Origin of the sequence: Haloarcula sp. H-GB4 (assembly GCF_030848575.1) — an archaeon.
Classification (GTDB): Archaea; Halobacteriota; Halobacteria; order Halobacteriales; family Haloarculaceae; genus Haloarcula.
This window is the reverse complement of record NZ_JAVDDX010000001.1, coordinates 111,764-333,730: the sequence shown is the minus strand read 5'-3', so window position 1 is coordinate 333,730 and position 221,967 is coordinate 111,764. Positions and strand designations below refer to the sequence as shown.

Annotated in this window: 239 protein-coding genes and 3 tRNA genes (1 of these 242 running past the window's edge); 126 read left to right on the top strand and 116 right to left on the bottom strand. The window is 62.1% G+C overall.

The window, feature by feature from the left end; translation table 11 throughout:
* From RBH20_RS01765 to RBH20_RS01720, 10 genes are all read right to left on the bottom strand, one after another.
* On the bottom strand, nt 1–1,618 hold the 5' portion of the coding sequence (locus RBH20_RS01765; protein WP_306704892.1) for a PAS domain S-box protein. The gene continues 1,403 nt to the left of window position 1, outside the view; 1,618 of the gene's 3,021 nt are visible here — the first part of the coding sequence; the start codon lies at nt 1,616–1,618; the stop codon falls past the left edge of the window.
* 111 nt (nt 1,619–1,729) lie between these two features.
* On the bottom strand, nt 1,730–4,981 hold the full coding sequence (carB, locus tag RBH20_RS01760; RefSeq protein WP_306704890.1) for a carbamoyl-phosphate synthase large subunit: 3,252 nt from the start codon (nt 4,979–4,981) through the stop codon (nt 1,730–1,732).
* Nucleotides 4,982–5,137: 156 nt separating this feature from the next.
* A complete protein-coding gene (locus RBH20_RS01755; protein WP_306704887.1) occupies nt 5,138–5,368 on the bottom strand; it encodes a hypothetical protein in 231 nt (76 codons plus the stop codon).
* Between the two features lie 69 nt (nt 5,369–5,437).
* The gene (locus RBH20_RS01750) at nt 5,438–6,217 is read right to left on the bottom strand and encodes a hypothetical protein (protein ID WP_306704885.1); all 780 of its coding nucleotides are present in this window, start codon (nt 6,215–6,217) and stop codon (nt 5,438–5,440) included.
* Nucleotides 6,218–6,266: 49 nt separating this feature from the next.
* Nucleotides 6,267–6,800 carry a DUF5815 family protein gene (locus tag RBH20_RS01745; protein ID WP_011224755.1) on the bottom strand — a complete coding sequence of 178 codons (534 nt, stop codon included), beginning with the start codon at nt 6,798–6,800 and terminating at the stop codon, nt 6,267–6,269.
* A 54-nt stretch (nt 6,801–6,854) separates the two neighbouring features.
* Nucleotides 6,855–7,628, bottom strand: a complete 774-nt coding sequence (locus RBH20_RS01740; RefSeq protein ID WP_306704882.1) for a hypothetical protein — start codon at nt 7,626–7,628, stop codon at nt 6,855–6,857.
* A 97-nt stretch (nt 7,629–7,725) separates the two neighbouring features.
* Nucleotides 7,726–8,574, bottom strand: a complete 849-nt coding sequence (locus tag RBH20_RS01735) for a hypothetical protein (protein WP_306704880.1) — start codon at nt 8,572–8,574, stop codon at nt 7,726–7,728.
* A gap of 74 nt (nt 8,575–8,648) precedes the next feature.
* On the bottom strand, nt 8,649–9,065 hold the full coding sequence (locus tag RBH20_RS01730; RefSeq protein ID WP_306704877.1) for a hypothetical protein: 417 nt from the start codon (nt 9,063–9,065) through the stop codon (nt 8,649–8,651).
* Between the two features lie 52 nt (nt 9,066–9,117).
* Entirely contained in the window at nt 9,118–9,342 is a 225-nt protein-coding gene (locus tag RBH20_RS01725; protein ID WP_306704875.1) for a hypothetical protein, read from the bottom strand.
* Nucleotides 9,343–9,390: 48 nt separating this feature from the next.
* The gene (locus RBH20_RS01720; protein ID WP_306704873.1) at nt 9,391–10,641 is read right to left on the bottom strand and encodes an NAD(P)/FAD-dependent oxidoreductase; all 1,251 of its coding nucleotides are present in this window, start codon (nt 10,639–10,641) and stop codon (nt 9,391–9,393) included.
* Nucleotides 10,642–10,772: 131 nt separating this feature from the next.
* On the opposite strand from RBH20_RS01720, the gene RBH20_RS01715 reads away from it, so the two are divergent.
* Entirely contained in the window at nt 10,773–11,381 is a 609-nt protein-coding gene (locus tag RBH20_RS01715) for a DUF6149 family protein (RefSeq protein ID WP_306704871.1), read from the top strand.
* Nucleotides 11,382–11,483: 102 nt separating this feature from the next.
* Here RBH20_RS01715 and RBH20_RS01710 read toward each other — a convergent pair whose 3' ends face one another.
* On the bottom strand, nt 11,484–12,845 hold the full coding sequence (locus RBH20_RS01710; RefSeq protein ID WP_306704869.1) for an NAD(P)/FAD-dependent oxidoreductase: 1,362 nt from the start codon (nt 12,843–12,845) through the stop codon (nt 11,484–11,486).
* An 11-nt stretch (nt 12,846–12,856) separates the two neighbouring features.
* Nucleotides 12,857–15,085: a histidine kinase N-terminal 7TM domain-containing protein gene (locus tag RBH20_RS01705; protein ID WP_306704867.1), complete on the bottom strand. Its 2,229-nt coding sequence runs from the start codon at nt 15,083–15,085 to the stop codon at nt 12,857–12,859.
* 123 nt (nt 15,086–15,208) lie between these two features.
* On the opposite strand from RBH20_RS01705, the gene RBH20_RS01700 reads away from it, so the two are divergent.
* Nucleotides 15,209–16,084: a homoserine kinase gene (locus RBH20_RS01700; RefSeq protein ID WP_306704865.1), complete on the top strand. Its 876-nt coding sequence runs from the start codon at nt 15,209–15,211 to the stop codon at nt 16,082–16,084.
* 93 nt (nt 16,085–16,177) lie between these two features.
* On the opposite strand, the gene RBH20_RS01695 is transcribed toward RBH20_RS01700, so the two are convergent.
* Nucleotides 16,178–16,621, bottom strand: a complete 444-nt coding sequence (locus RBH20_RS01695; protein ID WP_306704862.1) for a peroxiredoxin — start codon at nt 16,619–16,621, stop codon at nt 16,178–16,180.
* Nucleotides 16,622–16,726: 105 nt separating this feature from the next.
* Here RBH20_RS01695 and RBH20_RS01690 point away from each other — a divergent pair, with 105 nt between their 5' ends.
* The 8 genes from RBH20_RS01690 (at nt 16,727) to dnaK (ending at nt 23,617) form a co-directional block, all read left to right on the top strand.
* Nucleotides 16,727–17,377, top strand: coding sequence for an adenylate kinase (locus RBH20_RS01690; RefSeq protein WP_306704860.1), 651 nt, complete (start codon nt 16,727–16,729; stop codon nt 17,375–17,377).
* A 78-nt stretch (nt 17,378–17,455) separates the two neighbouring features.
* On the top strand, nt 17,456–18,346 hold the full coding sequence (locus RBH20_RS01685) for a DUF106 domain-containing protein (protein ID WP_306704857.1): 891 nt from the start codon (nt 17,456–17,458) through the stop codon (nt 18,344–18,346).
* A gap of 45 nt (nt 18,347–18,391) precedes the next feature.
* On the top strand, nt 18,392–18,970 hold the full coding sequence (cmk, locus tag RBH20_RS01680) for a (d)CMP kinase (protein ID WP_306704855.1): 579 nt from the start codon (nt 18,392–18,394) through the stop codon (nt 18,968–18,970).
* A gap of 4 nt (nt 18,971–18,974) precedes the next feature.
* Nucleotides 18,975–19,865 carry an RNA-guided pseudouridylation complex pseudouridine synthase subunit Cbf5 gene (locus RBH20_RS01675; protein WP_306704853.1) on the top strand — a complete coding sequence of 297 codons (891 nt, stop codon included), beginning with the start codon at nt 18,975–18,977 and terminating at the stop codon, nt 19,863–19,865.
* 60 nt (nt 19,866–19,925) lie between these two features.
* A complete protein-coding gene (locus RBH20_RS01670) occupies nt 19,926–20,546 on the top strand; it encodes a hypothetical protein (protein WP_306704850.1) in 621 nt (206 codons plus the stop codon).
* Nucleotides 20,547–20,590: 44 nt separating this feature from the next.
* On the top strand, nt 20,591–20,782 hold the full coding sequence (locus tag RBH20_RS01665; RefSeq protein ID WP_306704848.1) for a DUF1328 family protein: 192 nt from the start codon (nt 20,591–20,593) through the stop codon (nt 20,780–20,782).
* A gap of 75 nt (nt 20,783–20,857) precedes the next feature.
* A complete protein-coding gene (locus RBH20_RS01660; RefSeq protein WP_306704847.1) occupies nt 20,858–21,544 on the top strand; it encodes a nucleotide exchange factor GrpE in 687 nt (228 codons plus the stop codon).
* Nucleotides 21,545–21,709: 165 nt separating this feature from the next.
* Nucleotides 21,710–23,617 (top strand): molecular chaperone DnaK, encoded by a 1,908-nt coding sequence (gene dnaK, locus RBH20_RS01655; protein ID WP_306704844.1) that lies wholly within the window; start codon nt 21,710–21,712, stop codon nt 23,615–23,617.
* A gap of 540 nt (nt 23,618–24,157) precedes the next feature.
* On the opposite strand, the gene RBH20_RS01650 is transcribed toward dnaK, so the two are convergent.
* Nucleotides 24,158–24,967, bottom strand: coding sequence for a TrmB family transcriptional regulator (locus tag RBH20_RS01650; RefSeq protein ID WP_306704842.1), 810 nt, complete (start codon nt 24,965–24,967; stop codon nt 24,158–24,160).
* A gap of 523 nt (nt 24,968–25,490) precedes the next feature.
* Here RBH20_RS01650 and RBH20_RS01645 point away from each other — a divergent pair.
* Nucleotides 25,491–25,799: a HalOD1 output domain-containing protein gene (locus tag RBH20_RS01645; protein ID WP_306704840.1), complete on the top strand. Its 309-nt coding sequence runs from the start codon at nt 25,491–25,493 to the stop codon at nt 25,797–25,799.
* A gap of 86 nt (nt 25,800–25,885) precedes the next feature.
* Here the strand turns inward: RBH20_RS01645 and RBH20_RS01640 are convergent, their stop codons facing one another.
* The gene (locus tag RBH20_RS01640; RefSeq protein WP_306704838.1) at nt 25,886–26,404 is read right to left on the bottom strand and encodes a hypothetical protein; all 519 of its coding nucleotides are present in this window, start codon (nt 26,402–26,404) and stop codon (nt 25,886–25,888) included.
* Nucleotides 26,405–26,515: 111 nt separating this feature from the next.
* On the opposite strand from RBH20_RS01640, the gene dnaJ reads away from it, so the two are divergent.
* Nucleotides 26,516–27,670 (top strand): molecular chaperone DnaJ, encoded by a 1,155-nt coding sequence (gene dnaJ / locus RBH20_RS01635; protein WP_306704836.1) that lies wholly within the window; start codon nt 26,516–26,518, stop codon nt 27,668–27,670.
* On the opposite strand, the gene RBH20_RS01630 is transcribed toward dnaJ, so the two are convergent.
* Complete coding sequence (locus RBH20_RS01630; protein ID WP_306704834.1) at nt 27,671–27,976, bottom strand: nucleotide pyrophosphohydrolase; 306 nt, start codon at nt 27,974–27,976, stop codon at nt 27,671–27,673. It abuts the gene before it with no gap.
* Nucleotides 27,977–28,054: 78 nt separating this feature from the next.
* Here RBH20_RS01630 and RBH20_RS01625 point away from each other — a divergent pair, with 78 nt between their 5' ends.
* The gene (locus tag RBH20_RS01625) at nt 28,055–28,804 is read left to right on the top strand and encodes a hypothetical protein (protein WP_306704832.1); all 750 of its coding nucleotides are present in this window, start codon (nt 28,055–28,057) and stop codon (nt 28,802–28,804) included.
* A 149-nt stretch (nt 28,805–28,953) separates the two neighbouring features.
* Nucleotides 28,954–29,145: a hypothetical protein gene (locus tag RBH20_RS01620; RefSeq protein ID WP_005535987.1), complete on the top strand. Its 192-nt coding sequence runs from the start codon at nt 28,954–28,956 to the stop codon at nt 29,143–29,145.
* Between the two features lie 212 nt (nt 29,146–29,357).
* Here the strand turns inward: RBH20_RS01620 and RBH20_RS01615 are convergent, their stop codons facing one another.
* On the bottom strand, nt 29,358–30,107 hold the full coding sequence (locus RBH20_RS01615) for a hypothetical protein (protein ID WP_306704830.1): 750 nt from the start codon (nt 30,105–30,107) through the stop codon (nt 29,358–29,360).
* Between the two features lie 128 nt (nt 30,108–30,235).
* On the opposite strand from RBH20_RS01615, the gene RBH20_RS01610 reads away from it, so the two are divergent.
* Nucleotides 30,236–30,904, top strand: coding sequence for a halocyanin domain-containing protein (locus RBH20_RS01610; RefSeq protein ID WP_306704828.1), 669 nt, complete (start codon nt 30,236–30,238; stop codon nt 30,902–30,904).
* A gap of 15 nt (nt 30,905–30,919) precedes the next feature.
* Here RBH20_RS01610 and RBH20_RS01605 read toward each other — a convergent pair whose 3' ends face one another.
* Nucleotides 30,920–31,450: a type II toxin-antitoxin system RatA family toxin gene (locus RBH20_RS01605; RefSeq protein ID WP_306704826.1), complete on the bottom strand. Its 531-nt coding sequence runs from the start codon at nt 31,448–31,450 to the stop codon at nt 30,920–30,922.
* Nucleotides 31,451–31,591: 141 nt separating this feature from the next.
* Here RBH20_RS01605 and RBH20_RS01600 point away from each other — a divergent pair, with 141 nt between their 5' ends.
* Together RBH20_RS01600 and RBH20_RS01595 are read left to right on the top strand one after the other, a co-directional pair.
* Nucleotides 31,592–31,867 carry a helix-turn-helix domain-containing protein gene (locus tag RBH20_RS01600; RefSeq protein WP_306704824.1) on the top strand — a complete coding sequence of 92 codons (276 nt, stop codon included), beginning with the start codon at nt 31,592–31,594 and terminating at the stop codon, nt 31,865–31,867.
* A gap of 125 nt (nt 31,868–31,992) precedes the next feature.
* Nucleotides 31,993–33,066 carry a tubulin/FtsZ family protein gene (locus RBH20_RS01595; protein ID WP_306704822.1) on the top strand — a complete coding sequence of 358 codons (1,074 nt, stop codon included), beginning with the start codon at nt 31,993–31,995 and terminating at the stop codon, nt 33,064–33,066.
* Nucleotides 33,067–33,106: 40 nt separating this feature from the next.
* Here the strand turns inward: RBH20_RS01595 and RBH20_RS01590 are convergent, their stop codons facing one another.
* From RBH20_RS01590 to RBH20_RS01580, 3 genes are all read right to left on the bottom strand, one after another.
* Complete coding sequence (locus RBH20_RS01590) at nt 33,107–34,450, bottom strand: alkaline phosphatase family protein (protein ID WP_306704820.1); 1,344 nt, start codon at nt 34,448–34,450, stop codon at nt 33,107–33,109.
* Between the two features lie 86 nt (nt 34,451–34,536).
* Nucleotides 34,537–34,662, bottom strand: coding sequence for a hypothetical protein (locus tag RBH20_RS01585; RefSeq protein WP_005535999.1), 126 nt, complete (start codon nt 34,660–34,662; stop codon nt 34,537–34,539).
* 131 nt (nt 34,663–34,793) lie between these two features.
* The gene (locus RBH20_RS01580) at nt 34,794–35,327 is read right to left on the bottom strand and encodes an inorganic diphosphatase (RefSeq protein ID WP_004593839.1); all 534 of its coding nucleotides are present in this window, start codon (nt 35,325–35,327) and stop codon (nt 34,794–34,796) included.
* A gap of 297 nt (nt 35,328–35,624) precedes the next feature.
* On the opposite strand from RBH20_RS01580, the gene RBH20_RS01575 reads away from it, so the two are divergent.
* Nucleotides 35,625–35,984: a PadR family transcriptional regulator gene (locus RBH20_RS01575; protein WP_004593840.1), complete on the top strand. Its 360-nt coding sequence runs from the start codon at nt 35,625–35,627 to the stop codon at nt 35,982–35,984.
* A gap of 84 nt (nt 35,985–36,068) precedes the next feature.
* Here the strand turns inward: RBH20_RS01575 and RBH20_RS01570 are convergent, their stop codons facing one another.
* From RBH20_RS01570 to RBH20_RS01560, 3 genes are read right to left on the bottom strand one after another with little or no spacing between them, the layout of a single operon-like run.
* On the bottom strand, nt 36,069–36,623 hold the full coding sequence (locus RBH20_RS01570; protein ID WP_306704813.1) for a rnhA operon protein: 555 nt from the start codon (nt 36,621–36,623) through the stop codon (nt 36,069–36,071).
* Nucleotides 36,616–37,212, bottom strand: coding sequence for a ribonuclease HI (gene rnhA / locus RBH20_RS01565; protein WP_306704811.1), 597 nt, complete (start codon nt 37,210–37,212; stop codon nt 36,616–36,618). The genes RBH20_RS01570 and rnhA overlap by 8 nt, the downstream gene beginning before the upstream one ends.
* A gap of 47 nt (nt 37,213–37,259) precedes the next feature.
* The gene (locus RBH20_RS01560; protein ID WP_306704809.1) at nt 37,260–37,655 is read right to left on the bottom strand and encodes a hypothetical protein; all 396 of its coding nucleotides are present in this window, start codon (nt 37,653–37,655) and stop codon (nt 37,260–37,262) included.
* A 100-nt stretch (nt 37,656–37,755) separates the two neighbouring features.
* On the opposite strand from RBH20_RS01560, the gene nreA reads away from it, so the two are divergent.
* On the top strand, nt 37,756–39,045 hold the full coding sequence (nreA, locus tag RBH20_RS01555) for a DNA repair protein NreA (RefSeq protein WP_306704807.1): 1,290 nt from the start codon (nt 37,756–37,758) through the stop codon (nt 39,043–39,045).
* A 45-nt stretch (nt 39,046–39,090) separates the two neighbouring features.
* Here nreA and RBH20_RS01550 read toward each other — a convergent pair whose 3' ends face one another.
* Nucleotides 39,091–39,960 carry a DUF4013 domain-containing protein gene (locus RBH20_RS01550; RefSeq protein WP_306704804.1) on the bottom strand — a complete coding sequence of 290 codons (870 nt, stop codon included), beginning with the start codon at nt 39,958–39,960 and terminating at the stop codon, nt 39,091–39,093.
* 458 nt (nt 39,961–40,418) lie between these two features.
* Here RBH20_RS01550 and RBH20_RS01545 point away from each other — a divergent pair, with 458 nt between their 5' ends.
* Nucleotides 40,419–40,847 carry a low molecular weight phosphatase family protein gene (locus RBH20_RS01545; protein ID WP_306704802.1) on the top strand — a complete coding sequence of 143 codons (429 nt, stop codon included), beginning with the start codon at nt 40,419–40,421 and terminating at the stop codon, nt 40,845–40,847.
* A 144-nt stretch (nt 40,848–40,991) separates the two neighbouring features.
* Here RBH20_RS01545 and RBH20_RS01540 read toward each other — a convergent pair whose 3' ends face one another.
* The 5 genes from RBH20_RS01540 to RBH20_RS01520 form a co-directional block, all read right to left on the bottom strand.
* Nucleotides 40,992–41,849: a hypothetical protein gene (locus tag RBH20_RS01540; RefSeq protein WP_306704800.1), complete on the bottom strand. Its 858-nt coding sequence runs from the start codon at nt 41,847–41,849 to the stop codon at nt 40,992–40,994.
* Between the two features lie 212 nt (nt 41,850–42,061).
* On the bottom strand, nt 42,062–42,811 hold the full coding sequence (locus RBH20_RS01535; protein ID WP_306704798.1) for a class I SAM-dependent methyltransferase: 750 nt from the start codon (nt 42,809–42,811) through the stop codon (nt 42,062–42,064).
* A 417-nt stretch (nt 42,812–43,228) separates the two neighbouring features.
* A tRNA-Ile gene (locus RBH20_RS01530) sits at nt 43,229–43,302 on the bottom strand.
* 81 nt (nt 43,303–43,383) lie between these two features.
* Nucleotides 43,384–43,941: an FxsA family protein gene (locus RBH20_RS01525; RefSeq protein WP_306704796.1), complete on the bottom strand. Its 558-nt coding sequence runs from the start codon at nt 43,939–43,941 to the stop codon at nt 43,384–43,386.
* A gap of 73 nt (nt 43,942–44,014) precedes the next feature.
* Complete coding sequence (locus RBH20_RS01520; protein WP_306704794.1) at nt 44,015–45,391, bottom strand: cytochrome P450; 1,377 nt, start codon at nt 45,389–45,391, stop codon at nt 44,015–44,017.
* 81 nt (nt 45,392–45,472) lie between these two features.
* On the opposite strand from RBH20_RS01520, the gene RBH20_RS01515 reads away from it, so the two are divergent.
* Nucleotides 45,473–47,086 (top strand): DUF255 domain-containing protein, encoded by a 1,614-nt coding sequence (locus RBH20_RS01515; RefSeq protein WP_306704792.1) that lies wholly within the window; start codon nt 45,473–45,475, stop codon nt 47,084–47,086.
* A gap of 76 nt (nt 47,087–47,162) precedes the next feature.
* Nucleotides 47,163–47,969, top strand: coding sequence for a TrmB family transcriptional regulator (locus RBH20_RS01510; RefSeq protein ID WP_306704790.1), 807 nt, complete (start codon nt 47,163–47,165; stop codon nt 47,967–47,969).
* A 181-nt stretch (nt 47,970–48,150) separates the two neighbouring features.
* Here RBH20_RS01510 and mptA read toward each other — a convergent pair whose 3' ends face one another.
* The 3 genes from mptA to RBH20_RS01495 form a co-directional block, all read right to left on the bottom strand.
* Nucleotides 48,151–49,080, bottom strand: a complete 930-nt coding sequence (mptA, locus tag RBH20_RS01505; protein ID WP_306704789.1) for a GTP cyclohydrolase MptA — start codon at nt 49,078–49,080, stop codon at nt 48,151–48,153.
* A 97-nt stretch (nt 49,081–49,177) separates the two neighbouring features.
* Complete coding sequence (locus RBH20_RS01500) at nt 49,178–49,777, bottom strand: response regulator (RefSeq protein WP_306704787.1); 600 nt, start codon at nt 49,775–49,777, stop codon at nt 49,178–49,180.
* Between the two features lie 74 nt (nt 49,778–49,851).
* The gene (locus tag RBH20_RS01495) at nt 49,852–50,889 is read right to left on the bottom strand and encodes an Lrp/AsnC family transcriptional regulator (protein ID WP_306704785.1); all 1,038 of its coding nucleotides are present in this window, start codon (nt 50,887–50,889) and stop codon (nt 49,852–49,854) included.
* A 109-nt stretch (nt 50,890–50,998) separates the two neighbouring features.
* On the opposite strand from RBH20_RS01495, the gene RBH20_RS01490 reads away from it, so the two are divergent.
* The 14 genes from RBH20_RS01490 (at nt 50,999) to RBH20_RS01425 (ending at nt 64,243) form a co-directional block, all read left to right on the top strand.
* Complete coding sequence (locus RBH20_RS01490) at nt 50,999–52,084, top strand: anthranilate phosphoribosyltransferase (protein ID WP_306704783.1); 1,086 nt, start codon at nt 50,999–51,001, stop codon at nt 52,082–52,084.
* A 57-nt stretch (nt 52,085–52,141) separates the two neighbouring features.
* Nucleotides 52,142–53,074, top strand: a complete 933-nt coding sequence (locus RBH20_RS01485; protein WP_306704781.1) for an alpha/beta fold hydrolase — start codon at nt 52,142–52,144, stop codon at nt 53,072–53,074.
* 166 nt (nt 53,075–53,240) lie between these two features.
* The gene (locus RBH20_RS01480; protein WP_306704779.1) at nt 53,241–53,789 is read left to right on the top strand and encodes a peptidylprolyl isomerase; all 549 of its coding nucleotides are present in this window, start codon (nt 53,241–53,243) and stop codon (nt 53,787–53,789) included.
* 39 nt (nt 53,790–53,828) lie between these two features.
* The gene (locus RBH20_RS01475; protein ID WP_306704777.1) at nt 53,829–54,614 is read left to right on the top strand and encodes an MOSC domain-containing protein; all 786 of its coding nucleotides are present in this window, start codon (nt 53,829–53,831) and stop codon (nt 54,612–54,614) included.
* Between the two features lie 56 nt (nt 54,615–54,670).
* A complete protein-coding gene (locus RBH20_RS01470; RefSeq protein WP_306704775.1) occupies nt 54,671–55,009 on the top strand; it encodes a ferredoxin in 339 nt (112 codons plus the stop codon).
* 266 nt (nt 55,010–55,275) lie between these two features.
* Entirely contained in the window at nt 55,276–57,123 is a 1,848-nt protein-coding gene (locus tag RBH20_RS01465) for an ABC transporter substrate-binding protein (protein WP_306707434.1), read from the top strand.
* A gap of 112 nt (nt 57,124–57,235) precedes the next feature.
* Nucleotides 57,236–58,276, top strand: coding sequence for an ABC transporter permease (locus RBH20_RS01460; protein ID WP_306704773.1), 1,041 nt, complete (start codon nt 57,236–57,238; stop codon nt 58,274–58,276).
* Complete coding sequence (locus RBH20_RS01455) at nt 58,276–59,733, top strand: ABC transporter permease (protein WP_306707432.1); 1,458 nt, start codon at nt 58,276–58,278, stop codon at nt 59,731–59,733. Before RBH20_RS01460 ends, RBH20_RS01455 begins: the two co-directional genes overlap by 1 nt.
* Nucleotides 59,730–60,941, top strand: coding sequence for an ABC transporter ATP-binding protein (locus RBH20_RS01450; protein ID WP_306704771.1), 1,212 nt, complete (start codon nt 59,730–59,732; stop codon nt 60,939–60,941). Before RBH20_RS01455 ends, RBH20_RS01450 begins: the two co-directional genes overlap by 4 nt.
* Nucleotides 60,934–62,271, top strand: a complete 1,338-nt coding sequence (locus tag RBH20_RS01445) for an ABC transporter ATP-binding protein (RefSeq protein WP_306704770.1) — start codon at nt 60,934–60,936, stop codon at nt 62,269–62,271. The genes RBH20_RS01450 and RBH20_RS01445 overlap by 8 nt, the downstream gene beginning before the upstream one ends.
* On the top strand, nt 62,264–62,671 hold the full coding sequence (locus tag RBH20_RS01440) for a hypothetical protein (protein ID WP_306704768.1): 408 nt from the start codon (nt 62,264–62,266) through the stop codon (nt 62,669–62,671). Before RBH20_RS01445 ends, RBH20_RS01440 begins: the two co-directional genes overlap by 8 nt.
* Nucleotides 62,672–62,708: 37 nt before the next feature.
* Nucleotides 62,709–63,233 (top strand): hypothetical protein, encoded by a 525-nt coding sequence (locus RBH20_RS01435; RefSeq protein WP_306704766.1) that lies wholly within the window; start codon nt 62,709–62,711, stop codon nt 63,231–63,233.
* A 148-nt stretch (nt 63,234–63,381) separates the two neighbouring features.
* A tRNA-Leu gene (locus RBH20_RS01430) sits at nt 63,382–63,466 on the top strand.
* 264 nt (nt 63,467–63,730) lie between these two features.
* Nucleotides 63,731–64,243, top strand: coding sequence for a DUF5813 family protein (locus tag RBH20_RS01425; RefSeq protein ID WP_306704764.1), 513 nt, complete (start codon nt 63,731–63,733; stop codon nt 64,241–64,243).
* Nucleotides 64,244–64,283: 40 nt separating this feature from the next.
* On the opposite strand, the gene RBH20_RS01420 is transcribed toward RBH20_RS01425, so the two are convergent.
* Nucleotides 64,284–64,514: an Lrp/AsnC family transcriptional regulator gene (locus RBH20_RS01420; protein ID WP_306704762.1), complete on the bottom strand. Its 231-nt coding sequence runs from the start codon at nt 64,512–64,514 to the stop codon at nt 64,284–64,286.
* Nucleotides 64,515–64,516: 2 nt separating this feature from the next.
* Nucleotides 64,517–65,203 carry a TrkA family potassium uptake protein gene (locus RBH20_RS01415; protein WP_306704760.1) on the bottom strand — a complete coding sequence of 229 codons (687 nt, stop codon included), beginning with the start codon at nt 65,201–65,203 and terminating at the stop codon, nt 64,517–64,519.
* A gap of 140 nt (nt 65,204–65,343) precedes the next feature.
* Here RBH20_RS01415 and RBH20_RS01410 point away from each other — a divergent pair, with 140 nt between their 5' ends.
* A complete protein-coding gene (locus RBH20_RS01410) occupies nt 65,344–65,574 on the top strand; it encodes an Lrp/AsnC ligand binding domain-containing protein (RefSeq protein ID WP_004964133.1) in 231 nt (76 codons plus the stop codon).
* A 52-nt stretch (nt 65,575–65,626) separates the two neighbouring features.
* The gene (locus RBH20_RS01405; RefSeq protein ID WP_306704757.1) at nt 65,627–65,947 is read left to right on the top strand and encodes a hypothetical protein; all 321 of its coding nucleotides are present in this window, start codon (nt 65,627–65,629) and stop codon (nt 65,945–65,947) included.
* On the opposite strand, the gene tmk is transcribed toward RBH20_RS01405, so the two are convergent.
* On the bottom strand, nt 65,944–66,531 hold the full coding sequence (tmk, locus tag RBH20_RS01400; RefSeq protein ID WP_306704754.1) for a dTMP kinase: 588 nt from the start codon (nt 66,529–66,531) through the stop codon (nt 65,944–65,946). The two genes, RBH20_RS01405 and tmk, sit on opposite strands and share 4 nt — an antisense overlap.
* A 140-nt stretch (nt 66,532–66,671) precedes the next feature.
* Here tmk and RBH20_RS01395 point away from each other — a divergent pair, with 140 nt between their 5' ends.
* From RBH20_RS01395 to cofG, 5 genes are all read left to right on the top strand, one after another.
* On the top strand, nt 66,672–67,571 hold the full coding sequence (locus tag RBH20_RS01395) for a complex I NDUFA9 subunit family protein (RefSeq protein WP_306704752.1): 900 nt from the start codon (nt 66,672–66,674) through the stop codon (nt 67,569–67,571).
* A 137-nt stretch (nt 67,572–67,708) separates the two neighbouring features.
* Nucleotides 67,709–68,890 (top strand): tubulin/FtsZ family protein, encoded by a 1,182-nt coding sequence (locus RBH20_RS01390; protein ID WP_306704751.1) that lies wholly within the window; start codon nt 67,709–67,711, stop codon nt 68,888–68,890.
* Nucleotides 68,868–69,644, top strand: a complete 777-nt coding sequence (locus tag RBH20_RS01385; RefSeq protein ID WP_306704749.1) for a hypothetical protein — start codon at nt 68,868–68,870, stop codon at nt 69,642–69,644. Before RBH20_RS01390 ends, RBH20_RS01385 begins: the two co-directional genes overlap by 23 nt.
* Nucleotides 69,644–70,267 carry a 2-phospho-L-lactate guanylyltransferase gene (gene cofC / locus RBH20_RS01380; RefSeq protein ID WP_306704747.1) on the top strand — a complete coding sequence of 208 codons (624 nt, stop codon included), beginning with the start codon at nt 69,644–69,646 and terminating at the stop codon, nt 70,265–70,267. Before RBH20_RS01385 ends, cofC begins: the two co-directional genes overlap by 1 nt.
* A 33-nt stretch (nt 70,268–70,300) precedes the next feature.
* Entirely contained in the window at nt 70,301–71,407 is a 1,107-nt protein-coding gene (gene cofG / locus RBH20_RS01375) for a 7,8-didemethyl-8-hydroxy-5-deazariboflavin synthase subunit CofG (protein ID WP_306704745.1), read from the top strand.
* Nucleotides 71,408–71,612: 205 nt separating this feature from the next.
* On the opposite strand, the gene cofH is transcribed toward cofG, so the two are convergent.
* Entirely contained in the window at nt 71,613–72,965 is a 1,353-nt protein-coding gene (gene cofH / locus RBH20_RS01370) for a 7,8-didemethyl-8-hydroxy-5-deazariboflavin synthase subunit CofH (RefSeq protein WP_306704743.1), read from the bottom strand.
* 99 nt (nt 72,966–73,064) lie between these two features.
* Complete coding sequence (locus RBH20_RS01365; protein ID WP_306704741.1) at nt 73,065–74,081, bottom strand: sodium:calcium antiporter; 1,017 nt, start codon at nt 74,079–74,081, stop codon at nt 73,065–73,067.
* Between the two features lie 151 nt (nt 74,082–74,232).
* Between RBH20_RS01365 and RBH20_RS01360 the strand changes: the two genes are divergently transcribed.
* Entirely contained in the window at nt 74,233–75,267 is a 1,035-nt protein-coding gene (locus RBH20_RS01360) for a phosphoribosylaminoimidazolesuccinocarboxamide synthase (protein WP_306704738.1), read from the top strand.
* Between the two features lie 22 nt (nt 75,268–75,289).
* Here the strand turns inward: RBH20_RS01360 and RBH20_RS01355 are convergent, their stop codons facing one another.
* Nucleotides 75,290–76,273, bottom strand: a complete 984-nt coding sequence (locus RBH20_RS01355) for a formyltetrahydrofolate deformylase (protein WP_306704736.1) — start codon at nt 76,271–76,273, stop codon at nt 75,290–75,292.
* A 120-nt stretch (nt 76,274–76,393) separates the two neighbouring features.
* Between RBH20_RS01355 and RBH20_RS01350 the strand changes: the two genes are divergently transcribed.
* The 4 genes from RBH20_RS01350 to purQ are packed head-to-tail and all read left to right on the top strand — an operon-like array spanning nt 76,394 to nt 78,964.
* Entirely contained in the window at nt 76,394–77,269 is an 876-nt protein-coding gene (locus tag RBH20_RS01350) for a GAF domain-containing protein (protein WP_306704734.1), read from the top strand.
* Nucleotides 77,269–77,928 carry a hypothetical protein gene (locus RBH20_RS01345; protein ID WP_306704732.1) on the top strand — a complete coding sequence of 220 codons (660 nt, stop codon included), beginning with the start codon at nt 77,269–77,271 and terminating at the stop codon, nt 77,926–77,928. Before RBH20_RS01350 ends, RBH20_RS01345 begins: the two co-directional genes overlap by 1 nt.
* Before the next feature lie 51 nt (nt 77,929–77,979).
* Nucleotides 77,980–78,234: a phosphoribosylformylglycinamidine synthase subunit PurS gene (gene purS / locus RBH20_RS01340; RefSeq protein WP_306704730.1), complete on the top strand. Its 255-nt coding sequence runs from the start codon at nt 77,980–77,982 to the stop codon at nt 78,232–78,234.
* 52 nt (nt 78,235–78,286) lie between these two features.
* Nucleotides 78,287–78,964 carry a phosphoribosylformylglycinamidine synthase I gene (purQ, locus tag RBH20_RS01335; RefSeq protein ID WP_306704728.1) on the top strand — a complete coding sequence of 226 codons (678 nt, stop codon included), beginning with the start codon at nt 78,287–78,289 and terminating at the stop codon, nt 78,962–78,964.
* Between the two features lie 197 nt (nt 78,965–79,161).
* Here the strand turns inward: purQ and RBH20_RS01330 are convergent, their stop codons facing one another.
* Genes RBH20_RS01330 through RBH20_RS01320 form a run of 3 tightly spaced genes read right to left on the bottom strand, consistent with a single transcriptional unit; the run spans nt 79,162 to nt 82,338 of the window.
* Nucleotides 79,162–80,175, bottom strand: coding sequence for an ABC transporter ATP-binding protein (locus tag RBH20_RS01330; RefSeq protein WP_306704726.1), 1,014 nt, complete (start codon nt 80,173–80,175; stop codon nt 79,162–79,164).
* A complete protein-coding gene (locus tag RBH20_RS01325) occupies nt 80,172–81,152 on the bottom strand; it encodes an ABC transporter permease (protein WP_306704724.1) in 981 nt (326 codons plus the stop codon). Before RBH20_RS01325 ends, RBH20_RS01330 begins: the two co-directional genes overlap by 4 nt.
* A gap of 49 nt (nt 81,153–81,201) precedes the next feature.
* Nucleotides 81,202–82,338, bottom strand: a complete 1,137-nt coding sequence (locus tag RBH20_RS01320; protein ID WP_306704722.1) for an extracellular solute-binding protein — start codon at nt 82,336–82,338, stop codon at nt 81,202–81,204.
* 66 nt (nt 82,339–82,404) lie between these two features.
* Here RBH20_RS01320 and RBH20_RS01315 point away from each other — a divergent pair, with 66 nt between their 5' ends.
* The gene (locus tag RBH20_RS01315) at nt 82,405–83,133 is read left to right on the top strand and encodes a TOBE domain-containing protein (RefSeq protein ID WP_306704721.1); all 729 of its coding nucleotides are present in this window, start codon (nt 82,405–82,407) and stop codon (nt 83,131–83,133) included.
* 30 nt (nt 83,134–83,163) lie between these two features.
* On the opposite strand, the gene RBH20_RS01310 is transcribed toward RBH20_RS01315, so the two are convergent.
* From RBH20_RS01310 to arcS, 5 genes are all read right to left on the bottom strand, one after another.
* Complete coding sequence (locus RBH20_RS01310; protein ID WP_170083976.1) at nt 83,164–83,325, bottom strand: hypothetical protein; 162 nt, start codon at nt 83,323–83,325, stop codon at nt 83,164–83,166.
* A gap of 77 nt (nt 83,326–83,402) precedes the next feature.
* Nucleotides 83,403–84,479: an archaeosine biosynthesis radical SAM protein RaSEA gene (locus RBH20_RS01305; RefSeq protein ID WP_306704720.1), complete on the bottom strand. Its 1,077-nt coding sequence runs from the start codon at nt 84,477–84,479 to the stop codon at nt 83,403–83,405.
* Nucleotides 84,480–84,868: 389 nt separating this feature from the next.
* Complete coding sequence (locus RBH20_RS01300) at nt 84,869–85,267, bottom strand: VanZ family protein (protein ID WP_306704718.1); 399 nt, start codon at nt 85,265–85,267, stop codon at nt 84,869–84,871.
* A gap of 40 nt (nt 85,268–85,307) precedes the next feature.
* Nucleotides 85,308–86,240, bottom strand: coding sequence for a hypothetical protein (locus RBH20_RS01295; RefSeq protein WP_306704716.1), 933 nt, complete (start codon nt 86,238–86,240; stop codon nt 85,308–85,310).
* A gap of 32 nt (nt 86,241–86,272) precedes the next feature.
* Entirely contained in the window at nt 86,273–88,060 is a 1,788-nt protein-coding gene (arcS, locus tag RBH20_RS01290; protein ID WP_306704714.1) for an archaeosine synthase subunit alpha, read from the bottom strand.
* Between the two features lie 368 nt (nt 88,061–88,428).
* Here arcS and RBH20_RS01285 point away from each other — a divergent pair, with 368 nt between their 5' ends.
* Nucleotides 88,429–89,574: an alginate lyase family protein gene (locus tag RBH20_RS01285; protein WP_306707430.1), complete on the top strand. Its 1,146-nt coding sequence runs from the start codon at nt 88,429–88,431 to the stop codon at nt 89,572–89,574.
* A gap of 75 nt (nt 89,575–89,649) precedes the next feature.
* On the top strand, nt 89,650–90,525 hold the full coding sequence (locus RBH20_RS01280) for an NAD(P)-dependent oxidoreductase (RefSeq protein ID WP_306704712.1): 876 nt from the start codon (nt 89,650–89,652) through the stop codon (nt 90,523–90,525).
* A gap of 26 nt (nt 90,526–90,551) precedes the next feature.
* Here the strand turns inward: RBH20_RS01280 and tgtA are convergent, their stop codons facing one another.
* From tgtA to RBH20_RS01265, 3 genes are all read right to left on the bottom strand, one after another.
* Entirely contained in the window at nt 90,552–92,024 is a 1,473-nt protein-coding gene (gene tgtA, locus RBH20_RS01275; RefSeq protein ID WP_306704710.1) for a tRNA guanosine(15) transglycosylase TgtA, read from the bottom strand.
* A 121-nt stretch (nt 92,025–92,145) separates the two neighbouring features.
* Complete coding sequence (locus RBH20_RS01270; RefSeq protein WP_306704708.1) at nt 92,146–92,403, bottom strand: hypothetical protein; 258 nt, start codon at nt 92,401–92,403, stop codon at nt 92,146–92,148.
* Between the two features lie 44 nt (nt 92,404–92,447).
* On the bottom strand, nt 92,448–92,993 hold the full coding sequence (locus tag RBH20_RS01265; RefSeq protein WP_306704706.1) for an NUDIX hydrolase: 546 nt from the start codon (nt 92,991–92,993) through the stop codon (nt 92,448–92,450).
* A gap of 94 nt (nt 92,994–93,087) precedes the next feature.
* Here RBH20_RS01265 and RBH20_RS01260 point away from each other — a divergent pair, with 94 nt between their 5' ends.
* On the top strand, nt 93,088–93,213 hold the full coding sequence (locus tag RBH20_RS01260) for a hypothetical protein (protein WP_306704704.1): 126 nt from the start codon (nt 93,088–93,090) through the stop codon (nt 93,211–93,213).
* Between the two features lie 15 nt (nt 93,214–93,228).
* Here RBH20_RS01260 and RBH20_RS01255 read toward each other — a convergent pair whose 3' ends face one another.
* Nucleotides 93,229–95,334 carry a hypothetical protein gene (locus tag RBH20_RS01255; RefSeq protein WP_306704701.1) on the bottom strand — a complete coding sequence of 702 codons (2,106 nt, stop codon included), beginning with the start codon at nt 95,332–95,334 and terminating at the stop codon, nt 93,229–93,231.
* 128 nt (nt 95,335–95,462) lie between these two features.
* Complete coding sequence (gene trmY / locus RBH20_RS01250) at nt 95,463–96,059, bottom strand: tRNA (pseudouridine(54)-N(1))-methyltransferase TrmY (RefSeq protein WP_306704700.1); 597 nt, start codon at nt 96,057–96,059, stop codon at nt 95,463–95,465.
* Between the two features lie 162 nt (nt 96,060–96,221).
* On the opposite strand from trmY, the gene RBH20_RS01245 reads away from it, so the two are divergent.
* The 3 genes from RBH20_RS01245 to RBH20_RS01235 all read left to right on the top strand — a co-directional run bounded on the left by RBH20_RS01245 (nt 96,222) and on the right by RBH20_RS01235 (nt 98,811).
* The gene (locus RBH20_RS01245; protein WP_306704696.1) at nt 96,222–96,677 is read left to right on the top strand and encodes a nucleoside deaminase; all 456 of its coding nucleotides are present in this window, start codon (nt 96,222–96,224) and stop codon (nt 96,675–96,677) included.
* Between the two features lie 63 nt (nt 96,678–96,740).
* A complete protein-coding gene (locus RBH20_RS01240; protein WP_306704694.1) occupies nt 96,741–97,157 on the top strand; it encodes a cyclic nucleotide-binding/CBS domain-containing protein in 417 nt (138 codons plus the stop codon).
* Between the two features lie 133 nt (nt 97,158–97,290).
* Nucleotides 97,291–98,811, top strand: coding sequence for a hypothetical protein (locus RBH20_RS01235; RefSeq protein WP_306704692.1), 1,521 nt, complete (start codon nt 97,291–97,293; stop codon nt 98,809–98,811).
* Between the two features lie 178 nt (nt 98,812–98,989).
* On the opposite strand, the gene RBH20_RS01230 is transcribed toward RBH20_RS01235, so the two are convergent.
* Nucleotides 98,990–99,062: transfer RNA gene (locus RBH20_RS01230), tRNA-Pro, on the bottom strand.
* A gap of 57 nt (nt 99,063–99,119) precedes the next feature.
* On the opposite strand from RBH20_RS01230, the gene RBH20_RS01225 reads away from it, so the two are divergent.
* The 7 genes from RBH20_RS01225 to RBH20_RS01195 all read left to right on the top strand — a co-directional run bounded on the left by RBH20_RS01225 (nt 99,120) and on the right by RBH20_RS01195 (nt 105,895).
* Entirely contained in the window at nt 99,120–99,266 is a 147-nt protein-coding gene (locus RBH20_RS01225; RefSeq protein ID WP_306704690.1) for a hypothetical protein, read from the top strand.
* Nucleotides 99,267–99,387: 121 nt separating this feature from the next.
* Nucleotides 99,388–100,560: an NAD-dependent epimerase/dehydratase family protein gene (locus tag RBH20_RS01220; RefSeq protein ID WP_306704688.1), complete on the top strand. Its 1,173-nt coding sequence runs from the start codon at nt 99,388–99,390 to the stop codon at nt 100,558–100,560.
* Nucleotides 100,561–100,562: 2 nt separating this feature from the next.
* Nucleotides 100,563–101,495 carry an NAD(P)-dependent oxidoreductase gene (locus tag RBH20_RS01215; protein WP_306707428.1) on the top strand — a complete coding sequence of 311 codons (933 nt, stop codon included), beginning with the start codon at nt 100,563–100,565 and terminating at the stop codon, nt 101,493–101,495.
* On the top strand, nt 101,488–102,483 hold the full coding sequence (locus tag RBH20_RS01210) for an NAD(P)-dependent oxidoreductase (RefSeq protein WP_306704686.1): 996 nt from the start codon (nt 101,488–101,490) through the stop codon (nt 102,481–102,483). The genes RBH20_RS01215 and RBH20_RS01210 overlap by 8 nt, the downstream gene beginning before the upstream one ends.
* Nucleotides 102,484–102,531: 48 nt before the next feature.
* Nucleotides 102,532–104,865 (top strand): STT3 domain-containing protein, encoded by a 2,334-nt coding sequence (locus tag RBH20_RS01205; RefSeq protein WP_306704684.1) that lies wholly within the window; start codon nt 102,532–102,534, stop codon nt 104,863–104,865.
* A 69-nt stretch (nt 104,866–104,934) separates the two neighbouring features.
* Entirely contained in the window at nt 104,935–105,408 is a 474-nt protein-coding gene (locus RBH20_RS01200; RefSeq protein ID WP_306707426.1) for a hypothetical protein, read from the top strand.
* Entirely contained in the window at nt 105,401–105,895 is a 495-nt protein-coding gene (locus RBH20_RS01195; protein ID WP_306704682.1) for a hypothetical protein, read from the top strand. The genes RBH20_RS01200 and RBH20_RS01195 overlap by 8 nt, the downstream gene beginning before the upstream one ends.
* 5 nt (nt 105,896–105,900) lie before the next feature.
* On the opposite strand, the gene aglM is transcribed toward RBH20_RS01195, so the two are convergent.
* Nucleotides 105,901–107,208: a UDP-glucose 6-dehydrogenase AglM gene (aglM, locus tag RBH20_RS01190; protein ID WP_306704680.1), complete on the bottom strand. Its 1,308-nt coding sequence runs from the start codon at nt 107,206–107,208 to the stop codon at nt 105,901–105,903.
* Nucleotides 107,209–107,296: 88 nt separating this feature from the next.
* Between aglM and aglF the strand changes: the two genes are divergently transcribed.
* On the top strand, nt 107,297–108,052 hold the full coding sequence (gene aglF, locus RBH20_RS01185) for a UTP--glucose-1-phosphate uridylyltransferase AglF (RefSeq protein WP_058992757.1): 756 nt from the start codon (nt 107,297–107,299) through the stop codon (nt 108,050–108,052).
* A gap of 356 nt (nt 108,053–108,408) precedes the next feature.
* Nucleotides 108,409–109,824 carry a sugar transferase gene (locus tag RBH20_RS01180; RefSeq protein ID WP_306704677.1) on the top strand — a complete coding sequence of 472 codons (1,416 nt, stop codon included), beginning with the start codon at nt 108,409–108,411 and terminating at the stop codon, nt 109,822–109,824.
* A gap of 463 nt (nt 109,825–110,287) precedes the next feature.
* Here RBH20_RS01180 and glmS read toward each other — a convergent pair whose 3' ends face one another.
* From glmS to RBH20_RS01165, 3 genes are all read right to left on the bottom strand, one after another.
* Nucleotides 110,288–112,078, bottom strand: coding sequence for a glutamine--fructose-6-phosphate transaminase (isomerizing) (gene glmS / locus RBH20_RS01175; RefSeq protein ID WP_306704675.1), 1,791 nt, complete (start codon nt 112,076–112,078; stop codon nt 110,288–110,290).
* On the bottom strand, nt 112,078–113,268 hold the full coding sequence (gene glmU / locus RBH20_RS01170) for a bifunctional sugar-1-phosphate nucleotidylyltransferase/acetyltransferase (RefSeq protein ID WP_306704668.1): 1,191 nt from the start codon (nt 113,266–113,268) through the stop codon (nt 112,078–112,080). Before glmU ends, glmS begins: the two co-directional genes overlap by 1 nt.
* Before the next feature lie 158 nt (nt 113,269–113,426).
* Nucleotides 113,427–114,287, bottom strand: coding sequence for a CheF family chemotaxis protein (locus RBH20_RS01165; RefSeq protein ID WP_058992765.1), 861 nt, complete (start codon nt 114,285–114,287; stop codon nt 113,427–113,429).
* Between the two features lie 164 nt (nt 114,288–114,451).
* On the opposite strand from RBH20_RS01165, the gene acs (RBH20_RS01160) reads away from it, so the two are divergent.
* From acs (RBH20_RS01160) to RBH20_RS01125, 8 genes are all read left to right on the top strand, one after another.
* Entirely contained in the window at nt 114,452–116,395 is a 1,944-nt protein-coding gene (gene acs / locus RBH20_RS01160; RefSeq protein ID WP_306704666.1) for an acetate--CoA ligase, read from the top strand.
* A gap of 141 nt (nt 116,396–116,536) precedes the next feature.
* Nucleotides 116,537–118,228, top strand: a complete 1,692-nt coding sequence (locus RBH20_RS01155) for a bacterio-opsin activator domain-containing protein (RefSeq protein ID WP_306704664.1) — start codon at nt 116,537–116,539, stop codon at nt 118,226–118,228.
* A gap of 70 nt (nt 118,229–118,298) precedes the next feature.
* The gene (gene acs, locus RBH20_RS01150) at nt 118,299–120,293 is read left to right on the top strand and encodes an acetate--CoA ligase (protein WP_306704662.1); all 1,995 of its coding nucleotides are present in this window, start codon (nt 118,299–118,301) and stop codon (nt 120,291–120,293) included.
* 45 nt (nt 120,294–120,338) lie between these two features.
* Complete coding sequence (locus tag RBH20_RS01145) at nt 120,339–120,773, top strand: DUF4212 domain-containing protein (RefSeq protein WP_306704660.1); 435 nt, start codon at nt 120,339–120,341, stop codon at nt 120,771–120,773.
* Entirely contained in the window at nt 120,770–122,440 is a 1,671-nt protein-coding gene (locus RBH20_RS01140) for a cation acetate symporter (protein ID WP_306704658.1), read from the top strand. Before RBH20_RS01145 ends, RBH20_RS01140 begins: the two co-directional genes overlap by 4 nt.
* Nucleotides 122,441–122,444: 4 nt before the next feature.
* On the top strand, nt 122,445–122,918 hold the full coding sequence (locus tag RBH20_RS01135) for a universal stress protein (protein WP_306704656.1): 474 nt from the start codon (nt 122,445–122,447) through the stop codon (nt 122,916–122,918).
* A 52-nt stretch (nt 122,919–122,970) separates the two neighbouring features.
* Complete coding sequence (locus tag RBH20_RS01130) at nt 122,971–123,186, top strand: hypothetical protein (protein ID WP_306704654.1); 216 nt, start codon at nt 122,971–122,973, stop codon at nt 123,184–123,186.
* A gap of 182 nt (nt 123,187–123,368) precedes the next feature.
* Nucleotides 123,369–123,620 (top strand): hypothetical protein, encoded by a 252-nt coding sequence (locus RBH20_RS01125; RefSeq protein WP_306704652.1) that lies wholly within the window; start codon nt 123,369–123,371, stop codon nt 123,618–123,620.
* Between the two features lie 315 nt (nt 123,621–123,935).
* On the opposite strand, the gene RBH20_RS01120 is transcribed toward RBH20_RS01125, so the two are convergent.
* Nucleotides 123,936–124,802 (bottom strand): CheF family chemotaxis protein, encoded by an 867-nt coding sequence (locus tag RBH20_RS01120; protein ID WP_306704650.1) that lies wholly within the window; start codon nt 124,800–124,802, stop codon nt 123,936–123,938.
* A 55-nt stretch (nt 124,803–124,857) separates the two neighbouring features.
* Nucleotides 124,858–125,670, bottom strand: a complete 813-nt coding sequence (locus RBH20_RS01115) for an undecaprenyl-diphosphate phosphatase (RefSeq protein WP_306704648.1) — start codon at nt 125,668–125,670, stop codon at nt 124,858–124,860.
* 89 nt (nt 125,671–125,759) lie between these two features.
* On the opposite strand from RBH20_RS01115, the gene RBH20_RS01110 reads away from it, so the two are divergent.
* The 3 genes from RBH20_RS01110 (at nt 125,760) to rnhB (ending at nt 128,928) form a co-directional block, all read left to right on the top strand.
* Complete coding sequence (locus tag RBH20_RS01110; RefSeq protein WP_306704646.1) at nt 125,760–126,875, top strand: mechanosensitive ion channel family protein; 1,116 nt, start codon at nt 125,760–125,762, stop codon at nt 126,873–126,875.
* 82 nt (nt 126,876–126,957) lie between these two features.
* Nucleotides 126,958–128,235: a tRNA pseudouridine(54/55) synthase Pus10 gene (locus RBH20_RS01105; protein WP_306704644.1), complete on the top strand. Its 1,278-nt coding sequence runs from the start codon at nt 126,958–126,960 to the stop codon at nt 128,233–128,235.
* Nucleotides 128,236–128,292: 57 nt separating this feature from the next.
* Entirely contained in the window at nt 128,293–128,928 is a 636-nt protein-coding gene (gene rnhB / locus RBH20_RS01100; RefSeq protein WP_306704642.1) for a ribonuclease HII, read from the top strand.
* Nucleotides 128,929–129,079: 151 nt separating this feature from the next.
* On the opposite strand, the gene RBH20_RS01095 is transcribed toward rnhB, so the two are convergent.
* Nucleotides 129,080–130,633: a preprotein translocase subunit SecD gene (locus RBH20_RS01095; protein WP_306704640.1), complete on the bottom strand. Its 1,554-nt coding sequence runs from the start codon at nt 130,631–130,633 to the stop codon at nt 129,080–129,082.
* On the bottom strand, nt 130,630–131,493 hold the full coding sequence (gene secF / locus RBH20_RS01090) for a protein translocase subunit SecF (protein WP_306704637.1): 864 nt from the start codon (nt 131,491–131,493) through the stop codon (nt 130,630–130,632). The genes RBH20_RS01095 and secF overlap by 4 nt, the downstream gene beginning before the upstream one ends.
* A gap of 101 nt (nt 131,494–131,594) precedes the next feature.
* Here secF and RBH20_RS01085 point away from each other — a divergent pair, with 101 nt between their 5' ends.
* A complete protein-coding gene (locus RBH20_RS01085; RefSeq protein ID WP_306704635.1) occupies nt 131,595–131,909 on the top strand; it encodes a hypothetical protein in 315 nt (104 codons plus the stop codon).
* Nucleotides 131,910–131,935: 26 nt separating this feature from the next.
* Here RBH20_RS01085 and RBH20_RS01080 read toward each other — a convergent pair whose 3' ends face one another.
* Nucleotides 131,936–132,403 carry a DUF5812 family protein gene (locus RBH20_RS01080; protein WP_306704633.1) on the bottom strand — a complete coding sequence of 156 codons (468 nt, stop codon included), beginning with the start codon at nt 132,401–132,403 and terminating at the stop codon, nt 131,936–131,938.
* Nucleotides 132,404–132,498: 95 nt separating this feature from the next.
* Nucleotides 132,499–133,047 (bottom strand): hypothetical protein, encoded by a 549-nt coding sequence (locus RBH20_RS01075; protein ID WP_306704631.1) that lies wholly within the window; start codon nt 133,045–133,047, stop codon nt 132,499–132,501.
* Nucleotides 133,048–133,173: 126 nt separating this feature from the next.
* Here RBH20_RS01075 and RBH20_RS01070 point away from each other — a divergent pair, with 126 nt between their 5' ends.
* From RBH20_RS01070 to RBH20_RS01060, 3 genes are read left to right on the top strand one after another with little or no spacing between them, the layout of a single operon-like run.
* Nucleotides 133,174–134,484: a glucose-6-phosphate isomerase gene (locus tag RBH20_RS01070; protein ID WP_306704629.1), complete on the top strand. Its 1,311-nt coding sequence runs from the start codon at nt 133,174–133,176 to the stop codon at nt 134,482–134,484.
* 23 nt (nt 134,485–134,507) lie between these two features.
* Nucleotides 134,508–135,650, top strand: a complete 1,143-nt coding sequence (locus RBH20_RS01065; protein ID WP_306704627.1) for a CPBP family intramembrane glutamic endopeptidase — start codon at nt 134,508–134,510, stop codon at nt 135,648–135,650.
* A gap of 56 nt (nt 135,651–135,706) precedes the next feature.
* The gene (locus tag RBH20_RS01060) at nt 135,707–135,853 is read left to right on the top strand and encodes a CopG family transcriptional regulator (RefSeq protein WP_005536159.1); all 147 of its coding nucleotides are present in this window, start codon (nt 135,707–135,709) and stop codon (nt 135,851–135,853) included.
* Here the strand turns inward: RBH20_RS01060 and RBH20_RS01055 are convergent.
* Together RBH20_RS01055 and RBH20_RS01050 are read right to left on the bottom strand one after the other, a co-directional pair.
* On the bottom strand, nt 135,850–136,308 hold the full coding sequence (locus RBH20_RS01055; protein ID WP_004518436.1) for an NOB1 family endonuclease: 459 nt from the start codon (nt 136,306–136,308) through the stop codon (nt 135,850–135,852). The genes RBH20_RS01060 and RBH20_RS01055 overlap by 4 nt on opposite strands.
* The gene (locus RBH20_RS01050; protein ID WP_004518435.1) at nt 136,309–136,548 is read right to left on the bottom strand and encodes a PRC-barrel domain-containing protein; all 240 of its coding nucleotides are present in this window, start codon (nt 136,546–136,548) and stop codon (nt 136,309–136,311) included.
* Nucleotides 136,549–136,744: 196 nt separating this feature from the next.
* Between RBH20_RS01050 and RBH20_RS01045 the strand changes: the two genes are divergently transcribed.
* The 4 genes from RBH20_RS01045 (at nt 136,745) to RBH20_RS01030 (ending at nt 139,933) form a co-directional block, all read left to right on the top strand.
* Nucleotides 136,745–137,299 (top strand): plastocyanin/azurin family copper-binding protein, encoded by a 555-nt coding sequence (locus RBH20_RS01045; protein WP_306704620.1) that lies wholly within the window; start codon nt 136,745–136,747, stop codon nt 137,297–137,299.
* A 94-nt stretch (nt 137,300–137,393) separates the two neighbouring features.
* Nucleotides 137,394–139,199, top strand: coding sequence for a translation initiation factor IF-2 (infB, locus tag RBH20_RS01040; RefSeq protein WP_306704618.1), 1,806 nt, complete (start codon nt 137,394–137,396; stop codon nt 139,197–139,199).
* Nucleotides 139,200–139,269: 70 nt separating this feature from the next.
* Nucleotides 139,270–139,464: a hypothetical protein gene (locus RBH20_RS01035; RefSeq protein WP_306704617.1), complete on the top strand. Its 195-nt coding sequence runs from the start codon at nt 139,270–139,272 to the stop codon at nt 139,462–139,464.
* 154 nt (nt 139,465–139,618) lie between these two features.
* Nucleotides 139,619–139,933 (top strand): nucleoside triphosphate pyrophosphohydrolase, encoded by a 315-nt coding sequence (locus tag RBH20_RS01030; RefSeq protein WP_306704616.1) that lies wholly within the window; start codon nt 139,619–139,621, stop codon nt 139,931–139,933.
* 89 nt (nt 139,934–140,022) lie between these two features.
* Here the strand turns inward: RBH20_RS01030 and RBH20_RS01025 are convergent, their stop codons facing one another.
* The 3 genes from RBH20_RS01025 to RBH20_RS01015 all read right to left on the bottom strand — a co-directional run bounded on the left by RBH20_RS01025 (nt 140,023) and on the right by RBH20_RS01015 (nt 142,188).
* Nucleotides 140,023–140,376 carry a DUF5811 family protein gene (locus tag RBH20_RS01025; RefSeq protein ID WP_058992812.1) on the bottom strand — a complete coding sequence of 118 codons (354 nt, stop codon included), beginning with the start codon at nt 140,374–140,376 and terminating at the stop codon, nt 140,023–140,025.
* An 84-nt stretch (nt 140,377–140,460) separates the two neighbouring features.
* Complete coding sequence (locus RBH20_RS01020; RefSeq protein ID WP_058992814.1) at nt 140,461–140,931, bottom strand: pyruvoyl-dependent arginine decarboxylase; 471 nt, start codon at nt 140,929–140,931, stop codon at nt 140,461–140,463.
* Between the two features lie 42 nt (nt 140,932–140,973).
* On the bottom strand, nt 140,974–142,188 hold the full coding sequence (locus RBH20_RS01015) for a PQQ-binding-like beta-propeller repeat protein (protein ID WP_373567946.1): 1,215 nt from the start codon (nt 142,186–142,188) through the stop codon (nt 140,974–140,976).
* A gap of 362 nt (nt 142,189–142,550) precedes the next feature.
* On the opposite strand from RBH20_RS01015, the gene RBH20_RS01010 reads away from it, so the two are divergent.
* From RBH20_RS01010 to glpR, 7 genes are read left to right on the top strand one after another with little or no spacing between them, the layout of a single operon-like run.
* Entirely contained in the window at nt 142,551–143,876 is a 1,326-nt protein-coding gene (locus RBH20_RS01010) for an extracellular solute-binding protein (protein WP_306704614.1), read from the top strand.
* Nucleotides 143,877–143,902: 26 nt separating this feature from the next.
* Nucleotides 143,903–144,841 carry a carbohydrate ABC transporter permease gene (locus tag RBH20_RS01005; protein WP_306704613.1) on the top strand — a complete coding sequence of 313 codons (939 nt, stop codon included), beginning with the start codon at nt 143,903–143,905 and terminating at the stop codon, nt 144,839–144,841.
* Nucleotides 144,838–145,758, top strand: coding sequence for a carbohydrate ABC transporter permease (locus RBH20_RS01000; RefSeq protein ID WP_306704612.1), 921 nt, complete (start codon nt 144,838–144,840; stop codon nt 145,756–145,758). Before RBH20_RS01005 ends, RBH20_RS01000 begins: the two co-directional genes overlap by 4 nt.
* Before the next feature lie 6 nt (nt 145,759–145,764).
* Nucleotides 145,765–146,895 carry an ABC transporter ATP-binding protein gene (locus tag RBH20_RS00995; RefSeq protein ID WP_306704611.1) on the top strand — a complete coding sequence of 377 codons (1,131 nt, stop codon included), beginning with the start codon at nt 145,765–145,767 and terminating at the stop codon, nt 146,893–146,895.
* Nucleotides 146,896–146,897: 2 nt separating this feature from the next.
* A complete protein-coding gene (locus tag RBH20_RS00990; protein WP_306704610.1) occupies nt 146,898–147,071 on the top strand; it encodes a hypothetical protein in 174 nt (57 codons plus the stop codon).
* Nucleotides 147,072–147,090: 19 nt separating this feature from the next.
* The gene (locus tag RBH20_RS00985) at nt 147,091–147,213 is read left to right on the top strand and encodes a hypothetical protein (protein ID WP_306704609.1); all 123 of its coding nucleotides are present in this window, start codon (nt 147,091–147,093) and stop codon (nt 147,211–147,213) included.
* A 57-nt stretch (nt 147,214–147,270) separates the two neighbouring features.
* Nucleotides 147,271–148,044, top strand: coding sequence for an HTH-type transcriptional regulator GlpR (glpR, locus tag RBH20_RS00980; protein ID WP_306704608.1), 774 nt, complete (start codon nt 147,271–147,273; stop codon nt 148,042–148,044).
* Between the two features lie 35 nt (nt 148,045–148,079).
* Here the strand turns inward: glpR and RBH20_RS00975 are convergent, their stop codons facing one another.
* From RBH20_RS00975 to truA, 3 genes are all read right to left on the bottom strand, one after another.
* On the bottom strand, nt 148,080–149,300 hold the full coding sequence (locus tag RBH20_RS00975) for a proteasome-activating nucleotidase (protein ID WP_306704607.1): 1,221 nt from the start codon (nt 149,298–149,300) through the stop codon (nt 148,080–148,082).
* Nucleotides 149,301–149,447: 147 nt separating this feature from the next.
* Complete coding sequence (gene pepF / locus RBH20_RS00970; RefSeq protein WP_306704606.1) at nt 149,448–151,238, bottom strand: oligoendopeptidase F; 1,791 nt, start codon at nt 151,236–151,238, stop codon at nt 149,448–149,450.
* A gap of 38 nt (nt 151,239–151,276) precedes the next feature.
* On the bottom strand, nt 151,277–152,119 hold the full coding sequence (gene truA, locus RBH20_RS00965) for a tRNA pseudouridine(38-40) synthase TruA (RefSeq protein ID WP_306704605.1): 843 nt from the start codon (nt 152,117–152,119) through the stop codon (nt 151,277–151,279).
* A gap of 95 nt (nt 152,120–152,214) precedes the next feature.
* Here truA and RBH20_RS00960 point away from each other — a divergent pair, with 95 nt between their 5' ends.
* Complete coding sequence (locus RBH20_RS00960) at nt 152,215–152,721, top strand: GNAT family N-acetyltransferase (protein WP_306704604.1); 507 nt, start codon at nt 152,215–152,217, stop codon at nt 152,719–152,721.
* Between the two features lie 68 nt (nt 152,722–152,789).
* Here the strand turns inward: RBH20_RS00960 and RBH20_RS00955 are convergent, their stop codons facing one another.
* Together RBH20_RS00955 and hisS are read right to left on the bottom strand one after the other, a co-directional pair.
* Nucleotides 152,790–153,212, bottom strand: a complete 423-nt coding sequence (locus RBH20_RS00955) for an SHOCT domain-containing protein (protein ID WP_306704603.1) — start codon at nt 153,210–153,212, stop codon at nt 152,790–152,792.
* Between the two features lie 61 nt (nt 153,213–153,273).
* Nucleotides 153,274–154,581 (bottom strand): histidine--tRNA ligase, encoded by a 1,308-nt coding sequence (gene hisS, locus RBH20_RS00950; RefSeq protein WP_306704602.1) that lies wholly within the window; start codon nt 154,579–154,581, stop codon nt 153,274–153,276.
* Nucleotides 154,582–154,874: 293 nt separating this feature from the next.
* On the opposite strand from hisS, the gene RBH20_RS00945 reads away from it, so the two are divergent.
* Nucleotides 154,875–155,501: an ATPase domain-containing protein gene (locus tag RBH20_RS00945; RefSeq protein ID WP_306704601.1), complete on the top strand. Its 627-nt coding sequence runs from the start codon at nt 154,875–154,877 to the stop codon at nt 155,499–155,501.
* Nucleotides 155,502–155,538: 37 nt separating this feature from the next.
* On the opposite strand, the gene RBH20_RS00940 is transcribed toward RBH20_RS00945, so the two are convergent.
* The 4 genes from RBH20_RS00940 to RBH20_RS00925 all read right to left on the bottom strand — a co-directional run bounded on the left by RBH20_RS00940 (nt 155,539) and on the right by RBH20_RS00925 (nt 158,199).
* Nucleotides 155,539–156,156 (bottom strand): alpha hydrolase, encoded by a 618-nt coding sequence (locus RBH20_RS00940; RefSeq protein WP_306704600.1) that lies wholly within the window; start codon nt 156,154–156,156, stop codon nt 155,539–155,541.
* Nucleotides 156,157–156,501 (bottom strand): DNA-binding protein, encoded by a 345-nt coding sequence (locus RBH20_RS00935; RefSeq protein ID WP_005536183.1) that lies wholly within the window; start codon nt 156,499–156,501, stop codon nt 156,157–156,159.
* Between the two features lie 87 nt (nt 156,502–156,588).
* A complete protein-coding gene (locus RBH20_RS00930) occupies nt 156,589–157,050 on the bottom strand; it encodes a 30S ribosomal protein S19e (RefSeq protein ID WP_004964492.1) in 462 nt (153 codons plus the stop codon).
* Nucleotides 157,051–157,164: 114 nt separating this feature from the next.
* Nucleotides 157,165–158,199 (bottom strand): lysylphosphatidylglycerol synthase transmembrane domain-containing protein, encoded by a 1,035-nt coding sequence (locus RBH20_RS00925; RefSeq protein WP_306704597.1) that lies wholly within the window; start codon nt 158,197–158,199, stop codon nt 157,165–157,167.
* 96 nt (nt 158,200–158,295) lie between these two features.
* Here RBH20_RS00925 and thiL point away from each other — a divergent pair, with 96 nt between their 5' ends.
* Nucleotides 158,296–159,162 (top strand): thiamine-phosphate kinase, encoded by an 867-nt coding sequence (thiL, locus tag RBH20_RS00920; RefSeq protein WP_306704595.1) that lies wholly within the window; start codon nt 158,296–158,298, stop codon nt 159,160–159,162.
* Between the two features lie 28 nt (nt 159,163–159,190).
* Here the strand turns inward: thiL and RBH20_RS00915 are convergent, their stop codons facing one another.
* Together RBH20_RS00915 and RBH20_RS00910 are read right to left on the bottom strand one after the other, a co-directional pair.
* Nucleotides 159,191–160,438, bottom strand: coding sequence for a site-2 protease family protein (locus RBH20_RS00915; RefSeq protein ID WP_306704593.1), 1,248 nt, complete (start codon nt 160,436–160,438; stop codon nt 159,191–159,193).
* Nucleotides 160,439–160,533: 95 nt separating this feature from the next.
* Nucleotides 160,534–160,782, bottom strand: a complete 249-nt coding sequence (locus tag RBH20_RS00910; protein ID WP_004518404.1) for a hypothetical protein — start codon at nt 160,780–160,782, stop codon at nt 160,534–160,536.
* A 419-nt stretch (nt 160,783–161,201) separates the two neighbouring features.
* On the opposite strand from RBH20_RS00910, the gene pyrH reads away from it, so the two are divergent.
* Nucleotides 161,202–161,888, top strand: coding sequence for a UMP kinase (pyrH, locus tag RBH20_RS00905; protein ID WP_011224653.1), 687 nt, complete (start codon nt 161,202–161,204; stop codon nt 161,886–161,888).
* Entirely contained in the window at nt 161,889–163,526 is a 1,638-nt protein-coding gene (gene lysS, locus RBH20_RS00900; protein WP_306704587.1) for a lysine--tRNA ligase, read from the top strand.
* Between the two features lie 51 nt (nt 163,527–163,577).
* On the opposite strand, the gene RBH20_RS00895 is transcribed toward lysS, so the two are convergent.
* Together RBH20_RS00895 and RBH20_RS00890 are read right to left on the bottom strand one after the other, a co-directional pair.
* The gene (locus RBH20_RS00895) at nt 163,578–163,754 is read right to left on the bottom strand and encodes a hypothetical protein (protein WP_306704585.1); all 177 of its coding nucleotides are present in this window, start codon (nt 163,752–163,754) and stop codon (nt 163,578–163,580) included.
* Nucleotides 163,755–163,815: 61 nt separating this feature from the next.
* Entirely contained in the window at nt 163,816–164,712 is an 897-nt protein-coding gene (locus RBH20_RS00890; protein ID WP_306704583.1) for a universal stress protein, read from the bottom strand.
* Nucleotides 164,713–164,815: 103 nt separating this feature from the next.
* Between RBH20_RS00890 and RBH20_RS00885 the strand changes: the two genes are divergently transcribed.
* Together RBH20_RS00885 and argS are read left to right on the top strand one after the other, a co-directional pair.
* Entirely contained in the window at nt 164,816–166,582 is a 1,767-nt protein-coding gene (locus RBH20_RS00885) for a site-2 protease family protein (protein ID WP_306704582.1), read from the top strand.
* A gap of 134 nt (nt 166,583–166,716) precedes the next feature.
* Nucleotides 166,717–168,456: an arginine--tRNA ligase gene (gene argS / locus RBH20_RS00880; RefSeq protein ID WP_306704580.1), complete on the top strand. Its 1,740-nt coding sequence runs from the start codon at nt 166,717–166,719 to the stop codon at nt 168,454–168,456.
* Between the two features lie 65 nt (nt 168,457–168,521).
* On the opposite strand, the gene RBH20_RS00875 is transcribed toward argS, so the two are convergent.
* Nucleotides 168,522–169,313: an alpha/beta fold hydrolase gene (locus RBH20_RS00875; protein ID WP_306704578.1), complete on the bottom strand. Its 792-nt coding sequence runs from the start codon at nt 169,311–169,313 to the stop codon at nt 168,522–168,524.
* 132 nt (nt 169,314–169,445) lie between these two features.
* Between RBH20_RS00875 and RBH20_RS00870 the strand changes: the two genes are divergently transcribed.
* Nucleotides 169,446–170,132 (top strand): helix-turn-helix domain-containing protein, encoded by a 687-nt coding sequence (locus RBH20_RS00870; RefSeq protein ID WP_306704576.1) that lies wholly within the window; start codon nt 169,446–169,448, stop codon nt 170,130–170,132.
* A gap of 67 nt (nt 170,133–170,199) precedes the next feature.
* Here RBH20_RS00870 and RBH20_RS00865 read toward each other — a convergent pair whose 3' ends face one another.
* Nucleotides 170,200–171,015 (bottom strand): AAA family ATPase, encoded by an 816-nt coding sequence (locus RBH20_RS00865; RefSeq protein ID WP_306704574.1) that lies wholly within the window; start codon nt 171,013–171,015, stop codon nt 170,200–170,202.
* 295 nt (nt 171,016–171,310) lie between these two features.
* Between RBH20_RS00865 and prf1 the strand changes: the two genes are divergently transcribed.
* Nucleotides 171,311–172,567, top strand: a complete 1,257-nt coding sequence (gene prf1, locus RBH20_RS00860) for a peptide chain release factor aRF-1 (RefSeq protein WP_306704572.1) — start codon at nt 171,311–171,313, stop codon at nt 172,565–172,567.
* 114 nt (nt 172,568–172,681) lie between these two features.
* Here prf1 and RBH20_RS00855 read toward each other — a convergent pair whose 3' ends face one another.
* The 11 genes from RBH20_RS00855 to ahaH all read right to left on the bottom strand — a co-directional run bounded on the left by RBH20_RS00855 (nt 172,682) and on the right by ahaH (nt 182,982).
* The gene (locus tag RBH20_RS00855) at nt 172,682–173,074 is read right to left on the bottom strand and encodes a DUF6276 family protein (protein ID WP_306704569.1); all 393 of its coding nucleotides are present in this window, start codon (nt 173,072–173,074) and stop codon (nt 172,682–172,684) included.
* 56 nt (nt 173,075–173,130) lie between these two features.
* Nucleotides 173,131–173,823, bottom strand: coding sequence for a V-type ATP synthase subunit D (locus tag RBH20_RS00850; protein WP_306704567.1), 693 nt, complete (start codon nt 173,821–173,823; stop codon nt 173,131–173,133).
* A 107-nt stretch (nt 173,824–173,930) separates the two neighbouring features.
* On the bottom strand, nt 173,931–174,683 hold the full coding sequence (locus RBH20_RS00845; protein WP_306704565.1) for a bacteriorhodopsin: 753 nt from the start codon (nt 174,681–174,683) through the stop codon (nt 173,931–173,933).
* A 94-nt stretch (nt 174,684–174,777) separates the two neighbouring features.
* Nucleotides 174,778–176,193, bottom strand: a complete 1,416-nt coding sequence (locus tag RBH20_RS00840; RefSeq protein WP_306704563.1) for an ATP synthase subunit B — start codon at nt 176,191–176,193, stop codon at nt 174,778–174,780.
* A gap of 2 nt (nt 176,194–176,195) precedes the next feature.
* Entirely contained in the window at nt 176,196–177,956 is a 1,761-nt protein-coding gene (locus RBH20_RS00835; protein ID WP_306704560.1) for an ATP synthase subunit A, read from the bottom strand.
* Between the two features lie 2 nt (nt 177,957–177,958).
* Nucleotides 177,959–178,282: a V-type ATP synthase subunit F gene (locus RBH20_RS00830; RefSeq protein ID WP_306704558.1), complete on the bottom strand. Its 324-nt coding sequence runs from the start codon at nt 178,280–178,282 to the stop codon at nt 177,959–177,961.
* Nucleotides 178,279–179,352 (bottom strand): V-type ATP synthase subunit C, encoded by a 1,074-nt coding sequence (locus RBH20_RS00825; RefSeq protein ID WP_306704556.1) that lies wholly within the window; start codon nt 179,350–179,352, stop codon nt 178,279–178,281. Before RBH20_RS00825 ends, RBH20_RS00830 begins: the two co-directional genes overlap by 4 nt.
* Nucleotides 179,349–179,933: a V-type ATP synthase subunit E gene (locus RBH20_RS00820; protein ID WP_306704555.1), complete on the bottom strand. Its 585-nt coding sequence runs from the start codon at nt 179,931–179,933 to the stop codon at nt 179,349–179,351. Before RBH20_RS00820 ends, RBH20_RS00825 begins: the two co-directional genes overlap by 4 nt.
* A gap of 22 nt (nt 179,934–179,955) precedes the next feature.
* Nucleotides 179,956–180,216: a F0F1 ATP synthase subunit C gene (locus RBH20_RS00815; RefSeq protein WP_004518385.1), complete on the bottom strand. Its 261-nt coding sequence runs from the start codon at nt 180,214–180,216 to the stop codon at nt 179,956–179,958.
* 218 nt (nt 180,217–180,434) lie between these two features.
* The gene (locus tag RBH20_RS00810) at nt 180,435–182,663 is read right to left on the bottom strand and encodes a V-type ATP synthase subunit I (RefSeq protein ID WP_306704551.1); all 2,229 of its coding nucleotides are present in this window, start codon (nt 182,661–182,663) and stop codon (nt 180,435–180,437) included.
* Nucleotides 182,650–182,982, bottom strand: a complete 333-nt coding sequence (gene ahaH / locus RBH20_RS00805; protein WP_306704549.1) for an ATP synthase archaeal subunit H — start codon at nt 182,980–182,982, stop codon at nt 182,650–182,652. The genes RBH20_RS00810 and ahaH overlap by 14 nt, the downstream gene beginning before the upstream one ends.
* Nucleotides 182,983–183,097: 115 nt before the next feature.
* On the opposite strand from ahaH, the gene RBH20_RS00800 reads away from it, so the two are divergent.
* A complete protein-coding gene (locus tag RBH20_RS00800; RefSeq protein ID WP_306704547.1) occupies nt 183,098–183,718 on the top strand; it encodes a methyltransferase domain-containing protein in 621 nt (206 codons plus the stop codon).
* A 183-nt stretch (nt 183,719–183,901) separates the two neighbouring features.
* On the opposite strand, the gene RBH20_RS00795 is transcribed toward RBH20_RS00800, so the two are convergent.
* Nucleotides 183,902–185,134, bottom strand: coding sequence for a hypothetical protein (locus tag RBH20_RS00795; protein WP_306704545.1), 1,233 nt, complete (start codon nt 185,132–185,134; stop codon nt 183,902–183,904).
* A gap of 154 nt (nt 185,135–185,288) precedes the next feature.
* Between RBH20_RS00795 and RBH20_RS00790 the strand changes: the two genes are divergently transcribed.
* The 7 genes from RBH20_RS00790 (at nt 185,289) to RBH20_RS00760 (ending at nt 190,764) form a co-directional block, all read left to right on the top strand.
* The gene (locus RBH20_RS00790) at nt 185,289–186,380 is read left to right on the top strand and encodes a hypothetical protein (protein WP_306704543.1); all 1,092 of its coding nucleotides are present in this window, start codon (nt 185,289–185,291) and stop codon (nt 186,378–186,380) included.
* Nucleotides 186,381–186,464: 84 nt separating this feature from the next.
* The gene (locus RBH20_RS00785; RefSeq protein ID WP_306704541.1) at nt 186,465–187,256 is read left to right on the top strand and encodes an electron transfer flavoprotein subunit beta/FixA family protein; all 792 of its coding nucleotides are present in this window, start codon (nt 186,465–186,467) and stop codon (nt 187,254–187,256) included.
* Nucleotides 187,256–188,206 (top strand): electron transfer flavoprotein subunit alpha/FixB family protein, encoded by a 951-nt coding sequence (locus RBH20_RS00780; protein ID WP_306704539.1) that lies wholly within the window; start codon nt 187,256–187,258, stop codon nt 188,204–188,206. The genes RBH20_RS00785 and RBH20_RS00780 overlap by 1 nt, the downstream gene beginning before the upstream one ends.
* A gap of 61 nt (nt 188,207–188,267) precedes the next feature.
* Nucleotides 188,268–189,110, top strand: coding sequence for a polyprenyl synthetase family protein (locus RBH20_RS00775; RefSeq protein ID WP_306704537.1), 843 nt, complete (start codon nt 188,268–188,270; stop codon nt 189,108–189,110).
* A 51-nt stretch (nt 189,111–189,161) separates the two neighbouring features.
* The gene (locus RBH20_RS00770) at nt 189,162–189,725 is read left to right on the top strand and encodes an AAA family ATPase (protein ID WP_306704535.1); all 564 of its coding nucleotides are present in this window, start codon (nt 189,162–189,164) and stop codon (nt 189,723–189,725) included.
* Nucleotides 189,722–190,144, top strand: a complete 423-nt coding sequence (locus RBH20_RS00765) for an RNA-binding domain-containing protein (RefSeq protein WP_306704533.1) — start codon at nt 189,722–189,724, stop codon at nt 190,142–190,144. The genes RBH20_RS00770 and RBH20_RS00765 overlap by 4 nt, the downstream gene beginning before the upstream one ends.
* Complete coding sequence (locus tag RBH20_RS00760; RefSeq protein ID WP_306704531.1) at nt 190,141–190,764, top strand: HAD family hydrolase; 624 nt, start codon at nt 190,141–190,143, stop codon at nt 190,762–190,764. Before RBH20_RS00765 ends, RBH20_RS00760 begins: the two co-directional genes overlap by 4 nt.
* 58 nt (nt 190,765–190,822) lie before the next feature.
* Here RBH20_RS00760 and RBH20_RS00755 read toward each other — a convergent pair whose 3' ends face one another.
* From RBH20_RS00755 to RBH20_RS00745, 3 genes are all read right to left on the bottom strand, one after another.
* Nucleotides 190,823–191,167, bottom strand: coding sequence for a hypothetical protein (locus RBH20_RS00755; protein WP_306704529.1), 345 nt, complete (start codon nt 191,165–191,167; stop codon nt 190,823–190,825).
* A 242-nt stretch (nt 191,168–191,409) separates the two neighbouring features.
* On the bottom strand, nt 191,410–192,465 hold the full coding sequence (locus RBH20_RS00750) for a molybdopterin-dependent oxidoreductase (RefSeq protein ID WP_306704527.1): 1,056 nt from the start codon (nt 192,463–192,465) through the stop codon (nt 191,410–191,412).
* 51 nt (nt 192,466–192,516) lie between these two features.
* Entirely contained in the window at nt 192,517–193,476 is a 960-nt protein-coding gene (locus tag RBH20_RS00745; protein ID WP_306707424.1) for a lamin tail domain-containing protein, read from the bottom strand.
* 87 nt (nt 193,477–193,563) lie between these two features.
* On the opposite strand from RBH20_RS00745, the gene RBH20_RS00740 reads away from it, so the two are divergent.
* Both RBH20_RS00740 and RBH20_RS00735 read left to right on the top strand, forming a co-directional pair.
* A complete protein-coding gene (locus RBH20_RS00740; protein WP_306704525.1) occupies nt 193,564–194,457 on the top strand; it encodes a CBS domain-containing protein in 894 nt (297 codons plus the stop codon).
* A 123-nt stretch (nt 194,458–194,580) separates the two neighbouring features.
* Entirely contained in the window at nt 194,581–195,315 is a 735-nt protein-coding gene (locus RBH20_RS00735) for a GNAT family N-acetyltransferase (protein WP_306704523.1), read from the top strand.
* A 21-nt stretch (nt 195,316–195,336) separates the two neighbouring features.
* On the opposite strand, the gene RBH20_RS00730 is transcribed toward RBH20_RS00735, so the two are convergent.
* The 4 genes from RBH20_RS00730 to RBH20_RS00715 form a co-directional block, all read right to left on the bottom strand.
* The gene (locus RBH20_RS00730) at nt 195,337–196,383 is read right to left on the bottom strand and encodes a nucleoside recognition protein (RefSeq protein WP_306704521.1); all 1,047 of its coding nucleotides are present in this window, start codon (nt 196,381–196,383) and stop codon (nt 195,337–195,339) included.
* 116 nt (nt 196,384–196,499) lie between these two features.
* The gene (locus RBH20_RS00725; RefSeq protein ID WP_306704519.1) at nt 196,500–197,066 is read right to left on the bottom strand and encodes a magnesium transporter; all 567 of its coding nucleotides are present in this window, start codon (nt 197,064–197,066) and stop codon (nt 196,500–196,502) included.
* Nucleotides 197,067–197,645: a magnesium transporter gene (locus RBH20_RS00720; protein ID WP_306704516.1), complete on the bottom strand. Its 579-nt coding sequence runs from the start codon at nt 197,643–197,645 to the stop codon at nt 197,067–197,069. It abuts the gene before it with no gap.
* Nucleotides 197,646–197,700: 55 nt separating this feature from the next.
* Complete coding sequence (locus RBH20_RS00715; RefSeq protein ID WP_306704514.1) at nt 197,701–198,552, bottom strand: hypothetical protein; 852 nt, start codon at nt 198,550–198,552, stop codon at nt 197,701–197,703.
* Nucleotides 198,553–198,683: 131 nt separating this feature from the next.
* Here RBH20_RS00715 and RBH20_RS00710 point away from each other — a divergent pair, with 131 nt between their 5' ends.
* The 6 genes from RBH20_RS00710 to RBH20_RS00685 all read left to right on the top strand — a co-directional run bounded on the left by RBH20_RS00710 (nt 198,684) and on the right by RBH20_RS00685 (nt 204,413).
* Nucleotides 198,684–200,075, top strand: a complete 1,392-nt coding sequence (locus RBH20_RS00710; protein ID WP_306704513.1) for a substrate-binding protein — start codon at nt 198,684–198,686, stop codon at nt 200,073–200,075.
* 132 nt (nt 200,076–200,207) lie between these two features.
* Nucleotides 200,208–201,146 carry a branched-chain amino acid ABC transporter permease gene (locus RBH20_RS00705; RefSeq protein ID WP_306704511.1) on the top strand — a complete coding sequence of 313 codons (939 nt, stop codon included), beginning with the start codon at nt 200,208–200,210 and terminating at the stop codon, nt 201,144–201,146.
* Nucleotides 201,143–202,234: a branched-chain amino acid ABC transporter permease gene (locus tag RBH20_RS00700; protein ID WP_306704509.1), complete on the top strand. Its 1,092-nt coding sequence runs from the start codon at nt 201,143–201,145 to the stop codon at nt 202,232–202,234. Before RBH20_RS00705 ends, RBH20_RS00700 begins: the two co-directional genes overlap by 4 nt.
* Nucleotides 202,231–202,989, top strand: a complete 759-nt coding sequence (locus tag RBH20_RS00695) for an ABC transporter ATP-binding protein (RefSeq protein ID WP_306704506.1) — start codon at nt 202,231–202,233, stop codon at nt 202,987–202,989. The genes RBH20_RS00700 and RBH20_RS00695 overlap by 4 nt, the downstream gene beginning before the upstream one ends.
* Nucleotides 202,986–203,729 carry an ABC transporter ATP-binding protein gene (locus RBH20_RS00690; protein WP_306704504.1) on the top strand — a complete coding sequence of 248 codons (744 nt, stop codon included), beginning with the start codon at nt 202,986–202,988 and terminating at the stop codon, nt 203,727–203,729. The genes RBH20_RS00695 and RBH20_RS00690 overlap by 4 nt, the downstream gene beginning before the upstream one ends.
* Nucleotides 203,730–204,413, top strand: a complete 684-nt coding sequence (locus tag RBH20_RS00685) for a co-chaperone YbbN (RefSeq protein ID WP_306704502.1) — start codon at nt 203,730–203,732, stop codon at nt 204,411–204,413. It begins immediately after the preceding gene.
* Nucleotides 204,414–204,421: 8 nt separating this feature from the next.
* On the opposite strand, the gene RBH20_RS00680 is transcribed toward RBH20_RS00685, so the two are convergent.
* Both RBH20_RS00680 and RBH20_RS00675 read right to left on the bottom strand, forming a co-directional pair.
* Entirely contained in the window at nt 204,422–204,820 is a 399-nt protein-coding gene (locus RBH20_RS00680; RefSeq protein WP_004964622.1) for a universal stress protein, read from the bottom strand.
* Between the two features lie 109 nt (nt 204,821–204,929).
* Nucleotides 204,930–206,339, bottom strand: a complete 1,410-nt coding sequence (locus RBH20_RS00675) for a signal recognition particle protein Srp54 (protein WP_306704499.1) — start codon at nt 206,337–206,339, stop codon at nt 204,930–204,932.
* Between the two features lie 289 nt (nt 206,340–206,628).
* Here RBH20_RS00675 and RBH20_RS00670 point away from each other — a divergent pair, with 289 nt between their 5' ends.
* Genes RBH20_RS00670 through RBH20_RS00660 form a run of 3 tightly spaced genes read left to right on the top strand, consistent with a single transcriptional unit; the run spans nt 206,629 to nt 208,664 of the window.
* A complete protein-coding gene (locus RBH20_RS00670) occupies nt 206,629–207,537 on the top strand; it encodes an AEC family transporter (protein ID WP_306704497.1) in 909 nt (302 codons plus the stop codon).
* 48 nt (nt 207,538–207,585) lie between these two features.
* Nucleotides 207,586–207,960, top strand: coding sequence for a cupin domain-containing protein (locus RBH20_RS00665; RefSeq protein ID WP_306704495.1), 375 nt, complete (start codon nt 207,586–207,588; stop codon nt 207,958–207,960).
* A 53-nt stretch (nt 207,961–208,013) separates the two neighbouring features.
* Nucleotides 208,014–208,664, top strand: coding sequence for a bifunctional 4-hydroxy-2-oxoglutarate aldolase/2-dehydro-3-deoxy-phosphogluconate aldolase (locus RBH20_RS00660; RefSeq protein ID WP_306704493.1), 651 nt, complete (start codon nt 208,014–208,016; stop codon nt 208,662–208,664).
* Between the two features lie 44 nt (nt 208,665–208,708).
* Here the strand turns inward: RBH20_RS00660 and RBH20_RS00655 are convergent, their stop codons facing one another.
* The 8 genes from RBH20_RS00655 to RBH20_RS00620 form a co-directional block, all read right to left on the bottom strand.
* Nucleotides 208,709–209,254 (bottom strand): cell wall anchor protein, encoded by a 546-nt coding sequence (locus tag RBH20_RS00655; RefSeq protein WP_306704491.1) that lies wholly within the window; start codon nt 209,252–209,254, stop codon nt 208,709–208,711.
* An 885-nt stretch (nt 209,255–210,139) separates the two neighbouring features.
* Nucleotides 210,140–211,438 (bottom strand): signal recognition particle-docking protein FtsY, encoded by a 1,299-nt coding sequence (ftsY, locus tag RBH20_RS00650; protein WP_306704489.1) that lies wholly within the window; start codon nt 211,436–211,438, stop codon nt 210,140–210,142.
* A gap of 7 nt (nt 211,439–211,445) precedes the next feature.
* Nucleotides 211,446–211,907: a prefoldin subunit alpha gene (gene pfdA, locus RBH20_RS00645; RefSeq protein WP_306704488.1), complete on the bottom strand. Its 462-nt coding sequence runs from the start codon at nt 211,905–211,907 to the stop codon at nt 211,446–211,448.
* Complete coding sequence (gene rpl18a / locus RBH20_RS00640) at nt 211,904–212,077, bottom strand: 50S ribosomal protein L18Ae (protein ID WP_004594032.1); 174 nt, start codon at nt 212,075–212,077, stop codon at nt 211,904–211,906. The genes pfdA and rpl18a overlap by 4 nt, the downstream gene beginning before the upstream one ends.
* A gap of 149 nt (nt 212,078–212,226) precedes the next feature.
* The gene (locus RBH20_RS00635) at nt 212,227–212,364 is read right to left on the bottom strand and encodes a hypothetical protein (RefSeq protein ID WP_306704484.1); all 138 of its coding nucleotides are present in this window, start codon (nt 212,362–212,364) and stop codon (nt 212,227–212,229) included.
* A gap of 276 nt (nt 212,365–212,640) precedes the next feature.
* Nucleotides 212,641–213,306: a translation initiation factor IF-6 gene (locus tag RBH20_RS00630; protein ID WP_306704482.1), complete on the bottom strand. Its 666-nt coding sequence runs from the start codon at nt 213,304–213,306 to the stop codon at nt 212,641–212,643.
* A 2-nt stretch (nt 213,307–213,308) separates the two neighbouring features.
* Nucleotides 213,309–213,587, bottom strand: a complete 279-nt coding sequence (locus tag RBH20_RS00625) for a 50S ribosomal protein L31e (RefSeq protein ID WP_004518347.1) — start codon at nt 213,585–213,587, stop codon at nt 213,309–213,311.
* Nucleotides 213,587–213,739, bottom strand: coding sequence for a 50S ribosomal protein L39e (locus RBH20_RS00620; protein ID WP_004518346.1), 153 nt, complete (start codon nt 213,737–213,739; stop codon nt 213,587–213,589). Before RBH20_RS00620 ends, RBH20_RS00625 begins: the two co-directional genes overlap by 1 nt.
* 186 nt (nt 213,740–213,925) lie before the next feature.
* Here RBH20_RS00620 and RBH20_RS00615 point away from each other — a divergent pair, with 186 nt between their 5' ends.
* Nucleotides 213,926–214,378 (top strand): hypothetical protein, encoded by a 453-nt coding sequence (locus RBH20_RS00615; RefSeq protein WP_306707422.1) that lies wholly within the window; start codon nt 213,926–213,928, stop codon nt 214,376–214,378.
* On the opposite strand, the gene RBH20_RS00610 is transcribed toward RBH20_RS00615, so the two are convergent.
* From RBH20_RS00610 to RBH20_RS00600, 3 genes are all read right to left on the bottom strand, one after another.
* On the bottom strand, nt 214,375–215,187 hold the full coding sequence (locus RBH20_RS00610; RefSeq protein WP_306704474.1) for a ZIP family metal transporter: 813 nt from the start codon (nt 215,185–215,187) through the stop codon (nt 214,375–214,377). The genes RBH20_RS00615 and RBH20_RS00610 overlap by 4 nt on opposite strands.
* A 253-nt stretch (nt 215,188–215,440) precedes the next feature.
* Nucleotides 215,441–216,004 carry an RNA 2',3'-cyclic phosphodiesterase gene (thpR, locus tag RBH20_RS00605; protein WP_306704473.1) on the bottom strand — a complete coding sequence of 188 codons (564 nt, stop codon included), beginning with the start codon at nt 216,002–216,004 and terminating at the stop codon, nt 215,441–215,443.
* A gap of 44 nt (nt 216,005–216,048) precedes the next feature.
* Nucleotides 216,049–216,447, bottom strand: a complete 399-nt coding sequence (locus RBH20_RS00600; protein WP_306704471.1) for a hypothetical protein — start codon at nt 216,445–216,447, stop codon at nt 216,049–216,051.
* 84 nt (nt 216,448–216,531) lie between these two features.
* On the opposite strand from RBH20_RS00600, the gene RBH20_RS00595 reads away from it, so the two are divergent.
* The 5 genes from RBH20_RS00595 to RBH20_RS00575 all read left to right on the top strand — a co-directional run bounded on the left by RBH20_RS00595 (nt 216,532) and on the right by RBH20_RS00575 (nt 220,057).
* Nucleotides 216,532–217,260, top strand: a complete 729-nt coding sequence (locus RBH20_RS00595; RefSeq protein WP_306704469.1) for a tetratricopeptide repeat protein — start codon at nt 216,532–216,534, stop codon at nt 217,258–217,260.
* Nucleotides 217,257–217,547, top strand: a complete 291-nt coding sequence (locus RBH20_RS00590; RefSeq protein WP_306704467.1) for a DUF424 domain-containing protein — start codon at nt 217,257–217,259, stop codon at nt 217,545–217,547. Before RBH20_RS00595 ends, RBH20_RS00590 begins: the two co-directional genes overlap by 4 nt.
* 64 nt (nt 217,548–217,611) lie before the next feature.
* Nucleotides 217,612–218,076, top strand: coding sequence for a hypothetical protein (locus RBH20_RS00585; RefSeq protein WP_306704465.1), 465 nt, complete (start codon nt 217,612–217,614; stop codon nt 218,074–218,076).
* Nucleotides 218,077–218,159: 83 nt separating this feature from the next.
* The gene (locus RBH20_RS00580; protein ID WP_306704462.1) at nt 218,160–219,407 is read left to right on the top strand and encodes an aminotransferase class V-fold PLP-dependent enzyme; all 1,248 of its coding nucleotides are present in this window, start codon (nt 218,160–218,162) and stop codon (nt 219,405–219,407) included.
* Nucleotides 219,408–219,517: 110 nt separating this feature from the next.
* The gene (locus tag RBH20_RS00575) at nt 219,518–220,057 is read left to right on the top strand and encodes a cupin domain-containing protein (RefSeq protein ID WP_306704460.1); all 540 of its coding nucleotides are present in this window, start codon (nt 219,518–219,520) and stop codon (nt 220,055–220,057) included.
* A gap of 22 nt (nt 220,058–220,079) precedes the next feature.
* Here the strand turns inward: RBH20_RS00575 and RBH20_RS00570 are convergent, their stop codons facing one another.
* On the bottom strand, nt 220,080–220,556 hold the full coding sequence (locus RBH20_RS00570) for a dual specificity protein phosphatase family protein (RefSeq protein ID WP_306704458.1): 477 nt from the start codon (nt 220,554–220,556) through the stop codon (nt 220,080–220,082).
* A 163-nt stretch (nt 220,557–220,719) separates the two neighbouring features.
* Here RBH20_RS00570 and sufU point away from each other — a divergent pair, with 163 nt between their 5' ends.
* Entirely contained in the window at nt 220,720–221,148 is a 429-nt protein-coding gene (sufU, locus tag RBH20_RS00565) for a Fe-S cluster assembly sulfur transfer protein SufU (RefSeq protein ID WP_004964685.1), read from the top strand.
* A 56-nt stretch (nt 221,149–221,204) separates the two neighbouring features.
* Nucleotides 221,205–221,963, top strand: coding sequence for a trans-aconitate 2-methyltransferase (locus RBH20_RS00560; RefSeq protein ID WP_306704450.1), 759 nt, complete (start codon nt 221,205–221,207; stop codon nt 221,961–221,963).
* Nucleotides 221,964–221,967 lie beyond the last annotated feature (4 nt).

The following is a 221,967-nucleotide window of genomic DNA, read 5'->3' as shown; positions in this document are numbered from 1 at the left end:
TCCGTTCTTTGTGGTCGGTCACGTCCTGATGGATTCCCACCGCACGGACCGGATCGCCGTTCTCGTCACGCTCAAACACCTTGCCGATGTCACGAATCCATCGGTAATCGCCAGTCGCCGTTTTGAGCCGGTGGTCACATTCGTATATTTCCGTCTCACCATCGAGGTGGGCGTTCAGTGCTTCGTAGGTCCGTTCGAGATCCTCGGGGTGGATCAGTTCGTCCCAGGTGTCGACCGTCGGGTCGAGTTCGTCAAGCGAGTAGCCCAGCATATCCGCCCAGCGCTCGTCGAAGGTGACTTCGTCTGTCTTGATCTTCCAGTCCCAGACGCCGAGTTCGGCACCGTCAAGCGCGAGTTCGTGGCGCTCGGTGAGCGTTCTGAGCTCCTGCTGCCGGTCAAGTCTGGAAAGGGCTTCCTCGGTGTTGGCAGCGAGGGTTCGCATCAGTGAGACCGATGCGTCCTCGAACGCGGCAACATCGGTCGATGCGGCGATCAGCACACCGTGGTCGCCCAGTGGAATCAGGAGTTCGCTACTGATGTCCGTGTCTGGGTTGTAGCGGTTGGGGTGAGTGGAGACATCGTCGAAAACACGCTGTTCACCGGAGTCGAACACCTCCCAGACGAGACTGTCGCCCTCACGAAACGTCGGATGGTCGTCGATAATCGCCTGTGCCTCGTCAGTCACTGCAGTCGGCCTGAGAGCGTCGGCGGACTCGTCGGCGAGAAAGACTGCACTGAGTGGCAATCCAAGCAGATCACGCGCGGTTTCGACGACCAGTTCGGCGACAGCCTCGCGTGACTCGACGTGCATCAGCTCCCGCGTCGTGTCGTGCAGCGCCTCGATACGCTGCTGTCGTTGCCGGCGCTCCGTTATCTCCTGAAACTGCGAGAAGATCGCAACAGTCTCCCCGGTCTCTCGGATGATGCGGTTGTGCCACTCACAGACGATCTGCTCACCATCGCCGGTCTCGACGTCGAGGACCGTGTTGTAGCCGCCGCTGCCTTCCTGTAGAGCCGTGATTGTCTCTTCGACTGCATCCAGCTCCGAGTCCGGGACGAGCGTCTCAAACCCCTTGCCGACGAGCGCCGATTCTCCACGCCGCAGGATCTCCTCACCTTTCTCGTTGACCTGAACCACCTCAAAGCTCTCGTCCCACTCGATGACGCCGAGCGGTGACTTATCGATAAACAGCGAGAGTCGCTCCCGGCTCGCGTCCAGTGCCCGCTGTGATCGGTACTGCTCGACCGCGTTAGTGATACGGTTGGCCAGAATCGTGTACTGATCAGTGCCTTGCTGTTTCTGGAGGTAGTCAGTCACACCGGCCGAAATTGCCTCGCTAGCCACTTCCTCGGAGCCTTTCCCCGTAAAGAGAATAAACGGGAGATCTTCATCGACGGCCCGGACGGATTCCAGAAGCTCGATGCCGTCCTGGCGGGGCATATCGAAATCCGAGACGACGCAGTCGATCGGTTCCTCACTAAGCCGGGTGAGTCCCTCGTTCGCCGACGTTGCCGAAACCACGTCGATCCGGTCGTCGGTACGGCTGAGAAACGCCGCCGTCATCGACGCGAACTCGGGATCGTCCTCAACATGTAGGACTCGTACGGCATCGGCCATGAATGATACGTGGGCGTGTCCCACGAATAAGTATTTGTGCCGATCTGTTCGAATGACAGGAATCAGTGCCACCGCGTGGAGCGATCTGACCCCGAGGGTAGGCCGGCCGCGTTACTCAGCGCCCCACTCGCGCTGGGTCTTTGGCCGTTCGTCGATGGCCTGGACAGCGAGTGGTTGATCAGCGGAGTTGATCGCTTCCAGTGCCGCCTCAGCGCTCTCGTGGGTCGAGAAGTACGTCACAGTCTCCTCAACGCAAGCTTCCAGCACATCGCGGTCGCGGGAGAGAACGAGGTCGACCTCGCCGCTCTGGATGGCGTCAATGATGGCGTCGGTGTCTTCGTAGTCGTCGAAGTCCTGTACGTCGAAATGCTCCTCGAATCCGAGGATGGGCAGGTCGACGATAGCCGTTCCCTCAAGCGGGATTGCCTTGCCGACGGCCATCTGTGCCTTCTGGTAGGCCTTGCCGAAAGAGCCGGCGGTCCCCATGACCTCGCCGGTGGATTTCATCTCCGGGCCGAGACGCGGATCCGAACCCGGCAGGCGGTCGAACGGCAGGACGACCTCCTTGACAGAGACCTGCTCGGGAATCTGCTCCTGCACGTCGAGTTCCGAGAGCGTCGCGCCGGACATCACCTTGGCGGCGATTTTGGCGATTGGAACGCCAGCCGTCTTGGAGATGAACGGAACGGTACGGGACGAGCGTGGATTCGCTTCGAGGACGAACACCTCGCCGTCACGAACGGCGAGCTGGACGTTCAGCAGACCGACGGTATCGAGCGCGTCGGCGATGTCCTCGACGACCTCGCGGATGCGCGGCATCACGTCCTTGATCTCCTGGGACCGCGGCGGAATCATACAGGAGGAGTCGCCCGAGTGGATGCCCGCTGTCTCGACGTGTTCCATCACGCCGCCGATGAGGACGTCGTTCTCGTCGGCCACGGCGTCAACATCCAGTTCGACGGCGTCGGCGAGGAACTCGTCGACCAGAATCGGCTTGTCCGGGCTCACGCGAACTGCTTCCTCGATGTACGTTTCGAGGTCTTCGTCGTTGTACACCACGTCCATCGCGCGGCCACCGAGCACGTAGCTCGGGCGAACAAGGACGGGGTAGCCGATATCGTGGGCTAGGTCAAGGGCCTCTTCTTTGGAGGTCGCGGAGCCGCCTTCGGCCTGTGAGATGCCGAGTTCGGCCATCAGCTTGTTGAACCGGTCGCGGTCCTCAGCGAGGTCCATCGCGTCGACGGAGGTCCCCATGATCTCACAGTCGAGGTCGCGGCGTTCGAGTTCCTGTTCGAGCGGGTGGCCGATGTCGACGGAAGTCTGGCCGCCGAACTGGACCATCACGCCGTCGGCGTCGGTCGCTTCGATGACATCGGCGACCTCTTCTGCTGTGACTGGTTCGAAGAATAGCCCGTCAGAAGTGTCGTAGTCGGTCGACACCGTCTCGGGGTTGTTGTTGACGACGTGAGCGTCGATGCCCAGTTCCTCCAGCGCGCGGACGGCGTGGACCGAACAGTAATCGAACTCTACGCCCTGCCCGATACGGATGGGGCCGCCGCCGACGACGACGACGCTTTCGAGGTCCGGGTCGATCTGGAGCTCGTCGCGGTCGATACCCGACAGCGGGTCCCGCGTCGAGTAGTAGTACGGCGTCGTCGCCTCGAACTCGCCGGCACAGGTGTCGACGAGCTTGAAGTCGCGGTCGGTCGTGTCGGTCTCGACGTCCTCGATCTGCACACCGCTACCGTCGGTCGCTGCCTCGACTTCCGGCTCGTCGCCGCCGTCTCCATCGAGATCGGCCGGGAGCCAGGAGACGTGCGTGTCGTTGAACTCGCCGCCGGCCAGCGCCGTGATCTCCTGATCGGTGAAGCCGGCCTGTGCGGCAGTCTCGTAGTCGCCCTCGCGGGCGGCGTCGGCGGCGTCAGCGACCTCTTTGAACCGCTCGACGTACCACTCCTTGATATCGGTGATTTCGACGACTTCCTCGACGGTGTAGCCGCGGCAGAACGCCTCGAACATCGCGTACGGGCGGTCCGGCGTCGGCTTTTCGAGGTACTCCGTTTCGAGTTCCGCGTCGTCGATCTCGTTGAAGTCAGCGGCCGGGTTGTACTCCGAGGAGCGAAGTGCCTTCAGCAGGCTCTCGGGGAAGGTCCGGCCGATAGACATCGCCTCGCCGGTGGATTTCATCGCGGTCGAGAGCTCGAATTCCGTGTCGCGGAATTTGTCGATAGGCCAGCGCGGCACTTTCGTCACGACGTAGTCGATTGCCGGCTCGAAGGCAGCAGTCGTCTCGCCCGTGATTTCGTTGTCGATTTCGTGGAGGCGCTTGCCGAGCGCGACCTTCGCGGTGACACGGGCAATCGGGTAGCCGGTCGCCTTCGAGGCCAGCGCCGAGGAGCGGGAGACGCGGGGGTTGACCTCAACCACGCGGTACTCGCCGCCGGGCGTGCCGTCGTCGTGCCAGGCGAACTGGATGTTACAGCCGCCCTGAATGCCGAGGTCGCGAATGACCTTCAGCGCAGAGTCGCGCATCTCCTGATGGCCCTCGTCAGGAATGACTTGCGAGGGAGTGACGACGGTCGACTCCCCGGTGTGGATACCCATCGGGTCGATGTTCTCCATGTTGCAGATGATGATACAGGAGTCGTCGGCGTCGCGCATCACCTCGTATTCGAGTTCGACCCAGCCGGAGATGGACTCGGTGATGAGGACCTCGTTGTTGCGCGAGAGGCGCAGGCCCTTGCGGACGCGTTCGATGAGTTCGTCCATCTCGTCGACGACGCCGGAGCCGGAGCCGCCCAGCGTGTACGTCGTGCGTGCGATGACGGGGAGCCCGCCGACCTCGTCGACGGCCGCTTCGACGCGGTCCACGAGCGACTCCTCGTCTAAGTCGGTGACCGACTCGCCCTCGTCGAGCGTGATAGTCGTCGAGCGCGGCACCGGTTCGCCGATGTCCTCCATCCGCTGTTTGAACAGGTCGCGGTCCTCAGTCGCGTAGATGGTGTCCAGTGGCGTGCCCATCACGTCCACGTCGTACTCGTCGAGGACGCCCTCCTCGGCGAGTTCAGCCGTGACGTTCAGGCCGGTCTGGCCGCCTAGGCCGGCGATGACGCCGTCAGGGTTTTCCTTCCGGATGATTTCAGAGATGGCTTCGGTGTTGATGGGTTCGAGATACACCTTGTCCGCCATCTCCGGGTCAGTCATAATCGTCGCCGGGTTCGAGTTCACGAGCACGACGCGGGCACCCTCTTCCTGAAGGGCGCGACACGCCTGTGCGCCGGAGTAATCGAACTCGGCCGCCTGTCCGATTTTGATCGGGCCACTGCCGATGAGCAGGATTGTACGGTCCTCGTCCGCTGTCATTGTACGAGCGGAGTCTACACATCGTAATAAGCCCGGCGAAACAATGCGAAGCTCGAAGCCTAATTTCGAATATCGTAATGTATGTCCGTCACATAGTCGGCTATCTTACAGACGAGTCTCGGTACAGCAGACAGACGGTAGCGGCGCTGAGAACAGTCAGTTGTCGCGGTCTGGAACGCGATACCGGTAGGGCTGGCCCTGAATGACCTCGACCTCACCGGACTGGGCACGACGGCCAAGGACTGTCGCAACACGGTGGGCGCTCCCGAACGCCTCGTCGTGTTCTTCGAGCAGGTCACAGATTTCGCGTGCCGTCAGTGTGCCGTCAGCGTCGGCTTCTTCGAGCACTGACAGAATGAGCTCGAACTCTCCCTCACGTATAGCCATACACAGTTACAACACCGCTTCAACCATATAACACCGTCAGACAACAGTCAGACGGCAGATTTCGGGAAATCAGCCGACGGCGGCATGTCCCTGACTGTCGGACAGTTCAGGGTCGCTGTCTGTCGCGTTCCCCCAGCGCTGTCGGACCCACGCCGGCCGGGAGACGGTTGTATCGCCGACCGCGGAGTACCGGATTTCGTAGCTGACCGGCGCCTTTCTGGAGCGGTCCCAGTACGAGACGGTGAGCGACTGGACGAGGCCATCCGGCCGAACAGTTGCCCGAACGCTGTAATTGTTGGCCGGTTTGAACGCCGCCGGCGGCTCCGTAGCCGTGAGCGTCACGCTACAGGTGTCACAATCGTCTCTCGGACGGTCGACGCTGACGTTCGTCGCGAGGTAGGCTTCGATGAGTCGAGCGGGGTCGGGGTCGAGTACCCCACTGACCGGGGTTGGCCGCCGCGTTGCGGTCCAGGCCCCCTCGGCTCGCTCGTCGTAGACGTAGCGTCGGTTGGGGTTGTTATACACTCGCTTGGTGTAATTCTTGTTGATGATTTCGGTTCGGAACTGGTAGCGGTACTTGTCTTCGACGACAAGCGAAACGATCTGTGTTCCCCACTCCAGCGACAGTTGCATTCCAAGCACGTACGAGCGGTTCTGGGTCGCACGCCGATGGGCCGCCGCAAGTCGCCTGGCATCGACAGCGTCCTCAGTCACGGCGGGGTCGGACCGGCCGTCCTGTGACTGCTCAGGGACCGGAACTGGCGTCACCGTCTGTCGCTCCGCCCCACCGAAGGCTCCACAGCCCGCACAAAGTAAGAGCACAAGCAGGACCGCGATACGACCCGCCATGCGTGGGTATGCGAGCCAGCGCTACTAAGTATGCAGGTCGCAGTCGCCCTCAGATCGCGGTATCAGATCGGCCGTCAAAGTTCCGCTCGTCGCGGTACTGCTCAACAAATGCGTCAACGTCGAACTGGAGCATCTGCTCCTCGAACTCCGCCATCACGTCGTCGTCCTCGGCGTGGCTGATAGCGTGTTCCATCAGTTCCACGAGCAGTTCGACGACGATTTCGTGAAGACGGCGGGAGTCGAAGTCACTCACCCATGCCAGCGAGAAGCCGACCGACCCATCCTCGCTGGTGTCGGCGGCGACGACCTTCTCGGGGAACTCCTCCATGACGACGCCCATCAGATGGACGGTGGTGAACTCGTCGTAGTCGTCATTGGTCTCGATAGTCGCGTGTAGCACCTCAGTGAGAAACTCCGGAACGAACCGTGCTAGTGGGTGCGGGTCTAGCACGACGCCGTGAGTCTGCCCGCAGTCACACGCGAACTCCCGCATCCCCAGATGGAGGTCATGCGTGTCGACGAGTTCGCCACAGGCCAGTTCGAGTTCGGACTCGCGCCCGCCGGGCACGCGCGGTTCAGCCATTGCTTGTGATTGGTCGCTCTCGTGGTTAAAGGCCGCGATACAAACTACAGCGGCTCAGAGTCCGCCGATGGACTCTGTTTCCTGTGTATGGTCGAGGTCGGTCACCTGGAGGTACGCCACGGTCATTACAGCGATGGAGAAGACGCTGACAACACCTGAGAAGACAGTAGAGACCGTCACCAGGACCATCGGCGGCAACGAGACCGGGAGGAAGCTGAAGGCACCTCCGAGAACGATTCCGAGCACCGCGAGCACAATGGCCAGAACAAACGTCGCGAGGAGGTTGTCAATGACGATGCTGACACTGTTACCGATTGATTCGGCGATTCCGCTATCGTTCAGCGCAATCTCTTGTCGGACAAAGAAGAACAAGAGTGCAAACAACAGTCCGGGGATGATAAGCAGAATAATACCGATACCCACCGCGAGACTGGTGAGAATGCCGGCTGCGATCGCGATTGCAACGGTCTTGCCGAGCCGTCGGCCCACATTGTCGGGAATCGGCTCACGGTCGTCGCTGGCAAAAGCACGGATCGCGACAATATTTAGCGCCTCATTGACCACAAACAGCACAAGCGCACCGACGCCAGCAACTGCAAGCGGCAGGTCGAGTGCCAGTGGAGTACCACCAGCCATTGCTGCCTGACTTACCTGTACGTCGCTCGGCAGTTGTCCGAGAAACAGTTCTGTAAATGCCCGCGAAAGTGACGCATAGACAACAGAACTGACTAGTCCGTACACGATGAATGCGCCGGCAAATATTGCTCCACGCTCGCTGAGTAGTTCGTCGATACCGTCTTGGAAGGCACGGCCGATTTGGAGGGCCATACACACCACCCTAACCGCTGAAATATAAAACTGAATGAATATTTTGGCGTGAACGAAAGCCCGAAACCGGTGGCCGGGGAGTACTCACGCCCAACCCTCAGAACCCGTCGTCGTCCTGATCCGCCCGCACCTGCAGGTATGCGTCCGTAATCACTGCGAGACTAAACGCCTGCACCGGTGCGTTCAGTACCATCGAGACGACCTGCAGGACCGACTGAGAGGGGAGGTTGAATGTGCCGGGGAGGACCATTGATACGACGGACGCCGTAGAAGGAATGCCTGGAATAATGCCGAGAAGCGCCAAGAGGAACAGCAAGACGATGATTTGTGCGGGGGCGTCCATGAACCGCGCGACGGAGTGCTTGAGTGTCGCGACGTAGCCGCCGTCGTACAGGGCAATCGACTGCAGCAGGTAGACGAGTGCAAGGCCGACGACCAGAGAGAGGAGACCACCAACAAGCCCGGCCAGTCCTCCCAACAGCGGACGCCCACTGGCATTCAGTGCGGACGAACTCATCGAAAGCGCAAACGTGAGAACCGCGACACCGCCGCCGAGGACAACAGCCATAACGGCTCTATCAGACGTATTCTCGTCCATGATTTCCCGTGGCTCCGCGAACAGCCTGATCCCCCAGAACTTGATGAGTTGGCCGATGAGCAGAAACAGGAGAACCATCACGACGGCGACCGGCATTGCAACATCAAGGCTGAATGGCCCGGTGAAATCCGACACCGAGAATCCCGGTGCACCTGCTCCCGCAACGCTCCCCGGCCCAGCGGGGCCGCCCATGTTCATCATTTCGTCGAACAGTGCCGCTGTAAATGTGGAGCTTGCGACAGTGTTCCCGAGGTTGAACAGGAGGAAAACCCCCGTAATCAGGAGTCCATCCTCGCTGAGAAGGGTATCGAGACCGCTACGCAAGGCATCGCCGATCTGGAGGGCCATATCTTCAGTCGCTCTCCGAGAAAATATAAAACTAGTCGAATCGTAGATTCCCGCCGACAGCGGGACTACGCCGCTTACGGCCAGTCGTCGCGCTGCTCATCCTCGTCAGTTGTCGCGTCCGGCGTCTCCGGTTCGCCGAGGTCCCAGTCGGCCGCCTCCGCGGCCTGCGTGACGGGGAGGTACTCCCAGCCCGCCGCCTCGGCGAGATCGGCATCCTCGTCGTCAGCGCCGACGAAGACGTGCCGGTCAGTGTCGAACTGCTCTTTGACGTTTTCGAGGCTCTCCTCGCGGCCGCGCGGCCCCGAGAAGAAGTCCTGTCTGATCCGGTGTTTCCGGGTAAAGTTAGTCACGACGTAGGTGGGCTGTTCGGAGATGACGCCGACGTACTCGGACCACTGGCGCGCGTCGTTGAACACGCTGTCCGGGTAGGCCAGTTGCTTGAGGGCGTCGAGGTCGAACGCGAGTGTCATATCGCCGCTGCCGCCATCCATACGCGACTCTCCGCTTTAGGGCGAAAAAAGAGCGTCGTTCTCCCGTCAGCAGTTACTCGCGATGCTGGTCCGCCTGTGTGAGTCGGTCCGCTTCCTCTTGAACCGCCGCCATCTCGCTGGCGGCCTGTGGGTCGCCCTGACCGTGGCCTCGATTGACCGACGCATCGAGTAGCGAGCCGGTGAAGCTGCCGCTCTCATCGCCTGTCTCGTCTGCCTCACCCGACTGGCCGCTACGGTGGATGAACCAAGCAACGACGCGGGAAAGGGCGGTACGCATACGTGTGACTACGTCCGCAGCGCGTAAAAATATCGGTGTCGGCAGGCCTTATTCGGCCGGCGCAGGCGTCTGCGCCTTCACTTCTTCGAGGTCCACTTCCTTTTCGAGCAGTAGTTCCTTCTTGTCTGCGACCTGGCGCTCCTGGCGGATGAGCTTCTTGAACGTCGACTGCTGTGAGAGGTCGCCGATCAGCACGCCGCCGATGAGCTGTCCGTCCTCGAAAGCGAGGCGCCGCCACTCGCTGTCGGAGTACTTCCGCTCGGCCTCGTCGTCGCCACGGGTCGGGTGACCGAAGGAAAGGAACGGGAAGTCAAAGTGCGTGATGGAGTACGAGGAGACCCAGCGGAACTCCTTTTCTTCGGCGTCCGCGACCATGTTGGTCCCGGCAACCGACCCTTGCTCCTTGGCCGAGCCCCACGCGCCGTTTTGCGCCTGAGAGTTGAGGATGGTGTCGTAGAACTTGGTGAGGTCACCCGCAGCGTAGATGTCCTCAATGTTTGTCTGCATGTACTCGTCAACGACGATGCCGTCGTCGAGTTCAAGCCCGGTCCCGTTGAGGAACTCGGTGTTGAAGTCGAGACCAATGGCGACGCCGGCCCATTCGCCGTCGTAGTGGTTGCCATCAGGGTCGACCGCACCGGTGACTTTGCCGTCGTCGTCGACCTCGAAGTGGTCGACACCGGACTCGAAAACGGGTTCGACGCCGTTCTCTTCGAGCGCCTCGTGGATGATCTCTGCGCCCTCCTCCGAGAGCGCGTAGCGCCACCAGCGGTTGCCACGCATCAGGTACTTCGCGTCAATTTCCTGTGCGGCACAGACCGCCGCGAGGTCGATGCCGAGCAGTCCAGCCCCAACGATGATACCCTGGTCGGCCTCGTCAGCGTGCTCACGGATGCCACGCGCGTCCTGGAACGTCCAGAAGTGGTGGATGCCGTCGGCATCACTGTTCTCGACCGGGACCTGGGCCGGCGTCCCACCCGTGGCAACCAGCAGCTTGTCGTATTCGTAGGTGTCTCCCTCGTGAGTCTGGATCTCGTGAGCATCGGGATCGATGTTCGTCACGTGGGTGTTCAACTGGAGGTCGATGTCGCGCTCGTCGTACCACTCCGGCTCGTGGATCGAGATCGGCGCTTCCGGCAGCTTCCCCTTGGCGAACTCCTTGATCAGGATCCGGTTATACAGTGCCTCCCCCTCGTCGGTCAGGACTGTGACCGACGCGTCCGGGTCCGCTTCCCGGATTGTCTCGGCTGCGGACGCACCCGCGATGCCGTCACCGATGATTACGTGCGACGTGCTCATGTACGGCCGATACGAAATCGGGCTTAATGTGGATTGCTATCTGCGTATCGTTTCCGATAGCGAGGTGAACACAGCTGAAGACACCGATAGTCGGGGATTTGAAGGCGCTGGGACCCGTATTCGAAATTGAAATGAAAATCTACCAGAACCCGCGCCACTGGGCAAGCAAGAAGGCGCTGACCACACCCGGTGTCCGGTCGGTGGCCAACTACGGGCTGGTGAAACTCCACACCAAGATCTTCCTCGGGAAGGCTGACGAGGCTCACCGAGAGGAGCGGCGCGACCACCTCGATGATTTCTTCGACGCCACGATGGACACCTACGTGGCCGCGCTGCAGGCAGACTACTCGGAGGCCGAGGCTCGGGAAATCACTCACATTCAGGCGAACTTCGACTTCTACAACCACGGCTGGACGGAGATGATGGAGTTCCCGGCTGACGAACTCGAAGCCCACTACGAGCGGTACGCGGACTTCTTCGACGCGCACGGCATCACCATCGACGACCCGCTCGGGGCGTTCCGGCCGGCCGACGGCGTCGCAGATGCGCCGTCGACACCAGAGCGACTGGACGAGCCGGAACATCCCCACGCCGTCGGTGGCTTTGCCGACGACGTTTACGTCGAAACCGAGGACGGGGAGATGGTCGTCGGCGGCGGCCGCGAGGAACCGGACGACGTGAGCCCGACCGACGCGCCGGTCATCGACGAGGACGACGTGGAAAGCGCGGCCGGCGACTGAGCCGAGCGGCGGCCGAAGACGTGTTTTTCTGTATCAGCCGTAATCAGAAGAGTCGGCCGACACGTGGCCGGAGGGTAAACTATCGGTTCGGGCAGAAAACGCTCAGCGTTGGGCTTCCGAAAGCGGCGAATCGTCGGTTTTCGTCGCCGCAGACGGGTCGCGTGCGATGCGGTCGGCACACTCGAAGCCCGCGACGATACCGCCGTTGAGCGAGCGCTCCGGGTACTGGGCACGCGAGGCCATCCCGGCGTAGTAGAGGCCGTCCGCGACGGCATCGCCCAGGTCGTATGGAATGACCATGTCAAGATAGCCGCGCTCGTACACCGGGGCTGTCCGGGGGTTGCGGCCCGTCCGAATCCAGTTGACAGCATCGCGGTCGAACTCGGGGAAGAGGGATTCAATGCCCTGCAGCCAGGTCTCGGCGACCTCGTCGTCGCTCTGGTTCCAGATGGCTTCGGATTCGTCCTGAATGTAGCGGGCGACGTACAGCAGATGCTCGCCGCCGTACCGCTCCGCGGAAACGAAGTTCGTGTGTTCGATGAGCGCGCCGAAGGGGGCCTCATCGGCAATGTTCAGCCAGTACGTATCCAGCAGGGGTTCGTCCATGCTAATGACCGAACACACTGTCCCCTGAAAATCGATGTCACAGGTGTAGCCGGTCAGGGCTTCCAGTACGTTCGGCATCGTCGCGACAACGACGCTGTCAACATCGTGAACCGTCGTCCCGGTTCCGTCCGTGGCCGTCAGCGACGAGACAGTCCCGCCGCTCGTATCGACTTCGGAGACGCGCGTGTCAGTGACAATATTGTCGCGGCCGACGGCGTCGACCAGCGCGTCGAGTAACCGGCCGAATCCGCCGTCGAAGTAGCCCAGAATCTCGCCGTTCAGGATGTCCCGCTCGCCGCGGAACTTGACACGGCCGAGCAGCCACGCCGCGCTCACGTCGTCTTTCCGGTCGCCGAACTTCGCGTCGAGCAGCGGCTCGAAGAAGTTCTCGTAGACGCCCCGCGTGGTGTGCTCGACGACGAACTCCTCGATAGGCACGTCCTCGAAGTCCTCCAGTCGCTCGTAGGTGTCGAAAGAAGGGATGCCGCCGCGAACGTCGATATCGAGGACGAGCATGCCCAGCCGGAACGTATCATACAGCGAGAGGTGCGGATACGAGAGAATTTCCCAGGGCTTGTCCATGGGGTGGACGACGCCGTCGACGTAGTAGGCGTTCTCTCCGATGTGCCACTCGACCGCGTCACCGAGGCCCAGTTCCTCGGCGAGGTCGACGATTGTTTCCTCAGATTTCGAGAGATGGTGATAGAATTTCTCGATGGGGTCCCCGGCCGTCTCGTAGGTCGCTGCTAGGCCGCCGAGGTCCTCACTCGCTTCGAACACACGAACCTCGTGGCCACGTTGCTGGAGCCGGTACGCTGCTGAGAGGCCGGCGATACCGCCACCGACGACGCCAATCATACCCCGACCTATCAGCGGTTGTGGGATTTAGTTTGCGCTTCGGTCGCCGCCGTCTCGGTGTCGTCGGGCTGTGGGTTGTCTTCGGCCTCGCCGGCCGTCACCGCCTGCCGGAATTCGAGAACAGCGACCGTCCCCGTCGGGTGGTTGTCTTCGAACCAGAGCGTCCCGCTGTACAGCTCCATCATGACCGAGACGAAGTAGAGGCCGAACCCGTCGGCGGTCTGGTCGGGTGAGAGCCCGCGCTCGAACACTTTCGTCTTTAATTCGTCACTCATGCCCGGGCCGTCGTCAGCGATGCGGACCTGGAGCCAGTCACCGGCCTGCTGGACCAATATGGATACCTGTGGGGTGTCGGCGCTGTTGTGGTCGACCGCGTTCCGGAGGATGCTCAAGAGGACCTCTTCGAGCAGTTCGTTCGCCTGCACGCTGTAATCCTCGTCCAGTTCGCAGGAAACCGATACCGAATCGTACTCGACCCGGAGCAACTCAATTGAGCGACGGAGCGTGGCGTTGAGGTCGACGGTATCCAGCCGCTCGGCTTCACTCGCTGTCACCGTGTTGTTGATGTCCCGGATCGTTTCGCTCATTTCCGTGAGCTTCCCACACCAGTCGCTGATGCTGTCGAGATGCCGCTGTTTCGGTGGCGGGACATCATCTCTGATGTGCTCCGCGCGGCCGCGGATGACGACCATCGCGTTGTGTAGCGAGTGTCTGAGGATGCCGTTGAAGAACTCTATCTGTTCGCGGCGTCGCTGGACCGAACTCCGACTCTGGCGGAGTTCGCGCTCGCGCTTGACCTGGTCGAGAGCCACCTGCGTCGTCTGTGCGAGAATCGCAGCGTATCGCCTGTCTTCCGTAGCGAAGGTGCTACCGTATGCGGTGATTGCCATCACGCCGTGGGCGCCAAGCGGCAGCATAAGCGCGTTGTCGATATGTTCGAGTCCGTCCTGCTCCAGCGTGACAGTCTGTATTTCACCGGTTTCGTACGTCTTCCAGAGTTTGCTTTCGGGCTCATCCGTCGGCGACCCGTACAGCAGTTCTTCCTCGACGTTATTTTCGATCGTTTCGCTGATGACAGCCGGTTCAAGAACGTTATTGTCTTCGAGAAACACGCCCGCCGCGTTCTGGTCGAGAACGGCCGTCGCGAACTCGACGGCCATCTCCGAGACTTCCTCGGCGGTCTCTGCCTCGATAAACTGCTGGGTCGCGGCCTGTAACGCTTCGAGTCGGTCCTGCCGGCGCTGTTGTCCGGTGACATCCCTGAGCACGACGAGGCGACCGCGCTCCGTCCCGGACTGATCGGTGAGGCTCGTCGTCTGTGGGTTGTAGTAGGTGAATGAATCCCCAAACGAGAATACTTCGCCGCGCTCGATGTGGCCAACGAGCTCTGGGGCAAGGTCGTCGAGTGGCTCTCCGTCAGGGTCCGGATGATCCAGCGCGCTGGCCGCCGCGGCGTTGTAATCGATAATAACGCAGTCGTCGTTGAGCGCGATGACCGGGTCGGGGAGGTTGTCGACGAGGGTATCACCCGACAGCGTCGTCACAGACAGGGATTTGTCCCTGAATAGCGCCCAGCCGACAAACAGCATACTGACGGCGAACACAACCGGGGTGAAATCGATAACGGGATGGGGCGTGTATCCGAAGTCGTACAGCAGGGCGACAATCATCGGTAAGGCACCTCCGACTCCGATTATCGCAGTCTGACGCCGGTAGATGTTTTCTGAACGTGACAGTAATTCAATGAGAAATCCGTACCCGAGCAGCACCGGGATATAAGAGATTGCCAGAGTAGTCGCGAAGGCAGCCCCACGCTGAACAGCGAGCAGCGTCACGCCGTTCTGAGTGATGGGGATAGCCGTCGCCTGACCGAAGCGGCCCTGACCAAGCAACAGCAGCAGCACGTCTGCGTTCGCCATAACGAGGACCGGAATGAGGCGGGATGGGCGGAGCCACGAGCGGCGACCGGTGTAGACAAGCACAAAAACAATCCAAATAGCGATTATCTGCGAGGAGACGGTTCGGGCTATCACGTAGGCCGTCTCTACCACTTCAGGACTAGCGGCCATGATTTTCACAATGGAGATGGCACACCAGCATCCGCCAGCCAGCGCAAGCCAGCCGTACTGGCGATGACCGGGGCCATCTCGGTTTCGACCGGCGATAACCGCAACTACAAAACCAATGAGCGCCCCACCCGCGTTCCCGAGGATGGCGACCGTGGCGATGTCGACATCCATAGCGATACCTATTCCAACGTCAGGTTTCCCGGTATTATGCCTTTGGGCCGCGTTCTCAGTACTGGGAAACGGCCACAGTGTTGGTTCGCTACCTTTTTGCCTACACTGCTGAAACTCGCAGGCATGCTGACAGTCCGGGCGCCGGCTACCAGTGCGAACCTCGGGAGCGGCTTCGACGTGTTCGGCGTTGCACTGGAGCGTCCGGCCGACGTTGTCCGTCTGGAGAAAGCCGACCGGGTGACCATCGAAGTAACCGGCGCTGGCAGCCAGTATATCCCGGAGGACCCCGACAAGAACACCGTCGGCGCGGTCGCTGACGCACTCGATGCGCCGGCACGCATTCAGATAGACAAGGGTGTCCGTCCCGCGTCGGGGCTTGGCTCCTCCGCGGCCAGCGCCGCCGCAGCGGCCGTCGGGCTGAACGAACTGTACGACCGTGGCTACTCCCGCGAGGAACTGGTCCCTATCGCCGCCAAGGGCGAGGCTGTTGTCTCTGGAGACGCCCACGACGACAACGTCGCCCCCTCGATTATGGGCGGATTCACCATCGCGACCGACAAAGGCGTCACACAGGTCGACGCCGATATCCCGCTTGTCGCGTGTCTGCCCGATATCGTCGTTTCGACGCGGGACGCGCGTAACGTCGTCCCAGAGACTGCCCGCATCGACCAGATGGTAGAGACAGTGGGTAACGCCGCGGCGCTAACGACCGGGATGCACCGCGACGACCCCGAACTCGTCGGTCAGGGGATGCACGACACCGTGGTGACACCGGCTCGCGCGAAACTCATCGACGGCTACGAACAGGTCCGCGAGGCCGCGCTGGCGGCCGGTGCGACTGGCGTCACCATCTCTGGGGCCGGTCCTACAGTCATCGCCGCGTGTGCCGAAGAAAACCGCCGAAAGATTGCGAGTACGATGCTCGACGCCTTCGGCGAACGCGGTGTCGACGCCCGCGTCTATCAGACGCGTATCGGCGGCGGCGCTGAAGTGTTCTAGGACTGACGGTCCGCCGCCGCTGTCACACAGCCGGACGGCCCCGCCCGTACCGGCTGTCGTGTCAGATTCTGAATAGGTTGGAAAGCAGCGTGTCTATCCGCCCTGCACGTACTCGTTGCGAACGTCTCGGAGCACTGCCTCGGCGTGGCCCTTGGGGTCCGGGTCGTAGACGGACTTGATTTCGCCGTCGGCCAGCACGAACGTCCGGCGGTCCGTCCGGCCGCCGCTGGTGTCTAGACCGAACGCTTCGGCGACGGTCCCATCGGGGTCGGCCAGCAGGTCATACAGCAGTCCTTCCTCCTCGGCGAACTCGTCGTGGGTCGCCACGTCGTCCATCGAGACGCCGTAGACGGTGATACCGCCTTCACGGAACTGCGGGAGGTGTTCCTGGAAGTCCCGGGCTTCAATGGTACAGCCGCCCGTGAAATCTTCGGGATAGAAGTACAGCACGGTCGGCGCATCGAAGTCGGGCGAGACGGTCTCGCCGAACTGGTTCTGTGCCCTGATGTCGGGGGCCGGTGTGCCGGGTTCAAGCATGATCCCGTATTGGCCCGGGACGCCTACACACCTTTGGGTGGCGGCAGCGTGACCCGCCAGCATGATTTGGACAACCATTTAACCGACCCCTTGGAAACGCTGACTATGTCGAATCCGCGAATCCTGATTGTTGGGCCGCCGGGAGCCGGCAAAGGAACCCAGAGCGCCAACCTCGCCGAAGCGTATGGCGTCGAGCACATCACGACTGGTGACGCCCTTCGGGCGAACAAGGACATGGATATCAGCGACATGGACACCGAGTACGACACGCCCCGCGAATACATGGAAGCGGGCGATCTCGTGCCGGACGCGGTAGTCAACGCTATCGTCGATGAAGCCCTCTCGCAAGCCGACGGGTTCGTGCTCGACGGCTATCCGCGCAACCTCGAACAAGCCGAGGAACTGGAAGGAATGACCGACCTCGATGTAATCCTCTCGCTGGACGTGTCCCGCGAGGAACTGGTCGACCGACTCACGGGCCGGCGGGTCTGTGACGACTGCGGAACGAACTACCACGTCGAGTTCAATCAGCCCGAGGACGACGGTGTCTGTGACGAATGTGGCGGAGACCTCATCCAGCGTGACGACGACAACGAGGAGTCCGTCCGCAACCGACTGGACGTGTTCGACGACAACACTGCCCCGGTCATCGACCACTACGGAGACCACGACGGCTTCGTCGCCATCGACGGCGAGCAGACGCCCGACGAAGTCTGGAGCGAGATTCAGGACGCTGTCGACGCACACACGGCCTGAGACGCGACGGAACTACCGTTCGAAGTCGAGACAGTCAGAGTAAAACGTTGATATGCCGTCGCACCTCAAGCACACACAATGGCACGTACCGCGCCGAAGGTAGAACGACTCGCCGAAGACGGCGAGGCAATGACTGATGCGCTCTTGACGGTACTCGCTGCGGCCGAAGAGAACGGGACCGTCACCTGGAGCGACGTGAGCGACGACCTCACGAGCGGCGAGTGGGGCCGGCTCATCGAGTCCGGCCTGCTTATCGACGCCGACGGCGAGGGGTTCGTTATCGACGACCCCGAGGGCGTCCGCGAGGCGCTCGAAGAGTCTGATGCGGCACCGAGCGATGATGATGAGGACGGTGGCTGGTCGAAGTGGGACAAGCTCGCCGGCCTCGGAACGCTCGGCCTGTTTGCCGGCTACTCCATGACCTCAGTCCGCGACGTTATCGCGGGCGACGTCATCAATATCGTCCTCGGGCCGCTCAACGATATGCTGCCGTTTTACGTCGTTATCCTGGTGCTTGCGATTATCACCGGAACCACCTCGACGATTCTGCAGGACAATCTCATGGACATGTCGGGGATGAGCGACCATCAGGAGAAGATGGAAGACCTCAAAGAGCGTCGCAAAGCCGCAAAGGAACGCGACGACCAGGAGGCGCTGGACCGCCTCGAAGACGAGCAGATGGAGCTGATGACAGACCAGATGGGGATGTTCAAACAGCAGTTCCGCCCGATGGTGTGGATCATGCTGGTCAACATCCCGCTGTTCCTCTGGCTCTACTGGATTGTCTTCGGAGCCGGCGTCGACGCGAGCCCGGTGATTACGCTCCCCATCTTCGGCGAAGTCGAAGCGTGGAGCAACAGCGTTGCCGGCCCGGTCCAAGCGTGGATTGTCTGGTACTTCCTGTGCTCGCTGTCGTTCACCCAGATCATCCGGAAGGCGCTCAATGTCGAGACGTCGCCGACCGGATAGGCGCGAAGAGACAGCCCTTTCTATCGGGGCCCCCCGAACATCTCTATGTTGATTACCGTCTCCGGCCCGGCCGGCAGCGGCAAGAGCACACTTGCCAAGAGCCTGGCCGACGCCCTGAGCTACGAGCACGTCAGCGGCGGTGACATCTTCCGCTCGCTGGCTGAGGAGCGTGGGATGACACCGCTCGAACTGAACAAAGCCGCAGAGGAGGACGACCAGATCGACCGCGATCTGGACCGTCGACTGCGGGACATTGCTGCCGAGCGTGACGACCTCGTGCTGGAGTCTCGACTCGCCGGCTGGATGGCGGGTGAGTACGCCGATATAAAGCTGTGGCTGACCGCGCCGCTCGACGTGCGCGCCGACCGCATCGCGACGCGGGAGAACAAGCCTTTCGAACAGGCCAAGACTGAGACGCGTGAACGCGGTGAGAGCGAGGCTCAGCGTTACAGCGACTACTACGACATCGACTTCGACGACCTCTCTATCTACGACCTGTCGGTCAACACCGCCCGCTGGGACCCACAGGGCGTGCTGAGTGTGACGCTCCACGCCGTCGAATCGTACAGCTCCGACGGCGACGAGGGGAAGGCACCGGTCGAGAACGTCCGGTACGAGTTCTGAGCCGATGACACTCCGTGCCCCGCCCGACGAACGGGATCTTGATTCGCTTCGCTCGTTCGGCGTCGTCAACCTGGATAAACCCCCGGGCCCGTCGGCCCATCAGGTCGCGGCCTGGATTCGCGACGCCACCGGTCAAGACCGGGTTGCCCACGGCGGAACCCTCGACCCGAAAGTGACGGGCTGTCTGCCCGTGTTGCTCGGTGATGCCGCTCGGATGGCCCAGGTGTTCGACAACGCCATCAAGGAGTACGTGACGGTGCTCGAACTCCACGACCAGGCTCCGGCCGATATCGCGGATATCGTCGCCGAGTTCGAGACGGACATCTACCAGAAGCCACCGCGAAAGAGCGCAGTGAAGCGCCAGTTGCGTTCCCGCCGGATTCACTCACTGGATATCCTTGAACAGGGCGAGCGCCGGCTGCTCCTGCGAGTCCGGTGCGCCTCGGGGACTTACATCCGGAAACTGTGTCACGATATCGGGCTGGCGGCGGGGACCGGCGCACATATGGGCGACCTCCGTCGGACGGCGACCGGCACCTTTGACGACGGATCGCTATCAACGATGCACGACCTCGTGGACGCGCTGGCCTTTGCTGCAGACGGGGACGAAACGCAACTACGGGAGATTATCCAGCCGGCAGAGCGCGCGCTGTCCCACCTGCCACGGGTCACGATTGCGCCCAGCGCCGCCCGTGAAGTCGCCGAGGGCGCGCCGGTGTACGCGCCGGGCGTCATCGAGACCGGGCCGGCGGAAGTGGGTGGAGCGACACCCGAGGTGGATTCCCAAGTCGTCTCCGTCACTCCCGACGGCGCTGCGGTCTGCCTGGGGACGCTCGTCGGCGACTCGGACGCCGATAGCGGCCTCGTTGTCGAACTCGACCGCGTGTTGGTGTGAAAACGGCGAACCCACCCGCCCCGCGGGAAAAACTAAGACCACATACCGCATATTGGTAGCATGGATCGATGGGTCGACCCCAACGAGGCCGACCCGGCGCAGTGGCGTGGAACGGGGCCGTACGAAGACCTGCGCCGGGGCGCTGAGACGGTCTCGGTGCTCGAGCGCGCCTTCCGGACGCCGTTGCCGTATCAACACGAGGTCGACATTCACCACGACGACAGCGTCGCCGAACAGTTCCAGTCCAGTGAGTACGAGCATGCGCGCATCATCTACAACAGCGGCGTGGATGCCAACCAGCGTATCAAACTCCTCACCCGAGGAGTGCTGTGGGGCGGCGGTGAGACACACCAGCGGTTCCAGGCGCAGTACCGCCGACCACCGCCACCGACTGAGACCGTTCCGTTCGGCGAGTACACCGTCTGGAGCCGGTACCAGTACGGGACCATTGAACGAACTGACGACGGGTTGACCTTTACCAAGAGTGAGGCGGAGCCGGATGAATCGCTCCAGGAACTCGACTGGGCGGCCCTGTTCGACCCGGTTCAGGAACGGCTCGCTGAGCTGGAGCTGGTTCGGAACCCATCGTTCAGCAAGTACCGTCTCGAAGAGCTCGACGAGTGGGAAACCTACCGGACGCGGTTCCAGTACGATCCGAGCGCGTTCACTGTCGGTCCCTGATTAGGTTATATATAATAAATCAGGATGGGGCGGTACACAACGTCATGAACCACCTACTAACTGCAGTCCCGCTCCAGCCCGGTGGCGGGTTCCTCGAACTGGCGCTGTTGTTTCTCGTCCTCGCTGTCGTTGCCGGGCTGGCCGGACTAAGCGGTGTGGCGGGGCTCAGTATGCGAATCGCGAAGATTCTCGTCGTCGTCTTCCTCGTCCTGATGGTCGTTAGCTTCGTCCTGTGACGCCGACCCCACCGGACAGTATCACCGCCACGCCGTTTCTGAATCCTTTTATCCACGTGACGACTTCTATCGGATATGACCGAGCAGGACGCAGCCGACGACACGGCCGCGACAGAAGAGTCGACCGCGAGCGAAGCGCAAGCGGACGGCGACGTCGACGCTGATCTCGAGGATGCGCCTGAAGATTTCGATGCGGACAAGGTCGACCTTGGTGAGTCCGATGTCGACGAGGACCTGATCGACCGGGTCACTGAATCGGACCCTGAAGATATCGCTCGAGAACTCTCCGCGCTGCGGACGCGCGTAGACAGTCTCGAATCGCAGGTCGAACAGCAGGACGATGACATCGAGGAGCTAGAGGAGAAGCTCAAGCGCAAGCAAGCGGAGTTCCAGAACTACAAGAAGCGGATGGACAAACGCCGCGAACAGGAACAGAAGCGTGCCACAGAGGACCTCGTGACGCGCCTGCTCGACGTCCGGGACAATCTGGAGCGTGCGCTTGAACAGGACGAGGACTCCGATATCAGAGGGGGGGTCGAGTCCACGCTTCGCCAGCTAGACGACGTGCTCGATGCCGAGAACGTCGAAGTTATCGACCCCGATCCCGGTGGAGATGTCGACCCGACACAGCATCAGGTGCTCGCCCGCGTCGACAGCGACCAGCCGGAAGGGGCAATCGCCGATGTCCACCGGCCGGGCTACGAGATGGCCGACAAGGTGCTGCGCGAGGCACAGGTCACCGTCAGCGAGAGCGAAGAGTAGCGGGCAACCCTGGCGGTATAGCGGTCGTATTGCGGTACATTAAATAATCACCGGTCAGGGAAGACCACCGAGTATAAAACCGCCCGGAGGAGGCCCCTTTGTCCGTTTTTCCAATCAGTACATCTAGCAACTTTTAACCGGCCCAATCCGCTATGAGCGGGTAAGATGGCGAGCAACAAGATTCTGGGTATCGACCTTGGGACCACGAACAGCGCGTTCGCGGTCATGGAAGGTGGCGACCCTGAAATCATTGTCAACGGCGAAGGCGAGCGGACAACACCGTCCGTTGTCGCGTTCGACGACGGTGAGCGGCTTGTCGGGAAACCGGCGAAGAACCAAGCGATAAAGAACCCCGACGAGACCATCCAGTCGATCAAGCGCCACATGGGCGAGGACGACTACTCGGTCGAACTGGACGGGGAGGAGTACACCCCCGAGCAGGTCTCGGCGATGATCCTCCAGAAGATCAAACACGACGCTGAGGAGTACCTCGGCGACGAAATCGAGAAGGCCGTTATTACGGTTCCGGCCTACTTCAACGACCGCCAGCGCCAAGCGACCAAGGACGCTGGCGAAATCGCCGGCTTCGAGGTCGAACGGATCGTCAATGAGCCGACCGCGGCCGCGATGGCCTACGGCCTCGACGATGAGTCCGACCAGACCGTCCTCGTGTACGACCTCGGTGGCGGGACCTTCGACGTCTCCATCCTCGACCTAGGCGGGGGCGTCTACGAAGTTGTCGCGACCAACGGTGACAACGACCTCGGTGGCGACGACTGGGACCACGCCATCATCGACTACCTTGCCGACGAGTTCGAGGCCGAACATGGCGTCGACCTGCGCGACGACCGGCAGGCCCTCCAGCGCCTGACCGAGGCCGCCGAGGAAGCCAAGATCGAGCTTTCCTCGCGCAAGGAGACCCGCATCAACCTCCCGTTCATTGCGACTACGGATGACGGTCCGCTGGACCTCGAACAGAAGATCACGCGCGCGAAGTTCGAGTCCCTCACCGAGGACCTCATCGAGCGCACCGTCGGCCCGACGGAGCAGGCGCTTGCCGACGCGGACTACACCAAGAGCGACATTGACGAGGTCATCCTCGTCGGTGGCTCGACGCGGATGCCCCAAGTGCAGGACCAGGTCGAGGAGATGACCGGGCAGGAGCCCAAGAAGAACGTCAATCCCGACGAGGCCGTCGCGCTGGGCGCGGCCATTCAGGCCGGCGTCCTTTCGGGCGACGTGGACGACATCGTCCTGCTCGACGTGACGCCGCTCTCGCTGGGTGTCGAGGTCAAGGGTGGCCTGTTCGAGCGACTCATCGACAAGAACACAACCATTCCGACCGAGGAGTCGAAGATCTTCACGACCGCCCAAGGCAACCAGACGCAGGTCCAGATCCGCGTCTTCCAGGGCGAGCGTGAGATCGCCGAGGAGAACGAACTGCTTGGCGCGTTCGCACTTTCGGGCATCCCACCGGCTCCCGCAGGCACGCCCCAGATCGAGGTGTCGTTCAACATCGACGAGAACGGCATCGTCAACGTCGAAGCCGAGGACAAGGGCTCGGGCAACAAAGAGGACATCACCATCGAAGGCGGTGCTGGCCTCTCCGACGATCAGATCGAGGAGATGCAACAGGAGGCCGAACAGCACGCCGAAGAGGACGAGCAGCGCCGCGAGCGCATCGAAGCGCGCAACGAGGCCGAGGCGTCCGTCCGCCGTGCCGAGACGCTCCTCGAAGAAAACGAAGAAGAGATCGACGAAGACCTCCAGTCTGACATCGAAGCGAAGATCGAGGACGTTGAGGAAGTTCTCGAAGACGAGGACGCCACGAAAGAGGACTACGAAGAGGTCACCGAAACCCTGAGCGAGGAACTGCAGGAAATCGGGAAGCAGATGTATCAGGATCAGGCCCAGCAGGCCGCAGGCGGCGCCGCGGGCGCTGGTCCGGGTGGCGCGGCCGGCCCCGGCGGTGCTGCTGGACCGGGCGGCGCAGCGGGCGGCACGGCCGGGCAAGGCGAAGAGTACGTCGACGCCGACTTCGAAGACGTCGAGGAAAGCGACGAAGACGAGTGAAACGAGTCCGAAGAGCTTTCCTCGGCTCGATAGACGAGCGTTAGCGAGTCTATCGGTGTCTTGAGAGGCGAACGAAGTGAGCTTCTCAAGCTTGACGAAGACGAAGAACGCGAGTCACGTCACTTTCGTCGGCACAACGGCAACGAAAGCTGACCTGCGGGCAGACCGTCCCCGGAGTGTGACTTGCTGACTCGGTCACACCGGTTTGGCGTCGGCCCGGAAGACGGCCAAAACAAGGCGGAGGCGGCGCCTGTCCATCACACCGCCGATCCAACCATTTTGAGGCAACAGTAGGCAGTGGTAGGTGCGTCACTGGCCCGCTGCGCTCACGACAGTGGTCCGTTACTGGCTGACTCTGTTGCATTCTACCATTAGCATTTCCCGAAACTGGCGGAGATGGGACTCATTGAGTGGGACCGAGAGACCCACTGCGTAACACGCGGCCCGGAGTATCAGCGGCTTCGACCACTACTTGTGTGCCTCGCCGAGTATCACGACGAGTGAGAGAAGTGGGCGGTGACGGCCCGTGCACATGGCTCGCTAATCTTGCTCTAGTGGAGTCATCTCCACGACGCCCTGTGAGAGGAGGCGGCGTGCGATGACGATGAGTCCGTTCCTGAGTCCGGTCGCGAAGATGGCCTGTTCATCGCCAGTCTGTGGGTCGATTGAGCTGACGAGCATTGCCGACCGATCGACGAGCAGCAGTCGTCCGACGGCAGCGTCCTCTTCTGGCGTCATTCCACTGTGAAGCCAGTCCAGTTCCGACAGGAACGCGGTGGCACGTGGGATTTCCTGTTCCACGCGATCCCGTATCAAGGCGGACCCAGTCCCGACGATGAGGTCGGTGCTCGCGTCAAGCGAATTGAGTTGCTCAATCAGCGGGTCGGTGAGGACCGCTTCGGAAGCGATGACGAGGACCACTTCGTCGGTCGCGTCCTTGCTGATCGCCGCGGCGCGGTTCTCGATAGCATCGGACCCGGAGAGCGACCAGACCTCCTGTAACTCGGCCTCGTCATCGTCGGATTCGATGCGTCCCATCTCGTTCAGTGCGGACTGGAGGCGTTCGACACGCTCTTCGTACTGATCGCGGAGCGTTTCGGTGGCCTCAGAGAGTGGGACAGCCCGGAACTGCTGGGGGCTCGAATGCTGGACTTCGACAAGCCCCTTCGCTTCGAGAATCCGGACAGCGTCGTAGACGCGCGTCCTTGGGACGTCAGTTACCTCGCTCAATCCTTTGGCCGTGCCGCTGGACATCCGAGAAAGTCCCACAAAACACTTCGCCTCGTACTCTTTCAAGCCCAACTCCTGCAGTAAACTGATCGCTTCTTCGTGTGTTGCATCAGATGTCATGTGTCCCAACCTTCATCTCGGTGGAAGCCGAGGATATGTAGGGAGATGATGCCCACAGGTAAAAGACGTTGTTACTGCCACACTGTCGGCTCTCACCTGAGTTAGCGCCGCTCGGTGCGGGTTCGGAGCGCATTATGACAGCACGGCACCAGTTGTCGCAGGTACTGGTCTGCGTGTCGGCCGCTCCGATGCCGTGCCCTTGTTTACTCAGTTAATCACACAACTGTTATACATCGGTCCAGAGTAGAGTTAGTTGGCACGCAGCGTCCTATGTGTCCCAACCACATCTGCTGCGTGCCACTTTCACGAAAACTGTACGCGCAGGGTTCAAGCGGTACGCCTGGAATAGAAAGTCTAACGGATAGCTATTATATCATTTTGCAGTCATAAACAACCAGTTACAACCGGTTCTAAACACTTTGACCGGCTTTTAGTCGGTAATCAGGTATTCATTTTATACATCATAATTCCGACTGATGAATTGACAATAGAATTAAGATGTTTGATTAACATATTTCTAGTAATGAGTGGGTCCGACAGACGGCCCGACCGGACATCCGACAATCCGGACACGCTCCACGCGGAGTTCGACTGGAACGCAGTCTCACCATCAGTAGCGGTCGTACAGACGGTCGCAATCGCGGCTGATCAGGAGGCGATAGAGCTATCACCCCTCATCGAGACGCTCGATCCAGACGCGCTTGACCAGCTATTCAGCCATTTGTCAGAGCCGGACAGCGCCGTCTCGCTCTCGTTTCAGCTGGGTGACTACAGAGTGACTGTGACCGGAACCGGAGACGTGTATGTTCACACCGGACCCGTTCGTCCGTGACTATACGCGAAGCAAGAGCACCGACACAAACGGCCGTGGACGCTTCCCGGAGACGCTCTAGTAAGCCCACTGTAATCGGTAGACAGTCAGCCAGTCTTGTTACCGAGCGTTACGGTATCGAGCGTCGCTGTCCGCTCGTCCGGTGCACCGAGTGGTCGGCCAGTCCAGCGGACCGCGACAGTGTCGCCGCTGTCGAGGTGGAAGCCAACCGAGACATCGCCGTCAAGATAATTACCGTCACCATTTGAGTCCACGCGCGGGTCGTCAACGATGACGCTGTCACCGGACGCGACGGGCAACTGTGCTGCCTCAGCCCATGTCAACGTGGTGGAGCGGTTCCGGTCGGCGTCGGTGACGACAAGTGCCAGCGCGTGCGTACTGGTGTCCGTGAGCCGGTCCCCGCCAGTGTGAGTGAGCGTGACCGCTCCCGCTTCGGCATCGAACTGGGCGTCGATGGTCACCGACGGCGACGCCGTCCGCAGGTCAGCACCGGGGCCAGCGACGAGTGCGACCAGCCCGACAACGGCCAGTGCCGCGAGTCCCCAGACTGCGACTCGCTCGACCGTGACGAGACCCCGGTGACCGCGCGACGACTCAGGACTCATTGCCCGAATCCTCCCCCGGCACGAAAATAAGCGCCCCGGTACGGGTCGAACACGACTAGTCGGCAACCCGTTCTTTTGAAGTAGCTCAATCGTCTAAGCCTTGTACAACGAATGAGTCAGGATTTCTACGAGATACTGGGTGTCTCTCGAGACGCCTCCGAAGACGAGATTCAGGAGGCCTATCGGGAGAAAGCCCGGGAATACCACCCGGACGTGAGTGACGACCCCGACGCCGAGGAGAAGTTCAAGCAGGCCAAGAAGGCCAAAGAGGTCCTCACTGACGAGGAGAAGCGCCAGATGTACGACCAGATGGGCCACGAGCGCTTCGAACAGGCCGAGAAGCGCGGCGGCGCTGGCGGTGGCGGCGGCCGCGGTGGAATGGGTGGAGACCCGTTCGGTGGCGGCGCTGGCGGCTTCGATATGCAGGATATCTTCGACCAGTTCTTCGGGGGCGGCGGCCGCGGCGGACGTGGTGGCAGCCGACAGCGACAGGGACAAGACCTCCAGACGCGACTGGAGGTCGACCTCGAAGAGGCCTACAATGGCGCGACAAAGCAACTGAACGTCACCCGGCCGGAAGCCTGCGACGACTGTGACGGAGCCGGGCATCCGCCAGGAGCCGACTCGGAGACCTGTCCAGAGTGTAACGGCCAGGGCCAGACAACGCAGGTCCAGCAGACACCGATGGGTCGGGTGCAACAGCGGACGACCTGCCGCCGGTGTGACGGCGAGGGAACGCTGTACGACGAAACGTGTTCGACCTGCCGAGGGAACGGTGTCGTCCAGAACGACGCGAGCCTCGAAATCGAGGTCCCGGCCGGCATCGCCGACGGGCAGACGCTCCGGATGGGGCGCGAGGGCGCGCCCGGAGAAAACGGCGGCCCGAACGGCGACCTGCTCATCGAGGTGCGGGTCCGCGACCACCCGGACTTCGAGCGCGACGACGACGACCTGCAATACCAGCAGGCCATCTCGTTCCCGCAAGCAGTGTTTGGTGACACCATCACCGTCCCGACGCTGGACGGCGAGGTGGATGTCGACGTGCCCAGCGGTACCCAGAGCGGCGAGGTATTCCGACTAGAAGGCAAGGGAATGCCGCGACTCCGCCGCCGCGGTCAGGGCGACCTCTACGTGCAGGTGCAGGTCGTCACGCCCGATAGCCTCAACGCCGAACAGAAGGAGGCTCTCGAACAGTTTGCAGAGGCCGGCGGCGAAGAGGTCGACGTTGAGGAAGGCTTCTTCGAGAAACTGAAGAGCTCGCTGTAATCAGTCGCCACTCGCCGGCGTCCCGCTTGTGCCTGATCGGCCCTCGTATTTCGCCAGTGCCGTCGACAGTGCGGCATCGGCGTCGACGTCGAGTTCTTCACACAGCGCGAGCAGTGCAAATAGAGCATCGCCGAGTTCGGCCTCCGGTATCGATAGCGCCGTCGAGTCGGTGCCGTAGCCGGTCGTTTCATTGACCTGTGCCGCGATGTCGCCGAGTTCAGACACCACATCGAGCAGTTGGTAGGCGGGCGGCGTGTCGATGTCGCTATGCCTGAGTACGTCGGCAACCTGTTGTTGTCGTTTCATTTCTAGAGCGTGGGGATAGCCACCTACATCGGCTTTGTGGCCGCGCTGTTTTTCATCGGTGGGGCCGAACGACGACGTATGCAGGTACTCGGTGACCTTGTCGCGCAGGCCCGCGACCGCGACGGCGTCCTCTTTCGTTCGCCGGAGCGGGCGACGCCGTACAGTTACTCCGATTTCGCCACGAACGCCTGGAAAGGCGGGAATCTGCTGCGACATTACGGCGTCCGGCACGGGACGCGGGTCGCCGTCGTCGTCGGTCCGAAAGAGCCGACCGACGAGGACCGACCGGGCTACCTCCGGGACGCCCCGGACGCACTGCTTGCCTTCCTCGCGGCGGCGCTCGACGGCGCGGTCGTCGATATGGACCCACCGAATGCGGTCGATGCGACGGCGCTCGTCGCGCCGGCAGCGTGGCTCGACCGCTACACACAGGGACCGGGGACCAAGGGGCTGGCCTACGGTGGTCCGGTCGATGACCCCACCGTCGCCCAGTTCGAGCGGGAACTGTGGAGCGAGAACCCGCTCCAGCCGCCAGGCGAAGTTTCGCCCGAGGACGGCGTACTGGCGGCCGATAGAACGTACACGCACGGCGAACTAATGGCCGAGAGCGGCCGTGTCGTCGCCGACTACGATATCGATGCGGAGACGACCGTCGCGCTCCGGGCACCGATGACAACTGCGGGCGCGGTCGTCGCCGGACTGCTTGCACCGATGCGGACCGGTGCGACGGTCGTGTTCGGCGGCGACGAGGCTGCGGATATCGCCGTTGCCGACGGGGATGCGCCCGAGGAAATCGTTGTTCGGCCGGCCGACGCGACACCAGCGTAGCAATCCGGCGGACGTTCGTCATCAATGTGCGTAGCGGGTACGCGGTAGTCGCCGTGTTGGTGCAGATGCAAAACGGAATCGCTGGTCAGTCAGCTGATGGACGCTGTTGCTTTCTTAAAGAATTTATTTGTCCGGCTACAAGCAAGAGTATGGGTTTTGACTTCAAGACCGCGGTAGCCCCACTCGTTGTAATTGTCGCCATCGCGACGGTGGCATTCATATCTATGGATGTGATGGGTCGCTCGACAGTGTTCATGATGGTGCTACCCTCGATGATCGTCTTCTCGGTCATCGCGTTCTTCTTTGGGATGAAGCACGGCGAGTTCCGCGCCAGTCCGTAACAATCTCTCGGTCCACACGGTCTGCATGGTCACGGGACCACTACGCTAAATCACTCCTATTTCAACCCCACTCGGTTACCAGCACGGCTGTATGTCGGCTGGTTCGGCTGTGTGTGAGGCCATTCTATCAAACGACAAATTGACCGTGTTCGTGAGTCTCCCGTCGGATTCAGGATAGGTCTGTCGCCGGAGCCGGAGTCGTCGAATTGCGGTCACTCAGTCGGACGGACGAAGTCCGCAAGCGTCACCAGCAGACCGAGCACCCACCCCAGCGGGATGGAAATCCCGAGCCAGATGATGACGTAAGCGATGCCTTCCCGGTCGAAGTTCTCGATGAAGAACTCCGCGACGCCGACGGAAGCCAGCACTTCATAGAGGAACCACCGGGACAGTGAGTCGCTTGCTGGGATGACGACTGAGGCGACAGTCGTCGAGTACAGCGCCGCGACGACCGGCGGCAGGAAGATGGCCGTCATGGCGAACGGATACGCTAGCGCGACCGTCGTCCCGCGGCCGCCGACGCGCCGGAACGTGACGGCGAGCGCGGCTGACAGCGTCGCGACGCCGCCGGCGACAGCGACAGCGGTGAATCCACCCGACACGAGGTCGATGCTCCCGGGCTCGAACCGGGCGAGTGCCGCTAAGCCGCCCCAGACGAGGACAGAAAGTAGAACGACACCGACAACACCTAAGCGGGTCGCCGTGCCGTCAATGCGGCGGGTTTGGTAGCGCAGGACCACACCACACAATACCAGCGGATACACCAGCGCGATGACTGGGACACCGAGCGCAGACCAGAGACGGTAGAGGACCATCCCAAACGAAGAGTCCGGTGTCCACGTCCCGAGGACGGTGTCGTTAGCGTTTCGCTGACGTGGATATACGAGTTCCATCCACGTTTCGTGTAACCGATTGAGGTCGATACGGATCCCGCCGACGACCCCATGGCTTCCGGTAGACATACCGGTGGTTTCGGTCTACCGGCGTTAAATGTTTCACGGCACCCGTGGCTGTTGTGATATCGCTGTGAAGAGTACGGCCCCGATTCGAAACCGACATATTCAGGACGGGGAGTCCCAAACGGTCAGGTATGACAGACGGTAGAGCGGACGTGTCCCGTCGGGGCTTCCTGCGGACGGCGGCAGGGGCCACGGCTGCGTCGGCCGCAGCAGGCACCGCGACCGCACAGGAAGGCACCGAAGGCGGCGATGGCGGTGGTGGCGGTGGACCGCCGGATTTCGGCGGCTTCCTTGATCAGGTTGGAAACTACGATGGCTCGGTCGCCGATGCGACCGGACAAGACACGGCGACGGTGGAGGTCGGCGTGCAGGCAAACGGCGGGGCGTTCGGCTTCGGCCCACCCGCGATTCACGTCGACAACGGCGCGACTGTCCAGTGGGAGTGGACGGGCAACGGCGGCGGCCACAACGTCGTATCAGACAGTGAGGGCCCGCTTGACTCTGGAAGCGCCACCTCTAGCGCTGGTGTCAACTACGAGCACACCTTTGAGGAGGACGGCATCTATCCCTACGTCTGTGTGCCACACGAAGGACTGGGGATGAAGGGGGCTATCGTCGTCGGGACGGACTACCCAACGAAATCCTCCGATGGCGGCGGTGGTGGTGGGAGCTCCGGCCCGCCGGAAGTGCCAAACAGCGCGAAGACGCTCGGCGTCGCAACCTCGTTCGTGATGGTCGCAACGCTCGGACTCGGGTACTTCTTTATCCGGTACGGCGGCGACTACGAGACGCCCGAGTAACGCTCCGTCGCCGCGTTATACCGAATCCGGGCCGGCGTGAATCTCCAGATCAACGTCCCGTTCCTGCCCTTCGAGGTCCTCGACGACACGTTCGACGATTTTAGTCGCTTCCTTGCGGATGAGCGGCTTGACTTTCTCGATTACCCAGTCCATCGAAACGAGTCGGGGGAGGTCGATAGCGCTGTCCGAGGCCGATCCCGGGTCAAACGCGACATGAAATCGCACACGTGACGCCGTCTGTACGTCCGCCGGAGCGTCGTCCGGATCAGGCTCGACTGCCCAGTACCCTTCGGCGTCGATGTCTTTGACGATCCGCCAGTCGATGCGCGTCGGCGGCGAAACGTCAGTCACCTCTGACCGAGCGGTGTAGGAGAGCTTCCACCATGAGAACACGAGGTCGTAGTTGGTTCCTGGCGAGCCGTCGCCGTCCTGTACCACGCGGTCGAGATATTCGGAATATCGTGCGTAGCCCGGAAAGTCCAGCAGAAACTCGTAGACCGCTTCAGGTGAAACATACACGACTGTGCTAACCTCGACTTCGTCCACATCTGTGACACCGGATGTACCGAAGGTAAACTTTCGGGCATGGACTCCGGCCGCGGCCGTGTTTTTTGCCGAAACATTTCTACAGAGCATAATAGTGAACAGAAAATATTATCACTCTGTATTGGATACAGTGAAAGTAGCATGAGCGCATCCGATATCCAGTCCGCTGATTCCGACAGCGAGCACGAGGACAGTGGATGGGAAGCCGTCCGCGATCTTCCGCCAAGCGCGAAACTCGTCGCGAAAGTCTTAGAGTACAATGAGACTCTGACCCAGAGCCAACTGGCCGAGGAGACGCTGCTGCCGCCGCGGACCGTCCGGTACGCCCTGTCCCGACTCGAAGATGTCGGCGTCATCGACTCTCGGTTTTCGTTTTCCGACGCCCGTAAACGGATCTACACGCTCCGGGTCGAGTAACCACCCAACGCGGTACGTCGAGGAACCGCATCCACCATTCCACGCCAGGGGCTGTTTCACCCTCTTTGTCGCCCGTTCACAGTGTGAGGACAACGTTGATTAGTCACCCTCACAAGACATTTGATATGAAAGTCGTCCTGATTGGTGTCGGGCAGGCTGGCGGGAAAGTAACCCAGTCACTTGCCCAGTTCGATTACGACATGGGGTTCGACGCTGTCCGGGGGGCCCTCGCCGTTAATACGGCGCGAGCCGACCTCCAGAACCTCGATATCGACACGGCCCTCATCGGACAGGACCGAGTGAAAGGTCACGGCGTCGGCGGTGACAACGAGCTCGGGGCCCAGATTATGCAAGAGAACGCCACCGAGGTGCTCGACGAACTTGACGGTCGCATCACGACCGAAGCCGAGGCTATCGTCGTCGTCGCCGGACTCGGCGGCGGTACCGGCTCGGGTGGCGCACCGATGCTCGCCCGCGAACTCAAGCGGATTTACGAGAAGCCGGTGTACGTCCTTGGCATTCTCCCCGGCCGGGACGAGGGTGGTCTCTATCAGGCCAATGCCGGTCGCTCACTCAAGACCGCTGCCCGCGAGGCAGACTCCCTCCTCCTCGTCGATAACGACGCCTGGCGTGGCAGCGGCGACAGCGTCGCCGCCGGTTTCGAACGCGTTAACGACGCCATTTCACGACGTGTCGGCCTGCTGTTCGCCTCCGGCGAGGCAGTTGAGGGGGTCGGTGAGAGCGTCGTCGACTCCTCGGAGATCATCAACACACTCAGGGGCGGCGGCATCGCCTCTATCGGTTACGCCAGCGCCGAGGCCAGCGAGGACGCCGGCGAGAACGTCAACACGATCACCAGCGTGACCCGGAAAGCCCTCCTTACGAGCATGAGCCTGCCAAACGCGGTCAAGGCCGACTCGGCCCTCCTCGTCGTCGCGGGTGACCCCGAACGACTCTCGCGGAAAGGCGTCGAGCGAGCGCGCCGCTGGGTGGAAGACCAGACCGGGAGTATGGAGGTCCGGGGCGGAGACTTCCCACTCGGCTCCGATAAGATCGCGTCGCTCATCGTCCTTTCGGGTGTCGAGCGGTCCCAGCGGGTCGACGAGTTCATGGAGCGCGCCACGGAAGCGGCAAACTCACAGGGCGGAACGACCGACCCGGACGAGTTCACGAACGACCAGCTGGACGGGCTGTTCTAACCGATCCAGATATCGGAATCACTTGGTGACGGCAGGAGCCTCAGGCGAGACTGCTACCGTCGAACTTTGCGCGGTCGAAGTCGTGGTCAAGCAGGTCGAGAATGGTCGGCGCGATGTCGTAGAGGTCGGCGTCGTCGATGCGAACGTCCGGGTCGTCGACCATGAGCGTCGCGTTGTCGAAGCTGTGCATACCGTTTCGCGGCCCGACACCGAACACGTCCTCGGAGCCTTTGAATCCGGCCTTCAGGTCGAACCCGTGGTTTGGGACGACGGTGAGGTCCGGCGCGATGTCGTCGTGGTCGCCACGGTAGGCGTCTTCTTTGGTGACAACACGGTCTGCGACGGGCTTGCCATCCGGTCCCTCAAGCGCTTCGAGTTTTTCCTTGAGGTCCGCGCGGACGGACTCGTACTCGTCTTCGGGGACGCCGCCGTTCGGTTCGCGGCCCTCGAGATTGATGTAGAAGCGGCCGGGGATGAGCGAGTAGGCCTTGGTATCCTCGCTGATGTCGCCGAGTTCGGAGTGGTCGTCGGTCGCGTAGTCGAGCCACCCCTCCTGCTGGAGCCACTCGTTGAAGTGGACCTCATAGTCAAGCGAGGTGAAGCCGTGGTCCGAGGCGACGACCATCGTCACGTCGTCGGGGAGTCGGTCGCGCAGGTCGCCGAGATAGGCGTCGACCTGCTTGTAGAACTCGAAGAAGGCTTCCTGGTTCTCGCCGTCGCGCTCGTAGTCCTTGAACAGGAAGTGATTGACCCGATCCGTGGTCATGAATACGCCGAAAAACAGGTCCCAGTCATCTTGCTCGACGTAGTGTTTGAACGCCTCGTAGCGCTTTTCCAGCGTCTTGTGGGCGTCTTCGACGAAGTCGCTCTTGTCATCGTCGTGGCCGAGTTTGGCGTTGACGTCAATCCGGTAGTCGCTGTCCTGGAGGTGGTCCCGGAGTTCGTCCGGGTAAGCGGCCTTGTCCACGCCCGGTGAGAGAAAGCCCGACACCATCCGCTGGACGTTCCGCTGCGGCGGGAAGGTGACCGGCACGTTCAAAACCGTCGCGTTGCGGCCATCGTCGGTGACACGGTCCCAGAGGCGCGTCGCCTGCACGTCACGCCCCATCGGGACGTAGGTGTCGTACGAACCAACTTCGCGGTCCTGGAAGCCGTAGACGCCTGTTTGCCCAGGGTTAACCCCGGTCGTCAGCGCTGGCCAGCAGGCGCTAGACTCGGGAGGGACGATACTGTCGATGGGGCCGGCGCTTCCGTCCGACGCCATCTCCGTAAGGTTCGGAAACACGTCGGGGTGTTCGTCGATGAGGCTGAACGGTACGCCGTCAATGCCGAAGAAGGCAACACGCGGTGCGTCGTCGCCCTTCAATCGGTCGAATAATCCCATACGATCCGTTAGTCAGGTCAGGAACAAGAAACTTCTTTTCGGCGCCGCGTCACCGAAAGCGGCAATATCATCGACGCGGTCTGTGGTTAAGACGACTGGTCCGCGTTCTCCGGAACCACAGTTAGATGTGCGATTCCGGGTGTCGACCGTCGTTCGGCTCGCGGAACGACAGTCGTGTGGTCAAGCGCCGCGTCGGTGTCATCAGTAGCCATACGCGTACAGATAGCGGTTACACGGACAAAAGATTACCCATGCTCATACATAATCGGAGACACCTGCCGGTATTACTTCTGGAAATACACCGTCAGCGGGACAAAAACCGCAAAACGTGGTTCTGGAAGCGTCAGTTGAACTCTTCGTCGTAGAGTTCCTGCGCGTGAACGATAGCGTCCTTTGCGGCTTCTTTGTCTTCCCAGCCTAGCGTTTCGACTTCTTTGCCCTCTTCGAGGTTCTTGTAGGTCGAGAAGAACTCGTCAATCTCGTCGAGGGTCTGCTGTGGGATGTCGTCGAGGTCCTCGATGTGGTCGTAGCGCGGGTCCTCAATCGGGACTGCGATGACCTTGTCGTCTTGCTCACCGTCGTCGTCCATCTTCATCAGGGCAACGGGACGGGCCTCAATGACGCAGCCGGGGAACGTCTGGTCCTCGACGAGGACGAGCACGTCGAACGGATCCTCGTCGTCGTAGTACGACTGCGGGATGAAGCCGTAGTCGGACGGGTAGTGAACGTTCGAGTGAAGGACACGGTCGAGGACGACACCGGGGATGTCCTTCTCGTACTCGTACTTGTTACGCTCGCCTTTCAGGCACTCGACGACAGCGTAGATCTCTTCGGGTGGGTTCGGTCCAGTTTCGAGGTCTTCCCAGAGGTTCGTCATCACCGGCGACTGCGCGACGCCGTCAAAAAGTCCTTTCGTAATAGCCGCAGCTATTCGGTATTATGCGCTATATAACCCAATAATATCTAACTATAGATATATTCTTAGATTACACTTACTACCTGTAAACGACAATCTGAAAGCAAATTAATCGGAAACTCAATTCAACCAAGGGCACATAATATAACAAATCCAACACGATTGTGGCTGCTAGCTGTGTGGTGGTTAATGCCCCACAGCAGGCGTTGTACGCCAGAGTTAACAAGTGTTAAATAGCTTGCTGACATTTACTCAACTATGTCAGAGGCACAAACAGTTACTGACAGTCCGGGCATCGCAAAAGAACTCACCGCTTTTCAGCAGAATATCCTAGTAATACTTGCTGAAGAGCCACGGTATGGTCTCGCTATCAAGCGCGAACTGGAAGAATACTACAACGACGAAGTCAACCACGGTCGCCTGTACCCGAACCTCGACGACCTCGTCGAGATGGGACTCGTCGAGAAGAGTGAACTCGACAAGCGAACGAACCAGTACTCCCTGACAGAGTCGGGCAAGGACGCGGTCCTTGACCAGCTCGGATGGGTGTTCGGAAAGTTCATCTCCGATGACGGCCGAGCCGACGAACTCCGTGATCTGATCGCGGCGCAGCAGTAGATTCGCACCTGGGCACCTGCGAACTACTGGTAACCACTTCTTAACGGCAGACAAATACGGATCACCAGCGGGTGTACCAGATGATTAGACGTCGGGGACGCGGCCACCGGCTTCTTCGACAGTGAGACGAATCGACTGCTCAAGAACCGACTGCTGTTCCGCAGTTGGCCACGCGTTCCGCCGAACGTAATCGTCCCGAAACTCCTGAATTTCGTCCGGCGTCGCCTCGGAGATCGGTTTGGCGTAGTGGTTGCTCATGAAATCGGCGAGCAACTCCGCGTTGGCGCCGTGTGTCTCGCCATGGACTTCGGTAACAGCTTCGACAACGGCTCGGTTTGCAGCGTCTATCTCTGCCCACTCGTCCGGGTCACCGGGGCCTGAGAGCCGTATCTCGACCCCACGGTCGATGTCGTCGACCCGCTCCGGACGGATGACGCCATCGTCGACCCATTCGGCGGGATGGCAGACGAGTACGTCACCCGTCTCGTCGTCTCTGATACGGGCAGTGTAGTCGTACTCGGCGAGGATTTCGTCGCGTTCGGTTCTGTAGGCATCAGCCTCGGCCTCATCGACCGCTTCGCGAGCGAGCCTGGTCAGCCGTTCGGCCTGTTCAGTCACATCTGTCGGCAGGTCAGTCATCGTCGAGTGCGTCGTTCGCTAGTTCGTCTGCACGGTCGTTTATTTCCCGCGGAACGTGCTCGATCTGCCAGTCGTCAAAGTCTGTCAGTAGCTCGCGGACACGGACGCGGTTCTCTCGCAGTTCGGGGTCGTTCGTATCCCACTCGCCACGGACCTGTTTGACGATAAGCTCTGAATCACCCCGGATATGGACGTCGTCGAATCCGTAGTCACGTGCGACTTCAACCGCGCGGATGAGCGCTTTGTACTCCGCTTGGTTGTTCGTCGCCGTTCCAATCGTTTCCCCGCCCTCTGTGACAATTCCGCTATCGTTGACCAGCACGTAGCCGACCGAGGCCGGTCCCGGATTGCCACGCGATGCGCCATCAAAATACGCATGGACGCGCCCGCCGTCATTGTCGCGCAGCAGAGCCTCAAGTCGTGCGGTCCCCTCACCCTGTACGACGACTTTCCCGTCGTAGGCGACCGCTGTCGCGCCGCCGTATTCGACGCGCCAGCGCTCGTGGTCAGTGTTTCCCGATTCAATGTCGAGTCCCGCATCCGCTAGGCGCTCGCGGGCCGTCGTCTCGTCACATTCGATGACCGGCATTGTCCGAGGGTGGCTGACCCGTCGGTATAGACGTTGTGGTCGCCCTATCAGTTCCCGGCTTTGCTGCTGATTCGTTCAGCACCGGTCTGTCGGCCCTCTTCACCACCCAAGAACCGACCTAGAACACCGACCAGCCCGCCAACGGTGACAACGGCTCCGGCGGCGAACATGATCGACAGGATCGGGTCGACAGGCTCGATGAGGATGGGCGAGAGGAACAGGATAATACCGGATAGGATGGCTGTCGCCGCTGCGACGGGACTTACCTGTTTCCCCGACGAGACGCGGTACGTGGAATGGGCAAGAGTGAGGGCTGCGAGTTCCCCGACAAGAAGGTTGACCAGCGCCTGCTCATACGCGACAGGTATAATCGCCGAGACAAATACGACAGCCATGCTGACCAGCGTCGCGCCGAGCAGGAACCACTTCGTTGTATTTACCATGATTTATATCACCTATTGTTACTCAATCCACCCCTGTAAGAGTTGCTCTCCCACGGACCGCTGGAAAGGTTCTTATCGGGGAGGACCGAAGGCGTGACAGATGCAACTCGACGAGTTCATCGAGGGGTTCGAGGAAGACGAAGCCGCACAGCGGCGCCGCCTCGCGGCGGAGAAGTCCTACGCCATCACGGACCACCTCGAAGACGTCGAGCAGCAGTTCGAGGCGGCGGTACAGGGCGATTCGCTGTTCGGATCGACGGCCCCGGAGATATTCGTCGGACGGTCGGGATACCCCAACGTCTCGACGGGCCTGCTCTCCCCGGTTGACACCGACGCCGCCGCTGCCGGGTTCGCGACCAGCGGCGACTGGTATCAGGAAGGACTGGGCATTGAGGACGTACTCCAGCGCCGGACCGGCATGGTGAACTCCACCCAGACCACGTCGGTCGATTCGGTCAGGGCCAGTGGTGGGCGCGGCGGCGGTGGGGTCCACGACGTCTGGAACGGCTTCGTCGGCGTCCAGCGTGAAGTCGCCATCGCGGACCATCCCGTCGACGTGGAGGTGGGGCTCGACGGCACTCCTGAGATGGATGTGAGCTTCGACGACGTTGGGACGCCAACGGGGCCACGAGCACACGCGACGGGTGCCGACTTGGCGGAGAACCCCCACGTCCCCCGCCCCGTTGAAAAGACGCTGTCGGACGACGACTGGCGCGCGGAGGGCGCGATGGCGTACCTGTACCGCCGCGGGTTCGACGTGTACGACATCAACACCATCCTCTCAGCGGGCGCACTCGGGCAGGCCAGCGAGCGCTCGCTGGTGCCGACACGATGGTCGATCACTGCCGTCGACGACACAGTCGGGCAGTACGTTCGTGGCACGCTGCGTAACGCCGACACCATCGACAAGCCGGAGCTGTGGTACAACGAGTACATGGGGAACCGCTACTGGGTCGTGCTCGCGCCCGGTCGCTGGGAGTTCGAGCTCGTCGAGATGAAGGCCCCACAGAGCGTCTGGAACCCACGCCCGGAGACGGGCTACTACATGTCCAGCGCTCACGAAGGCTACGAGGGACGGACCGCCTACGTCGAGGAGACGGCCGGAGCGTACTACGCAGCACGGCTCGGCGTCCTCGAACATTTGCAGGAGCGGGACAAGCAGGCGAAGTGTCTGGTGCTGCGGGAAATCACCGACGACTACTGGGCACCCGTCGGTGTCTGGCAGGTGCGCGAGGGCGTCCGGAATGCCTTCGACGGGGAACCCGGGACCGCTCAGTCCTTCCGGGAGACGCTGACGGCTATCGCCGACCAGCTCCCCGTCAGTCTCGGACAATTACGGCGCAAGTCCGAACTCGTTGCCGGGCTTCAGTCGCAATTGAGCGACTTCTGACGATATTTTGCGTTACGGGTGACAAGCCGTGTCGAGTAACTGCTATCAGCGTTGCCCGCTGTCACCGTCACTGTCACCGACGTCGTCCCAGGCCGAAGTGCCGAATCCGTCATCATCGGTGTCGTTACTCCGACTCGGGTCATCGGTGTAGCTGTCTCCTATTTGTTCATCCACGCTCGAAGTTGTCCCTGTCGTGGCTGGTCCGGACCTGTGTGTCCCACCGGGCGCAGTCGTGGGTGCAAGCGGCGGTTCGCCGTACTCCTCCTCGTATGCGTCTGCGAAGCCACGCGCCCAGACGTACATGATCGCCGACTGGCCGACGAACGCGAGGAACGGAACCGCGAGGTAGCCAATAATCGTGAATCCCAGGACGGTCGCTCCAACGGAGACGATGATATTGACCGCAAACGCCATTACCACGGCCATCAGCATCGTTCGGTTCGTCCCAACAGACGAGAGAACATCACGGTCAAAGCCCGCAGCAATACTGTCCGCCCGGACGAAGTTCCCCGTCGCAACGGGCAGTATCACTGCCATTGCGAGAACGCCGATAAAGTAGAGCAAGGCGGCGACGAGAAAACCGACGAGCAGCAATCCCTCTGAGCCGCCGAGTCCACCACCGATCACCAGCAGGCCCGGGATAGCAAGCGCGAGCGTGAGCAACAACCCGTACCCCATAACGACGACCGTATGTCGGATTCCGTCGACGGTTATGTCGGCCAGGTCCAGTTCGTCCCAGGCCGGCGGCGTGTCAGTCTCCCCCCTGAGGACCCGGCGCATCACTTCGAGCATATATCCCTGAAACGTGAACAGCGGAACGATCAAAAAGCCGAAAAACAGTACAACCCCACCGAGGCCGATGCGTTTGGCCCAGTCATCGCCCTGTGTCTGATAGCGAAGTGCGTCTTCTATCATGTTCAGTCAGTCTTAAGATAGATTCAAATAAGTTGTGTCATGGTTGAAAGCTGCGAGCCAGACATCGCAGCTCTCGGACTGGTTCAGTACGGACAAGAGCGTGGCTCAGGTTCGATCAGTGCTGTGTGGCGAAACCTCGACAAACGCCGGGGTGTCGACTCCTCCGGCACAAACCGGGCACCCAACAACCAACAGGCGCTCCCGAACGCCACCGTCGACCGTTGCACACACATCACAGTTCGGGCACGTGAAGCGGTACTCCGGCATGTACTCAGGCAGGGACTTGGATAGCCGAAGGAACTGCCCCCTCAATGTGGAGGGACTACACATACGTGGGGGCGTTCCGCTCGCGAGTCAGCTCGCCGATCGCTGGTGTCGTACAGTGGAGCGTCTCGAATATATAGCCCACAATAGTGGTCTTAGGAAGGATTATTCCACTCGCTCGGTACGGTTACACGATGACTGATATGCCGCTGAAGCTCGGGTTCGTCTGCGTCCAGAACGCGGGCCGAAGCCAGATGTCCGCAGCGTTTGCCGAACGGGAACGCACCCGTCGCGGACTCGAAGATACGGTCGAAATTCTGACCGGCGGCACAGACCCCGCAGATGAAGTACATCCGGAAGTCGTCGAGGCGATGGCCGAACTCGACATCGACCTCTCTGACCGGGCCCCGCAAGCGGTTCCGGACGACGAGCTCAACAGTTGCACCGTCGTTGCGACGATGGGGTGTTCGACGCTCGAACTCGATACCGACATCGCAGTGCGTGACTGGGCGCTAGAGGACCCGCACGGGCAGTCGGTTGAGCGGGTGCGGGAAATCCGAGACGAGATCGAGACGCGTGTCGCCGACCTGTTCGACGAATTCACCGACAGCAGTACCAATTGAAACGATGTACACACCGGGCGCACTGCTCTCGTGCGATCAGGTGTACACTAAATGTCAGTGCTACTAAAACCGACGCCTGCTGCAGACGCTGAAGCTAGGGCGGTCCGGCACGCCGACAGAGCCGCGGCAGTCCTTGACCACTAACTACCACTCGACGTACGTGAGATACTCGACCTGTTCGTACGCCAGAAGCCACGTCCCGTAGCTATCTGTGACCTCAACCCCCTCGTGCTCTCGAATGTGGTCAGTGACCGACCGGAAGGCCTCGTCATCCTGGAAGTAGCCGCCGTCAATCGCTTCTTCAACGACTTCTCGTTCGGCTTCGGAAAGGCCCGTAAGCGTGAACAGGTACTGGTCCCGGATCTGGTCAGCGAACGAGTCGACACCCGACGCAACTTCCGTTGCTTCGTACCAGTATTTCGTCTCTGTTGTCATTCGTGTGCTGACCGTCACCCGGTAGCGGTCGCCGTTGTGGACGATAATATCGTACTGGCGCTCCGGAACGAACACCGACCCGTCGCCCACTTCCTCGGCAGTACCATACCCGACACCCACATCGTACCCGTCCCCGCTGGGCGGGTTATCGTCTGAAATGATCGGCTCAAGTCGCTGGCGGTCCACGGCCGGTAGCTCCTCGTAGTCGATTTCGCCGAGTTCAGCCGTCGAATCACCCGGGTCAAGATCAATTCGCACCTCATACACTGTCACTTCACTGCTCTCGAGTGCCGTCTCCGAAACTTCGTAGAAGGCATCATCAATCCGGACGGTATCGGTCCGGTCGAACAGTTCGTATCGTCCCCGGCGTGTCGCAGAGCCGTTTTCGATGGCCGCTGAGACGGCCGTGTATTCCGCCGACTCGGGATCGGGCGATATCGAGACTTCGTCGGCAATGTCGGCTCCCGTCGCATCGTCCATGTCCAGCACGACAGAGGGATGGCCGCAGCCGGCGACAGCGACCGAGAGGAGGGCTGTTCCACTTGCAAGGAACTGGCGTCGTCGCATACAGCTATTGACAGCCAACCGGAACGAAAGTCTTCTGGGCCAAGCTCGTTGTGTTGACCTCGGTAATCGCTATGAACAGAGTGAGCGTGCGCACTGACTGGCAAGGTTTCTACTATCTCCTAATAGCGGTCGTTTCCCCGGGTGAGATATGGCGGCTGTGATGACACTCGGTGTGGAGGGGTCGCTGAAACGGAGTCGAGGGACAAAGCAGCTTATTTTTCCGCTATCCAGACCATCTCTTTTGCCCCGTCTTTCAGCGGCTGCCGGTCAAAGCCGCCATAGCCAGTCCAGTCGCTCCATCCGGTTGTCTCCAGAAGAAGCTCGAACTCTGGCTTCGAAAGGAGGGCCAGTTGAAACGTTGCCCGTCGAACCACATCTCCGTCGTGTGCAATCGTTCGCTCCGTTTCGACGGTCTGGGAAACTTCGTCGACAAGCCGGGAGATGTTGGTGACAACGTATTCCTCGCCCTGATATGTCACAGACCGCGTCTGCGGCTCGTCATAGGATTCGGATATCATATCGAAACTCGGGACAAAGAAGTTCAGAGCAAGTCGTCCATCCGGCGCAAGAGCCTCGCGGAATTGTCGGAGCGCCGCTTTCTGTTCCGCTACTGTGACGTTATGGAGGAAAGTGCGGAACGGGACGATAATGAGTTCGTACTCCCGGGAGGTGGCAAAGTTGGTCATATCAGCCTGCCTGACAGCGGGCGTGAGGCCGGCTTCGTCGGCTTTCTGTTCCAGAACGGTGAGCATCTCCGCAGAGATATCGATACCGTCCGCATCTACACCAGCCCGAAGGAGTTCAAGATAGATGCGGCCTGTTCCACAGCCGACTTCAAGCACCGGACCATCGGTCTCTGCGGCCAGATCAACGTAGAACTCGACATCACCGATTTCCTGCTCCTCGTAATTAGCATCGTAAAAGCCCGCCCACTCGTCGAAAAAGTCTTTTGCGAGGTCCATACTTTTGTCACCGTGGTATGGCCCCATCATATTATTGGTGGTATGTCATGTGATGTCTCTTTAGAGACCGCCGAACGCACCCGCAACTGTTCAATATTGTGTATGGTTGTCTGATCGATTCCGTTCGTCATCAATTCCGAACAAGACCAGACGCTGGTTTACCGTCTAGTAGAATGTGAGCGTCCACGTCGCCGCTTTGTTGATGCCCGTCTCTTGATTCTCCGGGGTTGTCACCGGGACCACCTTGTGATAACAGCCTGAGCCGTAGTAAACGCAAGACGGTGGCAGGGTCCGCAAGGTTCCCTTTCGAGTTGACAAATACTTCCTTCAGCGGCATCTTTCAATTTTGCCGAAATCTCCAATCTACAACGCTGTAGATCTGGTTCTGGTAAAGCAAGGAACGGGAAGAACTCGGTATGGGCCAACGCGGATTTGAACCGCGAACCTCCCGGTTATCAGCCGAGCGCTCAACCTGATTGAGCTATTGGCCCAACGCATTCTTTTGTACCCGAGGGGTATTGAAAAGGGTAACGTTTCGCGGCCGGTTGGGGATGTGAAACCGCGTCAGGGCTTCAGTTTTCGTCGCTGTCGTCGAAGTCGACGTCGGTGGCTTCGTCTGGGTCGAAGGAGGTGCCGGAACCGGAGCCAGAGCCGGAACCGGGGCCACCCTCTGGACCGGTCGGACCGGGGCCAGCCGGGCCGTTTTCGTCACCAGGGAAGCCGCCAACGTACACCTGACCGCTGGCGAAACCACTTGTCTTGGCGTCGATGTAGGGGCGGACGACCCAGCGGCGCGTGGCGGCACGGACGGGGTACCGGGTGAACGGTACCGCGAGCAGGAGGCCGACGAAGTCCGTCACCAGACCGGGGGTAAGGAAGAACGCGCCGGCGGCGATGAGGAGGCCGCCGTCGATGAGTTCGTCGGTCGGGAGTTCGCCGACGGCGAGTCGCTGTTGGATCTTCCGAAGCGTCGCACGGCCTTCGGCGCGGACCAGCAGCATACCGACCAGCGCCGTCAGTACGACGAGGGCAACCGTCACGAGCGAGCCGAGGAACGGTATTGCGACCGTCACCAGCAACACGATGTCAAACAGCGGGATGAGCAGCAATAGCCCGATGGCCCGGAGCATACGACTGCTTGCAGGCCCGCCCCCAAACGCCTTTCGAGAGCAGAACCGAGCAGTCAACTGCCGAGGGAGCGGGTCAGCGTTCCCGCAGTCGGACTTCGACCGGTTCTGTGGGACTCAGCGTAATCTGCATCGCCAGCGACAGCGGTGGTTCGGTGACCGCTTCCACGGCGTACTGTTGGGCCATGGTCGCCAGGGCGAGCTTGGCCTCCATCCGGGCAAAGCGCATGCCGATGCAGTGGCGCGGGCCGCCGCCGAAAGGGTAGTAGGCGTAGTCCGGGAGCGACGCTTCAAGGTCATCGTCCCATCGCTCGGGGCGGAAGGCGTCGGGCGCGTCGTACCACCGGTCGTCCCGCTGGACGAGCCACTGCGGGAGAGTGATTTGGGCGTCCGTTGAGAGTTCGTATCCGCCGAGGGTCACCGGCTCCGTCGGCTGGCGAAACACCGTGAACGCGGGCGGGTACAGCCGTAGGACTTCGTTCAGCACGGCATCGAGATACGGCAGTTCGAACAGGTCTTCGGGCGTCGGCCGACCGTCTCCCAGCGTCGCGTCGAGTTCATCATGGAGGCGCTGCTGGCGCTTCGGATTGTTCGCCAGTAAGAACCAGGCGTAGGTGAGCGTCAGCGCCGTCGTGTCGTGGCCGGCGACGAGAAACGTCAGGAGCTGGTGGCCCAGTCGCTCGCGGTTCATCGTCTCGTCATCGAGCGAGAGCAGCAAGGAAAGAACGTCGTCGCGCGCCTTGCGGGCGCGCTCATCCTCACGCTGGCGAGCGGCGATAACGTCGTCAAGCGTGGACTGGAACTCGGCCAGCGAGCTGTTGACGGCGCGGTTCGTTCCGGTCGGAACCCACAGCGGGAGGTACGCCGACAGCGACCGCGGATCCAGCCGCTTGCGCAACGCGTCAAGCAGCGGTTCCAGCGCATCCGCAGTGGTCTCGATATCCACGTCTAGCAGCGTCTTGCCGAGAATGTTCAGCGTCAGCGACTGCATATGCGGGAGGACAGCGATGCGCTGGCCGTCGCTCCAGCCTGCCGCCGTCCGGTCGGCGAACTCGGTCATCGTGTCACCGTAGGTGGCGATGCGTTCCCGGTAGAACGCGGGCTGGAGCGCCGTCCGCTGGCGTTGCCACTCTTCGCCCTCTAACAGAAACAGGCCCTCACCGATGAACTGGCCAAGGGTATCCTGAAGCAGCCGCCCCTTCTCGTATACATCGGCGTCAGTTACCAGCACCTGCTCGACGAGATCAGGATGACAGACGAAACAGCCCGTCGTCCCGGCGACGCTGTACCCCACCACATCGGCTTCGTGGGCACCGGCGCGGTCATAGAACCCCAGTGGATCACGCAACATCGCGGCGGTATTGTCGACAAACGGGACGCGGCCGAGACGGGGTGGCCGGTCGCCCGGTGTGACCGGTTTCGGTGTTTCGTGAATCGCCTGCTGGGTATCCATCGCCAATGTTTGGGCCGCCCAGCCAATCGGTCTTTCGCCGGGAGTGAGAGGGCCTTTGTACGCCCACCGCCCAGACTAGATATGGACGAATACGCACGCGACACCAAGGTCGAGTGGCGCGAATGGGGCACAACCCCGTTTGAGGACGCCGCCGAGTCGGGGAAGCCAGTGCTGCTGGCGCTGACAGTCCCGTGGAGCGCCGAATGCCGAGCGATGGATCGGGGCACGTTCGGTGAGCCCCGCATCGCGGCCAACATCAACGACGGGTTCATTCCAGTCCGCGTTGACGCCGACCGCAATCCGCGCGTCCGGGAGCGGTACACGATGGGTGGGTTCCCGTCGACGGTGTTCCTGACCCCTGAGGGTGAGGTTATCACCGGCGCGACGTTCCTCGGGCCGGACGGGTTCCGCGGTATTCTTGACTCTGTCCGAGAGTCATGGGACGCCCAGGGCGCAGCGGCGGGCTCGATTCCTCGGCAGCTACAGGACGAGTCGCCGCCTGCTGGCGAGCTCCGCCCGCGTATCGAGGAGCACATGGTCGAGCAACTGCTTGGCGCGTTCGACGACGAGTTCGGCGGCTGGGGAACCGACGTGAAGTTCCCGCTGCCGCGGACCGTAGAGTTCGCCCTCGTCCGAGCGCGGGACCAGGCCACTAGGACGCTCGAAGCGATCCGCACACACCTGCTCGACACCTACGACGGCGGCTTCTTCCGATACTCCACGGAGCGCAGCTGGGGGAACCCGCGGAGAGAGAAATTGCTCGACGAGAACGCAGCCCTGGTCCGGGCCTTCGCTCACGGCTATCGGTACACCGGAACTGAGGCGTACCGGGACGCCGCCCAGCGGACCGTCGACTACCTCACGACGACGCTGTGGGCCGGCGACGCGTTCGCCGCGAGTCAGGCCGGGTCGGACGAGTACTACCGCCTAGAGCCGACAGAGCGCGAAGGAACAGTGTCACCCAATGTCGACGAAACGGTGTTCGCCGACCGCAACGGCCTCGCTATCGATGCCCTACTGTGGGTCGCGGCCTACACCGACGACGAGCGCGCCCAGCAGTATGCCAGTCGCGCTCGGGACGCTATCTGTGAGTCGCTTGTCGACGGCGGCGAGGTCGCCCACTACGACGGTACTGACAGCGACACCGGCCTGTTGCTAGACCAGGCGCAGCTCCTCCAAGGCCTGACGACGAGCTGGCAGGTCCTCGGTGAACCGGGGCCGGCCAGAGCTGTCGCCGACTGGACCATCGAGAACCGCCAGCAGGACGACGGCGCGTTCCGCGACGGTCCCGCCAGCGGCGCGGGGCTGTGTACCCGCTCGCTCCACCCGCTCGACGCGACAGTGGAACTGGCTGACGCACTGGTCGACCTCGCAGCACTCACCGGCGAGGATCGATACCGCAACGCGGCGCTTTCGGCCGTCGAGTCCTTTGCCGGCGCGGCAGAACGGATGGGCGTTGAGGTAGCCGGCTACGCCGGCGTTGCGGCCCGCCTTCAGCAACCCCAGACACTCACCGTCGGTACTGAATCGGGGACAGATCTCCACCGCGCGGCGCTTCGGCTGGCCGACCACGAGACCACCGTCGTCCCGGAGCCGGACGGCGACGGCACGGCGCGACTCCTCGACGGGGACGCTATCGTCGCCGAAGGGACGACGCCGGCCGAACTCGACGCCTCGCTAACTGGCGAGCGCTGACACGAACAACGGCAGCAAACGTGGACAAACGGTAAACCCCCGATAAGTTTTTGCACGCGTACCCTGATGTATGGGTATGTCCAGTCTCAGAGATCTCGGACTCTCCGAATATGAAGCTAGAGCATATCGGTCACTGCTGGAAACGGGACCGACAACGGCCAAGGAACTATCACGGGCCAGCGACGTCCCAATGGGCCGCATCTACGACGTACTCAACAGCCTCGAAACGTACAATCTCGTCCGCAGTCAGACCGCCAGCCGACCCAAAAAATACGTTGCTGTCGAGCCCGACACGGCTCTCGACCGTCTGCTCGAAGATAAGAAGCGCGAACTCGAAGAAAAGGTCGGCCAGTACGAGGAAATCGTCGACGACCTCTCGTCACAACTGGAGTCGGCAGACCCCGTCGATGAGCCGTTCTGGACGGCCGCTGTTGGCCCCGATAATTCGCTTGACCTGTTGCTTGAACGACTAGCTGCTGCCGACGACGAGATTATCATGGTCGGCTCGGCACCTGCTCGGCAGGTCGATATCCTCTCTGGCACCGAGCGGATCGTCGATGAGCTCGAAGCGGCGCTGGAACGAGGCGTCGAGGTGTCCCTGCTCGTCCGACCGGATCTGTTTGAGAGTCTTCCTGAGGAGGCCAACCGTGAGTACTACGAGCGGCTCTTCCACTACGACAACTACAGCGCCCGCGCCAGTCCGAACATCAGGACTACGTTCGAGCTACTCGACGGGATTGAAGTCTGTATCGAGGTCCCACACCCGCTGGGCCGAGAAGAGACCTTCGGCGTCATCGACATGAAAGACTCCGATTTCACTGCCGATATCAGCCAGGCGTTCGAAGAACACTGGGCCGAAGCGAAACCGGTCGGCCCGCCATAGTTGGACCGCTGGAACAGGCGGGGAGAAATCGGGCCGAAAACGATGTCCGTACTCTCACGGATTGCGCCGCTCAAAAAATACTGCGGTTCTGCGGGTCGCTACGCTCACGGTTTCAGCGTTCACAATCGAGACGCACAGCGTCTCGCGCTCCCCACTCAAAATTCCGAAGACGTCGCTGCGCTCAGTCCTCGCTGACTTCCTGCCGCAGATCGTCCAACTGCGCCACGCGCTCCGCGTGGGCGTTGTGCTGGTGGATGGACTCGTCGTTGGACTGTTTCATCGTCACGACGGCATCGTCGGGTAGATCCGGGAACGTCTCGACGACGCCCTCAGCGAGCGCGCGAACGCAGTCCTCAACGAACTTGGCGTCCTTGTGGGCCTCGTAGGTCATGTGGTCCTCGTCGGGCCGCTTCGCGAGATTGTAGATGCGGGCGCTCATCGAGTCGCGGGCGACTTCGATGAGTTCGTTCAGGTCAACCTCGGGCGCGCCGTCGCTCTGGACGGTGAGCGTGGCGTGGCCCCGCTGTGAGTGGCCGGCCTGTGGATTGGTTTCGAGGAACTCCTCAATGACATCGTCGTCAACGTTTAGCTGCTGGAGCGTCTCGCGGGCGCGGGAAGCCGACATCCCCTGTGAGCACGGACAGACGGTCATCCCGGTGACACGAGCACCGATTTCCTCGCTCGTCCCGTCTTCGGTCGCCGTCGCCGAGGCGATGATATCGGCGGTCGACTGTGTCGCCATTTCCGACGCCGGCGTGGATTCGTGGGTGACGTACTCCGCTTCCATCCGAACCTCTGCTTTCGTCGTGTAATCGTGCTTCTCAAGCAGGAGTTCGGCGGCGTCGCCACAGACATCCTCAACCCGATAGGCTTCCTCGGAGACAGCGGTTTCCAGTGTCTCGTCGATAACCTCCATATTGCGGGACATGTCGGCACCCTTTCGCCAGGACGGCAGGTCTACGAACACTTCGAACTCCGCCATGAGTACGATGGGGTCGCGGTCACGACGCCCCAGTTTGACGAGTTTCTCGACACCCGTCACACCGACGCGATTGAGACCGACCGTTACGTCCGGACTCGACGCCTGCACGTCCGGGAGTTGTTGACTCATTGCCCTCCCTATGGAAGAGAATCGGTTAGTGTTTTCGAAAGGGTGAGCGGGTCGCCGTGAGCATCGCCACCGCGGAAACTACCCGCTCCGAACCGGATCAAAGCTGTGTACTGTCCGGCAGTGATTCGTCCGTCTCGAAATCCCGGAACAGCAACTCGAAGTCCGTGGCATCGAACGAATCCGTGAGTTCGTCAAGCTCCGCCCGGACCTCCGCGAGTTCAGCCTCCAGTGCAGCAAACTCCTCACTTTCATCGAGGACGGCCTGTGGTTTCGACGATTCCAGTGCCGCGTATTTCGCCGTGAGCGAGTAACACTCGCGCAGGCGTTCCTCGTAATCAGCGTACAGAAGCAACTGTTCGATTGTCTGGAAGAGGTCTTCCTTCGACACCGGTTTGAGGACGTAATCATCGAAGGGCATCTCGATGATATCGAAATCAGGGTCCACTGCGGTCACCATCGCTACGCGCGTGTCGTAGCGTTTCTCACGAATCGCCGACAGCACCTCGTCACCGGAGAGATCCGGCATTCGCCGGTCTAACAGGACAATATCGACTGCAGAATCCAGTTTCGAAAGGGCGGCCTCACCGCTGTATGCCGTCTCGACTGCGTGCCGATCCCGTAGCTGTTCTGCGTACACGTCGGCCACCGCTGATTCGTCGTCGACGACGAGGATTGTCGCTTGCCGACCCTTTGTCATTAGCTAGCATATTTACAACAGGATTGCAAAAGGATTCCGGCCGGCTCAAATCAGGCTACCTTATTCACCAAGTCCTACTGTCCGACGATGTCGTCGTATCGTGCTCCTGTCTGTTTGAGCGTCTCCGTCGAGTACAGTCGGTCGTGGTCGTAGGGGAGGTGGTCGGTCGCGAGTTCGTCTATCTTCTTATCCACGATGGCCGCTTCGCGTCCGTGAATCATTGTAAAGAGGCTGTACTGCCAGTCCTGCTCAGGCCGGCGAGGCCGGTGATAGCAGAGCGTGACGTAGGGGAGCTCGCCGACTGCCTGCCCGCGCTCGTCGAGGGCGTCGTCAGGGACATCCCAGACAACCATGCAGTTGTTGTCGAACCCGGTGACAATGTGATTCACGACACAGCCGATGCGCTTGATACAGCCGGCTTGCTGGAGTCGCTTGATGGCCGAGAGCACGTCGGACACGTCGGCATCGACAGCGTCCGCCACGTCCTGGTAGGGCGTTGCGACGAGCGGGAAACCGGTCTGGATTTCGAGCAACAACCGTCGGTCCAGTTCCGAGAGATCTGCGGCGGCGTCTTCGCTTATTCGGGTCGCAGTGGCGTCGGTCGTCTCCAGACTCTCCCGGGCAAACCGGTCACCGTTGACGACCGGGAACTCCAGATCGATGTAGTAGTCGGTCAGCATCGGCAAGACGAGTACCGAACAGCCCGTTCGCTCCTCAATCTCGGACAGAATCTCGTCGCGTCGCTGTCGGGAGCCTGCAGTGACAACGAACCACATATTCCACTCGTGGTCGCGAGCGTAGTTGTGGTTCACCTGGCGGTACCCGTTGATTATCTCGGCGACCTCGTCGAACCGATCCTCCGGGGCACTGACAGCAGCCAGCGTCGAAGAACCAATGACCGGCGGATTGAGAACTGGACCGAACCGACGAAAGATGCCGTCGTCACGGAGCGTTTTGACCCGGTCGAGTGCTGTTCCCGCCGAAACCCCCAGTGCATCACCGACGGCCTCGAAGGGGTGTTCCTGAATCGGGAAGTCGCTCTGGAACTCATCGATGAGCGCAGCGTCTATCTCGTCGATCTGCTCGCGCCACTCGCCCGACTGGAGACTCATTGTATCTGGTTAGGAGTGTAGTCGTGTATCCCTTTCGGGACCTCAGCCAGTTCCCGCAAATTGAGAACGAAACGCAGGGGCTTTTGAACTCTGGCCCGAACACGTTTCCATGGCGCAAGCGACCCGGGAGTACGGCGAATGGCCGCTCAAACGACTCATGACGGAAGTCGTCGGCTCCGGTCACAAATCGGCCGACGACATGTCCCGCACACAGGCCCGGGAGGCGTTCCAGCGCATCCTCGGCGACGAACCCGACCAGACAACGCTTGGCGCGTTCTGGCTCGCCAACCGGTGGAAACGCAACAGTCCCGAGGAACTGGGTGCGTACGTCGACGTGATGTCCGAGGAATCGGTCGAGACAGCTACACCAGAAGCTGACCCAGTCGACTGCGGGGCCAACTACGACGGCAAAGGCCGGTCCGCGATTCTCGGCGTCGGCGCAGGTGTCGTCGCCGCCGCCGCCGGGACGCCCGTTGTGGTTCACTCCGGCGACCGCGTCCCGACGCAGAAGCAGGACGCCTACAAACACGTGCTAGACGAACTGGGCGTCCGAACCGAAATCGAGCCGAGCGAAAGCGCCGATATGGTCGATGAGGTCGGCTTTGGCTTCTACTATCAGCCCGAATTCAACCCCGGCATCGACGCCCTGTTCGAGCGCCGCGACAACATGGGCGTCCGGACGTTCGTCAACACTGTTGAAACGCTCGCGAACCCGGCTAACGCCAGTGTGCATCTCGGCAGCTTCTATCATCTGGCCTTCGCGAAGAAGATGGTCCGAACGCTCGTCCGGTCAGAGACCAGCAGTGTCGAGCGTGCCCTGTTCTTCCAGGGAATGGAGGGCTACGACGACGTTCGTCCCGGCGAGACCATCGTGGCCGAATGGCCCGTCACCGGCGAGGAGTCCGACGACGAGGACATCGCGGACTTCGAGATCCGCACCGGCGAGTACGGGATGGACATCGAGAGCGAGGATCTGCAGGTCGACGACGTAGCCGAAGAGTCGGCGGCAATAACTGAGGCCGTGCTGACTGGCGAGCGCGAGGACGGCTTCGCTGACGCTGTCGAGCTCAACGCCGCCCTCCGCATTTACGCCCGCGAGGACGCCGACAGCATTCAACACGGCCTTGAGCAAGCCCGTGAAGCGATCGCCGACGGCAGTGCAGCGGAGACACTCGACAACCTTCGGGCCTTCTGATCCGGCGACGGCGGGCAGAGCGGAACCCACTTCTACCGAGCGGGCGAAGGCATTCTGATGGGACAACACGCCAGCGCTCGTGACAGCACTGCGTGGACGGTACCCGCAGCAGAAACACCCGGCATCCACGAACTGGTCGACACCAACGGTATTAGGCTCCACACCGTGACTGCCGGGCCGCCGGACGGCGACCTCGTCGTCTTGTTGCACGGCTTTCCGGAGTTCTGGTACGCCTGGAAACACCAGATTCCAGCGCTCGCGGACGCCGGCTACCGTGTGGTCGCGCCGGACCTCCGAGGCTACAACCACTCCGACAAGCCCAACGGCGTCGCCGCGTATCACATCGATGAGCTGGTCGCCGATGTCGCGGGCCTCGTTTCGGCGCTCGACCGCGAACAGGCGCACGTCGTTGGCCACGATTGGGGCGGCGTAGTCGCTTGGCAGACTGCCATCGACCGTCCCGATGTCGTTGACCAGCTTGCGGTCCTGAATGCACCACACCCGTCGGCATACGAACGGGAGCTCCGCCGCTCAGTTGACCAGCTCTTGCGCTCCTGGTACGTGCTGTTCTTCCAGCTTCCCGTGCTTCCGGAGGCCAGCCTCGGCTGGGACGATTTCACCATGCTGGAGCGCATTCTGGCTGACGGACCGAGCCGCCCTGACGCCTTCACCGAGACCGACGTGCGGCGGTACAAGCGGGCGCTCGGGCAGCCGGGCGCACGCACGGCTGCAGTCAACTATTACCGGGCGCTTGTCCGGCGGAACGCAAAACTGACGTTCACGGAAGGCGGCGTCGGCGACCGTCCGGTGACAGCGTCGACGCTCCTTGTCTGGGGTGTGCAGGACGATGCGCTCTCGATCGATCTGACTCAGGACCTCGAAGAATGGATCCCGGACTGCCGAGTCGAGCGGCTCCCGGCGGCGAGCCACTGGGTCCAGTTCGACGCCCCCGAGCAGGTGTCGAAGCTACTACTGTCACATCTGCCGTAGTCCGGAATAGCGAACAGCCGACACTCCCGCTCACGTGGCGACATGTCGGGCTCCCGCGACCCGCCACGCGACGGCTACTCAGACCATGGCGGCGATGGCCTCGTTTCGGTACTTGAACTCTCGGTCAGTGGGCAAGCTTTTCTGCCGGGCTTCCCTCCGATTGAGTATGAGTGACCTGACTGCGACCCTCCACACAACAGAGGGCGAGATTGAAGTCGAACTGTACGACGAGCGCGTGCCGACTACCGTCGAGAACTTCGTCGGTCTGGCCGAAGGGGCCGACGACTACGACGGGACCGAAGTCGGTCCGGGGACCGGCGCGTGGGAAGACCCCGAATCCGGCGAGAAACGCATCGACCCGCTGTACACCGATATCGACATCCACCGCATCATCGAGAACTTCATGATCCAGATGGGTGACCCGACCGGCACCGGTCGCGGCGGCCCCGGCTACTCCTTCGACGACGAGTTCCACGACGAACTCAGTCACGACGGCCCGGGCGTCCTCAGCATGGCCAACAGCGGCCCGAACACCAACGGCTCGCAGTTCTTCATCACCCTCGACGCCCAGCCCCACCTCGACGGTAAGCACGCCGTCTTCGGGAAGGTCATCGACGGGATGGATGTCGTCGAGTCCATCGGCAACGTCGACACCGACCACAACGACGCGCCGACCGAGGAGATGCTGCTGGAATCGGTCGACGTTCACCGGTAACCACACAACGTTTTCGTCGTTCCGGCCGAGCACCCGATAGTGGCACACGTCGAACGCCTCACCGTCTACCCCGTCAAGGCACTGGACGGTATGGACTGCAACTCAGTATCGATCCGCCCGGGCGGGACGCTGGCGCACGACCGCGAGTTCGCCCTGTTCGACGCCGACGGCGACGTGCTCAACGGGAAGCGAACCCGCCGCGTCCACAACATCGACACCGGCTACAACCCCGAAACAGGAACGCTGTCGGTCACCACCGACGGCGACAGTGCATCGTTCGAACTCCGGGATGCAGGTGAGCGCACCCGAGCAGCCGACTGGCTCAGCGATTTTTTCGATGTAGACCTGACCGTCAAGCGCGACGAGGCGCTCGGTTACGTCGACCGCCGGGAGATGGGGCCGTCAGTCATCAGCACTGCGACACTGGAAACTGTGGCATCGTGGTTCGACGACGTGACCGTCGACGGACTGCGACGGCGGCTTCGCGCGAACGTCGAAATCGGCGGCGTCCCAGCGTTCTGGGAGGACCGCTTCGTCGGCGCGGAGGCTCCCGCATTCCAGGCCGGCGGCGTCCGCTTCGAAGGGGTGACACCTTGCGGTCGCTGTGTGGTCCCTCAGCGGGACCCCGATACCGGCGAGGAAACGCCGGGGTTCCGGGAACAGTTCATCGAGCGCCGGCAAGAGACGTTTCCGGAGTGGGCCGACCGGGACGCCTTCGATCACTTCTACACCCTGATGCTTATCGCCCGCATTCCAGAGGCCGACCGCGACGCGGTGCTCACCGTCGGGGACCCTGTCGAGGTCGTCTCGGCGATTGAGACGTAGCGGCGAACGACGGCGAGACCGACAATCGAAAGGCAGTCCATCTCGAATAGAGCGTAATGGCAGACGCGGACGACGTCGATCCGAGCGAGTTCGGCGAACAGGACGGCCCCCCAGTCGAGGAGAAGCCCTACAAAATAATCTTCGAAGCCAACAAGTGCTTCGGCGCGGGCAAGTGCGCCGAAAAGTCGCGTAACTGGACGCTTGACCTAGACACTGGCATCGCCAAGCCCAAGGCGTACTTCATCGACGAATCGGATCTCGATCATAATATCGCGGCCGCAGAGGCCTGCCCGGCAAAGAAAGACCGGGGAATTATCCACGTCATCGACCGGCGAACGAACGAAGAAATCGCTCCGGACCCGAATGGCGACGGGTCACTATCCGTCGACTGGTAGCGCAGTTTCTACTAGCGGCAGTTCTACCACCGTCTATCAGTCCGCGTAGATACCGGTGCGCGCGGTCAATAACACCGATAATTCAGTTCTGCTGGGTAGAATATCTGTATGCAGGAAACAACCGCTACAGGATATATCATGTAAGATTACTATAGATAATAAACTGAATTTCTTCATGCGAGCAGTTTAATATTTCAAGCTACTGTATGACATAACTTCTATTTGTAGGGGGCAATTTGGGTATCAATATGCCACGTTCAAGTAGCATGGAACGGCGATCGTTTCTGAAAACAACGGGCAGTGCTGCGGCGGCCGCAGCGCTGGCAGGATGTTCCAGTGATAGCGACGAGACTGAGGGAACAGAGGAGGGGACTGGCGGCGGTATGGACTCGACAGACGGCAGTGGGGGCGATGTCGGGACCGACCTGAAACAAGAGGGTGACCTCTGGCGGGTCAACACGGGCACGATGACGACAATGGACCCGATCGAGGCAACGGACACCCAGTCGGGAATCGTCATCCAGCAGATGTTCGACCCACTGATGAACTATCCCGACAGCCAGCCCGCTGTAGAGGGGCTTATGGCTGCGGACTATGAGGTATCTGAGGACTTCACGACCTACACGTTCCAGTTGAAAGATGCGACCTTCCACAACGGGGACACCGTAACCGCCAGTGACTTTGTCTACTCATTCGAGCGGCTGACTGCATCTGACAACTCCAGTCGTGCCTATTTCGTTCTAGACTCACTAGGCGTGACACACGAAACGACGACCGAGACGGTCGACGGCGAGGAACAGGAAGTGTACAAGCCGGGGACGCTTGGCGTCGAAGCTGTCGACGAAACGACGCTCGAAGTCCAGCTGGAATCGCCATTTGCTTCCACGCTGGAAATGCTTGCGTACACTTCCTTCGCCCCGGTTCCTGAGGGCATGGTCGGCGACATCGAAGGATACGAGGGCGAGGTGACACAGGCCGAGTTCTCCAGTTCGAGCCCGGTCGGGAACGGGCCCTTCGAATTCGATACGTGGGACTCCGGCACTGAGGCCAGAGTCAGTGCGTACGACGACTATTACGGCGAGAGCGCGAGCGTTGACGGCGTCCACTTTGCGGTCATCGAGAGCGATTCGGCCAATTACAACTACGCGATGAACCGCAATGCCGACATTTTCGAGCTCCCCACAGCGCAGTACGACCCCGGGAAGGTATCCGTCGAAGAGGAAGACGACCAGGGTCGTCAGAACGGGACCTACGGAGAGTTGCGCAACGGCGCCACGGCCAATTACTCCGGTGTGTCGAACATCGGCGTGTTCTATCTCGGCTTTAATATGGCCAGCGTGCCCAAGCCGGTCCGGCAAGCGGTCGCGTACGCGATGAACCAGCATACCGTTGTCGAGCAGGTCTTCAAACAGCGCGGCGAGCCTGCCTACAACTTCACGCCGAAATCCATCTTCCCCGGCGGCCCCCAGAACTACAACGACCGCGCCGAAAACGAGTATCCATACGGCTACGACGACAGCCAGCTCGGAGAGGCCCGCTCAGTGATGGAAGAGGCTGGCTACGGCGAAAACGAGCGTTTCGCCATGGAGCTGACAATCTACGAGTCCGGTGTCTGGAGCGAAACCGCAAGCATCCTTCGGGACCAGCTTGAGAGTGTCTTCATCGACCTCGAAGTCAATCAAGCGCCGTTCAACACGCTCCTCGAACGTGGTCGCAACGGCGAACTAGAGATGTACTCGCTTGGCTGGGTCGCCGACTGGCCTGCCCCGGACAACTTCCTTCAGCTGCTGAACCCGCCACAGACCGATACGAGCCTCGATTTCCCGATTTCGTACGTCAACTGGCAGCCGGAGAACGGCGACGCTGCACAGCGGGCTGAGGAGGCGTATCAGTCAATCGCCGAGAACCCCGCACCGACAGAAGAAGACCAGGCCGCTCGGAACGACGCATACGTCCAACTCGAGGACGCAAACTGGGAAGACGTCGCAATGCTGCCGGTGTATCACGAGCTGACTGAGCTGTTCTGGTACGACCATGTCGACTTTACGCCGCCGGCTGGGATGGGGCCGAGCCGACAGAAGATGAACACTGTGTCGCTCGGAGACAGACAGTAATCGCGTCCCTGCTGGCGTAATCGTCCCCGTCGCGGTTGGTGACGGGAACAACTTCGCAGCCCTCAGAGATTATGAACTCACAAGTACCCGTACAACGGAGACAAGCTAAGCCATGAGCCGTGCTACGTATATGCTCAAGCGCTTGGTACTGTCAATCCCTGTTATTATATTCGGGACGACAGTAACGTTCGCAATTATCCGGCTGGGGCCGCTCAGTCCTGCAGCGGCGATCCTCGGCCCGCAAGGTGACGCACGCGCGATCCGACAGATCGAACAACGGTTAGGGTTGAACGAACCGCTCTGGGAACAGTACTTCGACTTTATGGGAAACCTGTTCATGTTCGATCTGGGCCAGTCGTGGGTTATCAACTCCGGGACGCCGGCCATCGACCTTATTGTTAGCTACGCACCGCGGACGATCTGGCTCGGATTCTGGGCGGTCGTGATCGCCATCGGAATCGGCATTCCGCTCGGGTTCTACGCCGGTCTGAATCCCAACACGTTCTCTGATTACTTCGCCTCCTTCGGTGGGATTGTCTGGCGGGCGATGCCGAACTTCTGGCTCGCGGTCATTCTGGTGACGGTGCTCTCCCAGTCGGAACAGCTGTTTGGGTTCAGCTGGACCAGCTTTATCGTCGAGACTAACGTCGTGACCTCGCCGAACCTCGCCGTGCTGAGGAGTCCCACGAGACTCATAACGGACCCGGGACAGGCATGGACCAACCTCGCAAAAGCGACAAAACAGATACTGCCGCCCGCGCTAGTGCTCGGGTCCGCATCGATGGGTACAGAGATGCGTATCGGCCGAACTGCTGTGCTCGAAACGATCAACTCGAAGTACGTTGAGACGGCAAAGGCCAAAGGCGTCTCACCGCGGGTGCTGGTCTGGAAACACATCTTCCGGAACGCGCTGATTCCGCTCGTGCCGGTAATCACTGCGGAGGCGTTCATCCTGATCGGCGGGTCAGTGCTTGTCGAGACTGTCTTCTCGATTAATGGCATCGGCCTGCTGTTCGTCAAGGCGGCAAAGCAGGGTGACCTGCCGCTTGTTGGAACACTGATGTATCTGTTCATCCTCCTTATTGTCGGGCTGAATATCGTACAGGACTTCGCGTACACAATTATCGATCCACGTGTGGGGTACGACGCATGATGGAGACAGAATCCACCGAAGACATCGATCAGCCGTTGCGAGACCGGCTCAAGGCACACCCCGGGCCGGCACTGCTGTGGGGGGCTGTGCTCTGTCTCCTGTTGTTGCTTGAGGGTCCGACGTACCTTGACGGACTGCTCGGTGCGATAGGCGCTGGGCTTGGGTTGCTCCCGGGAGCACCCGGCGCCGAGGCGTTCGCCAATGCCTCAGCCTACTTTGGCGAACTGCCACATCTGCTGAGCCGAGAACTGATACCCAACCGGGGGTACTACGACGGGAGCGCCTGGCAGGGCACGTTCCTCGGCCTCGAGCCGAAGTACGCATGGCTCATCCGCTTCCTGTTGGTGTATGCATACGTTGCAGTCCTGCTGGGCTGGCTGTGGTACGGCTACGTGCTCTTCCGTCGGCACTACCGCGCTGCTGACTGGACGCCAACTGACGATGTTATCGACCGACTCCGAAGCCACTACTGGGGCCTATTCGGGCTTGCTGTCGTCGTCTTCTTCATTACGATGGCCGCGTTCGCGCCCGTTGTCGGCCCAACGACGGCCGAAGAGAATATCGAAGGACCGTACTCCTACGATATGCAGTACTACAACGAAGACACGGAGACGGTCGAAACGATTACCATTGGCGAAGCGAACCTCGGTTCTGCGTCCCGTGGTAGCGGAGACAGCAATGTCGGCGTCTGGAGTTACGACGACTTCGGGCGGTTCCACCCTGTCGGAACGCTCGTCAGCGGCAAGGACCTGTTCACCTTCCTCGCCTTTGGCGCACGGGTGTCACTGTTCATCGGCCTCGGATCGATGGCGATTGCAGGCTTTATCGCGACGACGCTGGCATTGGTTACCGCCTACTACAAGGGGGTGGCCGACCTCATTGTGGTACTGACCAGTGACTCTGTGCAGGCAATGCCAGCATTGCTGTTGGTGATTCTTGCGACAGTTGTGTTCAAGAACCACTGGATAGCAGAGTTATACAACGGGGCGATGCTGTTCATCCTCCTGTTTGCGTTAATACGCTGGCCGGGGTTATGGCGAGCAGTACGTGGCCCTGCGTTACAGGTCGGCGAACAGGAGTGGGTCGACGCGGCAAAGAGTTACGGCCAACGACCCACTGTGATTATGCGGAAACACATGGCACCGTATATCCTCGGCTATCTCTTGGTTTACGCCTCCCTGACGCTCGGTGGCGTCATTATTTCCGTCTCTGCCCTCTCGTTCATCGGACTCGGGATTACCGCCCCGACCCCAGAGTGGGGGCGAGCGATCAACATCGGGCAGCAGTACGTCGCCAGTCAGTCCTGGCACATCTCGCTCATTCCGGGGCTCCTGATTACGCTGGTTGTCACCGGGTTCAATGCACTGAGTGATGGAATTCGTGACGCTATCGACCCACAGAGCGAGGGTGCAGAAGGCGGCGCAGCTGGCGCGGCCGCCGGAGGTGGTGGCGGATGAGCCACACCGAAGACGGCGAGCCACTGCTGGCCGTTGACAACCTCAGAACCGTGTTCCACAGCGAGCGAGAGGAGATCCGTGCTGTCGACGGGGTGTCCTTCGAAATTGCTCGCGGCGAGACGCTTGGTATTGTCGGCGAATCCGGCTCGGGCAAGAGTGTTACCGCACGCTCGATAATGGGACTGGTCGACAGTCCGGGCGAAATCCGCGAGGAGTCGTCGATACGGTTAGACGGGCGAGAGCTGACAGCGCTTTCGGAGAAGGAATACCGGTCAGTTCGTGGCGGGGACATCGCGATGGTGTTTCAGGACCCGCTAAGCTCACTCAACCCAGTGTACACTGTCGGGAACCAGATCATCGAGGCGCTGGAGCTCCACCGCGATATGGAGGGGGCCGAAGCCAAGTCGGAAGCCATCGAACTGCTGCGTGCGGTCGGCATCCCCGACGCGGCGCGGCGCGTCGATGAGTTCCCACACGAGTTCTCCGGCGGGATGCGCCAGCGAGCCGTCATCGCGATGGCACTGGCCTGTGACCCCGACCTGCTCATCTGTGACGAGCCGACGACAGCGCTCGATGTCACTATTCAGGCCCAGATTCTGGACCTGTTGCAGGAAATTCAGACAGAGCGCGACATCGGTATCATGTTCATTACGCACGACATGGGCGTTATCGCGGAAGTTGCTGACCGCGTCGCCGTGATGTACGCTGGCGAAGTCGTCGAGCGAGCACCCGTAGAGGAACTGTTCGCAAACCCACACCATCCATACACGCAGGGACTCCTGCAGAGTATTCCCGGTCGGAACCCCAGTACGGACCGGCTCCCCACTATCGAAGGGGACGTGCCGACGCCACACGAATCAGCGTCGTTCTGCCGATTCGTCAGCCGGTGCCCGAAGGGCTTCGACGAGTGTGAGCGGGTCCATCCCGCTCACGTGGAAGTCGGCGACTCATCAGACCATACCGCCGCCTGTCTCTTGTACCCCGAAGATATGCCTACCGACGACACTGTGACACACCACGAAGAGAACGCAGACCAGACAGGCGCTGAGGCAGACGAAGCGCTGTCAGCGGATGACTGGCCGGCTGCAAAGCGAAACGCCGGAGAGGACACTGGTCCCGAAGACAGCGATGCCCGGGCTGATGGTGGCCACGGCCACAGTGCCGGTGACACCGGCGGACACAGTGAGGGGGGTGGCGCGGATGAGTGAATCAGTCGTCGACACTGTGTCACACCAGACTGGCGAGACGTTGCTCGATGTGCAGGACCTGAAGACGTACTACGAAGGCGGTGGACTACTCGGGGGGGACCCTGTGAAAGCCGTCGACGGCGTGAGCTTCGAAATCTCACGCGGCGAGACGTTCGGTCTGGTCGGTGAATCCGGCTGTGGCAAGACAACTCTGGGTCGGACGCTCATCCAACTGGAGACGGCCACGTCTGGAACGGTCTCCTTCGATGGAACCGATATAACCGAGCTCAGCGGCGGCGACCTCAAGCAGTGGCGCCGCAACGCCCAGATGGTGTTTCAGGACCCCGAGTCGAGCCTCAACGACCGGATGACTGTCGGCGAGATCATCCGCGAACCGCTGGACGTTCACGAACAGGGCACGGCCCGCGAGCGTCGGGAGAAGGTGCGGACACTGCTCGACCAGGTCGGGCTCATGCCGGAGCACTACTACCGGTATCCCCACCAGTTCTCCGGCGGGCAGCGACAGCGAATCGGCATTGCTCGCGCACTCGCACTCGAACCGGAGTTCGTCGTCCTCGACGAGCCCGTTTCGGCACTCGATGTGTCCGTTCAGGCCCAGATACTCAATCTGCTAGAGGAACTGCAAGAGGAGTTCGGTCTCACGTACCTCTTCATCGCGCATGACCTGAGCGTGGTCCGGCACATCTGTGACCGCGTCGGGGTAATGTATCTCGGGAACCTCATGGAGGTCGGGCCGACGGAACGGCTGTTCCAGAGCCCGGAAAACCCCTACACGCGCGCATTGCTGTCGGCGATTCCGGAACCGGACCCGACGGTGCAGGTGGACCGGATTACCTTGCCGGGATCACCACCGAGCCCACGGGACCCGCCGGAAGGGTGTCCCTTCGCAACGCGGTGTCCCGTCCGGATCCACCCGGAAGATATCGAAGCCAGCGACGCGGTGTGGGACCGGATTCGGGAGTTCCGAGATGTCATTCGCGAGCGGTCCCGCGCGGAACAGTCGATCGGTGAGCGGCTCAAGGAACGACTTGGGTTCGACACCGCGCTGGCCGACAGCGAGGAGATCGTCGAAGAGGAGTTCAGCGACGTGACCCTTCCGCCGGACGTACAGGAGCACGTCGAGCAGGCGGCGACGTATCTCAGTGATGGCGACCCAGACGCCGCTCGAGCCTACCTCAGAGAAGTGTTCGGCAGTCAGTGTGACACCGAAACACCGCAGTACTATGATGTCGACAACGGACGGATGAGCTTCTGTCACCGGCACGCACAGGAGCATGTCTCCCCTGGTGACGAACTTCGCCAACGTGGCTACGACACGCACGATGGATAACCTGGCGGGAAAGGTACTCGATCTGCTGTGGTACGCCCTCGGCGTAACGCTCACAGCTATGCTTATCGGTGGCGTGCTCTCGCCGCTCCGTGGCGGTGGCTGGGTGACAGTGAAGTTTGCACTGTTTTTTATCGGCTTCGCGCTGTTCGGCTACGCCTCGGTCACGCTGTGGCGTGCGCCCTCTCTCGGTTCCGATGAGTCCGGCGAATCCAACGTGTCGTTTGGCGTGTCAGCGCGGGATCGGACGCCATTCGAGTCGCTGCTGGCTCGTGTCGTCCCGCCTCTCGATACGCTCGCTCCGCCAGAAGACCGACTCTCGCCACCGGTGAAGCTCTTCGTTGCGAGTCTGTTCGTCCTCGGGCTCTCCCTGAGCATGGAGGTCGTCTTCGGCGTCCAGTGACACCACCATTTACCTCCCGCGGGCGTAACGACAGGATATGGTTAAGACAGGTGGCGAGGGGACAGACGACCTCGAACGGCTTGCCGCCGGTTCGGACGACCGCAAGGCATCGTGGAAACAGACGCTAGAAGAGACACAGGCACTGGCGGATCAGCGCCGTTCTAACGGCCGCGAGGCCGTCGTCGTCCCGGCTGGGGATGCGGGCCTGCAAACAGTCGACGACGGTGACGGACTCGAACTCGTGTTCGTCATTCCGGGCAACAAGGCCCAAGACGTAACGCGGCTGGTCGAATCGAACCCACTCGAAGCGTATGACGTGTACCGGCGGACGGTCGGAGAGCAGGTGTTTCTGGCCGTCGAGTACTTCGACCCGGACGCCGCCTCGCTGTTCATCGCTGGCGCGTACAAGCTCCAAGATGCCGGGAACGCGGTTACCGCTGCGAACGACGGCGCGACGTTCCAGACGATGCTCAGAAAGCTGGACGGGACCCCGGTCGCAACGTTCAACCACGCGGACCGGACGAAGTTCCTCCCAACAGATAGACTCCCTGTCGACGAGTAGGTATCGGCATCGGAGGGAGTGACAGCCACGTCGATGTGTCACAGTCCGTGTCCAGTGCCGCCGACGTGACGGCGGTGGGACACGATAGGTCATCTCGCAGCCCGAGACCGAAAGGACCATTCACTAGCCCCCGCAGAGTTCAATCTGCGCGAGGGTAGCCGAGCTTGGCCAAAGGCGGTGGGCTTAAGACCCGCTCCCGTAGGGGTCCGTGGGTTCGAATCCCATCCCTCGCATTCTGTGACGAGTCGAGACGGGGAGCAATGCGAATGGGATTCGAACCACCGTCCAGCGGATACCGTGGCTCGGAGGCAGTTCGGCACAGACGTTCACAAGATGCAACGCTGACCGCTCGCCTGAAACACATTCTGTGGTCTACGTGGCCCAGATGTGGCACAGCCTGTGTGGTTACGGCTTTGGATGCAGTAGTGACAGATAGTTCGAACGGATTGTGTCCGGACACGACGCGTTTTTGCACGTCTGTGGCCTATACCGGCGTAATGACTGATATGCCAGATGATGTTGCCGAAGCGTTCGACCAACACGATGCGCTCGTCTCGGCCGGGGATAGCTACGCTGTCGAGACGACAAACTTCGATGGCCGCGTGACCGCGTCTGAGGGCGAAGAGTGGCGGACGAACTACGAGGTGACGGTCAAAGCGCCGTCGCTACAGGCCGCGACAAGCGACGAGGTCGGGGACGCAGTCGTTGACGGCTGGCTTGAGACGCTGGAGCGACGGCTGGAGGACGCGCCGAAAGCGACCCGAACCGCCGTCGAACTGGACGATTACAGCGTCGTCGAGGACGGCGAGCAGGTCGTGGTCACGTTCGAATACACAATGGGTGGCGAACGGCAGGCCGCCGACGTCGCCAAAACCTTCGTCGAGTACGTCGAGGGGACGTACGTGGAGGGCGTCATTCCCGGCTACGACTACGTCGGCGTCGTAGCTGACCTGCTCAATTCGGCGAGTACCGGCGGGAGCGAGGGGTCCCGCGGCGGGACACCGCTGTAGCTGTACGGTCCCGAGCTCGAAACAGAGATAGGAGTCCGTCTCAGTCCATCGCGATATAGGTCTGTGTCGTTTCGACGCCCTGGATTTCCTGAATATGTGTCGCTGCGACGTCTTTGACTTCGGCGGGCGTCTCCACGTTCACTTTTGCGATGAAGTCGACGTCACCAGCAACGATGTGGGCCTCGACAACGCCGTCGACAGCTTCGATATCAGTCTTCAGACGGTCCGCGTCACCAGTGTGGGCTTTGACCATCACGTAGGCAATGACCATGTTCAGGCACCTCCAAGCGCGGTCGCGGGATCTGATTCACCGACAACAATACTACGCACATCGGAGAGCGTCCCAAAGTCGGCCAGTATCACGACTCGGTCACCGGCTTCCAGCGTTTCGTCCGGGTCGGGAATAGCGAGTGGGTCCTCACCTTTCCCGTGCGCCATCAGCCGGGAATCCGACGGAAGCTCCAGTTCCGACAGTGTGTACCCCTCCATCGGCGATTGCCGCTGGATGGTAAACTCCACGAGCTGGAGGTTCTGTGCGATATCGGCGACTGCGCGGATGTTCCCGCCCAGCAACGCGTTCTTGGCGGCGATAGCGCCCAGCCGTTCGGGGTAGATAATCTCGTCAACGTCGGAGGCGTAGCGTCGGTAGATTTCCTCGCGGTAGTCCTCGTCGATGCGCATAACGGTTCGACAGCCGTGTTCCTTGGCAATCATACAGGCAACGAAGTTGTCGTTCAGGTCGCCGGTGAGCGCGCCGAGCGCGTCGGCGGCTTCGAGGTCGGCGTTGCCGAGTGTCTCCTCGATAGCGCCGTCGCCCGCAATCACCTCGAAGCCAGCCGTTCGCGCGCGCTCGACTGCGTTCTCATCGCGCTCGATGAGGACAACTTCGTGGCCACTCTCTTGCAGGACGCGAGCCGTCCGCAATCCGACACGGCCTGCACCCACGATAACGAATCGCATACACACCCCTATGGGGCGGGGGTGAATAAAAGTACCCACCCGGTGGAACCACCGGACGCCTTGACCACGATAGCAAACAACAAAGACATTGTTGTCTCTTGACGGAAGCTTTTTCGTGCTATGACACGACACACCACAATATGGTTAGCGCGTTCATTATGATCAAGACCGCTGCCGGCAAATCCGAAGAACTCCTTGCGGCAGTTCGCGATGCCGAGGGCATCACCGAGGCACACATCGTCGCCGGGCAGTACGACATCATCGGCGAAGCGACGGGTACGGAAGTGTATGACATCATGCAGTCGGTCTCGGGCCACGTCCGAGACCTCGACGGCGTCGCCGACACGCGCACGTACATCTGTTTGGAGTGAGTTCCCCGCGTTGTTCCGACACGGCAAAGGGACTTGCCACCCTACGACGAATATGGTCAGTGTCGCCGGTATTATCGGCCTGCTCGTCATCGTGCTGGTCAACAGTGCTGTGACGGCGCTCATGACGCGCTTTTTCCGCGTCCGCTTACACACGCGATGGGGAAGTATCGTCTACTCGTTGCTTCTCTGTCCGGTGGTCATGGTTGTTCTCGTGTTGGTGTTGAGTGGCGTGTTCAGACTTGGGGCGAACCTCGGATCCACGACTGCCGTCATGCTTGTGACTGTCCTCATTCCCTTGGCAATTGGCGTCACCTTCGATTACTTCTGGATGCCGGCCCCCGATGAAGTCGACGTACCGGCGTCGATAGATTAGTCCAGAATCGCTGCTTTGACCCGTTCGTACACGGTGTCCGGGTTGGCGGTCGCATCAACCCGAACGAACCGATCTGGGTCGGCTTCGATGAGTCGCTCGTAGTTGTCACGAACCGTTGTGAGATAGTCAGCGGTCTCAAACTTGTTCGTCGCGCCGCTTCGCTGTGCAGCGGTTTCGGGATCAAGGTCGAGGTACACGGTCCGGTCCGGCGGCCGGGTCCATGGAGCGTGGACCTCCCGGACATACGACAGCGGGTCGTCGAACGTCTCACTCGCTTCGAGTGTCGCACCCTGGTAGGCGTACCGCGAGTCGCTGTAGCGGTCGGAGACGACGAGCTGGTTCTCTCTGAGTGCCGGTCGAACCGTGTTCGAGAGATGCGCGGCGTGGTCCGCCGTATAGAGGAACAGTTCGGCCAGCGAGTCCGCGTCGTCGTCGTCGATGGAACGCTGGACGGCATCTCCGTACCAGCTATCGGTCGGTTCGCGCGTGAACACAGCCTCGTTGGGGACTGTGTCGTCGCTTCGGAGCCGTTCCCACACGGTCGTCTTGCCGCTCCCGTCCAGTCCTTCAAGCGTGACGAGCATACCTCACAATCTGTGTGGGGGGACGTAAGCGCCCCGACCTAGACGGTGCATCCGTAGGCTGACACAAGTGACCGGACTGCGGGCCGGTCAAGCGATGAAATACGCCCACCTTTACGGTTCTACCAGCCGTACTGATGCCTATGGATGTACTTGTCGTCGGCGGGACTGGATTCATCGGACAGCACCTGTGCCGTGAACTCAACGAACAGGGACACACTGTCACTGCGCTGTCCCGATCTCCGGAGGACGCGACACTACCAGACGGTGTCGAAACCGTCGCCGGGGATGTCACAGACTACGGTAGCATCGAGAGCGCGTTCGAGGGCCAGGACGTAGTGTATTATTTGGTTGCGCTGTCGCCCCTGTTCAAACCGGATGGCGGCGATAAGATGCACGAACGAATCCATCTTGGTGGGACCGAAAACAGCGTACAGGCCGCAGAGGAGCACGGTGTCGACCAGTTCGTCCAGTTGAGCGCACTGGGTGCAGATCCCAATGGCGACACACACTACATCCGGTCGAAGGGACAGGCCGAGCAGGTCGTTACCGAATCCTCGCTGGATTGGACTATCTTCCGGCCGTCAGTCGTCTTCGGCGAGGGCGGGGAGTTCGTCTCATTCACGAAGCGCCTCAAAGGCATGTTTGCGCCAGGCGTCCCACTGTACCCGCTCCCCGGCGGCGGTAGACAGACCACGTTCCAGCCCATCTGGGTCGGTGACCTCGTTCCGATGCTCGTCGACAGTATCGAATCCGAGGAACACGTCGGCGAGACCTACGAGATCGGTGGACCAGAAGTACTGACGCTCAGAGACGTGACAAATCAGGTATACGATGCCGAGGCGTCGTCGGTAAGCATCGTCCCCCTTCCGATGCCGCTCGCGAAGGTCGGTCTCTCTGTCCTGGGAAGCGTTGGGTTCCCAATGGGTGCCGACCAGTACCGCTCGCTCAAATTCGATAATAGTCCGGCAACAAACGATATCGACGCGTTCGGGGTTAGTAGTGGCTCTTTAACGACGCTCAGCGGATACCTCCACCGATAAGGACTGGCAGTAGTCTCCACCTATAGGGGTTTGTGTAAGCTAGGATTTGTTTTCAAGCCGGGCTTTCAAGGTTGAGAGCCGGGCAAAACACTTATACTCGCTATCGCTCTTTGACCCTTTAAGCGGAGAACTATATAATGAAACTGGCGATGATCGGCTTCGGGCAGGCCGGTGGCAAAATTGTGGACAAATTCCTCGAGTACGACAAGGAAACCGGCTCGGGAATCGTCCGCTCGGCTGTAGCGGTTAATACAGCAAAAGCAGACCTGCTTGGGCTAGAACACATTCCGGAAGAGAATCGAGTGCTCATTGGCCAGGCCCGCGTCAAGGGCCACGGCGTGGGCGCTGACAACGAACTCGGCGCGGAAATCGCCGAAGAGGATATCGACGAGGTGCAGGGTGCGATTGACAACATCCCTGTCCACGAAGTGGATGCCTTCCTCATCGTCGCCGGTCTCGGCGGCGGGACCGGATCGGGCGGGTCGCCGGTCGTCGCGAAACACCTCAAACGGATCTACACCGAACCGGTGTACGGGCTGGGCGTCTTGCCGGGCAGTGACGAGGGTGGCATCTACACCCTCAACGCCGCCCGCTCGTTCCAGACGTTCGTGCGCGAGGTGGACAACCTGATGGTGTTCGACAACGACGCCTGGCGACAGACCGGCGAGTCCGTCGAAGGCGGCTACGACCATATCAACGAGGAGATCGTCCGGCGTTTCGGCGTGCTGTTCGGGGCCGGCGAGATCGAGGCCGGTGACAACGTCGCGGAAAGCGTCGTCGACTCCTCCGAGATCATCAACACGCTCGACGGCGGTGGCGTGTCCACTGTCGGCTACGCCTCCGAGGATGTCGAGGTCTCCTCTGGTGGCGGCGGCCTGCTCTCGCGGTTCAAGGGCGACGATTCGTCCGATGACGGAATGGATACGGCGAACACGACGAACCGAATCACGTCGCTCGTCCGGAAAGCCGCGCTCGGCCGACTGACACTCCCCTGTGAGATTGAAGGTGCAGAGCGTGCCTTGCTCGTGATGGCAGGGCCGCCGAAACACCTGAACCGGAAGGGAATAGAACGCGGTCGGAAGTGGCTCGAGGAGCAGACCGGTTCGATGGAAGTCCGCGGTGGCGACTATCCGACTAACGCCCCGAAAGTGGCCGCATCCATCCTGCTAGCCGGTGTCCACAACGTTCCGCGGATCAAGGAACTCCAGCAGGTCGCCATCGAGGCACAGGACAACATCGACGATATCCGTAACCAAAGCGAAGATAACTTAGAAGACTTAGTCGAAGACGACGAAGATGAACTTGATCCGCTGTTCTAACAAGACCGCCGCACTCCTCTGTGTTGTCGCACTACTCGCGACTGCCGGCACAGCGAGTGCGTTCTCTGTCTCTGCCGACGGAGTCCCGACCGAAACGGCTGTCGGCGAAGAGGTATCGGTGACGTATACGGTAGATGACCCGTTCACCGACGCACCGAACGAGTGGACACTCGCCGGCTCGACCGAGCTCCAGAACGTCAGCTGGACGGTTACCGTGCTGCGTGCAGGTGACCAAGTGGACCAAGAGACCTACGGCGACCAGTCCTTCGAGCAGGATCTGGCGGTTGACAACAACGGGGACGAAGTCCGGATTGAACTCGTTGGCACGACGCCGGGCATCTCGAACTACACGTACGATCCGGCGCAGAACTATCAGGTCGCCACCCTCAGTCGTATCAGCGGGAACAACGAAGATGAGTTCCGCAACGACACCGCGCATCATTACACCGAAGAGAGCCAGGCGGCCAGGCAGGCAATCGATGATGCGCAGGCCGCAATCGACGAAGCCGGTGGGAACGAAGGCGCCGAGGAGCTAGTCAGTAGCGCTATCTCCTCCTACGAGAACGGGAACTTCCAGAACGCTCAGGACCTCGCCGGGCAGGCCGAGAGCCAGGCACAGCAGGCCCAGCAGAGCGCACAGACCCAGCGAACGCTCCTGCTTGTCGGCGGCGGACTCATCGTCCTCCTGTTGCTGGTCGGTGGCGGCTACTACGCGTACTCCCAGATGAGTGAGGACGAATACTCCAAGCTGTAATGCGTCTCGTCGTCCCCGTCTCGGGGTCTGACCCCAAAACGCGACTTGCAGCCGTTCTTTCTCCCGACGAGCGCCGTGATTTTACCGAAGCGATGCTTGCAGACGTCGTCGACGCGGTGACAGCGGCGGGCCACGAACCCGAAGTCATCTCGACAGCGCCCCTCAACTGTGCCGTTCCGGTCACCGTCGACGACCGCGGGCTTGACCCGCTCATCAACGACCTGCTCGCGTCAACAGTGACTGACGGCGAAGGAACACTTGCCGTCGTAATGGCCGACCTCCCGCTCGTGACCCGGGAGAGCATCGAGCGGCTGCTTGCTCCCGAAACTGGCGTGGTGCTGGCCCCGGGCCTCGGCGGCGGGACGAACGCCTTCGTCTGCCGGCATCCGGAGTTCAGGGTCGACTACCACGGCGCGTCTATCCGCGACCACCGCGAGAACGCACGGGACGTGGGAGCCAGCGTTACCGAAGTTGACTCCCGGCGGCTCGCAACCGACATCGATGAACCGGGCGACCTCGCGGAGGTGCTGTTACACAGCGACGGTGCGGCCGCGGATTGGCTTATTGACGCCGGCTTCAATCTGTCGCTCACAGACGGCCGTGTCACCGTCCGCCGCGAGTGAAGGTTTTTGTTCGTGGGGTGCAGACCCCGGGACGTGATACCCGGCACGGACGCGTATGACGTCGCTATCGAGATTCCGGACGCCGACATTGAGCGACTGCTGACGGTGATGCCCGAGGATGTTGAGGCCGCGTCGGCGCTGTCCTACTGTCGGAACGTGTTCCTGCCGCTGACGACCGCCTGCCGCTACACCTGCACCTACTGCACGTACTACGACCCACCGGGGCAGGCGGAGCTGATGGACCGAGAAGAAATCCGGGAGACCTGCCGCCGCGGGGCCGACGCCGGCTGTACCGAGGCGTTGTTTACCTTCGGCGACGACCCGGACGACCGCTACACCGCGGTCCACGACCAGCTCGCCGAGTGGGGCCACGACTCCATCCACGAGTACCTCCGGGAAGCCTGCGAAATCGCGCTGGAAGAGGGGTTGCTCCCGCACGCCAACCCTGGCGACCAGACACGCGAGCAGATGTCCCACGTCGCCGATCTGAACGCCTCGATGGGCGTGATGCTCGAGACGACCACAGAGGTTCAGGCACACGGTGGCCTGCGGGCGAAAAACCCCGGTCAGCGACTCAACACCCTGCGGGTGGCCGGCGAACTCGGCGTTCCGTTCACAACGGGAATTCTCGTCGGCATCGGCGAGGACTGGCACCACCGTGCCGAGAGCTTGCTCGCTATCCGAGAGATGCACGAACGCTACGGCCATATTCAGGAGGTCATCATCCAGCCCGTGGTCGAGAACGAACGCTGGCAGGGCGGGTCCCCCGACCTGGCGACGATGCGCCGGGTGACTTCGATGGCCCGCGCAGCCCTTCCCGAGGCGGTATCCGTACAGGTCCCCCCGAACCTCGCGCCCGCCCAAGACCTGACCGACTGTGGCATCGACGATCTGGGCGGCGTCTCCCCGGTCACAGTCGACCACATCAACCCCGAGTACGAGTGGCCCGCGCTGCAGGAACTGACAGCCGTCGCCGAGGCCGCCGAGGTGCCACTGAGCGAGCGGTTGCCGGTCTACGACCACTTCGTCGACGACGGCTGGCTCTCGGACCCCATTGAGGCAGCTATCGAGGCCGATGATGATGCCGGCGAACGGTTCCGGTCGATACTGGACCGGGGTGTGAATCCAATGACGCTGTGACTCCGACAACAAGAAACAGGGCCGGCTGGACGGTCACAACAGCCAGAACAGACACTGGACAGAAATCACCTAGCAGTCTAGGCGATATCTACACATACGCTGGCGCACCAATATATATCATGCCTGGGCGTGCCTCTGACAGCAGTTCCAGGCAGAATACTCTACAACACCGGCCACGGCCAGTGCCCAGCCGTGGTCCACTAATTCAGTCGAGTAATGGCGTTCCGTCAGCCCTCGGTCCAAGCTGCGGGCCGAGCACGTCAGCGTCGGGGTCGATGATGCGGCGTTGCTCGTAGTCCGTCGAGCGCTCGACGGGCGTCCGGCCAATGGCGGTAATCATGTCGGCGTACTCTTGGAACGACCGGAACTCGCCGTAGTCGCCGCCGGCACGTTTGGTGATCTCTTCGGAGAGAATCGTTCCCATGAAGTCGTCCGCGCCGCAGGTGAGCATCTTCAATCCCTGCGTGTCACCATATTTGACCCACGAGGCCTGAATGTGGTCGACGTTGTCGAGGAAGAGCCGTGAGACGGCGATCAGCAGTTCGTCCTCGTCGATCGTCGCGCCGCCGTCGACCATGCCACGCTCGTACAGCGGCGTCTCCTCGTGGACAAAGGATAACGGGACGAACTCCGTGATTGCGCCGGTCCGGTCCTGCAAGTCACGGATGCGCTTCAGGTGCAGCGCGCGGTGGCGCTCGTTCTCGACGTGGCCGTACATCATTGTCGAGGTCATATCGAGGCCGACTGACGCGGCCGCCTCCATCGCTTCGAGCCACTCGTCAGTACGGATCTTCCCCGGACAGATAACGTCGCGGACCTCGTCGACGAGGATTTCGGCGGCGGTTCCGGGGACACTGTCGAGCCCGGCGTTTTGCAGTCGGCTGAACACCTCCTCATAGGACCAGTCAGTGCCACGGCGGGCGTGATAGGCTTCCTCCGGCGTCATCGAGTGGAGATGAATGTCGCCGACGTTCATCGCCTCGAGCTGTTCGCAGTATGTGGCCGGGTCCGTCTCGTACTCGTCGGGCGAGCGGTAGTTCAGGTCCCTGCGGTCGCTCGTCTCCAGTATCTCTCGGTGTTCGTCGTCCAGCGCGAGCGCGGGGTGAAGCCCGGAGACGGAGCAGACCTCGTAGATGCCCCGGTCGAGGGCGTCTTGTACGATTTCACGGGACTCGCTCGGCGGCTTCGTGAAGCCGCCGTGGTCCTCCTGATAGTCGCTGCGGAACTGCTCGGAGCGGTCCTTGAAGTTACAGAACAGACAGCCAGTGTTGCAGGCCGTCGTGACGTTGTTGTTGAGGTTCGCGACGAACGTGACCTCGTCGCCGACGACCTCGGCCCGGCGGCGGTCGGCCGCTTCGAGTACCTGCTCTTTCCGGTCGTGGTCGATGCCGTCCCGGCCGGTGCCCGTGGTAAAGAGTTCGACAGCGTCGTCAACTGTCAGTCGCGTCCCGTTTCTCGCCTTGGCGAGGGCGTTCTCGAACGACTGGTCAGTCGTCGGACGGTGCTCGAACTCGGTGGAGCCGTCCGGAGTACCGACGGTCTCTGGGACGTCCGGCATTGCTGGACAGGAGGGAAAGAACGGTCAAAAACGTATGGGTACGCACATGGTCCACAAGGTCGGCAGGGTCTGTGTTTCGTGACGCGAGCGGTCAGTACATCAGGTCGGCAATACGCCGCCGATCCAGCCCCCGGTTTCGACGATAACCCAGGCGACGAAGGCCGCATAGGCGCCCAGCAGCGCGTACGATTCGAGTTCACTCAACACGAGGTCGGTCCGAAGGACGGTAAACAGGAGAATCGTTGCTCCGGTCAGGACGCCGAACATCGGCACAGCCATCGCGAAGTCGACGGTCCACGTGCCGGCAATGAGAACGCCAAGCGGGATAGCGACGAGCAGGTCGAACGTGTTCGAGCCGAGAACGTTCGCGAGCGACGTGACCCCGCGGTCGTCACGGGCTGCTCTGACGCTAACGAGCGTGTCGGGGAGACTCGTCGCCGCCGCGAGAATCGTCACGCCAAGCAGGAACTCCTGAACGCCGGCGGCCCGACCAATGACCCTGACGGCGTGGACGAGGTTTTCCACAGCCACGAGGATGACAGCCAAACCCAGCAGGAGGAAGAGCCACTCTCGCCCGACCGAGATGCCGGCGGTCCAGTCCTCTTCGGGGTCGTGGTCGGCCGTATCCTGGTACTGGATGAAAACGTACAGCCCGTAGAGCGCGAGCGGGATCGCCGCCAGCGGTCGCGTGATGACGCCGGTGAGCGTGGCCTCGCCAGGGTAGTAGATGACCGCAAGCGCCATCGTGATGAGCAGGACTGAGACGGCGAGCATGTAGAACTGCGCCTCCTTGTAGACGAGTGTCCGGCTCGATTCGAGTTCGTCGTCCGTAGCGATGCCCGCAGCTGCGGGGATAATGAGAATGTTGAAGATAGCCGAACCGACGATTGCGCCGACGCCAAGCGGCATCGACCCGCCAAGCGCCGCGACGACGACAGTCGCGACCTCCGGGAAACTTGACCCGACGGCGACGATAATCGCGCCCTGGACGACCTCTGGGAGCCCGTAGTACGTCGCGAGCCGTTCACTCGATGATTCGAGCCAGTCGCTCCCTTTCCAGATCGCGACCGTCGCAGCGACGATGATCGCAGCCTCGACCAACAGACTGGAAGCCATCAGGCGGTTAGTCGACAGCCCGACAGAAAACGTTGCCTTCCGAGCGCGAGTGATGCTGTCTGTAACGAATTTTGCTACCGCGAATATCTTACAATAGTTACAGCCAACAGTATGAGAAACGTCTTTGTCCCCGGCGCAAAAGGCGGGCACAATGACGAGCGTCAAGGAATTTCGCGTTGACGAACCGGCGACGGCCGAAGGGCTCGGCCGCGGCGCGTTCGTGTTCACGGACGACTACTCCGTATTCGACTGGGGGAAGATGCCAGACCAGATCCCCGACAAGGGCGCGTCGCTGTGTACGATGGGCGCGTACAACTTCCAACTACTGGAGGAGAACCACGTCCCGACACACTACGAGGGCGTCAGACTCCCCGATAGCGACGAGGTGCTTGACCTCGGCGAGGCGCTGTCGGCCGACGCCGCTCCCGAGGAGATGGTCATCGAACTCACGCAGGTCCCGGACCTCCCCTTCGAGGACGGGAGCTACGACTACGACGCCTACCACGTGGGGGCCGACGAGAACTACCTCATCCCGCTGGAGATCGTCTTCCGGAACCGGGTCGGCGTTGGGTCATCACTTCGGTCCCGGACCGAGCCCGCTGACCACGGCCTCGATTTCGACACCTGGCCCGAGGAAGTCGTCAGCCTCGACGACCCCATCGTGGAGTTCTCAACAAAATACGAGGAACAGGACCGCTACCTCGACCGGGAGGCAGCCGACCGCATTGCCGGCGCGGCCAGCATCGACCGTCTCGAAGAACTGGCTCGGGCAGTCAACCACATCGTCACCGAGCAGGCCGCCGAAGCTGACCTCGTCCACGAAGACGGGAAAATCGAGTGTCTGTACTACGACGGGGAGATCCGCGTGGCCGACGTGGTCGGAACCTTCGACGAAAACCGCTTCTCCTACGGGAGGCAGCAGGTCTCAAAGGAGGTCATCCGCCAGTACCACAAGCGCACCCAGTCAGAGTGGGTCGAAGCCGTGAGCGAGGCCAAGCAGCAGGCCGACACAGAGGGCGTCGCCGACTGGAAAGCACTCTGTGACGAGTCGCCGCAGCCGCTCGACGAGGACGTAATCCAGGTCGCGCGGGACCTCTACTGTGCCGGCACGAACGCCTACGTCGGCGGCGACGTGTTCGACGCGCCATCGCTTGACGAAGCCGTCAGCGCCGCGAGCGAACTCTGAGGATTGTAAAAGACAGCGCGTTTCAGTCGTCAGCCTCTATCTCACCGTCGTCCTCGGCGACGAACTCGCCAAGGCCGTCGATGGGACGGTCAGGGTTCAGCTGATCGAGTTTCTCCGGTGCACCAAGCTGGGCCGAGGTCTCCTCGGGGTCCCGCAGTTTCGTCCGGCCGCGGTGGACGTTCACCTCGTCGTTGAGGTGGAGCTTGATGGCCTCGATGAGCGCCTCAGCTTCCAGCGGCTGACCGATCTGCTGGAGTTCTTCTTCGGTGGCGTCGTCGGGGACGTTGAACGCGCGCTGGGTGATGATTGGTCCCTGATCCAGATCCGTCGTCACGTAGTGGGCCGTGACGCCGGCAATGCGGACGCCTTCCTCGATGGCCTGCATGTATGCCGACGCGCCGGGGAAGGCGGGCAGCAGGCTCGGGTGGACGTTGATGATCCGGCTCTCGTACCGGAAGACGACATCGGGCGAGAGGATGCGCATATACCGGGCCAGCGCGATGAGGTCGGCGTCGTACTGCGCGAGCAGATCAAGCAGTTGGTCCTCATCCGGCGTCCCCTTCTCGTCGCCGATATCGTGGAACGGAACATCGTATTTGGCCGCCAGCGGCTCAAGGTCATCGTGGTTCCCGATGACCACCTCGATGTCGGCCCCGAGGTCGCCGTTGGCCCACGCCTCGAACAGCGCCTCGAGACAGTGGGACTCCTTCGTAACGAGGACGGCGATGGTCTGGGTCTCGCGGTCAGCGGGGAACCGGACCTGCACGTCGACGCCGAGGTCGTCGCCGAGTTCGGTGAGGTCTTCGCGGAGTTTCTCTTCCGTCGTCACCATCCCGGACGTGTCGACGCGCATGGTCATCCGGAAGACCCCCTCCCGGACGGCCTGGTCAAGGTCCTCGATGTTGATGCTGCGCTCGAACAGGAGCGAGGTCACTTCGGCGATGAGGCCGGTGTCGTCCTCACCGACGACCGTAATCTCGGTCAAACCGCGAGTCACGATACCCACCTCCGGACAGCGTCGTGATTCATTTGACGCAGAGTCGGCAGTCCCACGGCAAAAGCCTTCGTTTTCAACCTAGCGTTGACACCAACCCTTTGTATATCGGTCCGCGTACGTACAGCCGTAATGAGTGATTTGCCGACCGTTCTCTGTGTCCACCCGGACGCCGACGAGCGCGCCGAGACAGCCGATGCGCTTGCCGACGCCGGACTCGCTGTCGAGGAAGTCAGGTCCCTCGATACGCTGACCGCAGTACTTGACCGGTCGGTCGACTGCGTTGTGACGGCCTTCGATCTTCCAGACGGAGACGGGTTCGACGTGGTCGATGCAGTCCGTGCGGTGAACCCGGACTGTGTTGTGACGCTCTATACGGAACACGCACCGTCGGATCTCCCCCGCGGCGGGCCCGAGCAGGTTGTCGAATACGTGCCGCGGGCAGTCCCGGAGTCCCGGGAGCGGCTTGCGGATGTCGCTGCCATGGCTGCCGCCGAGGTAACGCAGGCGGCCTATCCCGTTCCGGAGACCGAGACGGAGCGGCTAGCCGCTGTCCAACAGTACGACGTCGACCAACTGGCGGCAATCGACGCGTTCGACCGGCTGACAGCGCTCATGACCAGTCACTTCGACATCGACGTGGCCTTTGTCGGGCTTATGGACGAGCACGAGGAGCGGTTCGTGGCGTGTGAGGGGGCCAACTGGCGGACCCTCGCCCGCGAGGACTCCATCTGTACCCATACGATTCTCTCTGACGAAACGATGGTCGTCGAGGACACCCACGAAGACCCCCGCTTCGGCGAGGTCGATGCACTGAAACAGCTCAACATCAGGTCCTACGCCGGCGTCCGAATCACGGACAAGGAAAGGAATGCGATCGGTGCCGTCTGTTGCACCGACGGCGAACCGCGGCGTTACACCCAGACTGAACTGGACGATCTCCAGCGGTTCGCTGACGAGGTCGAGGAACAACTGCTGTTGCGACGCCGGCTGCAGGGGGATCACTGATGTCACAGCGACGAGACGACCGGTACACGTTCGACGGCCTGCCGCTGAATCCGGTCGAACCGGGGACGAGCCTGCTCGTGACCGGCCCTGTTCTGAGCGGTGCGCGGGAGATGGGACTGCGACTACTCTGCAGTCCCGATACCAACGACGGAACCGTCCTCGTCGCAACAGACAGCGACGCCACGACGATATTGGCAGACTTCGAGCGCCACGGGGGTGCGCTCGACCGCGAGCGGGTCCGTGTTATCGATTGCGTACAGGAGAGCAGCGACCTGCCAGAAGACAGCGTCTCCGCGGTCAACACGCCGGCGGACCTGACCGGTATCGGTATCGAGTACTCCGGCCAGTATGAATCGACGTACGCCAGCGGCTACACGCGGGTCCGAACCGGGATCATCACGCTGACGCCGCTGCTCGTCTATTGCGACGACGTGCGGGCAGTGTACCGGTTCCTCAACACGATCACCGGCCGGATCGGAACCGCTAACGGCCTTGGTGTCTGCGTGCTTGACCCGAACGCCCACGAGGAGCAGGTCGTCGAAAGCGTGGCACGGTTTTTCGACGGGCGGGTCGACGTTCGCGCCGACCAGGGCGACCTCGATCTCCGAGTGGCTGGCCTGCGTGACCAGCCAACCAACTGGACGCCTGTCGGGACGTGACCTGCCGGGAGAACACAAGCGTTTTCTCCGCTGCCCGCTCGCTTGCCAGTAATGACTGCCTTTACCGTGACTGTCACCGTCCGGCTCAAGCGGGGCGTCCTCGACCCCGAAGCCGAGACGACACAGCGCTCGCTGGAACGCCTCGGCTTCGACCTGAACGACCTCCGTTCAGCTGACGTGTTCGAGTTGGATCTCGACGCCGACAGCGCCGACGACGCGGCCGAGCGCGCCGAGGAGATGGCCGAGCGGCTTCTGGCGAACCCCACCATCCACGACTACGACGTTGAGGTGACCGAGACAGAATGACCAGCGCCTCGAAACGGACGGCAGTGACCTGTTCCCACACAGGGTGGTCTCTGTGACTATTGCCGTCATCCAGTTCGGCGGCTCGAACTGCGACCGCGACGCTGTCCAGGCCCTAGAATCGCTGGGCTTTGACGCCGAGCGCGTCTGGCACGAGGACGGGCTTCCCGAGGATGTCGAGGGTGTCGTCCTCCCCGGCGGCTTCTCCTACGGCGATTACCTCCGTGCCGGCGCGATGGCCGCCCGTTCGCCAATCATGGCTGACATTCGGGAAGCCGCAAGCGAGGGGACGCCGGTGCTTGGCATCTGCAACGGCGCACAGATCGGCTGCGAGTCGTCGCTGACCCCTGGCGCATTCACGACCAATGAGAGCGCCCGCTTCCAGTGTGAACACGTCCACCTGCGCGTCGAGAACGCCGACACGCCCTGGACCAGCCAGTACGAGGAGGGTGACATCGTCGAACTCCCGATCGCTCACGGCGAAGGCCGCTATGAGATCGACGACGAGCGGCTGGATGAACTCGAGGCTGAGGACCGGATTCTGTTCAAGTACTGCGACGAGGACGGGACTGTCACACCCGAAGCGAACCCGAACGGCTCGAAGCATAGCGTGGCCGGCGTCACCGACGAAGCCGAGCACGTCGCCGTCATGATGCCCCACCCGGAGCGGGCGACACTTTCGGACCTCGGGCGGACCGACGGCCGCGGCGTTCTCACAGGCTTCGCTGAGTGATGTTCGCAGACGAAACTGTCAGTGCGGCGGTTTGATAATCGACTAGGACACATCCGAACAGCCGCGCAGCTATCTGGTTTTATTGCAAAGGGGAAGGGACCAGCGGAGCGTGTGACATAGTCCGGCGGTCCCTATATCGACCTTGGCGGTCAAGCCGTATAAATACATGCGTACCGGAGTGGAAGTGTAATCCACAGTTACAGTCGGCGAGCACGCTGATCGGGGCCAGCCGACCTGCAGTGATGGAGTCGGTCCGTCTGGAATGACAGTCCGACCGTGTCGCCGACTGACGGCGGATCGTCGGCGAAAGCGTCGACGGTGACATCGTCAAACGAGAGCGTCACTCTGCTGGTCGCGTCTTCGCGGACGATCCGTTCAACAAAGGCCCGTATATCGCCGGAATCGCTGATCGTGATAGCTTCCGGTCGTATCGCAGCGTGACTGTCGCCATCACTCTCTGCCGGGGCGCTCCCGTCCAGCAATCGGCGCAGAGACGGGGCTGACGAGAGTTCGATAGTGTTGGCACCGGTGAAATCGGCGACCATCGGCGAAGCGGGTCGTTCGAACACTTCCTCGGGCGTTCCGGTCTGAACGATGCGTCCGTCGCACATCACCGCGATACGGTCGGCGAGCGCCCTGGCTGTTGTTCGGTTATGCGTGACGTATACCGATGTCACGTCGGCGAGCACGTCTGCCAAGTCGTCTCGCAGCGTCTGTCGGGTTGGGACATCTAGCGCTGCGAGTGGCTCATCGAGCAGCATAACCCCCGGCTGGATAGCGAGCGCTCGAGCGAGCCCCACTCGTTGTTTTTCCCCACCCGACAGCGTGGGTGGGTATCGGTCCGAGAGATGGCTTACCCCCAGTTCTGTCAGCAGCGCATCGGGATCGCCCGTTTCGTCGTGGTACCGGGTTCCGTAGACGACATTCTCCCTGACAGTCATATGCGGGAAGAGGGCGTAGTCCTGAAACACGAATCCGAAGTCGCGTCGCTCAGGCGGCAAGTCGGTGAGTTGACGGCCGTCAGACGCAACGAACCCGTCATGTTCGTGAAATCCAGCCACGGTTTCTAACAAGAGGGTCTTCCCGCTACCGCTTGGTCCCAGAATCACGACACTCTCGCCCGGTTCGACTTCGATTTCAGCGTCGACGGTGAACGCTTCGGCTCCATCGGCCGTGAACGTCGCCTCGACAGCGGCGTTTAGTCCGTTCATGGCATCCCTCCGGTGGCCGAGCCGTCATCGGTGAGATACCTGACGATGAGGAAGATAACGGCCGAGACGGCCAACAGCAGGAACGCGACAGCACCACTCTCCGCGAGGCCGCCCTGAAGGTAGGTGTTGTAGACGAACACCGGAGCGTGCTGGGCAGTGACCTCGCCGCCTTCGGGCGGGTAGAAGAACGACACCGAGTAGGCGACGACGGCGACCGCACCGAACTCCGAGACGGCGCGAGCCCAGGCAAGAACGCCGCCAGTGACCATTCCACGGAAGGCCAGCGGCCCAGTGACACGACGGAACGTCGCCCACTTGTTCGCGCCGTGGACCCGCGACGCGTATTCGAGTCGGGTGTCGATAGCCTCGAACGACTCCCGGGTCGCGTTCACCGCGTAGGGGGCCGAGACGAACGTCATCGCGAGCACCATCCCGAACATCGTCCCGAGCACGGAGAACTGCGGGAACGCACCACCTTTCCCAAACCCGAACAGAATGAGGATGCCCGCGACCGAGTGCGGGACGACCAGCGGGAGGTCCACGAGACTCTCGACGAACGGTTGCCCCGGGAACCCCTCTGCGAGGAGATGTGCCAGTGGCACACCGAGGACCAGGCTGAGAACGGCCGCCAACAGCGGCCCATAAACCCCAAGGTAGAGGACTCGGTGGACGCCTGGGTCCGCCGCTTTCTCGGCGACAAGCGAGGGGTTCTGCCGGGCAACGAAGAGGAACAGTGGGAGCCCGAGCGCGACCGTGAGAATGCTCCCGACGGTCGCCGTTGCGACGGTGAACGAGGAGCCGTCGAGGTAGTACGCGGTGACGGCAGTGCTCCCGACCATGAAGTATGCGTACCAGGTCGGTCGTCCGTAAGTGTAGGCCGCAACGAACGCGACCGCCTGTAGCGCGATGAAGGCGGCAACGAGCGGCCGCGTGCCGACGCGTTCACGGCCAAATCGGGGGTCGGTTTCAGTTGCCATCGTACGGTGTCTCGTATTCGTGAGCTATCGACCGCAACGGTGTGACCACTTACAGCTCCAGCGGACCGAGGTTGCTCTGCGCGCTAGCGACGTTCATCACGCGGTCAGGAACGGCGTCTTCCCCGCTCGCTGGGACGACGATGGGGTCGACCGGGACGAGCCCCTGGTCCTCCAGGATCGTCCGGCCCGCGTCGCTCGCGAAGTACTCCACCCACTGCGCCCCACGTCCGGGCGCCTCCGCGACGTTCGGGACCGTCATGCCGTAGGCGATGGGTGCGCCGGTGAATGTCCCGCTGCCGGTCTCGACCTCGGCTTTCGCGTAGTGCGTCGCGTACTCGCTGGTTGCCTGTGAGAGGTCCACCTCCGACTGCAGGTCGATGAACGGCTTGTCGGCGGTGCTGGAGATGGACTGATAGTAGAACACGTAGTCCAGTTCGCCGGACTCCAGTTGGCCTTCGAGGTTCGTCTCCGTACCGGTCGGCACCACAGAGTTGTCACGCAGGGCCTGGTAGGTCGACTCGTCGTAGAGGCGCTCCCCGTTGAACTCCTCCTTGCCGAGTTGCTGTGTCATGACCGCACGGTAGCCGCCGGGGTCGACGGCCGGGTCGGAGTGCCCGATAGTGATGTCGTCGCGAGTCAGCACTTCCCACCAGTTGTCCTTCGAGATATCTCCCGCGCCGGGTGAGTCTTCACGGTACTGTATCGACATCGAGTTGGTCGTGAAGATCGCGTACCAGTCCCCGAAATCTGGGAGAATGCGGTCGCGGATGAGGCGGAAGTCGGAAACGCCCAGAACGTCGGCCGTTCGGCCCTGCTGTGTGATTTTCTGTGTCGACGCAACCGATCCCTTTGCCTCGCGGGTGACATCGACACCGTACTCGTCCTCAAACTCCGGTTCGGCTGAACTGAACGGCGGCGCGAGGCTCCCCGCGTGGAATATCGTCATCGAATCACCCATCGACGACTCGGTTGTCGCCGACTCGGTCATCGAATCCGTCCCGTCGGCCATGCCGTCGTCCGTGTCTGTGGCACCGCCCGATTCGCCGTCGCCGCCGCCATCTCCACCACCGCTACAGCCCGCTAACGCGGTCAGTGTTGCCGCGCCAGCCCCGGTGAGAAACGCTCTCCGGGTCGTTCGTCGTCGTGAATTACCGCGTGCGGTGTCGGAGTTCGGTCGTTGTGTCATGGGAGATACTTCCAGTTCAATCGTGATAGTCATAAAATCTTTGACCACACTCCGCCTGGCGTTCGTATGGACGCGACTGCGGACGTCGAAGTGCAACTGGAGCAGGGCGACGTGGCGCTGACCGCCCGCGACCGGACGCTCCTGCAGGCGGTCGCCGCCCACGGGTCACTGAACGCCGCCGCCGACGCGCTGGGCAGATCGTACGCTCACGCCCAGCGTCGCATCGTGGAACTGGAGGACGCCTTCGGCCCGCTGGTCGACCGCAGTCGAGGTGGCAGCGGTGGCGGCGGCAGCGAACTTACAGTGACGGCCGAGCAACTGCTGGCCCGCTTTCAGCGGCTACAGGCCGAGTTCGATGGGGTAGCGACGGCGGAGGAGACGGTCCTGCGAGGGACTGTGGTGAACCGTGACGGCGAACTTGCGACCGTCGAGACCCCGCCGGGGACGGTCCGTGCCATCGTCGACACTGAAGCGTGTCCCGGTGACGCGGTGGAGGTCGGCATCCGCGCCGACACGGTGACGCTGAACGCACCGCCCGAGGCCCCAGAGTCGACGGGGACGAGCGCACGCAACCAGTTCGCGGGGACCGTCGAGCGTATCGACGAGGGGACATCTATCGCGCTGGTCGCACTGGCAGTCGACCCGACCACGACACTGTCAGCGCTCGTGACCGACACGAGCCTCGACAAACTCGACATCACCACGGGCTCGGAACTCGTCGCTTCGTTCAAAGCAACCGCGACCGCCGGCGTCATTCCAGCTCTCGACCAGTCGCGGTCGGATGAGTCATCGTAAGCAACCAAAAGGCAGCGTCTAAGTGGAGCCTCAGAGACCCCAGCCGGACGGCAGCAGGTCTGACTGACAGGCACTGCAGGCGACCATTCCGTCGCCGTCGATACACTGTCGCTGTTCACCGCACAGGTCACACTCTGTGACCGTCCCGCGTGTATTGAAACTGCGCCTGTCCTGGTCACCGTTCGGGGTCATATCGAACAGTGTTATGCGCGAAAGACGGATAAGCGTTGGTCGACAGGCCGTCACATGGTTTCTGGCGCTCGAAGTGCCTATCGAGCGAGCGGGAGCGAGTAGCTGCGCTCGCGTTCGATGACGGCGTCCCACGTCGCCTCGCATTCGCAACTTACCTGCTCGAACACCGACGGGTCCTGCCGGAGGTCGAAGTCCTTGATAGCGCGCTGGAGTTTGTCGTCACACTCGCCGCAGTTGTGCGGGCCGCGGTCGCTGCCGTGGCCGACTGGGTCCGAAACGACGATGACATCCTCGTCGGCGGTCGATTCCAGCACGTCGGCGACCGACCAGAGCCACGGCGGCCGGTAGCCGCCCTCGTGGTATAGTTCCTCGACCATCGTGTAGCGCTGGACGTTACAGGGGTTCATCGAGACGGTGTGACAGCCGTCGACGGCCGCACAGCGTCGCACTGACCGCTTCATGTCTTCGACGGCCTCGGCTTCGGAGAGGAACGGAGGCTTCATCAACAGGTACGCCTTGACGCCAGCACCGGCGGCCTGTGCTGCCTTGGAGGCTTCCTCGAAGTCGGCAAAGTCGAAGTACTTGTTCACGCAGTCGTGTCGGACGCGGTCGGTCGCGGTTTCGAGGCCGACCGCCACGTCCGTCTCTAGACCCACATCGACGAAGTCGCCGACGGTCTCCTCGTCGACGAAATCCGGCAGCGACTCGACGACGATGCGCTCGCGGTCCGCGAAGGTTTCGGCGATAGCCTGCCGCGTCTCTGCTGGGACTTCGCGCTCGTCGAGGAAGCTCCCGGAGGTGTAGATCTTGATGAGGCCGCTCTGCTCGTCGCTGTTCTCGCTCTCGTGGTCCAGACAGTGCTGGATCTGAGCCATGAGGTCCTCGTGGGCAACGGTCCCGCCTTCGACACTCTCGGCGACGTAGCCACACATCGTACAGCCGCCGGCACGCGCCCACCGGCAGCCGCCGGTATTCAGGATGATGGTCAGGCTCTGGTAGACACCGTCAGGTGTGTTGTCCTCGTCGAGCCACACGCGGGTCGGCTCGCGAGGGTCGTAGGTGGAGTCGTTGCGCGACCGGATGTCACGCATCACGGAGTTGTGGGCGTCCATGCCCTTGCCCTCCTCGTAGACTTCAGGACTCGGTTTGCTCATTACGCCGTCCTTGCCGACGGGCGTGTATAGCTCCTGTGTTCGCCGTTCGGTCGGTGTCTCGTTTGGAGGGACAGCAGTGTGTGATTGCGGACCATACAGTACGAACAGCCGGGGCTTTCTGGCTCGCCGTACCAGTCGCTGCTAAACGAAACACGATCGGGGCAACAGCATCAACACCTCTGGGGTCGTGTCGAAAACCGACACGAACGGCTTGTAGACGCCTACGAGTGCCCGGAACTGTGGGACGGTCGTTGAGCGACCGCAGAACTACCATATGTATGGCGAGAGCACTATGCGACCACCCCGGGTGCCAGAAATAGGAGCGAGAGACGGCGTCCGGCGACACATCGATATTGAGCGGGAACGGGGGGCTGCTGGCGTGGCTGCGGTCACTGTTCTGACTGCCGCCGCGCTCTCGTCGGGACGGGCCTGCCTAGCGCCACCCAGAGCCCGCCACCGACGACGGCGCCGATGGCGTTTGCCATCGCATCGGCTCCGCTAAGTGACCGCGAGGGGGTCAGTCCCTGCAGGAGTTCGATGCCGCCGCCGTAGCAGGCGGCGAGAGCGACCACTGGCACCACTGCGGCCAGTGTCCGACTCCCACGAGCCCGCGCAAGGAGCCACGCGAGTACCGCGTAGCTACCGGCGTGGACCCACTTGTCGAGTGCGACGCCGAGCAGCACCGGGATCGGCCTGCCAGCCTCGGGCGCGGGGAGCAGCGAGACGACAAGCAGTAGCAGCGCGAACGCAACAGCGGGCAGGAACCGTCGCGGGACTAACCGGGCCATAGCTGGTGTCGGCCCCCGTCGTCGATAAGCCCCCCGATGCTCAGAAGACGCCGTACAGCGCCGCCAGCCAGTCGACGGCGACGCCGACACCGACGACCCCCGCCAGCCCGTACAGCAGCGCTTTGTTCCGGTACCGGGTGGCCACCGTCGAAAGCGACCCGATGGCGACGTGGGCGTCGGGCCCGGAGACGAGGAGGCCGTCCGCGGTCTCACTTGCGGTCCCGGCGATAGCAACCCGGTCGCCCGGTGCTACGATGGACTCCTCGTAGGTCCGGGGCTTGTCGTCGTGCGTCCGTTCGACTTTCGGGGCTGGGTTCGGAAACGCCGGGGGCGGCCCGTCCTCGGAATCGAAGGACAGCGCCCGCGTCGAGGACAGGTCGAGCGTCGCCTCCTTGGGGTCGACCAGGACGGGCCCGGTCCCGTCGTCGACAGCGAACGTGACACCGCCCTGGTCTGCCTCGACGGTGGTGAACTGGTCCCCCTTGCTCCCGACGCCGTGAGGGTTCAACACCTCGACGTGCCACGACCAGCAGACAGCCCGGCGGTCCGTGACCGGTGCCGTGCCGACGGCGGCGGCCGTCACCTCGCCAGTGCAGGCCACCTCGCCGGATTCGAGGGTCCCGGTCGGCACGTCGTTGTCGGGGTGCAGTCGTCGCCACCGCCGCCCGAGCGTGTGAGAGATATTCAGACCGATCAGCCCAGCGGCGAACACGAACAAGAGGACGACAGTCGCGTAGCCGACGGCCCTGAGCACGTCGTCGGAGGCGAAGATGTTCACCTCGCCCACGAACCCGAACAGCAGGACTGTCGCAAGCGGGACGACCGTGGCACCCGTGATACCGCGCCGAGTGACGCCCCGTTGCCGGTAGGGTCGACCCGCCGCCGTCTGAAACTCGTAGTAAACATAGACGGCAAAGAAACCAACGCCCAGAACACCGATCCCAACCAGATAGAGCGTAAAGGCATCGACCATCTGCGTCCGATTCTACTCTGCAGAAAATAAAATTACAGTTCTTCGGTGTGGCGCATCTGGACGGCGATACCTCGTGTCGAGGACTGCATCTCCTGGCCGCTCATCTGTGCGCGACCGACGCCGAAGGCCGCGTCGCCCTGAATCACCACGTCGTCGCCGACGCGGATGTCGTCGCTAGCGTCCGTGATCCCCGGCGCCAGTACCGAGCCGTGGGGGACAAACGGTTCGATCTCGACGGTTTTTGTCGGAACATCGCTCTCGACCCAGCGACGCGCCCCGGCGGTGGTCAGCGAGAGCACGCCATACTGCTGGGCCAGCGCCGCTAGCTGTTCTCCGTCGGCGTCGTCGGCACGGAGTTGCGGATACCTGCCCTGTGTCGAGAGGTCGTCGAACAGTTCGTCGCCCGCGCCTTCACCAAACTGGTAGTCGGCGACGGCGCGGATAGTGTTGTGTTCGCGTTCTCGTTTCGGATAGCGGTCCCAGCCTTCCAGTTCGGCAGCGAGGTTCCCCAGCGAATCTGCCGTCGTCGGGTGGTCGGTAACCGTGTAGGTGAACTCCCGGTCCAGCGAATCAGCCACGCGCTCGCAGATGTCGCGGTAGCCTTCGCCGGGTACGTGGGCAATAATCTCCGGGTAGTCAGTCCCTTCTAAATAGCGTTCGAGCACGCGACTGACGAACTCGATTTCGGTGGCAGTCCAGTTGCCCGTGACGACGGAGTCGTAGTGCTGTGCGGGGTAGGTGAGTTCGAGTTCCTGTGGCACGACGCCGATGGGCGATGTCATCGAGACGACGTGGGCGCGCCACTTGATGGCGTCGTGGTACTGCTTGTGGCTCTGGGAATCGCTGTAGGGTTTCCGTGCCGAGCACGGGACCAGCACGAGCGGGCGGTCATCGAACCGTGGTACGTAGCGGTCGGTGACGCGCTCGGCGAAGCGCTGGATTTCGACCCGCCGGAGCGAGTCGTCGCTGGCCGCCGAGAGGTCAGCGCGCCGGATGAGCGGCGTTCGCTCCTCCAAGTAGCCGTACTCCTGATCCAGCTGTCGGAACGTCGCGGTGAGCCAGTTGTTCTGTCTGGCCTGTCCCTCGACATAGTCACGGAGGCGACCATCACGAATCCGGCGGCGGACCCGCCGGAGTTCCGCAGCGAGCGCGTTGACGTTGTGTTCGGCGCAGTCCTCGCGGTTGAACTCCGAACGTGGCTGCTGGCAGGCTGGACACGCACACGGTAACTCATCGAGGTCTTCGAGGAAGTACGCCTCGTCGGTCGTGAGATACCGGCCCTCGGTCCCACGGATGACGGCGCGGTCGGGGTCCACGAGGTCGACACCGGCGTAGACGAGCGTCGCAACGTTTCGCGGCGTTGCAACGCCAGGCAGGTAGAGCGCGGTGTCCGCGGGGATTGTCTCACGGACGGTCGTAACGGCATCGACGAACGCCGACGCGTGCCCGACGTAGCCGGGCGCGCCAGCGAGGACGTAGGCGTCGCTGCCGTGGTTGGTCGCGGTATCAGGGGAAACAACGGCCGCACTTGGGAACGCAACATCGGGATAGTCGACGGCGAAAGCCTCGGCGACTTCGTCCGGCGTGCCGGCGGGGAGTCCGCGGTGGGGCAAAACAGTGAGTAGCGAGTCGTCGCCGTCGGGGGCGTCTTGCTCGGTGGACCAGCGGCTTCCGGCGTCAGCAAGGACGTGTCGGCAATCGCCCGGCGTCTCAGTGTCCACGTCGTCGACCAGCGCCGGTGTCGTCACGGAGTCGGCGAGGCGCAACTCACCCACTCGCGCGGCGCTGTCACGCTCGTGGACCTCGAAGTAGTCGGTCATGCAATGGCGTCAGCCACGCGCGACCAACTATCTTGCCTTTGGGCCAGCACCGCCCCCGCGACCGAAGCGACGGTCAAATCCAGCAGATGCCATCCTGATCGGCAGTTATGTGACCATGATTATCGCGAACAGGCCGCTATCCGCTGATTAGCTGGGTCCTAACTAAATCTATAGGGGACGGCTGACCGTTCGTGCAGCGACAGACACGACGAGACGTGTTGCTCGCCCTCTCGGGGACAGCCACAGCGCTGGGGGGCTGTTCGACTGGCCTCTCCTCGGGAGACTCGGGTGCGAGGGCCGCGTCAGACGAGACGGAACCGACAGCGACAGAACAGGTATCCGAGTCAACAGCGGAAAGCAGGCCCGCAATGTTCATTCATCTCGACGCGCTGGCTGCGGTACAGTCCCGTGTCGAGAACGGTGACAGCCCGTGGACGGAGGCCCACAAGGCCTTCATGGACGATGTCCGCGACGCGATGGCGGCGGACCCAGAGAGTGTCACCGACAACGGCGACGGCCACGAGTTCAAAACGAAAGGGCCCGAAGACCCCGGAGCGCGCAAGGACTACGTCGCCGCCATCAGGACGGGGGATCGGATCCGTGACCTTGGCCTCGCCTACCAGTACACCGGCGCGGACCAGTACGCCGAGAAAGCCATCGAGCTACTGAACCACTGGTTCCTGCGTTCGGAGACCTACATGGCCCCTGTCAAAACAAACAGCATCGAACAGTTCATCACGCTCCCAAAAATGTGGTGGGGCGCGGAACTCGTTCGCGGCCACGAAGCGTGGAACGACGACAGTGTCGGCTCAGAGACCGGCCTACAGGAGTGGGTTCGGACGTTCTTAGACGACGTTGGCCATGGTATTCCAACCGAGATGGGGCAACAGAATATCTTCAACTGGCAAGAGATGACCCACGCTGCTGGGTCAGTGTACCTCCGTGACTGGGGCCGGTTCCGGAAGGCGATGCAGCGTAACCGCGAGACGGGCTTCACCCAGCTCCGGGAAGACGGCCTGCTGGAACATGAGATCGGTCGCTCGTCAAGCCTGGCGTACTCGCTGTACGCGGCGAAGGCGCTGCTCACCGGTGCGGAACTCAGCCGGCTCTACGCCGACAAACTCGATGGCCCCACGCTGTACGAGTACCAGAAATTCGACGGTGACAAGGGGGCGATTGAGCGGATTCTCGACGCCCACGCGCCATACGTGGCCGATCCAGAAGCCTGGGAAGCGATGGGCGAGGGAGACCCCGACCGGTTCGTCAACAGTGACGGCTTCCCCGCCAGAAAGCAGGAAGCTGCGTCCTCAGTGTACGAGGTGGCATACTCGTACTACGAGAAAGACACGTATCTGAAAGCGCTCAAGCAAAGCGGACAGCCGGTGAAGAACGTCCCGACATACGTTTCGGCCCAGCAGGCGGCAATCGACAATCCCGACCGACCGCATCGGGACGAACGCATCCTCGGCTGGACGACGTTCACGCACGGCGAGCGGTTCCGGCTTGATCTGTAGCGGGTCGAGCAAGCCCCGTTCCCGAATGCGCAGTCACACCACCACGCTTTGGATGCCAGCGGTTTCAGATCCGGTATGAATATTGTTGTGACCGGCGGCCGAGGGAGTTCCGGACGCTGGATCGTCGAGCGGCTCGCTGGACCGCACAACGTAACAGTCCTTGACCGTCGACTCCCCAACGATGAGGGCCATCCGGCTGTCGGATACCGGGCACTCGATCTGACAGACGCTGGGAGCGTCTTTGACGCGCTCACCGCCATCGACCCGGATGCAGTGGTCCACTGGGCGGCGATTCCGGTCGCCGGGAACCACCCCGGGGTAGACCTGTTTCAGAATAATACGCTGGCGGCACACAATGTCCTCTCAGCGGCCGGCCGCGTCGGCGCTGACGTGGTGCAGGGCTCTTCGGACGGCGCGTACGGCTTCTTTTTCGCCGAGGAGACCCCCGTTCCGGACGAACTCCCGATCACGGAAGAGCACGCGTGCAGACCGGAAGACGACTACGGGCTCTCGAAGGTCGTCACAGAGGAGATTGGGAAGACGATTGCGCGCCGGGACGGCATCTCTGTGGCGTCGATTCGCCCCTCGTGGATACAGATTCCCGGTGAGTACCCCTGTCGAGACGAGGAGTACGTCGATGACCTCGCGGCCGGGGCGGGCAACTACTGGTCGTACGTCGACGTGCGGGACGTGGTCGACCTCGTCGAGGCCACCCTCACCGCCGAGGTCACAGGGCACGAGGCGTTCAACTGCGTGGGACCCGACAACGCGCTGGGCCGGTCGCTGGTCGACCTCATGCGCGAGCAGTACGGCAACGTTCCGGACGACTGCACGGTCGAGGAGGACGCCGCGGCGTACTCGACGGCCAAAGCCACAGCGATGCTTGGCTGGGAGCCGACCCATTCGTGGCGTGAGGCTGCCGATGCGGACGTTGATGTGCCGACGATCTGACCGGCGGACGAGAAGATTAAAACAGATCAGTCGCGGGCGTGCAGGTCACGCAGGCGAACGCCCTCGGGCACGCGGTCGAGCGCCGTCGCCGGCCAGTCGTCGTGGACCAGCGTGAACGACACGTCAGGATGGAGTTCGACCAGCCGCCGGACGCCTGTGGCCGCGGTCTCGTAGGCTGCTCGGTCGGTCCGGTCCGGCGTTTCTGCGGTCAGCGGATAGGTGTCGGCGAGTTCGCGCGGATACGGACCAAACGGGGGCAGGACGCCCCAGCTCTCGTCGTACTGTGCACTGGAGCTGCCTTCGGTCAGCAGCACCTCCTCGCCCTCAACCGGGAGACGCTCCAGTCGGTCCTGATGGCGTCGGACCTCGGGCCGACGAGCGCTTTCGTTCGAGGTGTAAAAGAACGCGTCCTTCGAGACGGGATCAGTGCGTTCGAGTTGCTCGGCGTGGTCGAGAAGCGCGCGGTAGCCGTCGAGCATCTCCGGATGACCACGGGCGCGGCTGTCGACCAGTTCCATGAGGTTGCCCGAGCGAATCGCCTGTTTGACCGTCCGAATTTCGCCGTAGGTGACGTGGAGGTTGTGTCGCGCAAGCAGTTCCTCGCGCTGGTCAGCGTCCATCGCATCGAGTTCCGCCGGTGTGTGGTCTGTACAGACCGGACAGTGACACGGGAAGTAGGTTAGTTCGGACAGCAGTTCCGTCCCCTGCACCGTGAGATACCGGTCGTCGCGAGCGTACAGCGCGTATGCCGCCGAATCGAACAGGTCACAGCCCAGCGCCGCCGCCATCGCGAACATCATCGGGTGGCCCGCGCCGAACAGGTGGACCGGGCCGACCTCACCCAGCCCGCGCTTGCAGGCCGCGACGACATCCGCGAGGTCGGCGTAGCGATACTCGTTCATCAGCGGGACGACGGCTCCCAGCGGGAACACATCAAGTCCCGTGGAGACGGCATCTGCAGCGGCGCGCTCCCGCAGATCCGGGTAGGTCGCTCCCTGAACCGGCGCGCTGACGAGCATCTCGCCGGTGTCGACGGTGGCAGCGTGTTCGAGCCGTTCCTGTGTCGTTTTGAGTTCCTCGGTCGCCCGCTCGCGGTCCACATCCGGCGGCGTCGGGATGTCCACCGGCGTGCCGATATCGGAGCCAATCTCGTGCTGGAATTCCAGAATCTCTTCAGTGGTCACGTCGATATCGCCGTACTCGGCGAGCTGGAAGGACCCGGAATCGGTCATGATAGCCCCATCGAACCCGAGCAGGTCGTGGAGGCCCTGTTCCAGCACGGGCTCACGGAGGTCATCGGAGCCGTGCAGGATGTAGCTGTTCGTGATGAGTATCTCCGCCCCGAACTCCGACGCCAACGTTGCCGGTGCGACCGTCTGGACGTGGGGATTGACCACCGGCAGGATAGTCGGCGTCTCGACGGTGACGCCGGCCCGTGGCACCGTTAGCTCGCCCAGCCGGCCCGCGGCGTCGTACTGGCGGACCTCGAAATTCGTCATTACACGTCGTCGTCGGTGGGCGCGCCTAAGGGTTGTGTTCCCCCGTGGCTGGCCGTTCGTTGCTGGCGGCAGCCGAGAACGGCGGTTGGGCGCGAACAACGCGCCGGCGGGCACAGCGCTGCTATTCGTCGGGCTGCTCCGCTCCGCCGGGCACCAGTTTTCGCTCGGGTCGGTGGACGGTCCCTGAGTCCTCGTCGGCGACGTACGCCTGTGACGTTCGGAACATAGCAACCACCTCATCGCGGGACCCGTAGGCGTCCTCGACAAGCCGTTCGAGCAGTTCCGCCCGCGAAATCGGCTGGCCGGTCCGACGGCGGACGGCCGCACGCAGTTTATCAAGCCGGCGCTCCGTTTGTTCGTCGAGTGGAATCGAGGCCATATGCTATACGATACCACTTCACAAGGTATCAAGCTGTCGTCGGTTCAACCCTCGAACAGGGCATAGTACATGATACCTACGGCAGACCGACTGTCACGGAGCGTGCCGTCGCGCACCGACTGGACCAGCGAATCGAAGTCGGCAGTGTCGACCCGAATCGATTCGTTGTGGTCTAGATTCTGGTCGGCTGTCGCCTCACATCCGCGTGCGACGTAGTAGTGGAAGACGTAGTCGGTGTTGCCGTTGGCCGGTTCGCCCGTGTAGAGGTGGTCGAGCGTATCTGCCTCGTAACCGGTTTCCTCGCGGAGTTCGCGGGCGGCGGCGACGCTTGGATCGTCGTCCTCGTCTTCCATCGTTCCGGCAGGCAGACCGTAGTTGATCCGGCGGACTGGCTGTCGCCACTCCTCGATGACAACCACGTCACCGTCGGCGGTAAACGGGAGCACGATGACGCTCTCACCGTGCTGCACGTAGTCGAACTCTCCCTCCGTGCCGTCAGGGAAGCGGACGTCCTCACGGACGACGTCAAACCCCGGACAGGCGTAGGCGGTCTCGGCATCAAGCGTCTCCCAGGCGAGTTCCTCGTCCATATGGAGAGTGTGGTCCCCACCGGCAAAGTCAGCACGGGTCCACGCAAATGCAGGCACCGGACGGATACGACGTGGCGCACTCTCTGAAGATGGAATGAAAGTATCGACAATCGTTCTCCTGCTCGGTATTGTACTGTTTGTCCTCCCGGTCCCCGGAACGTTCATCGCCGGGGGACTGGTGCTCGTTGCCGGCGCATTGGCCCGGTGGGGCGGGCTCTGAGGATAGGATGGGCACTCACAGTTTGTCGGCGGCCTGTGCCTGCTCTGTCCGACGGTTGGCCTGTTCCAGGCGTCGTCGAGCCGCGTTCGATAGCGGGTTAGAGAGGGTGTCGCTGGCGGCCTCGATTCTGGTCGCGACGCGCTGGAGTCGGTCGGCAACGGCCTGGAGTTGCTTGTCAGCGTTCCCGCGGTCGCCGGCCTCTGCGCGTTCCGTCGCTCGCCTAGCAGCCTCGACGACAGCGGCGAGCGCCCGTTCGAGGCCCTGGATAGCGTTCCCGGAGCCGCCGCTACTCTCGGAAGTGCCGTCATCATCGTCAGAATCGCCGTCATCGTCCATCTCGTCGAGCACCGCTTGGCGCGTCTCCTCGGCGATGTCGACGAGAAATGACGCCAGCGACGCCTTTCCGGTTCGGGGCTGTTCGATCTGTGCGGCAATGTCGGCCTCAGGCTCCGGGTTCACCCGGAACGCACCGACCTCGTCGTCGCGGTCCCGGACCTCCGTCGTGTACGCGCCGCCGCCGTGGACGTACACGGCGTCGGGTTCCGAGAGTGGGGCGTCGTACAGCCGGCCGGCGAAGTCATCCTCGACGGCGAGGTCGGTGAGGTTGCTGTCGGCCCCTGACGGGTCGACTTCAAGACGGGTGGCGTTCTCCCGGGCGACGAGTGGGACCTCGCCGTCGACACCGGCTCTGGTCGGTCCCTCGGTCTCGCTCGTTTCAGGGACCGATACTGTCTCGCTGTGTGGCGCGACGCCGGCCCCGTTGACCGTGAACCGGTGTTCACCCGTGGGCACGTCTTGAACAACGGCTAAGCCCGAAAAGGTCGGGATGGCCTCGGGGTCGCTCTCCAGTAGGGCGACGGACTCGACGGTCGTGTCCTCGGTCGTGAGCCCCTCGTTCTCGGGGGCGTCGTCGTTCGAGACAGCTTCTGAGAGGCTGGCGACGACGGTCCGTATCTCCGCCGGCGCGCCGATGGCGTCGTAGCGCTCGGCCAGCGCCGCCCGGTGGTTCGGCTCGGAGATGTCCGCAGCGGGGTTCTCGTAGCGGGGCTGGTTCCAGGGCGCACCCGTCGTCGTGATATGCCCCGAGACGGCGTCCTCGGCGAACTCGGGTACTGCGAACTCGAAGCTCAACTGCGGGCCGGTGAAATCGGCGATGTGTTCCAGTTCGCTACTCGGTATGAGGTCGTACTCGATGTCCGGGTCAGCCTCGCCGCGGTCGGTGTGCTGGAACACGAGTCCCGTCTCCCGCGTCGGCAGGTCCGACGGCGGTTCGGTGAGGCTGTCGAACGAGCGGACGGTGAGCGACTCCGAGATGAGGTCCTCGCGACTGACCGACGGCAGTTGCTCGTGTTCGTACAGCGGCGCGCCCTCGTACTCCGGAACGAGGTACGGGAGTCGGGAGCCCTCGTCGCGCGGGAGCCCATAGGCGACGGGAATCTCCGCAAGATCCTCGATGGTCTCGACGGCGCTGTTCGTGATGTCCGCGAACCGGTCGCCCTCCGGCAGCCGGGTGAACCGGTCGCGAACGTCGTTGACCGACAGCGCGCTGGAATGTGACCCCAGTTCCGAGAGGATGCGCGGGACCATCTCCGGATCAGGATCGAGGAACTCGTTGTTGGGCACCTTCCGGGAGTGGGAGCTGGCGACGTACAGTTGCGGGTCGCCCATCGCCGTGTCGACGAACACGTGCAGGACCTCCCAGTCGTGCCAGTGGAAGTTCGTCGTGAACTGGTCGAACGCCGAATAGAACCAGAACTGGACGGCCGCCAGCGGCGAGTTCTCGTACTCGACGACGTGGTAGAACGCCGTCGGGTCCGGCGGCTCCCCGTCGGTCATCCGCTCGTGATAGCCGTCGAAGGCGTCGAACCCGTCGACGACAGTTTCTCCGTCCTGTTCACTGGTGTACGGTCGCGGGTCCGTCGGAAACCACGGCTCCGCCCGGTCGAAGTACAGCGTCGGCGCGAACCGTCGGGCGAGTTCTTCGGCGCGTTCGCCCTCGACTGTCGAGGCCGCGTCGTCGCTTTCGCTTTCGAGCGCCGAACAGCCGGCGACGGATACGAGGCCGGCTCCGGCGACCGTCTGTAGAACCGCACGGCGGGATAGGCTTTCCCGGTCGGTCATCGATCCCCCGTCATTTCAGTGCGTCGTCGGACAGCGTGACCCGTCGCTGTCTCCGAACCCAATAATGCCATACACCATTCAGCGAACCACGGAGCAAAACCCTTCTGGCAGTCTCCAAGCGTGCCCCGTCAGTACTGCTCGAACCCCGCCGTGTCCAGATAGTTGTGCGCGACCGTGATCGAGTGGTCAGCATGGAGTGCCTTCGGGCCAAGCGAGACGCGCTCGTCTGCGCGGTCGGCCAGCAGCGCCGCTTCCTCGTCGCGGAAGTCATGGTGGTCCGAGAGGACGAACACCGGGTCCGACGGTGGGGCAACGTCGACGATAGGGTCGCCGTCCTCGTGCAACTGGACGACGGTTCCGCGGCGGGCCACGTCGTCCAGCGTCCCCTCGAACCCCCGTCGCGTGAGCGACACGCCCGGCGAGGTTTCGACCGGGATGTGACCGATAGCTTCCTCGCGCTCTTCTAGCGCCTTGCGTATCAGCGCCGCCGTGGACCGTTCGTCGGGGTTCAGCCGACGGAGGTCGCTGCCATCGAACGTGACGGTGTACTCGTCGCCCAGAACCAAGTGGACTCGCACGTCTTCTCGGATAGCATGGCTCAGGAAGAACGCGCTGGTGACACACCGACAGAGCACGTCGAGCCGGCCGGCCGCGCCGGCCAAGTCGTCGAGCGAGAACTCCGGCGTCGTCGGGGCGTCGTGGCCGATGATGATGAACTGGCGCATACGGGTGCGAAGCCGGTTAGAGACTTACGTGCATCGACCGCGAACCCGTCAGCTCTCATCCATGCTGACGAGGAGCCAGATTCCGAGTGGGGGCCACAGTCGAGGACACGACGGTGGTGTCCCGCGCCGAGCCTACTTCCGACTGCGGGGCGAAGCGCCGTTATGTCCGTTTCAGAGTTCGACCACGAAACGCATATGCAGCGCGCGTTCGAGCTGGCTCGGGCCGCTGTCGACCGCGGTGACCGGCCGTTCGGATCTGTACTCGTTCGTGACGACCAAATCGTCATGGAGGCGTCGAACCGCGTTCTCACCGAATCCGATGTGCGCCGCCATCCGGAACTCCACCTAGCGCACCGAGCGATGCGTGAGTTTGACCCGGACGAACGCGCGGAAATCGTGATGTACACGAGCACCGAACCGTGCCCAATGTGTGCCGGCGGCCTCCGGTACGCTGGTCTCGGTCGGATAACGTACAGCGTCAGCAGTGATGAGATGAGCAGGTTCAGCGGCCACGAGGCGTCCGTCCGCTCGGGCGAAATTCTCGACGGAGTGACCAACGTCGTCGGGCCGATATGTCAGGAAGAGGGACTGGCGATTCACGAAGGGTTTGACTGGTAAAGCCAGGTCAGAACCGATTGCGGGAGTCAAATGACTTATTATGTGTGTTTGCTAACTTGTGGTATGAATTCACTTGACACGCCCATCGAGCAAGTGATGACGAAGCCGGTGAAAACCGTTGACCGCGAGCTGTCCGTCCGAGACGCTTCGAAGCTCCTTGCATCCGAAGCGGTCGGTTCTGTCGTTGTCGAAACCGAGTACGGGCAAGGAATACTCACGAAAACGGATATTATCACCGGCCTCCACGATGGGATCGACCCTGATACGACGCCGATTGGAGACCTGATGACAACTCCCGTCAAGACCATCGAAGCCGGTGCCCCGCTAGAGGAAGCCATCGATACGATGGTTGAGCACGGCATCAAGCGACTCGTAGTCGACGGACAGATCGAGGGCGTTGGTATTCTTACGACAACAGATGTGATGCAGGAACTGTCGCCCGACCTGGACCGCGTCGTCGAGATGTTCGCGGAGGGGTGACAGCCCGAATCCGAACGGTCGGGGCTATCGAGACGGCGGTGGGCAGTTCTCTCTCAAATTGAGTATCGAAGACGCTACAAACGCCGTCTGAGCGTCCAGAAAGGGTTTACCGGGAGCGGCGGACCACTCGACTATGCGCAGACGTGCCCTCCTCGCGTCGGTCCCGGGTGCGCTGGCCGGGCTCGCCGGCTGTTCGTTCGGTGCCCCTGGAGCGGATGAAACTGACAGCGTGACGCCTGCACCGCAACCGGACCAGTCACCAACCGACGCGAACGACAGCGGAGCAGAGACGCCGGCAGATACGGGCAACCCAACCCGACCCGAGAATCCGACGACGGTCATCGAAATGGAAACCGGGCCGCGAACCTACGCCCTCAGTTCGCCAGGACTCCACACCGACGACGGAGCCCGAATCGGGTTCTGGTTCGACCGGACGGCGACCGACAGCCATCCGGCCACGCTTCGCGGCTGGCTCCAGAACGGCAACGAGTTCGAGAACACGTTCAGAATCGATTGGATTCCGGGGGTCGGACGGACATATAGCCGCCAACCCAGTGGCTATGACCACGAAGCCCGCCTCCATCTTGCGCCCACGGAGAACAACGAACTCGCCGAGGAAGTGCCCTCGCTCGGCCGAACAGAAGAGGGGTACTGGCGCGTCGACGACGTCGGTCCGTGGATGCCAGAAACCCACCGGCTGGACCCCGGTGAATGGGTCCGACTGGAGTACGCACTCGTCGGCGAACCAGGCCAGTCCGGGCGGCCGACCGGGACCTACGAGTTCCGCGGCCAAGGCGAATCCCTCTCGGTCTCCGTCTGGGATACGCGGAGTCCCGGCCCCGAAACTGATTCCCGGTTCGCCGGCCGCTCGCTCCCGCCGTTTCCCGGCGACGGCAGCGTCCAGTGGTTCCACGAAGCAAATAAGACGACCTCAACCTTCGTTCGCCCGACTGCCGAGCGAGTGCAGTTGGACGCACAGGTGGGCTTTGAGATGGTCAACAACAGCCACGAGCGACTGCAGTGTGGCCACTGGAATCTCTACAAACTCGTCGACGGCGAGTGGTTCCACATCGCGCCGACGGGCCACACCGACGACTGTCGCATCCTGGTGCCGGGCGGTCGGGAACAGTGGGACCTCCGGGCGTTTAACCGACAGGCCGTCGGTTGTGGAACCGGCGACTGCCGTTGTGACGGCCTCACGCAGGGCTATCTCGGCGGCGGCGAGTACGCCGTCGTCGCCGGCTACGGGCATCCGACAGCCGAGAGCAGTGCCCTAGTCGAGCTAGTCGGTGACCGCGCTGCCGTGACGCCAACCGACGACGTGTCAACAGCGCGTGACAGCGACACCGTCACCGTGACGACTGACCGTCACGGCGATGGGAAACGTCCTGCCGACGCAACGTTCTCGCTGACTCGCACCGACAGCGCGAGTGAGCGGGTTATCGCCGAACAGGTCATGGCAAGCGGTCGGTTCGCCACGTACGAGGGTGGACTTCGTAACGCCCTCCCGTTCCTGACCGACGATGTGCGTCATATCGTTGTCGAGACCGACGAGCGGGCTGTGGACGGCGTACTCGGATACGATTCGAACCGTCGACGGTTCCAGTTCCGCGGACAGGCCTACGTAGTCACTCGGGGTCGGAACAACGGCTGATAATCGGCGTAGAGAGCGGTCCTGTTGCTTTTCGATGCTGTAGATGAAACAGGAACCAGTGCGAATTCGAACCGCCATGGAGCTTTGTTCTGTGAGCGCGCAGTGCTTTCGCCCGTGAGAACGTGGTGCGGCCACCTCCAGACCCGGAAATGTCTCTGACCGGTTTGAATTGGAAAAGTGGGCCGGCGCGAATTCGAATCGCGGTTACGGCCACCCGAAGGCCGAAGGATACCAGGCTACCCCACCGGCCCGTGCGATAGCAATCGGATAGAAGACAGGGGCAGTTTTAACGGTTGCGAAACAACGAGATGGGGAGTGGTTTCATCGGTGGCCCGCAAGCGGAGGACATGGGCCTCGGCGACCAACATGACGCGTATCGCGTCGTCACGGAACCACCGGCGGACGCGAACCAGTACATCTCCAAGTACTTCGGTCGGTTCGATATCGTCCAATAAAGAGATTAAATTGCTGTTTTGAGGGGTCAAGTGTCACACGAGCGGGCAGGCTGTACGAGACAAACGGACAGCTAAACAGAAGATTGATTACGCATCACGGTTACTCACTATCTGAGTAACTATGACTATCCTCATCACTGGCGGCGACGGCTACGTCGGGTGGCCAGCCGCACTGCGAATCGCAGACCGAACAGACGACCGAGTGCTGCTTGTCGACAATTTCTCCCGGCGTGGGTGGGTTGAAGACGTCGGCGCGACGAGTGCGACACCGGTCGCCAGCATCGACGAGCGCCTCGACGCGGCCCGCGAGGTCCACGGCCTGACGAACCTCTCTTTCGTCGAGGGCGACCTCGCTGAGAAGTCATTCGTCGACGAACTGCTGGCGGTCCACGAGCCAGAAGTCGTCGTTCACACCGCCGCACAGCCCTCCGCACCGTACTCCCAGATCAACGGCGAGCGGGCGAACTACACCCAGCACAACAACCTCCAGGCGACGCGGAACCTCCTGTGGGGCCTCGAAGAACACGACCTCACAGACACCCACTTCGTCGAGACGACGACGACGGGCGTCTACGGCGCGCCGGAGTTCCCGATTCCCGAGGGCGGCGCGACGATGGAGAATCAGGGCGAGCGCGACGACGTGCCGTTCCCCAACATGGGCGGGAGCTGGTACCACGCGACGAAGGGCTTCGACGCACAGAACATGCGGCTGGCCCACACCCAGTTTGACATCCCAATTTCTGACGTGCGGACGGCCATCGTCTACGGGACCGAAACCGAGGAAACCCGCGAAGACGACCGCCTCAAGACGCGCTTTGACTTCGACTACTACTTCGGAACGGTCACGCACCGATTTTGCGCACAGGCCGCCGCGGGCTATCCCGTCACCGTCTACGGCAAGGGCGAGCAGCGCAAGCCGTTCATCTCACTCGAAGACGCCGTCGAAGGGCTGGCCGAAGTGGCCCTCACCGACCCAGACGAGCGCCCCGAGGGCCTGACAGTGTACAACCAGGTCACGCGCGCCATCAGTATCGTCGAGATCGCTGAGACGATTGCAGACGTGGGCAGCGAGTACGACCTCGACGTAGATGTCGAGCACTTCGAGAACCCCCGCGACGAGGACGAGACCCACAAGATGGAGATCGAGAACGACTGCTATGACGACCTCATCGGCGGCCAGTCACAGTCCTTCGAGGACGGCGTCGACGACATCTTCGGGACGCTGACCCGCTATGCCGACACCATTGAGTCCCACGAGGACCGCTTCCTCCCGGGCGTCCTGAGCGAGGACTGATGATGGACGTGCTGGTCACCGGGGCCTGTGGCTACATCGGCAGCGCGCTGATACCGTTGCTCCGGGCGGACGACCGCGTGGATGACATCGTCGTCTTCGACGACCTCTCCTCAGGGTCCCCGCGGGCGCTGCTGGGGACGCTCGGGGACGGGCTCGAATTCCGCCGGGGCGACGTCCGCGAGTACGGCGACGTGGAGAGCGCTATGCGTGGCGTCGACCGCGTCATCCACCTCGCTGCCATCACCGGGGCGTCGAGCACACACGAGCGCCGCGACGAGACGTTCGCTATCAACTACGACGGCACCGAAAACCTCCTGACTGCAGCCGGCAAACTCGGGGTCGACCACGTGGTCTTTGCCTCCTCGTGCAACGTCTACGGCCGCGCGACCAGCACCGACATCGACGAGACGGTCAACCCAGATCCCATCAACCCCTACGCAGAGACGAAACTCCAGTCCGAAACGCTACTGCAGGAGTACTGCGAGGAATTCGACATGAGCGGCACCGCCCTGCGAATGGCCACGAACTTCGGCCACTCGCCGGGCATCCGGTTCAACCTCGTCGTGAACTACTTCGTGTTTCGGGCACTCACCGACCGCTCGCTCACCGTCTACGGCGACGGCTCGAACTGGCGGCCGTTCATCCACGTCCGAGACGCTGCCCGTGCCTACGCGGAGGCGGCGTGCGACCCCGATTCCTGGGACGAACCGGTGTACAACGTCGGGTCGATGGACGCGAACTACCAGATCTCGGAGATTGCCGATATCGTCGCCGACGAGGTCGCCCCGGTCGACGTGACCTACCTCGAAGACGAGCATCCCGGCCCGTCGTATCACGTCAACTTCGACCGGCTGAGCGAGACCGGCTTCGAACCATCGTGGACGCTCCGCGAGGGTGTCCGCGACCTCGCGGAAAAATTCACCACCAATGTCTGAGACAGAATCAACCAGCGAACGGCCCCACATCGCCGTCACCGGCGGTGCAGGCTACATCGGCAGCCGCGTCATCTACGAACTACAGCAGGCCCACCCCGACTGGGAGATCACTGCTATCGACAACTTCTATCTCGGTACCGTGCGGTCCGTCGGCGACGTCGAGATCGAGCACGTCGACATCCGGAACCGGGACCGTCTGGAAGCAACGCTGGACGGGGCCGACGTCGTGATGCACCTCGCCGCCATCTCCGGTGTCGACGACTGCGAGCAGAAGCAGGATCTGGCCTACGAGGTCAACGTTCAGGGAACAGACAACGTCGCCTGGTTCTGCCGCAAGACAGGCGCGGCACTGATTTTCCCGTTCTCGATGGCCGTCATCGGCGATCCACAGGAGTTCCCCATTACGGTCGACCATCCGCGGGACCCGCTGAACTGGTACGGCCGAACGAAACTGCTCAACGAGCGCGATATTGAGACGTACGCCGACGGCACGTTCCCGGCCCATCAGTTCATGATCTCGAACCTTTACGGAAGCCACGAGATAGACGGCCAGACCGTCTCGAAGGGAACAGTCATCAACTTCTTCGTGAACCGTGCGCTCGCTGGCGAGACGCTGACGGTCTACGAGCCCGGGACGCAGTCCCGGAACTTCATTCACGTCAAGGACGTAGCCCGGGCCTACGTCGATAGCTGCGAACGGCTGCTGGAGCAACTGGACCGCGGCGAGACCGGCGTCGAGAAATACGAAATCGCGAGCGACGAGGATCCTGGGGTCCACGATGTGGCCAACCTCGTCAAGGATCTCGCCGCCGATGTTGCCGACGTCGATGCCGACGTTGAACTGGTCGAGAACCCACGGGGCGACGACGAGACACTCGTCGACTCGTTCCCGGTCGATACCGGGCGGACGACCGATGCGCTAGGCTGGTCACCGGAACACGATATCGAGTCAGCGATTCGGACAGCACTGGAGTCGACGAACACGTAGACGACGAGTCCCGATGGATTTATTCGCCAGACCGGAAAGAGAGGACACATGAGCGATACGCCCGGGACGGAAGCGGTACTCGATGACCGGCCCGAGCTACGAGATGCGACAGAAGCGGTTCTGGCCGTCGACGACGGGCAGGACGGCTGGACGTTCGACGACATTCCCATCGATTCGGGCCAGTTCGGTGAACTTGTCTCCGCTGGCATCGTCGAGAAGGCTGGTGACGAGTACCGCGTCGCCGATCCCGACGCTGTGCGGGCCGCGCTCAACGGCGAATCCGAGGTTGGTAGCGACAGCGGGCACGGGCTGGCGCTCGGTGACGCGCTACGCTTTGATTTCGACGCACGAGCAACTGGCCTGCTCGTTGCCGCCATAGCGGTCGTGTTCGTCGCCCGAACGTACGTCATCGGGTCAATATATCGCGGTGGCGACATCGTCTTATCAAGTAACGACCCCTACTACTACAGGTACCACATCGAACAGGTCGCGGCGAACGCCGCCAGCGCAGCCGATTTCGGGGCGCTCTCCGTGCTCCCTGGTGGAATAACCAACGGGGAGCCACTCACGATTGCGACGCTCTGGTGGGTCGCCAGCCTCTTTGGTGGGAGCAAACCAGTTATTGGCCACGTTCTCGCCTGGTATCCGGTCGTGTCAGCACTCGTCACGAGCGTCCTGCTCTATCTACTCGCAGTTCGGGTGTCTAGCGACCGGCGCGTCGGTCTTGCATCGGTCCTCTTTCTGGCGTTTATTCCCGGCCACGCCTTCCGGACGAGCCTCGGATTCGCGGACCACCACGCCTTCGACTACCCCTGGCTGGGGCTCACCGCCCTTGCACTCGTGGTTGCGCTAACGACGGCCACGAATCGAACGTCGCTTCGTCGACCACAGCCGTGGATTGCCGCGGTCGGTATCGGGGTCGGGATCGCCGGCCAGGTGCTTGCGTGGGAGGCCGGACCGTTGCTTGTCCTGCCAGCCAGTCTGGTGGTGCTGGGACAGACACTGCTGGATGTCTCAAACGACCGATCGGCACTGGTCAAGAACGCACCAGTTCTTGCCGGTGTCAGCCTCGGTGCGATACTCGCTGGCGGTGTCCATACTGTCACCGGCTGGCAAACTGCGCTTGTCGCTAGTGCGCCAGCACTGCTGACGGTGGGCACAGTTGTCGTCATCGTGACAGCAGAAGTAGCCAGACGCTTCGGTGGCACCGCCGGACAGCTGGCTGCGGTCGATATCGGGCTTGGCGTCGTCGGCCTCCTTGTCTTCCGCTTTGGCTTCACAGAACAGTGGGGAACGTTCAGCAGGCGTCTCGATACGCTGTTTCGATCCGACGCGATTGCTGAGACGTACGGACTGTTCAACGCAGACGCATTTGGCTTCCTGTTCCTGCTCGGCCTGACACTGTTCCTAGCGCTCCCAGCAATGGTGTGGGGCGTCGACCTCGCTCGGAGCGACCGGAGCGGCTGGCTCGTCGCCAGTAGCTACGCCTGGCTACTGTTCGCCCTTGCTGTGATTCAGGTCCGTTTCGTCGGCGAACTGGCCCCGTTTCTCGCGCTGTTTTCTGGCTTCGCGTTCGTCTGGGTCGCCTCGTGGGTCGATCTGGCCCGTCCGGTGCTGGCGACTGGCGACAGAGATCTGCGAGACGTACTCGTTCCGGATAGCCGCGCAGTTGTGTCGCTGTTCGTGCTGTTCCTGTTGTTCGGGGCCCTCGGGATGGTGCAGGTACCAGTCAAAACGAGTCAAGTACTCGTCGAGGATGGGACATACGACGCGGCGACTGCAATCGAGGCAGACGCCGCCGAGCGCGGACTCGAATATCCCGGAAACTACGTCCTCAGCCGCTGGGGACAGAATCGCGTGTACAACTACTTCGTCAATGGCGAGTCACGGAGCTACAGCTACGCCCGCCAGACGTACGGGCCGTTCGTCACAGCCACAGACCCTGATAAGGCCCATAATCGGATTTCCAGTCGAGTCGGATACGTCGTGACGACAGAAACTGACATCGAGGAGCCGACCGCGATATATACTCGGCTACACCAGCACTTCGGAAGCCGGAACGGAGATGTGGACGGCCTGTCTCACTACCGACCGCTCTTCACAAGCGAAGACGGGAGCCACAGGGCGTTCGCAGTCGTCCCCGGTGGGACGATACAGGGGACTGTGGCCCCGAATTCGACCGTCTCGATCGTAACGACGGTCGCTGTCTCGGACAGAGAGATCGACTACGAGCGCCAGACGACAGCCAACCGAAACGGTGAGTTCACTGTTACCGTCGCAAACCCAGGGACGTACACCGTGACGACCGAGAGCGGTAGTGAAACGACCGTCAAAGTCACAGAGCAGACAGTATACGGCGGCGGTAACGTCACTGTCGAGTGATTTCCGCAGACTGGTATGCCGTAGTTCTGAAGCGAAACGACCATGATACCCACCGAAAGAACAGAGGATGTGCGCGTCTGGGTTCGTGTCGTCATCGTGCTTGTGCTGTGTCTGACACTCGGGGGACTGTTCGTCCACGCAGAGATTACGGAGGACGAACGGTCACCGTATCCAGATGCTACGGACCTTTCGGCTGGGTACGAGTCGTACGTCGGTCAGCAGCTTATGGTGTTTGGCACGGTGACAGAGACCAGCGAAGGCGAGATGCGAATCAGGGCCGAAAACGATGGGACGGCAATCACACTCAGGGTCACTGAGACGAGAACAGCCGTCGAACCCGGTGGCGTTGTCCAGGTGTACGGGACGCTCGAACCAGCACAGACGATAGCGGCCGAGCGCATCGAAGTCGTTAACAGCAGTCGGTGGGCCGAGTTCTACAAGTACGGCGCCTCGGCTATCGGCGCATTCGGATTCCTGCTGCTGTCCTTCCGGTACTGGCGCATCGATAGAGAGACGTGGACGCTGGAGGCCCGTGATGGCTGACCTGCTGACACACCTGCTCGTTCCGTATATCCTTCTCACGGTCGCGAGTTGGCGCGTCGACTGGCTCGATCAGCATTGGGTCGTCGTTGGGATGGGCGGTGCGGCGATTCCTGATCTGGTGAAAATAGAAATCGTCCTTGAAGAGAGAACGGTTGAATCTATACTTGGATTCCCGTTTTCATACGACCCGCTCTCCACACTCGGCGGAGTCCTGTTGCTCGCTGGAATTATCACCGTCGCATTCGATCGACGCCACTGGAGACGAGTGTACGGCCTGGTGACGTTCGGCGGCCTCACGTCACTCCTGCTCGATGGGATGCGGGTGTACGCCGACGGGCGGGCAAGCGCTTGGCTGTATCCGTTCACAAACTGGCGGCCGCCGACACCGAGCCTGTACGTGTCTTCGGACCCGACCGTGCTCGTGGTAGCGCTACTCGCTGCCGGTACAGTAACAGTCCTTGATAGGCGAAAACGGTCGCGTAACTGACCGCGCTACCAGGTCAATCCTTCATAGGTGATGCCGTCGCGCCGGTCAATGATACGTCGGCCGTCAACGACGACAGGGGCAGCCATCTCGTCGAATTCAGCGTCGAGCGCTCCGAACTCATCCCAGTCAGTGACAACAATAGCGCCGGAGGCACCCTCGAGAGCGGTCGCAGCCGAGTCGGCATACTCGATGTCGGGATAGCGTTCGCGCATATTCTCGGTGGCAACGGGGTCGTAGGCGACGATATCCGCACCGCGCTCCTGCAATCCCTCGATGACCGGAACCGCTCGCGTGTTCCGGATGTCGTCCGTGCCGGGCTTGAATGCCAATCCAAGAACGGCGACGCGTTTGCCGGACACGTCGGCGTGGTTGTCGAGGAGAGAGAGGAGACGCTCAGGCTGGGCGTCGTTCAGTTCCACGGCCGCAGAGAGGACCGCAGGGTCGTATCCCTGCTCCCGCGCCGCGGCGATGATGGCGTCCGTGTCCTTCGGGAAGCAACTGCCACCCCAGCCGACGCCGCTTCGGAGGAACTGTTCGCTGATTCGGTCGTCAAGTCCGATAGCATCGGCGACCTCGTAGGCGTCAACGTTGAACTCCTTGCAGATGTTCCCGATGTCGTTGATGAGGCTGACCTTCGTTGCGAGGAATGTGTTGTTGGCGTACTTTATCATCTCGGCCTCGGCGATACCGGTCTCGACGATCGGCACGTCACCGTCAACGGCCTCGCGTAGTGGCGCGTAGAGGTCATGGAGCAGGGCCGTAGATCGGTCGTCGTCCGTCCCGAAGACGAGCTTGTCGGGGTTCAGGAAGTCCGCGACGGCCGTCCCCTCGCGCTGGAACTCGGGATTGGACGCGACGAGGAAGTCTACCCCCCGTTCAAGACCGGCGTCGGCGATACGTGGTGCGAGCCGATCCTCAGTCGTGTTCGGGACGACAGTCGACTTCGTGACGACGAGATGCGGGTCGTCTGCCGGGCGCTCGGCAGAAGCCAGCGCCTCACCGATAGATGCCGCCCCGGCTTCCATGAACTGGAGGTCGATGCTTCCATCGTCGTTGGAGGGCGTCGGGAGCGCTAGCATCGTTAGCTCAGTGTCGAGTATTTCCTCGTAGTCGGTACTTGCCCGGAGTCGCCCACCACCGTGTTCGGCGACGAGTTCGTCAAGCCCAGGTTCGTGTATCGGTGACTCGCCGTCATTGATTGCATCAACGATGTCTTCGTCGATGTCTATCGTTACGACTTCGTGCCCGAGATCCGCAAGACACGCCGCGACCGTCGTCCCGACGTATCCGCTCCCGACAATACTGACGTTCATCGAGCGGCAGTAGTCAAGGAGCGGATATTATAATTCGGATCTTATAATTCGACAAGAGTTTTATCGGACGGCCAACGAATTGAGATATATGAAAGCTGTCGTACTCGCCGCTGGTGAGGGTACCCGTCTCCGCCCGCTGACTGAAGACAAGCCGAAGGGGATGGTAGAGGTCGCAGGGAAACCGATTCTGACCCACTGCTTCGAGCAACTGATCGAACTGGGTGCTGACGAACTGCTGGTAGTTGTCGGCTACAAGAAGCAGGCCATCATTAATCACTACGAGGACGAGTTCGATGGCGTCCCGATTACCTACACCCACCAACGCGAACAGAACGGCCTTGCCCACGCACTCCTGACCGTCGAGGAGCATGTCGACGACGACTTCATGCTGATGCTCGGCGACAATATCTTCGAAGCGAACCTCCAAGACGTCGTCAACCGTCAGGCCGAAGAACGCGCCGACGCCGCCTTCCTCGTCGAGGAAGTGCCCTGGGAGGAGGCCGGGCGGTACGGTGTCTGTGATACCAACAAGTACGGCGAGATCACCGAAGTCGTCGAGAAACCGGAAGAGCCGCCGTCGAACCTAGTGATGACCGGGTTCTACACGTTCACGCCGGCTATCTTCCACGCCTGCCATCTGGTGCAACCCTCCAATCGCGGCGAGTACGAGATCAGTGATGCGATTGACCTCCTGTTACACTCCGGGCGAACGATCGACGCGATCCGCATGGACGGCTGGCGGAACGATATCGGCTATCCCGAGGACCGCGATCAGGCCGAGAAGCGGCTACAGGGCGAGATTGATCCGGAGATAGCCGCCGAAAACATCGCTGCGAGCGAGTGAGAACCCAGCTTGGGTAGCCTGGTCAGTAACCAGTGAAACCAGACACTCACGTAGGCCGCGTGGCTATGCGGGTACTCAATCGGAAGGCTGGACCACCACCGTGAGACGAGATCTATCGTACAGCGTCAAACGGAACAGGCACAGCAAGAGCTGGATCGACGCTGCGATAGCCGACACGGCTGCGTCGGTACGTACACCGTGGGGACGTCGGCTCACGAATACGTCTCGTGCAGCACTTTCTCCCGGTATCACAACGACAATTCAGGGCTATTGGGCCGCGTGTCCACGGACAGTAGCTTCAGCATTTGAGTCCCGGGACGTAGGACTTATGCCGGAACTCGGCAATCACACTGATAATGGATAGTGGCTGGCGGTATCGAGTCGCAAGTGTAGCCGGCGTTGTCGTGCTGACAGCGGTCGCCGTCGCACTTGTCAACAACGCTACCATCCAGTCGATAGCGACAACCATCCCGATACTCAGTCGGTTGCCGACCGATCCTCCAAAGGGACCGGAGTTCACGATCGAACTCCTAGTCACGACCGCAGTCGTCGTCAGCGTGTTCCTCCCGCTGTACAAACCCCGTCCACGGAGAATTCTCGATGCTGTAGCGCTGGCCCAGAAGCGGGTGCTCGTGGCAGCTCTCGTTCTGGCGACAATCGGCTACTTCGACTATTCATACAAACTGCCGCGCTTGACTGTCGTGTTAGTGACCCCGTTGTTACTGGTCGCACTGCCCGCGTGGTTTGTGTGGATTCGAGAGCGGCCATCATCAAACGGCGAGCGAACCATCGTCGTCGGCGATAACCTCCGAGTGATAGAGGAAGTAGCAAGCGAGGTCGACGGGACGCTCCTGGGATATCTCTGTCCGACGAGTGTTATGACGACAGTCGAACGGACCGAAGCCATCGCTGACGGCGGAACTAACCCCGGTGGATTGGAACGGTTGGGTGGTCTCTCGCGAATCGAGGATGTACTCGTCGAGTATGATATCGATACGGTCGTGCTAGCGTTTGAACACGCCGACCGGGCGGAGTTCTTCGGCGCGCTCGACGCCTGCTACGAGTATGGTGTCAACGCAAAAGTCCACCGAGAACACACAGACTCTGTACTGACCGCCAGCAGTGGGGTCGGAACGCTAGTCGACGTGGAAATCGAGCCCTGGGACATACAGGACTACATTCTCAAGCGCGCATTCGATATTGCGTTTGCATCGGCCGGGCTGATTGTACTATCGCCGGTGATTATTGGGATTGTAGTAGCGATAAAGCTAGAGGACGGCGGCACAATACTGTACCGACAAGACCGAACAGCGGTGTTCGGCGAGACCTTCTCGATCTACAAGTTCCGGTCGATGATCGAGAACGCGGAAGGCGAAACCGGCGCGAAGATCAGCGACGAAGATGCAGGTGGGGTTGATCCACGCGTAACATCGGTTGGGCGAGTGCTGCGACAGACGCATCTGGATGAAATTCCACAGCTCTGGTCGATACTGCGGGGCGATATGAGTGTCGTCGGCCCACGGCCCGAACGACCAGAACTGGACTCGGATATCCAGACCGGCGTCGTTGACTGGCAGAAACGATGGTTCGTCAAACCGGGTCTGACCGGGCCTGCCCAAGTTAATCATGTGACTGGAAAGGAGCCGGGCGAAAAGCTGCGATACGACCTAGAGTATGTGCGCGATCAGTCGTTTAGCTATGATATGAAACTCGTTTCGAGACAGGTCTGGAGCGTTATTATTGATGTGATAACGGCACACAGGAACCATTGAGAACAGTTAGTCATTGAGTCTACCATCTCAGTATTCGACCGCAATACGCCGGTCGTGGTGAACCAGTGTGTCTCAGTAAGCACTCCAGTAGGGGCGTATCGTGGCACTAAATCTGGGAACCGTGATCATCACGCTGGTGCACTGTCTCATCGAGTTTCGATAAACGATGCAGAGACAGTCACAGCGGCAAAGTGACACGGCAGGATGATTTGAGCCACACAGTAGTGTCGCAGTCAACGGTCATCGTCATCGATCTACGCGAAACGCACACTGTCGATCCATTATTCGCTGTTTTCGGCGCTTTCACCCCCCAGCTTACACGATTCTGGAAACATTCTAGCCTCAACACGGTGACCCGATCTGTCAAAAAAGGCTCTCGGGTTCAACAACAGCCAAGCTGGCGGCAAAGCTCCTCGAACCGCCGGAGCCGCCAGAGCAGCGCGAGTAGCCAGCTGCGCGCCGCTTACTCCACAGTCACACTTTTCGCCAGGTTGCGTGGTTTATCGATGTTTCGCCCCAGCAACGCAGCCGTGTGATACGACACCAGTTGCAGGTGCGTGTTTGCAAGCACTGCAGCGGCCCTCGGATGTGTCTCCGGAATCTGGAGCACGTGGTCAGCGTACCGTTCAACGTCGCTCTGTCCGTCGGTAATCGCGACCACTGGGGCATCGCGCGCTTCAACCTCTTTGACGTTTCCGATCGTCTTGCGGGCGCGCTCGTCGTCGCCAGTTACGATAGCGAATACGGGCGTGTTCTCGGTCACCAGGGCCAGTGGGCCGTGTTTTAGCTCACCGGCAGCGAAGCCCTCAGCGTGCTTGTAGGTGATTTCCTTCATCTTCAGTGCGCCCTCAAGTGCCACAGGATTCTGGTAGCCACGGCCGATGAAGAAGTAGGCGTTGGCGTTCTGATACAACTCAGCGACTTCCCGGGCGGCAGATTCGTCAAGAACCTCTTGGACGTGGCCAGGGAGGTCACGGAGCGCGCTGATTACCTGCCGGGCGTCGCCGGTTGTCGACGTCCCGAGGGCGAGCAGATTCAGTGCGGCTAGCTGGGAGGCGAAGGTCTTGGTCGCGGCGACGCCGATTTCCGGTCCGGCGCGGATGTACAGCGCGTGGTCGCACTCGCGGGCCGCAGTGGAGCCGACGACGTTGGTCACGGCCAGCGTGCGCGCGCCGCGACGGCGGGCGGCCCGAAGTGCCGAAAGCGTGTCCGCGGTTTCGCCGCTCTGCGTGACGCCAACGACGAGCGCGTCGCCAATGGGTGGCGTACCTGTGGCGTATTCGCTGGCGAGGAACGCCTGGGCGGGGATGCCCGCTTCACGAAACAGCTGTGCGCCGTGCAGGGCTGCATGGTAGGAGGTCCCGCAGGCAACGAACTGGACGCCAGTCGGGGAGAGGTCGCCGAGGTCGCCGATATCGACCGTTCCGGCGAGTTCGTCGACCCGGCCCCGCAGACACTGCCGGAGCGCTCGGGGTTGCTCGTGAATCTCTTTGAGCATGAAGTGGTCGTAGCCGCTCTTGCCGGTCTCCTCGGGATCCCACTGGACGGTGTCGATGTCCTTCTCAACGACAGTGCCGTCGGTGTCAGTGACGGTCCATCCGGCACCGTTGAGTCGGGCGAATTCGCCGTCAGCGAGGTAGACGACTTTGTCAGTGAAGTCCCGGAAGGCGGGCACATCACTGGCCAGATACGTCGCGTCGTCGTCGATGCCTAGCACGAGCGGCGAGTCGTTTCGTGCGGCAAATACCGAGTCACAGCCGGCAACGACGACGGCGACGGCGTAGCTTCCCTCAAGTCGGTCGACCGTCTCTCTGACAGCGCCTTCAGGGTCAGCCCCCGCCTCTAGCGCGTCCTCGATGAGATGGGGGACGACCTCGGTATCGGTGTCAGACGTGAACGTGTGTCCAGCGCTGACGAGTTCGTCTCGCAGGGACTGGTAGTTCTCGATGATCCCGTTGTGGACGACTGCGACATCGCCGGTGCAGTCCTGATGCGGGTGAGCATTCTCGTCGGTCGGCGGGCCGTGCGTGCTCCAGCGGGTGTGGCCGATACCGACCGACCCTGAGAGCGTCCGTTCAGAGAGGGCCTCACGCAAGTCAGCAATTTTCCCGGAGTGTTTGCACAGGTCGATATGATTGTTCGCAAGCGCGACGCCGGCGGAGTCGTACCCGCGATACTCCAGTTTCGAGAGGCCGTGGACAAGCGTGTCGAGCGTTTCGTCGCCGCGGCCAACACAGCCGATAATCCCACACATCAGCGGACCACCTCCGCGCCTTCGCGGACGGTTCCATCGACTGTCACGCCGGTGGCGAGCCGGGCATTTGGACCCACGAGCGACCCGGAGACGAAGCTCACGTCACCAAGCGCAGTGGCACGGTCGGCGATGACGGCACCGAGCCGCTGGTCCTCGAACACCTCCATGCCGACCTGAACATCGGCCGGCCCACCAGGAACGACGGTGTTGACGCCCAGATTCACGTCCTGGCCGGTGACAGTGTCGATGAGGGTTGAACTCGGGTCGACACGCGTGTCCGCATCGAGGACGGTGTGCTGGATGACGCTGTTGGCTCCGATAGTGGAATTACGGCCCAGCGCGACGTTTGGACCGATGACGGCGTCCGGGCCAATCTCGCAGTCCGGGCCAATGACGACCGGCGACTGGAGGGTCGCCTCGTCGTGGACGCGTGCGGAGTTGTCGACCCAGACCTGTTCGTCTCGGGCCGATTCGACGACTCGACCTCGCGCTAGCACCTCGCGGGCGACAGTCAGCAGGTCCCACGGGTAAGTTGCGTCAACCCACATCCCGTCGATCTCGACCGCCTGGACGCGGTCAGATTCAAGCAGGAGTTCGATAGTGTCGGTCAGTGCCAACTCGCCGGCATGACGGGTCGTTTCATCGATAGCCTCGAAAATGTCGCCGTTGAAGGCGTACACGCCGCCATTGATGAGCCTGAATTCGTCGTGTTGTGGCTTTTCGACAATGTCAACGATATCACCGTCCTGTACCTCGACAGCTCCGTATCGACTGGTATCCTGTCGTTCGATGACGGCGATACTCGTGTGCCCAGTCTCCGCGTAGGAGGTATTTACCGCCTCGATAGTGGCTGCGTCGACGAGACGGTCACCGTTCATCACCAGAACAGGGCCGTCGACGACGCTCCGTGCCTGAAGAAGTGCGTGCCCGCTGCCGAGCTGTTTCGTCTGGCTCACGTAGGAAATGGGCACGCCACGATACGTCGGCCCGAAGTGGTCCTGAACGCGGTCGCGCTTGTAGCCGACGACGACGACCAGTTTCTCGATGCCTGCCTCGACCAGCGCATCGAAGACGTGTTCAAGGATCGGACGGTTCGCGGCCGGCAACATAGGTTTTGGCCGGTTTCGCGTCAACGGCCGGAGGCGAGTCCCTTCACCCGCAGCGAGGACTACAGCCGTATCGATGTGCATACATATTGCAGACGGAGGAGGGGCTTCAATATGGCGGCCTTACCGAGATTGGTCGGTGTTTACTCGACACGTATGTCCAGTTATGGCGGCAAAACCAGACGAGTGAAACCTCCGAGACAGTCGGTCCTCGTGACGCTTCGCGGGGTCTGGATGACAGACTACTGCTCGCCCATCCGCTCGCCAGCGACCCGACGGCCCTTCGTCGTCAGATTCACTTCGGTCCGCTCCCGGAGCACACTTATCACGTCGAGTTCGATCAGTCGGTCGAAGATCTCCTCGGTTTTCTCGACGTCGATGCCGACAAAGTTGGGGATATCGAACGGCGACACGCCGGAGTGCAGCGCCATGATGACCCGTTTCTCCGTAGAACTCAGGTCAAGATCAGCCTGATTCTGTTCGGCGCTCTCTTCGAGCATCGTCCGGAGGACAGTTGCGTGAAACTCTTCGCCCGCAAGGTGTGTTTCGACGCTGATATCCTCCTCGCTGTGCTCGACCTGAATGACCGTCCGCTCCTCGCCGCTGACCTGTTTCTCTTCAACAGCAAGGTCGCCGATGTCGGCGCGGTCGATGACAACGGCCTGCCCGTCGGCCATGGCGAGTTTCAGCGCCTCGTCGGTCACTTTGAGTCGGCCTTTCGTCCATTCGGCGGACTGGACAACACCACCCTTCAGTGCCGGGTGTTGCACCAGCACGATTGCGCCGTCGAGACTCGCCCGGTAAAAATCGGTTTCGAACGTTCCGTGGTCTGACGCCGATACGAGGATAACGTCCTCGCCGACGTAGAGCGCGACGTAGTCGGAGACACCAGCACTCTGCTGGTTCACGTCGAACCGGTCGGCAATACGATCGATATCAGTCAGTGAAATTTGTCGCTTATCATCGCCCAGCAGGGCGACCCGCTCGGTGGTGAGGACGATGCGACAGTTTCGCCACTCGGCGTCAGTCAGCCGCTGGCCCTGTGAGACCGCCAGAAGGAACTGCCCCTTCGTATCGGCGATCTTCTTTTCGGTGTCGCTCATACCCCGTACCGGCCTCTTGTACACTCGTTGTCCGCAGGACTCAATATAAGTTCCGTCGCCAGTGTCGAAAGTGAGAACGGCCGGCCGCACCGGTAGGGCTCTCGCAGCGAATCGTACACAATTAGATAGGATATTTTTTGCGTGCGGCGATGTACTGTCAACTGATGACACGGGGAGACGAACCGGGTCGGGACCAGTCCCAGACGGGGCACGAGACAGTCGAACCACCGAACTGGTTCGTCGAACAGGCGAACGTGACGGACCCGGCTGTCTACGACCGCTTCGAGCAGGAGTGGCCCGATTGCTGGCGCGAGGCCGCCGAGTTGCTTGACTGGGAAGAATCGTTCGAGACAGTACTCCGAGGAGCGGACGGGCCACCGTTCGAATGGTTCCCCGGCGGCCGATTAAACGCCGCATACAACTGTCTTGACCGGCACCTCCCCGAACGGAAAAACCAACTGGCACTGGTCTGGGAGGGACATCTGGGCGAGTCCCGCACCTACACCTACCTCGAACTGTATCGGGAGGTCAACGCCTTCGCTGCGGCACTGCGGGACCGCGGCGTCGGCCCGGACGACGTGGTGACGCTGTACCTGCCGATGGTACCCGAACTCCCGGTCGCGATGCTGGCCTGCGCACGCCTTGGCGTGCCACACAACGTCGTTTTCGCCGGGTTCTCCGCGGACGCGCTGGCAACGCGCATGGAGCGGGCCGAGTCGGAGCACCTCGTCACCTGCGACGGCTACTACCGCCGCGGGAGCGCCGTCGCACAGAAGAACAAGGCCGACAACGCGCGCATCGCCGTCGACCACGACGTGTCGGTCGTCGTGCTGGACCGACTGGGCCGTGACGTGCACTTAGGCGACGACTACGACGACTATCACGACCTGCTGGCGGCCCACGAGGGCGCGGAAGTCGAACCGGTTTCGCGGGCGGCCAACGACCCGCTCTTTCGCATCTACACCTCAGGGACGACTGGCGAGCCCAAAGCGGTCACACACACGACCGGTGGCTATCTCGCACACGTCGCCTGGACCGCCCAGTCAGTTCTCGACATCAAGCCCGAGGACACCTACTGGTGCTCGGCCGACATCGGCTGGATTACCGGCCACTCCTACATCGTCTACGGCCCGCTCGCGCTCGGGACGACAACAGTTCTTTACAACGGCACGGCGGACCACCCAAAGAAGGACCGCCTGTGGGAGCTCATCGAGAAGTACGCCGTCGACGTGTTCTACACTGCGCCGACGGCCGTCCGAGCGTTTATCAAGTGGGGCGAGGAGTACCCTGACAAGCATGACCTCTCCAGCCTGCGCCTGCTGGGCACGGTCGGCGAGCCGATGGACGCTCGCGCCTGGGAGTGGTATCGCGAACATATCGGCGGTGGCGAGTGCCCAGTCGTGGACACCTGGTGGCAGACCGAGACGGGCGCGATACTCGTATCGACCCTGCCTGGCGTCGACGAAATGAAACCGGGAGCCGCTGGAACCCCACTACCGGGAATCGAGGCGTCCGTCGTCGACCGCTCTGGCGCGGGAGCCGAGCCAGACACAGCCGGCGAACTCGTCGTGACACGACCCTGGCCGGGGATGCCGCGGGCGCTGCTCGACGGGACGGGCTGGGGTAGCGCCCCGGACAGTGCTGAGGAGTGGCGGTACTACCCCGAAGACAGCGTCTCGATCGACACTGACGGCTACATTACGTTCCTCGGTCGGATCGACGACGCGATCAACGTCGCTGGACGGCGGTTCAGTACCAAGGAACTGGAGTCGACGGTTGCCGGCGTTACCGGCGTCGCAGAAGCCGCCGTCGTCGGTGCCGACGACGAGACGACCGGAACGGCGGTGTACGCGTTCGCCTCCCCGGAGGACGGCTACGCAGAGGATGAACTCCGGGCAACCATCGAAGACGCGATCGTCAACGCGATCGGCGGTATCGCTCGCCCCAAGGAAATCGTGTTCACGCCCGACCTCCCAAAGACACGCTCGGGCAAGGTTATGCGCCGCCTGCTAGCCGCAGTGGCGAACGACGAGAATCTGGGCGATACCAGCGCGCTGCGGAACCCTGAAATTCTCGGCGAAATTCAGTCGACGACGAGAAGAGAGTGAGCTGTTTCGGCTTTCTCTGTATTTCCGAAATATACTCGCGACGACGACGTCTCCGACGATCGCTTTACTATTGTTTTACTCGTATGTATCCGCGCATCGGACGCAACGCTTATTTCGATATTCTGTGAATCCCCGAAACGCATGGACGGCGAATCGGACCGCATCGGTGAGCGAGGGTACGAACAGCTCCGGCGCGCAGCCGAGACACACCGATCCGACCTCGTGCTCCGGCTCGGTGCGGAGGTCGGACTCCGCCCGGCGGAGATGACCGCCGTACGGTTGGCCGATATCGTCGAGTTCGAGGGATATCGCCTGCTGGCTGTTCGGGAGGACGGGGAAGTAGTCCGCGAGACGTACCTCCCGGATTCGGTCGAACACGACATGCGGAAGTACACGAATTCGGCCGGAATGGACGACGACGAGCCGCTGTTTTCCGTCTCCCCACGTCGGCTCCAGATGCTGGTCAATGAGGTAGCCGACCGAGCCGCTGAGACGACACCACACCTGAAGGAGGTTTCATCACGCGACCTCCGATGGCGGTTCGCGGCGAGCCTGCTGGACGATGGCGTTCCGCCGGACATCGTCTGTGCGCTCGGCGGCTGGGACCGACTCGACCGGCTGGACCCGCTGCTCGACGAACCAGACCGCGAAACCATCGTCGCGGCCGTCGACGGGTCCGGCGGGCAGGCGTCCGCAAGCGAGCCGCAACGAACCGTTGGCTGGATTACGGCGGTCAGCGAGACGCTTGCGGCCGCTGCAACTGATGAAGCGATTGCGACAACGGTCTGTGACCACCTGACCGAGACGGCGGGCTTCGAGTTCGCCTGGCTCGCCGAGCGTACCGGCGATGGATTGACACCGCGCGCCACGACAGAGGTCTCGGAGTCGACCGTCGAGCAGCAGGTCGATGAGCATACCGAGTCAGTCACCGCCCCGCTCGACGTGGGCGAGGTTCGTGTCGTCGACGACAGCGCCGGACCGGTCGCGCTGGTCCCGCTAGTCAGGGAAAACGCGGTCTCCGGTGTCATCGGGGTCGGAGCCAACGAGGGGCTTACCGACGCGGAACGCGCCGTACTGTCCGCGCTCGGGGTCCAGATCGGCCACGCACAGGTCGCCGCCGAACGCAAGCGCCTCCTGCTTGCCGACACGGTGACCGAGCTGGAGTTCCACTGTGGGGACGAGCGAACCTTCACCGTCGGGGTCTCCGAAGCGTTACAGTGTACGGTCGAACTGTCCGGCGTCGTCCCTGTTGCGGGCCAGTCACTGCTGTATTATCTGATGGTCGAAGGCGCTTCGGCTGACGCGATACTCTCGTATGCGGACGACGATGACGGCGTGGCCGACGCCAGACTCCTCGAACAGCACAGCGACGGCGTGTTACTGGAAGTTGTCGTCACCGATACGCCAGCACTACAGTTGGTCGAAAGCGGCGGGCGCATCCGGTCTGTGACAGCCACTGACGGTGTCGCGACTATCGCAGTCGAGCTCCCCGGTGAGGCCGATATCAGACCAACAGTCAACGCCGTCACCGACGCCTACAGGGAGACATCGTTAGCAGCGAAGCGAGAGACGGAACGGCCGGCCGAGACGGACACTGGATTCCGCGACCGACTGACCGACACCCTCTCAGACCGGCAAGAGACCGTTCTTCAGGCGGCCTACCACAGCGGCTATTTCGAGTGGCCTCGGGGCTCGACCGCTGAGGAGCTAGCGGACTCGCTGGACGTCTCGTCGCCGACGTTGCATAATCACCTCAGGAAGGCACAGCAGAAGGTCCTGACCGCGTTTTTCGACGACCGTCCGACCGAACCGCGACAGCCGGTCGACAACTGAAACCCTGTTTCATGTTATCGTAGTTAGACCCCCTGTTTATATGGCCGCTGTGAAATATCGATGATAGACCATGTCAGATGAAGATGTCCAGCTAGAAGCGCGGCTTGCGGAGCAGGAGGTTTTCGAGCCCCCGGAGTCGTTCGTCGAGCAGGCGAACGTCACGGACGAGGGTATCTACGACGAGTTCGAGGAGAACTGGCCGGAGTGCTGGGAGGGAGCCGCCGACCTCCTCGACTGGGAGGAAGAGTACGATCAGGTACTCGACGACTCGAACCCGCCGTTCTACGAGTGGTTCACGGACGGCACACTGAACGCCTCAGCGAACTGCCTGGACCGGCACCTCGATGAGCGCGGCGACGAAGCCGCTATCGAGTGGGTCGGCGAGCCAGTCGAAGAAGACAACATCACTTACACCTACGAGGAACTCCACCGGAAAGTCAACGAGTTCGCGGCCGGCCTGCGGGAGATGTGCGTCGGCGAGGACGATGTCGTGACGATGTACATGCCGATGATTCCGCAGCTCCCCATCGCCATGCTGGCCTGTGCCCGCATCGGCGCACCCCACTCCGTCGTGTTCGCCGGCTTCTCCGCGGACGCGCTCGCGACCCGAATGAACGCCGCCGACTCGGAGTATCTGGTCACCTGTGACGGCTACTACCGCCGCGGTGACCCGCTTGACCACCTCGACAAAGCCAACGAAGGACTGAGCGGCGTCGACCACGAGGTCGAACGCGCTATCGTCGCCGAGCGCCTGATGGACGGCGACGGCTTCGACCACGACTACGCGGACAACCAGGTCGCCTTCGAGGACGTCATCGCCGACAACGAGGGCGCAACGGTCGAACCGGTCAACCGCGACGCCGAGGACATGCTGTTTCTCATGTACACCTCCGGGACCACCGGGAAGCCGAAGGGTGTCAAACACTCCACTGGCGGCTACCTCGCCTGGGCAGCCTGGACCTCGCAGGCAGTGCTCGACATCAAACCCGAGGACACGTACTTCTGCTCTGCCGACATCGGCTGGATTACCGGCCACTCCTACATCGTCTACGGCCCGCTCGCGCTCGGGACGACGACAATGATGTACGAGGGGACGCCGGACTACCCCGACAAGGACCGCCTCTGGGACATTGTCGAGGAGTACGAGGCCGACCAACTGTACACCGCGCCGACGGCCATCCGCGCGTTCATGAAGTGGGGCAAGGAGTACCCCGAAAAACACGATCTCTCCAGCCTGCGCCTGCTGGGCACGGTCGGCGAGCCGATCAACCCCCGGGCCTGGAAATGGTACTACAAGCACATCGGCAACGAGGAGTGTCCCGTCGTCGACACCTGGTGGCAGACCGAGACTGGCGGCATGATGATAACGACGCTGCCCGGCGTCAAAGACATGAAACCAGGGTCCGCCGGGCCGCCGTTGCCGGGCAACGACGTACGCATCGTTGACACCGAGGGTGAAGAAGTCGAACCCGGCCGTGCCGGCTACCTGACCGTCGACAAGCCGTGGCCTGGGATGCTCCGGACGCTGTACAAGAACGACGAACGGTTTATCAACGAGTACTGGGCCGAGTACTCGGATACCGACAGCGACGACTCCGACGACTGGGTGTACTTCCCCGAGGACGGCGCGAAAATCGATGATGACGGCTACATCACCGTGCTGGGACGGGTCGACGACGTCATCAACGTCTCCGGCCACCGTCTCGGGACGATGGAAATCGAGAGCGCTATCGTCGGCGTGGAAGGCGTTGCTGAAGCCGCTGTCGTCGGTGGCGACCACGATATCAAGGGCGAAGCGGTGTACGCATACGTCATCACCGAGGACGGCTACGACGAGGACGAGGAACTCCGCAGTGCAATTATCGAGGGTGTCGAGGACGCTATCGGGCCCATCGCGCGGCCGGAAGCGGTCATCTTCACGCCAGAGCTACCGAAGACTCGCTCCGGAAAGATCATGCGCCGCCTGCTAGAGGACATCGCGAACGGCGAAGAGCTGGGCGATACGAGTACGCTGCGAAACCCTGACGTCGTCAGTGATATCGAGACCAAAGTCCAGGGTGACTGAGCCGTAGCGGCGAACAGCACCACGAATTTTCAAGCCTTCAAACCCATGTCAAGAGACACGCATGCAGACCGAGAAGAGTCAGATATACAACCAGATGGCGGCACGGCGGCCGCCCACGATGACATCGATTACCTCGACAGGGAGGTGAACCTGTTACGACCAAGCACGCCGTTCATGCGCGACCATCTGAAGATCATCTGGAGCAGTTTCGTGCTCTGGGCGCTGGTCGTGTTCGGCCCGGTGACGCTGACCGCACTTGCGCCGGAGATGATGACCGTGCAGACGCCCCTATTCGGCTTCCCGCTACACTACTTCCTCGTTTCGTTCGGTGCGCCGACGGGCGCGCTCATACTGGCAGTAGTGTACACCCGCTACCGGGACCGTCTCGACCAGAAGTACGGCATCGATTCCGATTCCGTCGATAACACGGCTCCCGAGGCGGGCGAGCCAGCGGCCACTGACGGGGGTGTCGAGCAGTGACGGTCCCACTACAGGCAGAGGCGCTCGACATCTCGTTCAAGCTCGTCCCGGCGATTATCGTCTTCCTGATGATGGCGTCGTTCCTCGTCATCGGCTACGTGTTCAAGGTGGCCGACACCGAGGGGATGTGGGTCGCGGGCCGCGGCATCGGCAACATCGAGAACGGGATGGCCATCGGCGCGAACTGGATGTCCGCCGCCTCGTATCTGGGACTCGCCGGACTGGTCGCGCTCTCTGGCTTCTACGGGCTGGCGTTCATCGTCGGCTGGACGACCGGCTACTTCGTCCTGCTCATCTTCCTGGCGGCGCAGATGCGGCGGTTCGGAAAGTACACCGCGCCGGACTTCGTGGGTGACCGGTTCAATTCACCGACTGCCCGCGCGCTGGCGGCGTTCACCACGCTGCTCATCGCGTACGTCTACTCCGTCGGACAGGCCCGCGGCATGGGGCTTGTCGGCCAGTACGTCTTCGGGCTCGACATCATTCCGATGATCGTCGTGATGATGACGATCACCGTCGGCTACCTCGCGCTCTCGGGGATGTTGGGCGCGACCAAGAACATGGCCGTCCAGTACACGATCCTCATCGTCGCGTTCCTCGCGGGCGTGTACATCGTCGGTTTCTCGCAGGGATACTCGACGGTGCTCCCGCAGATCGAGTACGGCGCACTGATCGCCGACCTCGGACGCGAGTTCTCCGCGCCGTTCGTGAACCAGCCGTTCTACCTCTGGATCGCGACGGCGTTCTCGCTCATTGTCGGGACCTGTGGCCTGCCACACGTCCTCGTCCGATTCTACACGGTCAGGAGCGAGCGCGTCGCTCGCTGGTCCTGCGTGTGGGGGCTGTTCTTCATCCTCCTGCTCTACTGGGCGTCGCCCGCGATGGCGGCCTTCGGTGTCGACCTCTTTCAAGCGACGACGGGCGCGAGCGCCTACGCCGCGGAAGGCGGCATGTCCGGCGCTGAAGGTGACGTGATCGTCGTGCTCGCCGCACAGTTCGCGAACCTCCCGACGTGGTTCGTCGGCCTCGTCGCGGCCGGGGCGATGGCGGCCGCCATCGCGACGACAGCTGGCCTGTTCATCACGGCCTCATCGGCGGTCGCACACGACATCTACACCGAACTGATCAATCCCGACGCGACCCAGCGCCAGCAGGTGCTCATCGGTCGCGGGACGATTATCGGCATGGGCGCACTGGTGACGGTGACCGCGTTCAACCCACCGGCGCTTATCGGCGAACTGGTCGCCTACGCGTTCTCGCTGGCCGGCGTCGTCCTGTTCCCAATGTTCTTCCTCGGTCTCTGGTGGGAGAACACGAACCGTCAGGGCGCACTGGCCGGGATGATACTCGGCCTACTCATCTGGATCACCTCGATTATCAACAGCGTCCTGCCGAACTACATCGGCGCGCTCGGCGCAGCCGCTGGAGAGGGTGGCGCACTCGTCCCGATATACGCCCAGTACGTCCCGCCCATCGGCGCGGCGCTGATCGGGACGCCACTCGTGTTCATCGTCACCATCGCCGTGTCGCTGGCGACGCCCGAGCCACCCCTGGAGACGAAGAAGATGGTTCGACAGTGTCACAGCCCCGAACCAATGGGACAGCAAGAGACCGCCGCAGACGTCGTCGGCAATAGCACCAGTGGCGGCACCCCCGCAGACGACTAAACCAATGTACGACAATATTCTTGTTCCGACCGACGGCAGCGAAACCGCCGAAAACGCGGTCGATCAGGCAGTCGATATCGCCTCGAAGTACGGCGCGACGGTCCACGCGTTGTACGTCGTCGACGTCGACGCCACCAGCTACTCGCTGGGGACAGAGCAGGTCGACCGAATCCGACAGGGGAATCTGGAGGAGATGACAGAAGTGAAAGCCGACGCAGACGAAGCCACCGGCTACGTCCGCGACCGGGCCGCCGAGCACGGCATCGCGGTCGAAGAGCACGTCACCGCTGGCGAGCCGGCCCGCGCCATCCGAAAGTTCGTCGAGGACAACGACATCGACCTCGTCGTGATGGGGTCCCACGGCCGCTCGGGTCTCAAACGCGTCATCCTCGGCAGCGTCACAGAGAAGGTGCTCCGCCGGACGCGGCTGCCGGTGCTGGTCGTCGACGTTCACGGCGAGACGGATATCGAGGCGTGACTAGCATGGGACTGAACCGACTACGACCGCCACGGATGGTGCGAGGGCACCGATGAGCGTCGTCGACACCCTCCGTAACCACGTGCAAGACCACAAGCGGGGAATGTTCGTCGACCTCGTGTTCGCTATCGCCTGGGTGACTGCTGTGAGTGTTATCTTCGACCTGCTCCCGGCTCCCCAGTGGGCCTACTACCTGACGCTCGCCGCCGGTGTCGTCGCGTACTACGGCTTCTTCTGGTCGCTTGAGCTGGCGATGGAACAGCAGTAGGTCACTCCGTTTTCAGCAACGGTAGATCCATAGCTAGTTTACGACATCCCTGTTAAACGTACACATACGGTGGCCGAACCACCGCTTTACCCGTGCTGTCCAAGCACCCCTCCATTCTCAAGCCTGGCGAATTTCAGCCCTGCCGGTAGTAATAATACCATGTAGGTGCATTGACTTTTTCGATGGCAGCAGACGCCGTGGAGTCAGCAATGATCTACGAAAGTTCAACGGGAGAGTACTACAGTGGTCTCGACATCTGGATGCGCTTCGAGTCGGGGTTCTGGGACCCACACGATTGGAGTCAAGCGACAGGACAGGAGTGGGTACAGACCGAGGCGGGTGAAGTGCTCACCCTGACGCCAGTCCCAGAGTCAGACCTTCCGGACGGGGTGTCGGTGACCGAGGCTGAGGACATCGAGTACCTGCCCGAGTGAAAACGGCCAGACAGGAGCAGGTCACGAGTCCGACTGTACTGACTGGGCTACATCGGAACTTAACCGCCGCGAGAGGCAAACCACGGGTCACAGTGGTCCTCCCGTTCAGCGGTACCGCTCAACTGCCCCGGCTCAGTACCGGTCCCTGTCCGATTTTCTCGGCCCGGCGTCAAGAGAAGTCGTTCTGCGGCGCGTAGCGCCGTACTGGTGCTCACGGGTCGCGCTGCTCCCCGTTCGCGTTTCGAGACCCCTCGCTTCGCTCGGGCTCTCGCTACTCACGGCTTTGCCGTTCGTTCTGCGGCGCACAGCGCCGCACTACTTCTCACTCATCGCTTCACTCGCCATATTCCGCCCTTGCGCGTTCAACGCAACCTCGGTCCGAACCCGGACCTCGTCAACCGCACCAACATCAAGCAGTTTCTGATAGATTTCCTCGACCTCGTCAGGTGTCGTCCCAACGAAATCGGACATCTCGAACGGTGAAACACCAGAGTACAGCGCCATCAGCACCTGGCTCTCCATCTCCGAGAGTTCGTAATCGTCCTCGCGGTCCTCGATAACGCGGGTGAACAGCGTCTTCAGCGCCCGCGTGTGGTGATCCATCCCCGAAATATGGGTTTCGACGCTACGGTCTTGGTCGTCAGTGTGTTCGACCTCGATGACATCCCGCTCCTGCCCCATCACGGTACTGGTCTCGGTTTCGATGGTTCCGACGTCCTCGATTTCGAAGGACATACTCTTGCCGCCGGGAAACTGGAGGCGGATGATGTCGTCGTCTAGTTGAAACCGTGCCTTGCGCCACTCGGCGTCCTCCTGAACGACGCCACCGACGACCGCTTGCTGTCGTGCGAGGATGACCTCACCCTGTAGCGTCGCGCGGACGTACTCCGTCTGGAAGTCGTCTAGGTTTGGCGTGTCGACGAGGAGGACGTTATTGCCCACCTCCAGCGCGGTTGCACCGCCAGTCCCACCATCGGGAACCAGATCGTCAGGGTTCGACGGGAGGGTGATGTTGGAGTGAGGAATGGGCTGTTTCGAGCCGTTCGTCGCCAGAATGAGTCGCTTGTTGGTGACGATGAGTCGACAGGAGCGCCACTTCGGGTCGGTCACCGTGTCGCCATCGCGGACGACGTACTGGAAGTCCCCCGACGTGTCGACTAGCTTGCGTTCGTCACCACTCATAGCCGCTGGTACTACAGATTTGATGCCGAAGGGTAAATAAGTTCCAGCACCGCTCTCACAGCGCGACAAGCAATCCGCCAGCGACGCCTAGCCCGCCGAACACCGTACAGACCGCCCAGAACGGGACCTGCCGGACCAGTCGGACCAGCGCGTCGACGGTGAGGTAGCCGACGACGGCGCTCACAACGAGCGCGACGACGGCCGGCAGCGGGTCGATTGCGGGGACACCGTCATCGACGAGGACCAGTACGTTGGCAGCGAGCGCGGCCGGAATCGACAGTAAGAACGAGAGTCGAAGCGACGACTCACCCTCGTGGCCCCTGAGCAACAGCGCGCTCACTGTCGTTCCAGACCGGGAGACACCGGGGAGGATGGCCAGCCCCTGCAACACCCCGACCAGTACGGCGTCGATCCCATCCGGAATCTCACGCTCTCCCAGTGACAGCGCCGCGGCGAAGCGCTGGAGGAGGCCGGTGATGACGAGCAGGCCGCCGACCAGCGCCAGAAAGAGACCACCCTCAAGCTCCGAAACGGCCGCGTCAAGGACCATATACGCGGGGAGACCAGTGACAGCGGTCGCCGCCGTCGCGATGATAATAAACGAGAGGTCCGCCGTCTCGTCGGCGAACGGACGACGCGAGAGTTGCCGGATCGAATGGAGGATGGTTCGGACCTCGGTGCGGTAGTAGGCCGTGGCCGCAACCGCCGTTCCGGCGTGGAGAAAGAGTGCGAGGCGGGTCGCAGCGGCGGGTGAGACGCCTGTGACCACCGTCGACGCGAGGGCGACGCCGCCCTCGCTGGAGACCGGAATCCATTCCAGCACCCCTTGCAGCAGGCCCAGCAGAATAGCGACGAGAATCGGGTTCATACCCACGGAGCGGACGCCGCGGGACAAAGGCCGTTCGGTTCCGGCCGTCGACGTGGCAGTATATATAGCCCCGGTGTCCAAGCGGGGGTATGCAACTGGGAAGCGGGGTGGTAGACCTGCTGTCGGGACTGCCGGCCTGGCAAGGGTTTCTGGTACTCGTCGGCAGCGGGGTCGCGCTTGCGCTGGTCATCCGTGTCCTCGGTGACCGGCTGCTCAGACGGGTCACCCCACACATCGAGGGCGATGTCGACGACATCGTCTTCCGTGGGATTCACACCGCCGTGTACGTCACGGTCGGTCTCGGCGGCGCGTACGCCGGCGCACAGATTTACGACATCCGCCCGGCCATCGCCGTCTCGCTGGAGGCCGGGACGCTCTCGCTAGTCGTCATCGTCTGGATGGTGACGCTACTGCGCATCGGTCGCCAAGCGTCCGCCATCGCGACGGATTCAGCGTACATCGACCGCCAGATGGTCCCCATCCTCCAGAACGTCTGGAGCGCGCTCATCTCGGGCGGTGGGATTCTGCTGTTGCTAGTCCTCTGGGACATCGACGTGACGCCGCTTCTGGCCTCAGCGGGGATTATGGGCATCATCGTCGGGCTGGCGGCCCGGGACACGCTGGCGAATTTTTTCGGCTCGCTCTCGCTGTATCTCGACGGGACGTACGCAGTCGGCGATTTCGTCGTTCTGGAGACCGGCGAACGCGGCCGTGTCGAGGATATCTCCGTCCGCTCGACGGTCATCCGCACCCGTGACGACATCCTCGTCACCGTTCCGAACTCGAAGCTCAACAACGCCGCCATCGTCAACGAGTCGACGCCGCGGCGCAAGCGTCGGATTCGCGTCCCTGTCGGCGTCGCCTACGGGACGGATATCGACCGGGTCGAGGAGATTCTTCTGGAACTGGCCGAAGCCGAAGACCTCGTGCAGGAACGGCCGAACCCACGGGTCCGGTTCCGGGAGTTCGGCAACTCAGCGCTGAACTTCGAACTGCTGTGCTGGGTCAGTAATCCGGCTCTGACAGCTCGGGCGACTCACGAACTCAACAGCGCGATCTACAAGCGATTCCGGGCAGAGGATATCGAAATCCCGTTCCCCCAGCGGTCCATCTCCGTCTCGACCGAGGAAATTCCGGGCGAACTGTTCGATCAGGCGCAGTCAAAAGGCAAAACCACAGACGACGGCGGCATGACTGGCGAGTGAGCGCAAGCACGGTCGCAGGCCAACTGACCCGATGATCGAGAGGTCGAAACGCAATTACGGGGGCGACGCGTCGGCTCAGGCAATGAGTATACTTGAGGACGCCCGTGCGGCGCTTGCCACCGGGCCGCTGTGTGATTCCTGCCTTGGCCGGCTCTTCGCCGACCGGAGTTTCGGGCTGGCCAACGCCGAACGAGGGCACGCCCTTCGGGTGACGCTTGCGCTTGCAGACGACGACCCCTTTGAGGAAAGCGAGGATTGCTGGGTCTGTGAGGGCGAGTGTGACCGCTTCGAGTGGTGGGCCGAGCAGGCCGCAAGTGCCGTCCGCGGCTACGAGTTCGACACCTATCAGGTCGGGACGAAAGTGCCGCCGCTACTCGAAGAGAACGACGAACTGCTCCGGGAAGACGTGGGGCTAGACCCCGACGCCGGCGAAGCGCTGAAGACCGAACTCAACCGCGAAGTCGGCAAACGAATCGGCGACCTGACCGGCGCGGAGGTGGAGTTCGGCCGTCCAGCAGTCCAGCTCACGCTCGACCTCGCAACGGACGAAGTGGAGACCCACGTCAACTCGGCGTTCGTCTACGGCCGTTACCGCAAGCTCGAACGCGACATCCCCCAGACGAAGTGGCCCTGCAACGACTGCAACGGGACTGGGCTGTGGCAAGGCGAGCCCTGTGACGGCTGTGACGGCAGTGGCTACCGCTACGACGAGAGCGTCGAGCAACTGTCCGCGCCTGTCGTCCGTGAGGCGATGGACGGCGAGGAGGCCGTGTTCCACGGCGCAGGTCGCGAGGACGTAGACGCCCGGATGCTCGACTCCGGCCGCCCGTTCGTCATCGAGGTGATGGAACCCCGCAAACGCGACGTGGATGCTGACGAGCTCGAAGTCGACATCAATGCCTTCGCCGACGGGAAGGTTGAGGTGACGGACCTCCACCTGGCGACCCACGAGATGGTCGAACGCGTCAAGGAACTGGATGCCTCGAAGACTTACCGGATGGATGTGGAGTTCGGCGACGCGGTCGACGCCGACGCTCTGCAGGACGCACTGACGGAACTGGACGGGGCGACCATCCAGCAAGAGACGCCCCAGCGAGTCACCCACCGACGGGCCGACCTCACCCGAACGCGGACGGTGTACGACGCCGAGGGCGAGCTGACCGACGACCGGCACGCCGAACTCCGCATCCACGGCGAGGGCGGCCTGTACGTGAAGGAACTCGTCTCCAGCGATGAGGGCCGCACGGAGCCGAGTCTGGCCGGCCTGCTCGACACCGACGCTGTGGTGACCGCACTCGACGTAATCGACGTACAGGGCGAGGACGAACCGTTCGCGACAGACGAGTTCCTCAAAGAGTAGCGCTCCCGGAGTCGTCCGACCGGAAGCTGTTTTTGCACCGCCATCCAGATGATAGCCATGCGATTCGGCGTCGACGAGGCCGGGAAAGGACCAGTGCTGGGGTCGATGTTCGCCGCCGCCGTCAGGGCTGACCCCGTGGCTCTGCCCAATGGTGTCGGCGACTCGAAAGACATCAAGCCGGAGCGACGTGAGCGACTGGCCGAGGAAATCCGTGAGTCGGCGGACGCCGTTGGCGTCGCCGAGATTCAGGTCGAACGGATCGATGCCGACGAGACGGACATGAATACGCTGACCGTCGAGGGGCAGGCAGCGGCGCTCTCGGTGGTGGCCCGGGACGGACTGTCGGGGATGGTCGACGCCGGCGACACCGACGCGGCGCGGTTCGGTCGCCGGGTCGCGGACGCGGTCGACGCCGAGGTGACCGTGCGGGCGGAACACGGGGCCGACGAGACGGACCCGCTGGTCGGTGCGGCCTCAATCATCGCGAAGGTCGCCCGCGACACACACGTCGCGGAACTGGCGGCGGAGTACGGCGACGTGGGGTCAGGCTATCCCAGTGACCCGACAACGCGGGCCTTCCTGGCGGACTATGTCGACCAACATGGCGAGTTGCCGGCGTGTGCCCGCCGGTCGTGGTCGACGTGTGACGACGTGTTGGCGGCGGCGTCACAGTCGACACTGGGTGACTTTTGAACGCGGACAGGCCGACAGTGAACGTGGTGTCTTCGAGGCGAACCAATACCGCGTACTAAGGCAGAAAGCGGGAACCGCTCATACTGTTAACTGTAACTGAGACACAGTACTCGCGGTGGCGAAATTCCTGAAAGGCGTACAGCCGAGGGTCTCAGTCCTCGTCCAGCACGAGACTCCGGAGGATGTCACCGTAGGCCGGGCGCGTTACGAGTACACCGATGAGTACGCCCACGATGGTGATGATAGCGAACCCGGAAAGGTCACCAAGCGAGAGGACCATCAGCGGGCTCATGGCGACGATGGTCGTCGCCGCGGCCGCGCCAATGACCCAGAACGCCTTGCGGAAGCGGCTTTGGAACACGCGTCCCGTTTCGACTTTCCCCTGCTGGAGGATTTCGTCGGCGATAATGATGAGGTCGTCCACACCCGTGCCAATGACCGCGATGAACCCGGCCAGATGCGAGAGATTCAGCGGATATTGGACAAAGGCGACGAACCCGAGGAGGATGAATACCTCCGATAGCGCCGTGACAATCATCGGCAGGGCGACTTCTGGACGCCCGTACCGGAGATACACAACCAGGCTCACCGCGATGACGGCAAGAATGCCAGTCAGGAGGGAGCGCTGCTGGAACTCCTGAGCGAGCGCGGACGAAAGCGTCTGGCTCTCCGCGTTGTCGAAATCAAGTGGGGCCGGCAGCCGACCAGCTTTCAGCGCGAGTTCCAGCTCGGTCGCTTCAGACATATTGCTGGTCCGCATGATGAACTGCGGGTTGTTGACGAAGTCACCGTTCCGGTAGGACTGTCCTAGCCCCGGGTCGACGCCGCCGACGAACACCGGCTCGCCGTTCAGCGTCGTCACCAGACAGTTCGCCTGTGAGTTCTGGAGGTTCTCGTGGTCGTAGTCCGAGCGGCGGCAGGTCGATCCACTACCGAATCCAGCCTCGACCATATCGTTCGCGTAGCGCTCGGCGGCACCCTGTTCGACTGTCACCGGGACGTGCGTTCCCTGCGTTTCGCTTCGCTGTGCTGATCCGGCGCGCAGATCCTCCTGCGAGAGAACCTCCTCGCGGACATAGGATCCGTTCTCAGTGTTGTCGTGAACGGCGTACACGCGAACGACGCCACGTTCTTCGAGCAGGCTGATAAGCTCCTCACGCCCCCTATCTGGGGCTGTGACGCTGATGAAGCTCCGGCCGCCGGGAGAGCTTACTTGCTGGACAGAGCCGCCGGTGAGGGCTGATTCTCGCAGTTTATCGTTGATGACCGACACCATATTTTCGCGTGTTTCTCGGGTCACACCGGGCCGGACCTCACTCGGCTCGTACCCCTCGGCTTCGATCGCGGACTGTACTTCTGACTCGCTTACGTTCCTCGCAAACACTTCAACGGTTTCAGTGCGGTTAGAGACCCGTACGTCGATTGAATCGATGCCCAACTGGTCTGAGACGGATTGTTCGAGGGTCGTCTCATCCGCGGGCGCAACCTCAACACCTTCGGCGGTAATGCCGACAATGGGGGCTTGGATGCGCGTCCCACCGCTAAGCTGAATCCCGTACTGGAGGTTTGTCGACTGGTTGGCAGCCCCGGCCCCTTCAGTATCCGAAGTCCCTGGCGGAACGCCGGGGACGAACAGCGCGACGGCGCTGAGTAGCAACAGCGTGACCAGCGCAACGACACGCCAGTTTTCCTTGAGTGTGCTCATCGTTTGACCCCCTCGTACTTGTACCAGCGAAGCAACGTGACGTTGAGCATATAGGTATTCATTAGGTCAGCAGCTAGTCCCACAACGAGAACGAACCCAATGGAGGCCATCAGGTCGATCCCAAATATCGTCGCCGAAATCGCCATCACCGCCATCGCCGCCATTGACGTCAGCGTCATCGTCACACCAGTCCGCATCGCGCGATACGTCGATTCGTAGAACCCGCCGGACCTGCGGAGGACGTGGTTGTTCAACAGGATATCTGAGTCGACGCTGTAACCGATAAGCATCAGCAATGCGGCGACAGTCCCCAGCGAGAGCTTGATTCCGAGGAGGTTCATTACCGCGAGCGGGATGACGAGGTCAGAAAACGCCGACAGAACGACCGCGATGCTTGGCACGACCGACCGGAACATCCCAAAGACAAGCAAACTCATCCCAAGGAAAGCAACACCGATGCCGGCGACCGCTAGCCGTTGGTTCTCTTGGCCGAATATCGGTGAGGTCGTCCCGCTACCGAGGAACTCCATCTGATCGCTCGAACGCGCGGTTTCCTCAATGGGCTCCAGATTTGACGAATCAAACGTGATTATATACCGGTTCTCACCCTCGACCTGTTGGACGGAAACCACGGGTTCGTCGAACGTATTGTCCCTGAGCTCCGCCTGTGAGAGAGACGACTCGACGGTGAGTTCCGAACCGCCCGTGAAGTCGATGCTTGGAGATACTGGCGCTCCGGTGACCAGATACCAGCCACCGAGCACCGCAAGCGCCAGACCGAGCACCACCAGCGGAACCGCCACTAGTTGGCGGTTCGAATACTGGGTGTAATCGACTTCCGGGACCTCGAACTCGAACATGACGGAACGGTGTGAGACGGGCCGGAATAAGCCTTCCCAATCACTGCCGCTGACATCCGCTGTGCCGTACATCTATGGCAGTCTATCACGTATATCCATCCATGCCCGAGCGTGCAATCAGCGTCAAGCTTTCGTATCCCGCGGACCTCAGCGGGTGGGGTCGCGACAAAATCGACGGGTCGCCGTTCCGCGCGTACCTCCGGAAGACACACGACACCGCAACATCGGGCGACGTATGGACGGAGTTCGTCGGTGTCGGCTGCTGTGGCGACACGCTGGACTTCCCGCTCCGTGTCGAATCCGTCGACGGCGGCACAGCGGTGACCGAAGACACCGAATTCGTGTACACCGAGCGCGAGGCGTGTGGCATCGCCGGTGGGTGGCAGGTCCAGAGCGTCGCCGGCCCGACAGAATAGGCAGCGAGAGCGGATAAGAGAACGCGTCAGTCCGGCAAGTAGCGCACGCTGACGACGCCATCTGCCGTCCGAACCTCGACACGATCGACGCCGAGCCTAGCCGCTCGCGAGAGAGTTGCCTCGTCCTCGACGACATCCGTCGCAGCCTCGGCCGTCTCGTCTTCTGGGACCGTGAGGACGTGTACCTCGCCCTCGCCAGCCCGTTCAACCGTCGTTAGCTCGCCAGCGGCCTGTTCAGCCGCGATTTCAGTCGTCTGGGCCGTCGGCGCGAGGTCGACCGTCTCGACCGGAATTGTGCGCCGTTCGGCGACCTCGGTAACGGTGTAGGTGACCTCCATCGGCGGCTCCGGTTCAACTGTCCCCTCTACTACCTCGCCGGCCTCAACGCCGGGATTGTCCGACAGTGTCAACACTTGTGAGTCCGCGACGTTCCGAAGCGTCGCCGACGCATCGTCGGCGTTCGTGACAAGAAATGTCCCTTCGATCGCTGTCATAGACACACATTCGTGACGGGCGTTCTTGCCCGTTTCGACCCGGGAACGGACTGGAGTGTCATCGCAGGGGAGCGGACAACCGCAGGCTTGCGGCGCTACTTCAACAGCCGGTGGGTCAGATATATCGCCAGCGTTGCGAGCAGCGGCGGGACGACGCCAGCAATCGGCGGCAGTGAGTAGAAGAAGCCAACGACAGCGCTCTGTGTCGGCTCGCGAAGCTCCGCCGGAGCAGAAGTTAACAGCGCGAGGTATATTGATCCGATGAATACGAACGCGGAGAGGGCGAGAGCGCGGTCGTAGGCAACAGAGGATTCGGTCCGTCGATGGCGGCGTGCGACGGAGAGTACTGGGGCAAGCAGCGGCGCGACGAGCAACAGTCCAACGAACAGGAAGAAGCTCCGGGAGAAGGTGAACGTCCCGCCGCGGACGCTGCCGGTTTCGGCGAGTTGCGTGATCAGCCCGAAGGTGAATACGAGCGTAATCGCCACGGACAGCAACAGTGCGACCGGGACGTAGGCTTTGAACAGCAACGAATCAGTGGCCCGGAACGCGTACGGGAACGCGCCGGGGAGCCCGTTGTACGGTTCGGGCCGGTCGTCGTCGGCGTCGGCTGTGACGGACTGCTCTGCCGTCGCGTCTGTCATACCTGTGGCTTAGGCGAGCGCGTGGTTAAGCGCGGTGTTGTCCGACCAGTGGTGGCAACGGAGCCACGTCTACTGCCTGCCATGCCGTCCGGGAGTTGTTTGTATCCGCCCGTCGACACTCCCAGTATGCACGTCGATATCGGAGCCGCGCTTGCCAGTGCCGCCGACCCGGGCGTCGAGCGAGCGACGCTTGAGGAACTGGACGAGCGGGTGGCCACGGCCCACGAGCGAATCGAGCAAGGTCGGGACGACGACGAGTTCGGGTACGCGTCGCTGAATCTCCCCGAAACAACTGACGCCGAGGTCATCCGCGATGCCGTCGCGCCGGTCGCCGACGCCGAATCGGTCATCACCGTTGGGATCGGTGGCTCCGCGCTGGGAGCGAAAACCATCACAGAGGCGCTTGCCGACGAGCCGGGCAGTCACGTCGTACTGGACAACGTCGACCCGGAGCACGTCCGGCGGACGCTCGACGGGCTCTCGCTCACTGACACAGCCATCAACGTCGTCTCCCGTTCGGGGACGACGGCAGAGACGCTGGCGAACTTCCTCGTCGTCCGCGAGGCCTACGAGGACCGGGGCGTCGACTGGACCGAGCGCATCGTCGTCACGACGGGCGATTCCGGGCCGCTCCGGGCTCTCGCCGACCAGCACGACCTGCCGACGCTGCCGGTTCCCGAGGGCGTTCCGGGCCGCTTCAGTGCGTTGTCAGCGGTTGGGCTCGTTCCGCCAGCGATTCTTGGCATCGACATCGAGGGGCTGCTTGCCGGCGGTAAAAAGGCGGCTGACGACCTCGCGCCGTCGCTGTATGACTCGCCGGCCTACGCCTACGGCGCAATGGCCTACGCGCTCGAAGAAGCGGGCGCAACGGTCAACGCCGTCATGCCCTACGCCGAGCGGCTGGAGTCCTTCGGCGAATGGTTTGCACAGCTCTGGGCCGAGAGCCTAGGGAAAGACGGCCGGGGACAGACGCCAGCACGAGCGCTAGGCGCGACCGACCAGCACTCCCAGCTCCAGCTGTACCGCGCCGGCCATCGGGACAAGGTCGTCACGTTTGTTCGGCCGCGGGAGCGCGCCGACGTGGCGATTCCCGACCCGGACCACGAGGACCTGTCGTATCTCGCTGGAACTGACCTCGGCGGCCTCATCGACGCCGAGTACGAGGCGACAGTCGCGAGCCTGCCGGCGGCTGACCGGCCGGCCCTGGAAGTCGAGATCGACCGTCTCGACGCCGAAAGCGTCGGGGAACTCCTGTACGCGATGGAGGCAGCCTGCGTCCTGGTCGGTGAACTCGCGGACGTGGAGACGTTCACTCAGCCCGCTGTCGAGTGGGGTAAAAACGCCACGCGAGCGCTCATTCGCGGCGAAGCGACAGACGAGACGGCGGTAATCGACGAACGTGAGCGACTGCGGATCGGTGAAACGGAGTCCCTTTAGGCCGGCGCAACGGACTGCCGATAATGGACGACACTGCCGCGAACTGGGGTGTGCTCGCCGCTGGCCTCGGTCTCGTCGTACTCGTCGCCACAGAAACTGGCGTCGTTGGCTGGATGACACCGACGACGACTGTTGGCCCAGTCACCGCCCGACAGGTCGCCACCGCCGGCTTTGTCGTCGCCGCGCTCGCCTTCTCACTTGTCCGTCACGGCGCACTCGACCACAGACAGGCGGGTCTGGGCGCAGCAGGTGCGGGCATCGTCGCAACCCTCGCGACACTCGTCGCCTTCTTCGGGCCGGAGTTGCGTACTGGCGTCGAGGCCACCGTCGGCACCGCTGTGTATCTCACAGTGCTGGCCGGCGGCGTGACGGTTGCGCTGGGCTGGGCGCTGGCGACCGGCGTACCAAACGACCGGCTGTACACGATTGCCAGAGCGCTCTCGGTCGCAACCGGAATCGGGCTGGCCGGCTTCCTCGTGGGCACGGTGTTCGCCCAGTTCATCGTTCTCGGGGCCGCGGCGGGAGGGCTGGTCAGCGCCGCGGCGCTGGAAGGCGGGACTGTCACCGGCCCCGCGTATGTTACGCTCACTATCGGCCTCGGCGTCGGCTTCGTCGGCTTTGGGGCAGCCGTCGCCAGCCGACTAAACCGGACCTGGACCGATCTGGACCTGCAGCGCCCCAGTCTCCGTGACATCGGCTACAGCGTCGGCGGCGTCGTCATTCTCATGGTCGCGCTGTTTGGCTTCAGTTACCTCATTCAGGCGCTCGGGCTGGAAGCCGCGCGGAGCAGCGTCGAAGAACTGGCCCGCGAGGACCCGTCGTTCCTGCTCGTGATGGTCCCGCTCGCGTTTCTGACTATCGCACCGAGCGAAGAGTTCATTTACCGGAACCTCATCCAGAAGTACCTCTACGATGATTTCGGTGAATTCCAGGCGATTATACTCACCAGCGCCGTCTTCGGCGTCGTCCACTTCGGACAGTACGCCGCCGGCACGCCGACACAGACCGTTCTCTCGCTACTGCTAGTGTTCGTCCTCTCGACGCTGCTGGGCCTGAGCTATCTCAAGACCGAGAACCTGCTCGTGCCCATCTTTATTCACGGGGCGTTCAACGCCATCCAGTTTCTCACATTGTACATCGAGATTACAGGAAATCCGGCAGTCTGAGCCGTCAGACCGTTGTCTGACGGGTGTTTATGCGACCAACGGTTGTATGCGATGGTATGGCTCGGCGGTTCACCATCGTCTGTGATGACGATCAAGCGCGGATTATCGAAACGCTTGCGCGGCGCTACGGCATCACAGAGGAGGAAGTGCTGTCGCAGCTAGTCGATCTCGGGCTCGAAGCCCGGGACGAACAGACCGTCTAAGCCGGGTTTTTCCGCGAAAGCGAGCTCCCACAGATGGGACAGCGGTCGCGGTTCTCGTCGAACTCGCGGCCACAGCCAGCACACTGGAACAGCCACTCTCGCTGTTCGGAAATCCCCTCGCGGGCGATGACTTCGACCGCCACGTCGAGTTTCTCCGCGACGTTTTGCATCGCGTAGTCGTCCGTGACGAGGCGGCTGTCGAGTTCGAACGCGGCTGCGATCAGCCGGATATCGGTTTCCGAGAGCTCCGCCAGATCGCCGGTCTCACTGGCGGCGCGTTCGATGCGCTCGACAGTGTTGTCCTCGGGAATGTGAAGGTGCATCCCCGAACCTTCGAGGGCGTCGAAGCGATAGGCGGCCTCGTCTTCCAGTTCCTCTCTGACGAGCGGAATCGTCGCTATCTGCTCGTCGGTGTGATACTCGTTGATAAATGCCGAGGAGTCAAGGACGTACATCTAGCGTTTGACGATCATGTGGTCTTTCACCGCCTTGACCCGCTCAACTGGGACAAGCAGGCGGCCCTGATCGCTGTACTCGAAGTTCGTGTTGCGGAGCGACTCCGCGGGGTCAATAACGAGGTTGTGCAACGCGCCCGAGGAGAAGTCCATCGTGATATTGTAGAGACTGCCGATCTCCGCACCGTCAGTCCCCATCACGTCTTTCCCCGACAGGTTTTCTGCGAGTATTGCAGCCATACCCCTTTGTTCCGAACGAGGTTACATAAACGCCACGGGGATGTCTGGCGAGAAACCGATGGTCGCTGACAGCGACGGTCACGGATAGAAACTATGCGTCAGCAACTGTCGATTCACCGGTGGTGCCGTTCTGTGCCCAAGGGCGCACGGTCACAGGAGGCAGCAGTCATAAGCGACAGGCATCCCACGAGTACGCATGGACCGGAACAGGCGTCAGTTTCTCGGCGCGCTCACGGCCGTCGTTACTGGGACTGTCGCGGGCTGCAGTGATGGCGACAGCGGTGAATCATCCCCAAAGGAGACAGCCACCGCTATGCAAACACCGACCCGTACTGCGACAGCAACGCCGACTGATTCAGTGACGACGGCGACAGAAACCGCCACCCCACCCGAAACACCGACACCGACTGAGACTGCCACTCCGACGGAAACGCCGACACCCACTGGAACGCCGGTAGAGGCCGACCAGCAAGTCGCCGTCGGGCCGGAAAGCCTCAGCTTCGACCCGGAAACGTTCGAGGTCTCTGTTGGAAGCACCGTGCTGTGGGTCTGGGAGGCCGGCGGCCACAACGTCAAACCGACCGCAACGCCATCCGGTAGCAACTGGTCCGGGACGCCTGGAGACAACGGGAAGACGTACAGTTCGGGCTACGAATACGCCTACACGTTCGAGGTCCCCGGAGAGTACGAGTACCACTGCGTGCCCCACCAGAGCGTCGGCATGACGGGGTCGTTCACTGTAACCGAGTGACGGCCGCTTAGCCCCACATTCGGTTGCGTGCGTTTGATGACGACGAACTTAACTGCCACCGACGACTCGGTTCTGACAACTTCTGGAGCCATCTATGTCTGACACGGACCCCACAACAGCCACCGACGACACCCTGCGGACGCCCATCGTCGCCGTTCTGGGCCACGTCGACCACGGGAAGACGAGCCTGCTCGACAAGATCCGCGGTTCGGCCGTCACTGCCGGCGAATCGGGCGCGATTACACAGCATATCGGCGCGACAGCCGTCCCACTTGACGTGATTTCCGAGATCGCGGGAGATCTGGTCGATCCAACAGATTTCGACCTGCCTGGCCTACTGTTCATCGACACGCCAGGCCACCACTCCTTCTCGACGCTCCGCTCCCGAGGTGGCGCGCTCGCCGACATCGCCATCCTCGTCGTCGATGTCAACGACGGCTTCCAGCCCCAGACGCTGGAGGCCATTGACATCCTCAAGCGAACGCAGACACCGTTTATCGTTGCCGCAAACAAGATCGACACCGTCCCGGGCTGGAACCCCAATGAGGGGCAACCAGTCCAGCAGACGATGGACGCCCAGTCCGACCGCGTGCAGTCCGACCTCAACGAGAAGCTGTACGAGATTATCGGCGAACTCTCGGACAACGGCTTCTCCGCGGATATGTACTGGCGGGTCCAGAACTTCCAAGCCAACATCGGTGTCGTGCCGGTCTCAGCCGAAACCAGCGAGGGTATCCCCGACCTGCTGACGGTGATGATGGGGCTGTCCCAGCGCTACATGAAAGAGGAGATGGAGATCGACACTACCGGCCCCGGTGTCGGGACCGTCCTCGAAGTGAAAGACACCCAGGGATTCGGGACGACGCTCGACGCCATCGTCTACGACGGGACGATCCGTAACGACGATACCATCGTCGTCGGCGGGCTGCAAGGGCCAATTGTCACCGACGTGCGCGCCCTGCTCCGGCCGCGTCCGCTTGAAGAGATCCGGACCGAACAGGAGTTCGAACAGGTCGGCCAAGTTGCCGCCGCCGACGGTGTCAAAATCGCCGCGCCGGACCTCGGCGACGCGATGGCCGGCGCGCCGATCCGCGTCATCCGCGACCGCGACCGCAGCGAGGTCATCGCTGAGGTGGAGGAAGAACTCGCCGAAATCGAGGTGACGACACAGGAGGAAGGGGTCGTCATCAAGGCCGACACGCTCGGATCGCTGGAGGCCCTCTCCAGTACGCTCGAAGAGGAAGAAATCCCAGTGATGCGGGCCGAGGTCGGCGCGGTCGCACCGCGGGATGTGCGAGTCGCCGAAACCGCCGGCGAGCCAACCAATCAGGCGATTCTGGCGTTCAGTGTCGAAGTGCTCGATGACGCGCGGGACCTCGCCGAACAGGAGGACGTGGAACTGTTCGAGGACGACGTCATCTACCAACTCGTCGAGTCCTACGACGACCACGTTACCGCCATCGAGGAAGCCCAGCAGGAACAGATTCTGGAGAACATCACCCGACCTGCGAAGTTCCGGATTCTACAGGACCACACCTTCCGCCAGTCCGACCCGGCCGTCGTCGGCGTCGAGATCCTCTCCGGTGAACTCCGCCGGAACGTCAACGTCATCAGGTGGGACAACGGCGAAGCGAACCGCGTCGGGACCCTCAAAACGATTCAGGACGAGGGCGAAGACGTCGACTCGGCCCGCGCCGGAGAGCGTATGGCCGTCTCTATCCAGGGACCGACCGTCGGCCGCCAGATCGAGGAAGGCGACGACCTCTGGGTCGAGATTCCGGAGAAGCACGCGAAGATTCTGGAACAGGAGCTCAAGGAAGACATCTCCGTCGACGAGCGCGAGGCGCTGTCGATGTATCTGGAGAAACACCGAAACCGCGACCCCTTCTGGGGGAAATAGGCGGTACTCGGTGCGCTGTTTGCGCGAGTAATAATATTTAATTAGGAAGCGTGTCTCCGTATAGACACGAATGCCTGGGTCCCTGTCGATGCCTGACCTCGTGCTTGCCAGCATCGCCCTCTCGATGCTACTGGCGTCGCTCGGTGCCGTGGTTACTTCGCTTAGTTTCGTCACGGCGCTGAGTGCCGGCAGCCTCCCGGCGACCGGCTCCATCGGCTACGCGCTGTTTTACAATCCGCCGGTCGCGGACGGACGACGCTCCTGACGGTAGTGTCTCTATCTACCCACCGCTTCGGCTTGAGCGTGTAATAGGATTATTTACAAACGAGTCGTTCCTCCGAACGCCGGTCATATTTCTAACAACGCTTCCCGGGAATTGTTCATCACACCACTACGATATAGTGTCAGAAGTGAATGATATGGCGAGAGAATTTGATAAATTGGTTCGAGACAAGATTCCAGAAGTGATCGAGAAAAACGGGGAAACGCCGACAGTCTCGCTCGCAGGCGAAGACGAGTACTCCGAGCGGCTGGTCGATAAGTTAGAAGAAGAGGTGGCAGAGTATCGAGAAAGCCACGAGATCGAGGAACTGGTAGATATTCTTGAAGTAATCCACGCGATTCGAAAAGACAGAGGGGTTACTGGTGAAGAACTACGGGACAAGCGAGCACTGAAGGCCGAACAACGGGGGCGTTTTGATGAGGGGATTGTTCTCGAACGAGTCGACGAGTAGAAAGTCTGTATCACGTTCTGTCTGTGAGCTGAAATACGAGCGTTCTGAAGGCTCTATTTGTCCATCTACAACCACAAAAACAGCGACTGTTACTGCGCGGTCGGCGACGTATCGTCGCCCATCACTTGCTTGACTTGCAGGGCGGCGGAGGCGGCGATGCCCTGCGCGAGGTCGTCGCGCTCAGCAGCGGAGATGCTCGCACTTTCCGGGTCTTCCGGCGTGTAGTCAGCGCTGACGACCGATCCGACCGGGGGCTGGACTGCGATTGTGGCCCGTGGGCCTGTCGTGCTGTTACTGATTTCAGAACCAACGACGAACTCGCCGGGCAGGAGTTCGCGGGTCCGGGCGGCAACGCTTGAGAGATCCTGACGGAGCTCCTCACGCTGTTCTGCGGTCAGCGTCACTTCTTCCGTCTCCCCACCAAACGACGTATTGCCGTACATGAACGTTCTCTGTCTCTATGGGGGGGAAGACTAAAAACCCAGGGTCGAGCACAGTTCTGGCCGGAACCGTCGGTGCAACGCCGCTTACACGACGGGGTGGCTCTCGCCGTAGGTGGCGAGAACGACAGCACTGGCGTACTCGGCGTCGTCGGACGCCGACTCGACGTAGACATTCTCCTCAACGAACTCCCAGTCCCGCAGGTCCCGACCGGCGGCTAGCCCCTCACGGATTTCCATCCTGACCGCGTCCTCGCTGGTGCCGTCGACCTCGTAGAAGATGCCCGGCCCGTCCTCGCTGCGGGCCCAGCCGATGCCCGCCGCGCCGCGCTCGCCCGGTGCGACGGTCGCCGAAGACTGGACGACCTCCAGCGCTTCGCCGGGCGGCCCTAGGTCTGGCGCTGTCTCCACTACCTCAATAGTTGGCTCAGCAGGAATGACAGACGACAGCGAGATGAGATTGTAGTTGTGGACGCCCGCCTCGGCGAGTGCCGCGTCGTACGCGGCCAGCGCGGTCGGGCCGGTCGCAGTCCCCCAGACGACCCGGATAGTACTCATAGTCGAGAGTCGACGGGCCGTGGGGTAAGGGGTTTCGCTTCGTTATGCCGGAACGAGTCTGTAGCACATCCCCGGTCGGTTCCAGTCGCCGTCGACTGCACGCTCGGCGTAGTAGATGCCGTCGGCAGTCACCAGCGGCGCACTCGTCACGTGGCCGCGGCTCTCGATGGACCACGCCACTGCACCCGAGTCCCGCTCCAATGCGTACAACCGCCCGTCGTAGGACCCGACGAGTACGTGCTCCCGGGTAGCGACGACACTCCCAATAATCCACCCGCCGGTGTCGTACCGCCACTGCTCCGCGCCGCTGACGAGATCGATTGCGTACACCCTGTCGTCGTGGCTGCCGACGTAGACGGTGCCGTCGTGGACTGCCGGCGCGCACATCACGTCAGCGTCGGCCTTGAAGGTCCACAGTTCCGAACCATCGGTCACGTCGACAGCGGTGACTGTCTCAGCCCACGACGACACGATGGCTGTCCCGTCGGCGACAGCGATGGGAGCTTTCACGTCGCCGCCAGTGTCGTAGCGCCAGGCTTGCTCAAAACCCGGAAACGACCACGCGTAGCAGTAGCCGTCATTGGAGCCAAACAACAATCGGCCGTGTTCGCGGTCCAGCGCCACCGTCGAGTGTGGGTGGTCGGTCGGCCGGCTGTCGCGCCACTGCACGTCGCCGGTCGCGGCGCTGACAGCGACGACGCTGCCGCTCGGAGCCGCGTGCTCGACAGCGACGTACAGCGACCCGTTGTAGTAGGTCGGACTCGCGCCGATGGCATCACCCAGCTCCGTCCGCCAGCGCCGCCGGCCGGTTTCGAGATCCAGTGCCGACAGCGCGCCGTCGTAGGCCCCGATGTAGACGGTGTCGTTGGCGATGGCCGGCGTGCCGTGGCTCCCGCGCGTCGCCTGCGTGATCGTCGTCGACCACTGAACCTCGCCATCCGGTGCGATGGCCCGCACGCGGCCGGTATCGTCAGCCAGAATCAGGTCACCTGTCGGTGCCATCGCAGGGCTGCCTTTCGCCGCTGTGTGGTCCCCGCGGTTCGCCGGCAGTTCCCAGGCCCGCTCAACAGCATCCGGAACTGATACGTCCTGATATCCCTGGTTCAGGAGCCCCTGCCGGAACTGCGTGGCGGCGTGTTCATCAAGCGCCGTCGATGCGAGCGGATTGAACTGCGATTGACACCCCGCGACCGCACCGACTGTCGTCGCTGCGAGCGTCCCCAAGAATGCCCGCCGCGTCCGTCCGCGCTCTGTCACGGACATCGATACCGGACGGGGTGGCTTAAATCGCGCGGGGTCATGTGGGTCACAGTCGATCTTCGGGCGTCTCAATGCCGAACCGAATGACGGAAGTCCGATTCAGTCGGTTGCCGGGTCTGCACGATTCGGTGAACGGATCGTTCAAAACATGCCTGAATTCAGATTTGTGAGCGAAATCAATCACGCAAAATAGCAAGTGAGAATACGTAAATATCCCAACCACAACGAATTTAACTTCTCAAAAATCATTTTAGCGACTAAAGCAGTCATTTACAGGCTTATGGTATCTGTTACGATATTAATCTTCATTTTTAATTACCCCATAATTTATAATCCATGGCTGTCTCGTGAGCGATTGCATGCAGAAGAATTCAAAACGCACTCGTCGAACGTTCATCAAAAGTGCCGGTGTCATCGGGACGGCGGCACTCGCTGGCTGCAGCGGCGGCTCCGATTCAAGCACGGAGGACGGCTCCGGCGGCGAAAGCTCCGACGGTGCCACGACCGGCACCGGCTCGGAAACGATGGCGGACGAAATCGTGTTCTACAACGCCGGGTCGCTGGAGTTCGACCCGGGTACGGAAGCCAACATCGAGCGGTTCGAGGAGGAGACAGGCATCTCCGTGGAAGTCAATGAGGTCCCGTGGAGTAACCTCAAGACCAGTCTGACGACGATCTGGCGGAACCAGGACAGTACCGTCGACGCCTTCAACGGCCCGACCTGGTGGCTGGCTGACTTCGTCAGTTCCGACTGGCTCGAGCCGATCGGCCTCGGAAGCGACCACATGAGCAAGTTCCCCGACTCGCTGAACGAGCTCGTTCAGTTCGACGGCCAAACTTACATGGCCCCCGAGTTCGGGAAGTGGGGGAGCTACCTCTACGACCAGCAGTACCTGAACGACCAGGGCTTCGATGCGCCGCCGGACACGTGGGACGAGGTTCTGAGTCAGGGCGAACAGCTCTCACAGGGCGACAAGTCCGGGTTCGCGTTCACCTGGTCCGGCAAGTCCGTGTTCAGTTTCAAGCAGTTCCTCTACCAGGCCGGCGGCCGGCTGTTCAACGACAGCTACGAGCCGGTGTTCGTCGAGGAAGGCAAAGAGGTACTGGAGTTCTTCAATGGGCTCCGCGAGCGGGGCATCATCCCAGACGGAATGTCCAGCCTCGGCGAGGGTGGTGTCGGTGACAACTTCATCGCCGGCCAGTACGCGACCGTTGAATCCTGGACGCCGCTCGGATCCCGTGCCATCGACGAATGGGACGAGGGCCGAATCGGGAGCGCTAAGCCGCCGAAGGGGCCGGAGAGCCGCGCGACTTTCCAAGACACGAATGGTATCAGCGTTTCAGCGTTCTCCGAACGGAAGGGCGCAGCCAAGGAGTTCGCCCGCTTCATGACGACCCGGGCGTCGTCCAAGAACAACATGCTCGTCGAGGGGAACCCGGCTGTTGTTCCGGAGGTGTACGAAGACGACGAGGTCCAAAGCGAGTACCCCTCCTGGCTGCTCGAGGATATGCGGTTCAACCTCGAGAACGCGAAAAGCGAGACGTACATGGCCCAGCCACAGGTCGACGACTATCTTAACGAACAACTCACGCCGGCACTGCTGGGTAACAAAGACCCTGAGGCAGCACTCAGCGATGCCTACGACAACATCGAGCGCCTCTACCAGGACATCGGCCTGCTCTGAGTGACGCGGTTCAAGATCTATATATTATGTCAATCGAAAAGAGCCCACTGCGTCGCAAACTCGACAAGCTATTTGTCCCGCTAACTGTCGGGCCAACGCTCCTGTGGATCGCTGCGATAATCGTCTATCCGACCGCGAAGTTGCTTGTCAGTAGCTTCCAGTTCCGTAACCCGGTGACAAACGAAATGGAGTTCGTCGGTCTGCGGAACTTCCAGCGGTTGATCTTCGCACGAGAGGGGGGCAATGCCGCACTCGGCATATTCAATCCCAGTTTCGTTTCAATCACGACGAATACAGTCATCTACGTCGGCTTCAGCGTCTCCATCTCGTTCCTGCTTGGCCTCGGTATCGCGCTGTTGCTTGATAAAGACCTGAAAGGACGGGGCTGGTTCAGAACGGCGGTCATCGTCCCGTGGATTCTCCCATACGTGATGAGCGGGCTGATGTGGCGCTGGATGTTCCAGTCCGACTTCGGCGCGATTAACGGCGCGCTCCAGCGACTCGGTATCATCTCCGGGAATATCCCGTTCCTCTCGGACGGCGCACTCGCCATGATGGCGCTCATTATCGCCGACGTCTGGGTATTCACACCGTTCATTATCATCATCCTGCTTGCGGGTCTGCAAAACGTCCCCGAGCAGCTGTACGATGCCGCCGAGGTCGACGGCGCGAGTCGGTGGTCCCGGTTCTGGAACGTCACGTATCCGTTCCTGAAACCGTCGATACTGGTCGCGCTGACCATCCGTATCATCTTCGACATCCGGGCACTGGATCTGGTCTGGGTGATGACCCAGGGCGGCCCCGGGAAGTCGACTGAGGTGTGGGCCTCCTGGCTGTACCGGACTGCACAGGTGTTCAACGAACCCGGGTCCGGCGCTGCACTCGGAGTCGTCCTGCTGGCCGTGACCTTCGCTATCGTGGCCAGTCTGTACAAGATATTCGGCGAATCACCCTACCAAGCATGAGCACGAAGAAATCACCACTCAACCGACTGCGTCGGTCGCTGGGACTAGATACACAGAACGAGTGGCCGTCCGTCGCCCGCGAGCGACTGCTGGCTTACGGACTGCTCGCCGTATACGTCCTGATCATCTGGTTCCCGATCTACTACATCTTCGTTACGAGCATCAAACCATCGAGCGAAGTGCTGTCGCTGCCGATCACGTTCCTTCCACAGAGCCCGACGACACAGAACTACGTGGACATCTTCACGAACAGACCATTCGACAACTACACAATCAACAGCATGATCGTCGCGACGACGACGACGCTCATCTGTATCACTCTGGGAACGGTGACCGGCTACAGTTTCTCCCGGTTTGACTTCATGGGGAACAAGTCGCTGCTGCTATCGATCGTCGGTGCGCGGATGATTCCCCCCATCGCGCTCATCGTCCCGTTCTTCCAGATCATGTCGAACCCGCCGCTCATCGGCGGGTTCACCGGGAGCCTGTACGACACGCGTCTCGCGCTTATCCTCACGTACACGTTCTTCAATCTCCCCTTCGCCGTCTGGATCATGAAGAACTACTTCGACGGCATCCCCGAATCGTTGGACGAACAGGCCCGAATCGACGGTTGTTCCCGCTGGGAGGCCTTCGTCAAAATAATCCTGCCGATGGCGAAGCCGGGCATCGCGGCTACCGCTATCCTCGCGTTCATCTTCTCGTGGAACGAGTTCGTCTTCGCGCTCGTTCTCACGTCCTCTGAACAGGCCCAGACGCTACCGATCGCCGTCTCGCTGTTCGTGGCTGACGACTTCGTCGACTGGGCACATCTGGCAGCCGGCGGGATGATCGCCGCGTTACCCGGCATCCTGTTCGGCCTGTTCTTCCAGCAGTACATCGTAAGCGGACTCACACAAGGAGCAGTCAAGGAGTAACTAATTATGGCACACGTAGAACTCACCGACCTCGTAAAGGAATTCGACGACGTTACCGCAGTTGATGGTATCTCGCTGGACATCCCCGATGAAAGTTTCACCGTCCTTGTCGGCCCGTCAGGGTGTGGCAAAACCACGACTCTGCGCCTCATCGCAGGACTCGAACGAGCGACCGGCGGTGAAATCCGCATCGGCGAGGACATCGTTAACGACGCTCGTGCGTACGAGCGCGACATCGCGATGGTGTTCCAGAACTACGCGCTGTATCCCCACAAGACAGTGCGGGACAATATGCGATTCGGGCTGGAGCAACACGACACGGACGAGGAGATAATTACCGAGCGAGTCCAGGAGACTGCGGAACTGCTACAGATAGAGGAGCTACTGGACCGCCGGCCGTCGGAGCTGTCCGGCGGACAGCAACAGCGGGTCGCACTCGGCCGCGCAATCGTCCGCGACCCGGCGGTGTTCCTGATGGACGAGCCGCTGTCGAACTTAGACGCGAAGCTCCGGGTCCAGATGCGCGCCGAACTGAACAAACTCCACGAGGAACTCTCGACGACGACCGTCTACGTCACCCACGACCAAGTCGAGGCGATGACGCTGGCTGACCAGATCGCGGTGATGGACAACGGACAGATACAGCAAGTCGGCGAACCGACGCACGTGTACTCGAATCCGCGGAACATGTTTGTGGCCGGCTTCCTCGGCTCGCCATCGATGAACTTCCTCGAAGGCACGCTCGAAGAGTCCACCGCCGGCAAGTTCGAACTAGACCTCGGCGGCGTAATCCACAACGTCCCCGACGAGTTCACCGACGCGCTCGAGCCGTATCTCGGAGACCGCGTGACGCTGGGCATCCGCCCGGAGAACATTGCGCTCAATCAGGACGGTGTTCCGGCGAATGTCCATCCGGCGACGGTAGAGGTCGTCGAACCGCAGGGCGAGAAGACAGTCCTCGAACTCGAACTCGACACCGGCCAGAGCATCAAGGCCGCAGTCGACCCCGACACGACGGTCGAGATGGGTGATGCGGTGAACCTCCGGTTCGACAGGGACTCGCTCCAGTACTTCGACCCGGCCACGGGCAAATCGCTCACGTACGATGCGAAGATCGAACGACAGGCGACGATCTGACGATGCCGACGGAAATCACCGACAGGATGACGCCTGCCGGCCTGCTCGCGTTCGGAGCCGCATTCGGACTGGCGGGCCTCGCGGCGGTCAATTACGCGACCGGCGTGTACGGCGGTGCAATCGTCAGCAGTGTCGGGACGGTCGTCGCGACGCTGTTCGGTGTTTTCAGCGATTAGTACCGGGAGAGAGTTTTTCATGAACGTCTACATACTGCATGATATACCCCTGAACGCCATCGAGCAATCTCGCAAATCACTAGACTGCGACGCCGGCCCTGAGAACGGGGCCGATTCTATCGAGAGTGATGACACCAACTAGAATACATCAGTCGGAGGCCGTACTCACTCGTAGGGTCCGGGCCTGCTGTACTAGAATATGATACCTGATGAACGACGGAAGGAAATCGTTCGACAAGTAAACAAGTCGGATCGAGTCACGGTCGAAGAGCTCACCGAAGAGTTCGGCGTCTCCGAAGCGACAATCCGGCGAGACCTATCGTCACTCGCGGAAGACGGACTTATCGAACGGTTTCACGGCGGTGCCCTCCCGGCGTCGAAGGAAGCGACCAACGGGTCCGGCACGACCGATGACATCGACAACCCGAGCGGCAAGCAGGCAATCGCCGAGCGGGCTGTCGACGAACTGAGCGACGGCGACGCCGTCTTCTTCGATACGGGACCGACGGCGCGCGAAGTAGCGAAAGCTATCCCGGAACAGCTGTCGCTGCTCGCCGCAACAAACTCACCGGAAAGCGCGTTTGAACTCCGCGAAACCTGCGGCGAAGTCAAGGTTGTCGGTGACTCGCTGCGCCAGACATCGGACGCGCTCGTCGGACCCAGCGCCGAGTCGTATCTCCGGAAGACGAACTTCGATATCGTGTTTCTCGAAACCGACGCAGTCCAGAGCGATGGCGGACTCTCGGTCTCGAACGAAGACGAAGCACGCATCAAAACACTGCTCTGTGAAGGCGGTCGACACGTCATCCTCGTGGCTGACGGGAGCAAGCTGGACAGTCAGAGCTTCCGCGAGTTCGCGACTGTCGATGACATTGATATGTTCATCACGGACGTGGCGCTGAGCGACGAAATGCGGACAGTGTTCGAGCAGGCGAACGTCACGGTGGTGGACAATTTACTGGCCGTTCCGTGAGTTCATAACTGGCTAAAACTGGTTTTCGCGCAGTATTACGCGAACGCGACCGGGACGCTGCTGGCGTCGTCGTCGGCTTCAATCTTCTCGAGGGCGTCGTGGAGGTCGGACTGCTGGACCGTCGTCCGGCCGTCGCGGATGGCGAACATCCCGGCCTCGGTCGCCAGTGAGGCCAGCTCCGCGCCGGAGAGGCCGTCGGTTTCGGTGGCAAACGCACCTAGATCCACGTCGTCGTCGAGACTCATCTCCTGTGTGTGGATTTCGAGGATGCGCTCGCGGCCCTCGACATCGGGGTTCGGAACTTCGATGAGACGGTCGAAGCGGCCGGGGCGGAGAATGGCCCGATCAAGCATATCGAAGCGGTTCGTCGCGGCGATGATACGGATTTCCCCACGCTCGTCGAAGCCATCCATCTCTGAGAGCAGTTGCATCATCGTCCGCTGGACCTCGGCGTCGCCGGAGGTCTTTGACTCCGTCCGCTTGGCCGCGATGGCGTCGATCTCGTCGATGAAGATGATAGCCGGTTCGCGCTCGGCGGCAAGCTCGAACAGGTCTCGGACCAGTCGCGCCCCCTCGCCGATGAACTTCCGGACCAGTTCGGAGCCGGCCATCTTGATGAACGTTGCGTCGGTCTCGTTGGCGACGGCCTTCGCCAGCATCGTCTTCCCCGTGCCGGGCGGGCCGTGCAGCAGGACGCCGCTTGGCGGTTCGATACCGACCTCGCGGAACTGTTCGGCGTTGACGAGCGGTTCCTCGACGGCTTCCCGGACCTCGCGGATCTGCTCTTCGAGGCCACCGATATCCGAATAGCTCACGTCCGGTGAGCCGTCGACCTGCATCGCCTGCGCACGGGCGTCGGTCTCGGGGTCGAGGATCTGCTTGACGCCGAAGGAGTCGTTGATCGCGACGCGGTCGCCGGCCTCCAGCCCGTCGCGGATGGATGGCGAGACTTCCGTCAACACTTCCTGATTGTTGCCGTGCTGTTTGACGACGACGCCGTCATCAGTCAGCTCCTCGGCCGTCGCGATGTACAGCGAGGAGGTCTTGAGCGTCTCGTTTTCCCGTTCGAGCTGGTCGACCTCGTCGGTGAGGTCGTGTTGGCGGTCACGGGCAGCGTCAAGCTGCTCAGTCAGCTGTTCGTTGACCTGTACTATCTCTTTGAAATGTTCCCGGAGTGCCTCCAGACGCTCGTCAGGCGTCATATCGGGATCAAGTTCCAACCGTGGTCGTTCCGGAAGCGAGGGACTGCGCGACATTTGGATGGTCGGTACTATACGGTTGAGACACAAAGTGCCTTCGGGTCACAGGGGTGAAACAGTTATCCGTGTCGAGACGGGGCTGTACCGTTCAGTTAGACCGGTGGCTCGACTAGCCGGGCAGGCACCGAATAGCTACTGACCGCCCTACAGCAGCTCGGCGAACTCATCGAGGTAGTCGCTATACGTCGAGAGCGCGGATTCGACCGGGTCGGGACTGGCCATATCGACGCCGGCGTCGCGAAGCAGTTCCAGCGGGTACTGCCGCGATCCGCTCTGGAGGAAGTCGATATACCGCTGGGCGGCGGGCTCGCCCTCCTCGAGGATACCGTCGACGAGCGCGACAGCCGCCGAAATGCCAGTTGCGTACTGGTAGACGTAGAACGCCCGGTAGAAGTGCGGGATGCGCATCCACTCGCGGGCAATGCGGTCGTCGAGCACTGCCGGCTCGTAGTAGTCGCTTTTCAGGTCCTGATAGAGGTCGTCAAGCCGGTCGGGAGTCAGCGGCTCGCCGGCCTCGGACATCTCGTGAGTGCGGTGCTCGAACTCGGCGAACATGGTCTGGCGATAGAGGGTAGAGCGGAACCGTTCGAGGTACTCGTTGAGGATGTGCCGGCGCAGGCGCTCGTCCTCGACGGTGTCCAGCAGGTGGTGGGTCAGCAGCGTCTCGTTGACGGTGCTTGCGACCTCGGCGACGAATATCTCGTAGCCGGAGTAGACGAAGGGCTGCTCTTCGCTGGTGTACTCCGAGTGCATCGAGTGGCCCAGTTCGTGGGCCAGCGTGTACATCGACTCCACGTCGTCCTGATAGTTCATCAGGATGAATGGCTGGGAGTCGTAGGTGCCGCCGGAGTACGCGCCGGACTGCTTGTGCTCGGTCTCGTAGACGTCGACCCACCGCGAGTCCAGCCCCTCGGCGAGCTGGGACTGGTAGTCCTCGCCCAGCGGCGCGACGGCCTCGGTGACGTACTCGCAGGCCTGTTCGTACTCGATTTCGGGCGACTCCTCCTGAACGAGTGGGGTGTAAAGATCCCACATCCGGAGTTCGTCGGCCCCGATTGACTGGCGTTTGAGGTCGGCGTGGCGGTGGAGCGTATCGAGGTTGTCGTGGACGGTGTCGACCAGCGTATCGTACACCTCGACGGGAACGTTCGGGCCGTCCAGTGCGGCCTCGCGTGCGGTGTCGTAGTTGCGGGCGTTGGCCATCTTCACGTCCGTCTTGACGGCGTTCTTGTAGGCCGTCCCGACCGCATTTCTGACAGTCTCCCACTCGTCGTAGAACGCCTCGTAGACGCGCTGGCGGAAGTCGCGGTCAGGGTGCTTCTGCAGCGTCGTGAAGTTGTTGAGCGTGATTGGCTGCTGGTCGCCGTCGGGGTCCTCGACGGTCGGGAACTCCATGTCGGCGTTGGCCAGCATGTTGTACACCTCGCCGGGCGCGCCGGTGACCTCGCCGAGTTCGGCGAGCAGGTTCTCGACTTCGGCCGAGCGGGTGTGGTCTTTCATCCGGAGCACGTCGTCGAAGTAGTGCTCGTACGGTTCCAGCGCGGGCTCCTCATCGATCATCTCCTCGATGTCGTCGTAGTCCAGCTCCTGCAGTTCCGGGTCAAGGAACGAGGCCGCCGAACTGGCCTCAGAGGAGAGTGACTGCGAGCGGGCGGTCAGTGCCTGATAGGTGTCGTCCGTCGTGTCCTCGTCCCGGCGCATCCGGGCGTAGGCCGCGACATTCGAGACGGTCCGCATCAGTTCCTCGTACGTCTCTAGCGTCGCAAGCAGGGTGGCAGCGTCCTCGGTTGCCCGTCCCTCGTAGGCGGACAGATCCTCGATTAGCGCCTCCGCCTCCTCGTAGGCGGCTTCCCAGTCCTCGTCGCTGGCGTAGAGGGAGTCGAGGTCCCACTTGTACGCTTCATCGATGTCGCTCCGTGCGGGTACCGAACTCATAGCCCGCTTTTGGAACGGGGCCGAAGTAAGCCTTCGTTTCAACGACGACCGCCGGAGAGCCCGTCGGTGATGTTGTCGGCAACCCGCGCAGTCGCGCAGGCGTTCGCGCGCCGGTGTGCGAAGACAGTTCGAGCGTCAGCCGCGGCGTCCTCGTCTCGGGTGAAGGTCACGTTCGGATAGCGAACGTCAGTCAGTACCAGCGGTTCGGGTGGAGCTGGTGGAACCCCATCGGGGCCGCTGACGGGCTCCGGCGAGAGGACGCGGTCGACCTTCGAGTGCGGGGTCGAGCCGTCCGCAACGGCCGCCGCGAGCGAGACAAGCCGGCGAACCAGCTGGCGGCAGAACCCGCCGGCCGTAAGCTGGACGACGAGGAACTGGCTGTCCCGTGTCCAGTCGATAGCAACGGTCCGCTCAGTACCGGTATCGTCGGACGTGAGGTTGTGAAAGTCGTGTGTCCCAGCGAGCGCGTCGACAGCGTCGGCCCACCGCTGATCATCGACTGGTCCGTGTCCAGGTCGGTCCGCGTTTGGCGGCGCGTACAGGTAGTAGGTGTAGGTTCGTTCAGTGGCGTCGTGGGTTGCGTGGAAACCGTCGGGGACATCCGCGCTGGCCCACACGCAAACATCGTCCGGGAGTTCCCCGTTGAACGCCGCTGGTGAGAGCCACGCCGGGGCGTCGAAGGCGACGGTCTGTGCCCGTGCAGAGACGCCAGCATCAGTCCGGCCGGCGGCCGCGTACCGGTCGGGCAGCCCCTCGCCGCGCTCGCAGACACCGAGGCGGACGAGTGCTGAACGCAGTCGGCCCTCGACGGTATCGACATCGGGCTGGCGCTGGAACCCGTGATACGGCTGGCCGTCGTAGGCCACGCGATAGGCGCGCATACCGATTTGTCGACTGCGAGCCACTTGTCTCACCCGAATCTCAGTCGCTGGGAAGGATAGACGAACTTAGGCGTCCTGAGGACAAAGACGGGGGTATGTCCAACGCCGCCGCGGCGGATCACAACTTCCCTCGCCCGCCCGAAACGTTCACCGACCACGACGGGCGGACGGTAACAATCGAGGCCTATGACGGCGACATTGACCCACTGGTGGAGATGTATGCTGATTTCGGGCCCGACTCCCGGTCACAGGGTGTCCCACCCCGGACTGAAGCGGACATCCGCGACTGGCTGCCGAACCTTGTCGAAGACGGCCTGAACGTCGTTGTCTGGCACGAGGATCAAGCTGTCGGCCACTCCGTCCTCGTCCCGTATCAGGACACATCGGAGCTGGCGATTTTCGTCCATCCAGACTACCAGCACGCCGGCATCGGCTCACAGCTCATCCGCGTCCTGCTTGGCTACGGGCAGGAAAACGGGCTCGACCGCGTCTGGCTTTCGGTCTCGAACACGAACCACGTCGCCCGGGCACTGTACGAGTCAGTCGGCTTCGAGACGATTGCCAAAGAGCGGGTGGAAATGGAGATGGAACGGGCGCTCTGACCGGACCGCCTCGCGGGCGGCCTCACGCAGGGATAGTGGTCACATGGAAGTAGTGTCCGGGCTCCGTCTCATTCAGTTTCGAGACTGACTTCTCTGTCAGCCTCACCAACCGTCTCCTCTGTTTCACTGTTTGCTGAGAGTGATTCGGTTTCCAACAGTCGGTCCAGTCGCCGCTCGAACTCGCTGTCAGTTAATTCACCGCGGGCGTACCGCTCCCGAAGCTGGTCGACCGGGTCTACCGTCGGTTCCGAAGCCATGGTCATGTCGGCTTCATCCGAATCCGGCTCGGCCGCCGGCGACTCAATCATCGGCAGTTTCGATCCCAGAAGGGCGACAAGCGGGGCCAGGATGAACCAGCCGAGGATGATAAATATCGGAGCAAGCACGTTTCCGAGGCCGGCCGCACCTGCGAGCATGGCAAAGCCCATCGACAGTATCGCGATGGTTGCGACGAGCTTCCACCTCGGGAGAGCGATGGAGGGGAGCTGCATGTCGACTAATCAACACGCTGGTCGCAAAAAGTTACTGTCACAATCCGACCGCTAGGTTGCGCTACTCCGTGAAGTCCTCGAACGTCGGCCGGTCGTGGTCGCCCGGGAACTCAGAGAGCGGGACGCTGACCTGCTCGCCGTCGTCCATCTCTTTGAGCGTCACCTCGTCGTTTTCGAGGTCCTGCTCGCCGACGATAACGACCGTCTCGGCGTTGATGCCGTCGGCGTATCCCATCTGCGCGCCGAAGGACCGGTCGGCAACGTCGCTCTCGACGACGTGGCCCCGCTCGCGCAGGTCACGGGCGATGCGGGCCGCGGTCGGGCGCGTGTCACCGACCTGCAGGACGTAGTAGTCCGTTGACAGTTCCTCGGCGGGCCAGACGCCGGCGCGCTGACAGAGCAACTGGAGCGTGGCGTGGCCGGGCGCGAACCCGACGGCCGGCGTCGGCTGGCCACCGAAGCCCTCGATGAGGTCGTCATAGCGGCCGCCGCCGAACACCGAGCGTGACACCTCGCCCGTCGAGTCGAAGCACTCGAAGACAATGCCAGTGTAGTAGTCCAGCCCGCGCGCGGTCGTCAGCGAGACAGTGAGGTGCTTGCGGACGCCGAAGTCCTCGGCTGCGTCGAGCACTGCCTGCAGGTTGTCGGTCGCCGCGCGGACATCCTCGGAGCCGGTAAGGTCCGCAAGCGTTTCGATTTCTTGGGCGTCGATCTGCAGCATCTCGTCGAACTTGTCGGCCTGCCCGTAGTTGAGCCCCGCCTCGACGAGCGCGTCGAGGTAGTCGTCGTGGTCGACCTTCGCCCGCTTGTCGACCGCACGAATCGCCTCGGGCACGTCCACGTCCGCCCCGAACGACTCCAGCACGCCCGAGAGGATATCCCGATGTGAGACGCGGATTTCGAAGTCCTCGCCCGTCAGCCCGAGGTCAGTGAGCATATCCACGGCAACGGCCAGAATCTCGGCGTCGGCCGTCGGCTCTGCCGACCCGAAGATGTCGACGTTGGTCTGGTAGAACTCCCGGAACCGCCCCTGCTGGGGCTCCTCGTAGCGCCAGAACGGCCGCGTCGACACCCACTTGATCGGCTTCGAGAGCTCCTGTTGCTTGGCGACGAACATCCGCGCGACAGTCGGCGTCAGCTCCGGCGTGAGCGCGACCTCGCGTCCGCCCTTGTCCTCGAAGCTGTACAGTTCCTCGACGATCTCCTCACCGCTCTTGTCGACGTACATCTCGGTCGGTTCCAGCGCTGGGGTGCCGATTTCTCGGAAGCCATAGCGCTGTGCGACGTCTTCAAGCGTATCCATGGCCCACCGCCGGGCCTGCATCTCCTCGGGGTAGAAATCGCGAAAGCCCTTGACGGAGTCGTACATACCGGCGTCTACAGCAAGGGCGCGCTTGAACCTGTTCGTTCACGCTGACCAGAGCCACAGCTATAGGTTGATACCTACCGGTAGAGACTCGCTAAAATGAAGGTCACAACTGTCTCTGCCAGCGGTCTGTGACCATGGGAGGGCACGGCCAGCACAACACTGGCGGTAAGCGGCTAGAGACTGACTATGTGTGCGACGGCCCGTATTAGAGAACGGACAACAAACAGACACTCCACCGAGTGTGTCTGTATGGGATGGGCAGTGAATCGGTGGACACATGGTGAGGTGAGACGGTGACGCAACGATTCGAAACAGGGGTTCGAGCGCTGGACCGAAAGCTCAACGGCGGCGTACCGGCTGGCAGCCTCGTCACACTGCTCGCCGAACCGGCGAGCCAGGCGGAGCTGTTTCTCTCCGAGTTCGTCGCCCGGCAGGAAACGGTGTATCTCTCCGGCGAACAGGCACCCACGACGGTCACGTCGACGTTGCGGTCACAGCGAGGGGCCTACGACAACCTCACAGTCAGCCAGTTGAACCGTGAGGCCCCGGTGAGCGATGCACTCGCCCACGTCGAGGGACTCACTGAAGGGTCGCTCCTCGTCGTCGACCCAGTCGAGCCACTCGAGCGCGCCGACACAGGGGAGTTTCGGGCCTTCCTCGAAACGCTGCAGGCCAGACTCACACAGACCGACAGCGTCGCGGTCCTGTACGCACTCAAGCACGACGCGACACCGTCACAGCGCCATCGGACGGAGTACACGAGCGACGTCGTGCTTGACCTCGAAACGAAACGGCGCGACGACGCCATCGAAAACAGGCTCTTTGTTCCGAAGTTCCGCGGAGGGCGAGCGCTCACCGAACCGATCTGCCTCGACCTCACCGACCGCATCAGCGTGGACACCAGCCGGGATATCGCCTAGTTGACGAACGCACGCGCAGGACTCGAACCGCCGACGGCTACCGCAGGCCCTGCACGCGGGACTGTGTGTGCTCGGGGAACACGTCAGCCACGACACCCTCACTGTAGCGCTCCCGCAGGAGCGCACGGAGTTCAACCTCGTAGTCAGCCTTCGGGATCTCGGCGCTGGGGCCGGTCTCGACGACGAGCCGGTCAGCGGCCATCGCGTCGATAGCGCCGCGACCGATGCCCGCAAGCGGCGCGAGGTAGTCCACGTCGAAACGGTCCTCGATGCTCTGGGCGAGCGGGCGGTCCACCGTCGGCACCCGGTCATCGCGGCGGGTGCCGTCAGCCACGGCGTCGAGTGTATCGAGACCGTCGGCATCGGCGACCCAGTCACCACGGGCAACGGTTTCGACAGCGTGTTCGTGGACCTGTTGGATGCCGTTTCGCGGGTAGCCGTCGTCGTGCATCTGCTTGACGGCATTGTGGGCCACGTCCGGGTCCAGATCGACCGTCGCGTGGTCGAAGCCTACAGCCGTTGCGCTCTCCTGTGCAGGGTCAGTGTCGCGGACGCCAAAAGAGCCACTGACGAGCGTCACGTCGTAAAAGGGGTCAAGCAAAAGCGCCGCCAGCGTCGAGTCCTTTCCGCCGCTGTACAACAGAGCACAGCGCATCTACCGGCGCTTGATATCGAAGCTCTTGGAGTCGGGCGTCAGCTCCGAGAGGAGCTCTTTCATCTGGTCCTCGTCGATCTGGCCCTGCACGCGGCCGCTACGGGCCAGCGCGACGACCTGCTGTTCGACCTGTTCGCCGACCTGCGGTTTCGACATCTTGACCGTGTTGAGCCGCTTGCGCGCGCCGTCAGTAAGGTTCTGTTTGAGGACGGCCTGTTTCTGGGCTTCAGCCTGCTGTTGCGCGGCCTCCTGGCCTTCGCCTTCGCCGCCCTGCTGTTCCTTGAGCTGCTCCATCTTCTTTTTTCGGAGCTCGTCGAGTTCTTCCTCGCTGGGGTCGCCACTCATACTTGTATGGAAATACTGGAGTCGGTCGGAAAACGATTTCGGAGCAGGGGCTATGGGGCGAGGAAAAAACAGCGAGAAAGGCGTCGGTTACGCGTAGCGTTCGAGTTCCGGGCGGTCGAGTTCCGTCAGGAGGTCGCCTGCGGTGTCGTCGAGGAGGCTGCGGCCGTCACCCGTGACACGGCGGCCGTCGTTTTCGCTGGTCTCGACGTAGCCGGCGTCTTCGAGCTGCTGGAGCGCCGTCCGGATGATGTTGCCCGAGCCCTTGGTCTTCTGGTGTGGGCGGACGCGGTAGCGGGTCGTCCCCTGCTTCGAAGTGCCGTACTCGGAGCGGAGGGCGTTGACACCGACGGGACCGTCGACGGCGACCTTTCGGAGGAGGCTGGCGGCACGTCGCGTCCAGAAGTCCTCTTGCTCAGGTGGGAGTTCGCGGTCGACACCGGTCTTGGTGAACTCGGCCCAGTCCGGCGCTTCGATGTCGTCTTCGTCTGCGAGCGTCTCCGTGAGTGCCTCGATGAGTTCCTCGGGGGGAACGTCGTAGAGTGTAGCCATTGCAGATTTCTTTCCGTCGCCGTCATTTAAACGCGTCGTTCGCAGTCGGCGGGCGTGAACCGTTCACTCGCCCATAGGCCAGCGATGCTCTCGCTTCTGTCGGGAATCGTGGAGTCACTTCTCGGGCGCTGCAGCCCGGTCGACGCCGAGCGCAGCGGCGACGCCGCCGCCGAGAACCGTCGGCAACAGGTAGCTCCCGACGCGGTGGATCAGCACCCCTGAGGTGGCCAGCGCGGCCGAAACCGGAGCCGTCGAGACCAGCAGGGTCACGAGCACCGTCTCGATAGCGCCGGACCCGCCGGGAAGCGGTACGATGCTGGCGATACTCCCAACGGGAACGACAAGCAGGACAACTTCGACTGGTACTGGTGCCCCAACGGCGTACAGCGACGTCCACAGCGACGCCGACAGGCAGACCCAGCCAACGGCCGAGAGCCCGAAGGTCTGGAGAACCGTCCGCCGGTCGGTCGCGATGCGCTCGATGGCCGAAAAGAACCCCTCGATTCGTGCCTGGATGTTGGCCGCGGACGGCGGTGACCATCGGGGCACGACGTTCGACAGCGCGGCCAGAGCCGGTGCGACACCGCGGATGACCAGCGCTTGAACCCGGTCCCGGTGTCGCCAGCCCAGGACAGCGGCAGTGGGGATGCCGACCGCGAGCACCGCGACGGCACCGGCGGCAAACGCCAAGTTCCGGGTCAACTGGACCGCACCAGCGGCGACAAACGTGAATCCGATGACAGCATACCCGACTGACGGCAGGAAATGGACAGTATCGACGGTGGCGATAGCTGCCAGCCCGGTCTCGTACTCGGTGTCGGCGGCCGTCGAAATGAGCAGCGCGCTCACTGGCTCGCCGCCGGCCTGGCCAAAGGGTGTGACGTTGTTCGAGAACACGGCGGCGACGAACACGAGCACGGCAGTGTGTGGTGCCACCGGCGCGTCTAGGGCTTGCAGAACCGTCCACAGCGCCAGCCCCCACGAGACGAGCCACAGTATGGCAATGCCTGCGACGGCGAGCAGCGCCCCTAGGTCCGCTGTCGCGAGCGCGTCCAGCGTCTCGCCGATGCCGACAAGCCACACCAGCCCCGCGAGGACGGCGAGCGCCGCCGCGAACCCGACGACCGTCGCCACGCGGTTCCCATCCATGTGGATGGGATTGGCAGTCTCCGGTTTCAACCCACCGACCCTGTCTCGCCGGCGGATATCCACGGGGGTTTTGCCCCGGGGACCTGACGACGGGGTATGGACGAGCGGGCCGCACTCGCTGACCTCGCCGACCGACTTCCCGACGCGGGCGACGACTGCGCCGTCGTGGACGGGCAGGTCATCACGACCGATATGCTCCACGAGCGGACGGACTTCCCGTCGGGGACGACCCGCTACACGGCTGGCTGGCGGGCCGTCGCCGCCTCGCTGTCGGATGTAGCGGCGATGGGGGCCGAGGCAACTGCCGCAGTGGCCGCGTACGGCGCACCGTCGTTCGAACCGGATGAACTCGCGGCGTTCATCGACGGCACACAGGACGTGTGTCACGCGGTCGGCGCGGAATACGTCGGCGGCGATCTGGATAGCCACGACGAGTTCACCGTCGCAACGACGGCCATCGGCTCCGCGGCTGAGCCCGTTCGACGCTCAGGCGCTTCGCCCGGTGACGCGGTCTGTGTCACCGGAACGCTCGGCCGGTCAGGCGCCGCCCTCGAACTGTTCGACCGGGGCGATACCGACCAGGCGAACGAGCTATTCCAGTTCGAGCCTCGCGTTCGTGCGGGCGTCGCGCTCCGACCGCACGCGACAGCAATGATGGATTCGAGCGACGGTCTGGCCCGCTCGCTGCACCAACTGGCTGCGGCCAGCGGCTGTGGTTTTGCTATCGAAGCGCCACTGCCGATAGACGCACAGGCCGACGCGCTCGCGAAGACTGAGCAAGAGCGCAGAGAACTGGGTGTGTTCTTCGGCGAGGACTTCGAGCTGGTGTGTACGCTGCCTGAATCCGACGTGCTCGAAGCCAGAGAGGCCGTGCCGTGCCCGCTCCACCGCATCGGCACGGCCACCGAGCACGGCGTGACACTCGACGGCGAGACGCTTCCGGACCGAGGGTACTCACACTGAGCCCGCCCCCAGCGACACGGCCTGACAGTTAGACCGCGCTGATCTCGAATGGAACCGGCGTGAAACAGGCCAGCCCCAGCAGGAACGTAAGCAGGCCAAGCAGCGCTCGCCGTCGGTCCAGTGTCGTGTCCACAGTCGGGCGGGCCGGACCGGCGTACGCGAGCCCGGTGGCGAACAGGCCCCAGAACACCCACAGGCCCCAGACGCCGAAGCCGACCGGCGGCGGGTCGCGAGTGAAATACAGGTAGCCGGCGAGTGCGAACAGTGCGCCGGGCACCGCGGCGGCGATGGTTTCCTGACGCCGTCCGACGATGGACCGCACGATGTGGCCGCCGTCGAGCTGTCCTACCGGGAGCAGGTTCAGGAACGTGAAGAACATCCCGGCCCAGCCGGCGAATACGATGGGGTGGACAGACTCACCGGGTCCGACCTCGGTCCCGAGCCCCAGCGTGTTCACCAGCGCTTCCAGCGCCTGAAACAGCAATGGATAATTGAATGTAATGATGATACCGGTGCCGCTGTTTGCCACGCGTTCCGGGACAGTAATCGGGTCTATCGAGAGGCCGATGACGGTGACAATTGTTGTCGCGACGAGGCCGGCAAGCGGACCGGCGACACCGATGTCGAACAGCGCCGTCCGGTCTGGAATCCGCCCACGGATGTTGATGACCGCACCCATCGTGCCGAGATACGACGGGAACGGGATGAAATACGGGAGCGTCACGTCGACGCCGTGATAGCGGGCCGCGGCGTAGTGACCCAGTTCGTGGATGCCGAGCACGCCCAGCATCGCGACCACGAACGGCCAAGCTTCGAACACGCGAAGTGGGTTCTCAGCGACCGGGATGTAATACCAGGCGCTCGCCCCGACATAGAGGGTCGACGCGATAGTCGCAAGCAGCAGCCCAATGTTGAGCCACGGAACACCGCCGGTGTCCGTGCTGACTGGCTCCGCCACCAGTGCGTACTGGGTCGAACGCGCGTTTAGCGTACCACCGGGGGTAATCGAGTCATCGGCGCCCAGATCATCGACAACAGTAGCCCCACCGTTGCTCGTCGCGGTAGCCCCAGCAGCCGATTCGGGACCGAGTTCTTCGAGTCGAACATCATAGCCCTGCTGTCGGAACACCGGCCTGAGTTGCTCAGCGACGGCGGCTGGTGGCACCAGCGGGTCGCCGATATACTTGACAGTGCCGTCCACCCGCCGTACTGACGAGACGGAGAACACGCCGGCCAGTCGGTCAGGCGACGGCGGGTCCGCGGCGGAACCACTCATCAACTACTTGTAAACGATGCGGGCACAAATACTCCGCGAACGATCACACAGCTAGCAGGTACGCCGTCCGAAAACTGTACGCGGGGACCAGTCGCCTACGCCGGCTCAATACGCCAGGTGGTCGCGCTCGTGTACGACCACTTTTCGACATTGATCTCGGACGCGCTGTCCTTGAGCTTGACCATCAGGGCACCAATCTCCTTGGGGGAGAGACCGACTTCGTCAGCGATGAACTTGCTCTTGAAATACATCTCGCCGTCACTTGCCTTCTCTGCGAGGAACGACTTCAGTCGCTCTTCTTTGGAGGGCTCTTCCTCGCCGGAGGGCGTTGCGGTAGCGCTCATCTTTGTCACCTCACTTTCTCGTAGCCCCGCCGACAGTATATAAAGGAAGGAACCTTCAGGTCACTTCGGTCACTTTCAGGACAAATCGAGCTAAAACGCATTCTTTACAACCGTTTCAAATTTATTTAGACGTTTTACAAGGCTTTCTCAGCCCGTAAAGAGGGGCTGATTTCGTGGTGGTTTGAACGGTCTGTGAAAGAGAGATATCACCCTCTGTGGCCCCGATAAACGGCATATTTCGCCGATAGAGTGGGAGAGGCGTCAGACGTGCGTCAGCACGTCGGGCACACGTCATACCAACAGTCCCACAGGGATGCACCCGATAGCAGTCGGTGTGGGGATGAGAAAGGGCTGGCTAGAGAGACAGCAGTCAGTGGCCTTGACAACCCTTAAGAGTGCATCGCGGTTACGGCGGGCTAATGAAAGTCGTCGTTTCCATTGGCGGAAGCGTACTGGCCCCGGACCTCGACGCCGACCGGGTCGCCGATTACGCCGATGCCATCCAGTCACTCGATGCACAGGGACATACACTCGGGACCGTCGTCGGTGGCGGCCCAACCGCACGTGATTACATCGGCAGCGCTCGGGACCTCGGCGCGAACGAAATCGAACTCGACCAGCTGGGAATCGCTGTTACGCGGCTGAACGGCCGACTGCTGATCGCTGCCCTAGACGATCGCGCCGCGCCGACACCCGCCGAAAGCTACGATGAGGGCCGGGAGGCCATCCGTCGCGGAGATATCCCCGTGCTCGGGGGTATCGTCGCCGCACAGACCACCGATGCCGTGGCGGCCGCCTTCGCAGAGTACGTGGGCGCGGACCTGCTCGTGTACGCGACATCGGTTCCCGGCGTCTACAACGCCGACCCGAACGAGGACGACGACGCGACGCGGTTCGACGAACTCGGCGCGGACGAACTCGTCGACGTGATCGCCGACATCGAGATGGACGCCGGCAGCAGCGCGCCGGTCGACCTGCTCGCCGCAAAAATCATCCAGCGGTCCGGCATCCGGACGATGGTCCTTGACGGCACTGATCCCGAGCGTGTCGTGCGCGCGGTCGAAGACGGCGAGTTCGACGGGTCCGAAATCCTCCCGGAGGCATAGATGGCGGAAGACCCCTACGAGGTCGGTCGTGGCGGTTCCCGGGCGTTCTGGGCCGACTCCGTCGCCGACGCTATCGAAGCACGGGACCCCGACGAGCCAATCGTCATCAAGGGCGGTGTCTCCCCGTCGGGCGTCCCCCACATCGGCCATTTCAACGAGATTATGCGGGGCTACTACGTCGCCGAGGCCCTGCGGGACCGCGGTCACGAGGTCCGACAGGTGTTCACCGCCGACGACAAGGACCGGCTGCGGGCGGTCCCCCGCCAGCTCGCCGATCTTGACTGGAACATCGTCGGCCTCGGGGAGGTCGACGCCGGCGCACTCGGGCGGAACCTCGGGAAACCCTACACGGACATCCCGGACCCATTCGGCTGCTGTGACTCCTACGGCGCTCACTTCACGACCCTTCTCCAGAAAAGCGCCGAGCTGGTCGGCGTCGACGTGGAGTTCGTCTCCAACACCGAGCTGTACGCCGACGGCGAGTTCGAAGCAGTCACGCGCCGCGTGCTCGAACGCGCCGACCGGGCCCGCGACGTGCTCGCTAAGTACCAGAACAAGGTCGACGACGACTACGTCCCGTTCCTGCCCCAGTGCGAGGAGTGCGGCAAACTCACCGAGGGCGTCACCGCAGTCGACCTCGACGCCGGCGAAGTCGAATACGTCTGTGAAGACGTCGAGGCCGGCGACCAGACCATCGATGGTTGTGGCCACGAAGGAACGGCGACGCTCCGGGACGGAAAGCTCCCGTGGCGGTTCGAATGGCCCGGTCAGTGGGAGATTCTGGGCGTCGACTTCGAGCCCTTCGGCAAGGACCACGCCGAGGGCTCCTGGCCATCGGGTGAGGATGTCGCCGAGAACGTGTTGGACATCCAGCCGCCAGTCCCGATGGTGTACGAGTGGTTCACGCTCGACGGCGAGCCGCTTTCCTCTTCATCGGGCAACGTCATCACCGTCGATGAGGTGCTGGACATCCTCGAACCGGAGGTGTTCAAGTACTTCTTCGTGAAGGACCCGCGGAAACAGCGGGACTTCTCCGTCGAGACCATCGACCAGCTCGTCGACGAGTTCGACCGGTTCGAGCGGCGGTACTTCGAGGAAATCGAGGCCAGCGAGGACGACGCAGAACTCGCGGAGCGAGCTTACCCGATGGTCGTGGACGACCCGCACGAACAGCGGGTTCGGATCCCCTACACGTTCGCGGCCGTGCTCGGAATGACCGACGACCCGGCGCTCCGGGAACAGATCGCCCGGAAGGAAGGCCACATCCCGGACGATGCGCCGGAGTGGGCCGTCGAGCAGGCGCTCGCCCGTGTCGAGCGCGCTCAAGAGTGGGCCAGCCTGACGAACAACGAATTCAACTACGAACTCAAGCGGGCCGAGATGCCCGACGTGTCATTCGACGACGCGACGGCGGCCGCGCTGGACGAGCTGGCCGATTTCATCGCTGAAGGCCACGACGGCGATGCGATTCAGTCGGAAATCTACGAGACGGCAAAGCGAAACGACATCGACATCAGCGAGTTCTTCTCGGCCGGCTACCGGCTGCTGTTCGACGACACTGAAGGCCCACAGCTCGGGACGTTCATCGCGAAACTTGACCAGGAGTTCGTCGTGGAACGCTTCCGCCGGAACGAATAGTCCGGGGTAAGGCGGTCCTACCCGTCCGTAACACCCTATTCGAAGGTGTCTTCAGGGCGACTGTTCCTGCGTGTCGACCCGCTCAAACATCGGTCCGAGGCGCTCGTCGTAACAGTCCTGACAGACGTACACGTCGATGACGCCCGTCTTGCTGTGCGTGTGAAACATCGCGTGGACGGTCGCGTCGAAGGGGACCGTCTCGCCACAGATACCGCAGGTTTCTGGCATTGTCCTGCACCTACTTGCGGTACGCCCTCACACCACATAGAACGGGTGGTCCGTCCACCCCTCAGGTCGAACGAGGCGTCACCAGCACGGGGACATCGACAGTTCGGAGCAGTTGCGACGTAACGCTGCCGAGCAACTGGCGTTTCAGGTTCGAACGGCCGTGTGACGCCATCACGACGAGTTCAATGTCATTGTCGGAGACGTACGCTTGGATGCCAGCGGCAACGCCATCAAGCGAGGTCGTCTGTTCCACAGCAGTTTCAACCGAGACATCCGAGGCCGCCGTCCGAAGTTCGTCGGCGGTTGCTGCGACGGCGTCACGCCCGTTCTCCTCTAGCCGGTCGATGAACGTCTCGTTCAGCCCGCCAGCGTTGAACGCTCCGCCGGCGGCTTGGATATCGACGACGTTGAGAACGTGTACTAGAGCGTCGTATCTGTCTGCAACCGCCGCGCCGTGTCGTGTCGCCGTGTTAGCGTTCTCGCTCCCATCGGTTGTGACGAGTAGCCGCGAGTAATCAAATTCGTCATTTGCTGTCTGTTTCTCCGCAGAAACGACAAGCACGGGCACCGCAGTTCGATTCAGGACCCTCTCAGTGACGCCGCCGAGGAGTCGTTTCCCGAGACCGGTCATCCCCTGTCGGCCAAGGACGATGAGCCCGGCGTCGGTTTCACGAGCGTACTCGTCTATTCGCGCGCTCGGTTTCCCCTCTAGCAGTTCCGTCGTGACGGATTGCCCGATGTCAGCAGCAAGTGACTCGATATCCGCAAGGACCGACTCACCGTGTTCCCGCAGACGGCCGTCCTCGCGGTCCGTTCGCGTGAGCCTGCGTGCTCGCTGCTCGACGACATAGACCGCCTCAGCCGTTGCGTCGAAGTCTTTTGCCAGTGCGAGGCCACGTTGTGCGGCTGCCGCGGCTTCATCGCTCCCATCGACGGGAATGAGAATGTGGTCGTACATTGTGTGGTCGTTTGCGGCGGGGTCACTTCACCGTTGGCTGCTGTGGACCAGCAGTGTGTCCCAAACCAAACCCTCTTGCTTGGCTACGCCTATTTTCGGATAAATGGTGAGTACGCTGACGTGGGTCCTCGCGGGCCTTGTCGCCTACACCCTCCTCGCGATGGCGCTACGGACCCGCGGCGTTGTCCCCGAGTATATTCGTTTTAGCGGCCCGATTACGACGATTCACACACAGAAGGGCAAAGCCGTGCTCGACTGGCTCGCACGGCCAAAGCGGTTCTGGCGGGCCTGGGGAAACCTCGGCGTCGGGTTCGGCCTTGTCGTGATGGTCGGCTCGTTCCTCCTCGTTGCGCTCGGCGCCTACCAGGCGCTCGTCAACCCACAGCCCTCCGCACTGAACGAACCGCGGAACGCACTGGCGATTCCCGGCGTGAATGACTTCCTCCCGCTGTCGGTCGCACCCGAAATCGTGCTCGGGTTGTTGCTCGGCCTCGTCGTCCACGAGGGCGGCCACGGACTCTTCTGTCGCGTCGAAGACATCGACATCGAGTCGATGGGACTTGCCCTGCTGGCGATTATCCCAGTTGGGGCGTTCGTCGAACCCGACGAAGACGAACTCCTCCGCACCGACCGTGGCTCCCAGACCCGGATGTACACGGCCGGCGTGACGAACAACTTCGCGCTCGCGATTATCACGCTCCTGTTGCTATTCGGACCGGTCGCCGGTGCTGTCGCCGTCGTCGACGGCGTGCCGGTTGGGAGCCCCATCAACGGCACCCCCGCCGCAGATGCGGGTATCGAGTCGGGCGACGTCATCACGGCGGTCAACGGCCAATCGGTCGAGAACCAGCAGGCCCTCGAATCAGTGCTCGCCGAAAGCGACGCACAGACGGTCGAAGTGGCTCGCAAGGATGCCGAAACCGTCACCGTCGAACGGTCCGTCGTCGTCTCTGCGGCCCTCCAGAGTGCGCCACTTGGGACTGGTGAGACGATTGTCTCTGTCAACGGGACCGCCGTGGCGACCCGCAATGAGTTCGAACAGGCAGCCCAGAACCATCCCGTAGCGACACTCGAAACCGAGTCCGGGGAGACAGTCACGACCCCGCTCGGCGCATACGTGCTGGTCGCTGAAGACGGCCCGCTCGCCGGGGAAGGGGCACCGAGCGGCGAAAGCATGATTATCACCGAGGTCAACGGAGAGCGAACACACAGCGGAACGGCACTGATACAGGCACTTGAGAGCGGTGAACCCGGTGACCAGGTGACGATCACCGGCTACGCCGACGGCTCCCGCGAGACCTACGAGGTGACGATGGCCGAAAGTGAGCAGGTCGACAACGGCATCATCGGTGTCAGCATCCAGCAGGGCATCAGCGGCATTCAGGTCAGTGACTTCGGCATCGACACCTACCCCGCAGCCGCGTTCCTCGAATTCATCGGCGGCTCGCCGGACACACCAACGTCGGTCTCCGAGTTCTCGTTCGCCCAGCGGATTTTCAGCACGCTCTTGCTCCCCTTCATCGGCGTCGCCGGCGGGTTCGGCTACAACTTCGCCGGCTTCACCGGGATCGCGACGAACTTCTACACCGTCCAGGGCCCGCTCGGGGCGCTCGGAGCGACGCCGGTGTTCCTGCTCGCGAACGTCCTCTTCTGGACCGGCTGGATCAACCTCGTCATCGGTCAGTTCAACCTCATTCCGACGTTCCCACTTGACGGTGGTCACATCCTGCGGGCGTCGACCGAATCGTTCGTTTCGCGGCTGCCCGTCTCGGACGGGCGGCGAGTGACGACGGCCGTCTCGATTGCGATCACGGTATCAATGATCAGCGGCCTCCTGTTGATGGTGTTCGGTCCGCGGCTCCTGACCTGAGACGGACTGCTGTCCCAGTTTCTTCCGGCGCTCGCCTGACTAGCGACGGTTGCTGTGGCTGTGGAGTCTACCGGTCCATCTGTGACGGTCGGGGTTTCGTTACCCATTTACTCTCCGCCGCGAAATCCGGGCGTATGTTCCTGCAGCTCCGTGCGGAGGTCGAGGACACTCTCGCCGACGCACTCACAACCCTCGACCTGCCGGCCGAGGACCTCGGTATCGAGGAGCCACCGGAGGACGTTGACGCCGTATTAGCATCGAGCGTCGCCTTCCGGCTGGCCGGCGAGGTCGGTACTGCGCCGCCAAACGTCGCCGGCGACATCGCCGACGCGATTGCCGCCAACGACCTCACCTACGTCAGTGACGTGACGACACAGGGGCCGTACGTCAATTTCCTCCCGAGCGAGGCGTACTTCGCCGAGACCCTGCAGTCAGTCACAGAGAACGAGTTCGGCCGGCTTCCCGACCGTGACACCAGCGTTGTCGTCGAGCACACGTCCGCGAATCCGACTGGCCCGGTCCACGTCGGGCGAGCGCGCAACCCCATCATCGGCGACGCCGTCGCTCGCGTGCTCGATTACGCCGGCTACGACGTCGACCGCCACTACTACGTCAACGACGCGGGCCGACAGATTGCCGTGTTCACCTGGGCCTACGAGACCTTCGACGAGGATGACCTGCCCGAACCCGAGCGGGAGTCCCCGGAGTACGAGATGGTCCGGTACTACCGCAAGGGCAACACCGTCCTCGAAGAGGGCGACCCCGAGGAGGTTGAGGAAGCAGAGACCGAGGTACAGTCGATTTTGCAGGGCCTCGAAGACGGCGACGAGGAGACGTACGACCGCGTCTCCGAGGTGGTCGACACCGTGCTGGGTGGGATGCAGAGTACGCTCGGCCGGCTTCCGGCGGAGTTCGACGAGTTCGTCAAGGAGACGAAGTTCATGCGCAACGGCGATACCGATGATCTGGTCGACCGCCTGAAGGCCCTCGACTGCGCCGTCTACGAGGAAGATGCCTGGCAGCTGGACCTGCCCGACTTTGAAAAGAACCTCGTGTTCCTTCGCTCCGATGGGACCTCGCTGTACACCACTCGGGACCTGGCCCACCACGAGTGGAAGTTTGACACCTACGACCGCGCCGTCACGGTGCTGGGCGAGGACCACAAGCTACAGGCAGACCAGCTCTCAGCAGCGCTCGAACTGCTCGACAACGATACCGGCCAGCTCCGCCAGGTGTTTTACTCCTGGGTGAACCTCCCAGAGGGTGGGATGAGCACGCGCGAGGGGACCGGTATCGATCTTGACGACTTGCTCGATGAGGCCGTCAATCGTGCACGCGAGGAGGTCGAGTCCAGACTCGACGACCGCACCCGTGGCGACCTCGACGAGGACGACATCGATCGCATCGCTCGTCAGGTCGGTATCGGCGCGGTGCGCTACGACATCGTCTCGAAACAGCCGACCAAGGGGATCACCTTCGAGTGGGATCGTGCACTGGACTTCGAAGCCCAGTCCGCGCCCTACGTTCAGTACGTCCACGCGCGCTGCTGTGGCATTCTGGGCGACGTGGAGACTGACATCCCTGACGAACCCGACCTCGAGCCGCTGTGTGAACCGGAAGAACGCGATCTGCTTCGCGAACTGGCCCGGTTCCCCGCCGTCATCGAGGCGGCCGCGGACGACCTGACGCCCCACACCGTCGCCACCTACACCCGCGACCTCGCCGAGACGTTCAACGCCTTCTATCGGGAGTGTCCGGTTCTCGACGCCGACCCAGAGACCCGCGCCGCACGGCTGGCACTCGTCGACGGGACCCGAACGGCTATTGCGAACGCGCTCGACGCGCTGGGCGTCGAAGCGCCGACTTCAATGTAGGCGCGGCCCGTTTCGGGTATCCGGTGTGACAAGCGACGAGTAGAGAACCGGTCCGGCTGGCCGGGCTAGTTTTCGAGGAACGCGTCGACTTCCGCTGCGATCAAATTGGGTGCCTCGGCGGGGCCGCTGTGGCTGACACCGTCGAACTCGACGAATCGACTGCGAGGCAGTGCATCGTGGACGTTTCGAGCACTGTGCCGGAGGAAGTCAGGACCGTCGGTACCGGAGAGAACGAGAGTGGGTGCGTCGACACCGAGGCGGTCTGGAAGCCGGTACTGTTCGACGGACCGGTTCATCCGGACAACTTCCTCGGCAAGGCCCACGCAGTCGGGCCAGACGGGCCACTCCGCAAGCCAGGCGTCAAGATCCACGATGCCGTCGGGGTGAAGGACCTGTTCGATGTAGCGTTTCACCGCTTCCGCTCGCTTTCCGTCCTGTACGAGCGATTCCATCCGGTCGGCGAGGTCAGCGTCGGTCCGGTACTCCGCGGGAAGTACCGCCGGTTCGTACGCGATAACTGCCTTGACCGACGTAACCGACGCGGCCTCAATAGCGATAAGTGCGCCGTACGAGTGGCCGAACAAGATTGGGTCGCCGTCGACAGCGTCGACAAGCGCCTGAACGTACTTGATCTCGCGGTCCAGTACCTCGTCGGCGCTCGTTTCCGCGGCGGAGTCGAGACAGGTCCCGAACCCCGGTCGCTGGGGGACGACAGCGCCGTATCCCTCGAACGCCGGTACGACCGGTCCCCAGTACTCCGTAGGGGCCATCCCACCGTGTAAGAGAACGAGTGGCTGGCCATCACCGTAGCGCTCGAATTCGACTTCGATCTCACCTGTCGGTTGTGTTGGCTGCATACAACAACACGGTCGAACGCAGTCGGGCTAAGCCGTTCTCTCAGTGATTGGGCCGTTTAAAAGGAATTGGTTCAGCAGGGGCGGACACACTGTTCCGACAGGCGCTTCAGCATCGACGTAGAGCGAATTCGTATGGGGCTCATTGCAGAGTTTCAGATATACTGCGATGCGTTGCCGCTCGTGTCGGTTGCAGAGACGGTCCCCGAAGCGTCGATTACCCTCTCCCTCCAGTATAACCACGGTCGTCGTCCGCTGTTTATCGCAACCGTGACCGGTGGCTCCCAACAGACTGTCGAGCAGGCACTCACCAACGCCTACGACGTTCAGGAGTGGACACGCATTGGGACGGCCGGCGACACCCGACGGTATCAGGCAGTGCCGGCGCTGAGCTTCGAAGAGCAACTCGGTGACGAAATTGACGACCTGGACAGACTCGAAGCACTCGCCACGGCAGACGCGATAATCGAACAGATAACCGTGACCGGGGATGGGTGGGAGCAAATGGGCTGGTTCGCCGACAGGGCGGCGTTCACCGAGTTTTCCTCGTTTTGGCAACGGAACGCGGAGTTCGGGCTGGAGCGGCTGACTCGAGACGCGGAGCCGAAGTCGCCCGGGAACGGGCTCACTGACCGACAGCTGGAGGCGCTACGGACGGCGTACGAGATGGGGTATTTTGAAATCCCGCGACGTGCATCACTGGACGCCGTGGCGACGGAATTGGATATCTCTGCGTCGTCACTCTCAGAGCGACTGCGCCGGGCACAGACCCAGCTCATTCAGGAAACGGTCGCGACGCTATGGCCGCCGCTTCCGGACTGATCCAGAGCCAGTGGCGTGCGGTCGGAGCGACAGGCTGAGACCGGGACAGCAAGTGGGTACAGGAACGTCAGTTAAAGAGGCCGAACACGCCGCCAGAGTCCTCGTCGTCGGCATCGGAGTGATCCTCGGTGTCGTCGAGGAACCACTCATCGTCAAGTATTGTCTCGATATCCGTTTCGGGACTCTCGCCACGGAAGAACACACCCTCCAGCGCTTCGGTCAGCCGCTGATAGGCGTCTGCAGCCGTGCTCTCAGGGGCGTTGAGTACGAGTGGTTCCTCGGTCGTCGCCTGCGGGTCGTCCGGAATGACCGCAAGCAGCGGGAACTCCATCTGCTCGGCAATGGCCGCGACATCAGTGTGGCGGGTCGCGCGGTTGATGATCGAACCGAGGACGGTCCCGTCGATTCGGTTCGCTAGCTGGGCCGTTTTGACCGTATCACCCACCGCAACGTCGTCAGGGGTCGTGACAAGGACGATTCCATCAGCCAGCCCAAGCGGCACAGCGACTTCGTGGCTCAGTCCAGCCCCAGTGTCTATCAACACCACGTCGTAGGCATTTCGGAGCGTCTTGATAACTTTCCTGAGCTTTGCGGGGTCAGCGTCCGCAAACGCCTCAAGCGACTGTTCGCCCGGAATCACCGTGAGCCCACCCGGCGCATCAGTCAAAGCCTCACTCACCGCAGCCTCGCCAGCCAGAATCTCGTGGAGGCTCTTTTCGGGCTCCACGGAGAGCATCGAGCCGAGATTCGCCATACCCAGATCTGCGTCGACGACGGCTACGTCGTAGTCCATCTCCTGCAGGACGGCTCCAAGATTTACCGCGGTCGTCGTCTTTCCGACGCCGCCCTTGCCGCCCGCAATCGTACACACATACCCCGCCATAGTCTGATTGCTTGGGTACAATACAGGCAGTCATATAAATTCGATTGTCATTTGTCGAACCGCTACGTGACGGACCACCGGATGAATCGGGTCGACGGCCAATCAGATCATCGGAAGCGTAGGTCTGCCATATCGACCGTCCCACTTCACCGTACCGTTGTGCCGGAGAGCTTTCTTTCGCTCCCGTCCGTCACGGCTCCCGCTGATCGCCGTTCCAATTCGAGACTCCTCGCTTCGCTCGGGCCCTTCGCTCCCTGTCAACAGGTTCTTACGCGACCTTGGCCAATATGGAGTAATGAGCGAGCAGCAGGAACAGGAACAATCTGACAAGCAGAAATATGAGTTCCGGAAGGTCATAGAGGAACTCAAGGGGTACCAGGGTTCGGGAACCCAACTCGTCTCTATCTACATCCCCGAGGACAAGCTGATCAGCGACGTCGTCGCCCACGTCACCCAAGAACACTCCGAAGCTTCGAACATCAAATCGAAGGACACCCGGACAGCGGTGCAAGACGCGCTCACTTCGATCAAGGACCGACTCCGGTACTACGACGTGCGGCCACCCGACAACGGACTGGTCGTGTTCTCGGGTGCGTTCGACACTGGCGGCGGCCGAACCGACATGGTGACGAAGGTCCTCGAATCACCACCGGACCCCATCGAGTCGTTCCGCTACCACTGTGACTCGGAGTTCCTCACCGAGCCGCTGGAGCACATGCTGGCTGATAAAGGGCTGTTCGGCCTCATCGTGCTCGACCGGCGAGAGGCAAACGTCGGCTGGCTGAAGGGCAAACGCGTTGAACCCGTCAAGTCCGCCTCCTCACTGGTCCCGGGCAAACAGCGGAAAGGTGGCCAGTCCGCCCAGCGTTTCGCCCGCCTCCGGCTGGAAGCTATCGACAATTTCTATCAGGAGGTCGCCGGCATGGCGAACGACCTGTTCGTCGCCGACCGCCACGAACTTGACGGCATCCTCGTGGGCGGCCCTTCACCGACCAAAGACGAGTTTCTCGACGGCGACTACCTCCACCACGAGCTACAGGACATGGTGCTCGGGAAGTTCGACGTGGCCTACACCGACGAGTCAGGGCTGTACGACCTCGTTGACGCGGCCGACGAGGTGCTGGCCGAACACGAAATGCTCCGGGACAAGGAGCTCATGGAGGACTTCTTCAAGCAGCTCCACAACGGAGACAAGGCCACCTATGGCTTCGACCAGACGCGCCAGAATCTCAACATGGGCGCGGTCGAACAGCTGCTCATCTCCGAGGACCTCCGGAAAGACGTGGTCGCCTACACCTGCGAGAACGGCCACGACGAGTACGAGCTCATCAACAGCAGCGCCGGGACTGACGACCACGAGTGCTCCCGCTGTGGGGGCACCGTCGACGCCGACGACGGCGAGCGCGAAGACGCCATCGACCACCTGATGCAACTGGCCGAGCAGCGTGGTACCGAGACGGTGTTCATTTCGACTGACTTCGAAAAGGGCGAACAGCTGCTGACCGCCTTCGGCGGCGTCGCCGGTCTGCTGCGCTACTCGACAGGCGTCTAACGCTCAGTCGTTCTCTGTTCCCTGTACGTCTTTGATAATGCCACCACCAGCTCCGCCGAACCGCGCTCCGGCAGGGCCGTCTCTCAGGGGTAGTGAAGCGGTCGACCTGTCCGCTCACAGCAACTGTTCGAGTTGCTGACGACGACGCCCGAGGTCGACATGAGCCGCTTCCCCGTAGCTGGCGTCGAGACGGTCCAGTGCCAGCAGTGGGTCAACGCCCTCGCGCTCGATACGCTCTAGCAGCGCAGTGATCTCTTCGCGGTGCATTGCGAGTGAATCAAGCAGCCCAACGAGCAACACCAGCGGGATCGCTGCGCCGTCATCATCGGGAATTGCATCATCAAGTCCCGTGAAATCAGGCACAGCAGCGGGCGGCTCGGTCTCCGGGTGAAGCGCCAGACAGGACCGGCAGACGCTGGCACCCGGTACGTCTCCGGGGAGAAATTGCTGGCGGTCGGCCGGGACTGGGAACGAAACGAGGTCGCCACCGCACTCGGGACAGGACATACTCAAGCACGAACGGGAAAGCGCAAAAACGGTACCGGTCAGAACGAGCGTCCTGTTCAGTCGTCAGCAGTGACCGCTTCGGGTTCTTCTTGTGCTTCCTCCTCAGCCGCGAGCGCGTCCTCTTCTTCTTCCTTCTTGGCTTTGATCTTCTTCATGCGGAAGATCTCCTCACGCTCCTGCTCTTCGAGTTTCTGCTCGATGTACTCCTGATTGTCGTAGAGGTCGGGCAGAAGCTTGAATTCGAGGGCGTTGACACGGCGCTTCGTCGTCTCGATTTCCTCGAGCATCTTCTTCATCGCTGTCTCGACTTCGGCGGCGAGGATGATGTTCTCAAGCAGTTCCTCGTAGGCCTCGGCGGCCTCATCGATGCGGGCCGAGGTCCCCATGACGCCGTAGCCGCGTTCGTCCAGTGACTTTCGAACCTTGCTTGACTCGATCTGCGGGACGACGACGCCCATGATGTTCTTGGACTGGGTCGTCAGTTCGGGGTGTTCTTTCAGTGCTGCGGCGGCCCCGCGGACGGCCACGTCGCCTTCCATCGCCCGGGCCATGTTGATCGCGCGCTGGGCCCGCTCATAGGAGCCGTCGAGGTCGTCACGGACGTCCTGCGCTTGGTCCAAGATGTCCATGAACTCCATAATGAGGCCGTCACGCTTCTTCTCCAGCGTGTCGTGCCCACGCTCGGACAGCTCGATGCGGTCCTCGATCTGCATCAGATTCTTTCGCGTGGGTTTGACGTCCTTAGCCATTACGGGTCTTTTTTCGACGTAGGCAGTTAACGGTTTCCAGTTATTTCGGTTCGAGCGCCGCCGCTTCCGGACTGACACGCAAAAAACGAAGTCGGCGAACGGTAGCGTTAGTCGTCTGCAGGCGTTGCGCCAGTGCCGGTCGTCTCGGCCGCGCCGTCAAGCACGCCGTGGCTCCGGAGCAGGATGATACCGAAGCCGACCTTGGCGGTCAGGTCGATGACCATGAAGCCGGCCGTCTCGATCCCGATACCGACGAGGCCGAGTCCTTCACTGCCGACGAGCCACCAGACTGGGTAGACCAGCCAGACGACCGTGACAAGGTTGCGCAACGTCTTGAACGTGCTTCGCGTGTCACTGGGCAGGTCTGCAACCCGACCAGACAGCGAACTGAACAGGAAGTACAGCAGGACCAGCAGGAAGGCGGTACTAATACCCCACCAGACCAGCCGTTCCGCACCGGCCGACAGCACGCCGCTGCCTGCGCTCAGCGTTGCGACCACACCGGTACCGATCATCAGCACGTCGAGGCTGACAAGCGAGTAAATGGTGTTTCGGTCTGCTCCTGCGAGCAGCCCGAGGTCATACAACAGCAACGGCGTCGTGAACAGCCAGTCGGTGTATCGCGCCCAGTAGATGGGGTGTTCCGACCCGCCGAACTCGATAATCGTCAACCCGAAGCCAAGCGCCATCGCGAGGTAATTCACGAACGCGATTGCCGTGATCAGTATTGTCGCGATGTAGAACTTCTGACGCCTGCTGTCGGTCTCACCCCAGCCGCGCGCGATGAAGTATAGCATGCCGAGGAACATGCCCGCTGTACCTAACCACAGCCAAGTCGCTTCGCTCCCTGGTGCTGGCATAGTGCACCCTAGTGTAGGAGGTCAACGGTAAACAGTCGCGTACCCAAAATATATGGTACAGACAGAGAGGTGCTGGAGAAAGTAAGCCGTCGCGTCAGGCCTCGACGGTTTCGGCGGTCTCGTCCTCGCGGTAGTGCTCCTCGATCAGGTCCTCATCGATGCGGTTCAGCGCATCTTTCGGAAGCATCGAGAGCAGGTCCCAGCCGAGTTCGAGCGTCTCGTCGATACTGCGGGCCGTGTCGGTGCCCTGATCGACGAACTCCTCCTCGAAGCGGTCGGCGAAGTCCAGATACTTGTTGTCCAGTTCCGACAGCGCCTCGCGACCGACGATGTTCACGAGGTCGCGCAGGTCCTCACCTTCCGCGTACGCGGCGAAGATCTGGTCTTTCACGTCGGCATGATCAGCGCGGGTGAGTCCCTCGCCGATACCGTCGTCCATCAGCCGCGACAGGCTTGGCAGGACATTGATCGGCGGCTGGATGCCCTGGCTGTTGAGATCGCGGTCGATGTAGATCTGACCCTCAGTAATGTAGCCGGTCAGATCCGGAATCGGGTGCGTGTCGTCGTCGCCCGGCATCGTCAGGATCGGGAGCTGGGTCACAGAGCCCTCCCGGCCCTCGATCCGACCGGCACGCTCGTAGAGCTGTGCCAGGTCAGTGTACATGTATCCGGGGTAGCCACGCCGGCCCGGGACCTCCTCACGCGCGGCACCGATTTCGCGCAGTGCCTCACAGTAGTTGGTCATGTCCGTCAGGATGACCAGGACGTGGTAGTCCTTCTCGAAGGCGAGGTACTCGGCGGTGGTCAGCGCCAGCCGTGGCGTAATCGTCCGCTCGACGGCTGGGTCGTCTGCGAGGTTCATGAAGACGACAGAGCGTTCCAGCGCGCCGGTACGCTCGAAGTCGTCCATGAACTCGTTTGCCTCTTCAGCTGTGATACCCATCGCACCGAAGATGACGGCGAACTCTGACCCTTCGTCGTCGTCGCCTTCCTCCTCCTCTTCCGGCACCGTTGCCTGTCGCGCGATCTGGAGCGCCAGGTCGTTGTGTGGCAGGCCGGAGGCGGAGAAAATCGGCAGTTTCTGGCCGCGGACGAGCGTGTTCATGCCGTCGATGGCCGAAACACCGGTCTGGATGAACTCCTCAGGGTACTCCCGGGAGAACGGGTTGATCGCCTCACCGACGATGTCGCGGCGTTCGTCGGGGACAATCTCGGGCCCGCCGTCGATCGGCTGGCCGGTCCCGTCCATGACCCGTCCGAGGAGGTCCTCGGTGACGGGCATCTTCATCGTCTCGCCGAGGAAGCGAACCGAGGCATCGCGGTCGATACCTTCGGTGCCCTCGAACACCTGAATGGCGACGTAGTCGCTCGCGGATTCGAGCACCTGGCCACGGCGGGTCTCGCCGTCGCTGAGCTCGATTTCGACGATGTCGTCGTAGCCGACCGGTTCGTCGGTCTCGACGAACACCAGCGGTCCGCTGATCTCCGTGATTGTCTGATACTCTTTCATTGTTAGTACAGCTCCCGCAGTTGAGACTCGATTTCGTCTTCGAGGTCGTCGATATACTCGTTCCAGTCCTCTTGGACACCGATACGGTTGAGCCGCGGCGCGGCGTCAATGTCGGTGATCTCCTCGACAGGGACACCGGCATCCAGCGCCTCGAAGGCCGCATCGTTGTACGTCTTGGCGGCGTCCATGATGCGGTAGGTCTTCTCGGGCTCACAGAACGTGTCCACGTCGTGGAAGGCGTTCTGCTGGAGCCACGCCTCGCGCAGGTAGCGCGCAATCTCGAGCGTCAGCTGCTGGTCTTCCGGCAGCGCGTCCTTCCCGACGAGCTGGACAATCTCCTGCAGTTCCGCTTCCTCGTCCAGCGTGTCGATAGCCCACTGGCGCGTCTCCGGCCAGTCAGCCCGGACGTTGTCCTCGAACCACGGGTCGAGCTGGTCGCGATACAGCGAGTACGACTCGTTCCAGTTGATAGAGGGGAAGTGCCGGCGTTCGGCCAGGTCAGCGTCCAGCGCCCAGAACGTCTTGACGATACGCAGCGTGTTCTGAGTGACTGGCTCGGAGAAGTCCCCGCCCGGCGGCGAGACGGCCCCAATGACTGAGACAGAGCCCTCGGTGCCGTTGATATTCTCGAAGTACCCGGCGCGCTCGTAGAACTCGCTCAGCCGAGCGGAGAGGTACGCGGGGTACCCCTCCTCGCCCGGCATCTCTTCGAGTCGGGATGAAATCTCACGCATGGCCTCGGCCCACCGGGAGGTGGAGTCGGCCATCAGCGCCACGTCGTACCCCATGTCGCGGAAGTACTCCGCGATGGTGATGCCCGTGTACACGCAAGATTCACGCGCCGCGACAGGCATGTTCGACGTGTTCGCAATGAGGCAGGTCCGGTCCATCAGCGCGTTGCCGGTGGTCGGGTCCTCGAGTTCCGGGAAGTCCTCAATTACCTCAGTCATCTCGTTGCCACGCTCGCCACAGCCGACGTAGACGACGATGTCCGCGTCGGCCCACTTGGCGAGCTGGTGCTGGGTGACCGTCTTCCCGGACCCGAATGGCCCGGGAATGGCGGCTGTCCCGCCTTTCGCAATTGGGAACAGGCCATCAAGCACACGCTGACCGGAGATGAGCGGTTCCGTCGGGGTCTCCTTTTCCACGGTCGGTCGCTGCTGGCGCACCGGCCACTCCTGGTGCATCTGGATCTCTTCGCCGTTGTCCAGTTCGACGACGGTCTCTTCGACGTTGAAGTTACCCGATTCGATGGCGACGACCTCGCCACCCTCGGAGTCGGGCGGGACCATCACCTTGTGGTCGATGCTTGGCGTCTCGGGAACGGTACCGATGATATCGCCGGATTCGACCTCGTCGCCTTCCTCGACTTCAGGAGTGAACTCCCAGGTCTTCTCCAGGTCGATGCCCGGCGCGTCGACACCACGGTCGAGGAACGCCGACCCCATCTTCTCTTCGAGCACGTCGAGCGGGCGCTGGACACCATCGTAGATGGCGTCGAGCATACCCGGCCCGAGGTCCACGGAGAGCGGCGATCCCGTCCCTTCGACGGGTTCGCCGGGGGAGACACCGGAGGTCTCCTCGTACACCTGAATCGTGGTGATGTTTCCTTCGATCTCGATGACCTCGCCCATCAGCCCTTCCGAGCCGACGTAAACGACGTCGTTCATCCGGGCGTCGAGGTCCCGAGCCGTTACGACCGGTCCCGAGACGCTTTCGATAATGCCGTCCTCGCGGACGTCTGTGTCTGTTGCTTGACTCATGGTTAGTCCTCGTCCATCAGGTCGATACCGATGGCTCGCTTGATCTGTTCACGCAGTCCGCCGCTCCCAGTGCCGCCGCCGAGCGTGACCATCACCGGCTCGACACTCGTCTCCGCGTCCTGTCTGACACCGCGTGAGAGATGCGACAGGTCGTCGTCGTGCATCACGACGATACCGACATCGTCGTCGTTGAGCATCTCCTCGACGACGTCGTCGAGCTGCTCGTCTTTCTCGTCGGAAGGCACGTCCGCGAATTTGCGGACGCCAGCTAGCCGAAAGCCCGTCGTGAACTCCGGGCTTCCGATGACAGCGATCTCCTGGCTCATAGTATCACCAGCTCCTGTTCGATTTCGTCGGGGCCGAGGCCGGCCTCACGACCGCGGGCGATAGCCCGGATGTTGTCGACCTCGCGTTCCTTGGCGAGGACATAGGACAGCACCGGACAGACCGACAGCGGGTAGCGGTTCGAGAGCCGGTCGGCGTATTCGAGTAGCGCCGCGTCCAGCGCCCGCTCGAAGTCGATGAGGTTGTCGGCCTCCTCAAGCGCCGACAGCGCCTGGTCAAGGTCGTCGCCGTACTTGCTCTCGCGGACGGCGCTGACCAGCTGATCGAGATTCGTCGACAGCTGTGCGACCTCCTGTGCGTCGAACAGCTGTCCACCCTCGATGAAGTATTCCGAGGGGTCAAGGTCCGCGCCACTGCGGGCCAGCCGGAGCGCATTCCGGAGGTTTCGGAAGTCGACTTCCGTCTCCAGGAACTCGACGTACAGCCCGGTCGGGCTGTCAATCTCCGGGTTGTCCGGAAGCCCCGACAGCAGTGTTTCGTAGAACGCGCGGTCGAGCGCGTTCTCCAGCGGCACGAGAACGCCGCTTTCCTCGTACACGTCGAACGCTTCGGCCAGCGATTCGCCGAAGATGGTGTCGTCGAGTTGTTCGACGACCTCCTCGATAGAGCCGGCGTTCAGCAAGTCCTCGATTCGCCGGTCAGTGAACTCGCCGGCCCGGATAAGGTCGTCCTCGACCTCGGTCCGCTCTGCGTCCGAGTAGAGCCCGCGGATGACCGTTTTGACGTTCCACACGTCGAATTTTCGCAGGTATCGGGCAATGTAATCGTACAGCGCGCCCTCAGACCAGCGAAGCAGGTCGTCGAAGTGTTTCGCAAGGTTGCGGTTCAGCGCGTACTCGACGAGGTCAACGCCATCGTACCGGGAGCCGAGCGCGTTCATCTCGGTCTCGTACTCCGTTTCCTCCATGAAGCGGGCGATTTCGCCCGTCCCCATGCGGACCAGCTTCCGATAGTCGTCATCGTCAAACAGGGATGCGCTGCGGGCACGAACCCGTGCGATGACGTACTCGTAGTTGCTTCCCTGGCCGCTCGTTCCCGTTCGCGAACTCATTGGTCTTCGAACAGGCGGTCGCTGATTGCTTTCAGGTTGTCCTCCCAGACATCCTCAAGGATGGAATCAAACGTGTTGTTCACACGAACTCGTGACTCGTTGCTCTCGACGACGACGCCGCCGAGGCAATCCCGCTCGCCGGCGTACGTCGCGCTGTCGTAGTCATCGAGTATATCCTCAAGAAGCGACTGGTCCGACGCACGGCCAGACACCGATAGCTCGTCGCTGTCGTCGAATTCATCGACAGCGGCGTCAAGCAGTGCGCGTGTCAGTTCCTCTCGTCGGTCCCCTTCGAGGGCCGCAAGCGCGTCCTCGACGTCGCCGTGAACGTCTTCGAGGATATCACGCCGGGCGTTAAGTCGAGCCTGTTTGGCCTCGAGCTTCGCAGAGGAGAGTCGCTGCTCTCGCTCCTGCTCGATGGTCCGCTCGACCTCGGTCTCGCGTTCCTCGCGGATCTGGTCGGCGTCAGCCTCGGCGTCGGCGATAATCTCCTCGGCACGTTCGTCGGCCGCGTCGCTAATCTCCTGAGCACGCGCGCGGGCCTCGTCGCGGATGTCCTCTACGACTGTTTGAAGGCTCATTATTGGAAAAAACGGAGTGTTGTTAGACGACGAAGACGACGACAAGCGCGAGAATGACGAGCGTTTCCGGCAGGACTGTCAGGATAAGCCCGCGGCCGAACATGCTCTCGTCTTCTGCGATTGCGCCGACGGCGGCGGCCCCGATCCCACGTTCCGCATACCCCGAGCCGAGCGCGGCGAGTCCGACTGCGAGTGCTGCGCCGGCTGAAGCCGGAATAGCTGGAGCACTGGCGGTACCTTCCTGCAGTACTGCGTTAACAAGGAGTGCGATGGTTTCGATCATGGATGTGTAGTCTCTGGAATTGCTCGTGTCCGAACAGGCGTATGTGAATCCACGTAGTTCATAAAGCTTCCCAAAACGGTTCGTCAGCGTGCTGTTCGGGCGGTTTAGGGTCTCAGCTGTGGTCGGTTGTGAGCGTGTAGCAGTCGACACCCGCGATGGAATTGGCAAAACCGGCAGTAAACAACGACGATTAGCCCGAAGAAAGCGGAAGCGCGCGATCAGTCCTCAGTCGTGTAGTTACGTTCGTAGCCGAACGGGTTGTACCGCTTCCCGCCGCCTTCAAAGAACTTGCCGAAGAACTCCACATACTCAAGTCGGACGCCTTGCAGTCCGGCACTGGTGATACCGAGCACCAACACAAGCAGGTGACCGATCACCAGAATGAGGACCCCGACCAGCGCAGCGGCGATCCCGGAGTGGATGAGCCCAGGGAACATGATCGCTTCCGCGCCGTATTCAGAGATTGCCCATTCAGGCCCGTGCCCGATGAGGAAATGGAACTCACCGTGGTGTGAGTAGGCTCCGAAGAACAGCAGGTTGACAACGAAAGCCATCCCTGCCTTGGCCAGCAGCACAGCGGCCAGTCGTGTGTACGACAGAACGTTCACCAGCACGTTGAGGAACTCGACGACCTCGATAGGGTCGGCGAGTGCCAGCAACACGAGGCCGGCGAAGAAGAGGATGAGCCACGCCGAGAACGGCGCACCCAGTCCCGGAATCGTGAAGAGGTTTATCGCTGGCAGTCCTGTGAAGCCCCACGCGTACGGATTCCCGGCGAAGACACCTGCCTCGGCAGTGTAGAGGAAGTCAGGCGCTGCGCCGTTTGCGCCGGAGAACACCCACGCCCAGAGGCCGAACAGCATCAGCAGCCAAGACCCGCTCTCGGTGACAGCGTCCCAGAGGCCGTGACTCAGGTTCTCGATGAAATCGAAGATCCAACCCGCGGCGAGATGAACTGTCCCGGCGAGCAGGCTCATCGTCAGCCAAGCCAGCGCATAGCCGGAGTAGGACGGCTGGAGCCCCTTGTGCATCGGCGGGTGACCGCCCCAGACGATTTCACCGAGCTGGTGGAGCCCGAAGACTTCGCCGTACAGCACACCGAACAGCGCGGTGAACCCACCAGCCCACATACCGACACCACCGAGGCTCTTCAACACGTCACTGTCGGCCTTCGAGTACAGCCCATAGCCCAGCGCTAGGTACAGCAGCCCGTAACCGAAGTCACCGATCATGAACCCGAAGAAGGCCGGGAACGTCAGGAAGAAAGCGACTGTCGGGTCGAACTCGCCGTACTTCGGTCGGTTGACGACTTCGACAAGATCCTCGAAGGGCCGGACACCGCTTGGGTTGTCCTGAATAACTGGTGGGGCGTCGTCACCCATCGTGATAACGCCGCCGTCAGCGACGGTTTCCTGCGGTTGGCTCTCACTCTCCGGCTCGGGGGCGTCGACGGAACTGCCGACGGGTTCACCGCCGTTGCCGCCTTCGCGCTCGACTTCTTCGTGAGACTCCGCGTGACCCTCGCTATCGTACTCGGCGATTTCGATTCGGTCGATGTCGACAGCATCGCCGACGGCGCTCGAAAGAGCCCGCTCGAACGCCTCGTAGCGCTCGTTCGGAATCCAGCCCTCAGCAATGAAGGCGTTTTCCGTCGTCGCGAAGGTGAGCGGCGCTTCGCCCTTCTGCGCCTCGATAGCCAGTTTCTCTTCGGCCGCGAGAAGAAAGCCAGCGTGGTCAAGGCGGAGTTCGTCGAGTTCGTCCTCAACGGTCGAGAGCTTCGATTCGAGCTGTTGTTTCTCGTGTTCGAGCTCTTCGAGATATGACGTCGGATCGCCGTCGCCCTCAGGCACTTCGAGCCGAGAGAACGTCGCCCCGACGAGTGCATCCTGCAAGGTGTCTTCGTCAGCCTGTGCGAACACAGCGGTGACGCCGTCCTCGGTGAACAGCTCGAACGTCCCGATGTCGCTCTCTGTAAGGACGGCTTCGATCTCGTCGCTGTCACCCTCGCCGACGACGACTGACAGCGAGTCGTAGCCACGGAGCAGGTCGAGGTCGATGCCTAGTGAGACGAACGGCGCCATCGTGTTGATCTGGTCCTCGACGGCCCGGAGTTCGTCCCGGACATCGTCGCGCCGGTCGTCGAGTTCGTTGACTGCTGTCCGAACCTCATCGAGTTGCTCCTCGATCGCCTCGTCGGTGACAACTCGGGTCGGGCCGGCGTCCTCCTCACTGACATCCAGAATGGACTGCAGCGAGCGAACCGTGACGAGCTTGTCCGAAACATCGTTGGTTCCGGCAAGCGAGTTGCCCGGCTCGAATCCGTCCCAAGAGCCATCATACTCGGTGACGTGGAGCATATCGAGGTCGTGGACGGCCTCAATAGTCTGCTCCATCGCGCGTTTCGACCCCGTCACCGAGACGCGGCACATCTTCTCAGGTCTGAGCATGCACCGCCTCCTCAAACAGGTCTGTGACGTATTCGACTACCTCGTCGATCTGTTCACTGGCCTGCTGTTCGAGGTCGTCGCGAGCGCTCTCACCGTCTTCGATGATCTGCTCGCGTTCGGCCTCGATCTCTTCGCGAGCCGCTTCGAGACGGCGCTCAGCAGCCGCCTCGGCCTCTTCCCGCGCGGATTCGCGGATCTCGTCGGCCTCCTCGCGAGCCTCCGCGATGCGGTCTTCGCGGTCTTGTTCGGCCTCTTCGACGATCTCGTCGGCCTCCTGCTCGGCCTCCTGTATCCTGTCAAGAACTTCTGGCCGTGGCATTCTCTAATCATGTGAGCGTTGCCAGAGCGGCTATTTGGTAGTTGCGAAGTTTCCCCGTGTGATACAGCGGCCGAAATCCGGGGAATTATGACCGCCAAGTCCTAAACTGAGAGTAATGGGAGTCCTCGAGAACAAAGCCCGCGCGCGGACGTTCTACAAGTATCTCTCGAAGGTGTACGACCAGATCAACCCCTTCATCTGGGACGAACGGATGCGCGACGAGGCAATCGCAATGCTCGACCTTTCGCCCGACGACAAGGTCCTTGATGTCGGCTGTGGCACCGGCTTCGCCACCGAGGGGCTGCTCGAACACGTGGATACGGTCTACGGGCTTGACCAGAGCCCCCACCAGCTCTCGAAAGCCTTCGAGAAGTTCGGGAAGTTCGGTGACGTACGCTACCACCTCGGTGACGCTGAACGACTCCCGTTCAAGGACGACAGCTTCGACGCGGTGTGGTCCTCGGGGTCTATTGAGTACTGGCCCAACCCCGTCAACGCGCTTGCTGAGTGCCGCCGACTGACCAAACCCGGTGGCAAGGTTCTCATCGTCGGCCCCGACTATCCGAACTCGACTGTCTTCCAGAAGATGGCCGACGCCATCATGCTGTTTTACGATGAGGAGGAGGCCGACCGGATGTTCACCGAGGCCGGATTTGAGGAGTTCGAACATCACATCCAACAGTCCCGGCCGGGCAGTCCGCGTGCGATTACAACGATTGCAGAAGTGCCCGAGTAATCCCTTCGGGTACGAGCAAAGCGAAATGGCTGCTTTTTCGCCCACGTTTTTGCGGGGAGCGGTGACCAAAGGTCATCCGAGCCGTAAAAAGGTGGTTTGATAGTCCCGACCGGGCATTCCACGTGCGATCACAACGATTGCAGAAGTGTCCGAATAACAGCGAGTCTCAACATTCCTGCGTCGCTACACCGACCCACGGACAGGCACTTGAACTCGTTCGCCGTCCTGTGTGGTCGCAGTGACGGTGTACTCTCCACGGGGTTCGACCGTCCAGAGGGCGCCGTCCGTCCCGGTCGTCCCGATCCGCTTGCCGTTTATCCTGACAGTTGCATCTGCCGTGGACCCCGTACTGTTGTCAATGACCGTGACGAGCAGTGGTCCGGACTCAAAGGACTGCTGGACTCGGACGCGAACTGACTGGTTCACGTTTGTCGCTACTTCCGACCGGTCGACCGTCGTCAGTTCGAGATGCTGGGTTTCGTAGAAAACGTTTGTCGTGCCCCCGTCGAGATACGCGGTTAGCCGTCCGTTCGGATGGTCGGCTTGGATCTGGTAGATAGCACTCCGACCGTACGTCTGGACAGACGGGTACTGCTCGCTATAGAGCCACGGGTAGAGCGTCTCAGCCCGCGTGTTGACCGCACCGAGAGAGTCGTTGGTCTGTGCGAACTGGTCGACTGCCGTCTGTTCGCGTTCCTGACCGAGATATGTCTCACGCGTGTACTGGCCGTCTGAGACCGTCGACAGCATATACCCCTCCAATGATGCCTCGACGTACACCGCATTCGGCTCAACCTTACCGGCGGTCTCATCACTGACACGCTGGCTTATCGGGCCGCGATATGTCTTGAGGACGCCCCTGTTGTTTTCCAGCCGGAAGCGCTGAGCCGGTGAGAGTGAGTAGTCTGGTGCAGTTCCGGCAGTCGCCCGAATCCGGTCCAGTCGGGTAGCCAGCTGGCGGGACTCGGCGTCGATCAGTGCCCGCTGTCGCAGGAACTCAGTGGCGGTTATTACACCGTTGGCGTATTGCTGGATGGCGGCCTGATTCCGTTGTTCCAGACTCGTTCGCTGGTTCTCGATATCGGTCAGTGTCTCGTCGACGAGGCGGTCGCGGGCAGCCTCGCTGTCCTGCTGGAAGAACTGTCGTTCAAACGTCGTCGTCGCGTAATCGCTCCGAAGGTCACTGGATCCAGCTGCAACCGCGACACCGACATCGATTGAGGATCGGTTGTACGTCGTCGACCTGACATCGCTGGCCGGGATGGTGAGATGGTTCGTCGTGTTGTCGACGGCCGTGATCTGTGGCAGCTGGTCGCTGCCCTCATCGGTCTGGGCTGGCGGGGCGAACCCGGTCACCGGGGCAGCCACGGAAACAACCATGAGGAGGATCACACCGACTGCGAGGAGGGGACGCATCAGCGATGCGTACTCACCCACCGTACAAAAATCTCCCCATTCTCCATACATCAATAATCGACTCAGAGGGCACGAGACCTTTCAAAGCGCCTGCTGACGTTTTATTCTCGGATAGAAAGGGTTTTGCCCCCAGAACGTTCATCGGTGAACGAGAATGACCCCGCGGGTTTCAGGTGCTCTCCTCCTCCTTGTCCTGTTTGCCCTGTTGGCGACCCCGCCGCTTGCGACAGCGGCGGCGACAGGTGGTGTTCCTGCCCAGCAGACGACCGGGACACCAGCACCGGTCGTGGAGAACACGACGTTTGCCCTCCAGCTACAGTCAAACGGCGACGCCAAGTGGACGATAACGGATACCTATGCGCTTGACGAAACCGAGACTGAATGGTTTAGAGACACCGGTGAGCAGTTCGCAGAGGGAGATGAGGCAGTGTGGCTGCCAGCGTTCCGGGAGGCAAAAGACGAGGCCAGTACGGTTACCGGGCGTGAGATGGAGATCACCGACGTCGACCGTCGGTACGAGGTGTCAGACCGCAAAGGGCAGCTGATCCTCGAGTTTACGTGGACGAACTTCGCGGTGGTTACCGACGAGAACATCGTCGTTGGAGATGCGTTCAATTCCACGGACGGCACGTGGTTTGGGACGCTGACTGCCGACCAGCGATTCGTCATCTCGCCGCCGCCGGGATACGGGGTCGAGAGTGCCCCGAGCGCCGTCAACGATGGCAAGCTCGTTTTCGAGGGGCAACGAACGTTCGAACCGGGATACCTCTCCGTCGTGTACACTGGGGAACAGCCGGACACCGGAACGCCAGCGGAGACCCCGGAGTCGATCTTCAGCGGCATCGATTCGGCCTGGATCGGTGGGGTCGTACTGATGGTGCTACTCGTCGGCGCCGTCGGCTACATGTTCAAAACGGGGTATTCTGACGCACTACCGTCGGTTGGAGCCGGGGACGACGACGGAGACGACAGCGCCGGGACGGCAGCGCGAACGAGCGATACCGCGGCCTCAGACGATGTCGATGCTGAACTCCTGAGTGACGAAGAACGCGTCGAACGGCTCCTCGAAGAGAACGGTGGACGGATGAAACAGGCCCGTATTGTCTCCGAGACTGGCTGGTCGAACGCGAAGGTGTCGCAGTTGCTCTCATCGATGGACGACGAGGGTCGCATTGACAAGCTCCGAATCGGTCGGGAGAACCTCATTTCGTTCCCGGATGAGGATATCACCGACTTCGACGAGTAACCGACGGGACGACCTGAGTGTAAACAAGCCGGGCGTGGTTTCTGGTTCGAAAACGTTTATTCGCTGTCCGGTCGGAGTTCGAGTATGAAAATCCTTGTCACGGTAAAGGAGGTGGCAGCCGTCGACGACGAGTTCGAGATCGACGGCCTCGCTATCGACGACCGGTACGTCACAGCCGACCTCAACGAGTGGGACGAGTACGCTGTCGAAGCGGCCGTTCAGATACAGGAGGCCCACGACGATGTCGAGGTCGTCACTGTCACCGTCGGCCCATCCGAGACGGATGAGACAATCCGGCAGGCACTGGCGAAAGGGGCCGACCGCGCGATCCGTGTCTGGGACGACGCACTCGACGACGCCGGCCTGCTGGACCCCGAGACGAAGGCCGAGGTGCTGGCCGCCGTCGCTGCCGAGGAAGACCCCGATCTTGTGCTGACCGGCGTCCAGTCAGCCGATGACGGGTTCGGGGCGACTGGTGTCACGCTGGCCGATAAGCTTGACATGGAGTGGGGCGCTGTCGTCAACGACCTCGACCTTGATCCGGAGGCAGGTGTTGCCAGCGTCCACCGGGAACTGGAAGGCGGCGTCGAGGAACTCACCGACATTGAGATTCCGGCCGTACTGACGATACAGACCGGGATCAACGACCCACGCTACGCGAGTCTTCGGGGTATCCGGCAGGCCCAGAGCAAGGAACTCGCGGAGTACGGTCTGACAGATATCGGTCTTGACGCGTCTGAAATCGAGAGTCCGCTCGAACAGACCTCGCTGTACGAGCCTGAGACCGAGGGCGAGGCGACGGTGTTCGAGGGGAGTCCCGAGGAGACGGCGACCGAGTTGGCCGAGCTGCTGGCGGAGAAGGGGGTGACCAACTAATGTCGGTCCTTGCTATCGCCGAACACCGGCGCGGGGAGCTCCGACCAGTGAGCTTGGAACAGTTAGCAGCCGGTCGCGATCTCGCCGACAAACTCGACTGCGAGCTACACACCGCCGTTATCGGCGGGGATGTCGAAGCGTTCGGGGCGAAGCTGAACCGCGAGGGCGTTGACACCGTCCACACTGTCGATATCGGCGAGGAGTTCAACCACGACGTGTACACGCAGGTTGTCACTCAGTTGACCACGGAACTGGATCCAACCGTTCTCCTGATGCCGAACAGCGTTAATGGGCTTGATTACGCGCCAGCAGTCGCAAACCGGCTAGACCGGCCGCTTGTGACCGACGTGGTTGACATCGACGCTGAGAACGGCCTCACCGCTACCAGAGAGCTGTACGGCTCAAAAGCCGAGACGACAATCGACGTCCACGCTGACCAAGCGGCCGTGACTATCCGCCCAGCTGAATGGCCGACAATCGAGACAGAGGGCGACGCCGCCATCGAGGCGTTCGACGCGAGCATCGACGAGAGCGCCGTCAAGTCTACGGTAAAGGGCTTCGAGGAAGTCGGCGGTGGCGATATCGACATCACCGACGCCGACGTGCTGGTGTCTGTCGGCCGCGGGATCGAGGAAGAAGAGAATCTGGATATCATTCACGACCTCGCTGAGGCGCTGGACGCAACGGTGTCGGGTTCGCGGCCGCTCATCGACAATGGCTGGCTGGCGAAGGACCGCCAAGTCGGCCAGAGCGGGAAAGTCGTCACCCCGGACGTGTACATCGCCATCGGTATCTCCGGGGCCGTACAGCACGTCGCCGGAATGAAGGGGTCAGATACGATCGTCGCTATCAACACCGATCCGAACGCGCCGATATTCGATATCGCCGACTACGGCATCCAGGACGACCTGTTCGAGGTCGTCCCGGCACTCATCGAGCAGTTCCAGTAGTCGCTACACACCGAATCGCGGGTGACAAGGTACTTTTTATGGTAGTCCTAAGGGAGCAGTAATGGAGTATCTCGAGCGCCGGCGCGACCGGGTCGAGGAGCGCCTAGAGGCGGTTCTCGACAGCGTGGAGCCGGAGGAACTCGCAGACGAAGTGCGTCACGTGGCGCTTTCCGGGGGGAAGCGGGTGCGGCCGACGGTGACAGTGCTGGTGTGTGAGGCGCTGGGTGGGGAGCCAGCGGACGCCGTTGATTTCGCAGTCGGCATCGAACTCGTTCACAACGCCTCGCTGGTCATCGACGACATCATCGACGAGTCAGAACTCCGGCGGGGGTCCCCGGCCGCCTGGGAGGCCTTCGGCCACGGCCCAGCCATTATCGCCTCCGACGGTCTGCTCGGCGAAGCGTTCAATCTCTTTTCCACGGACGAGCGTGCCATGCAGACCGTCTCCGAGTCGATGGTCGAACTGGGCGAGGGCGAGGCGATGGAACTGGTCGCGGAGCCCTCCAACGAGAAGGAGTACATGGAGTTGGCTCGCAGGAAAACCGGGGCGCTGTTCCGCGCTGCGGCGGAACTTGGAGCCATCGCCGCCGACTCGGACCCGTACACGGTCGAGGCAGTTGGCCAGTACGCTGAACGGGTCGGTGTAGCCTTCCAGATGCGCGACGACGTGCTCGATGCAACGGCAGACGCCGAAACGCTGGGCAAGCCGGCTGGGACCGACGCGGAGATGCAGCGACCATCGCTAGTGGAAGTGACGGAGCTGACAACCGAGGAGGCAAACGACCGAGCGCGGGCCGAATCCGACGCCGCCCTCGAGTCGCTGTCGACCATCGACGCCCCGGAGTCCCAGTCGATGGAGTACCTGCGCGACCTCGCGGAGTTCGTCGTTGTCCGCGAACGGTGAGGACCGATCCGAACGGGAGGGCTTTTGCCCGCTGCTCGATTACGCCCGGCAATGACAGTTATCGGTATCGTCGGGCTGCCGGGCAGCGGGAAAAGCGAGGCAGCGAACGTCGCCGCTGAGATGGACGTGCCGATCGTGACGATGGGCGACGTCATCCGCGAGGAGTGCCGTGACCGCGGGCTCAACCCCGCAACGGACCACGGGACGGTCGCGAAGGCACTCCGAGAGGAGAACGGGCCCGCCGCCATCGCCGAGCGCTCGCTACCGATGATCGAGGCGGAACTCGAATCGAACGACACCGTCCTCATCGACGGTATCCGGTCGGACGTAGAGGTCGAAGCGTTCGAATCGGCGTTCGGCGACACGTTCCTGCTCGTCGAGATAGACGCTCCGTTTGAACTGCGGGCCGACCGCCTCGACATCCGTGGACGGGACACCTCGGTGGAAGACGGTGGCGAATCGCTTGAGGACCGCGACGCTCGCGAACTCGGCTTCGGGATGGGCGAGGCCATGGAGATGGCCGACCTGACTATCGAGAACACGGAGACGCTGGCCGCGTTCCAGCGGACCGTTCGCACACTGATTCGGGATGGACCGGAGGTACTCGACCAATGAGCGCCGTCTACTCCGTCGACATCCGAATCGAAGCCCCCGTCAACGACACCGAAGTAACCGACCGGGTCGCCGACGCAGTCCGGAACCTCTTCCCGAAGGCTGACCCGACCCACCAGCAGGGCGCACTCGTCGCGGAGGTACACACGATGGACGGGTTCTCCGAGCTGCTCCACCGGCGAGAAATTCTGGACACAGCCCGGTCGGTCTTCTTCGACAATCTGGAGGGTGACACTTTCGCGTTCGACGTGAAAAAGCAGGCAGCGTTCGAGGGGCGAATCAATTTCGCGGTCGGTGACCCTTCAGAACTGGGCGACATCCATGTGAACGTGACCGTCAACGAACCGACCGCCGAGGAGTACATCGACTATGTCGCGCCGCCAACCGAGGACGGACAGCCGGTCTACGACGACAACACATGACGACGACCATCTGTTTCGACCTCGACGACACGGTCGTCCACTATCCGGAGCCGTACAAGAATATCATCCAGAGAACAGTCGAGGCCCACGGTATCGAGTATACGGACGAGGTCCGGGCCGTTAGCAAGGAGGCGTTCTACACGGCCTTCGAGGCGCTGGAGCCAAACCCGTACCGCCAGTCGATGGCCGCCGTCGTGGAGGCGGTCGGGGCGGACGTGGACCTCGACACGCTGGTCGAGACGCTCAGGGAGACCGAGTTCGCGTCGACGACCGTCCCCGAGGCGGCCCGGGACAGCCTGACCGCACTTGCCGCCGACAATCAGCTCGCAATTGTCACCAACGGTATCCGGGAATGGCAGGTCGCCAAGCTCGACCACCACGGGCTGACCGACCTGTTCGACCTCTTTGTTGCCTCCTACGAGGTCGGCGCGCACAAGCCCGACAGCGCTCCGTTCGACCGGGTCCGGGAGGAGCTTCCGGCCGACGAGTACGTGATGGTCGGCAACGAGTACGAAACCGATGTCGAGGGCGCACGCAACGCGGGCTTCGTGCCGATTCACTACGAGTCGGGCGACGGCGGCGGGCCAGACCTCTGGGATTCTATCGACGCGCTGGTGTAGCCTGCGTAACTGCCGGGACAGAACGCCACGGGTACTGGAAGCTGCCGACCGCCGGGGCTCAGGCCAGTACAGCCGTGAGGATGATGCCGGTGTTCCACGCCGTTACCGCAACGCCTAGTAGCGCCAGGCCGAGCGGGACGCCGATAGAATATGGCCAAGAAACGTACTTCCAGACGGCGAAAAAGCCTACAAACACCGTGGTTTTCAGGCCGGTCAGCACCAGCACCGCGTGCTCCTCCAGCAGTAGTTTGACCACGGGGCTGAGTTCAGTCACGCCGGTAATACTGTAGCCAACGAGTGTCGTGACGAGGTCACCGACACCAAAAAAAGCGACGGCGACCGCCCACAGGGCGACGGCGGTGTTCGATGGACCGGCAAATCGAGCGGGGTGCCGCCAGTTCATGTCTCCTGCTATCGCGCATTGGTACTTCGTTAGTAGTAGCTTCAATGACAACTACAGTGGTAAGCTGCTCTTTCGAGCGCTGCTAGCGCAGTGTTGCACTGGGCCGCGAGTCGGCAAAGACTGGCAGTGCAGCGGAGTGAACCCGTCCGAAGGAGCCGTGTACTACAGGTAACCTCCACCTTCTAGGCGGAACAGCCCACAAAGAGTGACGACTGCGCTGTCGCTGAGGGACTCGGACGAACTCAAAGTCCGCTCACGAATATCGCAAGCCACTCCCCGAGTTCGCGGCGCTTGCTGACTCGCACTGACTCGACCCACTTCACCCACTGGAAACCCCGACGACCAGGCGCGACAAGTCGGAGCGGGTAGCCGTGACCGTGGGCCAGACGCTCGCCGTCGACGTGGGTAGCCAGCACGGCATCGCGTGCCTCCGACAGCGGGAGGCTCCAGCGGTAGCCGGTCACCGACCGGAACTGGACCCACGCCGCCGCGTCGTCGGGGTCGGCGGCGTCGAGCAGGTCGCCGACGCGGACGCCCTGCCACTCGTGCCCGGAGTACCAGCCGCTCGTGCAGTCAAGCACCGCCGACTCGGTTGCGTCCGGGGAGAGGTCGCCGGCAGCGTAGCTGGTTGGGCTGGCGACGCGGCCAGCGACCGACAGCGACCAGTCGGCAGCGTCGACCGGGTCCGGGTCGTCGGCGACCCAGCTGGTGACGGGGAACCGGTTGCCGTCGTCGGTCCCCTCCTCACGTGACCCGGTGTACCGGCGGTCCGCGCCGGCTGTGTCGAGTGCGTCGTTGACCGGCCTCTGAACTCGCCAGATGAGCGCTCCCGCGGTCACCAAGCCAGCGTACCGGAGAACGTCCCGGCGGCCGCCGCGGGTGGCCTCCGCCGGCGAGTAGAGCCGGGCGCGGAGATGCACCAGTAACAATGGCGGGACCAGTAGGCCGAGCGCGACGTGGAGGTGAAACAGCCCCCACGGGCCGAGGTCGAGCGTACCGCCGAAGATCCACCAGACGCCGGTACTGAGCGCGCCCAGTGTGACGGCGGCCAGACCGACCGAGAGGAGACGGGTACCGGTCAGCCGCGACGGGGCGACGCGGTGGAAGACGCGGCGAAGCTTCACCGGCAACAGAAGCGTCAGCACCACGCCGGAGAGTGCGTGGAGGTCGATTATCCACGCACTGCTGGGGATGCCTGCGAAGATGGTGGCGACACCGGTGGCAAGCAGTGTCGCCACCGCCGCAAACAGCCCCCAGTCGACCGCCCGTGGCGTTGGCATCAGCCGGCGGATGGTCATGGGTACTGTTAGCACTGGATTGGTTTATACTGTCGTGGCGGCGTGACAGCATCAGTACGACTGTCGAAGAACCGTCTCGCCGCTGGCGTTCCGAACGATAACCGTGTCGCCGTCGTTGTTCCAGACTGCCCCGTTCCGGCCCCAGTACCGCGTCGTGTCAGTGTCGGTGCCGCTGCCGGTGTAGAGGGTCACTGAGCCGTTTGAATCGAGGGTCAAGTTCGCGAACGTATACTGGTGGCCCACGTCGTCGCTGACCGTCCACCCGGAGAGATCGAGCGGCGCATCGTTGGTGTTCGTGAGTGTGATGTACTCGTCGTTCAGGTTCTCGTTGTCGTTGCCTGCCGCATCGGGGTGGATTTCGGCAAGTGCGATGCCGCTGGCGCTCTCAGTCCCACCGTCGGGGATAGCCGTTCGAGTCACCGCACTCGGGTCCGTACAGCGCCAGAGGCCGCGCCGGTCGGAGCGGGCAGCCTCCTCGGCGGCGTAGAATAGTTCGGCTCGTTCGAATTCGCTGTCGTACACGCGCGCATGACCGGTTTCGACAAGCCGGTAGTTGAACAGCGTCTCGTCGTGGACAACGTAGGCCAGCAGCCGATCGTAGTAGCCGCGCCGGTTCAGATTCTGGTCGAACGCGAGTCCAACGGTCTCGCCGAGGAGCCGCTGTTTAGCGAGCGACGACGCGTTCGTGCCGGCCCCGCGGAGGCAAGACGCCCCATCGTCAGTTTCTGGGACGCCTTCGAATTCCGCGGGGTCGTTCTCGGTATGGACTTCGGGGGTATCGACGCCGACGAGTCGGACTGTGTCACCGGTGCCGTTCTCGTAGGCGACCTGTATTGTGTCACCGTCGACGACAGCAGTGACCGTCACGGTGACAGTTGCTTGTGGCACGTTGACACCAGACTGGTCGTCGACGGCGGTCCCCGCCGACTGCGATGGTGAGCCGGCGAAACCGCTACAGCCGGCAGCAACCACGAGAACGACGACGACAAAACCGAACACAGGCCATCGCATCAGATAGACGTTGGCGGCCGGCGACACAAGCATGCCGGTGTCGCTGGGCGGACTGTTATAGGTCTGCCATGTCTGGGTTTCGGTACAATGCTTGTCCCGCTGCCAGTCAGAGATATCATGCGGACACCGGTCAAAACCATCAGTCCCGACGCTCCGGTCATCGAAGCTGCCCGACGCCTCCGCGACGAGGACATCGGCTCACTCGTCGTCGAGGACGACGGCGGCTGCGTCGGTATCATCACGGAGAGCGATATCGTTGCTGTCACCGCGGCCGAAGGGGATACTAGAGCACTGACCGTCGGCGACGTGATGGCCGAGACACTGGTGACGGTCGCTCCCGACGCGGACATGCAAGCGGCCGTCGACCGACTGCGAACGAACAATATCAAGAAGCTGCCCGTCGTCGAGGAAGGGTCACTCGTCGGCATCGTCACGACGACTGACCTCTCGGACTACATCCCGCACCTCTCTCGGGCGATAGGGATGTCCAGCGACCAGCCCCAGCGAAAGCGGTTCACCCGGCCGGACACACTGTACGAGAACGAGGACTGGACGTTCGAGAGTTACGGGACTGCCGACGGTATCGACGTGGGTGACCACGTCGAGTTCAGCAAGACGATATCCAAGGCTGACGTGGAGGCCTTCGCCGAAGCGAGTGGCGACACGAACAGACTCCACCTCGATGCGACGTTCGCGGACGGCACGCGGTTCGGCCGCCGAATTGTTCACGGAACGCTCGTTTCCGGCATCATCAGTTCGGCTCTGGCGCGGCTCCCCGGGCTGACAATCTACCTCTCACAGGAGCTGAGCTATCAGGGGCCCGTCGATATCGACGAGGAGGTCACGGCCCGCTGTGAGGTCGTCGAACGCATTCAGGACAACCGGTTTCGGCTGGCCACGGCCGTCGATGATTCTGAGGGGAACTGCGTCATCGAGGGCGACGCCGTTGTCATCTCCGATCCGATTCCGGACACGGCATAGACCGACAGTCAGGCGCACCCTATCACATTCGACTATGGCTAGTCCGGGAGAACTCCAACCACGTTTCCTGTTTCGTGTTATCAAATAACAATTGTTAATAATCTGCTAGTAGATACATTCGGTATGGACGCTGTCGAACGGCCGACATTCGAAACGAGCGCGGCGATGGAGGTGTACCAGTACGTCGAACGACACGGGACGGCGGCACGGCATAGGGTCCGTGAGACGGTAGACCTCTCCCCCGAAGCGTTCGAGAAGGCCCTGACGCACCTTCTGTCGAAGGGGTACATCAAGGACGACGGTGGGACACTGACGCTAGCGCTCGATGTCGGCTCAGTCGAGGAACACACCACGGACGGGCTGACGTACACGATTCGACCGGCTCATAATGACGATTTCGAGGGGCTCGTCCAGACCATTCGGAACGTCTCAAGCGACGGGACGTACGTCGTCGCCGAGAGCGTCGCCGAGCAGTTGCTGTACGAAGATGCCGTTACACGGCACAACACAGTTGAATCAAGAGTTTTCTTCGTCGCGACAGTTGACGAGGCGGTCATCGGCTGGTGCCACCTCGACATCCCGCAGCTGGACAAGCTTCGCGAGACGGCCCAGCTCACTGTCGGTGTCAGAGAGGAACAGCGTGGCCAAGGCATCGGCAGCCAGCTCATGCAACGCGGGCTGGACTGGGCGAAAGCCAACGGCTACCGGAAGCTGTACAACAGCGTGCCAGCGATCACGGAGAACGCGATGGTGTTCCTCGAAGACCACGGCTGGCACACCGAGGGTATCCGTCGGAACCACTACACTGTCGACGGCGAGCAGGTCGACGAAGTGATGATGGCCTACACGTTCGACTGACGCCGGGCTACCGGCGTCTCACTACAGCAGGACGACCAGCGCCAGCGCAATCCAGACGATTTTCAGCCCCGTGTTGACGACAATAACTTTCGAGCCGAACTCCCGGCCCCAGATGCCGTACTGGAAGGGGATCGAGCGCTTGAACGTCGAGACGGCAAACGAGATGATTCCACCAACGAGCATCGTCGCCACGGCGGTTCGCGCGGAGAAGGTCCCGTTTCGGATGAGCGGTGCGATGACCGTCGCCCCCGAAGTCGTATCGAGCGCGTAGGCGGCGATAACGGGGATTGCCGCCCCGGGCAGGCCGAGCAGTCCGGCGAACCCGTCGGCGGCAGTCGTCACGGACGCCCCGTCGCTTCCGATGAGTGCCAGTAGTTCATCACTGTAGGCGAGCAGGAGTGAGACAACAGCGTAGATGGCCGCTAGCCGCGGCAGGATGTCGCGGACCTTCTCTCCCGTCGCGTCGAATGCTGTCCTGACGGCCGCTCGACGACTCTCCGGACGGTCGTCGAACACGTCGGATGCGTCGCCAGCGGTCCCACCGTCGGGGGCCGGGTCCGTATTTGCGCCGGACCGGCCGACGTTGGATGCGTCCAGCAGGACCGCGCCGGCAGCGATGCCAGTCAGCGTAATCGCCAGCGCGATGAGTCCCCGCGTCGCGACGTACAACACCCCAACCCGGAAGCCCAGTATGGGGATGAGTATCGGCGCGTAGAACGTGATAATGTGCTGGGCGAAACCGAAGAACGTGTTGATGGTGACGGCGATTATCGTCGCACGGTCTGACAGCACGCCAGACTCCCGGAAGTCGGCGAGCATCCCGTAGCCGGCGGTCGTCGACGCCGTCGTCGTCAGGATCGCGGTCCCAACCTCGTCCGGGAGGTTTGCCGGCGACGTGAGATACCGCGAAACCACGGCGATTTTCTCGACCAGTCCGAACGCGACCGCCAGTTCCGCGAGAAACACGCCAAACGAGAGGAAAAAGGTGATGCGGAGGACCCTGATAGCGACCTCTCCGAGGACAGCGACTGCCGGATGGCCAAGCACTGCGGCAACGAGCGACTGCACGCTGAAACGTACGGTCCTAGCCCGCAAATGCCCATCGATAGCGTCGGTCGATTTCAGGGAACCGCGCAGCGGTAGCCGTGTGGGACAGCAGATACCGAAGTGCCGACGCCGACCTCTCACACAAGCACGCGGACAGCACCGAACAGCACCACCACACCCAGCACGTCACAGACGTTCGTGACGACGGGGATAACCACGTCGTCGGGGTCCAGTTCGAACCGGTAGGCGGCGTAGGTTGTCACCGTCGTCACGACGATGGCCAGCACCGCCAGTAGACTCCCGCTGACGAGCGCGACCAGCACGACCGTCCGGAGCGGGAGTGCAGCACCGCCGATGACGGTCTGGAGGAGCCATGCGCCAGCGCCGACGAGCGGGAACAGCGTCACCGCAAGCGCAAGGGTAGCGATAGCATTGCCGGCCAACCGGTCGTCAGTCGGCGTGAACGACAGCAGGCCGAGGTGAAACGCCGTCGAGAACCGCGCCGCGAGGATGCTACCGAGGTTGCCAGCCATCCCGATTGTCACCGGGACGAGCACCAGCAACGACGGATACTGTAGCAGTGTTCCCTCGAAGGTATCGAGAACGAGGCCGCTCCCGAGTTCAATAGCGGTCAGCACGATCAGGATGGGGAACATCGTCCGGACGATGCCTGAAACCGACCACTGGGAGGCGAATTCCGCCATTCAGCCACCCCCCAGCGCGAGGACGAGGCGGGTCGCGCCCAGCAGCGTCGCAATGCCGACCACATCGCCCGTCGTCGTCACGACCGGGCCGGCCAGCGTATCCGGATTGAGGCCGCGGCGGTAGCCGACGAACACGACCGAGACGACGGCAATGGTCAACAACAGCCCTGAGACAAAGCCCGCGATGAGCGCAATGGCAATGAGAGTCGTGAGCGGGGCCGACGGTCGTCCGATCAGCGCGAGCAACACGGCGGCCATCACCGCGGCGACACCACTGATGAGTACCCCGTTCGCCAGTGCCGCCGCGACGGCAGCGTTGATGCGGTCGTCAGCAAAGGAAAACCTCGGTTCGATAAGCCCCTGATGGAGCGCCGACCCTAGGCGCGCGCCGAGTGAGCCGTAGACGTTCCCCCGAGTGGCAAGGAGTGCTGGCACGAGCACAAGCAGTCCGGCGACATCCTGTAACTCCGCATCCATGCCGCCAAGGACGACGCCCGCGAAGAGGCCGCCGACCGCACTGAGTGCCAGCACCGGGAGCGATTCCCGGTAGGCTTCGAGTGCCACCTCGCGGACAGTCATTGCAGGGCGAAGGACGGCGAGCGAAAAAAAGCCCCCTGATAGCGCTGGCGACGCCTCAGTCGGGAGTCGACTGTACTCTACCACGCCACGGTGGCGGCCCGACCGTCGTGTTCCCGACCCCAGTAAACCGAACTGTTCTGTTGATGGTGACCGGGTCGCCGCCGTCCGTGACCGTCGTGTACTCGGTCCGGTAGTATCGGATGAGGCCTGACTGCGTGACGTGGGCGACAAGCGTTGCGTTCTCCCGGCTCGTCCACGCTGTCGAAGTCGTGTTTTCCCGCAATCGGTCGCCCCTGATGACGTAGACGGGCCCATCTGACTGCTGGGACCGCAGGGTCCGGGTGTGGAACGGGGCAACGGTCTGAGTCACGTCGGCGGCAGGACGGCCGTTCAGCGCGGCGGTATGAACCCAGTACCGCCACGTTCCGGCGTAGCTGTCCGGCGGGTCGTACTCGTTGTAGATGGTCTGGTTGTCTCGCGCGAGTCGGCGGAGATACCTATCGCCATCGGACCAGAACGACGCAGTCGCCGGCGGTCGGCCAAGGAGCACCGGGGCCGCGTGGCCACGGACAGATATGTTAGCGAGGTGTGTCCGGTTCGCGTCCAGCGCGACGTGGACTCGAAGGTGGGACCGCAATGACCCGTTTGCATATCTGACGGTCCGGTTCATCGTCACCGTGTACCCGGTTCCGTTGAGACGGTTCCCGTGTGCAGCCCCAAGCAAGGATGGGCTAGTGACACCCGTTGGGCCGACACCAGTCGGATATGTGGTCGCAGAGTCGGTCGGTACCGGAGCAGGCGTCACCGGCGTCGCCAGGTCGTTGCCGCCGCTGAACCCGAACCCGCCACAGCCCGCGGTTACGACGATGGTGAGGACGAGTAGCTGCCGACACAGATACCTCGTCATATTCTAACAAACCAATCAGGTCAGAATAAGTCTACGGATCGCCATTTATCGGGGATATGTCGTTCTATAGATGTGAAATCGTTGATTAACCTACCGAAACTATTATGATATATACAGACACCGTATGGAACATGCCAACTAATGGCAGATCGGTCAACCGACGACAGTTGCTGAAGAGTACGGGCGTCGCAGGTGTGGCAGGGCTGACGGGACTGGCCGGTTGTTCCGGTGGTGACGGTGGCGATGGTGGTGGCGACGGCGGCGACGGTGGCGATGGCGGTGGCGACGGCGGTGATGACTACCCATCGCTCGGGAACTTCCCGGTTGAGGGCGACACAGTCACGTTCGGGTTCAACGTTCCACAATCCGGACCCTACTCCTCTGAGGGGCAGGACGAACTCCGGGCGTACGAACTTGCACAGAAGCATCTCAATAACGGGGGTGGCTGGGTGGACAGCTTCGAGGACCTCAGCGGCGACGGCGTCCTCGGGTACACGGTCGACTCGGTAAACGGTGACACGGCAACCGACGCCGACACCGCCCGACAGGCCGCCTCGCGGATGATAAACCGGGACGACGTGGTGATGATCTCGGGCGGCTCTTCCAGTGCAGTGGCCATCGCCGTGCAGGGTCTCTGTCAGTCGCAGAACGTGATGTTCATGGCCTGTCTGACCCACTCGAACGACACGACTGGGAAAGACTGCGCCCGGTACGGGTTCCGGGAGATGTTCAACGCGTACATGACCGGCCAGGCGCTCGCACCAGTGCTTGAAAGCGAGTACGGCTCGGACAACTCCTTCTACCAGCTGTACGCCGACTACTCCTGGGGCCAGACCCAGCAGGACTCGATGAACCAGTTCCTCTCGGAAATCGGGTGGGAAGAAGTCGACAGCGTGCCGACGCCGCTCGGGACCAGCGACTTCTCCTCGTATCTCTCGGAGGCCGCAAACAGCGGCGCGGACGTGCTTGTCCTGAACCACTACGGGCTGGACGGCGCGAACTCCGTCTCCCAGGCCGTCGATGCCGGTATCGACGAGGACATGGAACTCGTCGTCCCGCTGTACAACCGCCCGATGGCACAGGCCGCCGGTGGGTCCATCGAAGGCATCTACGGGACGATTGCCTGGGACTCCCAGATCGACAACGAGGCGTCGAACGCGTTCACGCAGGCGTTCCAGGACGAGTACGACCGCGTTCCGTCCGGACCGGCCCAGCTCGCCTACTCACAGACGCTCCAGTACGCGGCCGCCGCCGAACGAGCGGGCACGTTCTACCCGCCGGAGGTCATCCGCCAACTGGAGGACTACGAGTACAGCAACATCGGCATGGGTGAGGAGACGATGCGCGCCTGTGACCACCAGGCCCAGCGGGACATTCCGGTTGCCCAGGGGCTGCCAGAGAGCGAACAGTCAGACGGGAACTTCATCGACATTGTCGAGATCACCTCTCGAGACGACGTCGGATACGGGTGCGATTCCGGGCCGGCCGCGGAGTGCGAACTCGGCGAGTACGGCGACGAATAGGGCAGAATCCGGACAGGGGACCGTACCCCTCATGATTTATAGTGCATGAGGTTGCCTTACTTGATACACAAAAACTAGCATGATTAGGAATACGCAGATAGTACGAGCGGAGTGCAGTGGGGGGGATCCGACGTGACGCTACTCGCGGATATCCTCACCATCCTATTGAATGGGCTACAACAGGGCGCGATTTACGTCCTGCTCGCGGTTGGACTGTCGATTATCCTCGGGACGCTAAAATTCGTCAACTTCGCCCACGGGGCGCTGTACCTCGTCGGCGCGTATCTAGGGCTGTTCATAACTGGACAGGTCCCGTTGAACGACGGTCAGTTAGCGGAATGGGGCATCCAGTCATACGGTATCGGACTGGGGTTCGTTGCTGCACTGGTCATCGTTCCGATTGTCGTGTTCATTATCGGACTGCTGATGGAGCGGTTCATCGCACAGGCCTTTTACGACCGACCCGACACTGACCAGATTCTCGTGACATTCGGGCTCGCAATTATCGTCCAGGAACTGCTCCGGGCGCTGCTTGGCGGGAACAGCCAGCCGTTCCAACAGCCTTCGTGGGCATCCGGCCCTATCGCGCTGCCCGTTGTCGGAAACTTCCCGCGCTGGCGACTCGGCGTCATCGCGATTACCGCAGTCCTTGTCCTTGGCGTGTACGCACTCGTCGAGTACACTGACTTCGGCCTCATCGTTCAGGCTGGTACCCTCGACGGCGAGATGGTTCGACTGCTTGGGATCAAACTGAGCCGACCGTACCTCGTCGTCTTCGGCATTGGTGCCGCACTCGCCGGCGTGGCCGGCGTCGTCGGTGGCCCACTTGCTAACGTCAACCCCAACATCGGGACTGAACAGTTAGTTCCGGCGTTCCTGACCGTCGTCATCGGCGGCGTCGGGAAAATAGAGGGAGCCGTGGTAGCCGGGCTGATGCTCGGCACGCTGCAGGTTTTCCTCATTCAGACCGGCTACGCCGCCTGGAGCCAGGTCGGCATCTACGCGCTCGCAGCGCTAGTCCTGCTGGTGCGTCCGCAGGGGCTGCTGGGCTCGGAGGTGGATGTCTCGTGAGCGACGAACCACGCGACGCGACTGCGACGGCAGCGGCCGACGCAGATGCAGAGGTTACCGGTGGCCTCGCCGACCGATGGGCCAGCTTCCGCGACCGGGAGATATCGACGGTCCTGTTGACGGTCGTGGGTGTGGCCGTCTTCCCGTTCCTGTTCAACAATTTCCTCGACGGCTACACGCAGCTGGCGACGCTGATGCTCATCTACGGCATCTTCGCCGTCGGGTTCGACATCCTGCTGGGATACACCGGCCTGCTGTCGTTCGGTCACGCCGTCTTCTTCGGCGGTGCAGCCTACGCCGCCGGCATCTTCAGCGCGAGTGTCAGTAGCTCGCCGCTGCTGGTGTTGCTCGCCGGCACGGCGTTTGCCGTGTTGCTGGCGTGGGTCGTCGGCTTCCTGTCACTACGCCGCGGCGGGATTTACTTCGCCATCCTGACGCTGACGTTCGGCCAGATGTCGTTCTACCTGGCGGCTTCGCCGCTGGCCTTCCTCACCAACGGTGAAAACGGCTTCACCTCCGTGGACATCGGCAGCCTGCTGGGCGTTATCGACATCCACGGTGGGGTGCCGTTCCCGCTGACGATGCTGGTCGACGACATGTTGTATGTGTTCGTCGCCGTCGTGGCGGTGCTGTCAGTCGCAATGGCGAACCGTATCCTGCACTCGCCGTACGGAACCGTGTTCCGCGCTATTCGGGAGAACGAACGGCGGGCGGAGTTCGTCGGGCTGGATGTCTGGCGGTACAAGCTGATGGCGTTCATCATCTCGGCGGCCTTCGCTGGTATCGCCGGGAGCCTGTTCACCATCGAGGGGAACTACGTGCCCCTGCAGTCGCTGTACTGGACCGAGTCCGGTCGTATCGTCATCATGACTGTGCTCGGCGGTGTCGGCTCGCTGTTCGGGCCGCTGTTCGGCGCCGGACTGTACCTGTACATCGAGAATATTGTCAGCGGGTTCGAGACACTTGGCCCGTTCTGGCACCTCATCCTCGGCGTCGTGTTCGTCGTCGCCGTCGTCCTCTTCCCCAACGGAATCTGGGGCGGTATCGACTACGTTCGTGATATGGTCGTCGGAGGTGAGGACGAATGACGGTCCTCAAAACGGAACAGCTCACCAAGCAGTTTGGCGGCCTCACTGCCGTTGATGAGGTGAATCTGGAGATAGAACAGGGCGAGGGCGTGAGCCTCATCGGCCCCAACGGCGCGGGGAAATCGACGTTCATCAACCTCGTCACCAGACGGCTCGAACCGAGCTACGGGGAAATCGCGTTCCAAGGAGATTCAATCATCGGGATGGACCCACACGAGGTCGTCCAGCGGGGGATGAGCAAGTCCTTCCAGACAGCCTCTATCTTCCCTGAACTAACCGTCAAGGAGAACGCGACCATCGCGGCGCTGGCAGCCGAGCACGGCTCGTTCCGATTCAATTTCTTCCGGAATCAGAACAGCTACCCGGCGGTCGATGAACTGGCAAACGAAGTGCTCGAGTCGGTCGGCCTGTACGACGAGCGAGAGAACCAAGCCGATAGCCTCGACTACGGGAATAAGCGCCGGCTCGAGCTTGGCATCGCGCTGGCCGCCGAACCGGACATGCTGCTGATGGACGAGCCAACGGCGGGAATGTCGCCCGACGAGACGAAATCGACCGTCGACCTCATCAAACGCGTCAAGGAAGAACTCGATCTGACGTTCCTGCTGGTCGAACACGACATGGAGATCGTCTTCGACATTTCCGACCGCATCGTCGTCCTCAACCGTGGGTCAGTTATCGCGGAGGGGACGCCGACGGAGGTACAGAACGACCCTGCTGTGCAGGAAGCGTACCTGGGAGGTGTCGAGGAATGACGTTGCTCGACGTGGACAACATCAACGGCTACTACGGCGAGAGCCACATCATTCAGGACGTGTCGATGAGCGTCGACGACGGCGAAATCACGGCCCTGCTGGGCCGTAACGGCGCGGGGAAAACCTCGACACTCCGATGTATCTCCGGAGCGACGCCGCCCGATGTCCGGAGCGGTACGATCCAGTTCGACGGGACGGACATCACCAGCGACCCGCCGGAGGACATCGCCGTCCGCGGTATCTCACTGGTTCCGGAGGAACGGCGCGTGTTCACTGACCTGACCGTTGCCGAGAACCTCCACCTCGCGGACACCGTCCGCAACAAGTCGAACACCTGGCGACGGAAGCTCGATTTCCGCGACGAAGGGATGTCGGCGGCGGAGATTTACGAGTACTTCCCGAGACTCGACGAACGGCGGTCACAGAAGGCCGGCACGCTCTCCGGAGGCGAACAGCAGATGCTCGCCATCGCCCGCGCGCTCCACCAGAGCACCGACCTGTTGATGCTCGACGAGCCATACGAGGGGCTGGCACCACAGATCATCGAGTCGGTCGAGAACGCCATCGAACGCATCAGCGAAGACGGGACGACGATACTACTGGTCGAGCAAAACGCTGTCGCGGCAATGAAAATCGCCGACCGGTGTTACGTGCTGGACCGTGGACAGGTGGTCTTCGAGGGGCCCGCCGAGGAACTGCAGAACGACCAAGAGACCCGCGACAAGTACCTAGGTGTCTGAATGTCGGAAACTCAATCTCCCGAAGCGCTACTCGACGCACTGGAGTCGGAAGGTGTCGTCGTCATCGACGAGGAAACGGACGAAGTCAGCACGACAGAAGCGTTCGAGGCCGACCGCGAGGTGTACTACGACACCTACGTGACGATGGGCGACACGGAGTTCCACGAGTCCGTCGCCGACGTGTTCGGCCTCGATTCGGCCGCCGAAGCAGCCGAGCGGGTCGACGAACTCGACGTATCGCGCGAGGAGTTCGCCACGTTCCTGACCCTGCGGTCGAACGTCGACGACGCCTACACCATCGTGGAACTGACGACGATGGCACAGATGGCGACCGAACTGGGGCCGGAGACGCCGGTACCCGAGAGAGTTGAACACCTCGACGACGACAGCTACGAGGCGTTCGTCGACACCCACGACCGGTGTGTCGTGACCGTGTGGAAGCTGTTCTGTGACCCCTGCGAAGCGATGAAAGCGGAGTTAGACGACGTTCTGGCCGCGTTCCCGGACGGCGTGCCGGTCGGCGGCGTCGCCGGCGAGCGCTCCCCGGAGTTTTGTCAGTCGGTCGGGGTCAACGCAGCGCCCGCCGTCGTGCTGTTCGAGGACGGCGAGCCCGTCGAGCGGATCACCGGGCGGACGGACCCGTCGCCGCTCGCTGACCGAGTCGAAGAAGTGTACGGCGTCTGACTGCGGCGTTACTCTTCTTCGCCGCTACAGACCAGTACGGAACGGTCCGTACCGAGAATCACACTCTGTGTGACGCTGCCGAACAGCACCTTGCCTGTCGGCGTCCGCTTGCGTCCGGCGACGACAATCATGTCGACGTCCTGCTCGTCAGCCAACCGGAGGATCGCGTCGGCCGGTTCGCCGCTTGACTCTTCCAGCGCCACCTCAACGCCAGCGTCCTCGAGGACTTCTCGTGCCCGGCGCACGGAGGCCACCTGATCGACGGACGCGCCTTCGGGGTTCTCCTCGAAGTCGTGCAGCAGCGTGACACGGACCTGGCTGGCGTCCATCGGAATTTCTGTTATCGATTCAGCGATGGCGGTCCCACGAGCCTCACTTTTGTCTATCCCAGCGACAATTTCGTACATGCTCGCTTCATCTGTAGAACGGGCCAACCCTTAGTTCTGGCCCGGATTTCGAACATAGATCATCAAAAATAGCGTCACGTATCGCGTCCCGCGGATCGGCACAGCGGCGTCAGTCGCCGAACGGCCCCATGCCGCCGCCACCCATACCGCCCATCCCGCCACCGCCGCCACCGCCCTGCTGCATCTGTTTCATCATCCGCTCCATGTCGCCGTCGCCCATTCCCTGGAACTGCTTGAGCATCTGCTCCATCTGCTTGTGCTGTTGGAGGAGTTCACGCACCCGCTCCTCGGGCTTGCCGGACCCACGGCAGATGCGCTTGGTCCGGGACTGGCCGACGACGCGGGGGTTCTCCAGTTCCTCCTCCGTCATCGAGTCCATGATGACATCGAAGTCCCGCATCCGCTCCTGGGTCACGTCCATCGCGTCATCAGGGAGCTGGTCCATCAGCCCGCCGCCCAGGCCGGGAATCATATCCATCACCTGGTCCAGCGGCCCCATGTTGTTCATCGTCTGCATCTGCTTGCGCATGTCCTTGAGGGTGAACTTCCCCTCCATCATGTCCTCAGGGTCCCAGTCCTCCTCGTCGCCTTCCTGGGTTTCCTCCATCGCGCGCTCGACGCGCTCGGTGAGCTGTTTGAGATCACCCATCCCGAGCAGTCGGGAGATGAACCCGGAGGGTTCGAACCGCTCGATGTCTTTGACCGTCTCCCCGGAGCCGAGGAAGGCGATGGTAGAGTCGGTCTCGTTGACCGCTGCGAGCGCGCCCCCACCTTTCGCCGTCCCGTCGAGCTTCGTGATGACGACGCCATCGATGCCGATGGCCGCCTCGAAGTCGGCGGCCTGGCTCTTGGCGCTCTGGCCCATCGCCGCGTCCAGCACGAGCAGGTCCCGATCGGGCTGGACCTCCTGCTCGATACGCTCAATCTGTTCGATGAGTTCCTCGTTCAGACCGTCACGGCCCGCCGTGTCCACGATACGAACGTCCGCGTTCTCCGTCGCTTCCAGCCCGTCGCGAGCAATCTTCACCGGGTCGTCCTCGTCGGGGTCGCCATAGAAGTCTACCTCGGCGCGCTCGGCCATCTCCTTGGACTGGTCGTACGCGCCGGGTCGGTCCGTGTCGGTCTGGATGATGGCCGGTCGGAGCCCTTTCGTCGAGAACCACCACGCCATCTTTGCGGCCGTCGTCGTCTTCCCCGACCCGTACAGACCGGCGAGCATGATGGTCTGCTCCTCCAGCGGGAGTTCGGTCGACTCGCCGACGAGGTCGACCAGTTCTTCGTAGACGATGCGCAGGACCCAATCCCGCGGCGTCGTCCCCGCCGGGGGCTCCTCATCTAGCGCGCGTGTTTCGATGCTATCGGAGAGGTCCTGAACGAGCCCGACATCCACGTCGGCCTGCAACAGCGACCGCTGAATCTCCTTGACGATGTCCTCGATGTCTTCTTCAGAGAGCCGGGACTTCCCCCGGAGGTCGTCAAGCGTCCCCCGAAGTGAACTCCCAAGATCGTCGAGTACCATTGTTGGCGCGAGATACGCGACGGCGCGGGTAAAGGCTTGTTGTCATGCTCTCGACTGCCGTGTAGACGTAGGGAACTGGGTTTGCTCTCGTGACGACCACCGCCGAAAGCCGGAGCGCTCCGGTCATTTCAGTCCCGCCCACGTCAACTGGCCAATCGGTTCCGAGATGGGGTTGCGTGCGTCGGCGTCGGCACCCGGTGCTGCCTACGCGGGAGACAGTGCCTACTGGATAAATGCCGTTTCTGCCCGTGACAAAAGGGTCAAAAGGTCGAAGCGACTGGGCGACAATATGGCCGTTCTCGGGCAGCTCGGTTTCATGATCGCCTTTCTTTCGGGCGGCGTCGCCGCCGGCCACTACGGGCTGTTGACCGAGCGGCGGACGGATATCCTCACCACACTCGTTTTTACTGTCGCCCTGCCGGCGCTTATATTCCGATCTACGTACGACCGCCCGTTACGGGAGATTATTTCGCCGGCGTTGCTGGGGGGCTTCTGGGTCATCGTCGCGCTGACCATAACGATGGGCTGGCTCGTCCACCGGCGGCTGGAGTCCGCCGACCGCCGCAGCGTCTCCGTCGTTCAGTCGTATCACAGCAACATGGGGTTTCTGGGTCTGCCGCTCGTGGCGGCGACGATGGGCAGCGAAGCGACGGCTGTCGCCAGCGTCATCCTCGGCATCGGCGCGGTGACCCACGTCCCGGTGACGGTGTTCCTGCTGGTCCGTATCAACGGCAGCGACGCCTCGCTGCTGAGCGAGTGCAAGAAACTCGTGACGAACCCGGTACTCATCGCGCTGGCGGCCGGCATCACAGCCTCAGTCCTGTCGCTGTCCGTTCCGGAGTTACTCATCGGTGCGCTCGGTCCACCGGCGGAGCTGGCGCTCCCGGTCGCCCTGCTGTGTATCGGTGCGACGCTTGACACGGACCTCCCGGTGTCGGACCTGCAAAAGACCGTCAGCGTCGTCGGGCTGAAGGTACTGTGGATGCCGGCGCTGGCGTGGCTGGTGTACTCCTCGCTGTCGATGGACGCGACGGCGCTGGGTGCGGCGGTCGTGATGCTCGGTACCCCAACGGCGGTGTCGACGTACGTCTACACAACAGAACTCGGCGGCGACGCCGCCTTCGCCTCGCTGAACGTCTTCACCTCGACAGTGGTCTCCATCGGAACGCTCTCGCTCCTCATCTGGCTATTCGCCTGACGCCCCGGCGTGGTCACGCTTTTGCCCGCCGGCGCCCCCACCGACCATATGGGCTATCACCAGATTGACCCCGAGTCGCTGTCGGAAACTGAGGACTACCCCTGCGACCGGCGCGGCATCTCCGATGCTGCCGAACTCCACGCACTCCACGCGGCCACCTACGAGATGGCACCTGGCGAAGACCTCTCGCGGACCTACCACTACCACGAGACGCGCGAGGAACTGTTCTACGTGCTCAAGGGCACGCTTCACGTCGAAACGCCCGACGGGGAGTACGTCGTCTCGGCCGACGAGGTGTTCGTCGCCGAACCGGACAGCCCACATCGCGCGCACAATCCCGCTGATGCTGACGAGTCGGTTACCGTGCTGGGCGTCGGCGCGCCACCGACCGACATCGCGCGCCCATACGACCCGGACACGTAGCGTGGTCCGGCAGTTCAGACACGCTTTTCAGCCACCCCGTCACAGTTGCGCCCATGACGAGCAAACAGGCGGTACAACAGGAACTGGTCGACAGCGGCGTCACGGCGGTCCTGCGGGGAATTCCCGAGGACAAGATGGTCGACGTGGCGACGGCTGTCCACGAGGGCGGCGTCACAGCACTGGAACTGACGGCGGATGCGAAGCGCTGCTCGGACATGATCGCCGCCGTCGACAAGGCACTTGACGACACCGACGCCATCATCGGAGCCGGCACAGTCATGGACGCCGCCGCCGCCCGCAATGTCATCGAGGCCGGCGCGGAGTTCGTCCTCGCGCCGAACCTCAACGAAGACGTCATCGATGTGTGTAACCGCGAGGGCGTCCTCGCTATCCCGGGCGTCATGACGCCGACGGAGGCCGCCGACGCGATGGAAGCGGGCGCTGATATCCTGAAGATGTTCCCGGCGAAAACGGTCGGGCCGGCCCACATTGGCGCGCTGCAGGGTCCACTCGGTGACGTCCCGATTATGCCAACCGGTGGTGTCTCGACCGATAATGTCGACGAGTTCTTCGATGCCGGCGCGGTCGCCGTTGGCGCGGGCTCAGCACTGGTCAATTACGAGGCCATCGAGAACGACGACATGGACGGTGTCCGCGAACAGGCCGCGGAGTTCGTCGGCGCCGTCGAGGCCGCCCGAGAGTAGCTCACCCGGCCGGTGGGAGAAAGACCTGATACAGCGTGGGCGGCTTACGCTTCGGTTTCGTTCGCGGTCGTCTCGTTGCTTGTCTCGTTCCCGGCCGTGCCGGTCTCATTGCCAGGCAGTTCGGTTTCGTTACCGGGTATCTCGGTTTCGTTACCGGGTATCTCGGTTTCGTTACCCGGAATATCTGTCTCGTTTCCAGGTATTTCAGTTTCGTTGTCCGGAGCCTCGGTCCCGTTCCCGGGCAGTTCGGTTTCGTTGCCCGATACTTCGGTCTCATTGCCGGGCAGTTCGGTTTCATTATCCGGCATCTCCGTCTCGTTTCCGAGGGCATCGGTTTCGTTCTCGCCGAGTTCCGTTTCGGAATCCATTCCGGTTTCTTCCTCGGTCTGGACCGCAGTTTCTGGCTCGGACTCTGTACTGGCTTCCGTCATCGCGTCAGTCTCTGCTGCCGTGGACGTGCCCGGCGCTTCGGCACCGCCGTCACCGCCGTCGGACTCCGTACTACCGCCAGTGTCACTACAGCCGGCAAGCGCCACGAGTGCGCCGCCTGCAATCTTGATAACGTTCCGTCGAGATGTGGGTCGTCCCATAGCATTTGTCCGAAGAGAACCTGGGCAGTTTATGAATGACCTGCTAAGCGTCTGACGGAGAGCCGACAGAACGGATTAGCCACACCCGAAGGTTGAGCCGGTTCGCAAAACAATCGGTTTCAGACCATGATTGGTTCGAACCCGGTATCTCGGCCAGTTCACGGGTGGTTCTGCGCTTTTGTCGGCTGAAATGCAACTTGCTGCGGTGTGGTTCGATACTCGGGGTATAATTATTCACACCGTTCCCGAGCAGTTATCGAGTGCATAGGTATCAACGTCCCCAAGCCGAGCTATCAGCTTGTTACCTACCATGCGCTGTGAGTAAGACAACGATTCAGCGGTCAAAACCCGCTCAGTCGCCGTTTAGCAACGTACTAACCCGTGTCCCCAGTGTCAGTACCTGTATCAGTCCACATACCTGCAGGAACCCCCGCAGCCGCAGTTATCGTCACCGTCGCCTGGAACACGGGAAATCGGCTTGCCCGTCAGTTACGAGTTGCGGCTCGTCAGCGAGGGACTACGGTCACCCGGGAACGCCCCAATGAGTTCAGGTGCGACAGCAGCCGGCGCGACATGCCGACAGTTGCGTCCGTCGCATTGCTGTCTCCCCCATTCACAGCATTGCCAGAAACGCCGTGTCGTTCGATTGTCTGTATTGGTGTCACGCTCAGTACTGCGTGAGTGGGTGATGGACAGCGATCGACCTCAACGCGCTCCTGTCGGCGAAAACAACCATCTCTCCACTGCTGTGGTGATATTTGCTGTATGGTACACGGTGCATTCTACTTAGAGGGGCGCGAACGCTCCAGGTACTGGACAATCAGGGTGGATAGTAGCTGCTCATAGTCTGGAGATTGCAGCAACAATAACCGAGAAGTCCGAGGCCTACTCGCCGATGAGGCTGTCGACGATTTCCTCTGGATCGAACGGTTCGAGGTCGTCGTAGTCCTGACCGGTCCCCAGGAAGAGGATCGGCTTCCCGGTGACGTGTGCGACGGAGATGGCCGCGCCGCCCTGCGGGTCGGCGTCAGCTTTCGTCAGAATTGCCCCATCGATTTCGGCCGCGTCGTTGAACTCGCGCGCTCGGTTGACGGCGTCTTGGCCTGCGACCGCCTCGTCCACGAACAGCGTCATGTCCGGGTCGATGTTGCGGTCGATCTTCTCCAGTTGGGCCATCAGATCATCCGAGGTGTGGAGTCGGCCGGCCGTATCACCCAGGACCACGTCGATGTCATTGGCCTTGGCATACTCGACGGCGTCGTAGACGACCGCCGTCGGGTCCGACCCCTGCTCGTGAGTGATGATCTTCTTGTTCAGGTTCTCGGCGTGTTTCTCCAGTTGCTCGTTCGCGCCGGCGCGGTAGGTGTCGCCGTTGGCGAGCACCGTCGAGAGTCCGCGATCCTCGAAGTACTGGGCGAGTTTCGCAATCGAGGTCGTCTTCCCGACGCCGTTGACCCCGGTGAACACGATGGTGACAGGCTTGTCTGCCTGCTGGACGCGCTCGTCGAAGTCGAACTGGCCGACGTTGATGACGTCGTACAGCGACTCCCGAAGCGCGTCCCGGACGAGGTTCCCCGTGCTGGAGAGCCGTCGGCGGGTCTGCCCCGTGAGGTTCTCCTTGACGCCGTCGAGGATCTCGTTGGCGACGCTCATCTCTACGTCGCTCGACAGCAGCGCCAGTTCGAGGTCATCAAGGTGGCTCTGCAGGTCTTCTTCCTCGATGACCGTCTTCCCGGTCGCCATGAGCTTCGCCTTCGCGGCGAGGCCGCGGCCACCGTCATCATCGTCTTCTGCTTCAGACTCCGAGTCGGCCTCGGACGCTGAGTCCTCGTCGGTCTCCGCGGCGTCGTCCGGCTGTGAACCTTCGTCGCGGACCGCGTCCGCGTCCGCGTCTTCGACTGCCGTAGTCGACGCTGTGGCTGACTCGTCTGTCGCCTCGGAATCTGCGGCTGGCGGTTCAGCGTCAGCCTGTGGTTGCTCGGTTTCGGCTGGCGGTTCCGCCGTGTCGCCCTCGGACGACTGTTCGTCCACCGCGGGCTCGGGTTCAGTCACCTGATCGGCAGGCGCTTCACCATCCACCTCGTCGGCGTCCGGTTCGTCCTCCCCTTCAAGTGCGTCGTCGTCGACGTCTTCCTCGACGTCACTCGTGAACCCGCTGAGTTTGTCCTTCAGTCCGTCGAACATGGCGGCCTTACTCGTCTTCCTGCTCTTGCTGTTGCATCATCTGCTGCATCTGCTGCTGTTGCATCTGCTGGGCCTGCTGTTCGAGCTCCTCCATCTCGGTCTCGACTTCGGCCTTCTCTTCCTGCAGGTCGCTGATGTGGTCGTCCAGCGTCTCCTTCTTGGTTTCCAGCGTGCTGGTGGCGCCTTCCTGTTCGCGCTCTGCGGAGTAGCCGCCACCAAGGGAGACGACGACCTCGTCGATGTCCTCGATTGTTGCGCGGATGTAGGCGTCGCCGCCGAGTGGGACCTGCACCGTGGACCCTGAATCGAGAGTCTCGATGGCCTCGATGGCCTCGTCGATATCAGTCTGCTTCTCGCGGAGGCGTTCGATCTCCTCGTCGATAGCATCGACTTCCTGCTCCATCTGCTCGATCTCCTGTGCGACCTGCTGCATCTGACCGCCGCCGCCACCGCCGCCACCGCCCATCATGCTGCCACCTCCTCAATCGTGATCTGCGTGCGCTTGAGGTTGTGCTGGGAGCCGAAGTCGCTGTAAACGCGCTCCTCAGCGACGTTCTCGTTTGGCGCGTCGACCTCCTTCTCGAACTGTTGTGGGCCGTCTCGGGCCGGGAAACTACCGCGAACAGTGTACGTGCTCATACACGCAGATGCGGGCAGGGTAGGGAAGTATCTTCCCCTTCCGCCTTTTTCGAGTATTGCAGCTCTCCGTGACAGCGCTGAGGAATACGCATCGCTATTCGGCCCGAACCGGCAGCGTCCGAACCACCCAGAAACAGATTTCTCAGCCCCTATTCGGTGGGTTCTGGTGCGTACACCATATCGCCGCCACACTCCGGACAGGACGGGCGGAGTACACCTGTCGAGTAGTCACACTTCCGGCAGACGAGGCTGTTCTGGTCTTCCGCGGATGGTGTTCGCTGGACCATGTGTGATATTTGGGAACACACTATATTATTCTTTGACACGAGCTGTCATGGTCACTGACCCCGGCGGATTTGCCGGTGCACCACGTACGTCGAGGCATGAGCGAGACGACCTACCGGTGTGGGTGCGGTGCGACGCTGCGGTTCAGGCAGGATATGGCGCTGGAGCGGGGCGGGACCAGCCGGTCTTGGGCGTGTGGGGACTGCGGGCTACCCGTTCCAAGCGTGGTGGCGGAGAAACTCAGCCACCAGCATCCGTCCTGAGCGGTGAAATAGAAGTCAGTCGATGTAGCCGAGTGCCTGGTCGATACGGCCAAGCTCTGGGCCGGAGGTGTCCGACCCACAGACGTAGCCGTGGTCGTTGGCGAGCAGGCCAGAGCCGACGAGCGGGCCACCGTAGTTGATGGTCCCAATGTCGGCCGGCACGTCGAGGATGTCCTCAAGTGCGTCGAGCTCGCCGTCCGTGGCCTTCGGATGGCAGAGCACGCCTTTGTTAGTGGCGACGGCGGCAGTCCCGACGGTCGTAACACCGGCGATGACGCCGCGTTCGACCGGGACGTCCAGCCCGTCTTTGACCGCCTGCACAGCGTCTCTGGGGAGGTCGGGGTGGACGTACGCGCCGTAGTCGTTACAGCAGACGACGTTGCCGGCGGCGTTGATCCGGCCGGGAAGCCGTGTCACGGGCACGTCGACGACGTCCTGAATCCGCTCGATTTCGGTTTCACGGACGCGTTCGGAGACGACCAGCCCGTTCTCGTTGCCGGTCGCGAGCGCGCCGACAGTCCCGGAGCGGCCGACGGTGGTCGGCACGGCCGGAACGCCGAGTTCGTCACTCAGGTCGTCGAGTAGCGATTCGTCTAAGTCTGGGCGAACCAGCACGCAGTCGTCGGTCGCACGGGCGAACACACCCACGTACGACGACCCGGAGAAAGCCGCGCGGAGCAACGTTACTCTGCGGTCTCTGCTTCGACGATGGCTTCGCCCTCTTCCTCGAAGCGGGCGGCGCGAACACGGATCTTGCTCGGCGTGTTGGCGCGACCGCGGGCCCAGGCCGCCTCGTTGATCGAGGGGTCGAGGCGGACGGCGTCCTCGTCGACAGAGAAGTGTTTGGCGAGGTGCTCGCGGATGAGGATCATCGCCTTGTCTGCGCGCTTGTGGTTCGGTTCGGCTCGCGCGTCTCGGAGCGGGACGGTGACGACACGCTCCTCGAAGTCACTGGCGCTCATTATTCGTCAGTGTCGTTGCGCCGCCAGTGGCGTCGTTTGTGGTTGCGCTGGACCTCGCGGTCCGTCTTGAGCATGACCCAGGCCGGGACTCGACTGTTCTGGTTGTCGAGTTTGGCCAGTCGCTTCTTCGTAGCCTTCGATTTCTTACCCATGGTATGGTGCTTGTTCCGCGCCGTGGTTTAAATTCCTTCCTTTTCGAGCCGGTCATGGCCCGTTATCAGCGGCTATAACTGCGGACGTAGAACTAAGTACGACGTAGACCTGATTATCAAAGGATGGAGCGCCGCAAATTCCTCCGGACAATGGGCGTCGGTGCAACAGCCGTCGGCTCTGGTTGCTTGGGTGGGGGCGGTGAAGTTGTCATCAGCGTGCAGCAGGATGTCAGAGTCAACCCACATAAAGCGTGGATAAAGGAGGAAATCCCGGACGTATCCGACCCGGGCGGTGAGCTACAGTATATTGTCAAGGCAGACATCCCGTTCAACGTGTACTTTTTCACGGACCGCGAGCAGTTCAAGCAGTACGACACGTACATCAAGGGTCGTGAGCCCGACGGGACACCGCCGGGGAACCCCAAGTTCAGCCAGACAGCGGTCCAGCCCGCGGGGTCGGATATCTACCAAGCATCGACGGACGACGGCGGCGCACGAGAGTCACTGGACGAGCCCGGTCCGTACTTCTTCGCCGTTGATCACTCGAACTACCGGATGGAAACTCGCGTCGATGACTACGACGACCCGCTGAAGGCCTTCGTCGATATCACCGTCATCCGGAACAAGCTCCCCTTCTAAACGAACGCCAGCGGAACCATCGCCAACACACCAACAGCGATGCCAGTGAGTAGTTCGCGTTTACCACCACCCGGCAAGCCGTCGCCGTACTCCAAGGCCTCGGGGACGAACTCCGTGAGAACAAGGTACACCATCGCCCCGGCAGCGAAACCGAAGCCGAACGGGAGGAACGCCTTTGCCAGCGTGACAAAGTAGTACGCGATAACGGCCCCGACCGGCTGTGGCAGCGAGGAGAACACTGCCCACCAGACCATCTTCCACTCGCTGACGCCCAGCGAACGGAGCGGGATGGCGATAGCAGTCCCTTCCGGAATGTTGTGGATAGAAATCGCGACTGTCATGAACACCGCCAACAGCGGGACAGAGATGCCGACGATACCAACGGCGGAGTCGGGCGTGGCCGCCTCCAGTCCGAGTTCTGCGAAGGAGACGCCGACAGCTACGCCCTCCGGGAAGCTATGGACAGTCAAAATGCCCAGAATCAGCAGCAGCTTGGTGAAATCGGCCTGCTCGAACTCCTCTGGGGACTGGTCAAAATCGTCTAGCAGTTCGTGTGCTACGGCGACGAGCCCGATCCCGGCCAGAATACCGGGGACCAGCAGCACTGGCGATCCGTAGGCCAGCCCTTCCCGGACGAGCCCGAACAGTGAGGCAGCGACCATGATGCCCGAGGCCAGCCCCCATAGCAGGACGTTCCATCGGTCGGAGAACTCATCGACCAGGAAGAACGGGATCGCACCGAGGCCGGTGGCGAGCGCCGTAAGCAACCCCGCGACGAACACGAAGACAACGTTCTCGACGGCGACCATATCGGTCCTACGCCGCTCGGACCGATAAAAATTGTCACTAACCTGATTGTTTTGGCTGGCCTAAACGGCTTGCCAGTACGCCGTAGATAGCTACGCGGGTGTCTAATTGACGGCCTCAACATGGATGGCGTCCATACTACGGTAGTCCTAACGTCATCGTGTAGTTCCTGACAAAATTATGGTAATAACTGCCGTCGGCACCGTTCGCATAGCACTCGCACCGTAGCAACGGTTTGGCTGTGAGGGCACACGCTCACAGCGACACCGATTCGACGGTCCGGTACGTCGGACCGTCGGGCCCGAACACACTCTCCTTCAGTCGGATTTCCGTGACCTGCAAGCAACCTACGTTGGGGTCGTCGTTCTCGACGGCGTTCTGTACTGTCTCTTTGCCACCGGCGTGGTCCATTCTGGCAATAGTCGCGTGTGGCGTGAACTCGTGGTCCGCCGGCTCGAACCCGATTGCGACGGTCCGATCTTCGACGGCTTCGTGCAGCGCGGTCAGTTCCGCGCCGCCCTGACCGTCGCGAACGCCGACCCAGACAACGCTGATGTAGGACAGCGACGGAAAAACACCGAGCCCACCAAACTCGGCTTCGAACGGCGCGACGCCGCTGTCTTCGACCGCGGTTTCGAGGGCGGCGACGACGTCAGCAACCCGGTCCGGCGCGGTGTCACCGAGGAACTTCAGCGTGACGTGGGCCTGCTCGGGGTCGGTCAATCGAAGGCCCGACACCCCGTCGAAGCGGTCCTGTACGCTATCGATAGCGTCTTCGAGCCCGTCCAGGTCGACGCTGACGAACAGGCGTTTGGCCATAGCTAGCGGTTCCAATCGTGTCCGCAAGAAAGCTACGGCGGGAATCAGTGGCCGCAATGGTCTGGGGTTGTATACCACCGCCACAGGCTATGTCCGAGACCCAGAGCAACCATTGCGACCGCGACGCCGAAGAGAGCGGGGATGGCGGTATCAGGAAGTAGACCAAGGGATAGCCGGGCGAGGATTACCGCCACAATCAGGAGGCCCATCTGCGCTCGTTCCCGAGGCGTCTCTGCCGGACTGGACACCCGGCGCCAGAGCGCCGATAGCTGCGCGTCGTAGCGTCCGACGAGAGCCGCCAGAACGACCGTTCCAGCAACGCCCGCTCCAGCGGCAGGCAGTGACAGCGAGGCCGCGTTCGAAGTGATAGCAGCCCAACCAACGACAGCAAATACACCCCCGAAGAAGACGAGCAACGCGTCTACTGCCAGTGGATCCCGCATAGCCGAGAATCCGGTCGCAGGACACCTAAATCCTGGCGAGCCGTGGACGTAGCCCTTAACCGGATTGGCCGTCAATCAGGTAGTATGACAGACAACGACGACGATCACGCCTTTTCGGAAGGGCAAGGGTTCGACGACCCCTACGAGGGGTTCGATCTTGAACCGCCGGAGTTCGAGGTCGACCCAGACAAGGTCGACCCCGTCGACTCCCGTGTCGTCACCGACCTGCTTGACCAGCGGAACATCTCCGCTGACTCTGTGGAACCGGAGAAGCTACTCGATGTCGGCCTAGAGTATATGCACATCAACCGCCACGAACAGGCCGCCGAAACCTTCGAGCGCGTTGCCCAGCACACGGAGGAGGAGCGTCTGCTCCAAGAGGCATGGACGAACAAGGGTGCGGCCCACGCGGAACTTGAGGAGTGGGACGCCGCCATCGGCGCGTACAAGGAAGCCCTCAATTTCGACGAGGAGTCCGACCACGCCGCCACGGCGGAGACGAACCTCGCATACGCGCTGTGGAAATCCGGCCGCTCCGAGCAGGCACTCGAACACGCCGAGCGCGCCGTCGAGATCGACTCCCGCTTCGGTGAAGGCTGGTACAACCGCGGCTTCTTCCTGCTCGAACGCGGGCTAGCTGACGAGGCTATCGACGCGTTCGACAACGCCGTCCGCCTCGGCTTCCGCAACGCCGACGTGCTCGAAGAGAAGGCCCGCGCCCTCGAAGAGGTCGGCGAGTTCGACCGCGCCGAGGAGTTGGCTGAGGAGGTCGACGAGATGCGCGAGGAGGCCGAACAGCAACTGCTTGAATGATACTCAACGAACGCGACACCGACGAGGGGTTGCTCGTCTCGGTCTGTGACCCTGACATTATGGGCGAAACGTTCGAGAACGGCCCCGTATCGCTCACCGTCAACGAGGAGTTCTACGGCGGCGAAACGGCTACCGAAGACGAAATTGTCGATAGTCTCGCCCGCTGTTCGGTCGCCAACATCGTCGGCGACGATGCCGTCAGCGTTGCCGTCGAGCACGGCTTCATCGATGAGGAGAACGTCCTCGATCTGGGAGAGACGCGCCACGCGCAACTGCTCTGGATGTAACTGCGGTCCCCGCCGCACGCCCGACCCCGAGAGTCTTTGCACGCGCCCGTCGAGAGTGACACGTATGTATTCTCGAGACCACGCCATCGTCTCTGCAGCCGTCGGGGCCGCCGCCGTCGCCGTTCTGCCGGTCCCGCTCCCCTGGTGGGCCGCCGTCGGCTACGCGGTCGTCGTCGGTGTCGCCATCGATTTCGATCACTTTGCCGTGGCTCGACTGGAGACCGGCGACTGGGCCGCGCTCCGGCGCTGCCTCCGCAATCCGAAGATAGCGGTACTCGAACAGGACGAAATATTCGGCCCGCAGGACCTCTGGCCGCTCCAGCGCCTCCTCAGTCACCATCTCATCGGCGGTGTAGTCGTGTTCGGCCTCTGGCTCGTCTCCGAGCCGCTGGCACTGTTTACTGCCGTCGTGCTGTACGCCCACGTTCTCGGCGATCTCGTTTGGGACAACTACCTACTGGAGACCTATCGGGAGCAGCACGCGATAGCCGCCAAGTCCGTGTCCGAGTCCGATTCTGACTCCGGATAGAGCAAAGAAACGGCCGCTACCGGACGGGAAGAGTTCTAGGTGAACCGAAGGAATGTTGCCTGTTGAGCCCCTGAATAGTATCAATGGGACACGCTGAATCTGAACTACTGGACGTGGAGCGTATCCGCGAGGACTTCCCCATCCTCCAGCGCGAGTTCGGCGGCGAGCAAGTGGTGTATCTCGACAACGCGGCCACCACGCAGACGCCCGAGCCGGTCGTCGAGACCATCGCCGACTACTACCGGACGACCAACGCCAACGTCCACCGTGGCCTCCACCAGCTCAGTCAGGAGGCCAGCGTCGCCTACGAGGACGCCCACGACCGCGTCGCCGAGTTCATCGGTGCTTCCGGCGAGCGCGAGGAAATCGTCTTCACCAAGAACACCACCGAAAGCGAGAACCTCGTCGCCTACGCCTGGGGCCTGAACGAACTCGGGCCCGAGGACGAGGTCGTCCTCACGGAGATGGAACACCACGCCTCACTCGTGACGTGGCAGCAGATCGCCAAGAAGACCGGCGCGACCTGCCGCTATATCCGCGTCGACGAGGACGGCACACTCGACATGGACCACGCCCGCGAGATCATCACTGATCACACCGCGATGGTCAGTGTCGTCCACGTCTCGAACACGCTCGGCACAGTCAACCCCGTCTCGGAACTGGCAGATATCGCCCACGACCACGGTTCGTATATCTTCGTCGACGGCGCGCAGTCGGTCCCGAACCGCCCGGTCGACGTGGAAGCCATCGATGCCGACTTCCTGGCCTTCTCGGGCCACAAGATGGCCGGTCCGACCGGCATCGGCGTCCTCTACGGCAAGAAGCACATTCTCGAGGAGATGGAGCCGTACCTCTACGGCGGTGAGATGATCAAGAAAGTCACCTTCGAGGACGCCACCTGGAACGACCTTCCGTGGAAATTCGAGGCCGGCACCCCAGTCATCGCGCAAGGCATCGCGCTGGCCGAGGCCTGTGACTACCTCGACGACATCGGCATGGAACGGATCCAGCGCCACGAGGAACAGCTCGCCCAGTACGCGCTGGAACAGCTCCGTGAAGAGGGTGACGTAGAGACGTACGGTCCCTCTGCAGGAACGGAGCGCGGTGGCCTCGTCTCGTTCAACCTCGATTCGGTTCACGCCCACGACCTCTCGTCGATCCTCAATGACTCCGCCGTCGCCATCCGCGCCGGCGACCACTGCACCCAGCCCCTCCACGACAAGATTGGCGTCCCTGCCTCTGCGCGAGCCTCCTTCTACATCTATAACACACGCGAGGAAGTGGACAAGCTCGTGTCGGCTATCGACGACGCCCGGCAGTTGTTCGCGTAATCTGACGCTCAGTCTGTCGCTAGACTTCAAGACGTTTGCTTTCAGTTGTAATCTAGTACCGGTGTTTACAGCACCTATATGACATACCAACGATAATTTTTCACAGGACGATGACTGACACCGATGAGGCGGAACCATCGCTGACGCCAGCATCACTCGATCGTACGCACCTCCCCGAGCAGACGATGTACAAGGTGTCGCTCGACGACGCCAGCCACTTCGAACAGGGCGGGAACGACATCCGGACGTATCCAGTGTGTACCACGAATGAATTCAAGCTGCTGTACTTCGAGATGGACCCCGGCGCGGTCATCGACTGGCACACGCACGCGCCCAGTTTCGACGAGGTGTGTCTGTGTCTCGATGGCGCCGCTAGATACACGCTGAAACGTGAAGACGGAAGCGAGCAGGTGCTCCGGGCTGAACCACGCGAGTTCGTCTATCTACCCGGTGGGGCCCGACACAAGATCGAGGCAGTGGGTGAGACCGGTCACGAGGGACTGGTCACAATGCCGCCGGACTCTGTCGGACGCCTCGAATTGCTCGAAGGCACAGAACCGTACCAGACAGAAGACTGGCCAATTGCGCTGTGGGTCGACCGGATCCGTGATGAAGTCGTAAAGAAAGACGAGAACGCCGTCACAGAGTAGCTCTAGAAGGCGTGGATGTGTATCATCGGTTCGCAGCGAGATAGATGACAGCTAGCTTATACAGCGCCGGATTCGGGGTCGCAATCGGTCGGGCTGCCCGGACAGCTGCCAGTGCGTCGGAAAGCGGTCGGTTCTCTTCGGCAGCGAGCGCCGTCGCAATCAGCGTCGCGCTCCGTGAGACGCCGGCCTTGCAGTGAATCAACGCCGTGCCATCCGCACGGACGAAGCGCCGAGCAGTATCGACGGCCGCCTCGAACGCCGTCCATTCGTTGCCTGCACCGTCGATAAGCGGGTGGTGGGCGGTCGTGAGGGAGTAGGCCTCGCTCGTCGCCGAAAGCACGTGTTCGAAGGAGTGGTCGTGTGCCTCGGGCCGTGCTGCGTGTTTGTTGCCGAGATACAGCGCCCGGTTGCCGATCTGGCGAATCACCGGCTCGTCACTGACGAACCCCACGGGTCGAACGGCATGGTCAGTCGGAGATGGAGCGTTGTTCTCTCCCACGGGCTGACAGAACGGGCAGGGATAGTATAAATACTACCGACTGGCAGAAGGGAGTCTGTCGGTTCCCACAGGCCGTCAAAGCGGTTCCTATCACAGGACATCGTACATGCGAATCGATACCTCGGAACGTTTTTCCGACTGACAGCCATATCATAGTTCAATTATGGGTATCGGTGGCTCGGATATGTACCGGCAGCAGATCCTCGATCACTACAAGAACCCGCGGAATTACGGGGAGATTGAGGACCCGACGTTTACCCACATCGGCGAGAATCCGATGTGCGGCGATGAAATACGGATGGATGTCGTCCTCGACGAAGACGAGGAAACCATCGAGCAGGTCGCCTTCCAGGGCGACGGCTGTGCCATCTCACAGGCCTCTGCGTCGATGCTCTCACAGGAGCTAGCTGGGATGGCGGTCGAAGACCTGAAAGCGATGGACCGCGACGATATCACAGAGATGCTCGGCGTCGACATCTCGCCGATGCGCGTCAAGTGTGCCGTTCTTGCCGAGAAGGTGGCCCAAGACGGGGCAGACATTTTCTTCGGTGAGAAAGACATCGACCGAACGGTGACCGAAGACGACGACTAACGCGGGCGGAACCACCGTCGGTATTCTTTTGACTCTATCTCGGGATAGCACAGGCCATGCCAGGCAACGACTGGGACCCCGACGACTACGACGACCGCCACGGGTTCGTCCACGAGCACGGTCAGTCGGTCGTCGACCTGCTGGACCCCCACCCCGGCGAGCGGGTACTGGATGTCGGCTGTGGCACCGGCCACCTGACGGCGGAAATCGCAGACAGCGGTGCCGAGGTGGTCGGCATCGACGCGTCGGCGGAGATGGTCGCACAGGCCAGAGACGCTTATCCGACCCTCACGTTCGAGCAGGCGGACGTGCGGTCCTACACCGCCGACAGGCCATTCGACGCGGTATTTTCGAACGCAGCGCTACACTGGATTCCCGGTGAAGACCACGACGCGGTCCTGTCGACGGTTGCCGATACACTGACTGAGAACGGGCGGTTCGTCGCGGAGTTCGGCGGGCAGGGCAACGTGGCGGCGATAGCCGACGCACTCATCGCCGAACTGGATGTGCGGGGCTACGACGCCAGTCATCCGTGGTACTTCCCGAGTATCGGCGAGTACGCACCGCGAGTCGAAGCGCACGGGCTCGAACTGCAGTTCTCACGGCTATTCGACCGACCGACGCCGCTGGACGGCGGTGAAGACGGGCTCCAGAACTGGATTGAGATGTTCGGTGATGAGTTCTTCGCTGGTGTCGACGATAGCGAGCAAGCGGCAGTGCTGTCGGCTGTCGAGGACCGGCTCCGCCCGACGCTTTTCGACGGTGACACCTGGATCGCAGACTACCGACGGCTACGGCTCGTCGCCGGTCGATAGCGAA

Bases quoted from the DNA above. Each gene is read 5' to 3' on its own strand.
- carB (WP_306704890.1), bottom strand. From the start codon at position 4,981: ATGACAGCGGACGAGGACCGTACAATCCTGCTCATCGGCAGTGGCCCG.
- RBH20_RS01755 (WP_306704887.1), bottom strand. From the start codon at position 5,368: ATGGCTATACGTGAGGGAGAGTTCGAGCTCATTCTGTCAGTGCTCGAA.
- RBH20_RS01750 (WP_306704885.1), bottom strand. From the start codon at position 6,217: ATGGCGGGTCGTATCGCGGTCCTGCTTGTGCTCTTACTTTGTGCGGGC.
- RBH20_RS01745 (WP_011224755.1), bottom strand. From the start codon at position 6,800: ATGGCTGAACCGCGCGTGCCCGGCGGGCGCGAGTCCGAACTCGAACTG.
- RBH20_RS01740 (WP_306704882.1), bottom strand. From the start codon at position 7,628: ATGGCCCTCCAAATCGGCCGTGCCTTCCAAGACGGTATCGACGAACTA.
- RBH20_RS01735 (WP_306704880.1), bottom strand. From the start codon at position 8,574: ATGGCCCTCCAGATCGGCGATGCCTTGCGTAGCGGTCTCGATACCCTT.
- RBH20_RS01730 (WP_306704877.1), bottom strand. From the start codon at position 9,065: ATGGATGGCGGCAGCGGCGATATGACACTCGCGTTCGACCTCGACGCC.
- RBH20_RS01725 (WP_306704875.1), bottom strand. From the start codon at position 9,342: ATGCGTACCGCCCTTTCCCGCGTCGTTGCTTGGTTCATCCACCGTAGC.
- RBH20_RS01720 (WP_306704873.1), bottom strand. From the start codon at position 10,641: ATGAGCACGTCGCACGTAATCATCGGTGACGGCATCGCGGGTGCGTCC.
- RBH20_RS01715 (WP_306704871.1), top strand. From the start codon at position 10,773: ATGAAAATCTACCAGAACCCGCGCCACTGGGCAAGCAAGAAGGCGCTG.
- RBH20_RS01710 (WP_306704869.1), bottom strand. From the start codon at position 12,845: ATGATTGGCGTCGTCGGTGGCGGTATCGCCGGCCTCTCAGCAGCGTAC.
- RBH20_RS01705 (WP_306704867.1), bottom strand. From the start codon at position 15,085: ATGGATGTCGACATCGCCACGGTCGCCATCCTCGGGAACGCGGGTGGG.
- RBH20_RS01700 (WP_306704865.1), top strand. From the start codon at position 15,209: ATGCTGACAGTCCGGGCGCCGGCTACCAGTGCGAACCTCGGGAGCGGC.
- RBH20_RS01695 (WP_306704862.1), bottom strand. From the start codon at position 16,621: ATGCTTGAACCCGGCACACCGGCCCCCGACATCAGGGCACAGAACCAG.
- RBH20_RS01690 (WP_306704860.1), top strand. From the start codon at position 16,727: ATGTCGAATCCGCGAATCCTGATTGTTGGGCCGCCGGGAGCCGGCAAA.
- RBH20_RS01685 (WP_306704857.1), top strand. From the start codon at position 17,456: ATGGCACGTACCGCGCCGAAGGTAGAACGACTCGCCGAAGACGGCGAG.
- cmk (WP_306704855.1), top strand. From the start codon at position 18,392: ATGTTGATTACCGTCTCCGGCCCGGCCGGCAGCGGCAAGAGCACACTT.
- RBH20_RS01675 (WP_306704853.1), top strand. From the start codon at position 18,975: ATGACACTCCGTGCCCCGCCCGACGAACGGGATCTTGATTCGCTTCGC.
- RBH20_RS01670 (WP_306704850.1), top strand. From the start codon at position 19,926: ATGGATCGATGGGTCGACCCCAACGAGGCCGACCCGGCGCAGTGGCGT.
- RBH20_RS01665 (WP_306704848.1), top strand. From the start codon at position 20,591: ATGAACCACCTACTAACTGCAGTCCCGCTCCAGCCCGGTGGCGGGTTC.
- RBH20_RS01660 (WP_306704847.1), top strand. From the start codon at position 20,858: ATGACCGAGCAGGACGCAGCCGACGACACGGCCGCGACAGAAGAGTCG.
- dnaK (WP_306704844.1), top strand. From the start codon at position 21,710: ATGGCGAGCAACAAGATTCTGGGTATCGACCTTGGGACCACGAACAGC.
- RBH20_RS01650 (WP_306704842.1), bottom strand. From the start codon at position 24,967: ATGACATCTGATGCAACACACGAAGAAGCGATCAGTTTACTGCAGGAG.
- RBH20_RS01645 (WP_306704840.1), top strand. From the start codon at position 25,491: ATGAGTGGGTCCGACAGACGGCCCGACCGGACATCCGACAATCCGGAC.
- RBH20_RS01640 (WP_306704838.1), bottom strand. From the start codon at position 26,404: ATGAGTCCTGAGTCGTCGCGCGGTCACCGGGGTCTCGTCACGGTCGAG.
- dnaJ (WP_306704836.1), top strand. From the start codon at position 26,516: ATGAGTCAGGATTTCTACGAGATACTGGGTGTCTCTCGAGACGCCTCC.
- RBH20_RS01630 (WP_306704834.1), bottom strand. From the start codon at position 27,976: ATGAAACGACAACAACAGGTTGCCGACGTACTCAGGCATAGCGACATC.
- RBH20_RS01625 (WP_306704832.1), top strand. From the start codon at position 28,055: ATGCAGGTACTCGGTGACCTTGTCGCGCAGGCCCGCGACCGCGACGGC.
- RBH20_RS01620 (WP_005535987.1), top strand. From the start codon at position 28,954: ATGGGTTTTGACTTCAAGACCGCGGTAGCCCCACTCGTTGTAATTGTC.
- RBH20_RS01615 (WP_306704830.1), bottom strand. From the start codon at position 30,107: ATGTCTACCGGAAGCCATGGGGTCGTCGGCGGGATCCGTATCGACCTC.
- RBH20_RS01610 (WP_306704828.1), top strand. From the start codon at position 30,236: ATGACAGACGGTAGAGCGGACGTGTCCCGTCGGGGCTTCCTGCGGACG.
- RBH20_RS01600 (WP_306704824.1), top strand. From the start codon at position 31,592: ATGAGCGCATCCGATATCCAGTCCGCTGATTCCGACAGCGAGCACGAG.
- RBH20_RS01595 (WP_306704822.1), top strand. From the start codon at position 31,993: ATGAAAGTCGTCCTGATTGGTGTCGGGCAGGCTGGCGGGAAAGTAACC.
- RBH20_RS01590 (WP_306704820.1), bottom strand. From the start codon at position 34,450: ATGGGATTATTCGACCGATTGAAGGGCGACGACGCACCGCGTGTTGCC.
- RBH20_RS01585 (WP_005535999.1), bottom strand. From the start codon at position 34,662: ATGGCTACTGATGACACCGACGCGGCGCTTGACCACACGACTGTCGTT.
- RBH20_RS01580 (WP_004593839.1), bottom strand. From the start codon at position 35,327: ATGACGAACCTCTGGGAAGACCTCGAAACTGGACCGAACCCACCCGAA.
- RBH20_RS01575 (WP_004593840.1), top strand. From the start codon at position 35,625: ATGTCAGAGGCACAAACAGTTACTGACAGTCCGGGCATCGCAAAAGAA.
- RBH20_RS01570 (WP_306704813.1), bottom strand. From the start codon at position 36,623: ATGACTGACCTGCCGACAGATGTGACTGAACAGGCCGAACGGCTGACC.
- rnhA (WP_306704811.1), bottom strand. From the start codon at position 37,212: ATGCCGGTCATCGAATGTGACGAGACGACGGCCCGCGAGCGCCTAGCG.
- RBH20_RS01560 (WP_306704809.1), bottom strand. From the start codon at position 37,655: ATGGTAAATACAACGAAGTGGTTCCTGCTCGGCGCGACGCTGGTCAGC.
- nreA (WP_306704807.1), top strand. From the start codon at position 37,756: ATGCAACTCGACGAGTTCATCGAGGGGTTCGAGGAAGACGAAGCCGCA.
- RBH20_RS01550 (WP_306704804.1), bottom strand. From the start codon at position 39,960: ATGATAGAAGACGCACTTCGCTATCAGACACAGGGCGATGACTGGGCC.
- RBH20_RS01545 (WP_306704802.1), top strand. From the start codon at position 40,419: ATGACTGATATGCCGCTGAAGCTCGGGTTCGTCTGCGTCCAGAACGCG.
- RBH20_RS01540 (WP_306704800.1), bottom strand. From the start codon at position 41,849: ATGCGACGACGCCAGTTCCTTGCAAGTGGAACAGCCCTCCTCTCGGTC.
- RBH20_RS01535 (WP_306704798.1), bottom strand. From the start codon at position 42,811: ATGGACCTCGCAAAAGACTTTTTCGACGAGTGGGCGGGCTTTTACGAT.
- RBH20_RS01525 (WP_306704796.1), bottom strand. From the start codon at position 43,941: ATGCTCCGGGCCATCGGGCTATTGCTGCTCATCCCGCTGTTTGACATC.
- RBH20_RS01520 (WP_306704794.1), bottom strand. From the start codon at position 45,391: ATGGATACCCAGCAGGCGATTCACGAAACACCGAAACCGGTCACACCG.
- RBH20_RS01515 (WP_306704792.1), top strand. From the start codon at position 45,473: ATGGACGAATACGCACGCGACACCAAGGTCGAGTGGCGCGAATGGGGC.
- RBH20_RS01510 (WP_306704790.1), top strand. From the start codon at position 47,163: ATGTCCAGTCTCAGAGATCTCGGACTCTCCGAATATGAAGCTAGAGCA.
- mptA (WP_306704789.1), bottom strand. From the start codon at position 49,080: ATGAGTCAACAACTCCCGGACGTGCAGGCGTCGAGTCCGGACGTAACG.
- RBH20_RS01500 (WP_306704787.1), bottom strand. From the start codon at position 49,777: ATGACAAAGGGTCGGCAAGCGACAATCCTCGTCGTCGACGACGAATCA.
- RBH20_RS01495 (WP_306704785.1), bottom strand. From the start codon at position 50,889: ATGAGTCTCCAGTCGGGCGAGTGGCGCGAGCAGATCGACGAGATAGAC.
- RBH20_RS01490 (WP_306704783.1), top strand. From the start codon at position 50,999: ATGGCGCAAGCGACCCGGGAGTACGGCGAATGGCCGCTCAAACGACTC.
- RBH20_RS01485 (WP_306704781.1), top strand. From the start codon at position 52,142: ATGGGACAACACGCCAGCGCTCGTGACAGCACTGCGTGGACGGTACCC.
- RBH20_RS01480 (WP_306704779.1), top strand. From the start codon at position 53,241: ATGAGTGACCTGACTGCGACCCTCCACACAACAGAGGGCGAGATTGAA.
- RBH20_RS01470 (WP_306704775.1), top strand. From the start codon at position 54,671: ATGGCAGACGCGGACGACGTCGATCCGAGCGAGTTCGGCGAACAGGAC.
- RBH20_RS01465 (WP_306707434.1), top strand. From the start codon at position 55,276: ATGGAACGGCGATCGTTTCTGAAAACAACGGGCAGTGCTGCGGCGGCC.
- RBH20_RS01460 (WP_306704773.1), top strand. From the start codon at position 57,236: ATGAGCCGTGCTACGTATATGCTCAAGCGCTTGGTACTGTCAATCCCT.
- RBH20_RS01455 (WP_306707432.1), top strand. From the start codon at position 58,276: ATGGAGACAGAATCCACCGAAGACATCGATCAGCCGTTGCGAGACCGG.
- RBH20_RS01450 (WP_306704771.1), top strand. From the start codon at position 59,730: ATGAGCCACACCGAAGACGGCGAGCCACTGCTGGCCGTTGACAACCTC.
- RBH20_RS01445 (WP_306704770.1), top strand. From the start codon at position 60,934: ATGAGTGAATCAGTCGTCGACACTGTGTCACACCAGACTGGCGAGACG.
- RBH20_RS01440 (WP_306704768.1), top strand. From the start codon at position 62,264: ATGGATAACCTGGCGGGAAAGGTACTCGATCTGCTGTGGTACGCCCTC.
- RBH20_RS01435 (WP_306704766.1), top strand. From the start codon at position 62,709: ATGGTTAAGACAGGTGGCGAGGGGACAGACGACCTCGAACGGCTTGCC.
- RBH20_RS01425 (WP_306704764.1), top strand. From the start codon at position 63,731: ATGACTGATATGCCAGATGATGTTGCCGAAGCGTTCGACCAACACGAT.
- RBH20_RS01420 (WP_306704762.1), bottom strand. From the start codon at position 64,514: ATGGTCATTGCCTACGTGATGGTCAAAGCCCACACTGGTGACGCGGAC.
- RBH20_RS01415 (WP_306704760.1), bottom strand. From the start codon at position 65,203: ATGCGATTCGTTATCGTGGGTGCAGGCCGTGTCGGATTGCGGACGGCT.
- RBH20_RS01410 (WP_004964133.1), top strand. From the start codon at position 65,344: ATGGTTAGCGCGTTCATTATGATCAAGACCGCTGCCGGCAAATCCGAA.
- RBH20_RS01405 (WP_306704757.1), top strand. From the start codon at position 65,627: ATGGTCAGTGTCGCCGGTATTATCGGCCTGCTCGTCATCGTGCTGGTC.
- tmk (WP_306704754.1), bottom strand. From the start codon at position 66,531: ATGCTCGTCACGCTTGAAGGACTGGACGGGAGCGGCAAGACGACCGTG.
- RBH20_RS01395 (WP_306704752.1), top strand. From the start codon at position 66,672: ATGGATGTACTTGTCGTCGGCGGGACTGGATTCATCGGACAGCACCTG.
- RBH20_RS01390 (WP_306704751.1), top strand. From the start codon at position 67,709: ATGAAACTGGCGATGATCGGCTTCGGGCAGGCCGGTGGCAAAATTGTG.
- RBH20_RS01385 (WP_306704749.1), top strand. From the start codon at position 68,868: ATGAACTTGATCCGCTGTTCTAACAAGACCGCCGCACTCCTCTGTGTT.
- cofC (WP_306704747.1), top strand. From the start codon at position 69,644: ATGCGTCTCGTCGTCCCCGTCTCGGGGTCTGACCCCAAAACGCGACTT.
- cofH (WP_306704743.1), bottom strand. From the start codon at position 72,965: ATGCCGGACGTCCCAGAGACCGTCGGTACTCCGGACGGCTCCACCGAG.
- RBH20_RS01365 (WP_306704741.1), bottom strand. From the start codon at position 74,081: ATGGCTTCCAGTCTGTTGGTCGAGGCTGCGATCATCGTCGCTGCGACG.
- RBH20_RS01360 (WP_306704738.1), top strand. From the start codon at position 74,233: ATGACGAGCGTCAAGGAATTTCGCGTTGACGAACCGGCGACGGCCGAA.
- RBH20_RS01350 (WP_306704734.1), top strand. From the start codon at position 76,394: ATGAGTGATTTGCCGACCGTTCTCTGTGTCCACCCGGACGCCGACGAG.
- RBH20_RS01345 (WP_306704732.1), top strand. From the start codon at position 77,269: ATGTCACAGCGACGAGACGACCGGTACACGTTCGACGGCCTGCCGCTG.
- purS (WP_306704730.1), top strand. From the start codon at position 77,980: ATGACTGCCTTTACCGTGACTGTCACCGTCCGGCTCAAGCGGGGCGTC.
- RBH20_RS01330 (WP_306704726.1), bottom strand. From the start codon at position 80,175: ATGAACGGACTAAACGCCGCTGTCGAGGCGACGTTCACGGCCGATGGA.
- RBH20_RS01325 (WP_306704724.1), bottom strand. From the start codon at position 81,152: ATGGCAACTGAAACCGACCCCCGATTTGGCCGTGAACGCGTCGGCACG.
- RBH20_RS01320 (WP_306704722.1), bottom strand. From the start codon at position 82,338: ATGACACAACGACCGAACTCCGACACCGCACGCGGTAATTCACGACGA.
- RBH20_RS01315 (WP_306704721.1), top strand. From the start codon at position 82,405: ATGGACGCGACTGCGGACGTCGAAGTGCAACTGGAGCAGGGCGACGTG.
- RBH20_RS01310 (WP_170083976.1), bottom strand. From the start codon at position 83,325: ATGACCCCGAACGGTGACCAGGACAGGCGCAGTTTCAATACACGCGGG.
- RBH20_RS01305 (WP_306704720.1), bottom strand. From the start codon at position 84,479: ATGAGCAAACCGAGTCCTGAAGTCTACGAGGAGGGCAAGGGCATGGAC.
- RBH20_RS01300 (WP_306704718.1), bottom strand. From the start codon at position 85,267: ATGGCCCGGTTAGTCCCGCGACGGTTCCTGCCCGCTGTTGCGTTCGCG.
- RBH20_RS01295 (WP_306704716.1), bottom strand. From the start codon at position 86,240: ATGGTCGATGCCTTTACGCTCTATCTGGTTGGGATCGGTGTTCTGGGC.
- arcS (WP_306704714.1), bottom strand. From the start codon at position 88,060: ATGACCGACTACTTCGAGGTCCACGAGCGTGACAGCGCCGCGCGAGTG.
- RBH20_RS01285 (WP_306707430.1), top strand. From the start codon at position 88,429: ATGTTCATTCATCTCGACGCGCTGGCTGCGGTACAGTCCCGTGTCGAG.
- RBH20_RS01280 (WP_306704712.1), top strand. From the start codon at position 89,650: ATGAATATTGTTGTGACCGGCGGCCGAGGGAGTTCCGGACGCTGGATC.
- tgtA (WP_306704710.1), bottom strand. From the start codon at position 92,024: ATGACGAATTTCGAGGTCCGCCAGTACGACGCCGCGGGCCGGCTGGGC.
- RBH20_RS01270 (WP_306704708.1), bottom strand. From the start codon at position 92,403: ATGGCCTCGATTCCACTCGACGAACAAACGGAGCGCCGGCTTGATAAA.
- RBH20_RS01265 (WP_306704706.1), bottom strand. From the start codon at position 92,993: ATGGACGAGGAACTCGCCTGGGAGACGCTTGATGCCGAGACCGCCTAC.
- RBH20_RS01260 (WP_306704704.1), top strand. From the start codon at position 93,088: ATGAAAGTATCGACAATCGTTCTCCTGCTCGGTATTGTACTGTTTGTC.
- RBH20_RS01255 (WP_306704701.1), bottom strand. From the start codon at position 95,334: ATGACCGACCGGGAAAGCCTATCCCGCCGTGCGGTTCTACAGACGGTC.
- trmY (WP_306704700.1), bottom strand. From the start codon at position 96,059: ATGCGCCAGTTCATCATCATCGGCCACGACGCCCCGACGACGCCGGAG.
- RBH20_RS01245 (WP_306704696.1), top strand. From the start codon at position 96,222: ATGTCCGTTTCAGAGTTCGACCACGAAACGCATATGCAGCGCGCGTTC.
- RBH20_RS01240 (WP_306704694.1), top strand. From the start codon at position 96,741: ATGAATTCACTTGACACGCCCATCGAGCAAGTGATGACGAAGCCGGTG.
- RBH20_RS01235 (WP_306704692.1), top strand. From the start codon at position 97,291: ATGCGCAGACGTGCCCTCCTCGCGTCGGTCCCGGGTGCGCTGGCCGGG.
- RBH20_RS01225 (WP_306704690.1), top strand. From the start codon at position 99,120: ATGGGGAGTGGTTTCATCGGTGGCCCGCAAGCGGAGGACATGGGCCTC.
- RBH20_RS01220 (WP_306704688.1), top strand. From the start codon at position 99,388: ATGACTATCCTCATCACTGGCGGCGACGGCTACGTCGGGTGGCCAGCC.
- RBH20_RS01215 (WP_306707428.1), top strand. From the start codon at position 100,563: ATGGACGTGCTGGTCACCGGGGCCTGTGGCTACATCGGCAGCGCGCTG.
- RBH20_RS01210 (WP_306704686.1), top strand. From the start codon at position 101,488: ATGTCTGAGACAGAATCAACCAGCGAACGGCCCCACATCGCCGTCACC.
- RBH20_RS01205 (WP_306704684.1), top strand. From the start codon at position 102,532: ATGAGCGATACGCCCGGGACGGAAGCGGTACTCGATGACCGGCCCGAG.
- RBH20_RS01195 (WP_306704682.1), top strand. From the start codon at position 105,401: ATGGCTGACCTGCTGACACACCTGCTCGTTCCGTATATCCTTCTCACG.
- aglM (WP_306704680.1), bottom strand. From the start codon at position 107,208: ATGAACGTCAGTATTGTCGGGAGCGGATACGTCGGGACGACGGTCGCG.
- aglF (WP_058992757.1), top strand. From the start codon at position 107,297: ATGAAAGCTGTCGTACTCGCCGCTGGTGAGGGTACCCGTCTCCGCCCG.
- RBH20_RS01180 (WP_306704677.1), top strand. From the start codon at position 108,409: ATGGATAGTGGCTGGCGGTATCGAGTCGCAAGTGTAGCCGGCGTTGTC.
- glmS (WP_306704675.1), bottom strand. From the start codon at position 112,078: ATGTGTGGGATTATCGGCTGTGTTGGCCGCGGCGACGAAACGCTCGAC.
- glmU (WP_306704668.1), bottom strand. From the start codon at position 113,268: ATGCACATCGATACGGCTGTAGTCCTCGCTGCGGGTGAAGGGACTCGC.
- RBH20_RS01165 (WP_058992765.1), bottom strand. From the start codon at position 114,287: ATGAGCGACACCGAAAAGAAGATCGCCGATACGAAGGGGCAGTTCCTT.
- acs (WP_306704666.1), top strand. From the start codon at position 114,452: ATGACACGGGGAGACGAACCGGGTCGGGACCAGTCCCAGACGGGGCAC.
- RBH20_RS01155 (WP_306704664.1), top strand. From the start codon at position 116,537: ATGGACGGCGAATCGGACCGCATCGGTGAGCGAGGGTACGAACAGCTC.
- acs (WP_306704662.1), top strand. From the start codon at position 118,299: ATGTCAGATGAAGATGTCCAGCTAGAAGCGCGGCTTGCGGAGCAGGAG.
- RBH20_RS01145 (WP_306704660.1), top strand. From the start codon at position 120,339: ATGTCAAGAGACACGCATGCAGACCGAGAAGAGTCAGATATACAACCA.
- RBH20_RS01135 (WP_306704656.1), top strand. From the start codon at position 122,445: ATGTACGACAATATTCTTGTTCCGACCGACGGCAGCGAAACCGCCGAA.
- RBH20_RS01130 (WP_306704654.1), top strand. From the start codon at position 122,971: ATGAGCGTCGTCGACACCCTCCGTAACCACGTGCAAGACCACAAGCGG.
- RBH20_RS01125 (WP_306704652.1), top strand. From the start codon at position 123,369: ATGGCAGCAGACGCCGTGGAGTCAGCAATGATCTACGAAAGTTCAACG.
- RBH20_RS01120 (WP_306704650.1), bottom strand. From the start codon at position 124,802: ATGAGTGGTGACGAACGCAAGCTAGTCGACACGTCGGGGGACTTCCAG.
- RBH20_RS01115 (WP_306704648.1), bottom strand. From the start codon at position 125,670: ATGAACCCGATTCTCGTCGCTATTCTGCTGGGCCTGCTGCAAGGGGTG.
- RBH20_RS01110 (WP_306704646.1), top strand. From the start codon at position 125,760: ATGCAACTGGGAAGCGGGGTGGTAGACCTGCTGTCGGGACTGCCGGCC.
- RBH20_RS01105 (WP_306704644.1), top strand. From the start codon at position 126,958: ATGAGTATACTTGAGGACGCCCGTGCGGCGCTTGCCACCGGGCCGCTG.
- rnhB (WP_306704642.1), top strand. From the start codon at position 128,293: ATGCGATTCGGCGTCGACGAGGCCGGGAAAGGACCAGTGCTGGGGTCG.
- RBH20_RS01095 (WP_306704640.1), bottom strand. From the start codon at position 130,633: ATGAGCACACTCAAGGAAAACTGGCGTGTCGTTGCGCTGGTCACGCTG.
- secF (WP_306704637.1), bottom strand. From the start codon at position 131,493: ATGTTCGAGTTCGAGGTCCCGGAAGTCGATTACACCCAGTATTCGAAC.
- RBH20_RS01085 (WP_306704635.1), top strand. From the start codon at position 131,595: ATGCCCGAGCGTGCAATCAGCGTCAAGCTTTCGTATCCCGCGGACCTC.
- RBH20_RS01080 (WP_306704633.1), bottom strand. From the start codon at position 132,403: ATGACAGCGATCGAAGGGACATTTCTTGTCACGAACGCCGACGATGCG.
- RBH20_RS01075 (WP_306704631.1), bottom strand. From the start codon at position 133,047: ATGACAGACGCGACGGCAGAGCAGTCCGTCACAGCCGACGCCGACGAC.
- RBH20_RS01070 (WP_306704629.1), top strand. From the start codon at position 133,174: ATGCACGTCGATATCGGAGCCGCGCTTGCCAGTGCCGCCGACCCGGGC.
- RBH20_RS01065 (WP_306704627.1), top strand. From the start codon at position 134,508: ATGGACGACACTGCCGCGAACTGGGGTGTGCTCGCCGCTGGCCTCGGT.
- RBH20_RS01060 (WP_005536159.1), top strand. From the start codon at position 135,707: ATGGCTCGGCGGTTCACCATCGTCTGTGATGACGATCAAGCGCGGATT.
- RBH20_RS01055 (WP_004518436.1), bottom strand. From the start codon at position 136,308: ATGTACGTCCTTGACTCCTCGGCATTTATCAACGAGTATCACACCGAC.
- RBH20_RS01050 (WP_004518435.1), bottom strand. From the start codon at position 136,548: ATGGCTGCAATACTCGCAGAAAACCTGTCGGGGAAAGACGTGATGGGG.
- RBH20_RS01045 (WP_306704620.1), top strand. From the start codon at position 136,745: ATGGACCGGAACAGGCGTCAGTTTCTCGGCGCGCTCACGGCCGTCGTT.
- infB (WP_306704618.1), top strand. From the start codon at position 137,394: ATGTCTGACACGGACCCCACAACAGCCACCGACGACACCCTGCGGACG.
- RBH20_RS01035 (WP_306704617.1), top strand. From the start codon at position 139,270: ATGCCTGGGTCCCTGTCGATGCCTGACCTCGTGCTTGCCAGCATCGCC.
- RBH20_RS01030 (WP_306704616.1), top strand. From the start codon at position 139,619: ATGGCGAGAGAATTTGATAAATTGGTTCGAGACAAGATTCCAGAAGTG.
- RBH20_RS01025 (WP_058992812.1), bottom strand. From the start codon at position 140,376: ATGTACGGCAATACGTCGTTTGGTGGGGAGACGGAAGAAGTGACGCTG.
- RBH20_RS01020 (WP_058992814.1), bottom strand. From the start codon at position 140,931: ATGAGTACTATCCGGGTCGTCTGGGGGACTGCGACCGGCCCGACCGCG.
- RBH20_RS01010 (WP_306704614.1), top strand. From the start codon at position 142,551: ATGCAGAAGAATTCAAAACGCACTCGTCGAACGTTCATCAAAAGTGCC.
- RBH20_RS01005 (WP_306704613.1), top strand. From the start codon at position 143,903: ATGTCAATCGAAAAGAGCCCACTGCGTCGCAAACTCGACAAGCTATTT.
- RBH20_RS01000 (WP_306704612.1), top strand. From the start codon at position 144,838: ATGAGCACGAAGAAATCACCACTCAACCGACTGCGTCGGTCGCTGGGA.
- RBH20_RS00995 (WP_306704611.1), top strand. From the start codon at position 145,765: ATGGCACACGTAGAACTCACCGACCTCGTAAAGGAATTCGACGACGTT.
- RBH20_RS00990 (WP_306704610.1), top strand. From the start codon at position 146,898: ATGCCGACGGAAATCACCGACAGGATGACGCCTGCCGGCCTGCTCGCG.
- RBH20_RS00985 (WP_306704609.1), top strand. From the start codon at position 147,091: ATGAACGTCTACATACTGCATGATATACCCCTGAACGCCATCGAGCAA.
- glpR (WP_306704608.1), top strand. From the start codon at position 147,271: ATGATACCTGATGAACGACGGAAGGAAATCGTTCGACAAGTAAACAAG.
- RBH20_RS00975 (WP_306704607.1), bottom strand. From the start codon at position 149,300: ATGTCGCGCAGTCCCTCGCTTCCGGAACGACCACGGTTGGAACTTGAT.
- pepF (WP_306704606.1), bottom strand. From the start codon at position 151,238: ATGAGTTCGGTACCCGCACGGAGCGACATCGATGAAGCGTACAAGTGG.
- truA (WP_306704605.1), bottom strand. From the start codon at position 152,119: ATGCGCGCCTATCGCGTGGCCTACGACGGCCAGCCGTATCACGGGTTC.
- RBH20_RS00960 (WP_306704604.1), top strand. From the start codon at position 152,215: ATGTCCAACGCCGCCGCGGCGGATCACAACTTCCCTCGCCCGCCCGAA.
- RBH20_RS00955 (WP_306704603.1), bottom strand. From the start codon at position 153,212: ATGCAGCTCCCCTCCATCGCTCTCCCGAGGTGGAAGCTCGTCGCAACC.
- hisS (WP_306704602.1), bottom strand. From the start codon at position 154,581: ATGTACGACTCCGTCAAGGGCTTTCGCGATTTCTACCCCGAGGAGATG.
- RBH20_RS00940 (WP_306704600.1), bottom strand. From the start codon at position 156,156: ATGCGCTGTGCTCTGTTGTACAGCGGCGGAAAGGACTCGACGCTGGCG.
- RBH20_RS00935 (WP_005536183.1), bottom strand. From the start codon at position 156,501: ATGAGTGGCGACCCCAGCGAGGAAGAACTCGACGAGCTCCGAAAAAAG.
- RBH20_RS00930 (WP_004964492.1), bottom strand. From the start codon at position 157,050: ATGGCTACACTCTACGACGTTCCCCCCGAGGAACTCATCGAGGCACTC.
- RBH20_RS00925 (WP_306704597.1), bottom strand. From the start codon at position 158,199: ATGGATGGGAACCGCGTGGCGACGGTCGTCGGGTTCGCGGCGGCGCTC.
- thiL (WP_306704595.1), top strand. From the start codon at position 158,296: ATGGACGAGCGGGCCGCACTCGCTGACCTCGCCGACCGACTTCCCGAC.
- RBH20_RS00915 (WP_306704593.1), bottom strand. From the start codon at position 160,438: ATGAGTGGTTCCGCCGCGGACCCGCCGTCGCCTGACCGACTGGCCGGC.
- RBH20_RS00910 (WP_004518404.1), bottom strand. From the start codon at position 160,782: ATGAGCGCTACCGCAACGCCCTCCGGCGAGGAAGAGCCCTCCAAAGAA.
- pyrH (WP_011224653.1), top strand. From the start codon at position 161,202: ATGAAAGTCGTCGTTTCCATTGGCGGAAGCGTACTGGCCCCGGACCTC.
- lysS (WP_306704587.1), top strand. From the start codon at position 161,889: ATGGCGGAAGACCCCTACGAGGTCGGTCGTGGCGGTTCCCGGGCGTTC.
- RBH20_RS00895 (WP_306704585.1), bottom strand. From the start codon at position 163,754: ATGCCAGAAACCTGCGGTATCTGTGGCGAGACGGTCCCCTTCGACGCG.
- RBH20_RS00890 (WP_306704583.1), bottom strand. From the start codon at position 164,712: ATGTACGACCACATTCTCATTCCCGTCGATGGGAGCGATGAAGCCGCG.
- RBH20_RS00885 (WP_306704582.1), top strand. From the start codon at position 164,816: ATGGTGAGTACGCTGACGTGGGTCCTCGCGGGCCTTGTCGCCTACACC.
- argS (WP_306704580.1), top strand. From the start codon at position 166,717: ATGTTCCTGCAGCTCCGTGCGGAGGTCGAGGACACTCTCGCCGACGCA.
- RBH20_RS00875 (WP_306704578.1), bottom strand. From the start codon at position 169,313: ATGCAGCCAACACAACCGACAGGTGAGATCGAAGTCGAATTCGAGCGC.
- RBH20_RS00870 (WP_306704576.1), top strand. From the start codon at position 169,446: ATGGGGCTCATTGCAGAGTTTCAGATATACTGCGATGCGTTGCCGCTC.
- RBH20_RS00865 (WP_306704574.1), bottom strand. From the start codon at position 171,015: ATGGCGGGGTATGTGTGTACGATTGCGGGCGGCAAGGGCGGCGTCGGA.
- prf1 (WP_306704572.1), top strand. From the start codon at position 171,311: ATGAGCGAGCAGCAGGAACAGGAACAATCTGACAAGCAGAAATATGAG.
- RBH20_RS00855 (WP_306704569.1), bottom strand. From the start codon at position 173,074: ATGTCCTGTCCCGAGTGCGGTGGCGACCTCGTTTCGTTCCCAGTCCCG.
- RBH20_RS00850 (WP_306704567.1), bottom strand. From the start codon at position 173,823: ATGGCTAAGGACGTCAAACCCACGCGAAAGAATCTGATGCAGATCGAG.
- RBH20_RS00845 (WP_306704565.1), bottom strand. From the start codon at position 174,683: ATGCCAGCACCAGGGAGCGAAGCGACTTGGCTGTGGTTAGGTACAGCG.
- RBH20_RS00840 (WP_306704563.1), bottom strand. From the start codon at position 176,193: ATGAAAGAGTATCAGACAATCACGGAGATCAGCGGACCGCTGGTGTTC.
- RBH20_RS00835 (WP_306704560.1), bottom strand. From the start codon at position 177,956: ATGAGTCAAGCAACAGACACAGACGTCCGCGAGGACGGCATTATCGAA.
- RBH20_RS00830 (WP_306704558.1), bottom strand. From the start codon at position 178,282: ATGAGCCAGGAGATCGCTGTCATCGGAAGCCCGGAGTTCACGACGGGC.
- RBH20_RS00825 (WP_306704556.1), bottom strand. From the start codon at position 179,352: ATGAGTTCGCGAACGGGAACGAGCGGCCAGGGAAGCAACTACGAGTAC.
- RBH20_RS00820 (WP_306704555.1), bottom strand. From the start codon at position 179,933: ATGAGCCTTCAAACAGTCGTAGAGGACATCCGCGACGAGGCCCGCGCG.
- RBH20_RS00815 (WP_004518385.1), bottom strand. From the start codon at position 180,216: ATGATCGAAACCATCGCACTCCTTGTTAACGCAGTACTGCAGGAAGGT.
- RBH20_RS00810 (WP_306704551.1), bottom strand. From the start codon at position 182,663: ATGCTCAGACCTGAGAAGATGTGCCGCGTCTCGGTGACGGGGTCGAAA.
- ahaH (WP_306704549.1), bottom strand. From the start codon at position 182,982: ATGCCACGGCCAGAAGTTCTTGACAGGATACAGGAGGCCGAGCAGGAG.
- RBH20_RS00800 (WP_306704547.1), top strand. From the start codon at position 183,098: ATGGGAGTCCTCGAGAACAAAGCCCGCGCGCGGACGTTCTACAAGTAT.
- RBH20_RS00795 (WP_306704545.1), bottom strand. From the start codon at position 185,134: ATGCGTCCCCTCCTCGCAGTCGGTGTGATCCTCCTCATGGTTGTTTCC.
- RBH20_RS00790 (WP_306704543.1), top strand. From the start codon at position 185,289: ATGACCCCGCGGGTTTCAGGTGCTCTCCTCCTCCTTGTCCTGTTTGCC.
- RBH20_RS00785 (WP_306704541.1), top strand. From the start codon at position 186,465: ATGAAAATCCTTGTCACGGTAAAGGAGGTGGCAGCCGTCGACGACGAG.
- RBH20_RS00780 (WP_306704539.1), top strand. From the start codon at position 187,256: ATGTCGGTCCTTGCTATCGCCGAACACCGGCGCGGGGAGCTCCGACCA.
- RBH20_RS00775 (WP_306704537.1), top strand. From the start codon at position 188,268: ATGGAGTATCTCGAGCGCCGGCGCGACCGGGTCGAGGAGCGCCTAGAG.
- RBH20_RS00770 (WP_306704535.1), top strand. From the start codon at position 189,162: ATGACAGTTATCGGTATCGTCGGGCTGCCGGGCAGCGGGAAAAGCGAG.
- RBH20_RS00765 (WP_306704533.1), top strand. From the start codon at position 189,722: ATGAGCGCCGTCTACTCCGTCGACATCCGAATCGAAGCCCCCGTCAAC.
- RBH20_RS00760 (WP_306704531.1), top strand. From the start codon at position 190,141: ATGACGACGACCATCTGTTTCGACCTCGACGACACGGTCGTCCACTAT.
- RBH20_RS00755 (WP_306704529.1), bottom strand. From the start codon at position 191,167: ATGAACTGGCGGCACCCCGCTCGATTTGCCGGTCCATCGAACACCGCC.
- RBH20_RS00750 (WP_306704527.1), bottom strand. From the start codon at position 192,465: ATGACCATCCGCCGGCTGATGCCAACGCCACGGGCGGTCGACTGGGGG.
- RBH20_RS00745 (WP_306707424.1), bottom strand. From the start codon at position 193,476: ATGCGATGGCCTGTGTTCGGTTTTGTCGTCGTCGTTCTCGTGGTTGCT.
- RBH20_RS00740 (WP_306704525.1), top strand. From the start codon at position 193,564: ATGCTTGTCCCGCTGCCAGTCAGAGATATCATGCGGACACCGGTCAAA.
- RBH20_RS00735 (WP_306704523.1), top strand. From the start codon at position 194,581: ATGGACGCTGTCGAACGGCCGACATTCGAAACGAGCGCGGCGATGGAG.
- RBH20_RS00725 (WP_306704519.1), bottom strand. From the start codon at position 197,066: ATGGCGGAATTCGCCTCCCAGTGGTCGGTTTCAGGCATCGTCCGGACG.
- RBH20_RS00720 (WP_306704516.1), bottom strand. From the start codon at position 197,645: ATGACTGTCCGCGAGGTGGCACTCGAAGCCTACCGGGAATCGCTCCCG.
- RBH20_RS00715 (WP_306704514.1), bottom strand. From the start codon at position 198,552: ATGACGAGGTATCTGTGTCGGCAGCTACTCGTCCTCACCATCGTCGTA.
- RBH20_RS00710 (WP_306704513.1), top strand. From the start codon at position 198,684: ATGCCAACTAATGGCAGATCGGTCAACCGACGACAGTTGCTGAAGAGT.
- RBH20_RS00695 (WP_306704506.1), top strand. From the start codon at position 202,231: ATGACGGTCCTCAAAACGGAACAGCTCACCAAGCAGTTTGGCGGCCTC.
- RBH20_RS00690 (WP_306704504.1), top strand. From the start codon at position 202,986: ATGACGTTGCTCGACGTGGACAACATCAACGGCTACTACGGCGAGAGC.
- RBH20_RS00685 (WP_306704502.1), top strand. From the start codon at position 203,730: ATGTCGGAAACTCAATCTCCCGAAGCGCTACTCGACGCACTGGAGTCG.
- RBH20_RS00680 (WP_004964622.1), bottom strand. From the start codon at position 204,820: ATGTACGAAATTGTCGCTGGGATAGACAAAAGTGAGGCTCGTGGGACC.
- RBH20_RS00675 (WP_306704499.1), bottom strand. From the start codon at position 206,339: ATGGTACTCGACGATCTTGGGAGTTCACTTCGGGGGACGCTTGACGAC.
- RBH20_RS00670 (WP_306704497.1), top strand. From the start codon at position 206,629: ATGGCCGTTCTCGGGCAGCTCGGTTTCATGATCGCCTTTCTTTCGGGC.
- RBH20_RS00665 (WP_306704495.1), top strand. From the start codon at position 207,586: ATGGGCTATCACCAGATTGACCCCGAGTCGCTGTCGGAAACTGAGGAC.
- RBH20_RS00660 (WP_306704493.1), top strand. From the start codon at position 208,014: ATGACGAGCAAACAGGCGGTACAACAGGAACTGGTCGACAGCGGCGTC.
- RBH20_RS00655 (WP_306704491.1), bottom strand. From the start codon at position 209,254: ATGGGACGACCCACATCTCGACGGAACGTTATCAAGATTGCAGGCGGC.
- ftsY (WP_306704489.1), bottom strand. From the start codon at position 211,438: ATGTTCGACGGACTGAAGGACAAACTCAGCGGGTTCACGAGTGACGTC.
- pfdA (WP_306704488.1), bottom strand. From the start codon at position 211,907: ATGATGGGCGGTGGCGGCGGTGGCGGCGGCGGTCAGATGCAGCAGGTC.
- rpl18a (WP_004594032.1), bottom strand. From the start codon at position 212,077: ATGAGCACGTACACTGTTCGCGGTAGTTTCCCGGCCCGAGACGGCCCA.
- RBH20_RS00635 (WP_306704484.1), bottom strand. From the start codon at position 212,364: ATGGTCCAGCGAACACCATCCGCGGAAGACCAGAACAGCCTCGTCTGC.
- RBH20_RS00625 (WP_004518347.1), bottom strand. From the start codon at position 213,587: ATGAGCGCCAGTGACTTCGAGGAGCGTGTCGTCACCGTCCCGCTCCGA.
- RBH20_RS00620 (WP_004518346.1), bottom strand. From the start codon at position 213,739: ATGGGTAAGAAATCGAAGGCTACGAAGAAGCGACTGGCCAAACTCGAC.
- RBH20_RS00610 (WP_306704474.1), bottom strand. From the start codon at position 215,187: ATGGTCGCCGTCGAGAACGTTGTCTTCGTGTTCGTCGCGGGGTTGCTT.
- thpR (WP_306704473.1), bottom strand. From the start codon at position 216,004: ATGGCCAAACGCCTGTTCGTCAGCGTCGACCTGGACGGGCTCGAAGAC.
- RBH20_RS00600 (WP_306704471.1), bottom strand. From the start codon at position 216,447: ATGCGGGATCCACTGGCAGTAGACGCGTTGCTCGTCTTCTTCGGGGGT.
- RBH20_RS00595 (WP_306704469.1), top strand. From the start codon at position 216,532: ATGACAGACAACGACGACGATCACGCCTTTTCGGAAGGGCAAGGGTTC.
- RBH20_RS00590 (WP_306704467.1), top strand. From the start codon at position 217,257: ATGATACTCAACGAACGCGACACCGACGAGGGGTTGCTCGTCTCGGTC.
- RBH20_RS00585 (WP_306704465.1), top strand. From the start codon at position 217,612: ATGTATTCTCGAGACCACGCCATCGTCTCTGCAGCCGTCGGGGCCGCC.
- RBH20_RS00580 (WP_306704462.1), top strand. From the start codon at position 218,160: ATGGGACACGCTGAATCTGAACTACTGGACGTGGAGCGTATCCGCGAG.
- RBH20_RS00575 (WP_306704460.1), top strand. From the start codon at position 219,518: ATGACTGACACCGATGAGGCGGAACCATCGCTGACGCCAGCATCACTC.
- sufU (WP_004964685.1), top strand. From the start codon at position 220,720: ATGGGTATCGGTGGCTCGGATATGTACCGGCAGCAGATCCTCGATCAC.
- RBH20_RS00560 (WP_306704450.1), top strand. From the start codon at position 221,205: ATGCCAGGCAACGACTGGGACCCCGACGACTACGACGACCGCCACGGG.